The organism is Dongia sp. (assembly GCF_041918875.1).
GTDB lineage: Bacteria > Pseudomonadota > Alphaproteobacteria > Dongiales > Dongiaceae > Dongia.
The window spans coordinates 1-221,790 of the sequence record NZ_JAYRUV010000006.1; the positions used below are offsets into that span (position 1 = coordinate 1).

Consider the following 221,790-nt stretch of genomic DNA (forward strand, 5'->3'; position numbering starts at 1 on the left):
TTGATGATCGGCGGGCAATGAACGGGATCTTCTGGATTGTGCGCAGCGGCGCACCCTGGCGCGATCTTCCGGAACGATATGCCTGCACGACCGTCTACAACCGTTTCAACCGCTGGCGAAAGGCGGGAGTCTGGGATCGCCTGATGGATGCCGTGACGGCGGCGCATGATGGCAAGATACGGATGATAGATTCGTCGAGCATCCGTGCCCATCAACAGGCTGCCGCGCTCAAAAAAGAGTGGAGATGCTTGTCTGGGTCGAAGTCGCGGAGGATTGACGACCAAGCAGCATGCGCGGGTCGTCGGCAACGGCCTGCCAGTGCAGCCTGAACTCCACCGGGGCAGGCAAACGACACTCCCATGGCCGAACTGCTGCTCAATGATCTGCCTAAGGGCGCCACGGTCTTTGCCGACAGAGCATATGACGCCGACTGGATACGGGATGTCATCGACGATCGAGATTGCCACGCCTGCATTCCGCCAAAATCAAATCGCATCGACCACATCGCCTTCAGCAAGCCCTCTATAAAAAACGCAATCTGGTCGAGTGATTCTTCAGCAAAATCAAACAATTCCGCCGCATTGCCATCCGTTACGACAGGCTCGCGCCCACCTATCGCGCCATGGTCGAACTCGCCGCTGCCCGCCTATGGTTGCGGGCTTGTGAGTCCGCAGCCTAGCTTTCACCATTTCCGGACAACCAAGACGCATCTCGTGCAGTCTAGCCTTGCGCAAGCGTTTTCAAGCGAAGGAGAGGGATCTGCAATTCGTAGAGAGGAAATACCGATTGACGCTAACCAAGGGTGCGACGTTCATCTGTCTGAGAAGCAATCAATCTAGGTACGAGTATTTTACGAGAACACCAATTGCGCACTGGGAGTGTTCCCGTCCGTGTCGTAATTCATAAGACTAGCTATTTTGACGAAAGAGAACGTAATGAGTTCTCAGCAGCTCTTCGTAACACTGCGATTGTCGAGATGGTGATGCTCGTTCCGAGTGCGTTTCGCCTCATGCGGTTTGGAACCTATCCCCCACAGGTTGGGACGTTGTGCTCGGTTAACAAAGCATGAAACTACCTCTTTACGTCTGGCTTTATGCCGGAGCTTGGCACATACCCCGGTCCGCATGTCCCGCAACCGTCTGAAGTGAGGGCATTAGGCAGCGCCGATCCAATTTCCACCGCGCAGGATGTACTAGACCTCACGCGAATGAATTGGAACACCGCAGATATTCGAGGCAAATGGCCGGTTACACTGTCATTTGCTCGGGGAGTTGGCGGTATCCTGGATGAATATGGAGGCGATGAGGAAGACGTCGAGCCTGCCACAGCGTTCCGGTATTTCGTATAGCTGAGCGCGATCCAGCGGCGCAAGGTCGGTCTGGGTCCAGGGCCGAAAACCTGGTCGATGGTATGCAGAGAAACCGAAATCTTGATGCTAGATGGGAAAAGGAGGGAGCCGAAGCCTCAAGTCTCGTCGTGGCCGGTGGCAAGTATCGCCCCGGTATAGGCCACCTTGCGTGGCCGGGAATAGCCTAAGACACTGGCTATATGGACAGCGATAAGCACAGCCTACAATTCACGCGTCTCGATGTGCTGGAAAAGGGCCGTCGGCGATACTGGAGCGACGACGAGAAGCTGAGAATTGTCGAGGAAAGCTGCGCTGGCCGCGGCAACGTTACAGCGACTGCGAAACGCCACAATATATCCAGATTTCAGCTGGCCACTTGGCGTAGGAAGTTTGGTGTTGAGAAGAGCGAGCTGGTCAAGGGAATGCCGGTGACGATTACCTCGACGCCCTCAAGGCGGCGGTCGTGGCCATGCATCAGCGGAGTGTTAATGCCGAAGCCGAAGTCGTCCGGGCGGTCGCCGTCAACAGCAACGCCGACGCCCTGATTGCCCATCTGAAGCTCGAGATCGAGAAGTTGCGGCGTGAGCTTTACGGCAGTCGCTCGGAACGCAAGGCCCGGCTCCTCGACCAGATGGAACTGCAGCTTGAGGATCTCGAGGCCGCCGCCACCGAGGACGAACTGGCGGCGGAACGCGCTGCTGCCGCGACCCCCACGGTGCAGGCCTTCACGCGCCAGCGCCCCTCGCGCAAACCATTCCCGGATCATCTGCCGCGCGAGCGGGTAATCGTTCCAACACCGGAATCCTGCCCCTGCTGCGGCTCAGACCGTCTCTCGAAGCTGGGTGAGGACATCACCGAGACCCTGGAGATCATCCCGCGGCAGTGGAAAGTGATCCGGACGGTCCAGGAACGCTTTTCCTGCCGGACCTGCGAGACCATCACCCAGCCCCCCAGCGCCATTCCATGTGACGCCACGCGGCTTCGTCGACCCGAACCTGCTCGCGACCGTGCTGCTCGACAAGTACGCCCAGCACCTGCTCTTGAACCGCCAGAGCGAGCGCTTCGGCCGAGAGGGCATCGTCTCCACCCTGGCCGATGTGCCGCAGCCACGGCACTCCGGCCGCTCCACGAGCTGATCGCGGCCCATGTCTTGGCCGGAGAGCGGCTGCACGGCGACGACACCATCGCGCCGATCCTGGCCAAGGGTAAGACCGTTAAGGGCCATGCCTGGGTCTATGTGCGCGACGATCGCCCCTTCGGCGGCAACGCTCCGGCGGCGTTGTTCCATGCCTCCAGAGATCGCCGTGGCGAGCACCCGCAACGTCATCTGGCCGCCCGGTCCGGTATCCTGCAGGCCGACGCCTATGGCGGTTACAATCACCTTTACGACCGGGGGCGAAGTCCGGGCCCGATTATATCTGGACTCTGTTGGTCCCACGCCCGGCGCAAGTTCTTCGAGCTTGCCGACATCGTCGCCAACAAACGGCGAGGAAAGAACGCTGCGCTGATCTCGCCGATTGCCCTGGAGGGCGTCAAGCGCACCGATCCGTTGTTCGAGATCGAGCGCGAGATCAATGGATTGAGCGCCCAAGCACGTCTGGCTGTGCGTCGAGAGCGCAGCAGGCCAATCATTGACGCGCTTGAAGCATGGATACGCACCGAGCGCGCCAGGCTATCTAAATCAGCCTATGTCGCTCAGGCGATCGACTACATGCTCCCGAGATGGCCAGCATTCAGCACGTTCCTGGACGACGGCAAAATCTGCTTGACGAACAACGCCGCGGAGAGAGCTCTCAGAGGGCTGGCCCTCGGTCGTAAATCCTGGCTCTTCGCCGGATCCGATCGCGGCGCCGACAGGGCCGCCTTCATGTACACCATGATCGTCACCGCCAAGCTCAACGATATCGACCCCTTGGCCTGGCTCGCCGATGTCCTCGCCCGCATCACCAACATGCCGCAGTATCGCCTGCCGGCACTCTTGCCTTGGAATTGGCTGCCGCTCAAATAGCTGCGATCACCACGGCCGCAGCCTTCGCCGCAGGGGTACGCCTAAACGTGCGCGCTCGACTGGTCAATACAGCGGCAAATGCTGGCAGTTTTTTCTGCTCGGCTGGCACACGACCACTCTGGCGTTCGAAGTATAACCTCCAACTTGTCTACTTTGGGCGGTGTTCCGCAAGTGCGGTTACTAAGGACAAAGCAAGTTCGAGAGATCGGCCATCTAGCGTTCGCAATAAGCCAACCAGCGACAAGATCTTCGGATTTATTGGTTTGTTGGTAACGGCGCCCATTGATATCACGTCGGTGACTGCCAGGCCGATTGCGTCACCTACCTTCTCAAGAGTTGAGATCGTAGGCGTGACTGATCCTTGCTCAAGGTTAGCGACGGCCTGGCGCGTGAGGCCGGTCAGTTTGGCGAACTGACTAGGATTCAAACCACGGTCTTCTCGGATGGTCTAAATGGCCATACCAAGTTTCTTCGCATCGAACTGCGACGAACCAATACGCTTCGAAACAGGCTTCGTCGCTCGCCTCGACATCGTCGATCCTGTCTTCGGCCCCCCAATTCGCCGATAACAAACAGAGGCCGTGCGGCCGGCTAGCAGCCGGTAGTTAGTCCCTGATTCAGTATTTGAACAAACCTGATTCGATTACGTGGCAGAAATCAGTCTATTTACCACCTCTGACAGCATCGACTTAAGCTACTGCTGCACCCGCGGAATGCGACGGAGCATCCGATAGTAAAGGGGCTTGTTGTCGGGCGTCGTCAGTGTCATCAGCAAATCGCCCGGGAGCGCCTGCATGCCGAGCATCATGCCGGCATTCGTCACCGTATAAAGGCGCCAGGTCTGTGTTCCCTGAGCGGACCAGCCGGTCACGGCCACCGGCGTGATCGACATGACGCCGCCGGCCATGCGGTAGGTGTCGTACATGGGGGCCTGGGCCCAGGCGTCGGCCAGGATCTGGTCATTGACAGGCACCTTGGGCGGGTCGGCGCGGGTGACAAGCCCGATGCGGCCGATTCCGGTAGCATCCATGGGACTGATGATGAACCACTGCCACGGATTGCTGAACGGTGCCGTCGGCCGGGTCGGTTGAATGAAGGTCGGCGGCAGCTGCACCATCTGCCATGAGCCGATGATCTCATTGGGCTGGGCCACATTCATCATCGCCGGATTCTGCGGCATTGGAGCCGCAACGGGGGACGCCGGCTGTACCGGCTCACTGGCGCCGCCAGTCCAGGGCATCATCGCCCCTTCACAGCCCGCAAGAAGTGAGGCGCTCATCAGAACAGCGATGAGCAGGCCGGGTAATTTCATGGTCAATCTCCCCCGATCGCAGCCCGCCAGCCGGGCCCGGTCAGGGCGCAGTTTAGCGACCCAAATCCTTACTGAGAAGCGCTGAGCGACCGATTCGCCCGCAATCCGGCCGCAATCCGCATAACGGGCCGAATCCGCCTCCGACCGGTCCATTTTCTGCCCATTTTGTTCTGATTTCCTCCCTTTTCCGGCGTTTTGCGGCTCTCCGGTGGCCAAAGGTGAAGCGTTTCACAGGCACCCACCCGGTTCCCGTCTACATCCTTCGCATCAACCCGCTTGAGGCTTTGCCGGAACCTACCTAGCCTGCAATGCCGATCCTCGCCGAGGCAGGCGGACCGCGTAAGGAGATGAGAATGGCCCTTTCGAAACGTGATTTTCTGCGTGCCATACCGCTGGCGGCGGCCGGCTTTGCGTTCTTTCCGACACGCGTCCGGGCGGCCGAAGGCGTCGCCGGGCGGATTTCGCGCCTGGCCGGTACGGTCGCGATCCTGCGCGACGGTACCGAGGTCGTGGCATCCGTCGGCGCCGAGATTCTGGTCGAGGACACCCTGCGCAGCGCCGCTGAAAGCCGCGCCGAGGTGACCTTTTCCGACGGATCGGTTCTGACGATCGGGCCGGCAAGCGAAGTGGCGATCGCTTTCTTCGCCCCCGAGCCCAGCGAATCGCATGCCTTGCTCGACCTGGTTTCCGGTATCGCACGCTTGACGGTGAACAAGGCGACGTCCTGGGGCCGCTTCGAAGTCCGCACCACGACGGCGGTCGCCTCGGTCCGCGGCACGGATTATCTGGTCGAAGCCTTGCCTGGAAAAAGTGCCGTCTTCGTTGCCGAGGGTCGAGTGGCGGTCTCCAGCCGAGCGGGTTCCGGGACGGTCGTCCTGCGCGAGGGGCAGGGTGTCGACGTCCCGGCCGAACGCGGCCCTCTGGTAGCAAAGAACTGGGGCGCCAAGCGGCGTGACGAAGCTCTGGCGCGCGTCACCTTCCCATAATCCGGCGCGCGGACGAGGCCGATGGCCATCGCGGGGGATGTGCATAGGGCGAAACGAGGCTGGCTGGGCCTCGTTCTCGCTTCTGTGCTCGGGCTGGCGATCGGATGGTTGCATCTCAGCAGCGATCCGTGGCTCGAATCGATCGATCAAGGAGCCACCCTGGACTGGCGCTTCCGCCTGCGCGGGCCGCAAGCCCCGCCCAATGATATTGCGATCATCGTGGTCGACGACCGCTCCTTGGCAAAGTTCGGTCAATGGCCCTGGCCGCGCGCGAAGCTCGCGGAGATTATCGAGTACCTTCGATTGGCGGGCGCCAAGACGATCGGGCTCGATCTGCTGCTCTCCGAACATGAAGCCGATACGAACGGGGTCGGCGATCGCATCCTGGCCGAAGCGATGCGACGGCATGGCCATACCGTGTTGGCGACGGCGATGCTGTTCAATAACGGCTCACCCGACGTCGGAACGCTCGAAGATGTCAGCCATTTCGCCCTGAATGTTCTGGTGGGCAGCGCGGAAGGCTCGGATCGGCTACTGATTGCGGATGCGATTTTGCGTCCGTTGCCAGCCTTCGAAGATGTCGCCGTCGTCGGACATGTCAATCAGCTGTCGGCTGAGATCGGCCAGACACGGGCGCAAATTCCGGTCATCGCTTATGGCGAATCGCTCATCCCATCGTTCCCGCTTCTCGTCGCGGCGCAGCAGAACGATCTGCCACGCGGTGCAATCGGGTTCGATTTTGCGGGGCAACTCATCTTCGGACCAAAGCGGTTTGCCCTGGACGACCGGTATGGGCTGGGCCTCAACTATCTGGGGCCTACAGGCACCTTCCGGACCTATTCTGTGCTCGACCTGCTTGAGTTTCGCATACCGCCGGCATTGCTGAAGGATCGCGCTGTCCTCGTTGGCGTCTCCGCGACATCGCTCGGCGACAATTTCATCACGCCCTACGCGCTGGATTTGCCGGGGGTCGAAGTGCTGGCGACGGCGGCAGCGAATCTTCTTCATGGCGACAGCCTCACCCGGACGCCGGAGCAACGCGTGGCCGAGACCGTCGCGATCGTCATTCTATCGCTGCTGTCCTGGTTCCTTGGCGTGAAAGCAGTCGGTCCGCGCTGGGGCATTGTCTTCAATCTTCTGCTGCTGGTGGGGTGGCTGGCCCTTGTACAGATCATGTTCGTCTCCCAGTTGCGGCTGGTCGCCGTGGCGGGACCGGGCATGGCTATCATTGTCGGCGCGGCCCTCGGTACCTTGGCGCGCATGGTCCAGGAACGGCGCCTGCGCAGCGAGGCGGAGCGGCATCGCGGCAATCTCGCGCGCTACGTCCCGCCCAGCCTGGTCGAAACCTTGGCGGAACGGGCGACACCTGCCTTCGACGAGCGCGAGCAGATGGCAGCGGTGATGTTCGTCGATCTGCAAGGCTTCACGCATGCCAGCGAAGAACGGTCGCCGGCGGATACGGCTCATTTCCTCAAGCAGTTCCACGGCCAGATTGAAGACGTTGCCGCCGCCCATGGTGGCGTCGTGGCACAATTCCTGGGCGATGGTGCGCTGCTTCTTTGGGGATTGCCTCTGCCGCGCGAGGACGATCCGGTCCAGGCGCTGGCCTGTGCCCGCGACATGCTGCTCAGGTTGCAGCATTGGCGGCCGGAAAACCCGGCGCGGATCGGACTTCATTTCGGCCCCGTGGCGATGGCGCAGCTGGGTGGTCGTCATCAGGCGCAGCTGGCGGCGGCCGGCGACACGGTCAATGTCGCCAGTCGGCTCGAGGCGGCGGCAAAGTCGATCGGTGCTGTCCTTGTCATTTCGGACGATATCGTCGCCGCGGTGCGCGCGTTGGAACGCGAGGACCTCATCGGTGGGCTGATGCCACGCAAGGATCAGCCCGTGCGCGGCCGCGACAAGACGATCAGCTACTGGTCGGCTGCAAGCTGCGCCGAACTTGTATGAGGCGATGATGCGTAAGCCGAGGGTCGAATGGAAGAGCGTGCGGCGTCTGTGGCCGCTGGTGCTGATGGCGCTGGGGGCCGCACTCTTCTTTCTGTTCGGCGGCGATGAGTTGCTCAGCCTGGAAAGCCTTCAGCGGCTGCATGGACAACTGGCGGCGTTCGTGGCAGAGCACTATGTGCGCGCCGTTCTTGCATTCATGCTGGTCTATGTCGCTGTGGTGGCGCTCTCCATTCCTGGCGGCACCGTGCTGACCTTGGCGGGCGGCTTCATGTTTGGCGTCCTGCCGGCCACGTGCTACATCGTCGTTGCCGCAACGGGCGGTGCCGTGATCGTCTTCCTGGCCGCCCGCTCGGCCCTGGGGGAGATATTGCGGGCGAGGGCGGGGCCGTGGTTGTGCAAGTTGTCCGCCGGCTTTCAGCGGGACGCCTGGAGCTACATGCTGATCCTGCGTCTGGTTCCGCTCTTTCCGTTCTTTGTCGTCAATCTGGTGCCAGCCTTTCTGGGAGTTTCGCTGACTTGCTTTGCAATATCGACCTTCTTCGGAATCATGCCGGCGACCTTCGTCTATGCGGCCCTCGGCAACGGCCTTGGCGATGCCTTGCGCAGTGGCGGCGATCTTCAGGCCGCCATCTCGCCAAGTGCCGTTGGCGGCGTGCTGGGACTGGCGGTGCTGGCGGCGCTGCCATTGCTCTACAGGCGCCTGAGAGGACGGAAAGGGACGTTGCGTGAGTGACACGGAAAACCTGGCGCCGGATATCTGCGTCATCGGCGGCGGGTCGGGCGGTTTGACGGTCGCCGCCGGTGCCGCACAGCTTGGGGCGAAAGTTGTTCTGGTCGAGGCAGAAGAAATGGGCGGCGACTGCCTCAACCATGGTTGCATACCGTCGAAGGCGCTCCTGGCAGCGGCTCACAACGCGGCCGCGGCTGTGCGTGGCGCCGGATTTGGCATCGCACTCCCTTCCCCCCGTATCGATCGATTGGACGTGGCCAGGCACATTGCCGGCGTCATCGCCGGTATCGCGCCGCATGATTCAGTGGCGCGTTTCGAGGGTCTGGGTGTGACGGTCATCCGGGAACATGCAGCTTTCGAAGCTCCCGATTGCGTCGTCGCAGGGCCCTATCGCATCATGGCCAAGCGCTTTGTCGTGGCGACCGGCTCAAAGCCCGTCGTTCCACCCATCGCCGGGCTCGACCGTATCTCCTATTTCACGAATGAAACGATCTTCGCATGCACCGAAGCTATCGACCATCTGCTGGTCATCGGCGGCGGACCGATCGGCGTCGAGCTCGCCCAGGCGCAGGCGCGGCTCGGGACCAAGGTGACGCTCGTGGAAATGGCGCGGCTGCTGCCGAAGGACGATCCCGACCTGGTGGAGATCGTTCGCAGATCCCTTGTCGCCGACGATATTGATCTGCGAGAAGGCACTGGCGTCGTCAAGGTCGAGAAAGGCAAGGGCAAGAAAAGTATCCGGGTTCACCTGGCCAGCAATGAAGGCGCCACGGAAATCATCGCCGCAAGTCATCTTCTCCTTGCCGTGGGGCGGCGGCCGAAGAGCGATGGGCTCGGCCTCGACAAAGCCGGCATCGACCTTTCGGGTGCTGCCATCGAGGTGGACCGGCGCCTGCGTACCAGCAATAAGCGGGTCTTCGCGATCGGCGATTGCACGGGTGGTCCCGCTTTCACTCATGTGGCCGGCTATCATGGCGGGATCGTACTGCGCAACATCCTCTTCCGCCTGCCCGCCAAAGTGAATCCGGATATCATTCCCTGGGTGACGTATACGGATCCGGAACTGGCTTATTTGGGCTTGAGCGAAGCGGCGGCGCGGTCGCGTTTCAAGGACGTTCGGGTTGAGCAGCTCGATTTCGACGCCAATGACCGCGCCCGGACCGAGCGCCGGACTGACGGGCGCATCAAGCTGGTGCTGCGCGCCGGCGGGCAGATACTCGGTGTGGGCATAGTGGGTCCGCAGGCAGGCGAGCTGCTGGCGCCCTGGTGCCTGGCCATCGGCCGAGGTCTCAAGCTTTCGGCCATGGCAGGGCTGCTTCTGCCCTATCCCACACTCTCCGAGATATCGAAGCGGGTCGCCGGAAACTATTATGCACCGCGGCTGTTCAGCGTCGGCGTGCGGGCCCTGGTGCGCGGATTGCTGAAGCTGCCATGAGCGACACCTCCACGAACGATGCGGATGTCAAGCTGCCGAGTTTCGGGCGCGGCCTTTCGGCTCGCGTGCTGCTGTTGACGATCCTGTTCGTCCTCGTCAGTGAAGTGCTGATCTATGCGCCATCGATCGCACGTTTCCGCCTTGACTGGCTGGAGGAGAAGCTCAACACGGCGCATCTCGCCATCCTCGCCCTCGAAGCCACGCCGGACTACATGATCGATCCGGAGCTGGAGGTGCGTCTTCTCAACCATGTCGGCGCGCGCGTGATCGGCCTCAGGGCAGGCGACGGGAAGAATCTTATCCTGCGCGGATCGAGCCCGCCACTCCTGGTGGATGTGACTGTCGATCTCAGCTCGCGCGATTTCCTGTCGCTGATTGACGACGGTATCGACACGCTGCTGCAGTCGCGCAACCGCGTCTTGCGTGTCAAAGGTTATTCGCCGCGTGCGGCCGACATCGTGGTGGATGTCGTGCTGGACGAATGGCCGCTGCGTCAGGCCATGATCGCCTATTCCTGGCGCGTGCTGGGTTTCTCGGTCGTCATCTCGCTCATTACCGCGGCACTGGTTTTCGGCGCGCTGCAATGGCTCATCATCCGCCCGATGCGACGACTCACCCGAGGCATGGTCTCGTTCCGCCAGGATCCCGAGGATCAGCGCGGTGATTTTGGGGCTACCATGCGCGGCGACGAAATCGGCCTCGCCGAGCGTGAATTCGGCGAAATGCAGGATAAAGTGCGCCACGCCTTGCAGCAGCGTGCCCGCCTCGCGGCTCTCGGCACGGCCGTCACCAAGATCAACCACGATCTGCGTGGCATTCTGGCGACCGCGCGGCTGATCACCGACCGTCTGGCCGAGAGCGAGAATCCGGAAGTGCGCAAGGCGGCGCCGGCCCTGCTGCGCTCGCTCGACCGCGCCGTCGACCTTTGCTCCGACACATTGAACTTCACCCGTGAGGGGCCACCAAAGCCGGAGTTCGAGACCTTCCATTTGGCCGAGCTGGTTGAGGAGGTGGGAGAGAGTCTCGCCAAGCTGGTGACGGCGGACAAGACCTGGACCAGCAAGGTGGCAACCGGTCTGGCGATCCGGGCGGATCGTGGCCAGATCTATCGCATCCTGCGCAATCTCGGCGAGAACGCGCTGCAGATGGGTGCGCATCAGGTGACCGTCAGCGCGATAGCCGATGCGCAAGGGGTCGAAATCCTGGTTGCCGATGACGGCCCCGGCTTGTCGCCGAAGGCGATGGAGAATCTGTTTGTGCCGTTCAAGGGGTCGGCGCGGGCCGGGGGCACCGGACTCGGCCTCGCCATCGCGCGCGAATTGATGCGCGGGCAGGGTGGCGATCTCAAATTGTCGCAGAGCGACAGCAAAGGTGCGGTTTTCGCCCTTACTTTGCCAAGCGGCGACGCCTTGATGGATTGAAAATGCGGCCCACTGCGGCGATACTTGCCGCACTTCGCGACCGAGGGGATGCAGGATGAAAGCCGAGATCGAACGCAGCGTATTCATGGCCTTGCTGGCCCTGTTTGCCGTGGCAGCACTTTTCGTGGCGTCGCGTGCCGGCCACGGCATGCCCTATTGGGGAGCGCTGGGGTTCAGCCTGCTCTGCGTCGGCTTGCTGTTCTATTCGATCGCGAAGGTCAAGGCCTTCAAATAGGCGCTTTCCGGCAGGCCGGGATGCACCGGATGATCCGGCGCCGCACCCGTATGGTACAGCATCCGCGCATTGCGTCCGGCTTCCTGGATGCCGCGCGCGGCCTGCTTGATCAGTTCATCTGCCGGCATGTTATGCGAGCAGGAGCAGAGCATCAGGATACCGTCCGGTGCGACGCAGGCGGCAGCCAGGCGTGCCAGCTTGCGGTAGGCCCGTGCCCCTTGATGGAAATCCTTGCGTGATTTGACGAAGGCTGGCGGGTCGGCGACGACGATGTCGAACAGCTGTCCACTCTGCGCGATCTCCGGCAGGATATCGAAAGCGTCGCCCATACGCGTTCTGAGATGGCCGGCAACGCCATTGATCTCGGCTGCCTGCCTCGCGAATTCCAAGGCCGGCGCGCTGCGGTCGAGTGCCAGAACCTCACCGGCGCCGGCCGCCAGGGCCTGGTTGCCGAAGCCGCTCATATAGCAATAGGCATCCAGCACCTTGGCGCCCTTGGCGAGGCGCGCGATGAGGGCGCGGTTGTCGCGTTGGTCGAAGAACCAGCCGGTTTTCTGCCCGGCGCGCGGATCGCAGCGGAACTTGACGCCATTCTCGACGATATCGACCGGCCCCTCCAGGCTGCCTTTGAGAACGCGGTTGACCGGCTCCAGGCCCTCCAGTTCGCGGGCCGGGCCGTCGCCACGGACCAGGATCACCTTGGGTTGGAGGAGAGCGTCGATCGCCGCCGCCAGTGGCTCGACTTCGGCATCCATGCCGGCACTCGAAACGTCGATGACGATGACATCGCCATAACGGTCGATGACGCAGCCGGGAAAACCATCGGCTTCGGCATGTGCCAGGCGGTAATAGGGAACGCCGATCAGCCGGTCGCGCAGCTTCAGCGCGCGCGCCAGGCGCTGCTGCCAGAATGCGGTGTCGATCGCGGCGGCGGGATCGCGGGTGAGCACGCGGCCGCTGATCAGCGATTTGGGGTTGAAGAAGGCAAGGCCGATGGGACGGCCATCGGCCTGCCGCAGGGTGACCACGGAACCCGGCGTGATCGCCTTCAGTTCGGGGCTGGGCTGCAATTCGTTCGAATAGACCCAGGGATGTCCACCGAGGACACGCCGTTCCTCGCCCGACTTCAAGTGGATCGTGGGCCGTTTGGTCATCTTAAAATCCTGTCTTCTCAATCTGCTGGACGGCCACCGGTCAGTGGCCGAGGGCGATGCCTTCGCGCCTGGGGTCGCTGGCGCCGATGAGCTGGCCATCGCTTAGCACGATGACATTAACACCGCTATCCAGTTCCTGCATCCGGACCTTGTGACCCTTGGCCTCCAGTTGGCTCGCCAAAGGCTCCAGGCCGCGCCCGGCCTCCAGGATGGTGGGGCCGTTCCGGTTGAGAATATGCGGTGCCGCAATGGCGGAATAGGGATCGCGTTCCCAATCGATGAGCCCGACCAGGGCCTGCACGACGTAGCCGATGATGTTGGCCCCACCCGGCGATCCCAGCGCGGCCGTCAACTCGCCTGTCGCACGGTCGAAGACCATGACCGGGGCCATGGAGGAGCGTGGCCGCTTGCCGGCTTCGACCCGGTTGGCGGCGGGCCGGCCGCGGCTGGCTGGCGCAAAGGCGAAGTCGGTCAGCTCATTGTTGAGCAGGAAACCGTCGACCATCACATGGGATCCGAATGCGCCCTCGATGGTGGTCGTGAAACTCACGGCATTGCCTTCCCGGTCGATAGCGACCATGTGGCTGGTCGAGGGTGGTTCCGGCAAGCCGCTCACAGGCACGGCATCGCCCAGCAGGGCGGCGTCCGCCGGCCGGCCGGGCTTCGCCTCGCCCATGGCCCGCGCCGGATTGATTTCACCGGCGCGGCTCGCCAGATATTCCGGTGCCAGCAACCGTTCGACCGGGACGGGGGCAAAATCGGGATCGCCCACATAGCGTTCCCGATCGGCAAAGGCGAGACGGCTTGCTTCGGCGATGAGGTGCGCGGCATCGATGCTATCCGGTTTCAAGGACGCAAGGTCGAAACGCTGCAGCATGCCAAGGATCTGCAGGACGGCGACACCCCCCGACGAGGGCGGCCCCATGCCGCAGATCCGCGCCGCGCGATAGTCGAGGCATGGAACCGGACGCTTCTCCGCTGCGTAACCGTCGAGATCTTCGATCGTCATCCGGCCACGATTGGGCCGGGCTACTGCGATCGCGGCGACGATATCGGCCGCGATGGCGCCTTCATAGAAGGCATCGGCGCCCCGTTCCGCCACGGCGCGCAAGGTGCGGGCAAGCGGCGGGTTCTTCAGACGCGTGCCGGCCGGAAGCGGTGCGCCGTCGGGGCCGAAGAAATAGGCCCGCGTGGTGGGCTGTTCCGCCAGGACCGGATCGCCGGCGATCTTCCGCGCCAGTTGGGGCGAGATGGTGAACCCATCCTCGGCCAGGGCAATCGCCGGGGCGAAAAGCTCCCCCCACGATAAGCGCCCATGCTCCCGATGCGCCAGTTCGAGCATCCTCAGCACGCCCGGAACGCCGACCGACAGGCCGCCTGGCATTACCTCGCCATAGGGTCGCGGTTGGCCGTCCAGCCCCAGGAACATGTCGCTGCTGGCGGCTGCCGGCGCCTTTTCGCGGCCGTCATAGCTTTCCAGCTTTCGCTGGTCCGCTGCGAAGTGCAGCAGGAACCCGCCGCCGCCGATGCCGGACGATTGCGGCTCGACCAGGGTCAGAACCATCTGCATCGCAATGGCCGCGTCAAGGGCGGAACCACCGCGCTGCAGGATATCCAGCCCGGCTCGCGCCGCCTCGGGATGCCCGACGGCGACCATATCCTGCGTGGCATAGGCAAGGTACGGTGCCTTGTCGATGCTCTGCGCATCCGGTATCTGGGCGTCTGGTGACTGGCAGCTGGCAATCGCCAGGGCCGCCAGGCAGATAAGCGGCCTCAACCGGCGTATCATGTCGATCTGGCGGCGCGTGCTCGCGCCGCCATCAGGAACTGATGCCGCGCAGCCGCTCCGACCGCCGCCGCAACAGCTCGACGGTAATCAGCATGGCCGCCGCCGCCAGCACCAGCATGGTGGCCGCCGCCGTGATGGTGGGGCTGATCTGTTCGCGGATGCCGCTGAACATCTGCTTGGGCAGGGTGCGCTGGTCGGGGCTGGCAATGAACAGCACCACGACCACTTCGTCGAACGAAGTGACGAAGGCGAACAGGGCGCCCGAGATCATGCCGGGCAGGATCAACGGGAAGGTCACCTTGCGGAACACCGTCGTCGGTGAAGCGCCGAGGCTGGCGCCGGCACGGATGAGCGATTGGTCGAAGCCGGTCAACGTCGCCGTCACCGTGATGACAACGAAGGGCGTTGCCAGTGCCGTATGCGCCAGGATGATACCGAGATAGGTGTTGTTGAGACCCAGATTGGCAAAGAAGAAATACATGCCGACCGCCGTGATCACGACCGGCACGATCATAGGGGAAATCAGGAACGCCATGATCAAGGCGCGATGGGGGAAATTGGCGCGCGACAGGCCGAGTGCTGCCAGGGTGCCGAGGATCATGGAGAGCGTCGTGGACGCGAGGCCGATGAAGACGCTGGCCTTCAGCGCGTTGAGCCAGCGCGGATCCTGGAAGAAATCCGCGTACCATTTCATCGACAGGCCGGGCATCGGATAGGTGAAATAGGGCTCCGAGTTGAAGCTCAGGGGCATGATCACCAGGATCGGCGCGATCAGGAACAGCAGCACCAGCGCACAGATGACGATGAAGGCGGCGCGCCAGGCACGCTCGATCGGAGAGGCGTAAGGGGGAAGTCTGAACATGGCTTCTTATCCGAGCTTCATCTTGTCGATGCCGACCAGCTTGTTGTAGAGGGCATAAAGAACCAGCGTAGCGGCGAGCAGGATGGCGCCCAGCGCCGAGGCCTGGCCCCAATTCAGCTCACGGTTGGTATAGAGCGCCACGAAATAGCTGATCATCTGGTCCGTCGGCCCGCCGACCAGCGCCGGCGTGATGTAATAGCCCAGGCACAGGATGAAGGTAAGGAGACATCCGGCGGCGATCCCCGGCATGGTCTGCGGAAAATAGATCTTCCAAAAGGCGCTGAAGGGACCGGCCCCCAGCGAGCGCGCCGCGCGCACATAATTGGGCGAGATCGTCTTCATCACACTGTAGATCGGCAGCAAGGTGAAGGGCAGCTGGATGTGCGTCATGGCCACGATCGTGCCGAAGCGACTGAAGATAAGCTGCAGTGGTTCGTTGGTGATGCCCAGCCACAGCAGCAGGTCGTTGACCGGGCCTTCGGTCTGCAGCACAACGACCCAGGCGGTGGTCCGCACCAGCAACGAGGTCCAGAAGGGCAGCAGCACCAGGATCATCAGCATGTTGCTGTGCCGAGCGGGCAATGTGGCCAGCAGATAGGCGATGGGAAAGCCGAAGATCAGCGTCGCCAGCGTCACGCCCATGCTGATGCCCAGCGTGCGGACGAACACATCGACGAACAGGCGCTGGTCGGCGGCAACCCGGACGATTTCGTCGGCCGGGCTCCATTGCAGGTCGATGGACTTCAGCAGATAGAAAGTGGTGGCGCGGTGACCGGCTCGCTCGATCACCTTCCAGGTCTCGGCCTTGCCCCACAATGGGTCGAGCTTGAGGAAGGCTTCCTTGTAGGGGCCCGTCGTCATCTTCTCGGCGGCACGGCCCGCCTGCAGCATCTTGCTGCGTGTACCGGGAATTTCATAGTTGAGGCGCTTACCGACCAGGCCGGTCGCCTTGTTCTTCTGCGCCAGGCGCAGATCGTCGGCAAAGGCCGCGAAGACCGGTTCGCCCGGCAGATCGGTCGCATCCCAGCCATGGAGCGCCTCGATCGTCTTGGGGAAATTGTCGGCGATCTCCGGGTTCTCGACCGCGCGCGTCATCAGAATGACGATGGGCGTGACGAAGGTTATGAGAATGAAGAGGAAGAGCGGCAAGACCAGCCCCAGAGCGCGCAGGCGCTGGACCCTCTCCGCGCGGCGCAACCTGGACTTCAGGGAAACTTGATCGTCTGGAAACGTCGTCACACTCATCTCGTCGGATGCCGCCATATCAGATGCTGTTAGCTACGAACGTATATCGGCGGGAAGCATGCTTCCCGCCGATATTTCAAGAGACGAAATTACTGAGCGAGCCAGGTGTTGAAGCGGGCGCGCAGTTCCTCGCCATTGTCACCCCAGAATTGCGGGTTGAGCGGAATGGCCGTCGTCAGATTGTCCGGATAGGTCGGCAGGGTCTTGGCCAGCTCCGGATCCACCAGGGCGACCGCATCGAGGTTGGTCGGGCCATAGGGAATCAGCGGAGCGAGATCCTTCTGCACTTCGGCCGAAGTGGCGAAGGCAAGGAACTCATAGGCCTTGTCGAGGTTCGGCGTGCCCTTCGGAATGGCCCACAGGTCGAGATCGGGCGCTTCGCCGTCCCAGACGATCTTGAAGGACTTGCCTTCCTTGATCGCGTTGGCGATACGGCCGTTCCAGGCCGAGCTCATGACGACTTCGCCGTCGGCCAGCAGCTGCGGCGGCTGGGCGCCGGCTTCCCACCAGACGACCTGGGCTTTGATGGTGTCGAGCTTCTTGAAAGCGCGATCGACGCCTTCCGGGGTGCCCAGCACATCATAGACCTGGCCCGGCTCGACGCCGTCGGCGATCAGGGCCCATTCGAGATTGACGAACGGGTTCTTCTGCAGGCCGCGCTTGCCCGGGAACTTCTCAAGGTCGAACAGGTCCTTCACGCTGTTCGGACCTTCCGGCAGCTTGGCCGAATCGTAGGCGAAGATCGTGGCGTACACGTCGCTGCCGACCGCGCAATCATGAGCGGCGCCGGGCAGGAACTTCGACTTGTCGAGGATCTTCGAATAGTCGAGCGTCTCAAGCACGCCTTCGTCGCAGCCCTGCAGGGCCGTCGGCGTGTCGACGCTGATCACGTCCCAGCTCACCGTGCCGCTTTCCACCATGGCGCGGATCTTGGCGACTTCGCCGTTATACTCTTCTTCCTTGATCGCCGTGCCGGTCTTGGCGTTGAACGGCTCGAAGATCGACTTGCGCTGGCTTTCCTGATAGGCGCCGCCCCAGGAGACGACGGTGAGGCCGTCGGCCGCATAGGCGACCGAGGCGAGCACGCCGGCCGCGGCAACCGCAGCGACGAAGCCCGATGTTAAGAGCTTTTTATTCATGATTATTGAACCCCTTCCCTGTTACCCAACCGAACCGAGGTTCGGTTTGGAACTGCTTGAGCCTTTACCGCTCGCTTTTACCGGATCCCGGCCGGAGCGGTGTAGAGCTCGGGCCCGGTAGCCAAAACAATGACGGCCGCACACGGCGGCCGTCCAAACACATTCGTGTCAGTAAGCGTCGAGGGCGCGGCAATCCTCCGGCTTCCAGCCGACCCGCACCTTCTGGCCCGGGCTGAGGCTGGGAACACCCTCGGCATTCGCGACCTTGATGACGAAGTTCGAATTGCCCAGCACGGAAACACGGCAGCGCGTATGGTCGCCCAGATAGATCAGCTCCTGCACTTCGGCTTCGAACGTATTGGGATAGGCGCCCGCATCCGGATTGATGCGGATGCGTTCGGGGCGCAAAGACAAAGTCGTCGGGCTGCCCACCCCCTGCACACTGATCGGAATGGCGCTCACGATTCCGAAATGGGCAATTTCCACACCGCAGGACTTGCCGTTGACCGAGGCGATCTTGCCGCTAAGGCGGTTATTCTCGCCGATGAACTGCGCGACGAAGGAATTTTCCGGCTGCTCATAGAGGTTGGCTGGCGCGGCCAACTGCTGGATGACGCCGTCATTGAACACGGCGACGCGGTCGGACATGGTCAATGCTTCCGACTGGTCGTGCGTGACATACACCACCGTCACGCCCAAACGCTCGTGGATATGCTTGATCTCGATCTGCATATGCTCGCGCAACTGCTTGTCGAGAGCGCCCAGGGGTTCGTCCATCAGCACCAGCTTCGGATCGAACACCAGCGCGCGGGCCAGGGCCACACGCTGCTGCTGGCCACCCGAAAGCTGGGCCGGCCGGCGCCTGGCCATCTGCGGCAGCTGCACCATTTCGAGGGCGCGCTGCACCTTCTTGGCGATCTCGTCCTTGGCGACCTTGCGGACCTGCAAGGGGAAAGCCAGATTTTCTTCGACCGTCATGTGCGGGAAGAGGGCATAGTTCTGGAACACCATGCCGATGTTGCGCTTATGCGGCGCCATATTGTTGATTTCGACACCGCCCATCGCAATGCGCCCATGGGTCGGCACTTCGAACCCGGCCAGCATCATCAGGGTGGTTGTCTTGCCGGAGCCCGACGGCCCCAAAAGGGTCAGAAATTCGCCCTGCTCAATCGTCAGATTGAGGTTTTTGACGACAAGCGTCTCGCCGTCATACGTCTTCTGAACATCGGTGAATGTAACGAACGGATCGTTGGTCTTGCCCATCGTCCTTAAGCCTAGCCCCCTATGCGCAACCCTGACAGGTCACAACATCCTGCTTTTTATCCACCTGTCTGCTTTTTGTCCGCCTGTGCCATCCCAGTCAGCACCCGCGGCAGCGGCTTGTTTTTCCGCCATTCGCGTTTAAAGCAACCGAGCTTAACGAGTCAAATGTAAAACACTGATCGTGCGATATTCCAGGCAATCGGGCGGCGCGCCGCAACCTCAGGCGGCAAGTGGCAAGAATAGTTCGCGCCACACCTCCCGGAGCGCCGAGACGAGTTCCTGCATCGCCGCCTCATCATGATAAGGCGTTGGTGTGAAACGCAGGCGCTCCGTGCCCCGCGGGACGGTCGGAAAGTTGATCGGTTGGACATATATTTTATGCCGCTGCAGGAGGCGCTCCGCCGCGTTCCGGCAGGCCTCGGCATTGCCGACCATCAAGGGCACGATATGGCTCTCGCTGGGCAGGACGGGGAGGCCGGCTTCCGCCAGCAATTGCTTGAGCCTCGCCGCCTGGGCCTGATGCCGGGCGCGAAGATTCTGCGCCGCGATCAGGCTCTTCAGGCTGGCGCGGGCGCCGGCGGCAATCACCGGAGGCAAGGCGGTGGTGAAGATGAAGCCGGGCGCAAAGCTGCGCACGAAGTCGACCAGCAGCGCCGACCCGGCGATATAGCCGCCCATCAGGCCGAAGGCTTTGCCAAGTGTGCCCTGGATGACGTCGAGACGATGGGACAGTCCCTCCCGCGTGGCAACGCCGGCACCGGTCCGGCCATAGAGGCCGACCGCATGCACTTCATCGAGATAGGTGAGCGCGCCGAACTGGGCGGCGGCATCGCAGATGGCAGCGATCGGCGCGATGTCGCCGTCCATCGAATAGACGCTCTCGAATGCGACCAGTTTTGGCCGGCCGGCGGGTGCGGCGGCCAGCAACTCCCTGAGATGCGCCACATCATTGTGGCGGAAGACGTGGTATTCGGCCCGGCTGTTGCGGATGCCGGCGATCATCGAGGCGTGGTTCGACGCGTCGGAAAAGACGATGCAGTCGGGAAGCTGCCGTGCCAGCACGCTCAGCGCCGCTTCGTTGGCGACGAAGCCGGATGTGAAGGTAAGAGCGGCTTCCTTTTCATGCCAGGCGGCCAGTTCATGCTCGAGCTTGACCAGTTCGTGGCTGTTGCCGGAAATGTTGCGCGTGCCGCCGGCGCCGGTTCCGGTGCGGGCGATGATTTCCTGCATGGCGGCCATCACCGCCGGATCCTGCCCCTGGCCCAGATAATCATTGCTGCACCAGACGGTCACTTCGATCGGTTCGGCATCCGGGGCGCCGCGATAGAGCGCCTTGGGGAAGCGGCCGGCGATACGCTCGATATCGGCAAAAACCCGGTAGCGGCCTTCAGTCTTCAGCGTATCCAGCCGCGCCGCGAAAATCGCGGCGTAATCCATGGTCACGTCAGGCATGTCCTTCACGCTTCAGCCAATCATGAGTGTCCTTCAAGGCGCGGGAGAAACGGCCGAACATGTCGGTGAGCTGCGCCTCGGTCGAGATCATCGGCGGACAGAAACAAAGCGAATCTATCACTGGCCGTACGATCAGCCCGCGCTCATGCGCGAACTTAACCAGCGTCGGACCGACAGCCAGTTTCGGATCGAAACTCTCATGCGTTTTCTTGTTCTTCACCAGTTCGATGGCGCCGACCAATCCCACCTTGCGCACCTCGCCCACCAGCGGGTGATCGATAAAAGCGTTCATTTCGCGCTCAAAATGCGGCGCAATCGATCGAACATGGTCGACGATACGCAAATCTTCGTAAATCCTGATCGTTTCCAGCGCCACGGCGGAGGCCACTGGATGGCCGGAATAGGTCAGGCCATGGGCAAATCCGCCATGCTTGTTCGAATTGTCGCGCAGGGCCTCGAAAACGCGCTGGTTGATGAGGATCGCCGCGATCGGCAACTGGCCGGCCGACAATTGCTTGGCCATGGTGATGATGTCTGGCCGCATGCCGAAAGTCTGCGTCCCCCACCAATTGCCGGTGCGGCCGAAGCCGCAGATGACCTCGTCGGCCACCAGGAGTACGTCGTATTTCTTGAGAACGGCCGTGATCTTTTCCCAGTAGGTCTTCGCTGGGATGATGACGCCGCCGGCACCTTGCACAGGTTCGGCGAAGAAGGCGGCGACCGTCTCCGGCCCCTCGGCCAGGATCAGGCGCTCCAGATTGTCGGCGCAGCGGGCGGCGAATGCTTCCTCGCTCTCATCCTCTTCGCCGAAACGGTAGTAGTGCGGGCAATCGGTCCGCAGGATGCCGGCGATCGGCAGATCGAAATCATTGTGCAGGGCAGGAAGGCCGGTGAGAGAGGCCGCCGCGACCGTGACCCCGTGATAGGCCTTCACCCGGGCGATGATCTTCTTCTTCTGCGGCCGGCCCAGCGCATTGTTGAGATACCAGATCATCTTGACCGCGGTATCGTTCGCCTCGGACCCGGAATTGCAGAAATAGGCCTTCGACATCGGCACGGGGGCCAATTGCACCAGCTTCTCGGCCAGTTCCACGACGGGCGCCGCCACTTTCTGGGTGAAGGTGTGGTAGAAGGGCAAGGTTTCCATCTGCTTCTTCGCCGCCTCGACCAGGCGCGGCTGCGGGCCGAAGCCCAGCGAGCAGCACCACAGGCCTGAAAGCCCGTCGAAATATTCCTTGCCTTCTTCCGTATAGACGAACGGCCCGTCACCGCGCATGACGACGAAGCCACCTTCCTGCTCGTTCTTCAGCGCGTTGGTGTAGCCATGGAAGTGATAGGCGCCGTCGCGGGCGGCGAGCGAGTTCGGTCTGGCAGTCATGATCTTCCTGATTCCAAACATAAAAAGACCAGCCACGCCATGCGGCGGCTGGTTAAATGACACCGATGGCAATATCCTCCGTTGCCGTGCGTAAGTCAAAGGCCGCGCCATGCGATATGCGTGGGTCAGGCAGTCGCAGGGCTGCTGGAATCACAATTTTCATAAGGGGTTAATCATGTCATTGCGGATCTGTGTTGGGGGCGCCACGGGCTGGACCGGGAAGGCACTGATCGCCGGGGTTAACGATGCGGCCGACCTCTCCCTCGCCGGTGCGGTGGCGCGCAAGGCGGCTGGACAGGATGCCGGCACCGTGGCCGGGCTCGGCCATATCGGGGTCATTATCTCGGCCAATGTCGAAGAGGCGCTGAAGGCGGAGCCCGCCGACGTCTATATCGATTACACGCATCCGTCGGCGGTGAAGGCCAACGCCCTGAAAGCGCTGGAGCTTGGCGTGCCGGTCGTCATCGGCACATCCGGTCTCAGTGCGGCGGAGTATGACGAGATTGCCAAGGCCGCCGACAAACAGGGGCTAGGCGTGGTTGCCAGCGGTAATTTCTCCGTCACCGCCAGCCTGCTTACCCGCTTCTCGCTGCTGGCCGCCCAGCAGGTTCCCGATTACGAGATCATCGATTACGCCAAATCGACCAAGCCCGATGTACCCTCCGGCACGGCACGGGAATTGGCCGAGCGCATGGGCGCCATCCAGAAAAGTGTTCCCGGCTATCCGATCAAGGACATTATCGGGCCGCAGGAAGCGCGCGGTGCCGATGTCGGCGGCGGGCGGGTGCATGCGGTGCGGCTGCCAAGCTATGTGCTGGCGGTCGAGACCATCTTCGGCAAGGACGGGGAGCGTCTTACCATCCGCCACGATGCCGGCACCTCCGCCGGGCCCTATGTCGCCGGAACCCTGCTGGCAGCGCGCCGGGTGGTCGCCCTCAAGGGGCTCATTCGGGGCCTGGATAACCTCCTTTTCGGACCCTTGCCGGCTTAGGCTTCGGCGATCGGCTCGTAGAAGGCGGCGCCGAAGCCCGCCTGGTCGCGGGCGGCCTTGTTGAAAGGCGGTTTCAAGCGTCCTCGGAAATGCTTGCGCACCAGTTCCTGCCAAGCGGCGGCCGGGTCGCAGCCGCGCTCGGCCGCCACATGGTCGAACCAGCGCTTGCCGGTGGCGACATGGCTGATTTCGTCGCGGTAGATGATTTCCAGCGCTGCGGCCGACGCGTCGTCGCCGGCGCGCTTGAAATCGGCGACCGTTGCCGGCGTCACATCGAGCCCGCGGGCTTCGAGCACCAGCGGCACGATGGCAAGGCGGGCCAGGAGATCGTGCGCGGTCTCCTCGGCTGCCTGCCACAGCCCGTCATGGGCCGGCAGATCGCCATAGGCCGCACCCATTTCGGCCAAGCGCTCGGCCAGCATCGTAAAGTGAAGCGCCTCCTCATCGCCGACGCGGACCCAATCGTCGAAAAAGGCGCGCGGCAGATCGGCCCGGCCGAAACGGGCGAGCAAGTCCCAGGCAAGGTCGATGGCGTTGAGCTCGATATGTGCCAGCGCATGCAGCAGGGCGACGCGCTTTTCCAGATTGCCGCCGGCCTTCCGGCGCGGCATGTCGCCAGGGCGGCGCAGTTCCGGTCGCGCGGGGCGTGCCGGCCGCGACGGTGGGTTGCCGGCTTTGTCGAACGACAGCGCGCCGCTTCGCCATGCTGCCGCCAGGTCCCGCGCCGCCGCCGCCTTTTCAGCGGCATCCGCCGTCTTGAGGACGCGGATCGCTTCCTCTGCCAGATCCGCCATCAATCGAGTTGCTTGATGGCCTTGGCGACATCCTCGACATGGCCGGCGACCTTCACCTTGCGCCAGACATTGCGGATGATGCCCTTGCGATCGATCAGGAAGGTGGCGCGCTCGATACCCATGTATCTCCTGCCGTACATGTTCTTTTCGACCCAGACGCCATAGGCTTCCGTCACCTTGCCGGCCTCGTCCGATCCCAGGGTGAAATTGATATCGTGCTTCTTCTTGAACTTGTCGTGACTCTCGACGGAATCGCGTGACACGCCGATCACCACCGCGTCCAGCTTCTTGAAGGCCGGCAGCCTGTCGCGAAAGCCGCAGGCCTCGGCGGTGCAGCCACTGGTATCGTCCTTCGGATAGAAATAGAGGATGACATTTTTGCCCTTGAGTTCGCTCAAGGAGACCTTGCCGCCACCATCGGTCTTCATGGAAAAGGCGGGCGCCTTGGCGCCGCTTTCGAGTGCCATTCTATCTCTCCCTCATTCAGTCGGTTCGATCTCGAATATAGTCTCGAAGCAGGCGAATACGACAGCTTCCTGCTCCATGACCAGCGCTTTGAGGGCGCTGAAATCCGGTTCCGCGGCGATCTGGGCCAGATGCTTCTTGGCCGGCGCCCCCAGCTTCTCCTCTTCCAGCTTGCCGCCGACGATGAGGCGGATGACCTGTTGCAGCCGGTGCCACAGTTGGGCGGCGGCAATCAGCTTGTCGCCCGTCACGGGGTCGATAAGTCCCAGGAGATGCGCCTGGCCGAGCGCGATGACGGGGTCGCCGGCGACAATGTCGGGGAATTCCGCCGCATGCTTGAGGATCAGGTATTGCGAGATAAAATCTAGATCGACCTGCCCGCCGCGGGCATGTTTCAGGTCCCACATATCGTCGGTGCGGTACTGGCCGGCCATGCGCCGCCGCATGTCGAGGATATCGATCCGCAGCTTCTCCGGGTCGCGCTTCTGGCAGAGTACCCGGTTCAGCATCGCCACGGTATCGTCGGCGAGGCCGGCGTCGCCGGCGATGACGCGCGCGCGGGTGAGCGCCATATGCTCCCAGGTCCAGGCTTCGGTCAGCTGATACTTCTCGAAGGGGGCAAGCCCGCTGGCGATTGGGCCCGAATTGCCGCTGGGGCGCAGGCGCATGTCGACCTCGAACAACCGGCCCTCGCCCGTGGGAGCGGTGATCGCATTGATGAGGCGTTGTGCCAGCCGCGCGTAATATTGGATCGGTGCCAGCGGCTTCGGCCCATCCGACAGGACCGTATCCCAATCCGGCACGCCGGGCGGAATATCGTAGACGAAGACCAGGTCGAGATCGGAGGTGATCGTCATCTCGCGGCTGCCGAGCTTGCCCAGCGCCAGGAAGACCATGCCGCGCCCCGGCAGCTTGCCATGCTGCTGTTCGAATTCGGCGGCAACGCGGGGAAACAACGCGGCCAGGGCGCAATCGGCCACGTCGGAAAGCAGCGGGCCGGCGGCATCGCCATCGAGCGTGCCACGCAGGATGCGCACGCCGATCTGGAACTGCTGGTCCTTGGTCCAGCGACGCAGGACATCGAGCGCATCCTGGAAATCGGTGGCGAGGCCCAGCTGCCGATCGAGGTCGGCTGCCAGGGCCTCGCGGTCGGCGTTGGTATCGTAGAGGCCGGCGGCCAGCACACCGTCGAGCAACGCCGGCCGCCGCGCCAGCTGCTCGGCCAGAAGCGGCGCCGTGCCCATGACCTCGGCGATAAGGTCGAGGAGCGCCGGATTGGAATAGAGCAGGGAGAAGAACTGTACCCCCGCCGGCAGTGCGCGCAGAAGATCGTCGAAGCGGCGGAAAGCTGTGTCCGGATCCACTGTCTGGCCCAGGATGTTGAGCAGGCGCGGCATCAGTTCGGTCAGCAATTCGCGCGCCCGGGCGCTGCGGGTGGCGCGGTAGCGGCCATGATGCCAGGCGCGGATCTGTGCCGCGACGGCGCTGCCGTTGGGAAAGCCCATCCGTTCCAGGGTCTGCACCGTCTCGGGATCGTCCTCCGTGCCGGTGAAGACCAGGCTGCCGGCGATGCCGGCTTCGGCGGCACCCAGGGTCGGCGCCTCTTCGAACAGTTCGGCGTAATGGTCTTCGACACGGCCCAGGTGATAGCGCAAGGCAACTTCGAATTCGGCCGTGTCGGCATGGCCGCTGAAGAGCGCCACGCGATCCAAGGCGGGGCCGAAATCCGGCAAGGTCTGCGTCTGGTGATCCTCGATCATCTGCAGGCGATGCTCGATCATGCGCAGAAACCGATATGCGGCGATCAGTTCCTCCGCAACCTCGGGCTTGCATTTACCCAGGCGCACCAAAGCAAGGATCGCCTCGCAGGTGACGCGCTGTCGTAGATCCATGACCCGGCCGCCCCAGATCAGTTGCTGGGTCTGGGCAAAGAACTCAATTTCGCGGATGCCGCCACGGCCGAGCTTGATGTTGTGGCCGGCAACTGCCACCTGCCGATGACCCTTGACGGCATAAATCTGCCGCTTGATGGAGTGGATGTCCTGGATCGCGGCAAAATCGAGATGCTTGCGCCAGATGAAGGGGCGCAGGTTCCGCAAGAACATCTCACCGGCAGCCACGTCGCCGGCCACGACGCGCGCCTTGATCATCGCGGCACGCTCCCAATTCTGCCCCATGCCCTCGTAATAGGTTTCCGCAGCGAGTGTCGAGATGACCAGCGGGGTCGAGGCGGGATCCGGGCGCAGGCGCAGGTCGATGCGGAAGACATAACCTTCCGCTGTCGCATCCTGGAGGATCCTGACTAGGTTTCGTGCCAGCCGGACCAGGCATTCTTGCGCGGTCTTCCGGCCTGTGTATCTGATCTTGTCTCGTTCGAAGAGCAGGATGAGGTCGATGTCGCTGGAATAGTTCAGTTCACCGGCACCGAGCTTGCCGAGCCCCAGCACGATGAGGCCGCAATCGCGCTCCGGCTGGTCAGGAAACGGTAAGGAAATCTCTCCAGCGACATGTAATTGGCGTAGAAGGTGTGAAATCGCTGCGTGCAGTGCAGCTTCGGCAAAACGGCTGAGTGCCGCCGTGATCGTTTCAAGCGGCCAGAGACGCCCGATATCCGCCGACGCGACGATGAGCGCCACGCGCCGCCGGGCCCGCCGCAACGCCGCCATCAAACCGGCTTCGTCCAAGCTTTCCAAAGCCTTGGGTGTGATGGCGGTCACGACATTGTTAAAGACAGAATCGACATCCTGCGTTAAAAGTTCAAGAAAAGCGTCGGTTTCTGCGAGCAGGCACCGGCTGAGAAAGGGAGAATTGCCGAACAGCGCCTCAAGGAGGGCCCGTGCGGCGGGCGTGTTCACGCTGCCCTGCGCCTCGGCCGGCAATGCCTGGATGAGTTGCTCAAGATGAAGATCTACCTGCCGCGGGTCGCTCGGGCGCGGCAAAGTGGCGGGGTCGATGGCGGCAAGTTTTGTTGAGGACATTGTTTGTCTGTCGGCGGCGGGGAAACCGAGAGACTGCTGAAGCAACCGGTTCCGGTCAAGACAGTGGATTCGACCGGAGTATCAATAGCGGCGATGACGCTCAGGAGCGGAAACCGGTGCTGTCGGTTGGTGTTGGATGCGCGGGAGTTCGTTTCTGGCTATGCCGCTTGCTGATCGGAGCTGACCGCGCGTGATTCGCCGTACCACGATCGTCACCCTGGAATTGCTCGGCGCCGCTTTGGCCGGTGCCGCGATCATCCTGGCATTCCTGACCTGGCGCCTGACCCAGGAAGGCCCCATTCACCTGCGCTTCCTCTCCTCCTATGTCGAGCAGGCGCTGATCCGGACCGATCAACCCTACCGTATCGCCGTCGACGATACGGTCCTGACCTGGGCGGGATGGGACCGGGCGCTCGACGTGCGTGCCATGAATTTGCGGGTCCGCGATCTGGAAGGGCGCGAGCTTGCCAACCTGCCGGAAGTATCGATTACCTTCAGCGCGCGGGCCTTGTTCAAGGGGTTGATCGCGCCCAGCAAGATCGAGATCATCGGACCGAAGCTCACCCTGATCCGCAACAAGGATGGCTCGCTCGCTTTCGGGCCGGGCGGTGTCACCAGCGAGCCGACGACGAAGGATACGGATGGCAGCTTCGAGGCGCTGATGCTGCTGGCCAGCGACATGCTGGAATCCCCGGACCGGACCAAGCCGACCGGATATCTGACCTCGGCCGCCATTCTCAACGGCCATGTCCAGGTGATCGACTATGTGACCGGATTGACCTGGCAGGCGGACAATTTCGGCGCCGAAGCCCGGCGCGAAGTGGGCGGCCTGTCCGGCGACCTGTTCGCGGCCCTGCCGCAACTCGGCGACCCGGCCATCGTCAGCGCCAAGCTCGATTATCGGCGCGATACCAGCAAGCTCGGGATCGACGCATCCGTGGCATCCCTGCAGCTTTCCTCGCTAGGCTTGATCGAACCTGCCTTGTCGGAGCTGTCGACGGCGGACCTGGCGGTCACGGCCAAGGTCCAGACATCGATCGAAATCGCCAGCGAGCATCTGGGCGATATCGGCGTCGTCGATTTCACGCTGCTGAGCGGTGCTGGCGCGCTTGATCTTCCCAATCTTACCAAGCAGCCGATCCCCGTCACCAGTATGAACGTCCAGGGACGCCTGGACCGCGACAACGATCTGATGACGATCTCCGCTCTGGATCTCGATATCGGCGGGCCGCGCATCAGTGCCAAGGCGGATTGGCAGGGCGCCTTCAGTGGCAAGGCCAAGGACGGCGCGCTGCCGGTGCTGACGGCCAGTCTCAAAGTGACGCAGCTGCCGGCGGAGCTGCTGGACCCATATTGGCCGGAGACGGTCGCCAGCGACACGCGCAACTGGGTCGTGCCGAACATTCCCCATGGCATGGTCGACGAGGCCAGCGCCGATCTCACGTTGCGCCTGCCGCTGGAGGGGGAGGGGACCAAGGCCGAAGCGGTCAAGGGCATCCTCAAGACCAGCGATCTGACCGTTCATTATCTGCGGCCGATGCCACCTATCACCAAGGGCATGGCAACGGCGGAGTTCGATACCAAGACTTTCGCCGCCAGGATCACGGGCGGCGAAGTGGGCAATATCAAGGTGACCGCGGGTGATCTTGTCATCACCGGTCTGGATGTCGAGGACCAGTTCATCAAGGTTGGCGGCGATGTCGCGGCACCTATGAAGGATGCGCTGGAACTCCTCGATCATCCGCGTCTGGGTTATGCCAAGAAGCTGGGCATCGATCCCAACGCGGCCGGCGGGACGGCAACGGCCAATATCTTCTTCGATTTCCCGGCGGCCAAGAAGCTGACTTTTGCCGAAGTAAAGGTGAAGGTCGCCGCGGAAATGAACGATGTGAAGGTAGCCAAGATCCGCTTCGACAAGGATGTGACGCAGGGGGTCTTGAAGCTCAATCTCGACGAAAAGGGCATGAACATCACCGGCCCCATCGTCTTCGCCGAGATGCCCATCATCCTCGATTGGAGCCAGACATTCGACGATGATGCCGCATTCGACGAGAAGCTGCATGTCAACGGGGCGGCGACCGCGGCGCAGCTCGCTTCGCTGGGCTTCGATTACCGCCCCTGGGTCGAAGGAGCCTGCCAGTGCGACGTGACCTATACGAAGCTGCCGGGTGGCCGGGCGACGTTGCAGGGGACGTTTGATCTCGCCAATGCCGTGCTGGATGTGCCGGCTCTCAAATGGCACAAGGATGCGGGCGTCGCCGGGCAGGCCGACCTGGCCTTGGAGATGTTGAACGACAAGCCGGTCGCCATCCCGCAATTCAGAGTTTCGGCCGGCGATCTGGTGACGGCCGGCGCGCTCCAATTCGCCGCCGATGGTTCGATCTCGCGCGTTACGCTGCCGGATGTGAAGATGGGCGCATCGCACCTTACCGGCTTCGATGCCGAAATGAAGCAGGGCTGGACCCTGATCACGGTCGGTGGCGGCACGCTCGATGCCGAGCCGTGGCTGGGGAGCGACGATACGCCGACGCCTGAGGAACTGGCCCGGACCGAACCCGAACAGCAACGCCCCTATACGGTGAAAGGGCAACTCGGCTATCTGCGCCTGGGCGAAGGGCGCGAATTGACCAACGCAACGATCGAAGCGGTGCACGATCCATTTTGGTGGGATGTCGTTGCCTTCCAGGCGACGCTGCCGAGCGGCAAGCCGATTACCTTCGACTACCGCCCGAGCAAGGCCGGGCAGCATGCGCTGAATATCAGCACCGAGGATGGCGGCGGTGCCCTGCGCATCCTCGATCTTTACGATTCGATCAAGGGCGGCACCTTGTCGATCACCGGAACGGTCAAGGACAACCAGCCTTGGCGGCCCCTGCGAGGCAAGATATCGATGTCGTCGTTTCGCGTCATCAACACGCCGTTCGTCGCGCGCTTCCTGACGGTCGCCACGATTACCGGCGTGGTGGATGCGGTGACGGGTGAAGGCTTCCTGTTCGGCGGCGCCGAAGGCCGTTTCACCAAGACGCGCGGCCTCATCGAACTCAAGCGGTTCCGCAGTGCCGGCCCCTCGGTCGGCATGACGGCGCAGGGTCAGATCGATCTCGACCGGAATCTGGTGAACGTGAAGGGCACTCTGGTGCCTGCCTATGCCATCAACAGCGTGCTCGGCAACATCCCGCTGATCGGCGCCATTATCCAAGGCGGCGAAGGCGAAGGCCTATTTGCCGCCACCTATGCGGTTGCGGGCAATCTCGACGAGCCCAAGATCGACGTCAATGAATGGTCGGCCCTGGCCCCCGGCTTCATCCGCGACCTCTTTACCGATGACGGCACGGAGCTGCCGGAGGAGGAAGAGGCCGTGCCGACGGAAAGCCCACCGCCGGCATCCGATGCGCCCACGGATCAACACCCGAACAAGTAGCAACCTGCACCGACTGAAATGGAGTGAATATGCGCTATCGTTTTTCAAGCGTCGCGTTTGCACTTCTGATCCTTGGCTGTAGCGGTGCCGGGCAGCCGGACGGCCCTCGTGGCGCAAGAGCGTGAGGCGCACCCCAACAATATGCTGATCAGCGCCGGCGATCTCACCGGCGCGAGTCCGATGCTCTCCGCCTTGCTGCGCGACTATCTTGAAAGCAGTGCTGGCGGCCTCAAATCCGCGCCGGCCGGGTGGGTCTGCCGGAAAGTCTGATCCCGGCCGCTCATTTTGCGAGCAGGGGGCGGCAGTTCACAACTTGTTAAGAATTCAGTCCGACTATTCCTCCCAATAAATTATATCTCCTGGGAGTGAAATCGATGAAAACCGGCAAATCCGCGGGTGGATCCTTGGCCGTCAAGATCCTGCTGCCTATCCTGGTCGCCCTGGTGGCGGGTCTTGCTTTGTCGACCTGGATTACCGTTTCGAACAGCGGTTCCACCGTTGGCGCCCTGAGCGGCAAACTCGGCACCGAGGTGGCAACCAATGCGGCGGTCAAGGTCGAGAATGTCATCTCCGGCGCCTTTGCCTCGGCGCGCGCCACGGCTGCGAACACGATCGGCCAGATCGAAGGCCAGTCGGCGAGCCGGGCCAGCATTCTGGCCTCCCTGCGCAAGCTGCTGGCGGACAATCCCGATCTGCTGGCAACCTGGGTGGCCTTCGAGCCCAATGCCTTCGATGGCAAGGATGCCGAATTCGTCAATACGGAGGGCCACGATGCCAGCGGCCGCTTCGTTCCCTATGTGGCCCGCGATGGCGAAGGTTCCAGCCTGACGGCCCTGACCGATTACGACAAGCCGGGCCTTGGCGACTATTACCTGCTGGCGCGGGACAGCGGCCAGGAGCAGTTCCTGGAGCCTTATCTCTATGGGGTCAACGGCAAGGATGTGCTGATAACCAGCGCCGCCGTGCCGATCGTCGTCGATGGCAAGGTGATCGGCGTCGCCGGCATCGATCTTCTGCTCGAGGGACTGAACGCCAAGCTCGCGGAAATGAAACCCTTCGAAACCGGCTCCGTCTCGCTCGTCTCGAATGGCGGCTTGTGGGCGGCCTATGGCAACGCCGAAGCCCTGGGCAAGCCGATCCAGGAGACATCGGCGACGCTGAGCGATGCGCTGGCCGCTATCAAGGCCGGCGAGAAGTTCCAATCGGAGGATTTCTCGGCCTCGCTCGATACGGATGTGAGCCGCATCTTCATGCCGGTCGTCACCGGGCTATCCTCGACCCGCTGGTCGGTGCTGGTGAACCTGCCGCAGGATAAGATGAAGGCGCCGGTCAACAGCCTGACCAACAGCGTCCTGATCGTCTCGGCAATCATCGTCGTCGTGCTGGGCATCATCATCGCCTTGCTGGTGCGCTATGTCGCAACCAAACCAATCCACGCGCTGACCGGTGCGGTTGAGGGGCTGGCGGGTGGCAATACGGCGCTGGAGGTGCCGCTGACGAAGCGGCGGGACGAACTCGGCGTCATGGCCCGCGCCATCGATTTCTTCAAGGAGAAGCTGATCGAAGTCGACCGGCTGCGCGACGAGCAGAAGGCATCGGAGCAACGCGCGGCAGAGGAGCGGCGCCGGACGATGCTGCAACTGGCCGACAGCTTCGAGCAGGCGATAAAGGGCGTGGTCGAGGGCGTTTCCTCGGCGGCGACCGAACTGCAATCGAATGCGAGCTCGCTGTCCGGCACCGCGGAGGAGGCGACACGCCAATCGACCGCCGTGGCAGCCGCAACCACCCAGGCTTCGGCCAACGTCACGACCGTGGCGGCGTCGGCGGAAGAGCTGTCATCCTCGATCACCGAGATCAGCCGGCAAGTCGCGGACAGCTCCAGCGTCGCGCGAACGGCGGTGGACGAAGCGGCCAAGACCGGCGAGACGGTGGAGAGTCTCGCCCAGGCGGCCGAGCGTATCGGCGGTATCGTGCAGCTCATCAACGACATCGCCAGCCAGACCAACCTGCTGGCCTTGAACGCCACCATCGAAGCGGCCCGTGCCGGTGAGGCCGGCAAGGGCTTCGCCGTCGTGGCGTCGGAGGTGAAGAACCTGGCGTCGCAAACGGCCAAGGCGACCGAGGATATTTCGGTCCAGATCGGCGGCATGCAGCAGGTGACCCGGAGCGCTGCCGAAGCGATGGGTCATATCCGTTCGACGATCGCCCGCATTAACGAAATCGCCTCCGGTATCGCCGCGGCTGTCGAGGAACAATCGGCGGCGACCAAGGAGATATCCAACAACGCACAACAGGCGGCCTCGGGTGTAGACGAAGTGGCGCGCAACATAGGCGGCGTCAATCAGGCAGCCAATGAGGTCGGCGGTGCCGCCGGCGAAGTGCTGGGAGCATCCTCCGACCTGTCGCGCCAATCGGAGGCCCTACGGCGCGAAGTCGATTCCTTCATCGCCAAGATCCGCGCCGGCTGAACCTCTCGCGATCGCGACCAAAGAAAAAGGGCAGGATGGAGATCCTGCCCTTTCTCCTTTCGGTCGGAGGTAATCTTTTATTTGGCGGCAGCTACCGCGCGGCCGGCCAACACGCTCACCAGATGTGCCCGGTACTCGGCCGAACCGTGCAGGTCGCTGTTGAGATCGCTAGCTGCGACCTTGGCCCCCTTGGCGGCGTCGCCGCTGAAATTGGCACCGAGCGCCGCCTCGATTTCCTTGGGCCGGAAGACGCCTTCCTGGCCGGCGCCGGTCACGGCAACGCGCACGCCACTCTTGGTCTTGGCGACAAAGACACCGACCAGGGCAAAACGCGAGGCGGGCTGGACGAATTTCTCGTAGCTGGCCTTCTCGGGTTTCGGAAAATGGACGGCGGTGATGATCTCGCCATCTTCCAGCGCGGTCGAAAACATGCCTTGGAAGTAATCGTCGGCCTTGATCTCGCGCTTATTGGTGCGGACCGTGGCGTCCAGCCCCAGAACAGCCGCCGGATAATCCGCCGCCGGGTCGTTATTGGCGAGCGAGCCGCCAATCGTGCCCCGATGCCGGACCTGCCGGTCGCCGATATGGCTGGCGAGGTGGGCGAGGGCGGGTATGGTCCCCTGGACGATCGCCGATGAAGCCACTTCGGCATGGGTCGTCATGGCGCCAATGGTGATGCCGTCACCCTCTGCCTTGATCCCCTTCAGATCGGCAATGGCACCGAGATCGATGAGATCGCTGGGTTCCGCCAGGCGCTGGCGCAATGTCGGCAACAAGGTCTGGCCGCCGGCGACGATCTTGCCATCGCCGGCCGAACCCAATGCCTTCACCGCATCGGCGACGGAAGCGGGGCGATGGAATGCGAAATTATGCATGGACTCTCTCCCTTATTCCGCTGCTTTGGCTTTGCCTGCCGACTGGATCGCCTGCCACACCTTATGCGGTGTCGCCGGCATTGAGATGTCGGTAACGCCGGCCGGCAGCAATGCGTCGAGCACGGCATTGATGACTGCCGGCGGCGAGCCGATGGCACCCACTTCGCCGACCCCCTTCGACCCCAGCGGATTGTGCGTGCACATGGTGGCGTGATTGGCGACGGTGATGCTGGGCACGTCATCGGCGCGCGGCATCGTATAGTCCATGTAGGAGCCGGTCAGGAGCTGGCCGGTTTCCGGGTCATAGGCGCAGTTTTCGAGCAACGCCTGACCGATACCCTGGACGACACCGCCATGCACCTGGCCTTCGACGATCATCGGATTGATGACGCGACCGATATCGTCGACCGCCGTGAAGTTCAGTACCTGGGTGACGCCGGTTTCGGGGTCGATCTCGACTTCGCAGATATGCGTGCCGCCCGGATAGGTGAAGTTCAGCGGATCGTAGAAGGCCGTTTCTTCGAGGCCCGGCTCGAGTTCGGTGATCGGGTAGTTGTGCGGCACATAGGCCGTCAGCGCTACCTGGCCGAAGCTCACTTTTTTGTCGGTGCCCTTCACCGTGAATTCGCCGTTCTTGAAATCGATGTCGGCAACGGACGCTTCCATCAGATGGGCGGCGATGCGCTTGGCTTTGGCGATGATCTTGTCCATCGCCTTGACGATGGCCGAACCGCCGACGGCCAGCGAGCGTGAGCCATAGGTCCCCATGCCGAAGGGGATCTTGTTGGTGTCGCCATGGCTGACCTCGACACTCTCGAACGGCACGCCGAGCGTATCCGAGACCAACTGGGCGAAGGTCGTTTCATGCCCCTGGCCGTGGCTGTGCGTACCGGTAAAGACCGTCACCGAGCCGGTCGGATGCACACGGACCTGGCCGCATTCATAGAGACCGGCACGAGCGCCAAGGGAACCGACCACAGCCGATGGAGCAATGCCGCAAGCCTCGAGATAGGTCGAGATGCCTATACCGCGCAACTTGCCGCGCTTCCTGGCTTCCGCGCGACGTGCTTCAAACCCGCTCCAATCGCCGAGCTTCAATGCGATGTCCAGGGTCGAGTCATAATCGCCGCTGTCATATTGCAAAGCGACCGGCGTCTGGTAGGGGAAGGCGTTCTTCGGAATGAAGTTGCGCCGGCGCAATTCCACCCGGTCGATACCGGTCTCGCGTGCCGCCTTTTCGACCAGGCGTTCCAGCAGATAAGTCGTCTCCGGACGGCCGGCACCACGATAGGCATCGACGGCGACGGTGTTGGTGAAGACGGCTTTCACTTCGGCATAGATGGCCGGCGTGGTGTAAACACCGGCCAGCAAAGTCGCCGACAGATAGGTCGGGACACAAGGCGCAAAGGTCGAGAGATAGGCGCCCATATTTGCCTTGGTTGCGACACGCAGGCCGATGAACTTGCCATCCTTGTCGAGGGCAAGTTCGGCATGGCTCGAATGGTCGCGGCCCTGGGCGTCGGAGACGAAGGCCTCCGAGCGGTCGGAGGTCCACTTGATCGGCCGGCGCACCTTTTCCGAGGCCCAGGTGACCAGCGCCTCTTCCGAATAATGGAAGATCTTGGAGCCGAAGCCGCCACCGACATCCGGCGCCACGACGCGGAGCTTGTGCTCAGGGATCTGCAGCACGAAAGCGCCCATCAGCAGGCGGATAACGTGGGGATTCTGGCTGGTGGTGTAGAGCGTATACTCGCCGGTCGCCCGATCGAACTCGCCGACTGCCGCGCGCGGCTCCATCGCGTTCGGCGCCAGGCGCTGGTTGATGAGATCGATCTTGGTGACGTGATGGGCTTTTGCAAAGGCCGCGTCGACCGCCGCCTTGTCGCCGATATGCCAATCGAAGCAGGTATTGTTCTTGGCATCTGGCCAGACCTGGGCGGCCTCGGGCTTGTCGGCATCGGCCGTCGAGACGATCGCTTTCAGTTCCTTATAGGTGACGTCGACCGCTTCGGCCGCATCGCGCGCCTGGGCGAGGTTTTCGGCGATGATAAGGGCGACCTGGTCGCCAACATGGCGGACGCGGTCCTTGCACAGCGGGAAGTGCGGCGGCTCGACCATCGGGCTGCCGTCCTTGCTGTGAATCTGCCAGCCGCAAGGGACGCCGCCCTTGTCGTAATCGGCGCCGGTGAAGATGGCGACCACGCCCGGCATGCCCTTGGCCTTCGCCGTGTCGATCTTGACGATTTCGGCGTGAGCGTGCGGCGAGCGCAGGATATAGGCGTAGGTCTGGCCCGGGCGGTTGATATCGTCGGTATAATTGCCGCGACCGGTGAGAAAGCGGAAATCTTCTTTCCGTTTGGGCGAAGCGCCGATGCCGGTAGCCGGTGCTGAATCAGCCATGGCTTATCTCCCTTTCCCCGATTGCATCGCGTCGGCGCCGGCCTTCACGGCCTTGACGATGTTGTGATAGCCGGTGCAGCGGCAGATGTTGCCTTCGAGGCCCGCGCGAATCTCGCCTTCGCTGAGATTGGCTTTGCCCTGCACGAGGTCGATGGCGCTCATCACCATGCCGGGGGTGCAGAAGCCGCACTGCAGGCCGTGATTGTCGCGAAAGGCTTCCTGCATCGGGTGCAGCGTATCGCCGGTGGCGAGGCCTTCGATGGTGGTCACTTGTGCGCCGTCGAGCTGGAGCGCCAGAACGTTGCACGACTTTACGGCCTTGCCGTTCACATGCACGGTACAGGCACCGCATTGCGCGGTGTCGCACCCGACATGCGTGCCGGTAAGGGCCAATGTATCGCGCAGAAAATGAACGAGCAATGTGCGCGCTTCGACATCCGCCGAAACAGCTTTGCCGTTCACCGTCATCTTAACGGTGGGCATACGATCCTCCCTGAGTTGCCGTGGCTTGACGCCGCTAGCTGCCTTTGAATTCCGACCGGGCTTGCCCTGAATCAAGCGCCGGTGCACCAAGATCGATGACCGAATTAAGCTTGTCCGACGAATTGAATGTCAAGGTGAGAATGTGTCTCGCACGACACGATGCCTTGCAGTACAGGCGTGCAACGCCGCCTTCGGAGATAGCTGCCTAAATATTGACCAATATTGCGATGCGTCACATGCTCGTCATGTGCGCGATTACGACTTTCGTCTAGGTCGTTTCGCGTCGGCTATCTCTTGGCGAAGTAGTAAAGAATTCCGCCGACGACGGCGACCAGCCCGGTGATCCAGATCGCGGGGTGGAGCCCTTTTTGCTTGGGGCCGCCTGGCGTGGCGATACCAGTCGTTTCCGACACCATCCCGGACACGCCCGCCGCCGCTTCACCTTCGGCCGCGACACCCGGTTGTGCCGTCACCGCCGCGGCGAAGGCGCTGAAGAAATCGTCGGCCATTTTCCTGGCCGTGCCTTCGATCAGGCGAGAGCCAATCTGGGCCAGCTTGCCGCCGATCTGGGCGCCGGCGGAGTATTTGAGGATCGTGCCGCCATTGCCGTCATCGGCCAGCGCGACTTTGGCGCTGCCCTTGGCAAAGCCCGCCGCGCCGCCCTGTCCTTCGCCTGTGATCGTATAGCCATTGGGCGGATCGATATCCGAAAGGGTAATGCGCCCGCCGAACTTGGCCTTCACGGGGCCCACTTTGGCCACGACGGTCGCCGTAAAGCCGTCGCCGTCGCGCACCAGTTCCTCGCAGCCGGCGATGGCGCTTTTCAGGACATCGGGGTCGTTGAGAGCCGTCCATACGACGGTCCTGGGCGCCTTGATCGGGTATTCGCCGGATATTTCCATGACAGTTTCTCCTCCCTCTTTTGGCTAAAATAGACGCCGCGGGATCGCCTATTGTCAACGCCGGGTTCGGTGGCTGCGTTCTTGACGCTGCCTTTGGCGGCTGGTCATCTGCGGCAGGTCCATCTTCACATCGTTTGGCGAGGCATCATTGTTTCTGACACGCTTGCTACAAACGGTAGCGCTTTGCTGCCTGCTCTGCCTTGGCGCTGCCGCTTCCGCACAGGAAAAAGTACCGATCCTCATTCATACCGGTGGCAGCATCTACAAATTCGCGGCCGAAATCGCGGATACGGCGGAGGAACGGGCCCAAGGCCTGATGTTCCGGGAGCATCTGGCGCCAAATGAAGGCATGTTGTTTCTCTATCCAGCCGCCAAGCCGGTGTCTTTCTGGATGAAGAACACGCCACTCCATCTCGACATGCTGTTCATCGATGCCGACGGGCGGATCATCAATGTGGCGGCGATGGCCAAACCTTTCGACACCAGCCCGGTCAGTTCGGAAGGGCCGGCAATCGCCGTTCTGGAGATTCTGGGGGGATCGGCGGGCCAACTCGGCATCAGTGCAGGCGACAGGGTGGAGTGGCCGTCACCGGACACGCCGCCCACCCCTTGAGCCTAGCGCTTACGGGCGACAGTCAGACCGTCGGCAATCGGCAGCAGGCAGAAATCGACCCGCCGGTCGGACGCAATATGACGGTTGAGGTCGCGCAGGATGATCGTCTCTGCGTCGTTGGCCTTCGGGTCGGCGACATCGCCACCCCAAAGGACATTGTCGATGAGGATGGCGCCGCCCGGGCGCAACAGGTCCAGAACCGCCTCGTAATAGGCCGGATAGCTGGTCTTGTCGGCATCGATGAAGGCCAGGTCGAACGTGCCGGCTGCCGATTTGCGTAAGGCGGCCAGCGTGTCGAGTGCCGGTCCCAGGCGCAGGTCGACTTTGTCCTCGACACCCGCTTTCGCCCAATAGCGGCGGGCGACATCGGTATATTCCTTGCTGATATCGCAGCAGACGAGCTTGCCGTCCGCAGGCAGCGCGCGCGCCACCGAGAGGCTGGAATAGCCGGTGAAGGTGCCGATCTCGATCGCCCGTTTCACGCCCATGAGCTGAGTGAGCAATGCCATGAACTGGCCCTGTTCCGGCGAAATCTGCATCACGCTGGCCGGCAGTTTGCCGGTTTCTTCCCGCAGTGCCTGCAACAGCGGATCGTCGCGGAAGCCGAATTTAAGGATATAGTCGTAGAGCTGACGGGTAACCTGGAGCGGTTCCTTGCTCATGGACTGGTCAGGCGCCCCGATTGGGCAGCCGGATATACTGGATGCCCGATTCCAGCGAGCTCTGCGCCACGGTCTTGCGCCGCGACTGATCCTGCACGCAGAAGATATGTGCGTAGGGCGTGCCGTCGATACCGTTGAAGACGGAGGCAACTTCCCAGGTAATGAGATTGGTATCCGCCGAACGGTAGCGGGCGCCGACCGTGACGCGGTTGTCTTTCTTGGAACTGAAAAGGCCCATGTCTTAAGCGCTCGTCTGGCAGCGTTCTTTCAAGATCGGCTATGACCTTGATTCGGTACGGGAACGTAGCATCTGAACCGGACTCGAACAAGCGCGGCCCGAAAGGCCGGGCTGGACCTTCGCCGCGCCTGTCGGACCCCGGTATCAGGCGTTGCGTAAATACCACGCATAGTCGAGCTCGGTTACCCGTGCGTTGAACCGATCATATTCCGCCTGTTTGACCGAGCGGAAAACGTGATGGAAGCGTTCCCCGAAATACTCTTTCATCCGGGCCGAGCTGCCGAACAGGTCGATGGCCGCCTGCCAATTGGTCGGCAGGGTCAGGCCCATTTCCTGGGCCTTGGCATAGCCGTTGCCTTCGATCGGTGCGCCGGGGTCGAGCTTCTGCTTAAGGCCCCAGTGGATCGCCGCCAGCATGGCGGCGACGGCCAGATAAGGGTTGGCATCCGCGCCGCAGATCCGATGTTCGATATGGCGTGACTTGGCCGGGCCGGCGGGCACGCGGAAGCTGACGGTCCGGTTGTTGATACCCCAGGTGGGAGCCACCGGGGCGTAGGAATTGGCCCGGAAACGCCTATAGGAATTGGCATTCGGGGCGAAAACGGCCATCGATTCGTTGAGCAACGCCTGCATGCCGCCAACGGCCTGGCGCAGAAGCGGGCTGCCGGCGGGATCGTCACTGGCAAAGGCATTGCTGCCGTCCGGGTTGGTAAGGCTCACATGGAGATGCATGCCGGACCCAGCGATGTCACTGTGCGGCTTGGCCATGAAAGTGGCCTCGAAGCCATGGCGGACGGCAACCCCCTTCACCAGACGCTTGTATTTGACGGCCTCGTCGCAGGCCTGGAGCGCGTCGGCGCGATGGCGCAGGCCCAGTTCCAACTGGCCCGGCGCATATTCCGAGATGGCGGATTCCAGCGGCAGGCCGATCTGCTCGCCCATGGCGTAGACATCGCGGAAGAAGGGCTCGAAATCATCGAGTTCGCGCAGGCCGTAGACCTGGATATCCCAAGGCCGGTTGCCGGTAACGCTCGAGACCGGCGGCTGCTTGGTGCCGTCGGGCCGGGATTGGCGGTCGACCAGATAGAATTCCATTTCGCAGGCGACGACCGGCGTCAGGTTGAATTCCTTGAAGCGGTCGATCACGGACTGCAGCACATGGCGCGGGTCGACATCGCAGGGACTGTGGTCGATCTCGTAGACCGACAACAGCAACTGCGCGAAATCGGCACCCAGCCAAGGCGCGAGCGTGAGGCCGCCCGGCGCCGGTTTGCCGAGGCGGTCGGCGTCGCCGTCGGCCCAGACGAGGCCGGATTCCTCGACATCCTCGCCGGTAATATCCAGTGCCAGCATGGTTCCGGGCAGGAAGCGGGCATATTCGTAGATCGGCTTGAGGTCATGGCGCAGCAGGTTCTTGCCGCGTGGCACGCCGGACTGATTGGTGAAGAAGATTTGGACGAACTTCACCTCGGGATGCGCGGCGAGGAAGGCATCGCACTCGGCGATGCTGGCAACTTTGGAACTCATATTAACCCCCAAATAGAGATTTGCGGCGCCGTTCAGGCGGCCAATTCATCCAGGCACTGGCCGATGGTCGCGACCAGCCGATCCACTTGCGCCGTGGTCGTTACCGGACTGACCAGCGTCATGTTGTGGAAAGGTGCGATCAGCAGACCACGGTTGAGCAGGTAAAGATGCACGGCGAGCTCGACCGGGCCATGCATCGCCGCCTGCGCCTCGGTGCCATTGCGTGGCCGGTCCGGCGCGCAGACGAATTCAGCGCGGGCACCGACATTCGACACGTGCCAAGGGATGTTGCGCTTCTTTATTTCGCCCTCGATCCCACGCGCGAGCTTTTCCGACAATGGCAACATGTGCTGGTAGGCAGCAGGCGTCATGACCTGCTCGAGATTGGCGCGCATCGCCTTGAACTGCAGGGCATTGGCCGACAGAGTCGTACCCATGCCACTGTAACCTGGCCCGGCCTCCTTCTCCGCCGCGCGCATGCGTTCAGCGATCGCGGCGGTGCAGCCGAAGACGGCCGTCGGCAGGCCACCGGCCACGGGTTTGCCTAAAGTGAGGAAGTCCGGCTTCAGATTGTGCGAGCGCGTGTAACCGCCGTAACCGGCCGAAATGGTATGCGTCTCGTCGATAACCAAGAGCGTCTCGGTCTTGCGGCAGAGTTCCTGCAGTGCGTCGAGGAAACCCGGCTGCGGCAGCACCATGCCGATATTGGTCAGCGCCGGTTCGGTGATGACACAGGCGACATCGCGGTCCTTGAGCGCTGCCTCCAGTGCCGCCACATCGTTGAACTCGACCACCTTGGTATGGGTGGTGAGGTCATAGACCTGGCCGATGAGGCCCGGGCGGTGGATTGCTTTGCCGTTCTTGAGGCGCACGAAGGTATCGTCGACGGCACCGTGATAGGCGCCGTGAAAGACCAGAACCTTGGTGCGCTTGGTGATGGCGCGGCACCAGCGGATCACGAAGCGGTTCGAATCGGTGGCGGTCGTCGTTACCTGCCAGAAGGGCAGGCCGAACATCCGCTCAAGCAGCTTGCCCACCGCAATGATGTCCTCGGTCGGCAGCATGTAGGTGAGGCCGTGCGAAGACTGCGCGGCGATCGCCTTGGCGACCGGTTCCGGCGAGTGACCGAACATGGACCCGGTGTCGCCCAGACAGAAATCGTCGTAAGTGTGGCCGTCGACGTCGGTGAGTGTGGCGCCCTTGGCATCGGCGACAAAGAGAGGGAAGGGGGTCGACCAATCCAGCATCCAGTGATGCGGAACGCCCTTGATCCAGTTGGCGCGGGCATCGACGCCCAGCTTCTGCGAGATCGGGTTGGATTGGATGTAGCGGTCGGTTTCTCGCTTTGTCATCGCCTCGACTTGCGCCTTCGGCAAGCCGGCTTCCGATAATTCCATGATGCGTGCACTCTGTCCTTCTGCTGCGGCCGCCTTGGGGCCAGGAAGGCGCCATTGATAGCGACTGCCCCGGGGGAATAGCAAGGGGGTGGCAGAAAGAGCCCTTAAGTCCTTGAGGCGAAAGACCTGCTGCAGTGCCGCGAAAATGTCTACAGCCAGCCGCGCTTGCGGAAATACCAGAAGGGCAGCACGGCCGACAGCACCATCAAACCGATAGCCACCAGATAGCCGTGCTGCCAGTGCAGCTCCGGCATGAACTCGAAATTCATGCCGTAGATGCTGGCGATCAAGGTCGGCGGCAGGAAGGCCACCGCCGCCACCGTGAAGATTTTGATGATGGCGTTCTGCTCGATATTGATGAGGCCGAGCGTGGCGTCGAGCAGGAAGTTGATCTTGCCGGCGAGGAATGTTGCGTGATCGGCGATCGATGCAATGTCGCGCGACAGCGTCTTGATGCGCTGCTTGGCATCCTTCTTCATACTGTTCTGCGCATTGAGGAAGAGAACGATGCGGCTCAATCCCAGCAGGCTTTCGCGTGCCTTGGTGGCGAGATCGCCATTGCGTCCGATCCGGCGCAGCACATCCTGCAGGCTGCCGCCCTTCTGTCCGGCAACGCCTTTGCGCGGGCGCCGTTGCGCCCCCGGCTGCGCCTGCTTGGCAAAGATATCGCGCGAGACCTGCTCCATGTCCGCTGCCGCCAGTTCCAGCACGTCGGCCAGACGGTCGGCGATGCCTTCCAGCAAGCCCAGCAGGATTTGCTGGGGCCCGGCGGCCAGATGGACATGGCGCTGGGCCCGGCGCGCGAAAATCGAAAAGGGCAGGGGATCGACGAAGCGAACGGTAATCAGCGACGTGGGTGTCAGGATGAAGGTCACGGCGCCGCTCTCCGGATGTTCGGTCGCTGCCTTGTGCAATACAGGCGCCGTCATGACGAGGCTGTCGCCTTCATCGTAGATGCGGCTGCTGACCTCTATCTCCTGCATTTCTTCACGGGTCGGCACCTCGATCCCGAAAGCTGCCTCGACTGCCTGGATTTCCGTCGCGCTGGGTTCCAGCAGGTCAACCCAGATGGACTCGCGAGGTAGCGTTTCTGCGGCGTGGTCCGCCGCCGCTTGCAGCCGACTGGGCAGGATGTCGGCGGCCGGGACATTGGCGACGACGGCGCGGGTCTCCAGCCCACTCACGATGAGCTTGTTGAGCGAACCTTCCTGATGAACATAGGCGGTGATCATGCCTGCCTCCTGGGGTAAACGAAAATGACGTTCGACCCGAAGGCATCGGCAAAAACAGGTGCTAGAAATGGCCTGTGTTTGCGGATGAGACCGGGTCGCTGGCGGTGCGGGAGCCCGTACTGGGAGGCTCCGCAGGGTTGGATTGTGCCCGGTTCATGTTACGATTCCTTGCCGTGGCGGACGCTTTTGGCGCAGCCCGTTGTCGCGTTCGTAGGACTGCCCGGTTGGCCTGTCAAATGAAAAGGCGGACCGCTAGAATTCCGCCTGGACTGAAACCTGAGGAGGCGGAATTGAAGGGACGGATCGCACTGATCACCGGGGCCGGCGGCGCCGATGGGATCGGCTTTGCCACGGCACGCGCTTTGGCTGAAGCTGGCGCCCGCGTGGCGATCACGTCTACCACCGCTCGCATCAAGGAGAGGCTGCGCGAGCTGGGCGGCAAGGGGGCGCATATTGCCCTGATGGCGGACCTGACCGATCCGGATGCAGTCGCGGGCCTCATTGCCGAGGTGAACGCCAAGCTCGGCAAGATCGATATTCTCGTCAACAATGCCGGGATGATCCAGACCGGCAAGCGCGAGCGGGCACGCCTCTTTCACCAGATCGCGCCGGACGAATGGCTGCGGACGATGGATATCAACCTCAATACCTGCTTCCACGTGACGCGCGCCGTGATCCCGCAAATGCTCAAGCGGAAATATGGCCGTATCGTCAATGTCGCGTCGGTGACCGGACCGCTCGTCACCAATCCGCGGAGTGCCGGATATTCGGCGGCGAAGGCAGCCATGGTCGGCCTTACGCGGGCATTGGCCATTGAAGTTGCCGACAAGAACGTCACCGTGAACGCCGTCGCGCCGGGCTGGATCGAAACCGGGTCGTCGTCCAGATCTGAAGTCATTGCCGGGCGCAACTCTCCGGCGAAACGCCCTGGCCGTCCATCGGAAGTGGCTGCCGCGGCGGCATTCCTGGCAAGTGAAGGCGCATCCTATGTGACGGGCCAGATGCTCGTGGTCGATGGCGGCAACACGATTCAGGAGTTTAAAGGGCGCGAGGCGGACTACTACTGAACACCCAGCAGTTCGGTCCGCGCGTTGCGCTCGAGGTAGGTGTTGAGGGCGATATAGGATCGCGTCCCCTTGATGCCGGGCACGCCGTAGATCCGTTTCAACAGTTCCTCCAGCGCGCGCGTGCTTTCGCAGCGGACTTTCAGGATCATGCAGGTGTCGCCAGCCACGGCATGGATTTCTTCGACGCGTGGATCGTCCTGCAGGGCCATCAATTCCGGAGTCTTGCCCCAACCTTCGCTGTTCACATGGACGAAGGCAAGCAGAGGGCGCCCGATCGCCTCCCCGTCGATGGCGATCGTGGTCCGCTTGATCACGCCTTGCGCCTTCAATTTCTTCACCCGCTCGAAGACAGACGGGGCGGACAGGCCGAGCTTTTCGCCGAGGTCGCGGTAGGCGGCCCCGGCATCTTCGGACAGAAGGGCTAACAGCTTTCGGTCTGTCGCATCCATATGGCAGGGCTTTCTAATTTGGTTCGGCCAAGAAAATTTTGTGTATTCGGTAATTGCCATTATATGGCTAACTTGGTACGGAGATATAGGTAATCGTAGGAAGAAAATTCATTAAAATGTCGCAGCGGTCGATTTCCGAGAACACCGCCCTGACAATCCTGATGGTCGCGATCGCCGCTGTGGGGATACAGGCGTTGATGCTGTCGCCTCTGCTGCCGGACATCGCAGCGGCGTTGCTGGCAACACCGCGGGAGATCGGCTTTGCGACCGGTGCCTACGGCATCGGCGTGGCGACGGCGGCCTTGTTGGCCGCGCCGAAGCTGGGCCAGTGGCGCAAGGCCAGCGCGATCCGCACTGCTTTCGGTACCATGGGGTGTGGGCTGGCACTGTGCGGCCTGGCATGGGATTGGCGTCTGCTTGTAATCGGCCAGGCCGTGACGGGCCTCTCCGCCGGCATCATCCTGCCTGCCATCTATGGGCTGGCAGCGGAACTATCGGCGCCCGAACGGCGCTCACGCGCCATCGGCAAGGTTATTTTCGGCTGGTCGGTGGCCATGGTCGGCGGCATTCCGCTGGCGGCTTTCCTCTCCGACCTCATCGACTGGCGCAGTACATTCGCGCTGATGACCGCCATCTGCGCCGCCATGGTGGTTCTGATCGGGGTGCTGCCACGCGGCAGCGGTACGATTGCGGCGGAACGGGTCGCCTATGCGCGCGTGTTTGAAGTGCCGGGCATGAAGCTTTGCTTCGTGGCCACTTTTGCCTACATGATCGGCTTCTATCAGACGTATACCTTTGTCGGCGACCATGTCCGGCACCTGCATCACGCCGGTGCCTGGCTGGGCGGTGCGCTGGCCTGCTCCTACGGTGTTGGTTTCGGCGCCGCAGTGCTCGGCAATGCCTGGCTGGATCGCATGGGACCGGTGCGGCTGATGGCGCTGTCGCTTTTCCTGGTCGGCATCAACTATCTGATCCTACCCTATGCGGTTCTGGCGATATGGTCGATCTTGGCTTTTCCCTTCATCTGGGGTTTTGCCAACCATATCTGCATGAACGTGCTGGTCAGCTTCATTGGCTCGGCACCGGCGAGTGCGCGCAGTACGGCAATGGGGCTGTTCTCCTTCATCACTTATGTGGCGGTCGGCCTCGGTGGCGCTGTTTTTGGCAGCGTCTATACCCATGCTGGATTCGGTGCAGTTTCATATTCAGCGACCGCGACCTTGTGGATCGCGGCGCTCGCCGTCGCTCTCCTGCTCAGGCGTCAGGTCGCGTCCGCCCTCTAGTTCCCGCCCTATATTCCATCGGCGACGATAAACTGACAGCGTGTGGATTGCAGGCGATAAGGTAGGATACGCTGGTATTCCGGCGAGTTGTACCAATCCTCGGCCGCCTTGCGGCTGGGAAATTCCAGCATGGCTATGCGCTCGAACGGCATTTCGCCCTCCAGTGCGGTGAATTTCCCGCCACGGACCAGGAATTTCCCACCAAAGGCCTCGATCGTCGGGATGACCTGCGAGCGGTAGATATCGAAAGTCGCAGGATCGTCGACATGTTCGTAGACAATGCAATAGGCAACCATGTGATCCTCTATTGTCTGGTCTTAACCCTCTGCGTTCAGGCCCCGATCACGAAGCTGTGAACCAATTCACGCGATCGGCGTTGATTTCCGTTTAAGTCTAGCGGGTAAATCAAAGATTGGCAGCCCCGTAACGCCTCCGATTTCGCAACCGTATGACAGAGCAGAGCGTGATCACCATGCACAAAGCCCATATCAACCGCATCGGCGTTGCCGTGCCGCCCCATGACGTCCACGCTGGCTTTATCGCCCATGCGCGCAGGATGCTGGCCGATCCGGGGCACGCACGCTTGTTCGACAGGGCAGCACAGCGCAGCGGCATCACCCACCGCTATTCCGCCCTGCCGATCGCCGCCCCGGGCGCTGCGTCCGTCGATGCTGACGATTTCTACCGGTTCGGCCAATTTCCAGGCACGGCGCGGCGGATGGAACTCTATGTTCAGCACGCCTTGGCGCTGGCTGAAGCTGCCATCGCAAAGCTGGAACTGGGTGCCGGCTTAGCTGGCATCACGCATTTGATCGTCGTCTCCTGCACCGGATTCAGCGCGCCGGGGCTGGATCTGCAGCTTGCCGGCCGGTTGCATCTTTCACCCGACGTCGAGCGTCAAATGATCGGCTTCATGGGTTGCTCGGCCGCTATTCCAGCGCTCCGGGCCGCTCATCATATCGTCCGCTCGCAATCCTCGGCGCGGGTGCTTGTCGTCAATGTCGAAATCTGTTCGCTGCACCTGCAGGAAACGGATGACCTAGAAGCGATGCTGTCTTTCCTCATTTTCGGCGACGGCTGCGCAGCGACGTTGATTTCGGCCGATGAGAGCGGCATGGTACTCGAAGATTTCCGCGCCGTCATCATTCCCGCCACGGAAGACCTCATCACCTGGAAGATCGGCGATCAGGGCTTCGACATGCATCTCTCGGGAAAGGTACCCGGCCGGATCGCGCAGGCGCTGCGGCAGGAGCGGGGGAGGGGAGACGCGGATGGAATCCTGAGGGGCGAGGGTACACAGACTGTCGATCTATGGGCGGTGCATGCCGGTGGCCGTTCCGTACTCGATGCGGTCGAATCCGGCCTTGCGCTGCCGGCCGCGGCGCTCGCCCATTCGCGTGCCATTCTCAATGATTTCGGCAACATGTCCTCGGCCACCATCATGTTCGTGCTGGAGCGGATACTGCGTCAGGCGAAGCAGGGCGGGCGCGGGATGGCAATGGCCTTCGGGCCGGGCATGGTCGCCGAAACCGCGCGCTTCACCATGGCGGCCTGATGTCCATGCAGTTCGCATGCCGCAATGATCTGAGCGAGCTGATGGATACGGAGCCGGTGAACGCCGAGGATTTCGCCATCTGCCTACGCGATCTTGCGACCGTCAACAAGCTGACACTTGCGCAGCGCCCGACTTTTTCATGGCTCAACCGTGTGGCGGAAACCTGGCCCAAGGGGCGGACTCTTTCGATCCTCGATGTCGGTTTCGGTCAGGGCGATATGCTGCGTGCCATATGGCGATGGGCACAGCGGCGCGGCATCGCGGTGCAACTCGCCGGCATCGATCTCAACCCGCTCAGTGAAGTCGCGGCAAGGCAGGCAACTCCTGCAGATATGCCGGTACAATTTACAACCGGCGACATCTTCTCCTTGTCTCCAGGTGACCGCTTCGATGTCATCATATCGTCGCTGGTGACGCATCATATGAGCGATGCGCAGATCGTCGACTTCCTGCGGCTGATGGACCGCCAGGCCGTTTGCGGCTGGTTTGTCAACGATCTTCATCGCCATCCGCTGCCATATCATCTGTTCCGCCTGTGGGCGGCGACGGCTGGATGGCATCGTTTCGTGCGCCATGACGGCCCCGTTTCCATTCTGCGGAGTTTCAGACGGGCCGATTGGGAGCGCTATATCGGCCTGGCAGGCGTCGAGGCGGACATCGTTTGGCATATGCCGTTCCGCTATGGAGTCGGACATTGCAAGGTCATGCCGGCATGAGGCGCGCTCGCGTCATCGTTGGGGGCGGCGTGGCTGGTGCCGCCGCCGCTTGCCTGCTCGCGCGTGCCGGCCGGTCCGTCACCCTGATCGAACGCGAGTCCGTAGCCAGGCATAAGGTCTGTGGCGAATTCCTAAGCGGCGCCGCGCAGAACTATCTGCAAATGCTCGGCCTCGATCTGATGGCGCTAGGCGCGGTCCCGATCGACCATGTCCGACTTGCCGCCGGAAGCAGAATGGTGTCGGCGGAATTGCCTTTCCGCGGCCTCAGCCTTCCGCGCGACACGCTCGACGAAGCCTTGCTGCGCCGAGCCATGGCGCTTGGGGCGGAAGTCATTCGCGGCCGGTGTGTGCGCGAAGTTGCTGCCGGCCATCCGCTCCGGATACTCACCAGCGATGCCGGCTTGGTCGTCGCCGACACCCTGTTCCTGGCCAGCGGGAAGCATGATCTGCGCGGCGCTGAGCGCGCAGCATCCCATGCGGGTCATGACCTGGTCGGATTGAAGACGTACCTCAGGCTCGCGTCAGCGCAAACCCAGGCATTGTCGGGTCATATCGAGCTTGCCATGTTCGATGGCGGCTATGCTGGACTCCAGCTCGTAGGTGAGGGGAGGGCGAACCTGTCCCTGCTGGTAAGTCGCGGGCGCTTCGCGAAGTCGGGAAAGGATTGGCCCAGGCTCATCGGCGAGCTGTGTGCCGAGAACGCCTTGCTGCACTGCCGCCTGCGCGGAGCGGAACCGGAACTTGAACGCCCGCTGGCGATTTTCCGCCTGCCGTTCGGATTTCGTCATCGCGATGCTGCCGGCAACGACAATATCTACCGCCTGGGCGATCAGATGGCCTGTACGCCGTCCTTTTCCGGTGACGGTATGTCGATCGCCCTGCACACGGCAACCCAGGCCGTGGAGGCGTATCTGGCGGGAGACACCGCGAAACAATATCACCGCCGAATGCGCGGCGCGCTTGCCGGTCAGTTCGCCTGCGGTCGCATATTGTCCGGCATGATCCGCGTGCCGTTCGGTCGACATCTGCTCATGACGGCGGCGGGAATGTCGCCACTGCTCCTGCCGGGGCTGGCACGTCTTACGCGCTTGCAGCCTCCCAAGGCGCCGATACGCTCAGAGATAGTCCAATAGGTTGATGGACTGCAACGCCTTCAGCACGCTGTAGGACGTCTCAAGCTGAAGCTCGGTAGCTGACAGCTTCGCCGTGATCTCAGCTACATCCACACTTTTGAGGTCGTCCACCAGCGAGTCGACGTAGAGCTGGAAGTCGACATTCCGGTCCATGGCGTCGTCGACACTGTTGGCAATACCGGAGAGGCGCGACTGCTCGACAGTGATCTCGTCGATGGCTTGGTCCAGCAGGTCATATGCGTCCTGCATCGTGTCGAGATCGGCAGGATCCTCGCTGGCCTGAGCCGCCAGGCTCAATGAGCGCATCAGTTTCTCGAAGCCGGAACCGCCGGCATTGGAGCTGTATTCGATCGTCAGGCCGGGCGCCGCCTCATAGCTGGCGCCACTCGCGCTGCCTTGATAGTAGCTGGTATCGATGGTAGCTGCATCGGTCGCGGCATAGCTGCCGATATCGACCGGTGCCGTTGTCAAGGCACTGCCGGCAAAGACATAGTAGCCATCGATATCGGTGTTCAGGAGCGATGCCACTTCGTCGAGATAGGCCATGGCCTGGACATTGGCGCCACTGATATCGTCCGTTGCGCCGGAAAGCAGGCTGGAAAGCCAGGTGCGGGCAGAGGTCGTGATGTCGACGATCGACGTCACCGCGCTATATGCGCCCTGCACGCGTGCAGCCACGATCGTGCCGCTGCTGACATATTGATCTGCCATTTTTAAATCGGTTTCGAGGCTGATGATCGTGCGCGAATCGGCGCCATAGCCATCGTAAGTGAGCGACTTGATCGATGTCGCTTCCTGCGTCTGCTCGGCGGCATAGCGCTTCTGCACCTCAAGCGCTTGAGAGATGAAGAGGCGCTGCTGGTTGAAGGTCGAAATCCGATCCATATCTAAAATCCTGCTGCCTAGACCATGTTGAGGAGCGTATCGTACATCTCCTGAATGACCGAGATGACGTTTGCCGCCGCCTGGTAGTTTGTTTGCAGAATCTCGAGTTCGGCCGCTTCCTCGTCGAGATTGACGCCGGAGGCGTTGGCGAGGCTGCCGCTCAGATTGCTGAGGGCATTGGCCTTGATCTCGGCGCTCGCCTCCGCGTTTTCACTGAGGACGGCGATATGCGAGATGATTTCGCTGGCATAGTCCGACAACGACCCGGAAACCGCCCCGAGATCGCCGGTCGCGGCGAAATTCCGATCGGTTGTGAAGGCGGATAACATCGCCGCGACGGCCGAATTGTCGCCGGTGACGATACCGGCATCGCCGACCGCCAGAGCGGCATCGGTTGACAAAGAACTGCGAGCCAGAAGCGACGGGTCGCTGGAGATATCCTCACGCAGGCTGAGATGTCCGGACGAATCTTTGATCAGGAGATCGTTGAGGCCAAACGCCGACGAAACCGAGACGTTGTCGCTGCCGATACCGCCGGAGACTTGAGCGAGGCCGATCCCCATCGCGCTGTCGTCGGCCGAGACAGTGAGCTTGCCGTCGCTGCCGATTGTTGCCGAAACACCGCCGATGGCGTCCATGGCGGCCACAAGATCGTCGACAGTCGTGTAGCTGCTGAGGTCAAGGTCGGTATAGGATTGAACCGAGCCGTCATCGCCGAGAACGGCGATCCGGAGCGTGCCGCTGCCATTCAACGCCGCGGTGCCCTCGACGGCTGCTGAACTCGTGAGTGCATTGGGGGCTGGTACGGATGTGCCGGCATTTTGCGCATCGTTGGCCGCGGCCACGAGCTGGTCGACGAGGAGATCGACGCTCTCCTGCTGGGCCGGCAGGATTTCGTCTCGCACCTCCAGAAGGCCGCCGATCGTGCCGCCGCTGATGAAGCTCGTGATATCCTTGCCGCCGACCGATATGCCGGAAAGCGAACCATTGGCCAGCGTGTCGTTGCTGTCGATCGAGGCGGTTGTGGAATAATCAAGTTCATGGACATCGTCGTTTAGCAGGACGGTGCCGCCCGGGCCGTAGACGGAAATGGCGCCGTTGCTGTCGGTGTAATAGCTGATGTTCAGCTGCTCGGACAAAATGGCTATTTCCTGCATCTGCGCGTCGACCAGATCGGCGGTGGAGGCGCCGGCGGCAGCGGCGCGCAGGACCTGGTCGTTCAGTTCATCCAGGCGCGCCAGAGATGCGTTGACCGTATCCACCGAGTCGGCAATCGCCCGGTCGGCGTCGGCGCGAAGATCCTGAATGGAATCGGTAAGTGAGTTGGCGCTCGTTGCCAGATCGGTCAAGTTCGACACGACGCTTTGCGCCTCGCTGGCGCTGTTGGGGCTGACCGAGAGGCTCTGCAGCGAGCTGGTGAGATTGCCGATCGCGCTGGCGATCGTGTCGTCGCCCGTGGTGGAGCCAATGGCGCTGGTCAGCTGAGAGAGATAGTCCGAGACGATTGCCACGAGGCTGCTTTCGCTGCGAGCTGCGTTCGTGCGTCGTTCGAGCCCGGCATCGACCTGACGCTGGATCTCCGACAGAGAGACGCCTGCGCCTACCCCGCTCACCACGACGGTTTGCGGCGAAACGGTCTTTCTCGTATAGCCGTCAACATCGGCATTGGCAATGTTGTTCGACGTCGTCGAGATGGCTGTTTGTGTCGCTCGCATGCCGGAAGCGGCGATGTTCAGGGCGCTGGACAGCGTCATGACGATACCTTCAGCCTTCGAGTCAGATTTTGGTGGAACTGGTGACCATCGAGTGGCGGCTTATCATGCCGGTCCGTGCGATGGCGTCGGCGCCATAGGTCTCATGCGTCATGGCGGCCCGGCGTCGAGCGTCGACGACCACGTTGATCCGCTGCCTGGAGGCATCGATGGCGCCAGCCAAGGTCCGGCGGTGCCGTTCGGCAAGCGCAGCCAGCTCCATGAGATTGGCGCGCAAACCTGCCAGATCCGGCACTTCGCCCAGCTTGGCGCCCTCTGCGGCTGCGGCCAGCACACTCCCGATTTCCTCGCGCATCAGATTGGCGATGGCTTTTTTGGTGCGACCGGAATCGCGCAGAATGCTGATCTGGTCATGCTCGACCGCATCGATTTCCCTTCGCAACAATGTGCTTAGGGCATCGAGCGCGTTCGACAGGTCGCTGCAATTGTTGAATTCCGCCATGTTGGCCTCCCGCCTATCGAATTGCCTGACCGATCTTTGCGTAAGTCCGCGCGGCTTGAACGGCGTGCGACATGACTTTGAGTCGAAGCTGCAGGTCGCGCCGGCGCGCAAGCAGGTTCTTGATGCCGACGTCGAGTTCATCGAGCAGGCCACGCGCGCGGATCTGCCGGGCCAAGGTCCAGGGCGACTTCTCCGAGCGCAAACTCAACAGCGCCTTGATCTCCAAGGCCGCAATTGTCTCGGTCTGCTTGGCCTGCGCGAGCAGCCGGTCGAGCTCGGAACGATCTGCCGGTTGGCCCTTGGCATCCTTGCTCATCGTCTCCCTCCCGCTCAGCGGATGGCGCTCATCAGCGTGTCGATCATATCGTCGGCGGTGGTGACGACTTTCGAGGCGGCCGAATAGGCCTGCTGGGCGATGATCATACGGCTGAACTCATCCGCAATATCCACGGTGGAGGACTCCACCGAGGAAGACCGGATGAGGCCCGCGGTTCCTTCGCCGGCATCCTTCAAGATGTAGTTGCCGGAATCGACGGTCGGCAGGAACACATTGTTGGAGAGCGCCTGCAAGGCGTTAGGATTGGCGAAGGTGGCAACCGGAATTTTGTAGATTGCGAGGCTGAGGCCGTTGTCGAAATTGGCGGTGACCAGACCGTCCTCGTCGATCTCGACGCTGGTGTAGCGACCGTAGCGCGCGCCGTCCACATCCAGCGAATAGAGTTCAATATCGATTTCGTCGTCCTGGGCGGCATATTGGGTCAGGCTGCCGGAATCCTGGATATCGAGCGTCAGGCTGACATTGGCGGCACCGGACGTGATGCCAGTGAAGGTGAGTTCGACGGGCGAGGGCGAGACCGAACTGAGATTGCCGGACGTGTCGAAGACCAGGTCATAAGTGGTGCCGGAGCTGGTGCCGGTGACCGATGTTGGATCGTCCGGGTCAGTGGCGTCGCCGTAGCTCATCTGCCATTCGTTGGTACCAGTCTTCGTGTAAGTCAGGGTGGTGCTGTGAGCGACACCCAGGCTGTCGTAGAATTGCACATCAAGCGAGACGCTGTCGCCGACAGCCGCGTCGGCTGGCAGGCCCGCCGACAATGTTACCGTGCTGCTGGCCTGGGCCAGGCCCGAGACAATATCGACGTCGATCGCTTCCAGATCGTCGGTCGTGAACACGTCACCGTCGATCGCGTTGCCATCGGCATCGACGCGGTAGCCCATGAGAACATAGCCGCTGCTGGTGGCAAGGTAGCCATCCTTGTCGGCAGAAAATTCCCCATTCCGGGTATAGGCAATATCTGCCGTACCATTATTGCCTAGTTCGCCGACGACGAAAAACCCACCCCCGTCCAGGGCCAGGTTGGTTGAAATCGTGCTGCTTTCGATCAGGCCCTGGAGGCCGACATTGCGGCTGTCAGTGACCGCGACTCCGCCAGAGGCATAGGAGGAGCTGCTGTAATTCTGCGTCACCAGGGAACTGAAGCTTGCCGTCGTTGCCTTGTAGCCGACTGTGCTGCTGTTCGAGATGTTATCGGAAATAATGGAAATAGCCTGGCTTTGCGCGTTGAGCGCAGAGACGGCGGTATTGATGGCGTTGCCAAGGCTCATGGATATTCTCCGCGGTTGGTGTTGGCTGTGCGCTCTCAGGCGTCGAACGCGACGATTTCGTCGACCGTGATGGCGATGTCGCCGACATAGAGGGCGATTTCGTCGCCCGAGGTGTCGACGTTGCTGATCTTTCCGATGCTGGTGACGGAGCTTTCCACTTCGGCGCCGCTGCTATCGACCGCAGTGACTGTCAGCGAATAGGTGCCATCTTCCAGCACATTGCCATCGCTGTCCGTGCCGTCCCAGGTGAACTGGTGGTCGCCGGAATCCGTCTCGCCGCTCTCGGTGTAGATGACGTTGCCGTTCTGGTCCTTGACGGTCAGGGTGACGGCACTGGCGTCGTCATCCAGCTCATAATTCCAGGTGGCAGATCCGTCGGCCAAGGCGGCATACTCGCTGTCATATTCGACGGTCTTTCCGACATAGCTGAGAGCCAGCGTATTGGTGTTCCACGAAGTGAGGCTCAGAATACTATCGAGCGTCTCGTTGGTTTTGATTGCCTGTTCGACATCGGCGTATTGCACCAGCTGGTTGGTGAACTCGGCTGTATCCATCGGATCCAGCGGATCTTGATTCTGCAGCTGCGTGGTCAGCAGTGTCAGGAATGCCTCGTAATTGTCGAAAAGTGCCGAGCTCTCGCTCGATGTCGTCGTCGACGTGGTGGTGGACGTGCTGACCGCAGTGGAATTGGTCAATGAGGTGACCGTGCTGCTGACCGACATGGCAAATCCCCAGATGAGTGCGACTGCAAGTTAAACGAGGCAGTCCTTCATCTCAGGCGCACAATTTGCGGCCAATGGGCGCGGAAATATATGGCAATGTAATGCCGAAAATATATGCGCCTGGATCGGAACCGAACCTCGTTCAATTAACAGTCAGCCCGCACTCGCAATCGCTCCGGGTTGATGGTCGTGCCCGGCTAAACGGCCGGCACCGGTCCAATCATCACAACGGGTGGAGATATCTCATGCCTGTCATCGCTACAAACACGGCGGCCAACACCGCCTTGCGCTATCTCAATTTGAACTCGTCAACGGAATCGAGCTCGGTCGCCAAGCTGTCGAGCGGCTCGCGTATCACCAAGGCGTCGGACGATGCTGCCGGCCTGGCGGTCGGTGTTCGCCTGCAGTCCGACGTGACTGTGTTGCAACAGGCCTCGACCAACGCTTCGCATGGCATGTCCGTGCTGCAAACCGCCGATGGCGGCGCGGCGCGTATCTCGGACATCCTGCAGCGTATGAAGACGCTTGCGTCGCAATCCTTGTCGGGCGCCGTTACCGACGATGAGCGCGCCTATATCAACTCCGAATTCACGCAGCTGATTTCGGAAATCGGCAGCATCGCCAGTGGCACGCGCTTTAACGGTGAATCCCTGCTCGATGGCACCACCGCATTTTCGACGGGTGTCGATTTCCTGCTCGGGACCGATGCCGCTACGGACTCCCTCACTGTCACGATCGCCGACATCGATGCGACGGCGCTGGCTGTCAATGCATCCACCGTCGATACTCAGGCCAATGCCGAAACTGCGGCAACGGCGGTCGACGCGGCGATTGATACTTTGCTGGCGGCGCGTGCCAGCATCGGTGCGCAGATGTCCAGGTTCGACTATCGTGGCCAGATGATCGAGACATCGATCGAGAATCTGAGTTCCGCCCAGTCGGCCATCATGGATGCCGACGTGGCCGAAGAGCAGTCGAACCTGACTACGGCGGAAGTGCTGACCGATGCCAGCATCTCCGCGCTGAGTCATGCCAACGACATGGCAACGCGTCTGTCGAAACTTCTGCAGTAACCGCTCGGGCGGGGCGCACGGCAGCGTGCGTCTCGCCCCGGGTCGCGCTGCGGACTCCGGGCACGCTAAACGCACTGGCGCGAATATAAGGAGGGAACATGAGCGTCGTCTCATCAAGCGGTTCCACAACGAGCGGCACGGCCGTTACGTCGGCGACGGTGGCACTGGACACGGATGCGCTCGTTGAAGCCGCCGTCGCGGTCAGGACGGCCGCGGCAGACACGATCGAACTGAAGGTGACGGAAGCCGAGACGATCGTCAGTGCCTATCAGGAACTGGAGGCGCTGCTGCTGACCTTGTCCGAAGCCGCCGACGCGCTGCGCAATCCCGGCTCATCCACCGAGTCCGATGCTTTCGAGGAGCGGGCGGTCACATTGACGGCCAGTGGGACGGCCGAAGCGACCGATATCATGGGCGCCTCGGTCGGCGCAAATGCCGAAATCGCCAGCTATTCCATCGTCATCGAGCAAGTAGCGACGGTGCATAAGATCGCCAGCGACGATCAGGCCAGCCGCAGCGATGAACTCGGTCTCACGGGCACCATCTCTCTCAGTGCGGGCGACAATACCGCGGTGTCCATCGACATAACCAGCGACATGACACTCGATGAGATTGCCGCGGCGATCAACTATGAGACGGACAATACGGGCGTAAAGGCGTCGGTTCTGAAGCTGGACGACGAGTCCTACCTGCTGGTGCTGACGGGCAGCGAGACAAACGAGACGATTGCGCTGAGCGACAGCTCCGGCGATGTTCTGGAAACACTGGGTCTCATAACGGCGGCCGGTGAAATCGGCAATGAGTTGCAGTCGGCGCAGCCGGCTATCCTGACCGTTGACGGCATCTCCGTGACACGCTCGAGCAACGAGATCGATGACCTCATCGACGAAGTGACGCTCTATCTCTACAGCGGCGATGAAGATACTACCATCACGCTGGACGTTGGCGCGGATCTTGCCGGGATCAACACCGCCATCGAGACGTTCGTCGAGGCTTATAATGCGGTCCGGGATTTCATCCTGACCCAGCAGGAAACGAATAGCGACGGCGAAGCCGCGGACGATGCAGTGCTCTTCGGCGACGCCCTTGTCCGGAGTCTCAGCAATGACCTCTCCAGCTTGCTTGCGGAGATGACCGATGACGGCGCGACCCTGGCCGGCATAGGGATTACGCTCGACACCGATAACAAGCTCGTTATCGACAGCTCGACCCTTGCCGACGCTCTTTCATCTGACCTCGAAGCGATCGAGAAACTGTTCCGGTTTTCCGCCGAGACATCGTCCTCGGAGCTTTCTGTTATCGACAACGGATCGACCGGTGACTCGGTCGACTTCACGCTGGATATCGTCGTCGATGCCGACGGCAATATCGCCAGTGCCAGCGTTGGCGGCGATGATAGCCTGTTCACTATTACCGGGAGCCGGATAGAAGGTGCCGAGGGAACAGCCTATGAAGGGATCGTTTTTGCCTACATTGGCGCAGAATCTGCATCGGTGGATGTATCTATCACGCGGGGACTGGCTCAGAAACTTTCGGACACAATAACGGACTATGCCGGGACTTATTCGGGCGACAGCGATTCCAGGATCACTGAGCTGGTCGACAGCCTGAACGACAGCATTACCGACATGGAGACGGAGATCAGCAACATTCAGCAACGAACGGAAGATTATCGCGAATGGCTGACGGAGTATTACGCCAAGATCGAGGCGCAGATTAATACCGCAAGCCGACTTCGCGAACAGCTAGCGATCTTGCTCGATGACAGTGACGATTGAGCCCGGCATATTTGGGGGATGCAGATGAAGCACAATTCGGGCGCCGCGAGCCGCGCCTACCGTTCGGCTCATGCCGGATCCAATATCCTCGATGTGGTTATTTCGATCTATGAAGCAGTCATCGTCGATCTCTTGAAGGCGCGCGACGCGCGCAGTGCCGGGTGCCTCGATCAGGAACTGGTGTGCCTGCAGCGTGCCTCGCAGCGGCTGCTGGGGTTGCGCGGTGCGCTTGATTCGCGCATCGAAGCGCCGCTGATCGGCAGCCTCGCGCGCTTCTACCTGACCGCGAGCTTCCAGATTCTGGCAATTGCGCGCCGCAAAGAGCCGCTTAAGGCGGCTGAACGGTTGATCGGGCAGATGCGGTCGATGCGGGACGCCTGGCGTGATGTCGCGGGGCGCATATCTGCGCAAATGCAGGGAAGCACGTTCGATTCCGGCGTGGTGACTGCAGTGCCGAAGGATTTGAATGTCCTACTCTAAATCGATCGAAGGTGGCATTGGCCTGGATCGGCCAGTGGCGAAGTCCAGTACTGTTCTGAGCGGTAGCGGGCGCGCGGGACCGGCTGGCAACGGTATGTCCGATGAAGACCTTCTCGATCTCATGCGCGAGGGAGACGAGCATGCCTACCGTTTGTTGGTGACGCGCCACGTCTATCGGGCTCAGCGCCTGGCGATGCGGCTTGTTGGCGACGCGGCGGCGGCTGAGGATATTGTTCAGGACGTGTTTCTGCAGATATGGATCAAGCGCGAACAATGGCGTCGAACGCAGGCGAAATTCACGTCCTGGATGTTTCGCGTGGTCTACAACCGCTGCATGGATCTGCGGCGCAAGCGGCGGGATGTCGGCCTCGACGGTGTCGAGGAGCCGGCCGACGATCAGGCAGACGCGGTGACGAGAATTTACCGCAGCCATGTGATGCGCAAGCTGCGGGACGCGATGGCCCTGTTGCCGGGATCACAATATGTTGCCTTGTTTCTGAACTATCATGAAGGTTATAGTAGTAAAGATACAGCTGTAGCGATGGGTATCTCGGTGCAGGCTGTAGAGTCGCTCCTAAAGAGGGGCCGACAGAATCTCAGGGACCAATTAAAACGGGACCGCCTCAATGTGCAGCATGCCTTCCCCGACCCATGAGTCGGCGGTGCGGAATATCGTCGCAACAAGATCGTTGATCGCGTTCGGCGAGGATTTGAGCAGATATGGTACAGCGTTGGCGCACTGGCCGGTCGGTGCCCGCCGGCGCGCCGAAGATCTTCTTTCGACATCTGCCGCAGCGCGCGCTGAGTTCGAAGATGCCAAGCTCGTCGATGAGTTTCTGGGCGATCGCACGACGCTCGTTGGCGATGGAAGGCTTGCCGAGCGCATCCTCGCGGCGCAGAAATCGCTCGATGGGATTGCCGCCGATCCTGTCCGGCCCTCTTTCCGTCCACGCCAGTCGGCGGCGATGCAGGCCGCCCTCTTCGTCGTGGTTGCGATGGCTGGGCTCGGGTCCGGTCGATGGTTCATGTCTGCGACGGCAGAATATGACGTGTCGGGAATCTTCATGATCTGTGCCGACACGTTTTATCTCTAACCAGAGTATTCGCTGAGATGGACGAGTTTCTGCGCAGCAAAATGGCGACTGGACTGCTCCTGGTCTCTCTCGTCTTGAACGTCTTCCTGCTGGGTATGGCGGCGGCACCGCATGTATTCGGCCCACCGCCGCCGCCGATGCCTCTACCGCCACCCGGTCTCATGATCGAACGCTTGGCTGACGGCCTGAGTGACGGCGGGCGGACAGCCATGCTGAAACAGTTTGACGCGATGGACGGCGAACTCGAGCGCCTGTTCGCCGAATTGAACAAATCGCAATCCGACTCCTTGCGGCAATTCGCCGAAGAGCCGTTCGACGAAGCCGCCTATCGGCATGCGCTCGAATTGCGCAAGCAATCGGCCGACCGGTTCTTTTCAGCCGTGGCCGATTTTTTCCTGAATATCGGCGGCACGCTCTCGGTTGACGATCGCCGCCGCATTGCCGAGCGTGGCCGAATCTGACGGCAAATAATGCGGCGCGCGAAAGCCACCGGTCAAAAACGGTCGCTAGTGTCCGCTGCGTCGGCCGGACGAAATCAGATGCAGATCTCTTTCAAGTCCGGCGCGTCGAACGCTCTGCTGACAGGAAGGCGAGGTGCGACTGTTTTGACCGGATGACCGAACGCAGTGCTGCAGACACGTCTGCATGAATGCTTACCGGATGAAAGGAAGATGACGGAAGCGCTTATCAAGGAAAGGTTCCGCCAATCTTTCGATGCTGACCTGCGTGCCCTGATGCCGCACCTGTTCACGATGAAAAGTGCCGATGACAAGATGCGTTGCGCTCTCGGCCTGCGTGAAGCGCCGTGCCATCGCCTCTATATGAACAGTATCTCGACCGACCGGTGGAAGATGCGATCGCCGCGTTGGCGGGATATGCTGTCGATTGGGCTCATGTCATCGAAGTCGGCAATCTCGCGGCTCTGCCGGGAAACGCCCACCCGATGATCGTGGCTCTCACGCTCTATCTTCATCGCGCCGGGTTTCGCTGGGTGGTTTTCACCGGTGTCGCCGCGTTACGGGCGGCGTTTGCGCGTCTGGGTCTGAATCCGCAGATCCTGGCCGACGCCGATCCTGCCAGGCTCGCACCGGACGATCTTCTGACATGGGGCGACTGCTTCGCGTCCATGCCGCATGTGTCCGGGCCGGACATTTTGAGCGGTGGCGGAGGGGGTGGGATTCGAACCCACGGTACGCGTGAACGTACAACAGTTTTCGAGACTGCCCCAATCGGCCACTCTGGCACCCCTCCGCAGGGGAACTTCCCTATCCGGGCCGTTTGACGCGCGCGGAACCTAACGAAGTGAATCGTTCTTCGCAAGCCCGGCTTGACCCGGCTCAGGGTTAACGATGATCCTCTGCGCTTGAACCGGCGAGGAAGAGGGGATTTGCGCATGGACGGGGTCGAACTGCCGCGGATCCCGGTTGTCGATCTCGGTTCGGCCAGCCTCGACCGGCTGGCGGCGCTCGCGCCGGAAAAGGTGCTGCTGATGGCGGAATCGGGCCGCGCCCTTGTCAGTGCGCCCGTCCAGGCCTGGATGGACCGGCGCTCGAAGGCCTGGCTTGCACGCAATATCTCTCCATATAAGGCGGAGATTGGCCGCGTTGCCGCCATCCCGGGCCTTTCCGGCGCCTTTGCACTCAATCTCAGTACGGAATGGGCCTGTTCCAGCATGGTACAGGGGCCCCGCCTCATGCGCACGCTGGACTGGCCGTTGCACGGCATGGGGCCGGCCCTGACCATCGTCCGGCACGCGGCGGATGCCGGTGCCTGGTGGCAGGCGACCTGGCCGGGTTTTGTCGGCGTCCTCACAGGCTTGGCGCCGGGACGTTTTGCCGCCGCCTATAATCAGCCGCCGATCCGGCTGGCGACGGGCATCAAACCCCTGGACTGGGTGGTCGAACGCTTCCGGGTCGACCGGCGCACCGCCATTCCACCCACTCACCTGCTGCGCTATGTATTTGAAAATGCCAAGGATTTCGACGAGGCATTGAAGCTATTGCGGGATACCGAGCTGTCCATGCCAGCCCTCTTCAGCCTGGCCGGAGCCGATGGCCGGGCGCTTGTCATCGAACGGTTGGAGAATCGGGTCCGGTTGCGCCCCGGCCCGACCGCTATCTCCAACCATTGGCCCAGTTTGCCAGGTTCGGCGGAACCCTGGCCGCGCGGCTGGCTGCGCGGCGTCGATAGCGGCGGACGCTTCCGCGATGCCTGCGTTTGGGCCGCCGGCCTTGCGGAGCTGCCGCGCGATTTCAGCTGGCTCGAATATCCGATTCTAAACAAATTCAGCCGTTTAGCGGCGATGCTGGACTGCGAAGCCGGGACTTTCGCGGTGGTAGGCCTAGAACAGGCGGGGAGAGTTGCCCGGCCGGATACCCAGATTTTGCGGCTTGGGGGCCTGAAACCAAGGACTTAGGGTAAGGCGCGTTGATGGTGTGCCGCTCGGTTTGGCGCGCGAATCCGCCATGAATCAAGTTGACAGGCGGGGGTGAGAACGTCTATTTCCCACCGCGAACGGGTCGCCCTTCGGCGGCCCGAAGCTTTTGGCATGAAATGGCGCTGCGCGGCTACCGGTCGCGACCCGCCTCTAGGACGGCAATTATGTTTGCAGTGATCAAGACCGGCGGCAAGCAATACAAGGTCGCCACCAACGACATCATCCTCGTCGAGAAGCTCGAGGCCGAAGAAGGTGCCAGCGTCACGCTGGGCGATGTGCTGATGGTCGGCGAAGGCGGTAACATCACCGTGGGCAAGCCGAATGTGGCCGGTGCCTCGGTGACGGCCAAGGTGCTCGAGCAGCGCAAGGCCGACAAGGTTCTGATCTTCAAGAAGAACCGTCGCCACAATTACCGCCGCAAGCGCGGTCATCGTCAGCTGGTGACGGTGCTCAAGATCGAAGGCATCAAGGCGGCCTGAGGGCCAGCCTGATCGAATTTAGGGAGAGACCCAAATGGCACATAAAAAAGCCGGTGGCAGCTCGCGCAACGGTCGCGATAGCGCTGGCCGTCGCCTGGGCGTGAAGAAGGCCGGCAGCGAGATCGTTGCGTCGGGCAATATCATCGTCCGTCAGCGCGGCACCAAGGTTCACCCCGGCCAGAATGTCGGCATGGGCAAGGACCATACGCTGTTCGCCACCGCGGCGGGTCGCGTGACCTTCAAGACCGGCGTCGGCGGTCGTACCGTCGTGTCGGTGCTGCCTGTGGCACTCCCGGCAGCCGAGTGAGCCATCGGCGCCCATAACGGGCGCGGCCATTCGCTGAGCGGTTTGATCAAGGGGAATGGCGGAAACGCCGTTCCCCTTTTTCGTTTTTCAATGCTGGATTGATGCGGTCATGAAATTCCTCGACGAGGCCAAGATTTTCGTGAAGTCCGGTGACGGCGGCGCCGGCTGCGTCTCGTTCCGGCGCGAAAAGTTCATCGAATTCGGTGGACCCGATGGCGGCAATGGCGGGTGCGGCGGCGATATCATCGTCGAGGTTGTGCCCAATCTGAACACGCTCATCGACTATCGCTACCAGCAACATTTCAAAGCGCGGCGCGGCTATCATGGCATGGGCAAGGTGCGCTCCGGCCAGGATTCCGAGGACATCGTGCTGCGCGTGCCGGTAGGCACGCAGATTTTCGACGAGGACAAGGAAACGCTGCTGTTCGATCTGATGAAGCCGGGCGAGCGGATCGTCCTGTGTCGCGGCGGCGATGGTGGTTTCGGCAATGCGCATTTCAAATCCTCGACGAACCAGGCGCCGCGCATTGCCGGCCAAGGCTGGCCGGGTGAGGAGCGCTGGGTCTGGTTACGGCTGAAGCTGATTGCCGATGCGGGTCTGGTCGGCCTGCCCAATGCCGGCAAGTCGACCATGCTGGCTGCCGTCTCGCGCGCCAGGCCGAAGATTGCCGACTATCCGTTCACCACATTGAAGCCGCAGCTCGGCGTCGTCCATGTGGACGAGCGCGAATTCGTCCTTGCTGACATTCCGGGTCTGATCGAGGGGGCTCATGAAGGTGCTGGTTTGGGCACCAAATTCCTCGGCCATGTCGAACGCTGCCGTGTGCTCCTGCATCTTATCGACGGTACGCAGGAAGACGTAGCCGGTGCTTACAAGACGATCCGCAAGGAACTCAAGGCCTATAGCCCCGAACTCGCGGCCAAGACCGAGCTTGTGGCCTTGAACAAGATCGATGCCTTGATGGAAGAGGAAATCGAAGAGAAAGCCGCCGCTCTTAAGAAAGCGGCCAAGCTTAGGAAGGGCCAAATTGTCTACCGCGTCTCCGGTGCCGCCGGCATGGGCGTCACTGAGCTGATGCGCAAGATGCTGGAGATCATCGACGCGGATAAGGCGCGCGAAGCCGCCGAACAGGCGGAAACCATGTCGGGAATCGAGATCGAGGTGTGAGGTAATAGGGTGGGGAAGGACCCCTCACCGCAACCCTCTCCCCACAAGCGGGGCGAGGGGTTGCTGAAAGGCTCGGTCGAAACTCCCTCGCTCCGCGCCGGCGGGGAGAGGGTCGGGGTGAGGGGTAGGGGAAGCGCTCCATGAGTGACAAGAAGAAGATATCCAGCAAAGAGCGTTCACTCAGCAGCGCCAGGCGCATCGTCGTCAAGATCGGCTCGGCCCTGCTGGTCGATGACGAGACGGGCGGTATCCGCCGCAAATGGCTCGACGCCTTGGCCGATGATGTCGCGGCCTTGCGCGCGGCCGGCAAGGAAGTTCTGCTGGTCTCATCCGGTGCCATCGCGGTCGGCCGGCGTCATCTCGGCCTCATCGACGGCGCCTTGCGCCTCGAAGAAAAACAGGCCGCCGCTGCTACGGGGCAGATCCGCCTGGCGCACGCCTATCAGGAAACCCTGGCTCGCCACAGCATCACAGTCGCCCAGGTTCTGCTCACGCTTGACGATACGGAGGAGCGCCGCCGCCACCTCAACGCCCGCTCGACGCTCAATGCCTTGCTGCAAATGGGTGCCGTCCCCGTCATCAACGAAAACGATACGGTGGCGACCAGCGAAATCCGGTTCGGCGACAATGACCGCTTGGCGGCCCGTGTGGCGGCGATGATCAGCGCCGACACGCTGGTCCTTCTCTCCGACATTGACGGCCTCTATACCGCCGACCCGCGCAAGGACAAGAACGCGGCCTTCATCGGCGAAATTACCGAAGTTACCAACGAGATCGAAGCCATGGCTGGCGTCGCCCCCACGGGTTATTCCTCGGGCGGCATGGTGACAAAGATCGCCGCCGCGCGTATCGCCATGTCGGCCGGCTGCCGCATGGTCATCGCCAGCGGCAAGAAGATGAACCCGCTGCAGGCAATTCTCGATGGCGGCACCTGCTCCTGGTTCCTCCCCGCAAGCGGCCCCAAGACGGCGCGCAAGAGCTGGATCGGCGGCTCGCTGAAGGCCAAGGGCAAGCTGGTGGTCGATGACGGCGCGCTGGCTGCGCTGAAAGGCGGACGCTCGCTGCTGCCCGCCGGCATCATCCGGGTCGAAGGGCGTTTCGAACGCGGCGACGCTGTCCTCGTCGTCGACAAGGACGGCAACGAGATCGCCCGGGGCCTCGCCGCCTATGACGCCGCCGATGCCAAGCTGATCATGGGCCACAAATCGAAAGAGATTGCGGCCTTGCTAGGCTACCGTGGCCGTGATGAGATGATTCATCGAGACGATCTGGTGGTGAGCTAGAGTTTTCAGTTGCCCCTCACCCCAACCCTCTCCCCACTTCGTGGGGCGAGGGAGTTTCCACCGAGCTTTGCCTTAAGCCCCTCGCCCCGCCTGCGGGGAGAGCGGTTGGGGTGAGGGGTCGATAAGGCTAATGTTGATCGGCAGGGATTGAAAGCATGACCGCGCTGAAGAAAGAAACCGGTGACGCACTGTTGAACGAGATGCTGGCGCTTGGCCGTGCCGCCAAGGCCGCTGCCGCGAAGCTCGCCCAGGCGCCACGCGAGAAGAAGGATCTGGCACTTCGCGCCATGGCGGCCGAGATCCGGGCCCGGTCGCCGAAGATTCTGGCCGCCAACGAGCGCGACATGTCGGGGGCGCGAGAGAAGGGACTTTCCGGCGCGCTGCTCGACCGGTTGGCCCTGGACGGCGCGCGTGTCGAGGCGATGGCCAAAGGCTTGGAAGAAATCGCGGAACTGCCGGATCCCATAGGCCGCCTCTTGGCGAGCTGGGAACGGCCCAATGGCCTGAAGATCGAGCGTGTCTCGGTTCCGCTCGGAGTCATCGGTATCATCTATGAAAGCCGCCCCAATGTCACGGCTGATGCCGCCGGGCTTTGCCTCAAATCGGGGAATGCCGCCATCCTGCGCGGCGGCTCCGAAAGCGCGCACAGCGCCGCTGCCATTCTCGATTGCCTTCAGGAAGGGTTGTGCGCCGCCGGCCTGCCCAAGGCCGCCGTGCAGCGCCTGCCGACCACCGACCGTGCCGCCGTCGGGATCATGCTCGGCATGACCGAGAGCATCGACGTCATCATTCCGCGCGGTGGCAAGAGCCTCATCGAGCGTATCGCCAACGAAAGCCGCATTCCGGTGCTGAAGCATCTCGACGGCATCTGCCACACCTATGTCGATGCCGAGGCCGATCCTGAAATGGCAAGGCAGATCGTCCTTAACGCCAAGATGCGCCGCACCGGTATCTGCGGTGCGACCGAAACCTTGCTGATCGACCGCCCGGCACTGGCTTTTGCCAAGCCGATCGTCGACGATCTCATCAAGGCCGGCTGCGAGCTGCGCGGCGATGCCGATATCCAGGCGCTCGACAAGCGTGTCGGCGCGGCAACGCCGCAGGATTGGGGCACCGAATATCTCGATGCCATTCTCTCCATCAAAGTGGTGGACGGCGTTGCCGGCGCCATCGAACATATCGAACGCCATTCCTCGCACCATACCGAGGCCATCGTCACGCGCAACGCGGCCACGGCGGCGCGTTTCCTGAACGAGATCGATTCCGGCATCGTCATCTGGAACAGTTCGACCCAGTTCGCCGATGGCGGCGAATTCGGCATGGGTGCCGAGATCGGCATCTCGACCGGCAAACTGCATGCGCGGGGGCCTGTGGGAGCCGAACAGCTCACCTCCTACAAATACATCGTGCGCGGCGACGGCCAGGTGCGGCCTTAGCGCGTGGGCACGATCGCGCGCAAGATCGGGATCCTGGGCGGTTCCTTCAATCCGGCCCATGGCGGGCACCGGGATATCAGCCTGGCGGCTCTCTCATATCTGGGCCTCGACGAGATCTGGTGGCTGGTGGCCCCGCAGAATCCTCTGAAAAGCCCGGTTGGCATGGCGCCACTCGATGCGCGCCTCGCTGAGGCGCAGCGCGTAGCCGGCCATCCGCGCATCCGGGTCAGCGATCTCGAATTGCGCCTCGGGACGACTTATACCGCCGATACGCTGAAGAAGGTTGTCCGCAAATATCCGCATTTCCGCTTCGTCTGGCTGATGGGAGCGGACAATCTGGCCAGCATGGCGCGCTGGAAGGATTGGCAACAGATCTTTCATCTGGTGCCAATTGCGGTTTTTGACCGTCCGACATATACTTACCGGGCACTGGCCGCTCTGGCGGCACGGCGATTCGCCTGTTTTCGGGCGCGGGAACAAGCAGCCCGAACGCTGGTCACATCGCCACCGCCGGCGTGGACGTTCGTGCATCATCGACTGAATCCGATCTCGGCCACGGAGATTCGCAGCAAGCGGATTTGGGGCGAGAGCGGCCTGCGGGTGGCAAAACCGGCGACACCCCGATGATTTCTTTCCGCTGACGCCGGCTTGAGGAGGATGAAGGCCATTTCCGAAAAGAACACCGCGGTTCGCCGGAAGACTGCTCTCAAATCAGCCGGCAAAGACAAATCCGTCGCCAAGAAAGCCGCCCCGAAGAAGGCAGCGGCACCCAAAGCAGCAAAGCCTGCGATGAAGAAGAGCGCGGCGAAAACCAAATCGGCAACGAAGCCCAAGGCCGCCGCGAAGCCGAAATCTTCCGCCAAGAAATCTACCTCCAGGACCGTTCAGGCCAGCAATGCGGCCGAGGTTCGGGCGCGCGCGCTGTTGAAACTGGTGGAGAGATCGCTCGACGATGACAAGGCCGAGGATATCGTCTCGGTCGATCTGGCCGGCAAATCGGCCATCGCCGACTTCATGGTGATCGCGACCGGGCGCAACACTCGACAGTTGGCGGCCATGGCGCATCACCTGGCCGAAAAACTCACCAAGGCGGGTGCCAAGCCGATCGGCATTGAGGGCATAAGCCAAGGCGATTGGGTGCTTGTCGACGGGAACGATATCATCATCCATCTCTTCAGGCCGGAAGTGCGCAAGCTCTACAGCCTGGAAAAGATGTGGGGGCTCGACCAGCCGGCGCCGGAAAAGCTGCACGCGGTCGGCTGAGGCCGGGGCCGGACCGGACCGGTCGTTCAAGCTTCCCAAATCGACCGTCGCGGGGCCGTTCGGCGTGCGGATGTAGCAGAATCCGGCGTGGAGCCATGACGGTTTCGCGCTAGTCAGCCCGAGTGCTGCTCTCTAGGCTCGGCCGACCAATCCTGCCGGGACTAAATCATGCCTGCCAATCGCGGCGTCCTGCTGGCGTTCCTTGCCTCCGCCGCCTTTTCGATGAAAGCCATCTTCGTCAAGCTCGCCTATCTCCATGGCGTCGACGCGGTCCTGCTGCTGGCCCTGCGCATGGCCTTTTCCCTGCCGGCGCTGCTTGCCGCCGCCTGGTGGTCCGGGCGCAATTCCGAAATGCGCCTCAGCCCGCGGGACTGGGGGAATATCGTCTTCCTTGGCTTCGTCGGCTATTACCTCTCCAGCCTGCTCGACTTCATGGGGCTTGCCTATATCTCTGCCGGGCTGGAGCGGCTGATCCTCTTCCTCTATCCGACCGTGGTCGTGCTGATATCGGTCTACATGTTCGGGAAGAGCATTACCAGGCGCGCCATCTTTGCGATGATTCTGTCCTATGCCGGCATCGGTATTGCCTTCCTGCACGATATCGAAATCACCGGCGACCAGCAGGCGACCGCGATCGGCGGTGGGCTGGTCTTCCTGTGCATGATCACCTACGCAATCTATCTGGTGGGTTCAGGGCAGATGATGAGCCGCATGGGTTCGACCCGGTTCGCCGGTCTTGCTACCAGTGTCGCCGCCATCGCCTGCCTTATTCATTTCGCGATCGCCAATCCACTGGTCGAAGCAATCCGGCAGCCCTGGCAGGTCTATGCCTATGCCGCCGCCATGGCAGGGCTTTCAACCATCCTGCCCATCTTCCTCACCGCCAAGGCGATCCAGTTGGTCGGCGCAGCCAAGGTCTCGATTGTGGGCTCGGTCGGCCCGGTCGCCACCATCTTCTTCGGCTGGCTGTTCCTTGGGGAGGCGGTCTCGCTCGAACAGATGGCGGGGGCCGCCTTCGTGCTTGGCGGCGTGATGCTGGTCAGCTCGAAAAAAGCTTGAAGATCAATCTGTTGTGGCTGGATGATTTGGCTGGAAAATCAGCCGGAATTGCTTAGATTGCGCCCCTGAATCCCGCATTCGAGAGAGACATGGCCAATCTGCCGAACGAAGTATCCCGGCGCCGCACGTTCGCGATCATCGCGCACCCAGATGCCGGCAAGACCACGCTCACGGAAAAGCTCCTGCTGTTCGGCGGCGCCATCCAGCTGGCCGGCGCTGTCAAGGCACGCGGCGAGCAGCGGCGTGCGCGTTCGGACTGGATGAAGGTCGAGCGCGAACGCGGCATCTCGGTCACCGCCTCGGTCATGAGCTTCGAGTATAGAGGCTGTGCGTTCAACCTGTTGGACACGCCGGGCCACGAGGATTTTTCGGAAGACACCTACCGGACGCTGACCGCCGTCGATAGCGCGGTGATGGTGATCGATGCCGCCAAGGGCATCGAAGCTCAGACATTGAAGCTGTTCGAGGCCTGCCGCCTGCGCGATGTACCCATCGTCACCTTCATCAACAAGATGGACCGCGAGGGCCGCGAGCCGATTGATCTGTTGAGTGAGATCGAGGAGCGCCTGGCGCTCGATGTGACGCCGGCTTCGTGGCCGATCGGCATGGGGAAGAGCTTCAAGGGTTGCTACGATTTGTTGAAAGATCAGCTCATTCTCTTCGCGCGCGGCGGCAAGCAGGATGAAGATGTCGTTGAAATTAAAGGAATTGACGATCCAGCTCTCGACCGGAACCTGAAGGAGGACGAAGCGGCGCGCCTGCGCGAGGATATCGAGATGGCGCGTGGGCTGATGAAGCCATTCGACCTCGGCGCCTATCGCGAGGGGCATTTGTCGCCGGTCTATTTCGGCTCGGCCGTCAACAATTTCGGCGTCGGCGAGCTGCTTTCCGGCCTTGCTGAAATGGCGCCGCCGCCGCGCCCGCAGAAGAGTTCGACCCGTCTCGTGGAGCCGACCGAGGAAAAGACGACGGCCTTCGTGTTCAAGATCCAGGCGAACATGGATCCCAAGCACCGCGACCGCATCGCCTTCACGCGGCTGGTGTCGGGCCGCTTTCAGCGCGGCATGAAGATGCTGCATGTCCGGTCCGGAAAGCAGCTGACGCTCCACAACCCGGTCGTCTTCCTGGCGCAGGACCGCGAGATCGCGGAAGAAGCTTTTGCCGGCGACATCCTGGGAATTCCCAATCACGGCAATCTGCGGATCGGCGATACGTTGACCGAGGGCGAGCAGCTGCAATTCGTGGGTATTCCCAGCTTCGCGCCGGAATATCTGCAATCGGTCCGTGCCGACGACCCCTTGCGGGCCAAGCATCTGGGCAAGGCCCTGGAACAGCTGGCGGAAGAAGGGGCGGCCCGCGTCTTCCGCCCCGAGATCGGCACCGACTACATCGTGGGCGTCGTGGGCGCTCTCCAGTTCGAAATCCTCGCCGACCGCATCCGCACAGAGTACGGCCTGCCAGTCCGGTTCGAGCCGAGCAGCCTACATACCGCGCGCTGGATCGAAAGCGACGACCCGACTGCCTTGAAGGCCTTCATCGACGAAACGCGGGCGAGCCTAGCCAAGGATCACAATGGCGATCCGGTCTTTCTGGCACGAAACGCCTGGCATCTCGATCGTGCCGAAAAGGACCACCCGAAGATCAGGTTCCTGAAGGTCAAGGAGCAGCCACACTGACGCTTGCGCCCCTCCCTCACGCACTGCCGATGAAGATGCCGGCGGCGAAGACCAGCAGGCCGCCGATCACGACCTGGAACGCGGCCTTCAGCAAGGGTGTGTCCATATAGCGCTTGCGGATCAAGGAGATGGCGGCGAGTTCCAGCAGGACGACCATGGTCGCCACGGTCGTTGCCGTGGCGAAGTCCGGGATGAGATAGGGCAGGGCGTGGCCGAGGCCACCCAGTGCCGTCATCAATCCGCTGACCGATCCGCGCAGCCAAGGCGAGCCGCGGCCAGTCAGGGAACCGTCATCAGAGAGCGCTTCGGCAAAACCCATGCTGATGCCGGCGCCGACCGAGGCGGCGACGCCGACCAGGAACGTTTCCCAGGTGTCGTGCGTGGCGAAGGCTGCCGCAAACAAGGGTGCCAGGGTGGAGACCGAACCGTCCATCAGTCCGGCTAGGCCCGGCTGCACGACCTGGAGCAGGAAAAGGCGCCGTTCCGCCTCATGCTCATTCCTGCGCGCTTCGGGTGGCAGGTATTTTTCCTCGAGCTGCTCCGCCTTTGCTTCGTGACGCCGTTCTTCGGCGGCAAGATCGCCCAGCAATTGCCGGATCGCGGCATCGGTCGAGCGGCCGGCGGCGCGGGTGTAAAAGCGCTTGGTTTCGGCTTCCATCAGTTCGGCCTGTGCCCGGACCGTTTCCAGCCCCAGCGGGCGCGATAGCCATACTGGCTTCCGCGTCACGAAACCGCGCACGTCCTGGCGGCGGATGAGCGGAATGCGCTCGCCGAACTTTTCACGGTAGAGGCTCAGCAGCCGGTGGCGATGGCCCGTCTCCTCTTCCGACATGGCGTCGAACATCTTGGCTGTATCGGGGTAGCTCTCCCGGAGGCCCTGTGCGAATTCGTCATAGATGCGCGAATCCTCTTCCTCCAGCGAGATCGCCAAGGCCAGGAGTTCGCGCTCGGTCAGTTTCGAGAAGTCCAGCATGGTCCCCCACTCCGAAAATGCGGGCGATCCGACGTTAAGGGCGGTCCCGCGCGGGGACAATTCAAAACCGATACCGGGCAGAACCGGCGGCAAGAAGCCTCACTCGGCGTTGCGCGACCAGACCACCTCGAGCGGTTCGCGGAAGGCGAAGCGGGTGAGGTGGCTGGCTATGACGTCTTCCATGCGGCTCAACGCTTCAGCGTCAACCGCGGAAACGCACAGGGCCAGCATGTCCTTGCCTGCCGCCAACTCGCACAGGCCGAAAGGAAATTCGATGCGGCCCGTCTCGGTATCGTGGGATACCGGAACCTTGTGGGCGAAGTGTTTGCACAATTGTCCCAGATAGCGGGATGGGGAGGAGGTGGCGACACGCGCCATCGATGTGAAACGGGAAGAGGCAGCTTGGGCCATCATCATCACCATCATTTTACATTCTCGATCTTGTGTACCGCCTCGTCGAGGGCGGCGGCGAGGGCGCGGATCTGTTCCTCGCTCAGGGCACCTTGCGATGTACGCAGCCGCAAGGCGACTTTCAGATTCTCCATCGCGCGCAGAATCTGCGGGGCGGGACCGCCGCCATGGGCGGCATGAGTCTGGCTGATCCGGTCGAGGATCGCCGCGACGATGGAGCTGTTCTCCGCGAGGAAGGCCTTGCCGGCATCGGTGATGGCATAAAGCTTCTTGTTGCCCTCGGCCTCGCTCACCGTCGCATAGCCGGTCTCTTCGAGTAGTGTCAGGGTGGGATAAATGACACCGGGGCTGGGACTGTAGGCACCGCCAAGCTTTTCCTCGATCGCCTTGATCACTTCATAGCCATGGCGCGGCTTCTCCGCGATCATCTGCAACACCACATAGCGCAGGTCGCCATGATCGAAGATGCGGCCGAAGCGGCGGCCATGGCGTCCGCCAAACCCATGGCGGTGACCGAAAAACCGGCCCCCACCAAACTCGTCGCGGGCAAAGCGCTTATCGCGACATTCACGTAAGTGTTTGAAAAACATATATCTGTCCTTTCTATTTCGATATATCTGGTATTTAGATATATCTAAACTCGGTCTATTTCAAGGAGCAGCCAGGAAAATAATGCGGGGACGCTTGACCTTCCCATCATGGGAGGGCCCATATCTTTCCCAGGTGAAACGAGAGGAGTGCGACCTCGTGCTGAATTTGAAAGTCGAAGGCATCAACTGCGGCGGCTGCGTATCGTCGATCAAAAAGGCGCTGGCGGTTGCAGCGCCGGGCACGCAAGTCGATGTCGATATCCCTGGCGGCAAGGTGAAGGTCACCGGCAATGCCGACCGCGCCAAGGTCGTGGCAGCGATCGAGGATGCGGGATACGACGTCACCGGTGACGCCGCCTGATCAGCCGGCCATCGGCTGAGCTGATGCGCGGCTTAGGCCTAAGAATGATTGCGCTTCATGTATCGTCATCCTCCGCCCGTGCGGGCCATGACGAAGTTGGATAGCAGTTTAGATCTGTTGATCGGCCGCTGCGCCACTCCGCGCGGTCTTTCGCACGAGCAGGGTTTCGGTGCCCGGCTGGCCGCCCGGCAATCTGGCGATTACCTGGCCCTGGCCATTGTCGATGAGGCTACCGACCGTCGGCATGGCCCGAGTTTGCCGCCGACGCCGTCACCTGTCTTGGTCAATCGCGGACGCGCTGGCAGGGGTCGCCCTTGGGATCGGGGACGTCGTTCATCCGGGCCTGGATGGTGCCGGCGCGGCTGCGGATATAGCCGGTGGGCTTCGAGGCCGACCAGCGGATCGGATTGGGCAGCACGGCCGCCAGCAAGGCTGCTTCGCGTCGTGTCAGATCCTTGGCCGATTTGCCGAAATGCGCCTCGGCCGCCGCTTCGGCACCATAGATCCCGGGACCGAACTCGACCACGTTGAGATAGACCTCGATAATCCGCTTCTTCGTCCAGGTCAGTTCGATGAGGCTGGTGAAATAGAATTCGAGCCCTTTGCGCATGTAGGAACGGTCCGGCCAGAGGAAGACGTTCTTGGCGGTCTGGTTGCTGATGGTCGATCCACCGCGGATACGCTTGGCCTTCTGGTTCCGCTTCCACGCCTTTTCGATGGCTTCCCAGTCGAAGCCGCGATGTTCGCAGAATTTCGCATCCTCGGCGGCGATGACGGCGCGCACGAGATTGGGCGAGATGTTGTCGTAGGAGCGCCAGCTCTTATGAATCCAATGGCCTTCGAAGACACGCTGCAGCATCAGAGGCGTCAATGGTGGCGGGATCCATGCATAGACGGCCGTGCTCAGCACCGAAATCAGCAGGAAGAGGGCGATTGCGCGCATAAGGAAGCGCCAGGCACGGCGCAACCAACTTTGCCGCTTTGTCGTTACCGCCTCGATCATCCCGCCCCTCGGATTTCCAGCCGCTCTGGATATCCGGCTGAGGTCATCCTAGCAAGCGGGCGAGCATATGGACAAAAGGGGAACGAATAGGCAAGCTAGGCGCACCAAGGAGTTTCACCATGTCAGATCCCCGGATTTCCGCCCCAGATGAAGCCGTAGACGAAGCTGTCGCCAATCCGCTGATCGCTGCAGGAATCGCCCGCGGCGTCATGCGCCTCTTTGCCGATCTCGGCTATGCGGCGCTTCAGGAATTCCCCTTACGCGTGAAGCGGCGTGCCGACATCGTAGGGCTCAACGACGCCGGTGAGATCGTCATCGTCGAAATCAAATCCTGCCGCGCCGATTTTCGCGCCGACCGGAAATGGCCGGACTATCTGGATTTCTGCGACCGCTTCTATTTTGCCGTGGCGCCGGACTTTCCCAGCGAGATTCTGCCCGGTGCATGCGGCCTGATCGTTGCCGACCGCCATGGCGGCGCCGTTCTGCGCGAGCCCGCGGCGACACCGCTCAACGGAAACCGGCGGCGGGCGCAGATACTGCAGATCGCGCTGACGGCAAGCCAGAGACTAGCGCGCGTCAGCGATATGTCGAACTGAAGTCCGGTAAGGAAAAGCCCGACCGGAAAGCACCGGGGAGGGGGCGGATCCCGTCCCCGGCACCTTCCATCAGACACGGTCGAGTTCGAGGCCGATATCACGGCGCAGGTGAACCGACAGCCGCTCGAGGTCGAGCGGTGGCGGCGCCTGGCCGCGCCTGGGCCTGTCGCGCTCGGCATGGTCCTGGGATGCGCGGCTTAAGCCGATGGTGGTCAAAACATTGCTTTGACGCGAACGATCCATCCAGCGTGCCAGCATGATGGTCCAGAGATTGAGATTGATCGGCATGGGTTGTTTCCTTTTGGTTGAGGAGGCCCCGGATGCCGGCAAGGCTTCACCGTTCCGTCGAACGCACCCGAAGGGCGAAACGAGCGGCATCAAAGGCCAGGGTTTGTGGATGAGATCCGATGCGGAAACGACGTCGTTCAACGTGAACGGCGGTGACGTGGATTAGCCTTGGATCGACCGGAAAGTGACGGAGGCCCTGACGCAGTGCGATCCCTTTCGGTGCGGGAATCGATCAGCGGCGGAGTTGATCCGACGTTACGCGGTTAGAGTTGAACGGGATTTCCGGAGAACAAGGGCAACGGTGACACGCCATCGGCGCGTCGGCCGACATCGAATCTCAGGCTGCGAGGCAGCTCATTCGGGTGACATGGTTCATTCGACGGTCCTCCTCCTTGTCCGAGAGGTGCGGCGAAAATACGCAGACGCTTGGCCAGCGTCAAGCCGCGAAAGTGTATCGATGCAAATTTTCCGTGAGCCTGTGGCGCAACGGCAATACGAACTGGAAGAAGCGCAGGTTAGTGCTTCTTGCGGAAGGCGTCGAGCGCCACGACCGTGCCGCTGGCGGCAGCGCTTTCGCTCTCCGCCTTGGCAACGCCAGGAAGGGCTGGCTTGGCTTCGGGCTTTTCGAGAGCAAGGATCGGTTCGGCCAAATCGCCATCGTCCATATCGCCATCATCGTCGCCCTCGACATCGCCCGAATCGAATTGCAGGGCGAACTTCACCGACGGATCGGCGAAGCTGACGATGGTTTCGTAAGGAATGAACAGGGCCTCATGCTTGCCACCGAAGGACAGCGTCACGGTAAAGCTGTCGTCGGTAACCTCAAGCCCCCAGAATTGGTGCTGAAGGACGATGGTCATCTCACGCGGATATTGCGATTTGAGGTGCTGCGGGATGCGGACCAGTGGATGATCGGTGCGAAAGGTGATGTAGAAATGGTGATCGCCCGGCAGGCCGCTCACAGCCGCTTCGGTCAGCGCCCGCCGCACGACGCCGCGCAGGGCATCCTCCACCATCTGATCGTAGCGCAACCAATCCTTCGCCATAACGCCGTCCCATCTCCCCTCGATGCCCCGATTCCGTGCTGCCGGCTCCAAGCCCGTGCTGCCCCTGGAAATCAGGTGGGGGGCTTTCTGTTGCCCGGCGCCCCCCGGGTACCGCGTTCTTGTAAGCTACTTAGAGCCCGTTAGGGATCTTAGGCAGCCATACGAAGATCGGATGCAACGTTGTCGTTGGCATCTCTAGGTTTGGCCCGATAACGGCGGGTACCATACCGAGCAAAAGCCATGTCTTTACCGCGCACGTCGATCCTGTTTCGCCCCCATGAACTTGCCGTCAATCTTTAAGGGATTGATGGACAAGGATTTATGGTGGAGGCGCCGGGTACCGCCCCCGGGTCCGCAACGCTTATTTCACAAGACGTTTATCGCCATAGTCGGTTTCCCGACATCCCTAATATAGGCGCCCGGCCTGGCTTGCGAAAGTCCCGCCGGCGAGGTTCCGTTAATCATTTCAAAGCCCGACTTTCGCCACCTTGTTGCGGGAGGCTGTTCCCGGTAAAACGCGCGACCGGCCAAGCGCCGGCGGGGGCAGCGAGTCGGTTCCCCTGGCTTTGTTGATCTCTTGCAGGCGGGACCAGGCATGCCCCTATCACCCGAACAATTGGCGGCGATCGAGGAACAGCGGGCGCAATCCTTCGCGACGCGGCGCGCGGTGGCGCCGGCCCTGGAGGAAATCCTCTATCGCGCCGTGCCCGTGCTCGACCACGGCATCGTCCGGGTGATTGACTATATGGGTGACGACAACGCGGTCGTGCAGGCCGCCCGCGTTTCCTATGGCCGCGGCACCAAGAAGGTGAGCGAGGACCAGGGTCTCATCCATTATCTGATGCGCCATCGCCATTCGACCCCGTTCGAAATGTGCGAGATCAAATTCCATGTGAAGATGCCGATCTTCGTGGCGCGGCAATGGATCCGCCACCGCACGGCCAATGTCAACGAATATTCGGCGCGTTATTCGATCCTCGACCGGGAGTTCTATATTCCGGCGCCCGAGCATCTGGCCGCGCAATCGGCCACCAACCGCCAGGGGCGCGGCAATGTGCTGGAAGGGGCCGAGGCGCAGCGCGTGCTCGATCTGCTGAAGCGGGATTCGACCCAAGCCTACGACCACTATGCCGAGATGCTCAATGAGACGGAAACGGGCGAAGCGCTCGATCCGAACCGTTCGGGCCTTGCGCGCGAACTTGCCCGCATGAACTTAAGCCTCAACTTCTATACCCAATGGTATTGGAAGATCGATCTGTACAATTTCATGCACTTCCTCTCCCTGCGCGCGGACGCGCATGCGCAATACGAGATCCGCGTCTATGCCGAGGCGATGCTCGACATGCTGAAGCGCTGGGTTCCGCTGACCTTTGAGGCCTTCGTGCAGCATCGGCTCGGTGCTGCGACTCTCTCCAAGAATGCTCTTGCCGTGGTGAAGCGCCGCCTTGCCGGCGAAACGGTCACCCAGGAAACCAGTGGCATGGGCAAGCGAGAATGGACTGAACTGCAGTCGCTGCTCGACGGCAAATGAGCGGACTTGTCCTCGACAATATCGGCTGGGTCTCGTCCAGTCCGCCTCGTTGGCTGAAGCGCTGTCTGCAAATGCTGGCGGCGCTGGCGGTCGTGCTGGCGATGCTCATCTATCTGCCGGGGCCGGTGATGGCGTTGTTCATCGGACCGGTCGACGAGGTGCTGGTCGACAAGAGCGCGCGCACGATCTCGCTCCTGCGCGGCGGCAAGGCGGTCTTTTCGGCGGGCATTTCGCTCGGCAAGAACCCGGTTGGGCAGAAACGCCGCGAAGGCGATCAGCGCACGCCGGAAGGCAAGTACAAACTGGTCTGGGGCAACAGCGCGTCCACGCATCACAAGGCGATACTGGTTTCCTATCCGAACAAGGCGCAGGCAACGCGCGCCGCCGCCAAGGGCGAGGATGCCGGCGGCGGCATCATGATCCACGGCCAGCGCAATTGGTGGCGCTGGTTCTCGCGCTCAGCCCTTACCAACGGCTGTATCGGAGTGAGCAACCTCGCCATGGATGTGATCTGGTCGGCCGTCGAACTGGGCACGCCGATCGAGATCAGGCCTTAGTCACCAGGCTCTATCCGCCGCATCTGCCGCCAGCCGTGCGGCGACTTCCGGCATTTTCGCAGCCTCGACATTGGCGAAGGCCACGCGCAGGAAATCCTCCTGGCCCGGACCGAACATCGAACCGGGAAGGGCCAGCAGGTTCTGCCTGTCGGCGAGCCGCTTCGCGACATCGGTCGCTTTTCGCCCGCGATGCGGATGCTTCAGATAGGCGAAATAGGCGCCGGCACTGACGACTTCATAGCCGAGATCGTTGCGGGCGAAGGCCTCGGTCAAGGCCGCCAGGCGGTCACGCATCAGACCGGTGTTGCCGTGGCGCCAGTCGCCCAGGGCTTCGAGCCCATGTTTTGCCGCGATCTGGCCGATGCGCGGCGCGCAGATGGCGACGCAGTCCATCGATTTGCCGATTTCCTCCAGCAGCTTCGGATCGCCGACGATGGCGCCGACACGGTGGCCGGTTAGGCAGAAGACTTTCGAGAAGCTATAGAGATGGATGAGGTTCGATTCCCAGAAATGCGTACGAAAGAGGCTGTGCGGCGCCTCGTCATGCGGCATGAAATCGCGATAAGTCTCATCTAGAATGAGCGCGATGCCGGCTTCCTTGCAGAGGTCCAGTGCCGCCTGAAGGAATTCGGGCGGATAGACGGATCCGGTTGGATTGTTGGGCGAAATCAGTACCAGTGCCCGCGTCTTCGCGTTGACCGTATCGCGGATTTCCACCAGGTCGGGCAGGCCGCCGGCTTCGGGGCGGAAGCGGACATGGCGTGCGGTGACGCCGGTCATGTCCAGCCACATCTGGTAGTTAAAATAATAAGGCAGCGGCAGGATGATCTCGTCGCCTGCCTTGGCGAGGCCCGCCGTGGCCAGGCAATAAGCCTGGTTGCAGCCGGCGGTGATCATCACATTTTCGGCCGTCACGACAGCGCGGTCGGCCTGGCCATAGACCCCGCTGATATCGGCTGCCAAGGCCGCGCGCAGGTCGGGCAGGCCTTGGATATCCGTATAGCGATGTGTGGCCGGCTGTTTCAGTGCTTCCGCCATATGCGCAATCAATGCGTCGGGCGGCGCATAGCCCGGCACCGCCTGGCAGACGTCGACGAGCGGCTTCTCAGGCGGAAAGCTGCGCCCCTCGATCCAGCCCTGTGCCTCGGCGATCGGCGGAGCGGCGACAGCGGCGAGCGAGGGATTGGCGGCAAGGCTCACGATTTCAACTCCGCGAGATTGGCGTAGAGGTTGAGGGCCTCGGGATTGGCCAGCGCTTCCTTGTTCTTGACCGCCTTGCCGTGGACGACATCGCGCACGGCGAGTTCCACGATCTTGCCCGACTTGGTGCGCGGGATGTCGTTGACCGCCACGATCTTGGCCGGCACATGGCGCGGCGTCGTATTGGCGCGGATCTGGTTGCGGATCTTCTTTTCCAGCTTCTCGTCCAGCTTCAGTTCGGGTCGCAGGCGCACAAAGAGGATGACGCGCACGTCGCCCTGCCAATCCTGGCCGATGACGATGCTTTCCAGAATCTCCGGCAGCTGTTCGACCTGACGATAGATTTCCGCCGTGCCGATGCGCACGCCTCCCGGATTGAGTACGGCGTCCGACCGGCCATAAACGACAATACCGTCATGCTCGGTGAGTTCGACATAGTCGCCATGATGCCAAACATTGGGATAGCGCTCGAAATAGGCAGCCTTATAGCGCTTGCCGTCGGGATCGTTCCAGAAGCCCACCGGCATGCAGGGGAAGGGGCGGGTGCAGACCAGTTCGCCCTTTTCGCCGCGCACGGGCTTCCCTTCATCGTCCCAGACTTCGACCTTCATGCCGAGACCGCGCATCTGGATCTCGCCGCGCCAGACGGGTCCTGCGGGATTGCCCAGCATGAAGCAGGAGACGATATCGGTTCCACCTGAAAGCGAGGACAGGCAGACATCCTTCTTGATATGTCCGTAAACGTAGTCGAAGCCTTCCGGCACCAGCGGCGAGCCGGTCGAACCGATCGTGCGCATGGCGGAAAGGTCGTGGGTCTTGATCGGATCGACACCGGCCTTGGCGCAGGCGTCGATATATTTGGCCGAGGTGCCGAAGAAGGTGCATTTCTCGGCCTGGGCGAAGTCCCACAGGATGTTGCCGTCGGGGGCAAAGGGCGAGCCGTCATAGAGCAGCAGGGTGGCGCCCGAGCCCAGGCCAGAGATCAGCCAGTTCCACATCATCCAGCCGCAGGTCGTGAAATAGAACACCCGGTCACCCGGCTTCACGTCGGAATGCAGGCGATGTTCCTTCAAGTGCTGCAGCAGCGTGCCGCCCTGGCCGTGGACGATGCATTTCGGCACGCCGGTCGTGCCGCTGGAGAACATGATGTAAAGCGGGTGGTTGAAGGGAACGCGCTCGAACCTCAGCTCCGCACCCTTGTTGGCGGCGATCACGTCGCCGATGAGGCGTGCATTGGGCAATTTGGAGAGGTCCGGATTCCTGCTGATATAGGGAATGACCAGGACTTCCTCGACGCTGGGGAGTTTTGTCAGGAATTCGGCGACGCGCTCAAGGCAGTCATGGCTCTTGCCGTTATACCAATAGCCGTCCGCGGTGATGAGGATGCGCGGTTCGATCTGCCCGAAGCGGTCCAGCACACCTTGCACGCCGAAATCGGGCGAGCACGACGACCAGGCGCACCCCAACGACGCGGCCGCAAAGGCGCCCATGATGCTTTCGGGCATGTTGGGGACGAAACCAGCCACCCGGTCGCCCGACTTCAACCCGATCCCGCGGAAATGGGCCGCCAGGGCGGCTACGCTGTCATGCAACTCGCCATGGCTGACGCGGCGCTTTACCTTGTCCTCGCCCCAGAAGACAAGGGCGTCGCTGCTGTCGCCGGCCTTCGAGAAGCGCAGCAGGTTCTCGGCGATATTGATCCTGGCATTTGGGAAGAATTGCGCGCCGGGCATCTTGTCGCCATCGGCCAGCACCGGCTGGTGCGGCCCGTCGCCGATGACATCGCAGTAGCGCCAGAGGGAGAGCCAGAAATGTTCGATGTCGTCGACCGACCATTGCCACAGGGCGGTCGTGTCGTGGAGATTGACCTGCCAGTCGCGGGCGACCTGGGTGCGGAACTTGGTCATGTTGGCGCCGGCGATTACGGCTTCGCTCGGTTGCCACAGCAAATCGCTCATACCTATCATCCCCTCAAGCCCGGGTCGGCGCCCGGCTGCACTGCAACATAAACCAATCTGGCCCGCCTTGCGGAAAATGCAGGGCTTGGCCGCATTGTCCACCCTTTTTCTTGTCTCTGCCGCACCTTAAGGTACGGGGCAAGCGCATCTTCCGGGCGCCGGTTCATCCTGGCAAGACGATTCCCGACATACACATGACAAGTTCCGACCACAAGAGCAGCGGCCTGCCCAACCCGGTCCTGCCCGACCCGGTCATGGCCGCACTCCTGGCCCTCGGCGCCTGCTTGTTCTTTGCCTTGCTCAGCGCCTCGGTCAAACAGCTTTCCGGGGAAATGCACGGTTTTGCCATCGCCTTCTGGCGCAACCTGTTCGGCTTTGTCTTCATGATCCCCTGGCTGTGGCGTCACGGCCTTGGCAGTCTGCGTACCGGACGGTTCGGAACCTATCTGTTCCGCTCCAGCCTCAGCGTCGTCTCAATGATGTGCGGCTTCACGGCGCTGGCCTATATGCCGATCGCCAACGCCACCTCGCTCAGTTTCACCGCTCCTCTCTTCGCCACCATCCTTGCGGCGCTGATCCTCAAGGAGAATGTCCGGCTACGCCGCTGGTCGGCGACCCTATTGGGCTTTTCCGGCGTCCTCATCGTTCTGCAGCCCGGCTCGACTGGTATCGGCCTAGGCGAGATACTGGTGATCAGCAGCGCTTTTCTCAGCGCCACGGTTTCGGTCATCGTCAAGACCCTTTCGCGCAGCGAGAGTTCGCAGGCAATCGTCACTTACATGGTGTTGCTGTCGACGCCTCTCGCCCTGATCCCGGCCCTGTTCCACTGGACTTGGCCCAGCCTTGCAGCCTGGCCCTATGTGATTGCCTTGGGATTGTTCGGCACGCTCGGTCATCTTTGTTGGACGCGCGCCTTTGCCATGGCCGACGCCTCTGCCATCATGCCTTACGATTATTCCCGGCTCATATTCGTTACGGGTATCGGCATGTTCTGGTTCGGCGAGCAGCCGAACCATTGGTTCTGGCTGGGCTCGGCGGTCATTGTCGCCGCGGGCCTTTACATTGCGCAGCGCGAGGCCTTCCTGCGGCGGCATAAGGCGACCGCCGCCGCGGCGACACAGGCCAGTGCCGAAAGCGCGCAGCCGGGCATCATGCCTGTCGAGCGGATCGGGAAAGACAAATGATATCCGGCTTTCTCAATCTGTCCGGCAACGCGCGCGGCTGCATCTGGATGGCGCTGTGCGGGCTTGGTTTTTCAGTGATGGCGGCGTTCGTCAAACTTGCCGGACAGGCACAGGTCAATACGTTCGAGATCACTTTTTTCCGTGTGTTGGTCGGCTTCTTGCTGCTGGCGCCGTTCGTTGCGAAGTCAGGCCTGCAATCTCTGCGCACGCAATATATCAAGGCGCACGCGCTGCGGGCGGTGCTGGGTTTTGTTGCCATGATCTGCGCCTATATCGGCATCGCCAAGCTGGAACTGGCGACCTATACCGCACTCAGCTTCACCAAGCCGCTCTTTGCCGTGATCCTTGCGGTGATCATCCTCAAGGAGGATGTACGCTGGCGGCGCTGGGCCGCAACCATCGTCGGCTTCATCGGTGTGCTGGTGATGATGCAGCCGGGCAGCAGTGCCTTCAACCCCTGGGCGTTGCTGGCGATGGGGGATGCGCTTTCCATTGCACTCCTCATCACGATCCTGAAGCGCCTGCCTGCCAGCGAGACGCCGTTGATCATGCTGTTCTATTACGGCCTGATCGGGATGCTGCTGGTGGGGCCACCCGCCATCTATTATTGGCAATGGCCGACACCGATCGAGTGGCTCTATCTGATCGCCATCGGCGTCACAGGCGCCTTGTCACAATATTGGTGGATTCTGGCCTTCAAGGCCGGCGAGGCATCGGTCGTTGCGCCCTTCGATTACTTGCGGCTGCTGTTCGCGGGCCTGATCGGCTTCATCGCCTTCACGGAGCTTCCGGATCATTGGACTCTGATCGGCGCGGTTCTCATCGTCGGCAGTACCGTCTACATCGCCCAGCGCGAAGCGCGGTTGGGACGGGCAAAGAATGCCTCCGACAGCTAGGTGTCGAACCGCTCCAAAGCCGACCGGGCCTTGGCGCGATGGTCGGTGGTGATGTGCTTTGCCACGGTCTTGATTGCCGCATAGACCACGGCGGCATCGTCGGCGAAGCCGAACAGGGCCAGGAAGTCCGGGACCGTATCGAAGGGCAGGACGAAATAAGCGAGCGCCCCCATCAGCACGACTTTGACCTTGAGCGGCGAGGCGGGATCGACGGCGCAGTAATAGGCGGCGAGGAGTTCGTCCACGAACGGGACGCGGCCGGCAATCCGGCGCAATTTCGGCCAGAAACCCTGTGCGACGCGCTGGCGGTCGCGCGCATATTTGCCGTTATCGATGGTTTCGGTCTCGAAATCGGTCGGATCGGCCAACAAAATCTCCCGGATGGATCATCAGATGCTAGATGGGATCGGCGGGACCGGCCGGCAAGGCCCCTCAAGTTCAGGATCGGGAAAGCGGCGACCGAATTCAGCACTTGTAAACGGATTGTGAGCCTAACTGGCCCGGGAAATGCTAGCTTTGCCAAGATCAGCTACTGTCTGGGCCATGAAGACACCGATTCTGCCACTTTCGACCGCTTTAGGCGCGCTGCTGCTTCTGATGTCGCCCGGTTTGGGCCAGGAAGCCACGCCGCTTCCGCCACCGCCGGGCAGCGAGGCGGCGGCACCGCTCGGCCCATTACCGCCCTCGGCAACCGACGCGGCTGCCCTGCCCGGACCGGCACTGCCCGAAGGCACGGTCGTGGACAGTCGCGCCTGCAAGCGGCCGGTCTTTGTCGACGGCATTCCCTATACCTGGGACAAGCTCGAGCGGGATGCCGACGATGCCTGGGTCGCGTATGGCGAAGGCAAATTCGTTCAGGCGATCCCAGTCTTCGAGAAGCTGGCCAGGATCGGCCATCCCGTGGCGCAGCGATTGATGGGCATCGCCTATTTCTACGGCCAGGGTGTCCCACTCGACTATCGAACCTCGCTCGCCTGGTTCGAGAAGGCCGCCATGCAGGGTTGTTTCGAAGCGCTGGCGCCAACCGCGCAGATGTATGAGGAGGGACGAGGCGCGGCGCCGGATTCGGGAAAGGCCTATATGTGGTACAATATCGCCGCCGCTCAACTGCCGCAGGGCAAGGACCGCCGCGAGATGGTCGAACGCCGTGAAAAAGTGGCCGAGACGATGACGCCGGCCCAAGTCGAAGCCGCGCAGAAGCGGTCCCTGCAATACGCGCCGAAGCTGGTTGTGCCGCCGGATATTTCCGAATTGCCGGAAGATTTCTTCAAGAAGCGGTAGCTTCTTCCGGGCGCGCCGGCTTCGGCATGATGATTTCGACCCGCGTGCCGATGCCGGGCCTGCTCTCGATATGAAGCCGGCCTCCCATGGCCTCGACCAGCCGCTGCACCAGGGTGAGGCCGATGCCGGAGCCGCCGACTTCCGCGCGCATTGTATCGCCCAGCCGGGTGAAGGGCTGCATGGCGCGCTCGATATCCTCGCTCGTCATGCCGATCCCATTGTCGACGACGCAGAAGGCGACGCTGGCGCCGTCATCGCGGGTCGAGATGTCGATCTCGCCGCCCTTTCGTGTGTATTTGGCGGCATTGCTGGCCAGGTTGAGCAACGCTTGACGCAGAAGCCGGCGATCGCCCAGGCAGGCGCAATCGGCATCGTCGGCCATGCGCAGCCGATGCTGTCGCTCCTGCGTCATGACTTCGACAATGGCACGGCAATCGGCCAGCAGGTCGGCCGAGTTGACGGCCTCGTGCTTCACTTCGATGCGGCCGGATTCGACCGCTGAAAGATCGATGATGCCGCCTAGTAGATCCAGCAACTGCTGTCCGCTGGCGTGGATGTCGTCGGCATAGCCCTGGTACGCGGCATTTTCGATCGGCCCGAAAACCTCGCGCCGGATGACTTCGGAAAAGCCGATGATGGCATTGAGCGGCGTACGCAATTCGTGGCTCATCGTCGCCAGGAATTCGGACTTGGCGCGGTTGGCCTCCTCGGCCGCTCTCAAGGCGCGAACGAGTTGGACTTCCGCCTCCTTGCCGGCGGTAATGTCGAAGACGTAACCGCCGATGGCGACGACCTTGCCGTTCTTGTCCAACACCGGAAACTTGATTTCGCGCTCCCATGGGTAGGCCTGCCGCAGTCCGGTGTTGCGTTCCGTGCGCACGACTTCGCCGGCTCGCGCTCTGATGTCGCCATCCGCCAGGTCCCGTGCGATCGCTTTCTCGAAGAATTCGTCCAGCTTGTGGCCGACATAGGGGCGTTCGCCGATTTGGAACGCTCGGCGCGCCTCGGCATTGAGGTCGATATAGTATCCGTCAACGTCCTTCACATACATCGCGACCGGCGCGTTCTCCATGAAGGCATGCAGCAGGTCGCGGTTGCGGTTGGCTTCGGCTTCCAGCCGGCGACGGCGGTCGGTATAGACCGCGACGACAAAGAACATGGCGCCGCACGTACTGGCCGCCAGCAACGTCGCCAAATGCAAGGTGGAATCGGTGGTGAAACCCGAACCGAACACCGGCACCTGCGCCGCCAGATACCAGGCACCATCCGGAAAGGGCACTTCCATGACGACCGGATTGCCGTCGAAGACGGCAGGATCGCCGATCAGGATTTCAGGCGCCAGCGTTGCGTTGCGATTGCCGCGAATGGCGAGATGGATGAGCTGTGCGGCGTCCGTCATGCCGGACTGCGCGAAGAGGCCGTCGATCTCGATCGGCATGCTGAGCGCACCCCAGAAGACTGGCGGCCGGCTCGCGGTGCGGATGAAGATCGGAATGCGGGCGATGATCGCCCAGCCCCCCTGCACCAGATTGACCGGCCCGGCAACGTCCGGCTCGCCGCTCTTGCGCATGCGTTCGAAGGACGGCCATTGATCAGGACGCTCGCGCAGGTCGACGCCGATCGTGCCGCGATTTTCCGAGAGGGGGCAATTGTCGACGATCTTCGAGCCGACGACGAGGGCGATGTTGCGGATTTTCGGTTCCTCGAGCAGCAGGTCGGCGCAGCTTTCCGCGAAGGCGGCTGCGGATATCCCCTTGTTGGCGGCGATCACCGCGGCAAGACCCCGGCCGAGGTCGACGCTTTTCTCGATCTCCATCCGCAGGTTGTTGGCAAGCGATCTCAGTTCCGATGTCAACGTGCCGCGGGCGGCGGCATCGGCGCGCTCGCGGTTCAGCCGCTCGCCAGCAAAGAATATCGCAGCAGCGATCGCCAGTGCGGCGATACCGATCAGAACGTACTTGATACCCGTCGAGAGCGGCACCTGCTCGCTCCTGGCCAGCTGTGAGGACGACATATTGGGCAGTGTGCCTGAGGACAAAGTCAAGCGGGCGGTGTCGGAATCGCTAGTCTGCCTTGGGCAAACGCACTTCGACGGCGGTGCCGAACCCCGGTTTGCTGAAGATAACCAGCGAACCCTGCATCGCCTCGACCAGGCGCCGCACGAGGGCAAGACCGATGCCGGACCCGCCCACTTCGGCGCGCATCGGATCGCCCAGGCGGGTGAAGGGCTGCAGAGCGCGCTCGATGTCGGTGGATTCCATGCCGATGCCGTTGTCGCGGACGCGAAAGATGACTTCTTCCCCCGCATCCTCGACCGTGACCTCGATCCGGCCCCCCTTGCGCGTGTATTTCGAGGCGTTGCTGGTGAGATTGATGATCACCTGGCGCAGCAGACGGCGATCGCCGATAATGGGGGCATTCGTCGTCGCGTCGACGATCAGTTCGTGTTCGCGCTCGCGCGACAGGGCCTCAAGGATGGCGCGGCAATCGCCGATCACCAGTTCGGGCCGCAGCGCTTCCGATTTGATGTCGAGATGTCCGGACTCGACGGCGGAAAGGTCGATGATGCCGCCCAGCAGATCGTAGAGGAGCTGTCCGCTCTTATGGATGTCGGCGGCATATGACTGGTAGGTCGTACTGCCCAGTGGACCGAACATTTCGCGCCGCAGGATGTCGGAGAAGCCGATGATGGCGTTGAGCGGCGTGCGCAATTCATGGCTCATGGTGGCAAGGAAATTGGATTTTTCGCGATTGGCCGCTTCGGCCCGTCGCAGGGCTTCGAGCATGCGCTCTTCGCTCTGCTTCTGCCCGGTGATATCGAGAACGTAGCCGGCAATGGCGATCACTTTGCCCGCGGTGTCGATCACGGGAAATTTGATCTCGCGCTCCCAACCGTAACTGCTTGAGGCATCGGCGCGCCGTTCGGTGCGCACCACCTCGCCTTTCAGCGTCCTTGCATCTTCCTGCTCCAATTGGTCTGCCAGTGCCGGTTCGACGAAGTCGCGGGCGGTGCGGCCCCGGAACGCTCCCTCGCCGATATTGTAGGCCCGAAAGGCTTCGGCGTTGAGATCGAGGTATCGGCCGTGGACATCCTTCACATACATGGCGATGGGAGAGTTGCGCATCAGCGCGCGCAGCAGGTCGCGGTTGCGGTTGACTTCAATCTCGAGCCGCCGCCGGCGCGCGATATAGGGAATGGCAACCAGAACCACGGCGCCGCAAAACAAGGCGGCGATAATTACGAACATCCGCTGCAGCGGTTGGAACGGCTCCGGCGTTGCGCTGTTGGGGCGACCGTAGAGCAACCAGGTGCCTTCGGGCAAGGCGACCGGCACGGAAAGTGCGCCCTCGCCATAGGCCTGCGGTTCGCCGAAGATCGTTTCCGGGACGCGCATCGGCTCGCGACTGCCGCGCATGGCGAGGTCGAGCCCTATATCCGGATCGGACAGGCCGGATTGGAGCAGCAACCCGCTGAGGCGCAGTGGCAGGCTGATGGCGCCCCAATATTGGACCAAACCGGTTTCATTGCGGATGCGGATGGGGATGCGGACGACGATCGCCCAATCGCCTGAGGGGAGATGCAACGGTCCGGAGACGACGGCATCGTCGCTTTGCTGCAGGCGTTCGAAGGAATTGGTCCCTTCGGGGGCATCGTCGATCTCGCGGCCGATCTTTTGCGGAGCGCCTCCCGACGGGCAGTTATATCTGACGGTGTCGCCGACGATGAGCGCGATATTGCGCACCTTGGGTTGGGCGGAGAGAATCGTCTTGCAGATCGAGGTGAATTTCCGCTCGGTGATGCCGGGCTCGGCGGCGACAAGGGCAGCCAGCCCCAGGCCCAGATCCGAGCCGGCCGCGATCTCGGTCAGGAATCTGTTGGCGAGCGCGGCAAGCTGGCTCTTCGTACGCGATTCGGTTGCCAAGGCGACATCGCGTCGATAGGCAAATTCGCCTATCAGGTAGATAAGAGCCGCAACAAGGATTGCAGCGACGATAACCGCCGCTGTCTTCAGATTTGGCCGCGCCACCGCCCCACCGACCCCGCGACTTTCCTCAAGGCGCATATTGACGCAGGGGGCGGCGCAACTGTCAACTGCAAGGCGCTAGGCATCCTCTCGGCGCAGTTTTTCTTTACTCCGGTGCCACGATCTCGAAACTGTGCGTGATCTCGGCCATCTTGCCGAGCATGATCGAGGCCGAGCAATATTTCTCGGCCGACAGGTCGATCGCGCGCTGCACGGCCTCCGGCTTCAGGTTCCGGCCCGTGACGATGAAATGCATGTTGATCTTGGTGAAGATCTTGGGATCGCTCGCCGCCCGTTCGGCTTCCAGGCGGCACTCGCAGCCTTGTATGTCGTGACGTCCTTTCTGCAGGATCATCACCACGTCGATGGATGTGCACCCACCGGTCCCGAGCAACAGATACTCCATCGGCGAGGGCGCCACGGTGGAACCGCCCGGAATCGTGGCGGCGTTCATGATAACGGCGTGACCGCTGTTGCTCTCACCGAGGAACGTATTGTTCTCGATCCATTTCACCCGGGCTTTCATGAGTGGGTCCTGATTGCTATTGCAGTACAATGCGCGGCGCGGCGCGCTGCGGCGTCGCATCGAGCTTCGCCCAGATTTTGCGCGCAATCTCGCCATAGGCAAGCGAATGCGGCGAGGTGGGCTCGCTGGCGACGATCGGGCGTCCGTCGTCCGAGGTCTCGCGGATTTTGATGTCGAGCGGGATTTCGCCGAGGAAATCGACGCCGAACCTGGCCGCTTCGCGCTGCGCGCCGCCATGGGCGAAAATGTCGGTGCGATGGCCGCAATTCGGGCAGCTGAAATAGCTCATATTCTCGATGAGGCCCAGGACCGGCACGTCGACTTTGCGGAACATGTTGAGGCCCTTCTTGGCATCCAGCAGCGCGATATCCTGTGGCGTGGAGACGATGACGGCGCCGGACAGCGGCACCGACTGCGCCATGGTGAGCTGCGCATCGCCCGTGCCCGGCGGCAGGTCGCAGACGAGGATGTCGAGTTCACCCCAGTTCACTTCGCGCAGCAGCTGGGTGATGGCGCTCATCACCATCGGGCCGCGCCAGATCATCGGCGTGTCTTCCTCGATCAGGAATCCCATCGACATGACCTTTACGCCGAAGCTCTGCTTGGGCTCCAGTGTCTTGCCGTCGCGGCTCTCCGGCCGGCCGCTGAGGCCCATCAGGCGCGGCTGCGAGGGGCCGTAAATGTCCGCGTCGAGCAGGCCGACCTTGAGACCCAATGTGGTGAAGGCGAGGGCAAGATTGGTCGCGGTGGTCGATTTGCCGACCCCGCCCTTGCCGCTGGCAATGGCGACGATGTGCTTGACCCCGGGAACCAGCGCTTTGCCGCTGCCGGGCCGTTGGGTGGGGGTTGCGGCCGCGCGCTGGGCCGGCGCCGTTGCCCCGGGTCCTTTATGCGCTGTCAGCACTGCAGTCACGGAAAGTACCCCGGGCAAGTTCGTCACGGCGGATTCGGCTGCTTTGCGCATTGGCTCCAGCTTTTCGCCCTGGGCCGGATCGACCTCGATGCTGAAACCGACATGACCGTCGCGCACCACCAGGCCCTGGACCATGCCCCGCTCGATGATATTGCCCCCCTCCGGCGAGGTAATTGTCGACAAAACCGAGCGAATTTCCGCTTCCGTGATCTTGGCCATCCTTGAAATTCCCTCTGTTCGGCCCGATATGATGCGCGCCATCAACTCGCTGCGGGGGCCGAATCCGATGGCGGTCTCCGGTCGATTTGCGATGGTGCGGCGGCTGTCATATAAGGCTTTGGCGCAATCAATAAAAGAGTGCTGGCCGGCAGCGGTCGCAATCTAGACCAGTCTTGAGGATCCTTATGGCGTGGAACAATCAGGGTGGTCCCTGGGGCGGCGGACAAAGCCCCTGGGGTCGCGGCGGCGGCGGTAATCAACCCCCCGATTTCGAGGAAATGATCAAACGCGGCCAGGACCGCATGAAGTCGATCCTGCCGGGCGGCTTCGGCTCCGGCCGGGCGTTGGCGCTGATCGGGGCGGCTGCAGTGGTCCTTTGGCTGGTGACGGGCTTCTATGTCGTCAATCCCGGGCAGGTCGGCGTCAATATGCTGTTCGGCCGCTTCGTGAGCCAGACCCCGCCGGGCCTGCGCTGGAACTGGCCGGTGCCGATCGGCGACCATTACACGCCCGACGTCGCGACGCGTAACCGCGTCGAAGTCGGCTTCCGCGCCGAGACGGCCAGCGGTTCCGACCGCGACGTGCCGGAAGAAAGTTTGATGCTGACCGGCAACGAGAACATCATCGACGTCCGCGCTGTCGTCCTCTGGCGCATCAACGATGTCGAGCAGTATCTGTTCGGCATCGGCGGCGACCCAAAGGACAATGTCAAGAATGCAGCCGAAGCCGCCTTGCGCGAGATTATCGGCCAATCCACCTTCGAATACGCCATCACGGAAGGTCGCGGGACGATCGAGGTGAAGGCGCGTGACCTGGCCCAGCAGATGCTCGACACCTATAAGCTCGGCGATGCGTCGGCCGGCGCCATCACGATTGAGCAATTGTCGCTTCAGAAAGTGGATGCGCCCAGCGAAGTCATCGACGCGTTCCGCGACGTGCAGAAGGCGCGCGCCGACAAGGAAGCGGCCATCAACGATGCTCAGGCCTATTTCAACCAGGTGACGGAAGAAGCGATCGGCCAATCGACTCAGATCGTCAAGCAGGCCGAAGCCTATAAGGCGGAAAAAGTCGCGATCGCCCAGGGCGATGCGCAGCGCTTCGTCTCGGTCTACGACCAATACCAGAAGGCGCCTGATATCACGCAGCGCAGGCTCTATCTGGAAGCCATGTCGGGCATTCTCGCCAATATGAACAAGATCATCATCGACGAAGGTGCCGGCAACGGCGCTATTCCCTACCTGCCGCTCGATCAGCTGATCAAGATGCGCAAACCGGGTGCCGATTCCACGGGCAACGGAGCACCCTCCACCGGTGGCAACGTGGAGGCAGGCCAATGAACCAGAACAAGAGCATTCTGCTTGGCATCGTCGTCATCCTGCTGGCGATCCTTGCCTACAGTTCGACTTTCGTCGTGCAACAGGCCGAAAGCGCCATCGTTCTGCGCTTCGGCAACCCGCAGGCCGTGATCGAGGAGCCTGGCTTGAAACTCAAGCTGCCGGTCGCCGATCAGGTCATTCTGCTGGACCGGCGCGTGCTCAATTTCGATGCGCCGGCGCAGGAGTTGCTGACGCGCGACCAGAAGCGCGTAGTGATTTCGGCCTTCGTCCGCTACCAGATTACCAACAGCCTCAAGTTCTACCAGGTCGGCCGAACCTACGCGAATGCCGAAAGCCAAATTCGAAGCGTGCTAGGCTCGACGCTGCGTAGCGTCATCGGTAATGTGGCGCTGGTCGACACATTGACGCCCAAGCGCGCCGAAATCATGCGCCAGATACATACGGAGCTGACGCGCCAGGCAGCCGAACCCTACGGCATCAAGATTGTCGATGTGCGCTTCAAGCGTGTCGATCTGCCGGCGCAGAACAGCGATGCCGTTTTCAACAGCATGCGTAAACAGCGTGCCCAGGAAGCGGCCCGCATCCGTGCGGAGGGCGCGCGCGAGGCCCGCCAGAAGACGGCCGAAGCCGATAAGGAACGTGTCGTAAAGCTAGCCGAGGCACGCAGGCAGTCGGCTGTTTTGCGCGGCGAAGCCGACGGCGAGGCGATTTCCATCTATAACGAGGCCTTTGGCCGGGATCCCGCCTTCTTCGACTTCTACCGTTCGCTCCAGGCGATGCAGGAGGGGTTGAAGGGCGATTCGACCACCTATGTCGGGCCGCCCAGCGGCGATTTCTTCCGCTTCTTCGGCATGGAGCAGGGGAAAGTGCCCCCAGCGCAGTGAAGCGGATCGAAAGTCAGAGATGGAAGCCTTGAGGCGTCAGCTATGTTGATGTGTCGGCAAAGGCCGATCGGGCAGCTTGTCCGGTCGGTTTTTGCGTTATAGTGGGTAACGAAACCGCCGGACGGCCGAATACGCCACGGGGTGAAGGTACAGACGAGGGTAGTGGAAGCGATGCAATACAACCGGAACCGGTCGCGTGCGCGGGCTGTCGCGCTGGCTCAATCGGAAACCCTGGCGGAAACCCCCGCGAAAGCCGCGCCGCATTATGCCCGCCTTTTTGCCTGGGCGCTGCTCGTGGCGGTTCTTGCTGTCCTGGCCGGCCTCAAACTGGCGGCCGCCCGCTCGGCGCCGGAGAGCTTCGCCGATCTTGCGGAGAAATCGCTGCCGGCGGTGGTCAATATCTCGACCACGCAGATGGTCTCGACGGACAGTCAGATCCAGGATCTCGACGATATGTTCCGCGAGTTCCTAGACCGGCAGAACGGCGAAAAGCCGCGCCCGCGCAAGGCGACCTCGCTGGGGTCGGGATTCATCATCGATTCCACCGGCTATATCGTCACCAACAACCACGTCATTGAAGATGCCGAGGAGATCACGGTCATCACGCATGACAATGAGGAACTGAAGGCGACACTCGTCGGCCGCGACGAGAAGACGGATCTGGCGCTTCTCAAGGTCGAGACCAAGGAGCCGCTGCCGGCCGTCAAATGGGGTGATTCCGATTCATTGCGCATCGGCGATTGGGTGCTGGCCATCGGCAATCCCTTCGGCCTTGGCGGCACGGTTACGGCAGGCATCGTCTCGGCGCGCCAGCGCGACATCAACGCCGGCCCCTATGACGATTTCATCCAGACCGACGCCTCGATCAATCGCGGCAATTCCGGCGGCCCGATGTTCAACATGGATGGCGACGTCGTCGGCATCAACTCGGCCATCTATTCGCCTTCGGGCGGGTCGGTCGGTATCGGCTTTTCGATCCCGTCCAATCTCGCCAAGGGCGTCATCGCCCAGATCAAAGAGTTCGGCCATCCCCGCCGCGGCTGGCTGGGTGTCCGCATCCAGACGGTGAGCCCGGAACTGGCTGAAGGCCTGCGCCTGCCGCAAGCCAAGGGGGCGCTGGTCTCCAGTGTTTCGGCCGGCGGGCCCGCCGACAAGGCCGGCATCCGGCAGGGTGACGTCATTCTTGAATTCGATGGCCGCGAGGTGGGCGATATGAAGGCGCTGCCGCGCCTGGTGGCGGATTCGCAGTTCGGCAAGTCGGTTCCGGTCAGCATCTGGCGCAAAGGGGCAAAGACGACGGTGACGGTCGAACTGGGCGAGCTTGACGAGAAGGCGGAAGCCGCCCTGCAGACGACGCAGCCTGAAGGCGAGCCGGAGCAGCCGGCACCGGCCGGTGACAAGATCGACCTGCTCGGCGTCGAGGTCGGCGCCATCGACGATGCGGCGCGTGCCAAGTTCGACCTGCCGGAGAATGTCGAGGGCGTCGTGGTTGTTTCGGTCGATGAAAACGGTCCTGCCGCGGAAAAGGATCTGCGCCCGGGCGACGTCATTGCCGAAGTGGACCAGAAAGCCGTCGCCTCGCCGGCCGACGTGCATGACCGCGTCAAATCCGCCCAGGAAAACGGCTACCGCCTGGTTACCTTGCTCATCAACCGCCAGGGCGATTTCCAGTGGATCGCCGTGAAGATCGGCAAGAAGTAGGCACCCTAGGCCACGAACTGGTCGCGGCGATAACCCATGTAGAAGAGCAGGCCGGTGAGGTCGGCATAATTGAGCTGGCAGCCGGTCGCCGCCTTCACCTTGGGCTTGCCGCGATAGCCGCAGCCCATACCAGCCGCATTCAGCATCGGGATGTCGTTCGAACCGTCGCCGATTGCCGCCGCGGCGCTGAGTTCAATGCCGCATTCCCTGGCCAGATGGCGCAAGCGGCCTAATTTGCCGTACTCGCCGTCCGGATCGACGATCGGCGGCACCAGCTTGCCGGTCGTTTTGCCATCGGCCATTTCGAATTCGTTGGAGATGTCGATGTCGAACCCGACACGGGTGGCAATGCGGCTGGTGAAATAGCGGAAGCCGCCGGAAACGAGTGCAGTATAGCAGCCATCGCGGCGCAACGTCCGGATCAGCGCTTCGGCCCCGGGCGAGACTTCGATCTTCATATAGGCTGCCGCGAACTCAGCCTCGGTCAGCCCCTTCAGCAAGGCGACACGGGCGACCAGGCTCTGGGTGAAGTTCATCTCGCCCTTGATCGACTTCAGCGTCAGGGCGTCGATCTCCGCCTTGTCGTTGGCAAAGACCGACAGATCGTCGAGCGTTTCCGCCGTCACGATCGTTGAATCCATGTCGCAGAGGAGCAGCCGCTTCTTGCGCCCTTCGGCTGCTTGCGCGTAACAATCGACGGCGGCTCCACCCAGCATCGCCTTAGCGACGTTCTGGGCTTGGCCGGCATCGAGGCCGTGAAAGGCAAGGTCGCAGGCAAAGCCGGGGTCGAGCCAGTCTGGCGTCGCGACTGCGGCGCCGGCTCGAGACAGGGCGCCGGCAATCTCCGCCAGAAGGGCGGGCTCAAGCCGGGCTTTGTCGGGGGCGGAAACAAGGGTAAGAACGAGATCCATGACGGTCGGGCGTATAGAGGAAATGGCGCGGAAGGACAAGGTCGGGCGCGTCGTGATCTTGGCCGGGCCGACCGCCAGCGGCAAATCGGCGCTGGCGCTGGATCTGGCGGAAGCCCTGGAAGGGGTCATCGTCAACGCCGATTCCATGCAGGTCTATCGCGACCTTCCCATCCTTACCGCGCAGCCGGATGCGGCAGAGCAGGGACGGGTGCCGCATCGGCTCTATGGCTTTCTCGACCTCGACGATGCCTGCGACGCGCGGCGCTGGGCGGATATGGCGGCGGCCGAGATCGCCGCTGCCTTGGCAGAGGGGCGCGTGCCAATTGTCGTCGGAGGAACCGGTCTCTATATCCGCGCGCTGACGACCGGATTCAGCCCCCTGCCGGCCATACCCGCCGGGATCCGCGATGCGGCGCGCCGGCTCGTGGCGGATATGGGGGCTGCCGAGATGCATGCGTGCCTCGCTCAGCGCGATCCGGTAACGGCCGTGCGCCTCAAGCCGGGCGATCGGCAGCGTATCGCGCGGGCTTGGGAGGTTCTTGAGGCGACGGGTCAATCGATTTCCTGGTGGCAGGGGCAGCCGCCAGTGCCGCCGACGCCGCATCGTTTCCTGTCGCTGGTGCTGGCTCCTGAACGAGCCGATCTCTACCGGGCTGTCGACGCTCGTCTGGCGGCAATGGTTGCGCGCGGGGCCGTGGAGGAAGTTGCCCGGGCCGAGGCCAAGCCGGCTTCTGCCGGCGGCGGGCGCAAGGCGTTGGGCTATCCCGAAATGGCGGCGGTGGCGGCAGGCGTGATTTCGCTCGAGGAAGCTCTTCCTGCGGCGCAGCAGGCAACCCGCCGCTACGCCAAGCGGCAGCTCACCTGGTTCCGGCATCAAGTGGCGGAAGCGAATTTTATATCGCCTGATATGCCAGCCATGAAATTTTCGCAAAGTTCTACGACGCAAACGCGCCAGAAAATTCGCGATTTCCTGTTGACCCCTTGAAGACCACAAACTAAGGTCCGGCCACCGCAGCGCGAAAATCGCCCTGCGATTGGATTTCTTTGTGCCGAATTGGCGCGGGAAAAGAGGATCGGATTATGGCTACGGAACCCATCACTGGTGCGGAAATCATCGTCAAAGCCCTGATAGATCAAGGCGTTGACGTTATTTTTGGATACCCGGGCGGGGCCGTATTGCCGCTTTACGATGCCCTTTTTAAGCAAAACAAGGTGCGACACATTCTTGTCCGGCACGAGCAGGCTGCCGTCCATGCGGCCGAGGGCTATGCTCGTTCGACCGGCAAGGTGGGCGTCGTCCTGGTGACGTCTGGCCCCGGCGCCACCAATGCGGTCACCGGCCTTACCGATGCGCTCATGGATTCCATTCCGATCGTGTGCCTGACCGGCCAGGTGCCAACGCATCTCATCGGCAACGACGCCTTCCAGGAAGCGGATACGACCGGCATCACCCGGCCCTGCACCAAGCACAATTACCTGGTGAAGTCTGTCGAGGATCTGTCGCGCAAGGTGCATGAGGCCTTCTATGTGGCCCGCTCCGGCCGGCCCGGCCCGGTGCTGCTCGATCTTCCCAAGGATGTGCAGCAGGCGAAATATGAATATGTGAACCATGCCGGCCAACGCCACCGTACCTACAATCCGGTGCAGAAGCCGGAACGCAGCCAGGTCGAACGGGCGGTGGAACTGATGGCCGGGGCCAAGCGCCCGATCTTCTATGTCGGCGGCGGTGCGGTGAATTCCGGTCCGCTTGCCTGCAAGATGCTGACCGATTTCATCCGTATGACCGGTTTCCCCTGCACGCAGACCTTGATGGGCCTCGGTGCCTTTCCGGCGTCCGATCCCTTGTCGCTCGGCATGGTCGGGATGCATGGCATGTACGAATCCAACCACGCGATGCACGATTGCGACGTCATGATCAATATCGGTGCGCGTTTCGACGACCGCGTCACTGGGCGCCTCAATGCGTTTTCGCCTGGCTCGAAGAAGATTCATGTCGATATCGACAAGAGTTCGATCAACAAGAGCGTGCGCGTCGATATTCCGGTGGTCGGCGATGTCGGCCATGTGGTCGAAGAAATGATGCGCATCTGGAAGGCGCGCCAGGTGAAGGTCGACCAGAAGGCTTTGGCCGCCTGGTGGGACCGGATCAACAAATGGCGCAGCCGCGAATGCCTCAAGTACAAGGCCTCCGACACGATCATCAAGCCGCAATTCGCGCTTGAACGTCTCTATGCCGCGGTGAAGGATAAGGACTTCTATATTTCGACGGAAGTGGGCCAGCACCAGATGTGGGCGGCGCAGTTCCTGAAGTTCGAAAGGCCGAACCGCTGGATGACCTCGGGTGGTCTCGGTACCATGGGTTACGGCCTGCCGGCGGCCTACGGTGTGCAGGTGGCGCATCCGGAATCGCTGGTGATCGATGTTGCCGGAGAAGCCTCGATCCTGATGAACATCCAGGAAATGGCGACGCTGGTTCAGTACCGCCTGCCGGTGAAGATCTTCATCATGAATAACAAATGGATGGGCATGGTGCGCCAGTGGCAGGAACTGCTGCATGGAGGCCGCTATTCGGAAAGCTATTCCGACGCCCTGCCGGACTTCGTGAAACTAGCCGAAGCCTTCGGTGCGTCTGGCCTGCGCGCGCAGAAACCCTCCGAACTCGATGATGTCATCAAGCAGATGATCGATATCAAGGGGCCGGTGGTGGTCGATGTCTGTGTTGACGAAAAGGAAAACTGCTTCCCGATGATTCCGTCCGGCTCGCCGCATAACGAAATGCTGCTTGGTCCCGACGACCAGTCCGCCAAGCCGGTCTCGGAAGAGGGCATGGTGCTGGTCTGATGAGCGGTGTCAGGCGTCGCAGTTTGGGAATTGTCTCTGGCGTGCCGGCCGAAGTCGCCGGCGGCCAACCCGGCAAGGAGTCACTTAGCGTGAAAGATACAACGATCGAACGCCATACGATGTCGGTGCTGGTGGACAATGAATCCGGTGTCCTTGCCCGCGTCATCGGCCTGTTTTCCGGCCGTGGCTACAATATCGAAAGTCTCACGGTCGCCGAAGTCGACGCCGCGCAGCATCTGTCGCGCATCACGGTCGTGACCACCGGTACGCCGATGATCATCGAGCAGATCAAGAACCAGTTGCAACGCCTGGTGCCCGTGCACAGCGTCACCGACCTCACTGTGGAGGGGCCGTCGCTGGAGCGGGAAATGGCGCTGGTGAAGGTTGCCAGCACCGGCGACAAGCGCGTGGAAGCACTGCGGATCGCCGACATCTTCCGCGCGCGCGTGGTCGATGCAACGATCGAATCCTTCGTCTTCGAAATGACTGGTTCGACCGAGAAGCTCAATGCCTTCATCGGCCTCATGCAGCCCCTGGGGCTTGCCGATGTGTCTCGCACCGGTATTGTTGCCATGAAACGCGGCTCCGAAGCCAACTAGCTCCACATGACCCCAAGTGCGGGGCCTGGATACGAACTGCTATACTGAAAGGGAAAGACCATGCGTGTTTATTACGATCGCGACGCCGATGTGAACCTGATCAAAGGCAAGAAGATTGCCGTGGTTGGGTTCGGCAGCCAGGGCCATGCCCATGCGCTCAACCTCAAGGACAGTGGCGTCAAGGACGTGCGCGTGGCGTTGCGCAAGGGCTCGGCTTCGGAAGCCAAGGCAACCTCCCAGGGTCTGCAGGTCATGACCCCGGCCGAAGCCGCGAAGTGGGCCGACCTCATCATGATCCTGACGCCCGACGAATTGCAGGCGAAGCTCTATGCCGAGGAATTGGCGCCGAACATGCGCCAGGGTGCGGCGCTGGCCTTCGCTCACGGCCTCAACATCCATTTCAAGCTGATCGAGCCGCGCGCCGATCTCGACGTCATCATGATCGCGCCCAAGGGCCCGGGCCACACCGTGCGCGGCGAATATGTGAAGGGTGGTGGCGTGCCTTGCCTCGTGGCGGTGGCGCAGAACCCCAGCGGCAACGCGCTTGAGCTCGCGATCTCCTATGCCAGCGCCATCGGTGGCGGTCGTTCCGGCGTCATCGAAACCAACTTCCGCGAGGAATGCGAGACCGATCTGTTCGGCGAGCAGGTCGTCCTGTGCGGCGGTCTCGTCGCCCTCATCCAGGCTGGTTACGAGACCCTGGTCGAGGCCGGTTATGCTCCGGAAATGGCCTATTTCGAATGCCTCCACGAAGTGAAGCTGATCGTCGACCTTATCTACGAGGGCGGCATCGCCAACATGCGCTATTCGATCTCGAACACCGCCGAGTATGGCGACTACGTGACCGGTCCGCGCATTGTCACCGAAGAGACGAAGAAGGAAATGAAGAGGGTTCTCGAAGATATTCAGTCGGGTCGTTTCGTCCGCGACTTCGTGCTTGAGAATGCCGCCGGCCAGCCGAGCTTCAAGGCGACACGTCGCCGCCAGGCCGAGCACAGCATTGAAGAAGTGGGCGCCAAGCTTCGCGCCATGATGCCTTGGATCGGCAAGAACCGCCTGGTCGACAAGACCAAGAACTAAGCACATTTGATCGCCTGACTGGCGGGGACGGCTCGCAAGGGCCGTCCCTTTGCTTTTTCGGTGGTCCCGCTTCATGCCAATGTGCCGGCCGATGGTTGTTCGGGCAGACACTATTTATAGAAGAATTAATCTAGCTAATTTTTTCATTGGTTGTCCTGCGGGCGTTGTGCTGCTGGGAATCTTCCGCCATGCCCATGGCGTGTGCCGGTGGTGCCGACGGGGTCGCCGGGGTGCCTGGCACGCCTTCGGATCCGGTTCGGCGCACCGTGTGAGAGGGCGATGACAATGCGGTTAGGGCCTTGTTGAATGGCCGAGGGAAATTGAGAAAGTGCCGGCACTTGTTTGGAATTCCATCACAATCCTCTTGTCCCGGTTCTGCACGGGCGGTAAAAGCAAGCCCGGACCGGACCATGCTGGTTTCCGGAGTCGGGGCGTGTTCCGGACCGCTAACGCGTGAAAATCCAAGGAATATTCCCATCAAATCAGGGCTTCGCAGCGATCTTCGCCGAACGCCTTAGGTTGGCTCCCAGGGAATCTGGAGCTTCGGTTTCCGGAAGCATGTCGGCTCAGGCATGCCGGGAAGAACAATAACGCCGCGTATCGCGGTAAGCAGGTGGTACTGATGTTTTCGAAGTTGATGGGCATGTTCTCCGCCGATATGGCGATCGACCTCGGTACTGCAAACACGCTGGTTTACGTCAAAGGCCGTGGAATTGTGCTCAATGAGCCATCGGTTGTCGCGATCGCCGATGTGAAGGGCAAGAAACATGTGCTGGCGGTCGGCGACGAAGCCAAGCTGATGCTTGGCCGCACCCCGGGTAACATCCAGGCCATCCGGCCCTTGCGCGACGGCGTCATCGCCGATTTTGAAGTTGCCGAAGAGATGATCAAGCACTTCATCCGCAAGGTACACAACAACCGCCGCAGCTTTGCACGCCCCCAGATCATCGTCTGCGTGCCCTCCGGTTCCACCGCCGTCGAGCGCCGCGCCATCCAGGAATCAGCTGAATCCGCGGGCGCCAGCAAGGTCTACCTGATCGAAGAGCCCATGGCTGCAGCCATCGGCGCCGGTCTGCCGGTGACCGAGCCCACGGGCTCCATGGTCGTCGATATCGGCGGCGGCACAACCGAAGTGGCCGTTTTGAGCCTCGGCGGCATCGTTTATTCGCGCTCGGTCCGTGTCGGCGGCGACAAGATGGACGAAGCCATCATCGCCTATATCCGCCGCAACCATAACCTGCTGGTGGGCGAAGGATCCGCCGAGCGGATCAAGAAGGAAATCGGGTCAGCCTGCCCGCCGGAAGACGGCGAGGGCCGCGTTATGGAAATCAAGGGCCGCGACCTGATGAACGGCGTGCCCAAGGAACTCGTGATCACCGAGCGCCAGGTGGCGGAAGCCCTGGCGGAGCCGGTGGGGGCCATCATCGAAGCGGTGAAGGTGGCCCTGGAGCACACGGCACCGGAACTCGCCGCCGATATCGTCGACAAGGGCATCGTACTGACGGGCGGTGGCGCCTTGCTGGCCAATCTCGATTTCGTCCTGCGTCATGCCACCGGCCTGCCGGTGTCGATTGCCGACGACGCGCTCTCCTGCGTGGCTCTGGGAACAGGCCGCTGCCTGGAAGACATCAAGGCGCACCGCCACGTTCTGATCAATATGTACTGAGAAGGAGCCGGTATCGGCGATTTATCACGTCGATGCGGCGGGTTGGTAATTGCGCTTTAACCCTTCCTGTGGAAAAATACCCTAAGTGATTGATTGGCTTCGAGTCAGCTGACAATCCCCCTGGCGACAATCCCCTGGGTCTGGGAGGAAACATAGGTGAACAAGCGTATGGGATCGATCGGGGCCACGGCGGCTACCCGCTCCTGGACCCATCGGTTCACTTTTGTTCTTTTAGTGGCTCTCGCGTTCGGGCTGATGATGATCGGCAAGCCGGACTCAGTGATCGTGAGCCGCATCCGCATGATGGTTACGGACATCACTGCGCCGGTGATCAATGCCGTCTCGCGTCCCATAGACGCGGCGCGCGAAACGGCCAGCGATGTGCGCGACTATTTCGCCTTGAAGGCCGAGAACGAAGCCTTGAAGCGTCAGAACGACACGTTGATGGAGTGGCAGCGTGTCGCGCGTGAACTGCAGGCGGAAAATGCCAGCCTGCGCGATCTGCTGAACTTCCAGCCTGGCCCGCGCGTGAGCTTCGTGACGGCAAGCGTCGTCGCCGATGCATCGTCGAGCTTCGTGCGCTCGCTCATCGTGCTGGGTGGCACCAAGGCGGGTGTTGCCAAGGGGCAGGCCGCCGTCACCGGCGCCGGCCTTGCCGGCCGCGTGCTGGAAGTGGGCGATCGTTCGGCTCGCATTCTCCTCATTACCGATATCAACGCACGCGTGCCCGTCGTCGCCGAACGCAGCCGCGACCAGGCCGTGCTTGCCGGCCGCAACTCGGATCTGCCGGAGTTGCTCTATCTGTCGCGCGACAGCGACGTCAAAATCGGCGATCGCATCGTCACGTCCGGTCAGGGCGGCGTGTTCCCTGCCGGGTTGCCGGTGGGCGAGGTGGTCTCAGTCATCGACGGCCATGTCCAGGTGCAACCCTTCGTCGATTTCAGCCGGCTGGAGAACATCCGGCTCATCGATTACAGCCTGCCCGGCATTCTCCTCGACGATCTAGGCGTCGACACCACCAAGGCGCTCAACCCCAGCAATCAGTCCGGGTCGGTCACGCCAGGGGCGGCCGAGTGATCAGGCCGAGCTTTGGCCAACAGGCCGATATAGCGTGGCGAGCAGCGTTACCGGTCGGCCTGACGATCCTGCTGCTGTTTGTCGCGCTGCTTTCCTGGCATCTGCCGCGCCTAGGCATGATCGCATCGGCCCTGGTGCTGATCTCGGTATTCTTTTGGACGGTTCATCAGCCCGGCCTGATGAGCATGTGGGGTGTTCTCTCGATCGGCCTGCTCCACGATTTCCTGATGCTGGCCCCTTTCGGCGTCGGCCTTCTGGTTCTGCTGATCGTGCATGGCATCGCGTTGTGGCAGCGCAAGCCGCTCAACGGCATGCCGTTCTTTCTTATCTGGGCGGTGTTCGGGCTGGTCGCCGCGGGGGCTACCTTGCTCACTTGGCTGCTGGTGTCGTTTCTCCAGGAAACGCTGGTCAATCCGGCACAGGCCTTCAACCTCTTCCTGCTCGAATTCGTCTGCTACCCGCCGCTCGCCTACGTCTTTGCCTGGATTGAGCGCCGGCTGTTGCCGACCGATTGAGATACGACATGGCCGGTAGCAAGCAACAGGCGCAGAATCAGGCGAAAGTCTTCTCAAGGCGCGCAATGATTCTGGGCGGCATGCAGGCGGGCCTCGTCGGTACGCTGATCGCGCGCCTCTATTACCTGCAGGTCGTCGAATCCGAAAAGTACCGGCTGCTCGCCGACGAGAACCGGATCAATCTGCGCCTGCTGCCGCCCCCGCGCGGACTTATTCTGGACCGTTTCGGCGTGCCGCTGGCGGCGAACTTCCCGAACTATCGAGCCATTCTGGTGGCCGAACAGACGAAGGATCTGGAACAGACACTGGGTGATTTCGCGCGCCTTGTGCCCTTGACCGAGCGCGAGCGCGCGAAGGTCATGCGCGAACTGAAGCGTAACCGTGCCTTCACGCCGATCCCCGTCAAGGAGGACCTCTCCTGGGAGCAGATGAGCCAGGTCGAGCTCAACCTGCCAGAGCTTCCCGGCATTTCGATCGAAGAGGACCAGAAGCGCTATTATCCCTTTGCCGGCCTCACGGCGCATATCCTGGGCTATGTGCAGACGGCGTCTGAATCGGAAGTGGCGGCGGATCCGGATCCGCTGCTGACCCTGCCGGGCTTCCGTATCGGCCGCAACGGTCTCGAAAAGACCTATGACAAGTCGCTGCGCGGCTCCGCCGGCAAGAGCGAGATCGAGGTGAATTCGGTTGGCCGCATCATCCGCCAATTGTCGCGCGTCGAAGGCAAGCCGGGTGCGGACCTGGTAACGACCATCGACATAGGCCTGCAGGAATTCGCCCAGCAGCGCATCGCCGCCGAGCAATCCTGTTCGACCGTGGTGATGGACATCTTCACAGGCGACGTCCTCGCCATGGCATCGACGCCGACCTTCGATCCGGCTTCGTTCTATCGCGGTATATCGGGCGACGAGTGGCGCACACTCAATGCGGACATGTTCCGCCCGCTTACCAACAAGACGATCTCCGACGGCTACGCGCCGGGCTCGACCTTCAAGATCGTCACGACGATGGCGGCGCAGGCGGCCGGAATCAGCCCCAATTTCAGCGTCTTCTGCCCCGGCTTCTATACTTTCGGGCCGATGCGCCTGCATTGCTGGAAGAAGGAGGGGCATGGCCATGTTTCGATGGCCGATGCGCTGAAGCATTCCTGCGACGTCTATTACTACGACATCGCCAAGCGCGTCGGTATCGACGCGATCGCGGAGATGGCGCGGAAATTCGGGCTCGGCAAACCGACCGGCATCGACCTGCCGGGTGAAAATCCCGGCGTGATCCCGGATCAGGCCTGGAAGATCGGCACGCTCGGCGAGAAATGGTATCCGGGCGAGACTTTGGTGGCGGGCATCGGTCAGGGTTTCATCCAGGCTTCTCCGCTGCAGCTCTGCCTGATGACCGCACGGGTCGCCAATGGCGGTTTTGCCATCACGCCGCGCCTGTTCAAGCGCTATGGCGCGGCGGGCAGCGATCAGGCGGGCCCGCAACCAACCATCGTCAATGCCAGCCAGGGCAGCGAGGCCGCACCGAAGATGGATGTGCGTCCCGAGCATCTGGCGATGATCCGCCGGGGCATGGATCTGGTGACCAACGATCAGCGCGGCACGGCCTATCGCCGCCGCATCGACATTCCGGGCATGGAAATGGCCGGCAAGACCGGCACCAGCCAGGTGCGCCGCATCACCATGTCGGAACGTGCCACCGGCGTCCGCAAGAATGAAGAATTGCCCTGGCCGCAACGCGACCACGCCCTGTTCGTCGCTTTCGCGCCCGTCCACCAGCCGCGTTATGCCATCTCGGTCGTGATCGAGCATGGCGGCGGCGGTTCGACCTACGCTGCCCCGATTGCGCGAGACATCCTGATTGAGTGCCAGCGCCGCGATCCGGCGCGCCGCAATCCAAACGACGAAGGCGGAAGGCGGGAGATGCCGTGATGCGGTCCGATCCATCCATATCCGCCGGCGGGAGCGACTGACATGTTCGCCATGACGCCGATGGGCAACAAGCAGAAGAAGATCTCGTTCGGCGAGAAGCTCCTGCAGTTGAACTGGAGCCTGGTCCTGCTGGTTACGGCGGTGGCCTCGATCGGTTTTGCCATGCTTTATTCGGCAGCGCATGGCAGCACCGAGCCCTGGATGAACGCTCAGATCAAGCGCTTCGCCCTTGGCGTCGTTGGCATGCTGGTCCTGGGGCTGATCGACCTGCGCTATTACATGCGCTTTGCCTATGTGTTTTATGCGGTAGCCTTTGTGTTGCTGGTCTATGTCGAATTCCTGGGCGAGATCGGCATGGGTGCGCAGCGCTGGATCAATCTCGGCTTCATGCAGCTGCAGCCATCGGAAATGATGAAGATCGCCCTGGTTCTGAGCCTCGCGCGTTATTTCCATGGCGTCGATTGGGAAGCAGTCGGCAAGCCCTGGGTTCTGATCCCCCCGACCCTGCTGGCGGTAGCACCCGCGGGCCTCGTGATGAAGCAGCCGGATCTTGGCACGGCCGGCACGCTGATGATCGTTGGCGGCGCCATGTTTTTCGCCGCCGGGGTGCGTTGGTGGAAGTTCGCCATCATCATCGCGGCCGGCATCGTGGGCGCCTATTTCGCCTGGAATTCCGGCCTGCTGCACGACTACCAGAAGGCGCGCATCCTGACCTTCCTCGACCCGGAATCGGATGTCCGCGGCGCTGGCTATCACATCATCCAGTCAAAGATAGCCCTGGGGTCCGGGGGCGTCTGGGGCAAGGGCTTCCTGCAGGGGACGCAGAGCCATCTCGATTTCCTGCCCGAACGGCAGACAGACTTCATCTTCACCATGTTTGCCGAGGAATGGGGGCTGATCGGCGGAATCGTCCTGTTGTCGCTCTATTCGACGCTGGTTCTCTATGGGGTCGTCATTGCACTGCGATGCCGCAGCCAGTTCGGGAAAATGATGGCCTTCGGGCTCAGTTTCAATCTTTTCACTTATTTCTTCATCAATACGGCCATGGTGATGGGGCTCATTCCCGTGGTCGGCGTGCCGCTGCCGCTCATCTCATACGGCGGAACCGCGATGATGACGGTCCTGGCCGGATTCGGGCTGATGATGTCCGCCTATGTGCACCGCGATACCAAGATCGGGCGCTCTGGCCGGGAAGAGAATTAGCGTCTTTAAACAAGACTCTAAGCCACAGCAGGAATTGTTAAATTTAGCTATCGACAGGGTGCGGGGCGTTTGCTATACCGCGCGCCGACCGGGGCATTCCGGTCCGCGGGCGCATAGCTCAGTTGGTAGAGCAGCTGACTCTTAATCAGCGGGTCCAAGGTTCGAGTCCTTGTGCGCCCACCATTTTTCTCCGCGACATATTTTCCTCTCAGTGCCGGTAGCCGGGGTGGGTCGCCCGGTACGATGGCTAAAAGCGCCGTCGCAGGGAACTCATGTGAACAGGCGCTGTTTCGCATGGTGTGATTTCTGTGACATTTCCTCTAAGCCATTGTCCTGGTCCTTTGGCAATTGCTACCAACAGTATCGGTTTTGCCACATTCTGGTGTTGCCGCACCGCCCCGGCGTGATCACTATCTTGTAGCGATCGGCACAGGCGGCTATCAGCAGGCCAAGTTGTGCCGACGACAGTCCCGGCGACGCCACGAGTGAAGACATGACACGACGCCTGCTTTCCCAGTTTGTTAACGGAGTTGTCGCCGTAATGCTGCTTTCGGCCTGCGCCGGTGTCGAAAAGGACATCAAGAAGCCTGCCGTTGCGGCGGCGAAACCGGCTGCCGTAGCCCCCGAGCCCGACCAGCCGGTTCTGCCCAAGCTGAAGCCGAAGACGCCCAAGCGGAAGCCCGCCTCCCCGAAACTGACCGAGGAGGCAACAGCTGCTCCCTCTGCTTCGTCCGGACTTGCGCCGGCTGATGGACATCAACAGTTGATCATCCAGCAAGGCAACGTCCCCGAAGGGCGCGAGAAGGACGGCGCCGAGCCGATCCCGGAATCCTCTGCGGCCATGCCGGTCCCTGCGGTCGTTCCGGCCGAACCCGAACAGCTTGCCGCGCTGAGTTCGCCCGACGAACTCAAGAGCAAGGCCGAGGCCGAAGTGGCAGCACTGCTTGGCCGGCCGACAGCGATCCGTCGCGAGGGAACGGGCACGATCTGGACCTACCGTGCTGGAACTTGCTCCCTCGACGTCTATTTCTTCCTCGACGTCGCGGACAATCAGCGCCGGGCACTCAGCTATGAAATGCTGCCCGAAGGCGCCGACGAAGACGCGATGCTGTCCTGCTACAAGGCGCTCAAGGAGACCCACAATGTACCATAATAATGATCGGAACGGCCAGCATGGCTGAAGCGACGCGTATCGTCGTCGTCGATGATGATGACCTCTTCCGGCCGATGCTGGTCGGCAATCTTTCCGAGGCCGGCTTCGCTGTACGCGAATTCTCGGCACCCGATGTTGCGCTGGAAGCATTGAGTGCGGACAGTGTTGCGCCGGAGAGCACGATCGACCTTCTCATCCTCGATTGGAAGATGCCGGGCCTGACCGGCCTCGAATTGTTGCAGCGTCTGCGCCAGATCGGTCTGATGACGCCGGCCATCTTCCTGACTTCACTCGACGACGTCATCTATGAGGAAGCTGCGCTGAAAGCCGGCGCCATCGATTTCGTCGGCAAGACACGCAGTTTTGCCATCCTGCAGCGCCGCATCGAGCTTGCGCTGAGCCGTGCTGAAACCGTGGAAGGAAACGCGGAGGGGCAGGGGAATGTTGACGGAATCCTGCAAACCGGTCCGCTCGTGCTGGATGCCGGATCGCATGCCGTCACATGGCGCGAGCGACCTGTCAGCCTCACCCTGGGCGAATTCAAGTCGGTTGCCCTCATGGTCCGTGCAGGGCGGGATGTCAGCTATCGCGAGATCTACGATGCGCTCCGCGGCGAGAATTTCGCCGCCGGCCAGGGCCCCGACGGCTACCGTGCCAATGTGCGCGCCCTGATCAAGCGGGTGCGGCAGAAGTTCATTGCCGTCGATCCCAGTTTCGATGCGATCGAAAACTTCCCCGGCTTCGGTTATCGCTGGCGGGCCGCCAGCAAGGACACGTAAGTCGGTAAGTCGTCGCGGGGGAGGGGATGCTGCGCGCACTATTCGGATCAGTGTTGGTGAAAATGGTTCTGCTCGGATTGGTGTTCCTGAGCGTGCCGATGATCCTCTATGCCCGCTTCGCCACCGTCGACGAAGAGCGTCAGCAATTGCTGCTCGGCAATCTGCAGAACCAGGGCTATCTGCTGGCCCAAGGATTGGAATTGGCATTGCGTGCGGAGCGCGACAAGGCGCCTGTCGCCGCGGCCGATTGGGTGGCAAGGCTCGGCACTAGCAGCTTGCGCATCAAACTGCTGCTGCGTCCCACCGGCGAAAATGAGAGCTTCTACTATGTCGCTGCCTTTCCTACCGTCAATGTCGCCTATCTCGATGCCGAGCGTCAGGCTTTGGTCGCCACCGGTATCCTGGGTAAAGTTGAGGAAAGTTGCGCCGGCAACCGCAGCCTCAGCCAGAGCTTCACCGGTCCCAGCGGCACCACTGAAATCCTGACGTCGATTTCGCCGTTCCATACCGAAGCCGGTTGCTGGGCTGTCATCACCGCCTATGCCGAGAGCGATCCGGCCGGCACGACATTGGCGCGGCCCTTTGCCTCGGCACCGGAAGTGCGCTGGGCGGGCATTTTCTACGCCATGATGGCGTTGCTGATACTGGCTGTCGCCGTGTCGGTGGCTCTGGGCCTGCGGCGCTTTGCGCGTCTCGCCCGGATCATCCGCCACACGCCGGGGCGGCGGCAGATCAGTTTTGCCAATGCCACGCCCGTGCCGGAATTGAAGCCGGTTGCCGTGGAGTTCGACAGCCTGGTGACAACGCTGGAAACATCCGCTCGTTCGATCCGCGAAGCAGCTGAGGAAAACGCCCACGCACTGAAGGCGCCGATCGCGGCCATGGCGCAAGCGGTAGAGCCGATACGGCGGGTTGCCAACATGACCAACGACGATCGCGCCAAGCGTGCGGTGGAGACGATCGAGCGGGCGTTGGAGCGCCTTGAAGACCTTGTCGCGTCGGCACGCCGGATCGACGAGGCCATTGCCGAAATGATCGATGCGCCCGCATCGCCGATCAAACTGTCTCCGCTGGTCGAGAATACAGCGCGGGCGTTTGCCGAAGCGCATGGCAACAATGTGAAGATTGTGGCCAGTGTCGAGCCGGGAATCAAGGTCGCCGCGAGCGAAGAGGCGTTGGAAACAGCCATCGAGAATCTGGTCGACAATGCCGTGAGCTTTGCGCCGCAGGGGTCGACCGTGCGTCTGGAACTGAAGCAGGGTGGCGGGCGCGCGAGGCTCGCCGTCATCGACCAGGGCCCGGGTGTTCCGGTCGATCTGCTGCCGGCAATCTTCGAACGTCATGTCTCGCACCGCCCCAGCAATGGCAATGGCGCGGGGGCTGCCGGTGGGCCCCATTTCGGCCTGGGCCTTGCCATCGTCCGGCGCAATATCGAACTCATGGGCGGCCGCGTAGCCGCGCGCAACAGGCCGGAGGGTGGGTTCGAGGTGACGATCAGCCTGCCATTGGCTGGCTGACGCGCTCAGCCTTCGACAATAATATCGGCAGGCATCTGGATTTCGTCGCAATTGTCCCCTGGTCCACCGCGGTCGATGACGAGGAAGTCCTGCAAGCCTTCCAGTGCGATCAGCGGATGATGCCAAATGCCGCGCGCGTAATTGATGCCCTGCATGCCAGTCGTCCGGAAGCAGCGCAGGTCGGTGGCAAGCGGGGGTTGCCCGAATGCCGCGACAATCACGAGAAAGGCACGCGGCAGCAGCGGAACGAAGGCCTGCGAAGAAAGCGGGTGCCGTTCCATCAGAGCCACTTTGAATGGCAGCTCGCGTGGCTTGGCCCGGAAAATGTTGACGAGCGGCCGTCCGCCATTGGAGGCAACATCGATCTTCGCCAGATCGTGATAGCGCTCGGCAAATCCGTCGTTGATCGTATAATGGCCGGCACCACTGCAGTCGATGACGTCGCCGAAGGGCGCAAAGGCCGTTCGGGTCAGCGGTTCGATCTTCAGCTTCATGTGGGTTCGCCCCACACCCGCAGCCGCGACACGCCGCCGTCGGGAATGATGTTCAGGCGTACATGGCTGACCGGCCCCAGATCGGCGATTTCGGTGGCGAAGATGTGCAGCCTGTCCATCGACATCTTTTGTTCCGGCAGCAATGTACGCCAGAACATCGATTGCGTAACGATCGATTGTTCGGTCGCTGCTGGAACCATGGCGGCCAGGATGGAGCAGCGATCCGGGAAGTTGCCTTTGAAATGGGCCGTGTCGATTTCAATCTTCGCGATCCGACCCGGATGACCCAGAGCGACGATGCACCAATCGTTGCCCGGCTCGCGGCGGCGGCGTGTCTCCCAGCCGTCGCCCATATCGATGCCGCGTCCGGGAAAGAGCAGACGCATCGGCGATCCGTAATGCTGATCGGAACAGGCGATGGCATGGGCGCCGAGTTCGATAGCCGCCAGGTTGCGCGATACCTTGCCAAGGCGCTGCCAATCCACCGCCGGTCGGCCGTAGGCGCGCAGGCGCGCTATGCCGCCATCGGGAAAAATGTTGAGGCGGATATGGGTGAAGACACCGTTATCGATACCGGCAACGAAATGGTGGCTGTCGCCTTTGAGTGACGTAACGGGTGCGATGACTTGCCATTGGGTCGAGCCATCGGGATCGCCGGCGGCATGACAGCCTTCGATCGACGCTGCCGGCGGGAAGTTGCCGGTAAAATGGCTGGTGTCGATATCGAAACCGGCGATCCGGCCCGGCAGCCCCAGCCGGCAAATGCAATGATCGTGACCCTCCTGCCGCTTGCGCCGGCTTTCCCATCCATCCATCCACTTGCCATTGTCGTCATATTTCCCGGGAATGAACAAAGCGGGATCCGGATTGAGCATGCGCTCCTTGGGCGCAAAGAAATCGTCGCTGGCGGAGAGCGCTTCGGCACCCAGCCGCGGATCGAGCAGGTTGATGCAGGAGGGGCCGAAAGGGTGCTGCTCGCTAACTTGGCTGTTCATCGTGTCGCTCCAAAAGGATGATGCGCGTGCCAATGTCGCGCGATATCGATGCGGCGGCAGACCCAGACCTTGTCATGGCCGGCGGCGTGTTCGATAAAACGTTCCAGCGATTTCAAGCGCCCGGGGCGTCCGACCAGGCGGCCATGCAGGCCGACAGACATCATGCGTGGCGTGTGCGCGCCCTCGGCATAGAGTACATCGAATGTGTCGCGGAGATAGGCGAAGAACTGCTCGCCGCTGTTGAAGCCTTGTGGCGTCGCGAAGCGCATATCGTTGGCATCGAGCGTGTAGGGAACCATTAATTGAGGTTGCCCGTGCAGCGTCGACCAGAACGGCAAATCGTCGCTGTAATCGTCGGCATTATAGAGAAAGCCGCCTTCCTCGCCGACCAGGCGGTGGGTGTTAGGGCCGGTGCGGCCCGTATACCAGCCCAGCGGCCGTTCGCCGGTGACGTTCTCGACAGCGTTGATCGCGCGCCGCATGTGTTCGCGTTCGGTCGCCTCGTCGACATTCTGGTAATCGATCCAGCGATAGCCGTGACTGCAGATTTCGTGACCGGCGCGATGCATCGCGCGGATCATGTCCGGATGGCGTTCGACCGCCATGCCGACGGCAAAGATCGTGAGCGGCAGGCCGTGGCGGCGAAAGAGATCAAGAACGCGCCAGGCGCCGACACGGCTGCCATATTCATAGATCGATTCCATGCTCATATGCCGCTGTGCGGACAGCGGCTGGGCGGTAACGATTTCCGACAGGAAAGCCTCTGACGCCGCGTCGCCGTGCAGGATGCAATTCTCACCACCCTCCTCGTAATTGAGGACGAACTGCAGCGCGATACGGGCGTTGCCCGGCCAGTTCGCGTGCGGCGGGCGGGCGCCATATCCAATGAGGTCGCGCGGATAATCTGCTGACGGCATGTCCCTTGTCCCCCATTGCCGGGAGGCCAGCTTACACCGCCGACCCCGCCATTTGGGCAGCAGCGGCGTCGGGCGAAACACTACAAATCTTTCTTTGAAAATAGTGTCCGGCAGCTCATCCTTGACCGATCCGCGGGATATCGCGGTTGATTCCTGTCCAAAGGGTCAGCATTATCGCCCTAAGGCGGGAAATGCCCGGCCCAGACATATTCCGGCGCCAGTTCCTGACCGACGAAAAGAAACGGCCGAAGGCCAATTTTGGGAGACGTGAGATGAAAAAGCTCTTGCTTCGCGCCGCGATGGCGACGGCTGTCATGTTTGCGGCCGGCACCGCCATGGCTGAGCCGGCGGTCGTCTATGATGCCGGCGGCAAATTCGACAAATCCTTTAACGAGGCCGCTTTCAACGGGATGGAAAAATACAAGGCCGAGGTTGGCGATTCCTATCTCGAATTCGAAGTGCAGACGGATGCCCAGCGCGAGCAGGCGTTCCGCCGCATGGCTGAAAAAGGCGCCGATCCGATCATCGGCATCGGCTTCAGCCAGGCGGATGCGCTGACCAAGGTCGCCAAGGAATTCCCCGATAAGCATTTTGCCATCATCGACATGGTAGTCGATCTGCCGAATGTGCAGTCGATCGTCTTCAATGAACATGAAGGCTCGTTCCTGGTCGGCATGCTGGCTTCGATGGCCAGCAAGTCGGCGAAGGTCGGCTTCATCGGCGGCATGGACATCCCGCTCATCCGCCGTTTCGAATGCGGCTATGAACAAGGCGCCAAGTTCGCCAACAAGGATGTGAGCGTCACGGCGAACATGACCGGCACAACGCCGGCCGCCTGGAACGACCCGACCAAGGGCACCGAATTGGCCAAGGGCCAGTTCGACCAGGGCGTCGACGTGATCTTCGCCGCCGCCGGCGGTACCGGCACCGGCGTCTACCAGGCGGCCAAGGACGCCGGCAAATTCGCCATCGGCGTCGACAGCAACCAGAACCACCTGCACCCTGGCACGATGCTGACTTCGATGATGAAGCGTGTCGACGTTGCCGTCTACAATTCGGCCAAGGCCGCGAAGGACGGCGGCTGGAAAGCTGGCGTCACCGTCATGGGCCTGGCGCAGGACGGCGTGGGCTGGGCACTTGACGACAACAACAAGTCGCTGATCACCCCGGAGATGCAGAGCAAGGTCGAAGCCGCGAAGGCCGACATCATCGCCGGCAAGATCGCGGTGCATGATTACATGGCCGACAACGCCTGCACCTACTGACCGGCGATGCCATCCGCCCCGCATGGGCCGGATCGGGCAATGATAGCGGCGGCGTCTCCCCGGGCGGAATCTAAGGGGGCGCCGCCGCCTGCCATCGAACTGGTCGGAATAAACAAGCGCTTCGGCACCGTTCAGGCCAATCGCGATGTTGCCTTGCGCGTCGAGAAAGGCAGCATCCACGGCATCATCGGTGAAAACGGCGCCGGCAAATCGACACTGATGTCCATCGTCTACGGCTTTTATGAAGCCGATAGCGGTGAAATCCGGATCGATGGGCAGGCCGTTGAGATCGCCAGTTCGGCCGATGCCATTGCCGCCGGCATCGGCATGGTGCACCAGCATTTCATGCTGGTCGACAGTTTCACCGTCCTGGAAAACGTGATGCTGGGCGCGGAAGGAGGCGCGTTGCTGAAGGAGGGCACCGCCAAGGCGCGAGCCGAACTGCTGCGCCTTGGCGAGGAGTTCGGCCTGACGGTAGATCCCGAAGCGCGCATTGCCGACCTGCCGGTTGGAGACCAGCAACGCGTCGAGATATTGAAGGCGCTCTTTCGCCATTGCTCCATTCTCATCCTGGATGAGCCGACGGGCGTCCTGACGCCGCAGGAGACCGACCAGCTTTTCCGGATCCTGCGCGCGCTCAAGGCGCGCGGTGTCACCATCCTGCTCATTACCCACAAACTCAAGGAAGTGCTGGCGATTACCGACCATGTCACCGTCATGCGCGGCGGCGAGGTGGTGGCCGACCGCCGCACCGCCGATACCCATGCCAACGAGCTTGCCGAGCTGATGGTCGGTCGCAAGGTGCGGCTCGAACTCGAAAAACCGCCAGCCCTTGTTCGTGCGGTCGAGATGACGGTCGAGCATCTGTCCCTGGTGGACGATCGGGGCATTGCGCGCCTCCATGACATCGGCTTTGCCTTGCATGCGGGAGAGATCGTCGGCATTGCCGGTGTTTCCGGCAATGGCCAAAGCGAGCTGCTGGAAACCCTGGCAGGCATCCGGGCGCCGAGCAGCGGCACTATACGCATCGGCGATGCGACCATATCGGCCGCCGAGCCGGGCGATCCGGCGACGATGCGGGCGCTGGGCCTTGCTCATGTCCCGGAAGACAGGCATCGGCTTGGCATCGTTTCCGGTTTTCCGGCCTGGGAATCTGCGGTACTCGGCTATCAGCGTGACGCCGCGCTTGGCGGGCGCTTCCTGCTCGACCGCGATGCGATGACCGGCCGTTGCGAGAAGCTGATGCGGGGCTTCGACGTGCGCCCGCCGCAGCCGCAATTGGGCTCCTCGAAATTCAGCGGCGGCAACCAGCAGAAGCTGATCCTGGCGCGCGAAATGGCTTGCCAGCCGCGTGTTCTGCTGATCGGGCAGCCGACGCGCGGCGTCGATATCGGCGCCATTGAGTTCATCCACAGGGAGATCGTCGCTTTGCGCGACCGTGGCGTCGCCATTCTTCTCGTTTCCGTCGAGCTTGACGAAATCCTTGCGCTGGCCGACCGCATCCTGGTGATGAATCAGGGGCATATCGTCGGGGAGATCGCTGGCACGGATGCCGACGAGCGGCAACTGGGCCTGATGATGACCGGCAGTCTTGATCGCCAAAAGGTGGCCTCATGAGCGCCCGCCCCAGCCAGTTGCCGCGCTGGATCGAAATCGGCCTGCTGCCGGTGATCAACGTGCTGATGGCACTCGTCGTCGCCGGGCTCATTCTGTGGACCATCGGCGCCAATCCGTTCGACGCGATCGCGATCCTCGTCAATGGCGCCTTCGGCAGCGGTTATGGCTGGGGCTACACGCTTTATTACGCCACCAGCTTCATTTTCACCGGACTTGCCGTGGCTGTCGCCTTTCATGCCGGTCTCTTCAACATCGGGGGGGAGGGGCAGGCCTATATCGGCGGCCTCGGTGCCGGCATCGTTGCCCTGGCCCTCGACAATTATATGCCGGCACCGATCCTGTTGCCGCTGGCGATCGTGGCGGCCGGTATCTTCGGTGCCGCCTGGGCGATCGTACCTGCCTATCTGCAGGCCTATCGTGGCAGCCATATCGTCATCACGACGATCATGTTCAATTTCCTTGCCGCTTCCCTGATGGTCTATCTGCTGGTCGATGTCTTCCGCGATCCGGGACAGATGTCGACGCAGAGCCGGACCTTCGGCGAGAGCGCATTCCTGCCCGAAATCGCACAAGTCTTTGGCTGGGTTGGGATCGAGATTCCTTCGACGCCGCTCAACCTTTCTCTCGTCTGGGCGCTGGTCTGCTGCGTGCTGGTGGAAATATTCATCTGGCGCTCGCGCCTTGGCTACGAAATCCGGGCTATGGGCCTCTCGCCGCGCGCGGCGATCTATGCCGGCATCAAGCCGGCCCGCATAGTGCTTATTGCGATGGCCGTCTCTGGCGGCCTTGCCGGCTTCGTCGGCGTCAACGAGATCCTGGGCGTGCAGCACCGCATGTTGCTGGAATTCGTGGCCGGCGCCGGTTTTACCGGCATTGCGGTCGCCCTGATGGGGCGGAATCATCCTTTCGGCATCGTGCTGGCCAGTCTCCTCTTCGGGGCGCTCTATCAGGGTGGAGCCGAACTCGCCTTCGAAATTCCGACCGTCACGCGAGAGATGATCATTGCGATCCAGGGCTTGATCATTCTGTTCTCCGGTGCGCTCGCCTATATGAACCGGCCATGGGTCGAGCGACTCTATCTGCGGTTCGTTGCGGGTTGGCAGCGCGAAGTGTCGTCCCATGGATGACATGCTGGCGCTTATTCTCTCCACACTCGCTGCGACCATCCGCATGGCGACGCCGCTCATTTTCTGTGCGATGGCTGGAATATTCTCGGAACGATCCGGCGTCATCGATATCGGCCTTGAAGGCAAGATGCTGGCGGCGGCCTTCGCTGCGGCGACTGTCGCGACGGAAACAGGTTCGCCCACCACGGCGCTTTTCGCCGCGGTGATCGTTGCCGTTCTGCTGTCGCTCGTTCATGGCTATGCCTGCATTACGCATCGCGGCGACCAGGTCGTCTCCGGCGTTGCGATCAATATCGTGGCCGTGGGGCTGACCGTCGTTCTCGGCCATGCCTGGTACGGAAGGGGCGGCAATACGCCCGACCTTCACCCGGAGCAGCGCTTCATGCCGCTGTCTCTGCCGGGCGCGGAAACGGTGGCGGGCGTGCCGATTATTGGCCCGGTCTATGCGCAGGTGATCAGCGGTCATTCGCTGCTGACCTACGCGGCGGTGGCGCTGGTCCCGCTGGTCTGGTTCATTCTCTATCGCACCCGCTTCGGTTTGCGGCTGCGCGCGGCAGGCGAGGCGCCGGCGGTGGTCGATACCGCCGGGATCGCCGTTCTCAGGCTGCGGTACTTTGCGGTGATGATGGCTGGGTTGCTCTGCGGTATCGCCGGTACATTCCTTTCCATCTCGCAGAATGCGACATTCCAGAAGGAAATGACGGCGGGGCGCGGCTTCATCGCGCTCGCGGCAATGATCTTCGGCAAGTGGCGGCCATGGCCGGCCTTTTTCGCCTGCCTGCTATTCGGCTTCCTCGATGCGATGGCCATCCGGTTGCAGGGGGTAGCCGTACCCGGCATCGGCCAGGTGCCGGTGCCGCTCATCCAGGCGCTGCCCTATATCTTCACCGTCGTCCTGCTGGCCGGCTTTATCGGCAAGGCGGTGGCGCCAAGGGCGCTGGGCCTGCCCTATATCAAGGAGCGATAATAAAATGGATCCACGATTGCTTGACGTTGCGCGCCGGGCAATGGCGCAGGCGCATGCACCTTACTCGAATTTCCATGTCGGGGCCGCAATCCTGGCCGACGACGGAAATATCTATGCCGGCTGCAATGTCGAGAACGCTGCCTTTCCGGAAGGCTGGTGCGCCGAGACGACGGCGATCGGCGCCATGGTGACCGGAGGCGCGAAGCATATCGTGGAAATCACGGTGATGGGCGAGGGCAAGGAGTTCACCACGCCCTGCGGCGGCTGCCGCCAGCGCATCGCCGAATTCGCCGGGCCGGAGACACCAGTCCATATCTGCGGCCCGGAAGGCGTGCGCTGCACCTTCAAGCTGGAGGAACTGCTGCCCGCCTCCTTCGGCAAAGGGCATCTGTCATGAGCAAGGCGGCTCTCAAGGCCATTGCCCGCAAGGCAAGGGGCTTTCGCGCCGAAATCGGATTGGTGCTGGGCTCCGGCATGGGTGCATTTGCGGACAAGGTCGCCGATCCGATTGTCTTCCCCTATGCCGACCTTCCGGGGTTCGAGCAGTCCGGTGTCAGCGGGCATGCCGGGCGCCTCGTACTGGGGCATATCGGGAAAATCCCAGTGGCTGTCCTGCAGGGCCGCATACACTATTATGAACGCGGTAATGCCGCCGCCATGAAATTGCCGATCGAAACGTTGCATGGGCTGGGATGCCAGCGCCTGCTTCTCACCAATGCGGCGGGCAGCCTGATGCCCAAGGTGAGGCCCGGTGGCCTCATCCTGATAGGCGACCACGTCAACTATGTACAGGAATCGCCGCTTTTCGGCCTCTCCGGCAACAAGCGCTTTATCGACATGGTCGATGCCTACGATCCGGAGATGCGGAAACGCATAAAAGCCTGCGCGGCCAGATTGAAGATTTCGCTCACGGAAGGTGTCTATGCCTGGCTGGCCGGGCCGCAATTCGAGACGCCGGCGGAGATCCGCGCCTTGCGCGCCGTCGGTGTCGATGCAGTCGGCATGTCGACGGTTCCCGATGTCATCCTTGCCCGCTATTTCGGCATGAAGGTGGCGGCGATCAGCGCGATCACGAACATGGGCGCCGGTATGAGTGTCGAGAGCTTGAGTCACGAACACACAATGGCCCAGATGAGGGTCGCCTCCGAGAAACTAACACGCCTGCTTCTCGCTTTCCTGGGTGCCGGAAAATGATGCTGCCCCAGGAAATCATCCGCAAGAAGCGCGACGCCCAGCGCCTGACACCGGCCGAGATCGAATTCCTGGTCGATGGCATCGTCTCAGGCGCCGTTACGGAGGGCCAGATCGCGGCTTTCGCCATGGCCGTCTTCTTTCGCGGCATGGACATGACCGAACGCGTAGCGCTGACCCGGGCGATGATGAGTTCCGGTACGGTGCTGGATTGGGCGCCCTTGCAGCTCGACGGGCCGATCCTCGATAAGCACTCGACCGGCGGCGTCGGGGACAAGACCTCGCTGATCCTGGGGCCGATCGTTGCCGCCTGCGGCTGCTATGTACCGATGATCTCGGGCCGCGGCCTCGGTCATACCGGCGGCACGCTCGACAAGTTCGATGCGATCCCCGGCTATCGGACAGCGCCAGATCTCGACACTTTCCGGCGCGTCGTGAAGGAAGCGGGCTGCGCCATCATTGGCCAGACGGCCGATCTCGCCCCCGCCGACCGGCGTTTCTACGCTATCCGCGACGTAACGGCGACCGTGGAATCCATCCCGCTGATCACCGCTTCGATCCTCTCCAAGAAATTGGCGGCAGGTCTTCAGGGGCTGGTCATGGACGTGAAGACCGGCTCGGGCGCCTTCGCCGCGGAACTGAAGATGGCGCGGGAACTCGCCGACTCTATCGTCCGCGTCGCGAACAGTGCCGGGGTGAAGACAAGCGCGCTCATCACCGACATGAATCAGGTGTTGGGCCGCACCGCCGGCAATGCGCTCGAGATGCTGGAATCGATCCAATGCCTGAATGGGGAGGCAACGGACCGCCGCCTGCTCGACGTCACCTTGGCGCTGTCGGCCGAGCTGTTGGTCATCGGCGGCAAGGCAGAGGATGCGGGACAGGGGCGGCGGCTCGCTGAACGAGCCCTTGAAAGCGGGCGCGCAGCGGAACATTTCCAGCGCATGGTGGTTGGTCTGGGCGGCCCGGCCGATATTCTCATCCAACCGTCGAAATACCTCGGCAAGGCGCCAGTGATCAAACCGTGCTTTGCGGAAGAAGCGGGCACCGTGCGGGTAATGGATACGCGCGCTGTCGGCATGGCGGTGGTGGCCCTGGGCGGTGGGCGCACACGCCCCGGCGACAGCATCGACCATCGTGTCGGCCTCACCGATATCGTCGGCCTGGGTGAGGAGATTTCCGGCGAGCGTCCGATAGCGATGGTGCATGCCGCTGACGATGCCGGCGCGGAGGCAGCGATGGCGCGGCTGCGCCGTGCCATCCGCGTCACGGGCGAAAGCCGAACCGGCCCGGTCGTGATCGAGGAGTTGCGATGACAGCCAAGCGCGCCTTCATCCTTGTCATGGATTCTTTCGGCATCGGCGCCGCTCCTGACGCAGCGCGGTTTGGCGATACTGGGGCCGATACGCTTGGGCATATCGCGGCGGCTTGCGCTGCCGGCAAGGCCGATCGTCCTGGCTTGCGTGCTGGCCCGCTGCATCTGCCGAACCTGGAGAAACTTGGCCTGGGGCTCGCCGCAGAGTTTGCTACCGGCCGTCTTCCAGCGGGGTTCACCATGGTGGCAGCGACGGGCGCCTACGGTGCCGCGGCGGAGCTTTCCGCAGGCAAGGACACGCCAAGCGGTCATTGGGAAATGGCCGGCTGTCCGGTGCCGGTCGATTGGGGTTACTTTCCGCGTACGGAGCCCTGCTTTCCGCCGGAGATCATGGATGATCTCATCGCCGAATGCGGACTGCCCGGCATCATCGGCAACTGCCACGCCTCCGGTACCGAGATACTCGACAAGTTGGGCGAAGAGCATATCCGTACCGGCAAGCCCATCTGCTACACATCGGCCGATTCAGTCTTCCAAATCGCCGCGCACGAGATCCATTTCGGCCTCGAAAGGCTGCTGACGGTCTGCCTGGCCGCCAAACGCAGGTTCGAACCCTTGCGCATCGCCCGCGTCATCGCACGCCCCTTCATCGGCGAGAGGCGCGGCAGCTTCAAACGCACGGCGCATCGGCGCGATTTCACCACACCGCCGCCGGAACCTACCTTGCTCGACAGGCTGCAGGCGGAGGGGCGTGAAGTCATTTCCGTCGGCAAGATCGCCGATATTTTCGGGGGGCGCGGCCTGACGCGCAAAGTGAAGGGCGAGGACAATGCGGCCCTGGTCGATGTGACTCTGGAACTGATGAAGAATGCGCCGGACGGCAGTCTCACCTTCGTCAACCTGGTCGATTTCGACACGCTCTTCGGCCATCGTCGCGACGTTGTCGGCTACGCCGCGGCATTGGAAGCCTTCGACATGCGCCTGCCGGAACTGCAATCCGCGATGCGCCCAGGTGACCTGGCGCTCATCAGTGCCGACCATGGCTGCGATCCCACCGCCGGCGGCACCGATCACACGCGCGAATTCGTGCCCGTGCTTTTCTTCGGCCCTGTCGTAAAGCCGGGGCCGTTAGGTCGACGTGCGAGTTTTGCCGATATGGGCCAGACCATTGCCGGACATCTCGGCATCCCGCCGCTTGCCCACGGCATGTCGTGCTTCTGAGGATATCGAAATGTCGACCGCTCAGCGTGACACTATCAAGTTCTCGGCATCCGATGCCGGCCTGACGCCCGAAATGCGCGCGGCATTCGATAGAGATGGTTATCTGCTTATCGAAGATTTTGTCCCGGCGACAAAGTGCGATCAACTGGTCACGCGCGCCAACGAGCTCGTGGCGGACTTCGATGCCGGCGCGCATCACACGGTCTTTTCGGCCAAGTCCGTTGCGCACGCCGCCGATCGGTATTTCCAGGAATCGGGCGATGCAATCCGCTTCTTCCTGGAGGAAGAGGCGGTGGATGCCGAGGGCAACCTGACGCGGCCGAAGGAACTGGCGGTCAACAAGGTCGGCCATGCGATGCACGATCTCGATCCCGTTTTCTCGGCTTTCTCGCGCCAGCCGCGGCTTGCCGCCTTGGCAAAGGGATTGTTCCGCGATCCGCTGCTGCTGCAATCCATGTATATCTTCAAGCAGCCGGGCATCGGTGGTGAAGTGTCCTGGCATCAGGATTCCACCTATCTCTATACCGAGCCGATGAGTTGCATCGGCTTCTGGTTCGCGCTGGAAGATGCCGACAGCAGCAATGGCGGCATGCTGGCCATGCCGGGCGCGCATCGCGGCCCCCTGCGCAAGCGATTCCGCCATGTGAGCGACGACCGTCTGGTCACGGAAACCTTGGACGAAACGCCCTGGCCGCAGGGCCCTGTCGTCAATCTCGATGCCAGGAAGGGATCTCTCGTCGTGCTGCATGGGCTGCTGCCGCATTTCAGCTCGGCCAATCGCTCCAGCCGCTCGCGTCATGCCTTCACCCTGCACTGCATCGACGGGGCCGCGCATTATCCATCGGACAATTGGCTGCGGCGCGGCGCTGACCTGCCGCTCAGGGGTTTCTAGGCCGACTTCAGATAGCGGCTGGGCGGGAAGCCCAAGGTCTTGCGGAACATGGTCGTGAAGGCGGCCGGGCTGTCATAGCCGAGGTCGAGCGCGATGTTCGTGACGGCTTTGCCTTCCGCCAGACGCGGCAGGGCGGCAAAGAGGCAGGCCTGGCGCTGCCATGCGGCGAAACTCATGCCGCATTCGCGTTTGAAATGGCGCGTAAAGGTGCGCCGGCTCATGCCCAGCGTCTCGGCCCAATCGTCGATCGTTTGGTGCGCCTGCGGTCGTGTCAGGAATGACCGGCAACGTTCTCCAAGCCGTGGATCGGAAGGGAAAGGCAGGGACAGCGGCAGGACCGGCAGCGCCCGCAATTCGGAGAGGAGCAGCGCCATGATCTCGCCCTCGCGGCCGCTCAGCGCATAGTCGAGCGGCAGTTCGACAGCGGCCTGGATCAGGGCGCGCATCAAGGGTGAGACGCCGAGCACCTGGCATTTCTCCGGTAGGCCAGCGACATGGGCGGGGTCGACGAAGACGCAGCGCGTCTCCACTTCGCCCATCATGCGGACCGAATGTTCGATCTGCGGCGGTATCCAGACTGCCTGGTCCGGTGGCACCACCCAGGCACCATGTTCCGTCTGCACGGTCATGACGCCCGGCACACCATGGAGAAGCTGGCCCCGGGCATGGTGATGCGGGGCGATCTCGAAATCGGCCGGATAATCGTTGCCAGAAGCGATGACCGGGCGTGTCGCATCGTCGAGTTCCCAACCCCGTACATTTCGAACCATGGCCCGATCTCGAAAATATATGACCCGCTGTGGAATGCAGGCCCTATCCTAGCCGCTATTGTCTCTAAATCCATCGATTTATGAGTTTCCCCGAGATGTCGACTGCCGCCGAAACCCTGTCAGTTCCTGCCGCCGACCTGCGGCGCGAAGCCGCGTCGGCGCGGCGGGTTCTGTTCACCATCAGCTTCTGCCACATGCTCAACGACATGATGCAGTCGCTGATCCTGGCGCTTTACCCGATGCTCAAGGCGAGTTTCGCGCTGGATTTCGGCCAGATCGGCCTCATCACCCTAACCTTCCAGATAACGGCTTCGCTGCTCCAGCCGCTGGTCGGCATCTATACCGATCGCAGCCCGAAGAATTATTCGCTCTCCGTCGGGATGGGTTTCACCTTATGCGGCCTGTTGCTACTGGCATTTGCGCCGAACTATCCGACCGTGCTCTGTGCGGCGGCTCTGGTCGGCATGGGCTCCTCGGTCTTCCATCCGGAATCCTCGCGTATCGCCCGGCTGGCGTCCGGTGGGCGGCATGGCTTTGCGCAATCCCTGTTCCAAGTCGGCGGCAATCTGGGGTCGGCCATCGGCCCCCTGGTCGCGGCTTATGCAATCGCGCCATATGGTCAGACGAGCGTCGGGTGGTTCTCGCTGATGGCTCTGCTCGCCGTGATCCTGCTTGCCACGGTCGGTCATTGGTACAAGGCGCATCGCGCCTCGCGCGCGAGGCGTCCGGCGCCCGCCATCGTAACCCCCTTCTCGCGCCGGAAGGTTGTAGCGACGATCGCCGTGCTCCTCGGCCTGCTCTTCTCGAAATATTTCTACATGGCCAGTATCAGCAGCTACTACACTTTCTACCTGATCGATCATTTCGGCGTCGCCACGCAGGATGCGCAGGTCTATCTCTTCGTCTTCCTCGGCTCCGCCGCCCTGGGCACGATCCTGGGTGGTCCCATTGGCGACCGGATCGGACCGAAAAGGGTCATCTGGGGGTCGATTCTGGGCGTGCTGCCCTTCACCCTGGCGCTGCCGCATGTGGGCCTCGCCTGGACCATTACCCTCACCATTCCGATCGGGCTTATCCTGTCCTCGGCATTCGCTGCGATCGTCGTCTACGGTCAGGAATTAATCCCGGGCAAGGTTGGCATGGTCGCGGGTCTATTCTTCGGTTTCGCTTTCGGCTTGGGTGGTGTCGGTGCCGCGGTGCTGGGCGAATTGGCTGATGCTACCAGCATCACAGAGGTCTATCAGTTCTGCGCCTATCTGCCGGCCTTGGGCCTGCTGGCCGTGTTCTTGCCGGATCTCAAGTCCAGCCGCCAGCGGGGTTGATCTCTCCTGAATGTGACTGGGACGTGACGGCGCGCACAGCCTGCGCGGTTGCTCCGTTTCCCGCTGCCGGGTAGGAAGTTGGCAGGGGACAAAAGAACATGCGCCGGCGTCATGCCGGCGGGAGACGGGAGAGATGAAACGAGTTCATTTGGCCATCGCGGCGTCCTGCATTGCCTTCGCTGCCATCGGGACAATAGCCGTTTGGCAGTCGCACCCGGCCGTGGCGCAGGAGGCATTTGCGGGATCCTGGGATGTCGTGGATGTGCAGCCCGCTCCATGGGTTGATGCCAATTCGGCGAACAAGCCCTATGTCAACGAAGAGGTGGCGCGCGGCCGGATTACCTTCATGGCCGATTCCGTGCAGGGCCCGGCGCTCCTCAATTGCGACAGGGCGAAGTACGAGATCGCCAAGGTGCCGCCGGAATATCTGTTCCAAGGCGGCCTCAGCGACCCCACGCGCCAGGCCAAGGAGCTTGGTTTCAAGGGCGGCGAGATCGTGCAGATGAGCATGAGCTGCATCTCCGGTGACGCGGATATCGGCATGGATTTCGATCTGCTCGACGAAGATGTCGCGGTCTTCGCTCTCGACAACATGGTCTACAGGATGCGCCGCGTTCAGCCTTAACGGCACTCCCCGCCGGTACTCTCCGGCGCATAGCACCTATTCGGCCCCGGGGGTGGATTAACCGATGCCAGCCGAGCTATAGACTGACACTGCTTCATATGCGGGCCGCCGATCCTTTGGCGGCCCGTAGTGTTTTCCGAACGGATGACGAAGATGACGGGTCAGGATAAGCCCGGCGGGGCAGCCGAGCAGGTGCGGGTCGAGTTCATCGTATTGCTTGCGCTCACCATTTCCCTGGTGGCTCTGTCGATCGATTCCATGCTGCCGGCGCTGTCGGAAATTGCCGCCGACCTTGGCGTCGCCGATCCCAATGACCGGCAGATGGTTATCACGGTTCTCTTTGCCGGTTTCGGCGTCGCGCAGGTCTTCTACGGCCCGGTATCCGACAGTGTCGGTCGCAAGCCGGCGATCTATGCCGGTTTCCTGATTTTTCTCGCCGGCAGCATCCTCGCCATCCTCTCACAGGATTTCTCGACGATGTTGGTCGGACGCTTCCTGCAGGGTTTCGGTGCTGCCGGTCCGCGCACGGTCGTCGTCGCCATGGTGCGCGACCGCTATGAAGGCCGCACCATGGCGCGTATCATGTCGCTGGTGATGTCGGTCTTCATTCTGGTGCCGGTGCTGGCGCCGTCGGTCGGGCAGGGAATCCTGATGATGGCGCATTGGCGCGCGATCTTCTGGATGTTGCTGATCCTGGGCGCCGTCACGTCCGTGTGGTTCGGCTTGCGGCAGGAAGAGACCTTGCCGATCGAACGGCGGCGCGAGCTTTCCTTCGCGCGCATCCTGCGCGCCGTGATTGAGACGTTCAGCAATCGGGTTGCGCTTGGCTACATGACGGCCACCGGTCTCGTCTTCGGTGCCTTCATCGGCTATCTCGCTTCCGCCCAGCAGATATTCCAGGAGATGTACGGCATGGGGAAGCTGTTTTCGCTCTGCTTCGGTGCGCTGGCCGTCACCTTTGGCGCGGCGTCTCTGACGAATGCCAGACTTGTCATGCGTTTCGGCATGCGCACGCTATCCCACCGCGCTCTCATCGGCCACACGGTACTGTCCATCGTCTTCGCCGTTGTCGCCCTCTATGTCGACGGCAAGCCGCCTTTCCTGCTGTTCATGGCCTATATGATGGGGGCATTTTTCCTTATCGGCTTGCTGTTCGGCAATTTCAACGCCATGGCGATGGCGCCGCTGGGCCACATCGCCGGCGTCGGTGCCGCGGTGATTGGGGCCATGACGACATTCATCTCGGTGGGTAGCGGCGCGGTCATCGGCCACGCCTATCAGGGCACGATCCTGCCGCTGAGCATCGGCTTCGCGGTGCTGGGCGTGCTGTCCCTCGCTGTGACGAAATGGGCCGATCGCGGCCATGTCGAAGCGGCGGAATAGCGCTCAATGCTGCGCTGCGTAGCGCACCATGCTCGACGACAGATCGTAGGAGCGCTCAGCCTGATAGATCGGCGTTTCGCCGCCGATATGGCTCGAGAATAGCGTGAAGTGCGTCACCTCGAAGCTCTCGGAGCGAAAGAGGTTATGCATGGCTAGATATTGCTGCAGCTTGTGCGGCGGCGGATCCTTGGGCCGTGCCAGGGTGACATGCGGCCGGTAGTTCTGCCCGTCCGGTGCCAGGCCGGCGCGCACGACCGCCGATTCGACCTTGTCGCGGAGATGCATCAGGGCCGGTTCCTTGGCAACGCCCGCCCAGACCGACTTTACCCGCCCGCCGCTGGCGAAATGCCCGACTTCGGCAAGACGGAGGTTGAAGGTGGGGGCCCGGATACCGGCCAGCGCGGCGTCGACATAATCCATCTCGCGCCCGTCGAGTTCGCCAAGGAACCGAAGGGTGATGTGGAAGTTTTCCGGCGGAACCCATTTGGTCGTCGGCAAACCGCCACAGAGCAGGCGCAGCTGCCAGCGCACCTGATCGGGCAGCGAAATGGCCACAAATAGGCGCATCGCTCACCTGCCGAAGAAAAACGGCCGAATCGAACCGTTGAATATCATACCAGTGATCTCCCGCCCTGACCATGAAGTCCCCGTGGGACCTCACGGGCAGGGATAGGTGTGTTCCTTGTTGACTACATCGATTTCGTTAAGGATCTCAGATGACAGCTTGATGTCGATGCTGGCGATGTTGCTCCGCAATTGTGCCAAATTGGTGGCGCCGACGATGTTGGCTGTGAGGAATGGCCGCGAACTGACGAACGCTAGCGCCATCTGCGCTGGATCGAGGCCGTGCCGCCTGGCGATGCCGACATACTTTTCCACCGCCGCCGCCGCGACCGGGCCGCGATAGCGCTGGAACTGCTGAAAACGGTTGAGCCGGGCACTGGCGGGCGCCGCACCGCCAATATATTTGCCCGAAAGAATGCCCATGCCGAGCGGAGAATAGGCAAGCAAGCCGCAATCCTCGCGCTGTGCTACCTCGGCAAGGCCCACTTCGAAACTGCGGTTGAGCAGCGAATAGGCATTCTGGATCGATTGCATGCGCGGCAGATTCAAGCGCTCGGCCTCCGACAGCCAGCGCATGGCGCCCCAGGCGGTTTCGTTGGAAAGGCCCACCATGCGGATCTTGCCGGCCTTGATCTGGTCCTGCAACGCCTGCAGCGTCTCGACGAAGGGGGTGAAGGTCTCATCCCCCTTATGCTCATAGCCCAGCCGCCCCGCACCGTTGGTGCTGCGTTCGGTCCAGTGCAGCTGATAGAGATCAATGTAGTCGGTCTGCAGACGCTTGAGGCTGGCATCGACCGCCGCCTGGATATTCCTGGCGTCGAAGGGCAGCTTGCCGTCACGCAAGTAAGTGAGGCGCTTGTCGGGACCGGCGATCTTGCTGGCCAGCACGATCTTGTCGCGCTTGCCGCGCGCCCTCAGCCAGGTGCCGATGATCGTCTCCGTGGCGCCGTAGGTCTCTTGCCGCGGGGGGACGGCATACATCTCAGCTGTATCCCAGAAAGTGACGCCGTGATCGAGGGCATAATCCATCTGCTGATGGCCCTCGGCCTCGGTATTCTGTTCGCCCCACGTCATGGTGCCGAGGCAGATGACGCTGACCTCGATATCGCTGCGCCCAAGGCGGCGGTATTCCATTTGGTTTTCCCCGAGATCAAAGAAACAAGGTGAGCACGCCGGTATAGGCGTAGATGCGATCATGGCTGATCTCGCCATTGGCGAAGAAGCCAGTCAGCGGGAATTGACCCAGATGCTGCGCAATGAGGCGCGTCTCGGTAGCATCCAGTCCGAATAAATTGGGGCCGCGGGCGATGCAGGAAACATAGACGCCGCCACGGACAGGCCTGTCGATGCGCTGCTTGAGCCGTTCCAGCATGCGCTCGAGATCGGCCAGGGCCGTACTGCGGTCGCGCCGCGTGAATAGGATCGTATCGCCCGGTGCAACCTCGGCCGCGATCGAGATCCAGCCCTTGCCGGAATCGATGCCGGTCAGGTTGCGCACCAGATAGTCGCCGGTATCGCAGCCTGCGATCGGCAGCGCCGCGAAAATGAAGCCGGCGACTTTCCGTAGATCGCGCGCCAGCACCTCGCCGATCTCCTCGCAAAACACATCGAGCGCCGGCCGGCCGTCGATTTCCATGACGATATTGTCTTCGGCGCGGGTGATGACATGGCTGGGACCGATCGGCGAGCAGCCCTGGCTGAGCCCCGTCACCATGCTTACCTCGCCGGCAAAGAGCGCGCCGGAAAGGCCATTTTCGCCCACCCGGCCGGCTACCTGTGGCAGGGCACCGCGGGATGAACTCAGCCCACCCAGCAGATAGAGCCCGGCTTCGTCGCTGAGCTGCTGCATGAGGTTGGGAAGCTGCGGATTGCGCGGATCGGCATGCACCAGCGCGACCGCCGGATGCCGCGCCTGCCGCCAAGGCTTTAGGGCGCGCAGCCGGCTGCCCATGCCGCCGGGTTCCGGTTCCAGCAGACGGAAGCCGTCCGGCGGGAAGTGCCCCACCATCAGGCTGACTGCCGGCTCGTCGATATACTCCTCGGCCGGCGCTCGGGCGGTTTGGCCGGCAATGGCGATGCCGACCGTACCGACCCAATTCTCGATGCCGGTCGCCAGGCGCAACCGGTCGACGATGGCCTCCATGTCGTTGGCCAGATGATCCGTCACATAGACGAAACCGAGTGCGGCCGATCCTTGCGCATTCTCGCGCCCGACCGGACCCAGCTGCGCGAGGCAGGAGCGGGTGATATCGGCCCAATGCGCGCCGCTGGCATGGGCGCTGGCAAAGGTACCGCTCATGAAGCGGGCGCATCCAGCAGGCGGGTCACATAAGGCAGGATATTGCCGACGATGACACCCACGCCTTCCTTGGTCGGGTGCAGTCCGTCCTGCTGGTTGAGTTCGGGCCTGGCTGCGACCCCCTCCAGAAAGAAGGGATAAAGCGGCACGTCATATTGCCTGGCGAGATCGGGATAGATCGTATCGAAGGCTTGCCGGTAATCCTCGCCCATATTGCGTGCCGCCAGCATGCCGACCAGCAGCAGCTTGGCACCGGATTCCTTTATACGGGCGATCGTCTTGTCGAGATTGGCTCGGGCTTCCTCCGGGGCGAGGCCGCGCAGCATGTCGTTGGCGCCCAGCTCTAGGATCACGACATCCGGCTTGTCCGCCAGCATCCAGTCCAGCCGGGACAGGCCACCGGCGGTGGTGTCGCCGGAAACCCCGCCATTGATTACCGTGACCTCACGCCCCATCTTTTGCAGGGCTTGCTGCAATTGGGGGACGAAACCATCGCCTTCGGGGAGACCATAACCGGCCGTCAGGCTGTCGCCGAAGGCCAGGATGCGCACCGGCGCCGCCACAGCCATGCCGCAATTGGCGGCGAAAAGGGTGGCAGCCAAAGTGAAAATGGCCAAAACATTTCGAAGCATCGTGAATCCGGAAACAGGCATGATCGAATTATCTCAAGTCGCTCTTAAACTGGGAAGTGCTGCCGGCGAGGTCAATATCCTTAATGGCATCGACCTCTCGATCGCCGCTGGCGAGACGGTCGGGCTGGTCGGTCCTTCAGGCTCCGGCAAGACCAGCCTGATGCTGCTCCTCGCCGGCCTGGAAAGCGCCACTTCCGGCCAGATCAGCATCAACAATGCCCAAATTTCAGGCATGAACGAGGATGCGCTGGCTTTGTTCCGGCGCAGGAATATCGGCATCGTCTTCCAATCCTTCCATCTCATCCCCACCATGACCGCGACCGAGAACGTGGCCGTGCCGCTGGAACTGGCCGGCATCGGCGATGCCTTCGCCATGGCCGAAAGCGCGCTGCAGGAGGTGGGCCTCGGCCACCGGCTGACCCATTATCCTTCGCAGTTGTCGGGTGGCGAGCGGCAGCGCGTGGCCCTGGCCCGCGCCATCGCTCCGCGACCCAGATTGCTGCTGGCCGACGAACCCACCGGCAATCTCGACATGGACACCGGCAGCCGTATCATCGAAATGCTGTTTGCCTTGCGCGAGCAGGTGGGGGCGACGTTGCTGCTGATCACCCACGATCCGGCCCTGGCGCGGCGCTGCGACCGTACGCTGCGCATGGCCGATGGGCGCATCGTTGGCGACGACCGGCTGGCCGCGTGAAGATGGGCGGCTGGAAGATGAACGATCTGAAGCTGGCCTTGAAATTTGCCCGCCGTGAAATGCGCGGCGGCCTGAAGCGTTTCGGCATCGTCATCGCGAGCCTCGCGCTCGGCGTCGGCATCATCGCCGGGGTGGGGTCTCTTTCCGCGGCCATCAAGGCGGGCTTTGCCAACGATGCCCGCGCCATACTGGGCGGCGATGCGGAGTTCCGCCTGGCCTATCGCGAAGCCGACGCAACCGAACGGGCGGCACTTGCCGCCGGCGGCCGGGTCTCCCATGCGATGGAAATGCGCGCCATGGTCAAGGTGCCGGAAAACAACGCTGCGCCCACCCTGGCCGAGGTGAAGGCCGTCGACACGGCATATCCGCTCTACGGCAAGCCTGAAATGATCCCCGCCATTCCACTTGCCGAAGCCTTGAAGCAGGGTGGCGACGGGCTCTTCGGCGCGGTCGCCGAACCCGCCTTGGCCGATCGTCTCGGCCTCAAGCTCGGCGACATTCTGACCATCGGCAATGCCGAGTATCGCCTGACCGCGCTGCTGCAATTCGAACCCGACCGTGGCCTGCGCGGCTTCTCTTTGGGGCCGCGCCTGATGCTGGCACCCCAGGCGCTTGAAAAGTCCGGCCTGCTGCAGCCGGGCGCGCTGGTCTATCATCTTTACCGCGTCGCCTATCGCGAAGGTCTCGACGGTGCGGCCTTCCTCGACAAATTGCGTGCCGACCTGCCCAAGGCCGGCTGGCGCATCCGCGATCTCAGCGATGCCGCTTCCGGGGCCAGCCGCTTCCTCGACCGCACGGCGCAGTTCCTCAGCGTGGTCGGGTTCGCTGCGCTGCTGATCGGCGGCATCGGCATCGCCAACGCGGTCCGCGCCTATCTGGAAAGCCGCGCGCAGTCGCTGGCGATCCTGCGCTGCCTCGGCGCCACGTCGCGCCTGCTGTTCGCTATCTACGGCCTGCAGATACTCACCATGGCGGCGATCGGCATTGTGCTGGGCCTTGCCATCGGTGTCGCCTTGCCCTTCGCCGCGCAATCGGTGCTGGGCGGCTATGGCCTGCGCATCCTGCCCGGCGTCTATGCGCTGCCCTTGCTGTTTGCGACCGCCGTCGGGCTGCTGACAGCGGCCTGCTTCTCGCTTCTGCCCCTGCTGCGTGCCCAGCGCATTCGTCCGGCACAGCTGTTCCGCGCGCTGGCGTTTGAACTGGGCGCGGTCAAGAAGGTCGACGGCATCGCCCTGGCGCTCATCGGCTGGATCCTTGCCGGACTCGTTCTCCTCGGCAGCCAGGACCGCGTGCTCGGCGCCTGGTTCATCGTCGCGTCGCTGGCGGCGCTTGCCCTGTTCCGGCTGCTCGCCATCGGCATCCGCGATCTGGCTGGCGCCTTGCGCCAGCGCGCTCAGGCGGCGGCGTGGCCGCAGGCTCTGCGTTTCGCCCTGGGGGCCATGGTGCGGCCGCAGGCGCCGGCAGCCGGCATCGTCATCTCGCTCGGCCTCGGTCTCACCATCCTGGTCGCCGTGGGTCTCATCCAGCGCGGCCTCACGCGCGACATTTCCGAGACATTGCCGGCCCAGGCGCCGAGCTTTTACTTCATCGACATCCAGCCGGCGCAATTGGCAAGCTTCACGCAAGAAGTCAGCAGATATCCGAGCGCCAGCGGCTTCGAGCATGTGCCGATGCTGCGCGGCCGGATTTCGCAGGTGAACGGCGTGCCGTCGGAGAAGGTTGAAGCACCGGCCGATATCGCCTGGGTCCTGCGCGGCGACCGGGGCATCACCTGGTCCGTCGCGCCACCGCCGGGCGCCAAGATCGTCGAGGGCAGCTGGTGGCCGGCGGACTATAGCGGCGAACCCCTGATTTCGCTCGACGCCGAAACCGGGCGCGGCCTTGGCCTCAAGATCGGCGACAGCCTCACAGTCAACATCCTGGGCCGCGAGATTGCCGGCAAGATCGCCTCCTTCCGCGAGATCGACTGGTCGCGCCTCGACATAAATTTCGTCATGGTATTTTCACCGGGCGTGATCTCCGGCGCGCCGCAGACGCATATCGCCACCTTGCATGTCGATCCCGACCGCGAAAGCGCTTTGGTGACGGAACTTGCCGCACACTATCCCAACATCTCCGCGATCCGCGTCAAGGATGCGATTTCGGCGGCGACGCGCATTCTCGATGCCGTCGGCTGGGCGGTCCGGGTGGCGGCGGCGATCGCGCTGGCGGTGGGTGCCCTGGTCCTCGCCGCCGCCATGGCGACCGGCCAGCAGCGGCGCATCTACGAAGCCGTCCTCTTGAAAATGCTTGGCGGCACCCGGCGCGACGTGGCGCTGGGCTATCTTGCCGAGTTCGCGGTGCTGGCGGGCCTCAGCGCGGTCTTCGCCCTGGCCATCGGCAGCACGGGCGCCTATTTCTTTCTCACCAACGTCATGGAGACGAACTGGACCTTCGACATGCCGCTTGTCATGGCCATTCTGGCGATCAGCCTCTTTCTCGCCGTGGGCCTGGGCTTCGCCGGTTCCTGGAAGGCGCTCAGCGCCCGGGCGGCACCTTATCTGCGCAACGAGTAGAAACTATTGCGCGGCGCTCGAGGGTGCCACCGGCGGCCAGGAATCGACCGTCACAGCGCGGGTCTGCAGCGCATTCTCCGGTTCGGCTTCGGTGAGGACGGTCATCAGGGTCGCGCGCAACGTCTTGAGGCGGGACTCGGTTTCCACCTTCAAGCCGAATTGGTCCTTCACATAAAAGACGTCGACGGCGCGATGGCCGAAGGTCGACACCTTGGCGCTGGAGATCTGCAGGTTGAGCTTGGTGAGCGCCGAGGTCAGGTAGTAGAGAAGGCCACGCCGGTCGCGGCCGTTAACCTCCACCACCGTATGCGTCGCGCTAGCTTTGTTGTCGATCAGCACGCGCGGAATGACGGGGAAGTTCCGTGCCGCCGGATTGGCCAGCGGCGGCAGATCCTGCAATTGCGCCAGCGTCGGCTCCGGCGCTTCCAGCACCCGCGTGATGGTGGCGGAAAGCTTGGCCAGGCGCGCCGGGCGGTCGAACGGCCCGCCTTCGCTGTCCTGCACGAAGAAGGTGTCGAGCGCCTTGCCGTTGCGCAAAGTGACGATGCGCGCATCGACGATGCTGGCGCCGCACAGCGCCATGGCACCGGCCAGCTGCGAGAACAGGCCCTGCCGGTCAGGCGTGTAGATCGTGATTTCCGTCATGGAGCGCCAGCGGTCGACATTGAACTCGACCGACAGCGGCCGCTGCTCGGCCTCCGCGGCGCGAATCATCCGCGCATGCCGGCCGAGCGCTGCCGGCGGAAAGGCAAGCCAATAGGCCGAATGCCCGCGCGCGGCATGGGAGGCGAGGTCTTCATCCGGCCAGTCGACAAGCTCGCGTTTGAGAATGGCGATGACCGAGGCGGCGCGGTCTTCCTCGGTCGTGTTGAGGCCGCCCATCATCAGATGGAAGGCGCGCGTGTAGAGTTCGCGCAGCAGCTGCGCCTTCCAGCCGTTCCACGTCTTGGGTCCCACGGCCCGGATGTCGGCGACGGTCAGGACCAGCAGCAGGCGCAAGCGCTCCGGCGACTGCACCAGGTCGACGAAATCGGCAATGGTCTTGGGGTCGTCGATATCGCGCCTGAAGGCGGTGTTGCTCATCAGCAGGTGATAGCGCACCAGCCAGGCCACCTGTTCTGTCTCTTCGGCGCTCAAACCGAGGCGTGGGCACAGCTTCTCGGCCACGTCGCCCCCCAGCAGCGAATGGTCGCCGGCGCGACCCTTGGCGATATCGTGAAGCAGCACGGCAAGATAGAGCACGCGCCGCGACAACACTTCCTTCACCACCGTGCTGGCGATCGGCGCCTCGTCCTTCAGTTCCCCCTTTTCGATGCGCGCCAGTATGCCGATGGCAAAGAGCGTGTGCTCGTCGACCGTGAAGCTATGGTACATGTCGTATTGCATCTGCGCCACGACGCGCCCGAAGTCCGGCAGGAAGCGGCCGAGCACACCGACTTCGCTGAGGCGCCGCAAGGTCAGCTCCGGCCCCTTTTCCGAGACCAGCATGTCGAGGAATAGGGCGTTGGCGTCCGGATCGTCGCGTAGGCGGTCGATCTGCCGCAGTGCATGCGACATCGCCGTCATTGCCGTCGGATGGATCTCGACATCATGTTTTTGCGCCACGGCGAAGATGCGCAGCAGATCGATCGGGTGCTGCGCGAAATGCTCGGCGCGCGCGATGGTCAGACGCCCGCCCTCGATAGGAAAGCCGCCCAGTTCCTTCTTGAGGATACCCAGGGCCGGCAGGCGCAGCATCGGCCTCTTGATGAGTCGCGCTTCTATCCCGGCGCAGACATAGCGCGTGAGCCCGCCCACCGATTTGGCGATGAGGAAGTAGTGCTTCATCAGCCTCTCGACACCCTTGGTGCCGGCATGGTCGGTATAGCCCAGGCGCCGTGCGATCTCAGGCTGTAGATCGAAGGTCAGGCGTTCCTCGCCACGGCCGGTGAGGTAATGGAGATGATGGCGCAGGGTCCAGAAGAAGTTGAGCGCCTTGCCGAAGGTAGCGCGTTCGGCGGAGGTCAGCAGACCCTGGTCCACCAGTTCCTGCATGTTGTCGACGCGGCAGACGAAGCGTGCCAGCCACAACAGTGTCTGCAGATCGCGCAGGCCGCCCTTGCCCTCTTTGATGTTGGGCTCCAGCGTATAGCGCGAGCCGCCATGGCGCTGATGCCGGGCGTTCCGCTCGGCGAGCTTGCCCTGGTAGAAAGCCTCGCCATGACCTTTGATGATCTGCTTGCGAAAGCGCTTCTTGAATTCCTCGTATAGGTCGCGATCGCCCCATACGAAGCGGGCCTCAAGCAGATTGGTGCGAATGGTAAGATCGCCTTCCGCCTGGCGGATGCACTCCTCGATCGACCGTGTCGCCTGACCGACCTTGAGGCCCAGATCCCACAGGCGATAGAGCATGAACTCCACCACCTGCTCGCAATATGGCGACATCTTGTAGGGCAGCAGGAACAGGATATCGACATCCGAATAGGGCGCGAGTTCACCGCGCCCATACCCGCCGACGGCAATGAGCGACAGCTTCTCGGCAATGGTCGGGTTGCCGAGCGGAAAGGCCCTCAGTGTGGTGAAGTCGAACAGGCAGCGCAGCAATTGATCGACCAGGAAGCTCGCTTCATGCGCGCTGGTCAGGCCCGCCTGGGCGCCGCGGCTGTTGCCGAGGAACCGGCGCTGGATTTCCGCGCGGCCGGCAGCGAGGTGACGTTTCAGGATATCGACCAGTTCCGGTCCCGGGCTGGTCGGGTCGGGCAGGCTTTGGGCAAGCGAGTCCAGTTCCGCCATGAGAGTCCGACGGTCTATGATGGCGCGCTGATTGTCGAGCTCGTTCATGCCGGCAATCTAGCAGGAACGTGCGCTTCCGGGAAAGTCAGCCCGGGGTCGCTATTGGGGGAATTTGATCCGCTTCAAGGCATCGTAGACCTTGGCCCGGTCACCGTCCCGGCTGCAGCCGAAACCTATGACATGCCGCCGCCAGCCGCCCCATTGATCTCGCGTAGTGTATTTTTGGAAGCCGACGCAGGCAGACGGCACGGTCTTGAAATCGGCGTCGAACTCGGCCGTGGTCAGTCCCTGCTCGCCCTTGCCGTTGTGCCAGTTGGAGACGCTGAGTTCGCTGTAGATATCGGTCAGTGTCTGGCGCAGGCTGCGGCTCTCGAATATATAGCGGAAATTGGTGCGGGCATCGTTGACGACCAAGAAATGAGTGCCGTCCGTGGCGTTGGCCTCAAGCGTCTCGTAGCTCACATTGGCGCCGTTGTCGGCTGAGCAGATCGTGTCGTACCCGTCACCTGTAAGTTGCAGGCGGATGGAGCTGCATTCGACTTCGTCGTCGACTGCCTCCGCCGGCCTGATAGCGCCGCCCGTCCCCAGAACAAGGATCGAAAACGCAATCAGGGGAAGCTGCCAACCCCGGTGGTAACTCGAATTCATGCTATTTTTCCCGATTCGGTTGCTTCTGTCGACCTGGTCACGACTTTGGAGAAGGGCGCGATCTTAGTCAAATGGCGCGTTCCGATCGATTGCTTTCCCGGTATGGGCGCTGATTCGGGGTAGATTTTTCCTTGGCGCCAGGCCGGAAAGTGGGTTTAACTCGCTCCCGGATAACGGGGTAACGCCGCATTCCAAGAGATCGGCGGCCCCGAACAGGGTCAGGCAAGGGGGCTTACATGGCGCAAGTCGCGCTCGAAGTCGAAGATCTGCATAAGCGCTTCGGCGAATTGGAGGTTTTGAAGGGCGTCTCGGTGACCGCTCATACCGGCGACGTGATCGCCATGATCGGCTCTTCGGGCTCGGGCAAGAGCACGCTGCTGCGCTGTATCAATCTCTTGGAGACTCCCGATTCCGGCAAGGTGACGGTGAGCGGCGAACTCATTCGCATGCGCGCCCTCAAGAACGGTCATGCGACGCCGGAAGACTGGAAGCAAGTGGACCGCATCCGTGCCAGCCTCGGCATGGTGTTCCAGAGTTTCAATCTGTGGTCGCACATGACCATTCTCGAAAATGTCATCGAGGCGCCCGTTCATGTCTTGAAGCTGCCGAAGAAGGAAGCGATCGAGCGGGCGGAAAAGCTGCTCGCCAAGGTCGGTATCGCCGACAAGCGCAATCATTATCCGAACCATCTCTCGGGCGGCCAACAGCAGCGCGCCGCGATTGCCCGGGCTCTGGCCATGGAACCCAAGGTGATGCTGTTCGACGAGCCGACATCGGCGCTCGATCCTGAACTGGTCGGCGAAGTGCTGCGCGTCATGCGCCAGCTGGCCGAGGAAGGGCGGACCATGCTGGTGGTGACTCACGAAATGGGCTTTGCGCGCGAAGTCGCCAACAAGGTGATCTTCCTGCATCAGGGACGCATCGAGGAAGAGGGCAATCCGCGCGAAGTCTTTGCCAATCCTCGCTCGGACCGGCTGCGTGGCTTCCTGCAAACGGCGCATCACAAGTAATATATCCGCCTGGAACCTGAAGAAATCGCCATATTCCCGTTCGGGCAATCGGGGAATGTGAAGGTTTTATTAACCCATCTGCCGGACACTCCCATTCATGCTCTCGCGATCGGTTTCGAGGGCCGGGAAACTCTAGAAGCTGATGGGCGACGCGCGGCGTGAAGCAGAAACGAAATGCCGGTATCGACCGGGCGCAGTTTCAGCGTCATCTTTGCGCATCCTTCGCACTTGCCATCAACCTGGGCGGTCTGGCAATCGTCTTCAGTCAGATCACATTCGCGGCGGGCAGCGCGCAGGTTCTGACAATCCTTGTCGGCGTCATTCTGCTGGCCAATATCCTGGTCTGCTGGCTGGCCCTCGGCAGCCGGCGTCCCGGGCCTGTCTACGAAGAGGCGTTCGTTTCCCTCATCCTCGATTCGGTCGATGCCGCAATCACTGTCTACGACGCCAATGGCAAGCTTCTGCGCGCCAACCGGGGGGCGGAGAAATTCTCAGGCTACAGCGAAGAAGAACTGCTCGATCCGGATATCTGGCGCAGCATTCTGCCGGGTGATGATTTCGAGCGCGTCAACACCATCGTCAGCGGCCGGCGTGCCGACGACTATCCTATTATCAACGAGAACTATTGGATCAGCCGCGCGGGTGAGCAGCGCCTGCTGCGCTGGTCGAACGTCGCGTTGAAGGATGCCAAGGACAGGATTTCGCTCCTGGTCTGCATTGGCTTCGACATCACCGCTCAGCGTCGATTCGAAGCCGACCTCATCTCCGCCAAGAACGATGCCGAACTCGCCAACCGTTCCAAATCCGAATTCCTGGCAAATATGAGCCACGAGCTGCGCACGCCGCTCAACGCCATCCTGGGCTTCTCGGAAATCATCCGCGATCAGAGATTGACCAACGATCTCGATACCTTCCGCCGCTATGCGATCGACATCTTCGACAGTGGCCAGCTCCTGCTCCAGCTGATCAACGATATCCTGGACATGGCCAAGCTCGAATCCGGCCGCATCGATCTGGAGGAACGCGAACTCGATATCCCGGCGATCGTTGCCGCAGCCACCCGTCTGGTCGAGAGCAAGGCCAACGAGGGCAATGTGACGCTGCATGTGGACATCGCGCGGGGCCTGCCGCCCTTGATGGGCGGCGAGCGTGCGTTCAAACAGATCGTCCTCAACCTGGTGTCGAATGCCGTGAAGTTCACGCCCGCGGGCGGCAAGGCCTCGATCGCCGCCCAGCTCAACGCCGCCGGTGGCATCGAACTCGCCGTCAGCGACAGCGGCATCGGCATTCCCGCATCTTCTCTGGAGAAACTGTTCCAACCCTTCTATCAGGTGGACGCCAAGATTTCGCGCCGCTATGGCGGCACGGGGCTCGGCCTTGCCATCACGAAAAAGCTGGTCGAGGCGCATGATGCGCAAATCGCCGTCGCCAGTTCCCCGGGCGCTGGCACGACCGTGACCGTCTCGTTCCCACCGGCGCGCACGCTGCATCATTTAGGCACAAAAGAAGACCCCCGGCCGGAGCCGGGGGCGATAGCACTCTAGAAGAATCCGGAACTATTCGGTTGCCGGAGCCTGGGTTCCCGGAGCTGGCGGCAGAGCCGGGCTCTCCTCCTGCAGTTTCTGTGCACTCGATTCCGCCTGCTGGGCTTCCTGGGTCTTGAAGGCGGGAGCTGCCTCCAGCTGATCCTCGCTGTACTTCACCTGCAGCAGTTTCGGATCCGGCTGGACCTCGACCTCTTCCCAGGTAAGGCCGACCGACTTGGCCCCCAGGCCCATGATGCCGCCCACGGACAGGACCAGGCCAGTGGCCTTGCCGCTGGTATCGAACAGGATGTCCTTCACGGTACCGACCTTGTCGCCCTCGGGGCTGAACACGGTGGCACCGATCAGGCTCTCGGCCCGCACTTCGTTGGCGCGCTGGGCGGGAATGACGGCTTCGGACGGGGGCGGTACGACCACTGGCTCGGCGGCAACCGTGCCGACACTGTCGGTACTCGGCGCCGGTTCCGGTGCTGCCGGCTGCGCCTCGTCGATCGGAGCCGGCGGGATCGTCGTTGTGGCATTGCTTTCCTGAGCCAGGGCCGGGTTCAACAACATCGGACCCAGCGGCAGCGAGGCCAGAGTGGCTGCCAGCAGCATACGTTTCATCATGACGTGTCTCCTCCTCGAAATGTCAGGCTCGCGATGTCGGGTCTTTCCGGTGTTTGGCTAAGGCCCGTCTCGTGAAGGAAACGGATCGCGGCGGCGATCGTTCCGCCGCGAGGATGAAAAGACGGTGATGTCACCGGTGGCGGAAAGCCCGAATATTCGCTAGTGTCGCCGCATTCTTCATTTTCGGAGGATCGTCATGGGTTGGATCAGCTGGGCTGTGTTCGGTCTCATCGCCGGTATTGTCGCCAAATGGATCATGCCGGGGCGCGATCCGGGTGGATTTATCGTCACTATGGCGATCGGTATCGTCGGTGCCATGCTCGGTGGGTGGGTGGCAACGATGTTCGGGCTTGGCGACATCACCGGCTTCGATATCAAGAGCTTCATCATCGCCGTCGCCGGTTCGCTGCTGCTGCTCTTTCTCTATCGGCGTCTGCGCTCCTGATGCCGCAGCCGAACATTCTTTTCGTCATGTTCGACCAACTGGCAGCTCTCTCGCTGCCGGCTTACGGGCAGAGGCTGGTAAAAACCCCGCATATCGACGCGCTGGCGGCGCGCGGCACCTTGTTCGAGAATGCCTATTGCGCCGCTCCGCTCTGTTCGCCGGCGCGCTTCGGCATGCTGAGCGGGCTGCTGCCCTCGCGTTTCGGCGCGTTCGACAATGCCAGCGAAATACCCTCCAGCCTGCCCACGTTTCTTCATGTGCTGCGGCGCGCTGGTTATCGCACCTGCCTTTCCGGCAAGATGGATTTCACAGGCGCCGACCAGCTCCATGGCTATGAAGAGCGCCTCACCACCGATCTCGCTCCCTCCGATCTCGCCTGGACGCCCGACTGGGACCATCCGGGCAAGGTCGAGCCCTGGTATCACACGCTGCAATCGGTGGCGGAAGCCGGCCCTTGCGACTATTCCCTCTCGCTGCAGTATGACGAGGACGCGGCGTTCAAGGCGCGCCAGTGGTTGCATCGGCATGCGGCTGTTGGCGACGGCCGGCCTTTCATGCTGACCCTTTCCGTCATGCACCCGCACGATCCCTATCAGGCGCTGCGCCCCTTCTGGGATCTATACGACGATGCCGCCATCGACATGCCGCTGGTGCCGCCGCAGGACGATGCAGCCGGGCGCCGCATGTTCAGGCTCTACGACCGCGGCGAGATTCCCGTGTCGCCAGAGCAGGTCCGACGGGCGCGCCGTGCCTACTATGGCATGATCTCCTATTGCGACGACCTGCTTGGCCGGCTCGTGGCGACGCTGCAGGCGCTGGGGCAGCTCGACAATACCATCGTCATCGTCACCGCCGATCACGGCGACATGCTGGGCGAGCGCGGCATGTGGTACAAGATGACCTTCTTCGAGCGCGCCATCCGCGTGCCGCTGATCGTCGCCGGTCCCGGCATCGTGCAAGGCCGGCGCGTCGCTCCGGCGGTATCGCATCTCGACCTCATGCCGACCTTCGCCGATCTCACAGCCACACCGCTTGCCGGCCTCGCTCTCGATGGCGGCTCGCTTTGGCCCAGCCTCACCGGCAACGCGCTGCCCAAGGGCGAGGTCTGCGGCGAGTATATGGGTGAGGGTTATGAACAGCCGACGGTGATGCTGCGCAAGGGTGCGCTCAAATTCACCTATGCGCGCGATGACGGTCCGTCGCTCCACGATCTTTCCGCCGATCCGCTGGAGTGCCGGAATCTCGCGCCGGATCCCGCCCATGCGGCGCAGCTCGATGCCTTCGTCGCCGAGGCGGAGGCGCGATGGAACCTCGATGCCTTGCGCACGCGCGTGCTGGAAAGCCAGCGACGCCGCCGCCTGGTGCATGAGGCGCTCGTCACCGGGCGCCTCGCTCCCTGGGATTTCGAGCCGCGCGAGGATGTGGCTTCGGCCTATTACCGCAATTACGGCCGCGACCTCCCCGATCCCGACACAGCCCTGCGGCTGCCGCGCCGAGGTTGAAGCCCGATAGGAGATTGGGCTAGAGCCGTTCGCGCGCATCCTCCTTGCGCAGCGAGACGGAGAGGTAGCAGCCGAACTCCCGCGGGAAATCGGCGCCGACGCGCGCATGCACTTTCCCCTGCCGGCCGAAGAAGCGGAAACTGTCGTTCACCGGGCACAGCGCCTCGTGCCAGATGCCGGGATGGATATAGAGGCCCGTGCCGCCTTCCGAATAGAAGGCGACAAAGCTCTCCGGCGTGATGTCGTCGCCGGGCAAGGCCAAGGTGGTGACGAAGGGGCCTGGTTCCAGCGGAAAGAAAAGCTGCCCGCCATCGGGATGATAGTTGCAGCGCCACAGCAGCAACTCGTCGCGCGGGGTTGTCTGCTTTTCCTCGCAGGCCTTGCTGGGCTGGCAGGTCCAGCCCAGCACATAATCGTCATCGACCGCCTCGTTGCGCGCGCGCAGCACATCGCCATGCCATTGGAAACGGAACAGACCCTCGGTCGTGCCGCCCTGGTCGCCCGTGCCGGGTTCCACCTGCCGCCAACCCAGCGACGGCCAGCGCACGATCTCCACCTTGCGCGCATCGGCATGCTCGATGATCTCGCCATAGCCTTTGAGGTTCTCCGCCGTCGCCTTGACGAGCGGGATGCGGTGCACCGGCTTGTCCGGCATCGTCGAGGCCAGCGGTTTGAGGTTGGGTGCAGCGACATTCATGGCAGATCTCCGGCACGATGCGGGGCCCGGAAGCCTAATCTCCGGCCCACCCCCCATCCCAGCTCCTGATCACACCTGAACGACACGCAAATGAACAGTGAAACTTCCGCGGCGATCCTCGTCCTCGCCTCAAACGGCGCCTGCAAGCCGCGCCTCGATGATGCCCGGCAGGCGCGGGTCGGTGAAATCTCGGATCGCCAGATGCGCGCCGTGATCCAGCATCGCCGCTTCCGGCAGCGATGTGGCAAGGCCCACCAATGTCAGCCCCGCGCCGAGCGCCGCCTTCATGCCGGAGGGCGAATCCTCGAAGGCGACCGAACGCGCCGCCATGGCGCCGAGGCGCTCCAGCCCGGTGCGGTAGGGCAGGGGATCGGGCTTGGCCGCCGCCAGTTCGTCGCCGATGACCAGTGTGTGGAAGCGTCCGGCCAGGCTGAGCCCGGCCAGCACCAGTTCCGCATTGGCCCGCGGCGCATTCGTCACGACCCCGCAGGGAATGCCGCGTGCCGCCGCCCACTCGAGCAGCGGCACGAGCCCCGCGATCGGCGCCAGTTGCCCCACCATCCCGCGATAGGCCGCCTCCTTGCGCGTCAGCAGGGCCAAGGCTGTCTTGGCGGGCAAGTGCGGCAGCATCGCGGCGGCGATGGCGCTGTTGGGCTTGCCCATGATCTGGGCGGTATAGGTTGGCCGGTCGACCTCGAATCCCTCTTCGGCGAACAGCTGGTTGAACGCGGCGAGGTGCAGGTGATCGGTATCGACCAGCGTGCCGTCCAGGTCGAAAAGCAGGGCGGATTTCATCTAAGACCTTGTGGCTTCACCCGGCAAAAGGCTTCAGGGGTGCGGTGAGAAATGATCGCTTGCCCTTCTAGCCCAACTGCCGCGATCCTGCCGCAGATTTCTTGGTGACGCCAAGAAACCCGGATTCCGGAGGCTGCCCTGACTGAACGCCGCATGACCCTGACGCCCGATCTGGTGGCCAAGGTGCATCGCGTGGTCGCGGATGCCGGGCCCGATCCCAGCCAGCATTATCACGACGATGCCGACTACGCCGCCATCACGCAAGCGATGCTGGCGATGCATCCGCCGGGAACCCCCTGCTGGATCTTCGCCTACGGCTCGCTGATCTGGAAACCGGAGGTGCCGCATGTGGCGGAAATGCGCGGGCTGGCGCGCGGCTATCATCGCGCCTTCTGCTTCCGCGTCAAACGCTTCCGCGGCACGCAAGAACAGCCAGGACTCATGATGGGCCTCGACAATGGCGGCCAATGCACGGGCCTGCTGCTGCGCCTCCCCGACGAGGATCTAAGCGGCCACGTCAACAAGCTCTTCCGCCGCGAATTCACCATGAAGCCCGCCACTTGCCCGCCGCGCTGGATAAAGGTGGCGACGGAAGAAGGCCCGGTCCGCGCCATCGCCTTCGTCATCAACCGCCAGGCGCGCAATTATGCCGGCCGCCTCTCGGTCGAGGAGGTGGCCGAAATCTTGAGCACCGCCTGCGGCCATTGGGGCAGCGGCGCCGAATATCTCCACAACACCGTGGCGCATCTCGAAACCAGGGGCATCCACGACCGCCACCTCTGGCACCTCCAACAACTGGTGGCCGAACGCATCAAGGCGCGCGGCTGAACCCAGTCCTTCTTCAGGGGGAGGGAACAAGAAAACCCCTCGCCCCGCAAACGGCAGGGAAAGGGGCTGGGGTGAGGGGGGCGTCACGGCGTCGGATTGGGTACGCCGCTGTCGGGGCTGGCACCGTTGGGCAATTGCTGCTGGTTGTTCTCATCCGGCGCGGTCTGGTTCGGCGCAGTCGAGTCGTCACCCGAATTGGTGTCCATATCCGTACCCGGATCTTCCGGGATGGTCTGGTTGGGCCGTTCGTCCTGGCGCGGGCAGTTGGCTGGATCGCCGGGAAAGCCCGTGCAGGTGCCGCCGCCGGGCGCCGTCGGATCGGTAGGCGCATTGTTTTGATTCTGCGCCAGCGCCGCAGAACCCACCAGCGCCATCAACGCCGCAATGGAAAGCCCATATCGGATCCGCATAGCTCTCTCCCAAATATCGTTGACCCAAATGTCGTTGGTTCCAAGACCAATGACATTTCAGGAACCAATGACATTAGGGAGCGCCTTGTTCCTCCGAAACGGACCCGGCAAATCGCCCCCGGACCGCCTCCTCTGTTTTCTCCTCCCCCTCAAGGGGCAGGGCTATCGCATGTGGCATTTTATAAGTCGTCATCCCCGGGCCTGTCGGCGCATGCCGACATGCGTCGGCGGGGACCCGGGGATCCACTGTTGCAGCGGTAGTGTCTGGAATGTTCTGCAAAATCGGCAGAGTGCTGAGCGGTCATAGTATGCGGGTGATGTTCACGTCACCGAGTCCTTTGGCGAGGATGCACACCATGACCAAGCATGAAGTTAGGCCTGATGGGATTGATGTAAAAGAGCTTTTGCGTGGCGACGGCGACTTCCTGCGACCGCTGGTTCAGGCGGTATTGCAGGAGGTGCTTGAAGCGGAGATGACGGAAGCGCTTGGGGCATCGAAGGGCGAGCGCACAGCGGGTCGGCGGGGTTAGGGGACTGTACTGCCCGGCAGAAGCCGTTATATGCAGCGGCTAGGTCTTTCCGTAGCTGTGGATACCATGGTGAGGTCGGAGTAATTGGAAGGCCATGGAGGGCGGTAAAACGCTCAAGCAGGGCATGGTCGCTTCCCACCATGTCAATTGGGCTGTCGTCCGTTAGAGCTTGCTGAGCGGCAGCAGCACCGCTTTCCAGGGCCTGTACGTCCAGAGCTTGAAGCGGCCCGTCTGATGCAATCGCCGCCTTTCTCTGACGGAGCAAATCCGAGAAGTGCTTAGTCAGGACAGCGCGAATTTCCGCATAGGTCATGCTGGCGAGGCTTCCTTGCTCTAGCAACAGATTGCCTAAGTAACAAAGCGCCCGTGCCGCCTTCAATGCCTGCTGAGGATCGCGGGTTTGAAGTGACAGTTTGAGATGGGAGCGCTTTTGGAGCGGATGAAGCCCCTTCGGAATGGGCCAGCGCAGATAGAAAATTCGATGTCTGGACAGCACCAAATGGGCCGGAATGCGCATGCTTGTGTCTCACCTGCGTGTCCCACCACAGGCTTTCAAGCATCAAGGCATTGTTTTCAGGAGTTTTGGTGGACCCGATCAGAATCGAACTGACGACCTCCTCATTGCGAACGAGGCGCTCTCCCAACTGAGCTACGGGCCCACCCGCTGGGACATCCGGCCTTTGGGGCCGGAGCGGGCGGAATATGGTGGGCGGCGGGTTCTGTGTCAAGGAGGGCGTAAAGGTTTGATTCAGAGCCAAAATCCTGGAATCGGCGCGGCCGGCTTGATCGGCGGAGTGGGCTGGCTTAGCTTGCCCCTCACACCCGGCCGGCGCACCCGGCCGGCCCAGGGCCTGCCACCGAAGGCCGGCATCACCAGCGGCGACGGATCATTTCCCATGCAATCTCTCGGTATTCTCATCGACACGGTCATCTGGATCTTCACCTGGGTCCTCATCATCAATATCGCGCTGGGCTGGCTCATCCATTTCAACATCCTCAATCCCCGCCAGCAATTCGTGCGTATGCTGGGCGAGGTGACCTACCGCATCACGGAACCGGCGTTGCGGCCGATCCGGCGCTACCTGCCGGCGGTGGGCGGGCTCGATCTCTCGCCGATCGTTCTCATCCTGCTGCTGCAATTCGCGCGCAACCTGATGTGGGAATATGTGATCTATTGAGCCGCCGCCCCCCGACGTGATTCCCGCCTGCTACGAAACGACGGCCGATGGCATTCGCCTGCGCTTGCGTGTCACACCCAAGTCGCGCCGCGAGGGGCCACAGGGCTTCGTCGATCTTCCTGAAGGCGGGATGGCGCTGAAGCTCGGCATCAACGCGGCGCCCGAGGACGGCAAGGCCAATGCCGCCGTGATTGCCTTGCTGGCCAGGCATCTGCCTGTCGCAAAAGCGGCGATTTCGGTCGCCGCCGGGGCAAAAGACCGGCGCAAGCTGGTGGACATTCGGGGCCGGCAGGCGGATCTGGTCGCGGCGCTGGAAAGCTGGCTGGCCCCCATTCTCAAAGACGAGGCGTGAAGGATCATGAGCGAACAGAAGATCATCGACGGCAAGGCCTTCGCCGAAAAGATCCGCACCAAGATCGCAGCCCAGGTGGCGACGCTGAAGGCGCAGCACGGTTTCGTGCCGGGCCTCGCCGTCGTGCTGGTGGGCGAGGATCCCGCGAGCAAGGTCTATGTGCGCAACAAGGGAGAGCAGACCAAGGCCTCGGGCATGGCGAGCTTCGAGCATAAGCTCGACGCTTCGACCTCGCAGGAAACGCTGCTCAAGCTCATCGACCGGCTGAACAAGGATTCGTCCGTCAACGGCATCCTGGTGCAATTGCCGCTGCCCAAGCAGATCGACGCGCAGGCCGTCATCAACGCGATCGATCCCGACAAGGATGTCGACGGCTTCCATGTCGTGAACGCCGGACGTCTGGCAACCGGCGGCCAGGGCCTGGTGCCTTGCACGCCTTACGGCTGCCTGTTGCTGTTGAAGGACCGGTTGGGCGATCTGACAGGGAAGCATGCCGTCGTGATCGGCCGCTCCAACATCGTCGGCAAGCCGATGGCGCAATTGCTGCTGGGTGAAAGCTGCACCGTCACCATCGCCCATTCCAAGACCAGGGATCTGCCGGGCGAGGTGCGCCGGGCCGATATCGTGGTGGCGGCGGTGGGCCGGCCCGAGATGGTCAAGGGGGACTGGCTGAAGGACGGCGCGGTTGTGATCGATGTCGGCATCAACCGCATCGAGAAGGACGGCAAGGGCAAGCTGGTGGGCGATTGCGATTTTCAGTCCTGCCTGCCGCGTGCCTCCGCCATCACGCCGGTGCCGGGTGGGGTGGGGCCGATGACCATCGCCATGCTGCTCCACTCGACCCTCGTCGCCGCCTGCCGCCAGCGCGGCGTGAAATTGCCTGAATAGGGGCGAAAAGGGCGCCAGCCAATCGATTAGCGGACCGCTTTTTGCTAGCTTCGGCGGCATGATTGAAATCACCGGCCGCATCCGGCTCGACGAGCGCGAGATCAAGGAAAGCTTCATCCGCGCCTCGGGCCCGGGTGGGCAGAATGTCAACAAGGTCTCCAGCGCGGTCGAACTCCGCTTCGACGCCAGGAACTCGCCCTCCCTGCCGGAGGGGGTGCGCGAGCGGCTGATGAAGCTGGCCGGGCGGCGCCTGACCCTGGGCGGCGAGATCGTCATTACCGCGCAAAGCCACCGCAGCCAGGAGATGAACCGGGCGGACGCGCTGGAGAAACTGGTCGAGCTGATTCGCGCCGCCACGGTGGTGCCCAAGGCGCGGCGGAAGACCAAACCGACCAAGGCTTCCAAGGAAAAGCGCATGGACAGCAAGGCCAAGCGCGGCAACGTAAAACGGCTGCGCCAGGCAAAGCCGGATGATTGACGCGGGTTGCATAGCGGGCCGGCAGGCGCGAGAGTGGGCGCATAAGCATTAAAGAGATTCACGCTCCCGGGAGACTTCATGAAAATCGACCTCGCCGTCCTGGAACTGACCTGCTCGCGTTTCTGCCATGACCTGATCAGCCCGATCGGCGCGGTCAATAACGGCTTGGAATTGCTGGAAGATGAGCAGGATCCGGAACTGGTGGCCGAGGCAAGGGCGCTGGCCGCACGCTCGGCCAGGCGCGCCAGCATCCTGCTGCAGGCCTATCGCTGCGCGCTGGGCAATGCCGGCAACCAGGCCAGTTTCGGCTTCGGCGAGGCCATCAAGCTGGCGCGCGATTTCCTGGAAGGCAGCAAGGTGACCCTGAGCGGCGTACCGGCGATGTCGCCCAGCGACCTGCCCGCCGGCTGGTCCAAGCTGCTGCTGATCGGCATCATCCTGATGTCGGAAACCCTGGCGCGGGGCGGCGACCTGGCGCTCAAGGTGGAGGGCGACGGCGCCACCGCGCGCTTTGCAATCATCGCCGAAGGGGCGCAGATCGTCTTTGCCGACGATTACAAGCTGCTGCTGGGCGGCGACGGCAATGTGGCGGCCCTCGATGCGCGCAATGTGCTGGCCTACCTGACCGGCCTTCTGGCGACACGATTGAGAATGAAGATCGAGATCATCCAGGGCGGTGCCGGAAAGCTGGAATTTCACCTCCGCTGAATGTCGCCGGGAGGCCAATTCCGGAGGAATTCGCCAAATTTCCGAAGAAGTTGCGCCCTGCGTAGGGGCTTCACGCAAAATTAATCCTTTTCGCCAAGGATTAGAGCGCGAAAACGGCCATCCGGCCGGATCATCGCTGGCCAAATCGGCAAACGGAGTGGGGCAGGCGCCATGGACGATCTGTTGAGCGAGTTTCTGACCGAAACGAACGAGAATCTCGCCGTACTCGATGTCGAGCTCGTGAAGCTCGAACAAAATCCAAACGATATCGACTTGCTGTCGAACATTTTCCGCCTGGTACATACAGTGAAGGGCACCTGCGGCTTCCTCGGCCTGCCGCGACTCGAATCGGTTGCTCATGCCGGCGAGAACGTTCTCGGCAAAGTGCGTGACGGCGAGCTGGAAGTAACCGCCGAGGCGGTGACCCTCATCCTTGCCTGCCTGGACCGCATCCGCTCGATCATGGGCGATCTGGAAGCGAGCGGCACCGAGCCGGCCGGCGACGATTCGGAACTGATCAAGAGCCTCAACGCCTTTGCCGACGGTGGCAAGGCTGCAGCGCCTGCCGCGGCCCCTGCCGCCGCCGCTGCGCCCGTTCCCGCCGCGGCGCCCACCCCGGCAGCCGCGGAAGTCAAATCCGGCGCTTCGATCTACGAACAGATCGGCGGCATGGGCACCATCGATGCCGTGGTCGAGGTGATGTTCAACCGCATCATGGGCGATTTGCGCCTCAAAGCCGTTTTTGAGGGCGACAGCATCGACCATGTCCAAGGCTATATGCGCGACCATCTGGCCAAGATGTGCGGCGGTCCCGATACGAGCGCGCCGCACCCGATCGCCGGCCGCGCCATGTCCGACGTCCAGTTCGATGCCCTGTGCGGCCATCTGCAGGCCGGCCTCAACACACTGGAGGTGCCGCAGCAGATCGCGGCGATGATCATGGGCATGGTCTATGCCGGCCGTGAAGAGGCGACCGGCAGCGCGCCGGCCATCGTCGAAGCGGCTCCCGTCCCAGTCGAGCCCAAACCGGCGAAGGCGGCGCCCGTCAAGAAGGAAGCCGCCGGCGACGGCGAGGCCAAGGAATCGGCCATCGCCAACCAGAGCATCCGCGTCAACGTGGAACTGCTCGAGAATCTGATGACCATGGTCAGCGAACTGGTGCTGACCCGCAACCAGGTTCTGCAGATCCTCAGGAAGCACAAGGACAGCGAGTTCGCCGCCCCCTTGCAGCGTCTCAATCACGTCACGTCGGAACTGCAGGAAGGCGTCATGAAGACGCGCATGCAGCCGATCGGCAATGCCTGGGCCAAGCTACCGCGCATCATCCGCGACCTCAGCCACGAACTCAAAAAGAAGATCGACCTGGTGATGATCGGTCAGGAGACCGAACTCGACCGCCAGGTTCTTGAGATGATCAAGGACCCGCTCACCCACATGGTGCGCAACTCGGCCGACCATGCGATCGAAACGCCGGAAGAACGCCGCCGCGCCGGCAAGGCGGAAACCGGCAAGATCACTCTAAACGCCTATCACGAAGGCGGTCATATCATCATCGAAGTGGTCGATGACGGTAAGGGCCTGCCGCTCGACAAGATCAAGGCGAAGATCCTCCAGAACAACCTCGCCACCGAGGCCGAACTGGAGAACATGTCGGATCAGCAGATCCAGCAATATATCTTCAAGGCCGGCTTCTCAACCGCCGCCAAGGTGACCAGCGTGTCCGGCCGCGGTGTCGGCATGGACGTGGTGCGCACCAATATCGAGAAGATCGGCGGGACGATCGAACTGCGTTCGGTCGAAGGGAAGGGCACCACCTTCTCGATCAAGATCCCGCTGACGCTGGCGATCGTTTCCGCTCTGGTGGTCGAATGCGCCGAAGAGCGTTTCGCCATTCCGCAAATCAGTGTCGTCGAGCTGGTGCGCGCCAGCCCGACCGGCGAACTGAAGGTCGAGCGCATCAACGACACCCCCGTCCTGCGCCTCCGGAACAAGCTGCTGCCGCTGGTCAGCTTGCGCGAGAAGCTGAAGCTCGAAGCCAAGTCCGACCGCAGCAGCGACGATACCTTCATCGTCGTGACGCAGGTGGGCACCTATCAGTTCGGCATCATGGTCGACCGCGTCTTCGACACGGAAGAAATCGTCGTGAAGCCGGTGGCGCCGATCCTGCGCCATATCGAAGTGTTCTCGGGCAATACCATCCTGGGTGACGGTTCGGTCATCATGATCCTCGACCCCAACGGCATCGCCGCCGCTTCGGGCCAGATCAGCATGGGCGATGCCGATGCCGCCGAGAAGCAGGCTCTCAGGAGCCGCGCTCATGGCGACGAAGCGGTGCCGTTGCTGCTGTTCCGCGCCGGCCAGGGTGCACCCAAGGCGGTGCCGCTGGCGCTGGTGGCACGCCTTGAGGAGATCGAGTGCAACGCCATCGAGCATTCGAACGACCGCCTGGTCGTGCAGTATCGCGGCCAGTTGATGCCGCTGGTACCGCTGGAGGGCTATCCGGATATCACCGGCAAGGAAGGCCGCCAGCCGGTCCTGGTCTTCTCCGACCGCGAACATTCGATGGGCCTGATGGTCGACGAGATCGTCGACATCGTCGAGGCGAAGCTCAATGTCGACCTGGCGGCCGAAACGCCGGGCCGGATCGGTTCGGCCATCATCGCCGGCCAGGCGACCGATATCATCGATACCGGCTTCTTCCTGTCGCAGGCCTTTGCAGACTGGTTCGGTTCGCGTCGCGACGACACGGTCGGGGCCAAGTCGCGCCGCGTGCTGATGGTCGACGACAGCGCCTTCTTCCGCAACCTCCTGGCACCGCAGCTTTCCGCGGCCGGTTTCTCGGTCACCGCGGTTGACAGCGGCGACAAGGCGCTGGAAATGGCCGAAGCGGGCGAGGAATTCGATCTTATCATTTCCGATATCGAGATGCCGGGCATGGACGGGTTCGCATTCTGCGAAGCAGTCAAGAAGAGCGGCCGTTGGCAGAGCACGCCGATCATCGCGCTGTCGTCCCACGCCAGCCCGAAGGAATTGGCCAAGGGCCGGTCGGTCGGCTTTGACGATTATGTCGCCAAATACGACCGCGAAGGCCTGGTTCATATACTCAACGAAGCCCTTTCTGAAGTGCGAGGTGCCGCATGAGCGGTTCAGCAAACGGCGCTGCCGCCGAATTCGGTTCGACCGTGTCCGCCAACAGCGGCGAGCAGCGCGATTACGTGACCATGTCGATTGGCGACCAGATGTTCGGGATTCCGGTCCTGACGGTCCAGGATGTGCTGGGGCCCCAGAACATCGCGCGCGTGCCGTTGGCGCCGCCGGAGGTCGCCGGCAGCCTTAACCTGCGCGGCCGCATTGTGACCGCGATCGATGTCCGGCCGCGTCTGGGCCTGCCGACCCGCGAAGGCGGCAAGGCGGCGATGTCGGTCGTGGTGGAATATGATGGAGAGCTTTACAGCCTGCTGGTCGACAGCGTGGGTGAGGTGCTGAGCCTCAATTCGCGCGACTATCAGCGCAACCCGCCGACGCTCAGTCCGCGCCTGCGCGAATTCTCCGACGGCATTTATCGGTTGAACGGTTCGCTCCTGGTGGTGCTGAATGTCGGCTCGCTGCTCGATTTCGGGACGCGCTCGGACGTCGCCTAGAAGGATGAGGTAAGTCGGGAATCAGGTATACTGTCGATACCGGGTTACCCCGGACAGATGAATTTCGACTAAATGCCCCGGTAGAGTAATTGACGGACCAAGCGTTTGCTGACTATTGGTAAAGAACTGGCAGTATAGTGACAGCGTGCCGCCGTAAGGGGCGCGGTCGCTAGGCCGGCAGTTTCGCACAGGTCTCGTTGCATGCGTTCGGCGAACGGAGTTTCTGAATGAAGTCTTGCCTGGTCGTAGACGATTCTAAAGTCGTCCGCATGGTGGCCCGAAAGATCCTTGAGGGCCTTAACTTTCAGATCGTTGAAGCCGAAAACGGCAAACTGGCGATGGATGAATGCGTCAAGGAAATGCCTGACGCGATCCTGCTCGACTGGAACATGCCCGTCATGAGTGGGATCGAGTTCCTGCGCCTGCTGCGCAAGATGGAAGGCGGGCAGACTCCCATCGTCGTCTTCTGCACCACCGAAAACGATATTCAGCATATCCAGGAGGCGATCACCGCCGGCGCCAACGAATACATCATGAAGCCTTTCGACAGCGAGATCATCGAATCGAAGTTCTCCCAGGTCGGGTTGCTGTAACGGAATGCATGTCGCCGCAATGCAGCGTGCCTCGCGTGCGGACGCATCGAAAATAGACTGGGACAGGTTGGCGTAATGACACCATTCAAAGCGGCAGCAGCGGGCGCCGGGGGTAAAGCCGGACCGTACCGCGTCATGGTGGTGGATGATTCCGCCGTCATCCGCGGTTTGCTGACACGCGCGCTGGAATCCGACCCGACTATCAAGGTGGTGACCACCGTCGGTAACGGCCAGCTGGCAATCGACGCGCTTGGGCGTCCCGATACGGATATCGAAGTTGTCGTGCTCGACATCGAAATGCCAGTGATGGACGGTATCACGGCATTGCCGCGTCTGCTGCAGACCAAGCCCGGCGTCGCCGTGATCATGGCATCGACGCTGACGCTGAAAGGCGCATCGGTGTCGATGAAGGCGATGTCGCTGGGCGCCTCCGACTATGTGCCTAAGCCGACGACGACGGGAGCCATCTCCGCCGCGACCGATTTCAAGGTTGATCTGGTCGAAAAGGTCAAATCATGGGCGCAGGCCGGCCGCCGCAAGCGCGGCATCGCCGCCCCATCCCCCACCGGCGAGCCGGGGGCTGCAGCACCCGCGCCCAGGCGGCTCTACGGTGCGCAGCCGATCAAACTGCGCGACATGCCACCTTTGCTGCGTCCCGATTGCCTCGCCATCGGCTCTTCGACCGGTGGCCCGCAGGCGTTATTCAAGGTGTTTCAGGCGATCGGCAAGATCACGCATCTGCCGGTCTTCGTGACCCAGCATATGCCGGCAACCTTCACCACGATTCTGGCGGAGCATCTGGGCCAAGCCGCGGGCATTCCGTCGGCCGAAGCAAAGGATGGCGAGGCCGTCGTGCCGGGCCGCATCTATGTGGCGCCCGGCGATTTCCATATGGTGGTCGAAGGAACCGCCGCACAGCGCGTGGTGCGTCTCAATAAAAATCCGCCGGAGAATTTCTGTCGGCCCGCTGTCGATCCGATGCTGCGATCCATCGCAAAGGCTTATGGTAACAAGACTTTGTTTGTCATGCTGACGGGAATGGGGCAGGATGGACTAAAGGGGGCACAGGAACTGACCAATGCTGGGGGAACGGTGATCGCTCAAGACGAATCTAGTTCCGTGGTCTGGGGCATGCCCGGCGCCGTGGCGAGTGCCGGCCTCTGCTCAGCGGTGCTGCCGTTGGCGGAGATCGGTCCGTTCGTCAAAAAGGCAATCTCCCGCAGCGTGGCATGAGAGAACCGTCGATGACGATTACCGACTTCGACTTCATTTGCCAGATCCTGAAGACCCGGTCGGGCCTGCTGCTGACCAATGACAAAGCCTATCTGCTGGAAAGCCGCCTGCTGCCGGTGGCGCGCAAGTGGAAGCTTGCGACCTTCGACGATCTGGTGCGGCTGATCCGCACGAAGAATGACGAAGCCGTCATTCGCGATGTCGTCGAAGCGATGACGACGAATGAATCCTTCTTCTTCCGCGATACGAAGCCGTTCGACCAGTTCAAGCAGATCTGCCTGCCGGCGATAATGAAAGCGCGCGCGGCGCAGAAGACCATTCGCATCTGGTCGGCCGCCTGTTCATCCGGGCAGGAAGCCTATTCGCTGGCGATGATCCTTTCGGAAATGGGCGCGCAGCTCAACGGCTGGAAGGTCGACATCGTCGGTACCGACCTGTCGCAGGAAATCCTCAACCGCGCCAAGGAAGGCCTCTACTCGCAATTCGAAGTGCAGCGCGGCCTGCCGATCACTTTGCTGGTGAAGTATTTCCAGCAGACCGGCGACCGCTGGAAGCTCTCCGACGCGATCCGCTCGAAGGTGCAGTACCGCGAATGGAACCTGCTCAACGACCCGGCGCCTTTGGGCAAGTTCGACATCGTCTATTGCCGCAACGTGCTCATCTATTTCGACCAGCCGACCAAGGCCAAGGTGCTGGCCGGCATTGCCAAGCAGATGCCGGAGGACGGCTATCTGTTCCTGGGCGGCGCTGAAACCGTGCTCGGCATCTCCGACAAGTTCCAGCTGCTGCCGGGCCAGCGCGGCATCTACGGCCTCACTGGCGGCATCAAGGCGCCGACCGCCTTTGGCTCCCCGGGCGCCGCTCCGGCGGCACCGCGGGCGTAAATCTCTCTCGCATTTAATTGGCTGGCCGGGTCTTTGCCTGGCCATGACGTTCTGCTTGTGCTGGCAAAGCAAGGCCTGTGTCCGACACTCCCTTCCCCAACGTGGGGGAAGGTTGGGGCGAGGGGGCATCGCTTTCAAGGAAAATGCCCGGGACTGGCCCGGGCATTCCGCTGAAACACTATGTCGGCGAAAGCTCAGGCGCTCTCGGCCGTCTTCGCCGGCAGGGCGCTGTCTTCGGGGTCGCGCAGGACATAGCCGCGGCCCCAGACGGTTTCGATATAGTTCTCGCCGCCGGTCGCCGTGCTGAGCTTCTTACGGAGTTTGCAGACGAAGACGTCGATGATCTTCAGCTCTGGCTCGTCCATGCCGCCATAGAGATGATTGAGGAACATCTCCTTGGTCAGCGTCGTGCCCTTGCGCAGCGAGAGGAGTTCGAGGATGCCGTATTCCTTGCCGGTGAGGTGCAGCGGCTGGCTTTCGACCTCGACGGTGCGGGTGTCGAGGTTAACGGTGAGGCGGCCCGTCTTGATGATGGAGTCCGAATGGCCCTTTGAGCGGCGGACGATCGCCTGCAGGCGGGCGATGAGTTCGCGACGGTCGAAGGGCTTGGTCAGATAATCGTCCGCGCCGAAGCCCAGACCCTTGATTTTGCTGTCGAGCTCAGAGAGGCCCGAGAGAATGAGGATCGGGGTATTGATCCGTGCCGCACGCAAGCGGCGCAGCACCTCGTAGCCGTCGATATCCGGCAGCATCAGATCCAGGATGATGATGTCGTAATCGTAGAGCTTGCCGATTTCCAACCCGTCTTCGCCGAGATTGGTCGTGTCGACAATATAGCCCTCGGCTTTAAGCATCAGCTCGATGCTTTGGGCGGTGTTGGAATCGTCTTCGACGACTAGCACGCGCATGGCAAGGACCTCGTTCGGTTCTCGACCGCAGCCGATTGATTTGTGAATCTTAACCATTAATAGCGACTTATGTAAAGCACTTGGCGTTAACTTTGATGACGGAAGATGAAGATTTCTCCGTCAGGAATAAGCACCTATAATTCAATGCAACCAAGATGTTAACGGGTCTCAGGCCGAGGAGACGGACATAAAGACTGCCTTAACCACTTATTTAAGAGCGCTGAGCTAGGCTAGGGTGCCTAGGCCGCAAGTGTAGAGCGCAGCCTGAGAGCCGGAGACATTGAGAAGGATACCCGACGCGGTGAGCGCCAAACTGCAGGAATTCGACGCCTTCTACCGCGAGCTCGACCGCCTTCCGGAGACGCGCATCTATGGTCGCGTCGCCGCCGTGGTCGGCATGCTTGTCGAAATCAGCGGCATGGAAAGCGCGCTCTCGATCGGCGCGCGCTGTGCGCTGGTCGACCGCAACGAGCGGCGGGTGCCATGCGAGATCGTGGGGTTCCGCGAAGGGCTGGCGTTGGCCATGACCTATGGTTCGCTGGACGGTGTCGGCCTCGGCAGCAAGGTCGTGCTTGTCGATGGCGAACCCGTGGTGCGTCCGACGCGTGCGTGGCTGGGACGTGTCGTCAACGCCTTCGGCGAACCGATCGACGGCAAGGGGCCGCTGCCGCAAGGGCCGGAGCCCTGCCGCATCCGCAACCAGCCGCCGCCGGCCCATGCGCGCATGCGGGTGGGCGCCAAGATCGATCTCGGCATCAAGGCCATCAATACCTTTACCAGCGTGTGCAAGGGGCAGCGCCTGGGCATCTTCGCGGCCTCGGGCATCGGCAAGTCGGTGCTGATGTCGATGATGGCGCGCTACACCTCGCTCGACATCAATGTCATCGGCCTCATTGGCGAACGCGGCCGCGAGGTGCAGGAGTTCATAGAGGACGAATTGGGCGAGGAGGGGCTGGCGCGCAGCGTCGTCGTGGTGGCGACGTCGGATGAATCACCCCTGCTGCGGCGGCAGGCGGCGCAGATGACCATGGCGCTCGCCGAGTATTTCCGCGACCAGGGCGATGACGTGCTGTGCCTGATGGATTCGGTCACGCGCTTTGCCATGGCGATGCGCGAGATCGGCCTTTCCATCGGCGAGCCGCCGGCCTCTAAAGGCTACACGCCGTCGGTCTTCGCCGAACTGCCGCGCCTTCTCGAACGTGCCGGTCCGGGTGTCGCGGGGTCTGGTTCCATCACCGGGCTCTTCACCGTGCTAGTCGAGGGCGACGATCATAATGAGCCGATCGCCGATGCCTGCCGCGGCATCCTCGACGGTCATATCGTGCTGGAACGCTCGATCGCCGAGCGCGGCCGCTATCCGGCAGTCAACATCCTCCGCTCGCTGTCGCGCACCATGCCGGGCTGCAACAACGAGTTCGAAAACAGGATCGTGCGTGAGGCGCGCCGGCATATGGCGGTCTATGAGGACATGGCCGAACTCATCCGCCTCGGCGCCTACAAACGCGGGACGGACCCCGCCGTCGACCAGGCGGTCCAACTCTACCCGGAAATCGAGCGCTTTCTGGGGCAGCGACGCGAGGAACAGGCGACATTGGCCAGCGGCTATGCCGACCTTGCCAATATCCTGGGTCTGGTCGACGACACGCCCAAGGATGCACCCGGGCCTGCCGATAGCGGGGCCACGACGAAATGAATGGCCTCAACCAACTCCTGCGGCTGCAGAAATGGACGCTCGACGAGAAGCGGCGCCAGGCCGCCGATCTTGTGGCGCTCATTGAACGGCTGCAGGGCGACATCGCCAAACTCGACGCCGACGTGGCGCGCGAGATCGAAGTGGCGCGTACGGACCTCGAAGCCAGCCGCCACCTGCCGCCCTATCGCGACATGATGGCCAAGCGCCGCGAACGGCTCGAGCAATCGGTGGCGGATGTGACGTTGGAGCTTGAGCGTGTGCGCGAGGAAATCGCCGAGGCATTCGGTGACATCAAGAAGACCGAGCAGACCATCCAGAACCGTCTGGAACGCAAGCGCCAGGCAGCGGCGCGACGGGAACAGATCGCCACCGACGAGATGGGGTTGGAGCAGCATCGGCGCAAGGCGAAGCGTGACAGCTAGACCGGATAGGCCCCTTCATACGGTGTAGGTGGGGGTGCCTTTCTTCAGCTCGTCGAGCGGGATCACGGGAAATTCATCCACCGTCTGGAACGCGATCGAGCCGGCAAAGCCGGTGAGGCCGCGCGCTTCCTCGTAGATCGCCTCGATCTCGCGGCGCATGCGGTCGGTGAGGCGCGTGCGGCTCCGCACCATCAGGTCGAAGCGCTGCGGGCGCATCAGCCCGTCGAGCTGGAATGGACCGAGGCGCGAGAAATCCGCCTCGACGACAAAACGCGTGCCGCTGCCGCGTGTCGCCGGGTCGGCGCCGTTCTTCTTGAAGCGGCGGTAGAAGAGGTTCACCTGGGTAACGCGGCCCCGATCGTCGATGACGGGCAGGAAGAGGGCGCGCCAATCCACATCTGGCCGCTCCTGGGCGAGGGCCGAGAGTTGGCTGAACTCACCGCGCAGGCGCCGCACGATCTCCTCGCGCTCGGCGCTGGCTCCCTTGGCGGCAAGCAAGGGGCCCAGCAGCTTGCCAAGATCGCCGGCGCGCAGGGCCGTCATGGCATTCATCAGCCCGGCGCCGAGCCTGCTGCCGACATGCGGCAGCAAGGCCAGCGCTTGGCGGGCGGTCTCGGGATCGACCGTGCCGCGCGCGCTGCTGCCGGCCGAGCCCTGCAGCAGCGCCACGAGATCGGCCAAGGTTGGCCAGCCCTGCGAAAGCGAGAGCAGGGCTTGCTGAGGGGTCTGCACGACCGGTGCGGGCGCAATCGCGGGCGGGGGTGTTTCCAGCGTGTCGATGGCCAATGCCAGCTGCGCACCCGGCATGAGGCTCGAGCGGTTCTGCAGCATGATGTCGCCGATCGGCGTATGGACCACGGCATGGCCTGCCGGCGTCACGCTGACGACACGGCCGAAGACAATCCGGCCCTGTTGGTCCTGTGGGTCGAAGGCGATGGGATCGATGGCGATCTGCTGGCTGGCCTGCATCTGCACGGCGAGGACGCGCAGCTTCAGCTCGGCACCCAGCGGCAGCGGCTGAGCCGCCTTGGGCGTGGCGGGGCTGTCGGCCGGAACCGTTTCCTCGGGCAGCAGGCCGGGCTTGGCGCCGGCCGCGGCGAAGAGGGCGAGGATGCGTTGCCGTGTCTGATCCGAGAGGGCGCTTTCCGCAAGCGCCAGGGTTGCGACGGGCGAACCCGTGACATGCTCCTCCACTGTCTCAGCCGGATAAGGCGCCAGTGCCTCGCGCGGGGCTGCCTCGCGCGGGGCCGCCTGGCCGGCTGCTGCCGGCAGCGGTGCGGGAGTCGCCGCCGTATTGCCGCCTTTTTCCTTCTTCTCGAAGGTGGCGGCGATGAGCGCTGCCTGCGTTGTGGCCGCCACCGTCGGCAAGGCGCCTGACGACAGGATGGTGGGCGCCACGCCAAGCGGGATCGGTTGCCCCGCCGGCGATGCCGATGCCGGAGATGGGATTGGCGCGGTGGGAGGCGGCGCGGCGGACGGCTGTGGTGCAGGTGTGCCTGCCGACGGCGGCGCATGGACGACGACGGCGCGCAAGGTGGAACCGACAAACTCGATGCTCGGCGTATCCGGTTTGGCCGGCGCCGGGGCCGGGGGGGTGCCAGAAGGAGCCGGGCGGGGCTCGGCGCCGGCAGCCGGGGCCGAGCCGGAAGTGGAAGTGGAAGGCGGCGTCGACGCTGTGCCGGCAGGAGCGGCGCTGCTCGGTGCCGGACCGGTGGCCGGCACCGGAGCCTGCCTTCCCGCAGGCTCGTTGGCAAGGATGAGAACCTGCAGGCGATCGCCGGCGGGCCGCACCTCGAGCGTCACTTGCGCACCCGGCGGCAGGGGAATGTTGGCGGCGACACGAACGGTGCCTTTGTCGGTTGCAATGGAAGTGAGGCCGTCGCTCTCACGCCCGAGCACGATACCTTTGATGATGGTGCCTGGATCGACCTGGCGCAGGCCCCGTGGCGGATCGGAGACGGTTCCCAACACCGAGGTCGTCGCCACCGGCCCCGAAGGTCCGACGAAGCGGCCACCCAGCGGGTTGAGAATGTCGCTCATGTGAGATCGATGAGCGGTATCTGGCCGGCCAGCGCCTCGACATCCTGCGCGGCGATGCTGCCGGGGTGACGCGTAAGCAGCGGTGCCTGCGCGCGGATCGCATCCTTGACCTTGGGGTCGCGGCGGACGATGCCGAGCAAGGGCGGATCGAGTTTCAGGAAGTTGTTGCAGGCTTTTGCCAGGGTCGCATAGGTCTGTCGGCCCTGCGCCGCGTCCTGGGCCGAATTGACGACGATGCCGACACGGCAGGGAGCCTGGTCGGCAGTCAGCATCTTGATGAGCGCATAGGCATCGGTCAGCGTGGTCGGCTCGTCATTGGCGACGACCAAAGCGATGGCGCACAGGGCCGCCATCAGACGTACCGGCCGGTCGATGCCGGCGCCGAGATCGATGATGACGCGGTCATACAGCGTAGCGACCTCGCGCAGGCCCGTCGTCAGAATCGCAAGGCGGTGCAGCGGCATGTTGGCAAGCCCGCCCGAACCGGAACGGCCGGCAATCACGTCGAAGCCGGCGCTGCTGGCCGTGGCGGCGCGGCTGAGCGGCAATTGCCGCTCCAGCGCCGTGCCGAGATCGATCGCCGGCGTCAGGCCTAGCTGGATGTCTACATTGGCAAGGCCCAGATCGCCGTCGAACAGCACCACGCGCTCGCCATTTCGCGCCAAGGCTTGCGCCAGGGTAATCGCCAGCCACGTCTTGCCGACGCCGCCCTTGCCGGAGGCGACGGCGATCGCGCCAGGAATGGTGGCGGTGTCGGACTTGGCGGCGAGCCCCGATTGGGCCTGTTCATTCATGATCTGGTTCCACTCACTAGCCGGAGCATATCCGCCGCCTGAGCGCGCGACGGCGCGGTTTCCAGCAGCCATTGCGCAATCCGGTCGGCACCGACGATATCGATCCCGGTGGCGATTTCGGGCGAAATGCCGAATTCGGCAAAGCTGAGCCGCCCGGCTTCCGCCGCTGCCAGGATACCACCGTAGCGCCGCGCCGCGTCAATCCGGGTCGGAATAAGGCGGCTGGCCCCGGCCTCGGCGAAAAGCTGGCCGAGTTCACCGGATTCGACCGGACAGCCGCCGGCCGCCATGACCAGCACCATTTCGGCCTTAACCGCCTCAGCGAGACGGCTGAGAGAGGCAAGGTCGCCGGTATCGAGCGGGTTGCAGCCGACCGTGTCGATGATGACGAAAGATCCGGCCGGCGCATGCGCCACGGCGCGCTGCAGTGTCGCCGGGTCGCCGGCGCGATAGGCGGGAATCTGCAGGGCTTTGGTATAGGTGCCCAATTGTTCGATGGCGCCGGCCTTCACCACGTCGCAGGTGATGGCAATGCCGGGCCATTTGCGCAGTTTGGCCCGGGCCATCAGCTTGGCAAGCGTCGCCGTCTTGCCGGCACCGGGCAGGCCCACCAGCATGATCGGCCGCGTCGGCTGCTTTTCCGTCAACGGCTGAACGGGGAAACGCAGGCGCAAAGCGGCGGCGAGTGCCTGGTGCGGGTTTTCGAGCAGGACTTGCGCCGCCTGCTGGGTCAGGCGCTCGGCGAGGGCGGGATTGACGCGATGAAAGTCCAGCGCCTGGGCGATCGCTTCGAGCGGATCCTGTGCCGGGAGCGGCGGCTGCGCGAGGATGGCGTCGCGGTCGAGCGCCGCGGTGATCTTGAAGGCCTGGCCCACTTGCTCGGTATTGAGAATGACCGCATCCGGGCCAAGCTCGGCCTTCACCAGGGCCATGGCTTCTTTCATGCTGGGGGCGTTGAAGGTGCGCAGGCGCATCAGGCGGCCCAGCCTACGCCGTCATTTTCCCCGAAGGCGGAGGATGACGGCGTACGAAATGCTGCGATAGCAATCATCGTCAGATCTGTCCGAGAGTACGGATCTTGGCCTTCGGGTGAATCTCGTTCTGCGACATCACCGTGGTAGCCGGGCGAAAGCGTTCGACGATGGAGCGGACGAAGGGGCGGATGCCGGGGCTGGTAAGGAGCACCGGACTGTCGCCCATGATGGCAAAGCGCTCGAAAGTCTGGCGGACGCTCTGGATGAATTGCTGCAGGTCGCTGGGCGCCATCACCAGCTGACGGTCCTCGCCGTCGCCGCGGACGGCGTTGGCGAAAGCCTGTTCCCACTCTGGCGACAGCGTCACCAATGGAATGACACCGGACGCGTCGCTGCTGGCATCGGAAATCTGACGGGCGAGGCGGGCGCGGACATGTTCGACGATGGCATTCACATTGCGCGAATAGCCGGTCGCCTCGGCGACGCCTTCCAGGATGTTGGCAAGATCGCGGATCGAGATGCGCTCGGTGAGGAGCGCTTGCAGGACCCGCTGCACACCGCCCACCGAAATCTGGCCGGGGATCAGATCCGCCACAAGCTTCTGATGCTCCTTGGGCAATTCGTCGAGCAGCTTCTGCGTCTCGGCATGAGACAACAGTTCCGACATATTGTCCTTTACCAGTTCGGTAAGATGCGTGGTGATGACGGTTGCCGGGTCGACCACGGTGTAGCCGCGGAAGAGAGCTTCCTCGCGCGCGCCCGGATCGACCCACATGGCCGGCAAGCCGAAGGTGGGCTCGGTCGTATCTTCGCCGGTCATGTTGATCTTGTCACCACGCGGATCCATGACCAGGATCATGTTGGGACGGAGGTCGCCCCGGCCGGCTTCGATTTCCTTAATGCGGATGACGTAGGAGTTGGCCTGGATCTGGAGATTGTCCTGGATGCGGACGGCCGGCAGGATGAAGCCCATTTCTCCGGCAAGCTGCCGTCGTAGCGCTTTCACCTGGTCGGTGAGGCGGTGGCCGCGCTCGGTATTGATGAGGCCGAGCAGGCCGTAACCCAGCTCAAGGCGGATGGCATCGAGCTGCAGGGCCGTCGAGATCGGCTCTTCGGCCACCGGCACGTGGGTCTGTTCGACCACCTGCTGCTGTGCGGCGATAGCGACAGCCTTTTTCTGGTGACGCATGACCAGATAGGCCATGAGACCGGTGAGGGCGGCCAGGCTCAGGAACGGGACGGTCGGGATACCTGGCATGATGGAGAGCAGGGACATCAGGAAGGCGGCAAGGCCGAGGGCCGCCGGATAGCCCGAGAGCTGTTTGAAGAGGGCCTTGTCGGTCGAACCGGAGACGCCGGCCTTCGTGACAAGCATGCCCGCGCCGGTCGAAACGATCAGAGCCGGAATCTGCGAAACGAGACCGTCGCCGACGCTGAGCAGCGTATAGGTCGCCGCGGACTCGCTCATCGACAGGCCGGCTTGGGCGACGCCGATGATGATACCGCCGATGACGTTGATGAAGACGATGATGAGACCGGCAATGGCATCGCCGCGCACGAACTTGGCGGCGCCGTCCATGGAGCCGAAGAAATTGCTTTCGTCCTCAAGCGTCTTGCGGCGCTGTTTGGCTTCCTTCTCGTCGATCAGGCCGGCAGATAGGTCGGCATCGACCGCCATCTGCTTGCCGGGCATGGCGTCCAGGCTGAAACGTGCCGAGACTTCGGCGATACGGCCGGAGCCTTTGGTGATGACGACGAAATTCACCAGCACGAGAATGGCGAAGACAATGATGCCGATGACATAGTTGCCGCCCATGATGAAGCCGCCAAAGGCTTGGATCACATGACCGGCGGCGTCGGTTCCTTCATGGCCATGGGTGAGGATGAGGCGCGTCGAGGCAAGGTTGAGGGCCAGGCGCAGCATCGTGACCAACAGCAGCATGGTAGGGAAGCTGGAGAAGTCCAGCGGCTTCTCGATGAACAGGACCGTCATCAGGATGAGGATCGAGACGGTGATGGAGAAGGCCAGCGAGATATCGAGCAGCCAGGCCGGCATGGGGAAGATAAGCACCGACAGCACAGCCACCAGGCCGAGCGCCAGCGCGATCTCGCCGCGTTTGACGAAATTGAAGGCCTGGCTGAAGGCGGCAGTGCCGCCACCAGCATTGTTCGTTCCCGTCCCGGTCCCCGTCGCCGTGTCGGTCATCGACCGCTACCCCCTCGTCCCAGACTGTTCGATCAATAACGGGCTGTCAGTTTCAGATATTTCAGGCGCTGGCCGCTTCGCTCTCGCCATGGGCAGCGGGAACGGCGAAACCTTCTTCGTTGTACTGCTTCAGTTTATTGCGCAGCGTCCGGATCGAAATGCCGAGAATGTTGGCGGCATGGGTGCGATTGCCGAGGCAATGGCTGAGCGTGTCGATGATGAGATCGCGCTCCACTGCCGCGACTGTCCGGCCGACCAGGGCAGTCGTGCCGGCGGCGGCCACAGCAGCCGCCTTGGCCACGGCACTGTCGGTGGGTGAACTGGCTGCTACCATGCCGGCGCCGACCACGGGCAGGCCGCGGCCGCCAGTCAGCAGGATGGCTTCGTTCTCGATGACCGGTCCCTGTGCCAACAGCACAGCGCGGTGCATCGTGTTTTCGAGTTCGCGCACGTTGCCACGCCATTCATGGCCGCGCAGCATATCCATCACTTCGGGCGAAATGGAGTCGATGCGAATGCCGTTGGCCGCAGCGTACTTATGCGCAAAGTGTTCGGCCAGCAGGGCAATGTCGCCGGGGCGCTCGCGCAAGGGCGGCAGTTCCAGCGACATGACGTTGAGGCGGAAATAGAGATCCTCGCGGAAGGTTCCCTTGCGAACTTCCTCCTGCATGTCGCGGTTGGAGGTGGCGATGAGGCGGATATCGACCTTCACCGGCTGCGAGCCGCCGACACGGTCGATGACGCGTTCCTGGATGGCGCGCAGAAGCTTTGCCTGCAGGCGCGGATGCATTTCGCTGATTTCGTCGAGCAGCAAGGTGCCGCCCGTCGCTTCCTCGAACTTGCCGATGCGCCGGGCAATGGCGCCAGTGAATGCGCCTTTCTCGTGGCCGAAGAGTTCGGATTCCAACAGGTTTTCGGGGATGGCCGCGCAGTTCACCGAGACGAAGGGCCTGGCCGCGCGCTTGGAATGGCTGTGGATGTAGCGCGCCATGACTTCCTTGCCCGTGCCGCTTTCGCCCGTCACCAGGATGCTGGCATCGGATGGCGCCACCTGGTCGGCGAGCTTCAGTGTTGCCTTCATCACGGGATCGCTGAAGATGAAGGCCGAGCTCTCCTCGGTGACGGCGGCGAGCACGGCGGCGATCAGCTCGGCATCCGGCGGCAGGGGGATGTATTCCTTGGCGCCCGCCTTGATGGCGCGCACGGCGATCTCGGCCGAGGTGCCGATGCCGCAGGCCACGACCGGAATGCTGATGCGCTCGCGTTTCAGGCTGTCGATCATGCGGCCGATGTCGAGACTGACATCGAACATGATGAGTTCGGCGCCCTGGCCGTTTCTAAGGGCGTTCATGGCCTGGTCGACATCGTCGACATGAGCCACCTTTGCACCGCGACCGAGCGCGATCTTGCCGGCGGCGGCAATGTGGCCATCGAGGGATCCGACGATGAGAAGTCGCATCGGTTAGTCTCCGTTCAATCGAAATATTTGACGCGTTGGTTGGCCGGCAGGATGGTGTTGAGCACCAGTTCCAACCGCCGCGGATTTTCCTGGCGGCCGATCGACAGGGCGCCCAGGATGAAGATCTGGTTGATCAGCAGTTCGATGGCCGAATTGCGCTCGAGCTTGCTGGCGATAGGCAGGAAGATGACGTTGGCGAGAACGGCGCCATAGAAAGTGGTGAGCAGGGCGACCGCCATGGCGGGCCCGATGCCTTCGGGCTGGTCGAGCGAGCCCAGCATCTGCACGAGGCCGATCAGCGTGCCGATGAGGCCCATGGCCGGCGAAATTTCGGCAGCACGGCGCAGAATGCCGGTCGAACGCTGATGACGCTGGGCCATGGCGTGCGTCTCGAAGGTGAGATTGCGCTCGACTTCCTCGATCGGCATGCCGTCCACCAGCATGGTCATGCCGCGCAGCAGGAACGGCTCGTTGCGCAGGCTGTAGAGTTCGTTCTGCATGGCGAGCAGGCCGCGGCGCCGAGCCCGTTCGGCAAGCTGCAGCACCTTGGCTGCCGCCTCGTTGGGTGTATGGCCGGAGCTGAACATCGTCCGCAGCATCAACGGTTGCGCCTGCATGATCTCGGTGAAGGAGAAGGAGACGGAAGTAATGGCGAAAGTGCCGCAGACCACGATCAAGATAGAGGGCACATCGACGAAGGCCAGCCAATTGCCGCCAAGGAAGATCGCCGCGAGGATGAGCGCGATCGCGCCGATAAGGCCCAGCACCGTCGCCATGTCGAGCCCCTGGCGCACCGGCTCGATGCGCAAGGGCAGGTCGCTCTTGGCCGTGAAAGTCTGGATCGGGTCGTTGGCGGTGTCGGACATACCGTTTTTCCCTGAGCCGGAGGACGCGATCAGCCGCGGTCGGACTTGATGATTTCAGTCATCGTCACGCCAAGGCGGTCTTCGACCACGACCACTTCGCCGCGCGCGACCAGGCGGTTGTTGACATAGATATCCACCGCCTCGCCGACCTTGCGGTCCAATTCAACCACGGCGCCGCGGCCCAGCTTCAGCAGCTGGCTCACCTGCATCGTGGCGCGGCCGAGCACGGCGGAAACCTGTACCGGCACGTCATAGACCGCGTCGAGTTCCTTGGCGTTGGTCGGGACCCTGCTGGCTTCGCCTCCAGCGTCCGCAGCGGCGCCTTGCTCTTCAAATTCCTGCAGCTGCAGGTTCTCTTCGTCACCCATCTCTCGCTCCTTGATCAGCCGGCAGCTTCATCGCTGTCGACAGTGTCGCCGTCCGCCCCTGGCGCCGGCTGCGTTGTCGCTTCATCCACCAGTGCCACCGGCTCGATGCCCTGCGTCGCGAGGCAGCGGTCGAGGGCCGCCGAAACATCTCGCCAGATTGCATCGGCCTGTCGCTCCAGCCCGCCATCGGCCCATTCGATCTGACAGCTGGCGCCATCCAGGCCGGCATCGCCGATCAGGTTGGCGCGACCCTCGAAATGTTTTTCGACGGCCATCGCCTCGATCTTGCCCATGAGGGCCGGCAGCAGCTCGGCCGGTACACGGATGTTCAGGCGCTTCTCGCGCCGCTGATCGACCAGGCAGCGCGCGATCGTGGCCTCGATTTCGGCGAGGCCCCCACGGCGGGTGAGTTCCGGCAGCATCTTGCGGGTCATTGCCAGAGCAAGGCCCGCTGCTTCGCCTAGAATGGCGGCGCGGTCCCGTGCCGTATTCGCCACCATGGCGGCGACTTCCTTGCCGATATTGCCGAGTGCCGAGGCGATCTGCGCCTCGATTTGCGCCTGCGCGTCTGCCTTGCCTTTCGCCTGGCCTTCCTTGAGCGCCTTGGCTTTCGCTTCTGCGACCGCGGCGGCGAGTTCGGCCTCGCTGAAGGTCGGTTCGGGCGGTGGTGGTGGCGGCGGCGGCGGTTCGGCCGGCGGGGTTTCGGTCTTCGCCTTGCGCACGGCACTCCGCGCCGGCACTGGGGCGGCGTCGAAATCGTTCTCAAAGAGGAATTTGCGCACGGTCTTCAAACCGGAAATCTCCAAATCGGGTTTTAGTAGATCAGCTCGTCTTCGCCCTTGCTGTCGGCCAGGATAAGTTCGCCCTTGGCCGCAAGTTCCTTGGCCAGATTGACCATGGCCATCTGGGCTTCCTCGACATCCTTGAGGCGGACCGGGCCCATCGCCGCCATGTCTTCCTTGAGCATCTTCGAGGCGCGCTCGGACATGTTGGAGAGGAACAGATCCCGGAGCCCTTCGGAGGCGCCCTTGAGGGCCACCGGCAGCTTGGTCTTGTCGACGCCACGCATCAGGGTCTGCACGCCGCCCGGATCCAGCTTCGAGAGGTCCTCGAAGGTGAACATCAGCGACTTTACCTTCTCCGCGGAATCGCGGTTGCGCTCTTCGAGGGCGGCGATGAAACGCTGCTCGGTGTTGCGGTCGAGATTGTTGAAGATCTCGGCGATCAGTTCATGCGCGTCGCGCTTCGACGAGCGGGCGAGGTTGCTGAGGAATTCGTTGCGCAGCGTACGCTCGACATCGTCGATCACGTCCTTCTGGATCGATTCCATCCGCAGCATGCGCATGACGACTTCCATCGCGAAGGCTTCCGGCAACAGCGCGATGACGCGCGATGCATGGTCGGACTTGATCTTCGAGAGGACCACCGCGACGGTCTGCGGGTATTCGTTCTTGAGGTAGTTGGCCAGCACGCTTTCGTTCACGTTGCTGAGCTTATCCCACATGGTACGGCCGGCCGGACCACGGATTTCTTCCATGATCTGGTCGACCTTCGATTTATCGAGCACCTTCATCAGAAGGCGCTCGGTGGATTCGAAGGTGCCGGTCAGCGAACCGGTCGAGGAAATGCTGTCGGCGAATTCGACGAACAGGCGCTCGACCACGGTGGCGCTCACTGTGCCGAGATTGGCCATGGTCTGCGAGATTTCCCGAATCTCGTCATCGTGCATCATGGCAAAGAGCTTCGAAGCGCTCTCCTCGCCCACTGACATCAGCAGCAGGGCCGCTTTTTGCGCGCCGGTCAGTGACCTGTAATCGTCCTTCGTGCGCATGTCAGGCTTCCTGATACATCCACTGGCGCATGATATTCACTGCCTGTTCGGGGTGCTGGTCAACCAGATCGGCGATGCGTTTCAAGGAGGAGGCGCGCACCCGGCCTTCGACCTGGTTGATGTCGATCATCTGCTCGATCTCGTTGGCGATATTGGTGATTTCGCCCATGGAGGAGGGCTGCCCGCTGGTCAGGGCGGCAAGATCCGATCCGGCGCCGGGCAGAGCGAGCGCCGCAGCCGCGCCTGGCGGCAGGGCAGCGCCGCCAGGGCCGGCGATCGCAAATTGCTCAGGTGCCGCTCCAGGAAGGGCCAGCAGGCGGTTGAGCAGCGGCCGCACCACCAGCAGCAGGACCAGCACCGCGACCAGCGACAGAACCACCAGCTCGGCGATGCGCATCAGGTCGCTCTTCTCGAGGCCGAAGACGCTGATGCCTTCCTCGATCGGCTCCGGCTCGGCGAACTGCATGTTGATGATTTCGACCATGTCGCCGCGCTGGGCGTCGAAGCCGACCGCGGATTTCACCAGGGTCGAAATCTGGTCGAGTTCGGTTTGCGGGCGCGGCGCATAGGTGCGCGTGCCGTCTTCTGCTGTGGTATAGGTGCCGTCGACCAGCACTGCGACGGACAACCGCTTCACGTCGCCGCTATGCTTGATCTCCGTCTGCACCTTCTTGGAGATTTCGTAGTTGACGGTCTCTTCGGTGCGCTGGGTGGTGCTGTTGGCGGTATCGCCCGTGCCCCCTGCGGCGGCCGGCGGGTTTGGCACATTGTTGGCCACCGAGACGTTGTTGTTGGCCGAGCGCTCCTGGCTCTGCTCGTTTTCATCCACGGTCTGGGTCGAACGCACCACCTGGCCTTCCGGATCGAAGCTTTCGGTGTTGGTGGTGACCTGATTGAAATCGAGTTCTGTGTTGACCTCGGCGCGCACCTTGCCCGCGCCCAGCGTCTGGGACAGCAGATCTTCGATCGCCTGCGTCATGCGCAGTTCGAAACTGCGGCGCATCTCGTCGGCGCTGGCCGTGGTGAGTTCGCCTTCGGAACCGCCGCGGGCCAATAGGTGGCCCTTATCGTCGATGACCGAAACATTGGCCGTTTTCATGCCCGGGACCGAAGAGGCGACGAGGTGCTGAATCGCCGCCACCTGCTCCTTTTCCAGCCCACCCTGCAATGTCACGACAACCGAGGCGGTAGGTTCCGCCTTGTCGCGCGAGAACAGCTCGCGTTTGGGCATAACCAGATGGACGCGGGCGCCTTTCACCTGGCGCAGCGCTCGGACGGTCCGGCCAAGCTCTCCTTCGAGAGCGCGCAACTGGTTGATCTGCTGAACGAAATTCGTCGTGCCGAGGGCGTCGGCGCGATCGAATATCTCGTAACCGATCGTGCCACCATTGGGCAGCCCTTCTCCCGCCATGGCCAGGCGTACGCGGCCGACCTGATCGTCGGGCACATAAATCTGCGAGCCGTCGCCCTTCACTTCGAAGGGGACCTGGGTCTCTTCCAGCTTGGCGGCAATGGCGGCGGAATCCGTTGAGTCGAGGCCGCCATAGAGCAGGGCCATGCCGGGGGTGGTGAGGCGGGTACCGATAAAGCCAAAAAATGCGATCAAGGCCAAGCCAACAGCAGCCAAGCTCGCCAGTCGCACAGGGCCAAGATTGCGCAACGTCTGGAGTAGGGAATTCACGTTAGCCACTCGCTCCTGATAGGCAGCTTTTGCCGACTCGGCCGCACAATTCGACTAAAATTTTATATACTAAAATTTTCGACGAATTGCTTGGTTCGGGTCGGAGAAATCTGCGTGAACGAGGCCGAGTGTAGGTTCGAGGGTTTAAAGAGAAGTTAATAGCGGTAAAAATTGCCTAGGTCCGGAGAAATTTCTGCCTAGCTAGAGCGTTGATATGGTTAATTTATCTTCAGTAATCCACAGGCGTTAAGGAATATTACCTAAGGTTCTCACGATCGTGGGGATTCATCCTCAGGCTCGACACGATCGATAGTCCGGTAGTCCTGAATGCGGGTCGTTCGCAGGCCGCGAAGGCCGTGCCGGTCGATCGCACGTTGCCAGGATAGGAATTCTTCCACAGAGAGGGAATAGCGCTTACAGGCTTCTTCAATGCTGATAAGACCCGCGCGGACCCCCGCCACGACCTCGGCCTTGCGGCGGATGACCCAGCGGCGCGTACCGGGAGGCGGCAGATCGTCGATGCTCTTGGGCAATGCGTCGCCGATCGAATTCTGTGCGGGTCTTATTTCTGCCATGGCCATGCTGGGTATCCCCTGCAGGATTTCCCGTGATTCTGGTCTCGGTTCGGACCATTCATACGCCAGGGCCATTTAAGAAAGTCCTAAACTGACAGCAAATATGGTGCCGATAATCGCTGCAAAAAGACTAAAATTGCTTTGAATAACAATCTGTTGCGGGCGTTAAGCGTCGGCCGTCGCCTTGGTGATCTGCCGGATTTTGTCGAGCGGGGCGCGGATCGAGCCAATGTTTAAGTAGACTGCGCCGTCGACGATCTCGGCTGAATCCACCGTCCCATACGAGGTAATCGGGGCCGAATACTTCTTGCCCTGGCTATCCTCGTAGCTGACCGCGACACGATATTCACCGTCGGCCAACTTGTTCCCGAAATAATCCGTCCCATCCCACAGCGCCGCATGTTCGCCCACAGTGCGATCGGCTTCCATGATCATCACGACCTGGTTGTTCTTGTCGTAGATCTGCAACGTCGCGCGACTGGCCGTCTTGTCGAGTTCGTAGGAGAACTTCGCTTTGCTGTCCTGCAGCATGATCTTGTCGCTGTCGATGGCGACGTCGGTGCCGATGAAGCTGACCGCCGCATAGGCGTTGGTCGAGGATTGCAGGTTGATAAGCTGTTCAAGGCGCTTGTTCGACTGGATCTGCTGTTCGACGGAGGAGAAGGCGACCAGCTGCTGGGTGAACTGGGCCGTGTCCATCGGCGAAAGCGGATCCTGGTTCTGCAGCTGTTTGGTCAGGAGCGTCAGGAAATTGTCATATGTGTCGGCAAGGTCGCCCAGCGCGGAATTGCCGGTGGACGTCGCATTCGCCTGGGCGTTGGCGGTATACTCCGCCAGGGTGTCGCTGATGCTCGGAATGTCCATAACCTCTACTCCGCTTTCTCGTCCCTAGACTTGCACGTCCACGAAACCGTCGGCAGTCTCTATGACTGCAGACGGTACCGGGGATGTTTCAGCCTCGGCACCATTGTCGCTACCCAATCCGCCGCCGCCCGATCCGGTGCCGTTGCCGGAGCCGAAATCGCGGGCAAAAGCTTCCGCGTCGCCACCCTGAAGACTGAAGGAAAGGTCGCCGGGGCCGGCTTTCAGACCAGCCTCTTGCAAGGCCCGTTCCAACGTCTTCATGTCGCGCTGCAGAAGTTCAAGGGTCGCCGGCCGTTCGACGGTAACCGAGGCCTGGACGTTCTTATCCTCGTCAATATCGAGCTTCAGATGGATGCGGCCCAGCTCCGTCGGTGAAAGCTGCAGCGTGATGCTGCCGCCGCCATCGCGGACCGAACGCTGGATGGTGAGGGCCACTTGCTCGTGGGCCGGCAGATTCTGCAGGTGCTGGCGCAGATTGGCGACGAAATCGCCCCGCCGGCCGACCGCGCCCTGGGCCAGATTGAGGTTCCAGCCCGGAAGGCCCGCCGCGTTGCCGAAGCCAGCGTCGAAGCCCGCCGGGACCGTACCGGTTGCAAGGGCCGACGAGCTGTTCATCGTGCTGGGGGAGGTGGCACGAACTTCGGCATTGGCACTGGCCGATTGAGGGTTCGCATTGTTGCCGGCGGCCTGGGCGGCCCCCTGGCCATTGGCCGGGGCGCGGCGGCTGGCAGCGAGATTACGGCGAAACGAATTGCCTGAATCTTCAAGCTGCCTTTCATTCCTGGCAGCAAAACCCGATGCTTGGTTTTGCGCCGCCGTCGCGCCCGCATCCGTCTCGGCATCGGCCAGAGTCGAGGAGAAGGTGACAGCCGCCTTGTTTGTCTCGCTGTGTTCAGTTCCCTCGGGCTCCGGCGCCGTGCCGCCGTCCACGCCCGCTTCGGGCGCTGGTGTTTCCACCAGGGCGGGAGCTGCAGCCAAGGCAGCGGCCTTAGCGACATCGTCGCCGGTATCCGCCGCGTTCGATATCTCGGCATCGTCGGTCACCGCCGGAATTCCGGCAGTTAGCGCAGCCGCTTCACCCACAGTATCGATCGCAATGTCGCAGCTGGCTGCAGCTTCTTCGACCGGCGGAGTGGTCATTACCGTCAGCAGCCTTGCATCGGCATCGTCGGAACCGTTGTCGGACATGTCGCCGCCGGTCCCGCCGTCCTCCTGCAGCGCGATTTCCTGGTCGCCTTCCGGAAGGTCGGTCTCGGCGGCCGGCTCTGTCGCCAGGCCATCGGTGATTTCGTCGGTTTCGTCGGCCGGCTGATCGCCGCACACGGCGTGGTGAGCTGGGTGTCCGCCAAGCTCCTCGCGGTCGGCCCGTTCCTGAGCGCCGCGGCCGGGATTGGTCGAGCCAGTCTCGGTCGTGCTCCAGCGCGAGCGGGATTGATCGTTGTCGATCCGGCGATCGACATGGCTGTCGCCCTGATCGCGATAGTCGATCTGGTTGAGCGGATAATCGTCGAAGCGACGGCGCGGCGTGTAGGGTTCCGTCGTCTTGATCTGACTTTTATCGACAGCGGCGACATCGGCCTTCTGGCTCATCGCACCGAACAGCAGATCGGCAAAGCCGGAGGCTCCACCGCCGGACTTGCCCGTCGTGTTTCTGTTGGTGAGGGCAAGGTTGAAATCGATGCGGTTTGTTTCCATTCACTTGTCCTCAGGTCAGAAAATTCACGAGCGATATCTGGTTGGTGGTGCCCATCACGGCGAAGATCGCCTGCAGCTGCGTTTGTGCAATGTCGAGCTTGGCGGCGACTTCGTTCTTGTCGACGGCCTCGATCTTGTCGGTGCCGTCGCTGTAGAGATTGATCGATGTCTGGTGCGACAGGGTGGTGGCCGAGATGACGGCGTCGTTGACCGTGTTGTCGGCATGCAACGCCCGGATACCGGTCAAGGCGTCGTTGGTGAGCGACCGGGCGATTTCGATCTTTTCCTGGTAATTGTCGAGATCGTTGACGGCGGACTGCGCATAGCGCAGCGCCAGCTGCAGTTTCTGGAATGCGGCCTCGTTGGCCGAGAATGTGCTGCGCAGGGTCAGCTGGTCAGCGATCGTGATCTTGCCGCGCTGCCAGGCATTGGCGGAATCGTTCGGTTCTTGATGCTCGTTGTAGATCGGTGCCACAGGATCCGTGACGACCGTCGGCTGGATTACATTCAGTTCGGTCTTGAGTTCCACGCCAACGGTATTCGCGGTCAGGGTAAAGCTGCCTGTTCCCGTGGCACCGGCCAGGGCACTGACCGGCATGGCCGGGACGGCGGCGTTGACCAAGGCCACCAGATTGATGGCGATCGCATCCATGTCGCGTTCGTTGCCGGTCGTGACATAGCGAACGGTGCGGCCGTTGACGGTCAGTTCGAAGGCGTCGCCTTTGCGGCCGACTGGGCCGGAGAGACTCACGGTATCGATCTGCGGCAGTGGGCCGGCCGGAATGTTGGCGACGGTCGTTGCGGTGGCGGGTGCGGTCGTGACCTGGCCGACGTCGGTTGTCAGGACGGCGGTATATGTGAAAGGTGTGCCCGGCGTGTCGGATTCGAGCACCAGCTTGTCGCCCTTGATGGCGGCTGTTACGCCGAGGCCGGCCGCATTGATGACGCCCGCGAATTTCTGCGCCACGGACTTCGCGTCGTCTGCCGCCGTGGTGTTGACCACAAACGGCCCGCCCACGGGCGCCGTGAAATTCACCGTATAGACATCGCCGGAATCGCCGAAGGGACCGGGGAATGTCACTTCATCCACCTGGGCGACAGGAACCACAGTGCGTTGCGTGGTCTTCACCGTCGGCTGACTCTGCACACCGCCATGCGATTCGAAGGCCGTCGACGAGGCAACCTGAATCTGCCCACCGCCTGGTGCCGTCACCGTCACGCTGAACGGCGGCTGATAGGCATTGATCTTCTCAACCAGCTGGTTGACGATATCGTCAAGACTCTCTTCTTCGCCGGTGGTCCGGTACGAAATTGTCACCGGCAGTGTATTCGTCGGCGGATCCATGATCGTGACGCTGAAGACTTCGTTGATCGTCCCGACCGGACCGGATAACTGCAGCAGATCGACCTGGGTGGCGCCGATGGGCACATTCGGCTGCACGGTTGCGACGCTCGACGGCGTCGGATCAGTGCCCGTGATGACGGTGCTGAAGGCGGTGCCGGGTGTCGTTGCCGTTATGGTCAGGCCGTTGGCATCCACATCGCTGACGGTCACGACACCGGTGAGCGGGACGGAAGCGTTGATCGCCGTGCGCAGCTGGTCGGCCAGTTCCTGAGCGGTCAGCGGACCGGTGAACGTGAAGTTCTGGGCATTGACGGTGAAAGTTTCGGACTGCAGCGCGCCGAGGTAATCGGTCGTTATGCGGACCTGCTGCACAATGGTGCCGGCCGCCAATTGCTGGGTCGTCGACGAGTTGACGGAATTGGCGCTCCCCGACGGGTCGGGCAGCCGATGCAGGTCGAGCACCGGCAGCTTGTCGTTCGCCGTCAGCCCGCCGAACAGATAGCGATCGTTCACCTGCTCGTTGAGCAGGGCCTGCATTTGGTTCAGCGCGCTGTCGATCTCGTCGACGATAGGCGACACCTTGGCCGCCTGAAGCTGGGTCACCGTGCTGCTATTGTCGGTGCCGCCGGCCACGTTCGTCACCGACGCGGCGACATTGTATGTCGCGCCGATCTCGACGGAAGCAATGGTGATCTCGCTGCCCACTGCCTTCGCCTTGACACGCATGCCGGGTTCCGCGTTGATCTGATTGGCCAGATTTCCCGCGATGTCGTCGAGACTGCCCTCGATGCCGCTGGTGACGTAGGAAAACAGCTTGCCATCGACGGAAAGCTTGAATATGTCGCCGACGTCGCCGCTATCGCCGTCGAGGACGACCTTGTCCTTCTGCGCCTGGGGCGGATCGCTGAGCGGGCTCAGGAAGGCGCTGTGCATGTCGCTGGCGAGCTTTTCCATGCTGTTGAAGATCGTATCATAGGCCTTGATGTCCGGTGTCAACGCCTTGATGGCATCCATATAGCCTTCGCGACGCTGGATTTCGGCGCGCAGATCCAAAAGGCGCGCGCCCTGTACGCCGTAGTTGACGAGGCTCAGCGATTTCGTGCCGGTATTAAGCTGCTGCGTCAGCGTTGCCAGCGACGTTTGCAGGTTCTTGACCCCGGCAATGTTGCCGAGATAGGTGGCATAAGAGCTGTAGGCGTTGATGCTCATGATCGGTTCCTTGCCGTTACCTGCTCACGGCCGCCTGCAATGTGTCGAACAGCTCCTGAACGACCGTCAGGAGCCGGGCCGACGCCGAATAGGCGTTCTGCAGGACCTGGAGGTTGGCGATTTCCTCGTCGAGATTGACGCCGACATCGGCCTGGTAGCGCTGCTCCGTCTGCGTCAGGCTCTCGGCGTTGAATTTGGCTTCGTCGGCTATGGATTTGGCGTTTGCAATCGAGGTGCCGACGAGGCCGACCATCATGCCCTTATATGAAACGCCGCTCATGGTCAGGCCGGCCGATACGAAAGTGCGGTCGGTGCTGTTGAGGGCGGTGACCACGTCGGACGCCGCGTTCCGCTTCAGTTGCTGCGTGCCGTCGAGCAGCGCCTGATTGACCTGGAAGGTGAAACGGTCGGTTCCCGTGAAGAAGCCGCTGCGCAGCTCAGGCAGATCGCCATTGGCGCGGGTCTTGATCGAGAACGGAATGTTGTTCGTCGTCCCGACCAGCTGCAGGGCGGAAGCTCCGGCGATGGCCGTGACCCCCAGGGTCGTGTCGCCATTGATCAGGGCCGAGAGCTTGGCGGCGATTCCGTCGAGCGTCGCGTCGGTCGCGGTGGCGGTATAGCTGAAGATGCGGCCGTTGATCTCGACCTCGAAGACGTCGCCGGGCCGGAGATCGCCGCTCAGCGAAACGGTCGAGTATTGAGGCGAAGCCGGCTGTGCCTCGACTGTCGTCTGGAAGGCGGCCTCGATGCGCAGCGATTGTCCGGCCGCATCGTAGGCGGAACTGAATGTGGAGCCTGTGGTCGAAGTCATCGCCTTGACGACGGCATCGAGCTGCGAGCGGATCTTGCGGACGACTTCGGTCGAAGGATCGGAGCTGACGGCGACGGATTTGCCGCTGTTGTCGAGGCGGAAATCGAGCAGGGCGCGAATCTTGCCTTCGCGCAGCAAGCTGTCTACCGGCGTTGTCGGGTCTTCGGAACGGTACACATTGGTGCCGTCATAGACGAATTTCGACGGCGGCCCATCGACAAGGCTCAGGCCGGCCGGCGTAAATAGGGCGATCGCGCCATTCTCGCGCTCAACCGTCCGGACGTCCACATACTGCGCGATATCGCGTACCAGGGCGTCGCGCTGATCGACGAGATCGGTGCGCATCGCGCCGTCCTCGCTGGTGGAGCGCAGGCGGACGTTGAGTTCGAATACCTGCTCGAGCAGGCCGTTGAGCTTGTCGACCGACTGACCGATATCGTCCCTGGCCTCGCTATCGATGGCATCGATGCCGGCGGCGACCCGGTTGATTTCTTCCGTCAGCTGTTCGCCATAGCGGATCACTGCGGTCTGCGCGGCCGTCGATTCCGGCGTCGCCTGCAGCGTCTGCCAGGCGGTGGTGAACTGGGACAGCAGATTGGGCAGTGCTGCCTGGTCGGTGCTGGTGCCCAGCAATTGCTGGACGCGCGACATGTAGTCGTTCTGTGCACCGCTGGCGCCGTTGCTGGCGATCAACGCTTCCATCTGCTTGCGCAGGCTTTCGCTGACGGCGCTCGAATAGGAGCCAATGGCGACGCTGCCGACCTGATTTTCGCCCAGCGTCATCGCTTCGCGGCTGAGGGTCTTGCGCGTGTAGTTCGGGTCGTTGACGTGGGCAATATTGGCCGACAGCACCTGAATGCTGGCCTGATTGACCCGAAGGCTCGCTACTGCGGCATTGAGGGCGCCTGTCAGCGACATGATGGCCTAATCCCGGACTGCTAATCGGCTTAGCGCTTGATGTTGATGATGTCTTGCAGCATCTCGTCCGCCGTCGTTATGACGCGGGTGTTGGCGGAGTAGGAGCGCTGGGTTACGATCATCTTGGAAAATTCCTCGGCGATATCGACGTTGGAGCCTTCCACCGCCGAACCGCGCAAGGTGCCGGCGCCGTTCTCGCCAGCGCCCGACAGTCTGGCCGACCCGCTGTCGAAGGTTTCGGTGAAGGCCTGGCCGCCTTCGCGCTTCAAGGTGTTGGCATCGTAGAATTGCGCGATCGGCACCTTGAAGAAGACGCGGCTGTTGCCATTGTCGTAATTGAGTTCGACATCGCCATTTTCGCGAATGTTGAGGTCCTTGAAGATGCCCTGGGGCAAGCCGTCCTGAGTGAAGCGGCGCACGTCGATCGTCTTGCCGGAGAATTGGGTAACGCCGACTGTGGTCTGGAATTGTCCCAGATTGAGTTCGATCGTCTGCGGGCCGACACCGTAATCGACCTGGAAGGTGATGATGGCATCTTCGCCGGCACTTTGCGCGGTCGGCGTCGTCGCATTGCCGTTGAGGTTGTAGGCGTTGCTGAGGCCGACCAGCTGGCCGGCGGTCGCCGCCGAAGTGCCGAACTGTACGTCGATAAAGGAATCCGTGGTGCCGTTCGAGGCGCTGACTGTCGCGGCGAAGGCCGTGCCCGCGTTAATCGCGGTCAATTGCACAGTCGAGCCGAGAGCCGTCGCGGTGACACCCAGCGATGAATTGGCGTTGATGAGCGCGGCAAGACCGACGGCAACGTCGTTGAGGCTGGTTTCGGTGCCGTTGGCGATATAGGTGACAGTCTGCGAGCCAACATTCAAGGTCCAGGTGTCGCCGATTTCACCCGGTCCGACCGTTCCGCTCAAGGTCACGGTGTCGACCTGCGCCACCGGCAGGCCGTTGGCGGTCGTGTTGGCCGAGCTGGCACCGGTCGATTGAGCGTCGGTGACAGCACCGGCGGCCAAGGGCGAAGGCGTGGTGGTGACGGTATTCAGGAATGTGCCTTGCGCCGCGTCCGCGTTGATGATGAACGAATTCGCGGTCGAGACATCGGCCGTTACGACCGTGTTGACCGTTGCGTTGGCGTTGATCAAGGCGATAAGCGCGTCACGTGCCTGCGTTGCTGTCTCGGCGGCCGCGGCGGTGTGGGAGATGAGTGTGCCGTTGATATCCACGTCGATGGTTTCACCGAGTGCCAGGCCGCCGGCCGGGATGGTGACGAGGTTGGTCTGGCCGGAGCCGCTGCCGCCCAGAGTGAGGGAGAAGGGCGTACCGCCGACATCGGCGGAGACGTCGAATGTCGTTGCGGTCAGGTTGCCGGCAGTCACCTGCGCGGCAAGGCCCGGGTTGGCGTTGATGGCGGCGACCATGGCCGAGCCGGTCTGGGCCTGGGTGTAGCCACCGACGGGCGCGGTTACGGTGACCGAGTTCGACCCGATTGTGAAGGTCAAGGACTGACCGAAGCCCAAGCCGTCCGACGGCAGTGTGACTGTATCGACCTGCGATACCGCCGGCACGTTGGCGGTAGTCGGTGCGAGGACCATCGCCTGGTCGTTGACGCCGACCAGCGTACCCGAAACCGGATCAAGGGTGCTGTCGGCGGCGACGATGTCCAGTTTCCACAGATTGTCGGCGCGCTTTTCCCAGACCAGGGAGACGGTATGCGGGTTACCGAGCGCGTCGTAGATCTTGATATTGGTGGGCGCCAGCGGCGGGGTCGGATTGACGACGGACGACGCCGGCAGGTTGCCGACGAATTCGAGTTCGGTCGTGGCGGTCGGCTCGTCTATCGTCTGGGTGATCTGGATCGGCGCCAGGGTCGAGGTGTCGGCAATGCCGGTATCCTCGTCTACAGCCCAGCCATTGAGATAGTAGCCGCCATTGTTGACCAGGTAGCCATCGCGATTTACTTCGAAATCGCCGGCGCGGGTGTAATAGGCGAGGTCATTGAACAGGGTCTGGTTGGCGGTCTGCGATTCGGCGCGGCTCACGACGAAGAAGCCATTGCCGCTGATCGCCATGTTGGTCAGAGTCTGCGTCTGGTTGACGTTGCCCTGCAGCGAGTTGGCGTAAGAGGGCGAGGCGACGACGCCGCCCGGCTGGTGCAGGTTGGCATTCGAGACGGTGATCAGCGTTTCGAAACGCGTATCGACCTTCTTATAGCCCGTGGTCTGGGAGTTGGCGATGTTGTCGGAAATATGCCCGAGGGATTTCGATTGGGCGTTTACACCGCTGACCGCCGTAAACATTGCCCCAAGGATGCTCATTTAGACCTCGCCCGGTTCAGATGGGTTATGCTTGGGTGCACAGAAGCAAGTCTTGGGCCACGTTGATCGTGGCTATTTTCTTATGAACATCAGATACTTGTAGACGCGGTGCGACGACCTAGGCAGAAATGCATCAGCAATTCTTGAGGGTTGCGGTAGCATCTGCCGCCCTTGGGCAATGGGCAGTTAGTGCGGGAGCGGCGATGGCAAGAACGCGCGTTTTAGTGACCGGCGGCGCCGGTTTCATCGGGTCGGCTCTGTGCCGCCGCCTGGCGGCAGACGCCCGTTACGAAGTACTCAATCTCGACAAGCTGACCTATGCGGCGGATCTCGCCTCCCTGCGCGCGGTCGAGGGGCAGGCGAATTATGGCCTTGCCATCGCCGATATTGCCGACCTTGCCACCGTGCAGGGAATCTTCGCGCAGTTCCGCCCGGACTGGGTCTTCCATCTGGCAGCCGAGACCCATGTCGACCGGTCGATCGACGGGCCCGAGGCGTTCTTGCAGACCAATGTAATCGGGACTGAGCGCCTGTTGATGGCGGCACTGGGCTATTGGCGCGCGTTGGATGCGGCGGCGCGCGCTGGCTTCCGCTTCGTCCATGTCTCGACCGACGAAGTCTATGGCGCGCTGGGTGCCACGGGGGCCTTCACCGAGGAAAGCGCCTATCGCCCGAATTCGCCCTATGCGGCCAGCAAGGCCGCTTCCGACCACCTGGCGCGCGCCTGGCACGTGACCTATGGCTTGCCGGTCGTGATCAGCAATTGCTCCAACAATTACGGGCCCTTCCAGTTTCCGGAAAAGCTCATCCCCCATATCGTCATCCGCGCTCTCAACGGCGAGACATTGCCGGTCTACGGGCAGGGCGCCAATATCCGCGACTGGCTGTTCGTGGGGGATCATGTGACGGCGCTGTGCGCTGTCGCCGAACGCGGCCGCCCGGGCGAGAAATACAATATCGGCGGGCATGGCGAACGCCGGAACATCGATGTGGTGCGCACCATCTGCGCGCAGCTCGACCGTTTGCGGCCATCGAACGCGGGCAGCTATGCCGACCGCATCGAGTTTGTGAGCGACCGGCCGGGCCATGATTTCCGCTATGCCATCGATCCAGGCAAGGCGGAACGGGAGCTGGGTTGGCGGCAGACGACGGAATTCGATGCCGGTCTCGCGGCAACGGTCGCCTGGTATCTCGAAAACGAGCCCTGGTGGCGGGCCAAGCTGGCCGGCGGCTACCGCGCCGAACGCCTGGGTACTCAGCTCAATCCTTGAGGTTGCCCTTCAGATCGAAGAAGAGGATATCCCGCTGCTTGTTCGGACCCTTCACCGGTTCGACCCCGTGGAAGCAGGCCTGGGTCTTGGGAAACGAGGCCACCACGTTCGGCGCATAGGGCACGGTGATGACGTGGTCGAAATCGCCGAACTCCAGGTGCGGTCCGCCCTCGCTGATGAACTTGCGGTCCTTCGGCAGGTAAAGCGCGGTGCCGAGCTCCGCAGATGAATCGTCTTCGGGCAGATAAAACAGCATCGAGACAAGCTTGGTCGGGCTGTCCGTATGTGGCCCCAGCGAGTAGGTCTCCAGGTCGCGCATCAGGAACGTCTCGTGCCAGACCTTCAGTCCGCGGCGCTTCTCGTCGCCCTTGTAAAAGCGTTGCTCGATCGACGGTCGGAACCGGTCGAACACGCAGGAGACGAACTCGGAATCGCCCAGCGTGTCGAACACACGCCGCCAGAAATCGCGCTGCGCGGGGCTGATTTTGGCCTTGTCCAGATCGTTCGGAAAGAGCGACAGGCGCGCCCGCGAATATCCGGTGCCCACCCGCTTGGTGTCCGCAAGGGCGATATAGCCATCATTGTCCGGCAGGTTGCGCCGCAATTCCCGATAGAAACCGTCCGGGAAGACTTCCGGGACGTAGATATGAGGAAAAGGATATGTGCGCACCCGGGTATTGGCGATGTTGTAGATCACATGCAGCTTAACGTCGGAAAACATACTCACCCACTCCAGTAAAGGCACCTTCGGTGCGCGCCGCGCGAGCGACCTGCGCCGGATCGTAATGGAAGCCGTAACCGGCCAGGATATCGATGATCTCGCGATGTTCGGCCAGATGCGGATTGATTTCGATGATCAGCGAACGCACGTCCGGATGGCGCAATGTCTCGGCACCGCCGGCAATGACCTTGTGCTCGAAACCGTCGACATCGAGCTTGATGTAATTGGGAACCGGCATGACGCCGTCCGCCACCAGCTGATCGATGCGGGCCGAGAAGCAGCCCTGGATGAAGGGCGAGTCGCGCTGTTCCAGCTTGAAATCGACCGATGCGTCGAAGCTGTGGCAGGATCCGCCGATGGTAAATTGCGACAGATGGATGGTACTGAACTTCGCCTCGTCGGACAGGGCACAGCAAAAGGCCGTCACGCGGTCGAACAGATTGTTGCCGACCAGATTGCGGCAGAGGAGGGCATAGTTCTGGGATTCGGGCTCGAAAGCATAGACATGGGCGTCGCGCATGACCGCGGCAAAGACCGTATACATGCCGACATTGGCCCCGACATCGAGCAGGACGGCGCCCTGTTCGATCGATTCCAGCCACTCGATGGTTGACGGTTCCTTGGTGAACAAGGTCTGGACACGCCACAATGGCGTCTTGCCCGGTAAGGCGTAACGCAGCTTCTTGCCTTGGTAGGGGATCGCGACTACCGGCATGCCGGCGTCGTATTTCCTGACGGCGTCGATGACGCGCGGATCCATCTGCATATTTGTCGCCCTCGGCTCCGCATCGGCTAGCATGGGGATCATGTCTGTTCCTGACGGTAGGTGGCCATTAAGGAAATGTCCAGGAATGTCGAGCAGAATCCGTGCCAAACATGGCCACCAGACGGCAAGGCAGACGCGCTGGCATAAAAACTGCTAGTCTATTAAGTATGCTATGGCCACGAAATGGAGCGATATCATGGCGACACCCGGCGGACAGATCAGCGAAGAATATCGCCGCATGCAGGAAAAGCTGCATGAGAACCCCAATTACGGCGTGGCATCGGTGCAATATGCCCCGGTCGTCGCCAAAATCCTGCAGCAGACAGGTACAAACGAGTTGCTTGACTACGGCGCCGGCAAGGGGCGTCTTGGCGAGACTCTTCGGCAGCTTATAAGCACCCCACTCAACATCCATCATTACGATCCGGCCCGTCCGGAATGGGCGGCCGATCCGGCGCCCTGCGGGTTCGTTTGCTGCATCGACGTGCTGGAACATATCGAGCCGGACTATCTCGACAATGTTCTCGACCATCTCAAACGATTGGTGATGAAGCGGGGTTTCTTCACCGTTCATACCGGCCCGGCAATAAAAGTGCTGCCCGACGGGCGCAATGCGCATCTGATCCAGGAACCGCCCAGCTGGTGGCTGCCGAAATTCATGGAACGCTTCGATCTCACCGTCTTCCAGAAAATGCCGCAGGGGTTCTGGGTTCTGGTTGAACGCAAGCCGGAGAAGCCGGTCCTGGTCGAGCCGGTCTGAGCCGGCCAGATGCGCAAACGAAAAGGCCCGAGAGCAATCTCGGGCCTTTTTTTTCAGGAAAACAATGAGTTAGGCCTGAGGCGGAAGTGCCTCGCGATGCAACTTGGCAACTTTGCGGCCTGATGCCGTTTTAGCAGCATGAACCGAACGCGCCATCAGATCCTGCCAAGTCTGCGTCTGGTTGGACGTCTGATGTTCCGCGAGCCATTCCTGCGTATATTCGCTGCCCTGGGTTTCTTCGAAGACCGGCATGCCCTGCGTATAATGAACCAGCTTGGCATCCTTGCGCGGCGGATCGTAGCCGACCAGATGGTTCCACTCGCGCGGCAGATCGCCGACAAGCTCGTCCGGCAGCCAGTCGAGCCCGTGCGGGGCTCGCGCCTGATTGGGATCCTGGACATATTCCGGGGTGAGCACGCGATTTGCCGGATGACCGCAATTGAACATGATCATCGAGGCCCATTCGAATTTCTTGACGTTCTTCGATACCATGGCGGCGTAGCGGTCATCGCAAAGGGCGAAGAGCTCGGCAAGATCGGCCAAGCACAGATAGTCGGTATCGAGGAACATGGCCCAGCCCTGATACCCGGCAAGCCAGGGCGTAAGGAACCGGCTGAAAGTAAAGGGTGTCAGCCCCGACCGGGTGATCGGCAGGGTAGGCAGCACCAGCGGCGTGATCGCAACCGGCTTCGAGCAGCGGCGAAAGATGCTGAACTGCAGCACGTTATAGGACACGGCCTGACGATGGTCATAGCCGATGAAAATGCGCAAGGGTTGCTCGTAAGTCTGGCCCGACATGGGAAGCTCCATCAAAACAAGGCGTCGTAAAGTGCCCCGGTCAGTTTGCTCGTGGCGGACGTTCCGATGGCGGGAAGGCTGGAAATGAAGGTCGAGGCCGCGCTCAGGCCGCTGATGAGGCTGTCGGCATTGTTGGCCAGCGTGGTCGCAAATCCATAGGCGTCCTGGCTTGAGGACTTGCCTTTCTCGATCGTGTCGAAATCGTTCTTGTAGAGGCCCTGGCTGAGCTGGACGACATACTGAATCTCGTTCTGCGATAACGAATCCGTGCCAGGCATCCGCGAGACCCGGACCGCATATTCGTCCTGCTTCAGTTCGAACGTGCCGGCTTCAAGCTTCTGATAGTTTTCATAGGCGTCGCCGGATTCGGGGTCGCGATCGGCGATCAGGATACCGCTGCTCTTGGAGAATATCTGGATGCGCAGCAGTTCCTTGTCCTCTGGATCGGCAATCAGCGTGCCCAGTTTGGTGTAGCCGGTGGTCGTGACGCGGAACTTGAAAACATCGACCGTATCGCCCTTGGTCAATGAGCTGAAGAGATTGAGGCGGCTGTCATTCTTGCGCAGGATGCCGATATCCCGCGCCGTCATATTGTTGTCGATGGAAACGTCGTAGGTTTCTTTTTCGTAACTGGTTACCTTGCCCGCATTGTTGAGCTTTGTCTGCTCAATCATCTGCGCGACCTGATCGTTGATGGCTTCAAGATCCTCGGCGGCAGTATTGCTCGTTTCCTTGGCACTCGTCTCCGCAATTATCCGCGAGGTGTCGGCGGCCGTGAGCTTGGCAATAGCCGCATTCCCGGCGATCAGTGCCGCCGAAGCTACCGTGCTTGAAATCGCGTTGTCCGCCATCTTGTCGGTCCTGTCTCGTGCCGCCCTCTGTCCGGGCCTATGCGGTCACATTCATCACGGGCCGGGCGTTCTGGCCCGTAGCCGGTGCCGGATTCGCTGCTGCGGCAGCGGTGCCGGCGCCCGCCGTATCCGGCATAGCCGACAGCCCCTCGGCGATCGAGCGGTTGATGTCGAGGATCGGCTGAATCTTCGTCGGATCCAGATCGGCCAGGCGCTGCATGACATGACGATCTACCAGGATCGACAAAGCCAGGACATTATCCCGGATGTCGCGCGGCAATTCGCAGCTGGGATCGATGAGCGAGGCCTGGAAGATCGACCAGAGCCGCTGATTGAGCACCAGCGCCGAGCGCAGTGCTTCGCCATTGTCATCCGTGATACGGGTGGCAAGCACCAGACGGCGCGAAGCCTCCGACAGCGCCCATGCCTCGGTGCTGCGGGGGTCCATCGCCCTGGGTTGGCTTGCATATCCGGTCGCTGGTTTCATCTTCTTCCCTCCGTAGCCCCTTCCTGCCGTATGCGGCGGGAAGCTGCCGACTGCACCGCTATTCTACCCTAGAAGAGCTTCGCCGTCGCTTTGAGAGCCCGGTAGTAGTCTCCGCTATGCACCAAGCGTGCCACTTCCGTTAAGGCTTCCAACGCATCTGCCCGGTGTCGCATGGTTTCCGCCAGAATGGTCTCGAATTTCACAAGATTTTCCGGGGCATTCTCCGGGAAAAGGTAAATGAGCTGGATAATCAAATAGAGTTTCTTCTCGATCGTGTCGGCCGCACTGTCCTTCATGACCTCGCGGCCGCGAAGAAAGTTCGCCTTGTTAAAGAGATAGAAACTGCCCGGCTCCTCACCCCGCCCGATAACGGCACCATTCACGATCACTTTTTCGCCGGGGCGAAGGGTAAATTTGAGCGGCAAGACAGGCCTCCATTGGAATTCGGGTGCCCGTTTAGTGCTCAAGATCCCATCGAATGTCCGGCAGCTCTCCGGTGATCAATCGAACCTTGGGGATGGACGGGCAGCGGCGACGCCGCTGCCCGATCCTACCCAAGCTCCTGCGATTAGAACAATCGCAAGATGGCCTGTTGCGCCTGATTGGCGAGAGAAAGTGAGATCGTACCCAACTGCTGCCTTGTCTGCAGGGTCAGGATGTTCGCACCTTCCTCGTTCTGGTCGGCTGCGACCAGTTTACTGGCGCCCTCGGTCAGCACATCCGAGAACTCCTTGGTGTAATCCTCTCGAGTCTGGATGATGTTCAAGTTGGTACTCAGATTCGACGATGCGGCTCTGAGTGTCAGCTTGGCGGCATCCAGCTGTCTGATCGCGTTATCGATGTCGGACCGGTCATTCCATCCGTTCTGGGCGAAGTCGAGCTTCAATCCCTGTCCGTTGGTTTGAACATTCTGACTGATAACCGTCACGTTGCTGGTGTTGGTTTCGTTCAACTGCACCGCAAGATTGTTCGCGTCCGACGCATCCGTTGCCTGTTTGGTGGAAAGGATGGCGCTCGAACCCGCATTCGCCTTGCGCACATCGAAACTGATCGCTCGGTCTGCGGTGAATTCGCCGCGGACCTTGAAGTTCAGTTCCTGACCTGTTGCCTGGAACGTCGTACCGGAAGCAACCGACAACACGAAGGTGGCGCCGCTGTTGAGGCCGCCTTGGATGCTGAAGGTGAACGATTGCACCGCCGCGTTCGAGAACCCGGAGATGGCAACCGTCTGCGACGCCGTACCACCGAATTCGTCGGTGTACTGGTACGTGACCGAGGTCGAGGTTGCCGTGATCGTGATGTTGACGCTGGTCACGGTATTGTCGGCGAAGCTCTCGGCACTGAGAACTGCGATTGCACCCAGGCTGATGTTCTGACCCGTCAGCGTGGTGCTGACTTCGGCCGCGGTGGCCTGAGCCGCCGATGCCGTGAACTTCAGTTCGTTGAAGTTGAATGCAATCGAAGCATCGGCACCCGAGACGAGAGCCGCAAACAGGTTCTCGACCGAGTTGGTGGCGCCGGCCGAAACCGCGACCGTGACCGCCGCCGAACCCGCAGCGCCATCCGCATGGGCGGTGACGCTAAAGGTGGTGAAGTTGTTGGTCTGGTAGTCGAACGACGTGCCGACAGCTGCAATCGACACGGCGTAGTTGGCCGAAATGCTGCTGATGGTGGCAATGTTGATCGTGCTGACCGCATTGGCACCCGTGCCGTAGGCCGTGCCGACCGCTGCATCGTATTTCGAACTCTGCAGCAACTGGCGCTCGTCCACGACGACGCGAGCCGTACCCGAATCGAAGGCGAAAGCATTTTCACCATTCGACAGCTTACCCTGACCGAGCAGGTTCTGACCGTCCCGGGTGACAATTTCGCCGTTCTGGTTGGTGACGATCAGCTGCAGATCGACGTTCTTTTCGATCACCGACACGCCGACGCCGGCGGTATCCGGCACGTCTTCGATGGCTTCGAAATCGACGTTGAAGCTGACATTGGTGCCGCTGGTGAACTTGTGCGAAAAACGCAGGTCCACGCCGTTGGACACCGCGATCTGCGAGTCGAGGGCCGAGAAGGTCTGGGTAATGGTTTCATTGCCTTCGGTAACGGTGAAGGTCTTGTCCTTACCCGTGCCGCCCGACAATTTGATCGTGATCGAATCGTAGTTGGCATTGGTGGTCGACGCAAAGCCGCTGATTTCAAGGTTCGAAATACCGCGGTCGGACTGGGCGCGAGCGATATCATTGCTCGACCCGGAGATCGCACCATCGCCCGTCACGGTGATCTTGTAATTGTCGGCCGAGACGACGTTGGTGGTGGTGGCGCTGCCGATGCCAGCGAGGGCATTGACGGCGGCTTTCGACGAGGAAGTGGCGTCGATCGAGAGACCCGAACCGACCAGCAGGTTTTTGCCCTGATAGCCGGCATCCTTCGCCAGGGTGTCGATGTTGCGGAGCAGCGTGTTGTACTGGTTGGCAAGGCTTTCGCGCAACGACACCGAGGAGGCGTCGGTGCCCAACGAGCCAAGCGCCTGGGTGGTGAGGCCGCGGGCCTGTTCGACCAGCTTTTCGATGTTGGTGATACCGGTGTCGGCCGATTTGATCGTGCTGATCGCCTGGCCGATACCGTCCTTGAGGCCGTTCAAGTCACCGGCGCGCTGGTTGAGGCCTTTGGCGGCGAAGAAGCTTGCCGGGCCTTCCAGGGCGGAGTTGATCTTGTTGCCGGTCGCGAGACGGAGCTGGGTACGCTCCAAGCTTGCAGTGGTCCTTTGCAGCAGCAGCAGGTTGCTGCGGGTACCAGCGGCAAGCTGGACTTCGTTCTGAGCCATTTAAGTTCTCCTTTGGAGATCGATTTCACCGGAGCTTTGCTCCGGCGGCCACATGCGGAATGCAGGCAGCTCGGGATGGGAAGCAATTTCCCTGCCAGAAGGAAATTTCTGCCGGAAACCCGGTATTTGGCCGATTTACTAACGGCACGCGCGGGGGTCTCTGGGCAATTCCTGCCGGCTTGGGCAATTATTGCCCAGGTAATTTTGGTGCCTCGGAAAAACCTGCCGACTCTTCAATGACTTAGACTTAATAAAATGTTAACATCAGCACTCTAAGCCGGTTTCTGCTGGTATGGGACATGCATGGAGGGGCGAGAAGGCAATGCCAGGTCAGGAGCGAAGTGTCGTGGAAGCCATGCTGGACGTGATTGATTTCACCGGCCGCGGGATTGCGCCGGAACTTAAGGCGCGGGCCAAGGCACCACTCCTTCCCGCGGCGCCGGCGGTGGCGAAGAAGGAACTCAGCCCGCAGGAGCGTCGCAAGGTCGACGATCTGATGCAGCAGGCAGGTGCCGCCCACCGCCAGGGTAAGCTTCCCAAGGTCCAGGCCGCTCTCGAGCAAGTGGTTGAGATAGATAAAGAAAATGACCTGGCCCTGTTCAACCTGGGTATCGTGCTGCGGGATCTCGGCATCAATGGCAAAGCGGAATTGATGCTGCGCCGGGCGATCAAGGCAAATCCAGAAAAGATTGAGTGTTATCAGGCTCTTGGCGACATGCTGTTTACCTTGAAACACGCTTTGTCGGCAGCAAAGGCCTATGAGCAAGGGCTGGAGCGCGCGCCCAACAACGTCTTCATTCTGGGCAATCTGCTGCGCACGCGCATCGCCATGCGCAACCCACGGGACGTTGAATCTTTGGCGCGGCGCATTCTGGCGATCGAGCCTAGGGAGCCGGACGTTCTCTGCTATCTCGGCTGGAGCCTGTGGCTGCAGAAAAAGGACTTGGCCGAGGCGATGTCCTATATCGACCAGGCCCTGGAATGTGCGCCTGACCATATCCGGTCGATGGCCGTAAAGGAACGTATCGCCAGCTCCATGGGCGACACGGTTCAGCAGCGCGCGGCCGAAGAATGGCTCATGGAGAAGATGCGGACCGGTACGACCAACGACCTGCGTTCCGTCCGTGACATCTATCAATGGTCGGACGCGATCGAACAGGCGCTGACCTATCTCAAGGAATATCTGCAGTATCATCCGACCGATCCGGACGCCGAAGGCGCGCTCATCCAGGCGACCATGCATGACGGCGATTTCGTCGAGGCGCACCGCATCGTCGAGAAGCTGGCCGCGCAATTCCCGGGCAAGGCGCAGTTGGAGATGTCGCGCGCGCTCAATCTGTTCCGCCTTGGGGAATTCGACGCCGCCATGCCGTTGATGGAAAGCCGCTGGGGGCGGGAGAATGCGGGCGGCAAGCTCGACTTCCCGGTCCCAGAGTGGAAGGGCGAAGAAATCCGCGACGGCAAGCTGGTGATCTATGGCGAGCAGGGCGTGGGCGACCACATCATGTATGCTGGCCACATGATCCCGGCCCGCAAGCGCGCCAATCATATCGTGTTCGAGATTTCACCGCGACAAACGAGCCTGTTCCAGCGCAGTTTTCCAGACTTCGAGATCATCGAACGCACCAACCTGCCGGCCAATTGGCGCATGGACGAGGTCAAGGCCAAGGTGGCGGCTGGGGATCTCGCTTATGTCATGGGCGAGGACTATCTTGACCTGCCGGGACGAGCGGGCTTTCTGATCCCGCATCCCGATTTTCTGCGCAAGCTGCGCAAGAAATACCAAGCCAAGTTTCCAGGAAAGCTTCTGGTGGGTATTTCCTGGCGCTCAGGCAACCGCGACAGTGCTGGTGTCCGCTCGCTGGAGCTCGAAAACTGGCTGCCAATTCTGAAGAATCCCGATTGCGGCTTCGTCAGTCTGCAATACGGCGATGTCAGCCGTGACATCGAGGTGCTGAAGGACGAGTTCGGCGTTGAGGTCCTGCACGATCCGACCATCGAGCCCATGGGCAACATGGATCCCTTTACCGCCCAGGTGGCGGCGATGGACATCATTATTTCGGTTGACAACAGCACCATCCACTACGCCGCCGGGCTCGGCAAGCCGGTCTGGGCGATGCTGCCGATCAATTCCGACTGGCGCTGGCTGACCAAGGGCGACAAATCGATTTGGTATGACAGCTTGCTGCTGCTGCGCCAGCACAAAGGAGACACCTGGGAGCAGATGACGGCCAAGGTCGGCGGCATGCTGGCCGCGGTCAGCGCCGGCGAACTGCACCAGGCGCATGTCGGTATGCTGAAACGCTGTGCCGAGACTCTGCATAAGTTCGGCCGCACGTCGGAAACCGAGGATTTCTGCCGCATGCTGCTCGAGGAAGACGCCTGTAAGGATGTGGCTTTGCACGGTATCGCGGTGGCCGCCATGAATGTCGGCAAGCCGGTCGACGCTGCGGCTATTCTTTCTCGGGCGATCGAGTTGGCGCCCGATCGGGCGGTCCTGCATGCCGAACTTGCCGTTGCCTTGTCCGCGTCCGGCGAGGATGCTCGCGCAGAGCGCCTTGCCCGCGAGACGCTGCGCCGTTTCGGCGACAGCGAGGAAGCGCTGATCGCGATGGGCCAGATTCTGATGCGCCAGGAGCGCTACGACGAAGCCAGCGATTACTTTGCGCGCGTGCTGCGCGTGAATCCGAACCATATCCAGAGCCGGGTACGACTGGCGAAGATGATGGGCGCCCAGGGCGAATGGGGGCTTGCACGATCCAATTACGACAAGGCGCTGAAATTTGCCCCGACATCGGCCGTCGCTCATGTCGGCGTCGGCGAGGCGGCCCTGCGTCAGGGCGATTGGGCGCATGGCTGGCCCGAGATCGGCTGGCGCTTTGGTACGCGACCTGGCCAGTTGCCGCGCCACCTGGAGACGATCGACCCCAAGAAGTATCCTGAAGCCTGGAACGGCGCCCACCTGAAGCGCAAGCGCGTCTTCCTGCGTGCCGAAAGATCGCGGGCCGAGCAGTTGTTGTTTGCGCCGTTGCTGACGAATGCGGTGGCCGAGGCGCGCTACGTCCTGGCCGAATGCGACAGCGATCTCATTCCATTGCTGCAGCCGCTATTTCCCAAGGTCGAGTTCGTGTCGCCAGGGACACTGGATACCAAGGAGTTTATCGAAAAGCGGATTCAGATTCAGACTAGTTTGGGAGACCTTGCGGTCCGCTATCGTACTGGCGCTGCGGAGTTTTTGAGCGCACCGAATTTTGCCCTCAAGGCGGACGCTGACCTGACACGGCAATTCGACAGGGAATATCGTGAAATCATGCCTGGACGGCGCTTGATCGGCTTGAGCTGGCGCGGCGGCGATTGGTCGCTGAAATCGGCCCTGACCGATTGGCTGGCGTTGTTCGACGCGGCGGGCATTGCCGTCGTTGCCATCCAGCGGGATAGCACGCAAGCTGATCTCGACGCATTGGCCGCAACGGATCGCAACATGATCGTCGACCCGCGCGGTCGGGAAAGCTATACCGCCGCCGCCGCCCAGATGGCAGCCCTCGACGGAGTTATCGCGATCGACGACGTCACCGCGCATTTGGCAGCCCATCTGGGCAAGCGTGTGGTGAAGCCGGTTTCACGCGTCGACCATTGGTGCTGGGGTGGTCCGGATTTTCAGCAATTGTGGTATAAGAATGTAGCGACCGTATTCCATCACGGCGGAGCCGGAAGCGGGGATGTGATAGCGCGCGCGATCGGTGCCATGATCGCCCAGGCTTGATTGCAGATCTATTCCCTTGGAACAAGGTTCCGGAGCGAGACGAAAGGTAGATACTATGAATCGGAAATCCCGCCGGACTGCAGCCAAGCAACTGCGCTCGTCCGACTTCAAGGGCACCGACAAAAACAGTGTAGCGCTTCTGCTCGATCAGGCGGTCGCAGCTGCTCAGGCCGCCAATTGGGCGGAAGCGGAGAGGATTCTGCAGCATCTGCTGACGGTCGATCCGAACCATGCCGAGGCCCTGCATATGATGGGCTTGGCATTGAGCAGTACCGGCCGCGTCAATGAAGGGATCGACTTTCTGAAGCGCGCCACACAACAGCAACCCGGAGAGGCCCTCTATTGGAACAATCTGGCGACAGGTTACAGCGCGGCGCATCTCTTCGTGGAAGCGACCGCTGCGGCCCGCAAAGCGGTGACTTTGGAGCCCGGGTATGCTGCGGCCTGGTGTCGTTTCGGCGACACGCTGAACGATATCAAGGACTACGCCAATGCCTGCGATGCCTATCAAAGGTATCGGACGCTGGCGGGGACGGACCACAGCGTCGAAAAGCGGATCGCCAATTGCTTGATGAATCTTGGGCGCTTGGAGGAAGCTGAAGCCTGCCTAAAAACGCTGCGCGACCAAGCACCCGACGATGTCGAGGCGCTGGGTAATCTCGGCGCTGTCCTGGTCGCGCGTCGCAAGTATTCAGAAGCCATTCCGTGCCTGGAAGCCGCAACGGCAGCTGATAGAAAGAAGTACTCGACGGCCTTTCACTACGCGCGCGCGCTGGAAGGAACCGACCAGACTGCGTTGGCCATCCAATGGCTGCGCCGCGCTACGTCCATCGAGCATCGCAGTGGCGAAGCTTGGCTTCTGCTGGGTGAACTGCTGCTTAAGACGGGTGAGATTGGCGAGGCACTGACGTCAGCCAAGCGTGCATCCACCTTCCTGCCTGCATCGGCTGAGGCTGCCGATCTGCTGCGGCGTGTGCAGTTCGGCGGCAGGTCGGTTGCAGGTGCTGCTGCTGCGCGGCCTGGTCCTGCGATGTGGGATTTTCATCTGGGCGACGGCACGCCGGAAATGACGGTTCCAAATGATAAACTCCAGGTGACGTTCGATAAGCCCGCAGCCGGTGGACACAATGGTCGGGCGACACCGGCATCGGAGAAGGCCGCCATTGCCAAGCCGGAAACACCCAAGCAGGACTCCAGCACCGGCATCCTGGATCTTACTGTACTCAAAATCGGCTGACGGCCCCGGCGCAGGACATGAACAGGGCATGAAAACGGCGCCTTGCGAGAGCAGGGCGCCGTTTTCGTAGCTGAACTGCGGCTCTTGAAATAATCCCGGCCCAGCGGGAGCGAATCGCTGGGCCGGGTTTGGTCCGAGGGTCGATCGGGGGATCGTTCCTCAGAACAGACGCAGGATGGCCTGCTGCGCCTGGTTGGCGAGACTGAGCGAGATGGTGCCGAGCTGCTGCCTGGTCTGCAGTTGCAGCATGTTGGCGCCTTCTTCGTTCTGGTCGGCCTGCACCAGCTTGTTGGCGCCCTCCGCCAGCACGTCGATGAACTCCTTGGTGTATTCCAGCCTGGTCGTGATGACGTCCAGATTGTTGTTGAGCGCCGATGCGGTAGATCGCAATCGTATCTTCGCAGCGTCAATCATGGCCGCAGCATTATCGATATCGGCTCTATCCAGCCAGTCGTTCTGCGCAAAGTCGATGGCGAGTCCCTGTCCGTCCGTTTTCACGTTGCGGCTGACGACGGTCACCTGGTTGGTATTCGTCTCATTGAGCTGGACGGTCAGGTTGTTCTGTTCGGTGCCGTCGGTCACCTGGATCGTGTTGAGCGTCGACGTGAAGCCGGTCTGCGCGGCCCGGACATCGAACCTCAACTGGTCCGGAGCCGTGAATGCGCCGATTGCGTTATAGGTCAAGGTCGCTTCGGCATCGGCGCGGAGGGATCCGCCGCCGACCGTGAGCTGGATGATGGCGCCACTGTTGACGCCGCCGCTGATGACAAAGCTCAGGACCTGGGCCGAATTGAGGTCGCCGGTGATCAAGGCTTTACCGCCATAGCCGTCGTCGAGGACAAAAGTTGACGCCGATCCGTCGGTCTTGAGGTTGACGGTGATCTTGTGTGCCAGGTTCTCGGCCATGCCACTGATGCTGGTCAGCGCAATATTGCCGGCGGAAACGGCACCGCCGGTGACGTTTTCTGTGCCATCCGCCTGTGTCGCATCGGATGCCGAAGCCACGGTGATGCCGTTGAGGCCGCTGCGCAGGAAATTGACCTCGACGCTGGTGCCGTTGTCGGCAATCGAACTGAATGTGACGATGCCGTCGGCACTCACGGAAAGGGTCGCCGTGGAGAAGGGACCTGTGGCGGCGACGGCGTAGGTGTCGAAATGCCCGGTGGTGAAGTTGAAGTTCCCGGGTGCCGCGGAAGCCGCGAAGGTATAGGTGAAATCGTTCGAAATGCCGGTCGTGGCGATGCTGGGAGTGCCAACGATGCCACTGGCGGCACGGCCATAGGATTCGCCGATCGCCGCACTGTAAGCCGCGGACTGCATGATCGTGCGTTCGTCGATCGTCAGGCGCGGTGTGCCGGTGTCGAAATTCCAACTGTTCTCGCCATCTGCCAGCTTCTGCTGGCCGAGCAAATTGTTTGCCGACCGGGTGATTTCCTGGCCGACGCCGTTGAAATTGGAGACGCTGACCCCGAGATCGACCAATTTCTCTATTGTCGAGGTTCCGAGACCGTTGGTGTCGGGCACATCGTCGATCTGATCGAAATCGATATCGAAGTTGATATGCGTGCCGCTGGCAAACTGATGGTCGAAGTTCAAGGACTTGCCGGTCGACTTGGCGTCTTCCCACTGTTGCAAAGTGAAGGTCTTGGTGACCGCGACATCGCCTTCCGTAACGGTAAAGGTCTTCGCCTTGCCCTTGCCGCCGGTATAGCGGATCGTGACCGGGTCCAGGTTGCCGTCCGTCTTGCTCTGGAAGCCGCTTATGACCAGGTTGCTGATACCGCGATCGCGTTCCGCGTCGGCGATATCGCTGGCATTGGGGGTAATGCGGCCGTCGCCGGTGACGTCGATGACGTAATCGTCGACCTTGGTCACATTGGTGACCCGCGAAGTTGTGACGCCCGGCAGCGCGTTGGTGGAACTCTTGGACGAGGAAGTCGCGTCGAGGCGAAGGCCGCTGCCGAGCAGAAGGTTTTTGCCCTGGTAGCTCGAATCTTCCGCCAGCTTGTCGATCTGGCGTAGCAGCGTATTGTACTGTTCCGCCAGCGATTTACGCAGCGCCACCGAATTTGAGTCGCTGCCCAGGTTCTGATAGGCGGAGGTGATGAGCCCTTTGGCCTGTTCGATCAGGGTCTCGATCTTGGTCATGCCGGTGTCGGCGGCCTTGATCGTCGAAACGGACTGGTTGATCGAGTCCTTCAATGTCGCCAGATCGTCAGCGCGGCGGTTGAGGCCTTTCGAGGCGAAATAGGCCACCGGCCCATCGATCGCCCCGTTGATCTTGTTGCCTGTTGCCAAGCGCTGCTGCGTCCGGTCCAGCTTGCCGGAGAGCTGCTGCAGCAGCAGGAGGTTGCTGCGGATGCCGCCAGTCAATTGAATGTCGTTGGTCGCCATCTGGGTTCTCCCGAATGTGTTTTTGCGACTTCGGTGGATCGTTTCTGACCACCTGGTGGCGCCAGTCGCCACGTCTCGGGAAGCTGTTATGCAGCTATCGTGCCAGTCTGTAAATTATTGATTTATATGTATAAAAATGCAATTTTCGCCGTTGAGGCAGCGTGTAGCCTTTGCCGGGTGTGGCAAATTGCGACTAGGCAGGCGGGCAGCTTTTGCAGGGAAAGCCGTCTTATGAATGACTCCGGAAAGCGGAGAAGTCGCGGCGCGGGGAGGGAAGAAGATCTCGGATCGCGCACAAGAGGGTGTTAATAGGCAGTTAAGCCTATTGCATATTTTACCCTGGCAGCCTATCTTGGAATCTGGGTGACTTTAAGTTGGTCTAGGCTTGTCAGTTTTTTAACTGCAGCCTTTCACCCGACTCATTATTCACCCAAACGTTCGTTGAGTATGGATATGCGCCCTGTCGCTTTTGCCAGGGGACCATATTTGAGGAATCTTGCTGAATGGTAAACGTTGCCCAGGCAGTCAGTTCGGGAGTCAGCGGCACCGCACTTTTCGTGCGGGCGTCAGCGGCTTCTGCTGCCTTGGCGGTAGCCCCCGTTGGGGCCACCGCGGCGACGGAAGCAGCGGCGGCCCAGCCCGCGGATCAGGTGGTCGTCCCGACGGCGCAGAGCTACCGCTACAACAGCTTCGAATTTTCCTACCGCCAGGATTTCGGGAAGATCGTCTTGCTGCGCCAGGAGCCGGATACCGGCGAGATCGTGCAGCAATTTCCTTCCGAATATTATCTGCGGAAGTATGCCGACGGCCAGCGGGTCGCGAGAACCGCGGCGGATGGCGCGCAGCCGTCTGGCAACGCCAACGCATCGGCGGAGGTCCAGGTGCCAAGCGGGAGTGAGGCGGCCTCCGCGACTTCGCGTGCCAGTGTGAGTGTGGCGCCGGCGCCAGTGGCGGCCACCCCCGCGCCGACCCCGACGGTACCTTCGGCACCAAGCTTGCCGAACGCAAGTGCCAGTACCGCGGCCGTCGACGTTACGGTCTAATTATCTTTTAAAATTTGGGGGTTAACCGGCAGTTCTTTCTGCCGACGTTGGGTCACGCCCGTTGCTGGACGGCGACGGGGCAACTGGCTGCCTGGCGGCGTGACTTGGTCACGCTGCCACGATTGTTGTAGCCGGTGACAGCCGCCCTTTTCTCGTCCAATGCCTGGACGACGGCACGCATCACCCGCTCGTTGACGTCGCGCATCGCCTTCAGGGCGCGGAGATTGTCCTGGACCGCGGCCTGGAAGCGCTCGGTTGCCGCGGTCAGTTCGTCGCGCAAAGCCACGTTGATCGTGTTGATGTCCTCGCCTGGTTCCTTGAGCGCCATCGTGAAAGCCTGGTAGGCGTCGGCCAGGGCGACCTTGTCCATCTGCAGCTGTTTCAATTCCAGCGGTTTCAGGCTGCGCATAAGCTCGAGTTCGCGCTCCATGCAGCCGATGAGCTGTGAGGTGATGGCGAGCAATTCCGTCATCCGCGTTGTCTTGTCCATCACGCAACCTCCTGAATTTGCAGTAATTGGCGCTGCACGACATCGGCGATGCCCAGCGCATGCGTGCTGGCGACCGCTTTGCCGTATTCCTGATTGAGCAGCGATTTGAACATCGACTCCCCTTCGCCGCCGCCGGTAACCGGGTCCGGTTCGATGTCGGCGGTCATTTCGTCGAAGACGAGGCCGGCGAAGAAAGCTTCGAAATCCTCGGCCACTTTCGCGATGCCGGCGGCATTGCGCGGCGTCTGGCCTGCGCTCGGACCGGCGGCCCGCAAGCTGGGATCGATCATGGCGGGAAGGGTGAGGTCGGTCATCTTACTGCACCATGATGTCGGCTTGCATGGCGCCAGCGCTCTTGATCGATTGCAGGATCGAGATGAGGTCGCGCGGACCCACGCCCAGGGAGTTCAGCCCGGCCACCAGATCTTCCAGAGTCACGCTGTCGTTGAGCACGGCCAGCTTGCGGTTCGGATCTTCCTGCACCTCGATATCCGTCCGGGGCACGACTGTCGTCACGCCAGTGTTGGAAAATGGTGAAGGCTGAGATACTTGCGGCGTTTCGGTGACGCGGATCGTGAGATTGCCCTGGGCGATCGCCACCTTGCTGATGCGGACATTCTGCCCGATCACTACGACACCGGTATTCTCGTCGATGATCACCTTGGCCTGCTGGTCGGGTTCGACCGGCAATTGCTCGATATCGGTAATGAGGCTGGTCGGGTCGCCGCCATATTGGGCGACGTTCAGCTGGACGGTGCCGGAATCTAGGGTGGTCGCGGTGCCGGCGCCGACAAATTCGTTGATCGCGTCGGTGATGCGCCGCGCCGTGGTAAAGTCCGGGTTGCGCAGTGCCACCTTAAGTGTCTGCAATTGTTCGAAATCGAAGGGGACTTCCCGCTCGACGATCGCGCCTCTGGTGATGCGGCCGGAAGTCGGCACGCCCCGCACGATCGTCTCGGCGGCGCCTGTCACCTTGAAGCCGCCGATGGTGATCTGGCCCTGCCCGACGGCATAGACTTCGCCATCGGCGCCCAGCATCGGTGTCGCCAGCAGGGTGCCGCCTTGCAGGCTGGAGGCATCGCCCAGCGATGAAACGGTGACGTCTATTTCGGCCCCCTGGCGGGCGAAAGCGGGCAGGGTCGCGGTGACCATGACGGCCGCCACGTTCTTGGTTTCGAGGTCGGCGTTGGCCTGATTCACTTTGACACCCAGGCGCTCAAGCATGCCGATGAGGCTTTCTCGGGTGAAGGGCGACTTCTTCTTCACATCGTCGCCGGTGCCGTCGAGGCCGACGACCAGCCCGTATCCGACCAGCTGGTTCTCGCGCACACCTTCGAACTCGGCAATGTCCTTGATCCGGGAAAGCGCCAGCGCGGGGCCGCTGGGGACCAGCCCCGGCAGCAGCAAGGACAGTGCCATGACCAGATTGGTCAGGCGGCGCCATTTTGCGGGGGGGCGGATATGGAGCTTTTTCGTCATTGCACGCATCGGTCCCAAAGGGGCGGATCTTTATCCAGGCCGATCGATGCGAGTTCCGTGCCAACCTGCTGCGGCAGCATGGATTAATGAATTCAAATATTTAGCCGGGAATCGGCGGCAATTTGTGCTCGGCCGTCCGGAAGGTATCCCCGGTCGAGGGCGGTTCGGCCCCGTTAGTGGGCAGAAATTGCCTTAACGAATTATGCTGGCATCCCGCCAAGTCGTTAATTCTTTTAATCTTTTATTAGCTGCGCATGGTACTATATGGATGTGAATCGGTTCCCCCGATCCAGGTGATTTGTGGCCATCAAGATCGATCCAGTTTCGCCCAAGCCAGTCTCTTCCAACCGCCGCGTTGGCGGATCCGGCTCGGCTGGCGGCGGCGGTGAGTTTGCCAAAGCGCTTGGCGAGAGCCAGGGCGGGCAGGGGCATCATGTCTCCATGGCTTTCAGCGTCAACTCACTTTCGGTGGTCCTTGCGGTCCAGGAAACGCCGGACGCCGTCCAGAGCCGCGCCCGGAAGCGGGCCCGGGATCGCGGTCTCCAGATGCTCGACTTCCTTGACGAGATCCGCGCGGGGCTTCTGATGGGGGCCATTCCAAAGGACCGGCTGGAGCAGCTGGCGCAAATGGTACGCGCCAAGCGGGAGCAAATCGACGATCCCAAGCTTACCGCGATTCTCGACGAGATTGAGCTGCGCGCGGCGGTCGAACTGGCCAAGCTTAGCCGCTAGGCGTTCAAGAAATCATATAATTCAACCGGTTGGTGAAAGTGGCAGGCGCGAAATCGCGCTTGCTCGGAGCGGCCTTTTGCCTATACTCCGCGCCAAATTCGCTCCCGATTCAGACCCTTTCGGGGCGAAGTGGCAACGACAAGTCGAGACCACGCATGAAGCCATTGCTGTCGCCCGATTATCGGCCTTCCGACAAAGAAGCCTTCATGAATCCGGTTCAGCTCGAATACTTCCGCCAGAAGCTTCTGGCCTGGAAGGGCGAGTTGCTCCGCGAATCCGGTGAAACGCTGAGCCATCTGCAGGAAGAGAGTCTTTCGGAGCCCGATCTCGCCGATCGTGCGTCGCTGGAGACCGATCGCTCGCTGGAACTGCGCACGCGCGACCGCGAGCGCAAGCTTATCCAGAAAATCGACGAGGCCCTGGGCCGCATCGAAGACGGTTCTTACGGCTATTGCGAGGAGACCGGCGAGCCGATCTCCCTGAAGCGCCTGGAAGCCCGTCCGATCGCCACCCTGTCGCTCGAGGCGCAGGAGCGCCATGAGCGAATGGAGCGGACTCATCGCGACGATTGATCGATCCGGTCGATCAAACTCCGGCCTCATCATCGACTGAGGCGATGGTCAGCCAGGGCCAGCGCGCCCGGTAGCTTTCCGCCTTCGCGCGTACCCCGCTTCGGTCCGGGCAGTGGCGGTTGGCTTTCAGTTCGCCACGGGTGAGTTCGTCGAGACCGTAAGGGGCGTGGAGATCCAGCGTTCCGTCGGGCCGGGGCTGCAAGCCGACACAGGTACAGCGGATCTGAAAGCGCCCGATCGCCTCGCGCGCGGAGCCGAGCGGCGGATAATCGGCACCGAAACGCTGCCTGTACCAGAGATGAACGCGTGCCTGGTTCTTGAGGTCGATGAGCGCGTCGAGATCGGCGAATACCAGGCGGGCGCGCTGCACGATCGCATCCTCGGCCTCGTAAGAGAGGTCGGTCGGGTCGAAATAGAAGATATCGTAATCCTTGACGCCCTCGCTGGCCGGCCGGCCGCGCAGCACGTTCCAATAGGCTTGATAAATGCAGCCGGCGACCAGCCATGCGTCCTCGATGCCCAGCATCGGCAGGCGCGTGAGAATGGCGCGGTTGATCGGGTTGGAAAGCGCGGCGGCGACGAGGTCGGTCATGCGCCGAGTTTAGGGGAGAACCCGGCCACGAAAAAGAACCCTTCCATCCGGATGGATGGAAGGGAAGTCGCCGTCATGAACTCTCTATCGGCGTGGCGAGGTCACGGCCGATGTTGCAATCGACGCTCGGGAAATCAGAACGGGAAGAAGATGTCGTAGACCTGCTGGCCGAAACGCGGCTGCTGCATGTCGGACAATGTGCCCTTGCCGCCGTAGGCGATACGGGCTTCGGCAATTTTGTCGTAATTGATCTCGTTCACGTTCGAGATATCCTCGGGGCGGATGACGCCTCCGACCGTCAACCGGCGCAGCTCGAAATTGACGCGAACCTGCTGCGTACCTTGGAGTACCATGTTGCCATTGGGCAGGACCTGGGTGATCACGGCCGCGACACGCAGCTTGATGGCTTCGGACCGATTGACCGTACCGGAGCCGGCGATGGTCGACTTGCTGTCGGAATTTACCAGATTGCCGGCGTCGATGCCGTCCGGGAAAATGTCGTTCAGCATTGTCTCGTAGCCGAGCAGGTTGTCGAGGCCGGCGCTGTTGCTGCCGTCGCGCGTCTGGTCGGTCTTGTTGTCGAGCTTGGCCTGGTCGTCGATTTCGATGACGACCGTCAGGATGTCGCCGACCTTGCCGGCGCGCTGGTCCTTGAAGAAGGCGCGGCTGCCCTGGCGCCAAAGCGAGTTGGGTTGGCGCAGATCCGCCGTCGGCGTCGGCATCGGCAGGCTGACCGGCTGGTAGTTCGGATCCTTCTGCGGGTTTTCGATCGGATCCATGCTGGGTTCCTTGCCGATCTCGGCGACGCGGTCAATCATGTTGCCGCAGCCGCCGAGCGAGCCGGCGCCGAGCAGGCCGGCGATGGCCATGAACAGGGCACGTTGGCGGGTTTTGGAGCGAGCCATGACGGCCTCCTTCAGTTCAGGGTGAGCTGGCCGGCGACGGGGATCACGATCGTGCTCGGATCCTGAACGATGCCGGTCAGTTCTTTCTTGCTGTTGACGTTGACGACGCGGATCGGCTGGCCGATCGCGGCATCTTCCAGGGCCTTGCCCGTGACGGTGAGATTCATCGGGCCGCTCTTGAGGGCCAGGGTCACCAGGCTGTTCTTGCGTATGGCCGGCGTCATCACCAGGTCGCTGCCGCGCAGCATCTGCCCGGTGCGCAAGGGCCGCTTGGTGGTCATGCCGACCAATTGCCGGGGATCGGTGATGACATTGCCGATCAAGCGATCGGTGCGCACTGAAATCCATTGCAGGTCACCTTCCTGCACGGTCATGCCGGCGCCCATGGCATGGCCGAAGACGGGGATATCGATCGTCTCGTAGATCGATCCGCTGACGCGGCGTTCCTGGGCCGTCGGTCCTTCGGCCGGCACGTAGAGCGTTGCAGCGAAGCGCTGGCTTGTCGGGTCGAATTGCAGGTTGCGGACGCCGACGGTCGCGGGAATATTCGTGGGCAGGGCGAATTCCACGTCGCCGCCGTCGAGCACCAGATCGAGGCGCGCATCGTTGCCGGAACGCTCGTGGATCGCGGCGGCCAGGGCATCGACGACCTGTAGGGCGGCGATACGCTGGCTCAGCCGGCCGACCAGGACTTTCTCGAACTTCGAATCCGGCCGCCAGTCCAGGCTGTAGGCGCGCGCCAGCTGGGTCAGGAAACGCGCATCGAGCGTGAGCGTCTGTCCGGGAGCCGGCGCCTGCGCGATCGGTGTGTCGCCGACCGACAGCGATTCCATGAAGAGGTCGCCCAAACGCACGACTTCGTCGTCGACCATGATGTTGCTGCGCAGGCGCAGGCCGGCCTCGGTCTCCTCCGCCGCATCGGTATAGCCGGTGCTGGCCAGCATGTCGGCCCGGGCGCTGGCGGCAAATTGGGAGCCGGCGACACCGACGACGGCAAACAAGACGGCCGCAGGCAATCGCAGATCGATCATGACACGCCTCCTCACCTGATATTGCTGACGGTAGCCAGCATGTCGTCGGAAGCCTGGATCACCTTCGAGTTGATCTCGTAGGCGCGCTGAGCGGCGATGAGGTCGGTCATCTCGCTCACCATGTTGACGTTGGACTGTTCCAGGAAATTCTGCTGCAGCGAGCCGAAGCCGACAGCACCGGGATTGCCGGTGGTGGGTCCGCCGGACGCTTCGGTTTCCAGCAACAGATTGTCGCCGGTCTGCTGCAGGCCCGCATCGTTGATGAAGGTCGCCAGCTGGATCTGGCCGAGCAGGACCGGTGCAACCTGGCCCTGGATCGTCACTTCGACCTGGCCGTTGGCGTTGATGGTGATGTCGTCGGCATTATTCGGCACGGTGATGTTGGGGACAATGTTGAAACCATCCGCCGTCACGATCGTGCCGTCGCTGGACAGGCGGAATGTTCCGTCGCGTGTATAGGCGGTCGTGCCGTCGGGCAGCGTCACCTGGAAATAGCCGCGCCCTTTGATGGCGACATCAAGCGGATTGTCGGTCGGCACAAGCGAGCCCTGTTCGTTGATGCGGTAGACCGCCACCGGTTTGACGCCGACGCCGACCTGCACGCCGGCGGGCACGATAGTCGCCGTGTCGGAGGATTGCGTGCCGACGCGGCGCAGATCCTGATAGAGCAGGTCGGCAAATTCCGAACGGCTACGCTTGAAGCCTGTCGTCGTGACGTTGGCGATGTTGTTGGCGATGACGTCGATATTGATCTGCTGGGCGAACATGCCGGTCGCTGCAGTGGTAAGTGACTTCATGGTTCTATCTCCCGCCTGTGTTTAGGAGCTGGGGATGATGTAGTTGACGGCGCGGCGCATGCGTTCATGCTCGCCTTCCAGGAATTTCTGGGCCGACTGGTAGTTGCGCTGCACCCAGATCATGCTGGTCATCTCGCGGATCGATTCCACATTCGATCCTTCGATCATGCGCTGCTGAACCTTGAAATCCGCCACGGTCGCCTGGGCGGGCGCCTCTTCGCTGGCGAACATGCTGCTGCCGTCTGGCGTCAGCTTCGAATCGTCGTTGAAAGTGACCACGTCGAGCTTGCCGTAGATCACGGGCGTGTTGCCGCCCTGCGTCCGGTCCGCCGAGACCGTGCCGTCCGAGGCGACGGTGATCGGCCCGTCATCGGTGTTGACGATGAGCGGCGCGCCGCCCGCCAGAACCCGGAAGCCGCCGGAGGTGACAATCTCGCCGGCGGCGTTGAGCTGGAAGCGCCCATTGCGCGTATAGCGGGGGCCGTCGGTCGTCTGCACGACGAAGAAGCCCTTACCCTGGATGGCGACGTCCAGATCGTTGCCGGTCGTCTGGATATTGCCCTCGCGCATGTCCCGGTAGCTCGCCAGGTCCTGGACATAGGACAGTTTGACGGGCTTTTCGGCCTTGATGAGATACTCGCTGAAGACCATACCCTCGGCTTTGAAGCCGGGAGTGTTGGTGTTGGCCAGATTGTTGGCCACCACGTCCATCTGCCGGGACAAACCGAGCTGGCGCGACAGCACGATGTAAGTCGGTGTTTCCATGACGGTGCCCTCAAAGGGTCGGTTTCATCCAGCTCTGCGGCTGGTGGTCATGGACATGCAGAGTTCGTGCCAATGATAAATATGAATAAAATCAATCAATTATACGCCCTTCGGCATAATCCGAGCAGAAACTGCCGGGGCCCAAAGCTGCCGCCCCCCGGCACAAATTGCGAGACGCTCGCTTCACTTGATATTAACCATCCCAGTCTAGTTTAACTTCATTGCCTGGCTGACTTTTTTGCGCCGTTGCGCGGGGCCGGGCACAATTCGCCCCGGAACAAACCGGGAGCCCATTGGGACGTCGAGGAAAATGGCTGAAAAGGCTGATGAAGGCGCAGAAGGCGCATCGCAATCCAAGAAAAAGATGAGCGGCAAGAAGCTGGTGCTGTTCATCGTCCTGCCTTTGCTGCTGCTGGGCGGCGGCGGGGCGGCGGCCTATCTCCTGCTGTTCAAGGAGGAGCCGAAAAAGGAAGAGGCGCATGGTGGCGAGGGCGAAGCAACCGGCGAAGAAGAGCAAGCCGCAGAGGAAGAAGAGGGCCATGTCCCGGCGTTCGTAGAATTGCCGAAGATGCAGGCCAACCTCATCATGACCGGCAAGAAGCAGTCCTTCATGGTCACGACCATGGTGCTTGAGGTCGGCTCGCCCGAAGAGCAGAAGATGATCGAGGAAGTGATGCCGCGAATCGAGAACGAGATCGTCACTTATCTGCGCAGCCTCCGGCCCGAGGACGTTCAGGGAGCCGCCGGCCTGCAGCGCCTGCGCGAGGAATTGCTGGTCCGCGTCAAGGAAGCGGCCAAACCGGCCAAGGTGAAAGATATTCTCTTTAAAGAAATGCTGGTTCAGCAATAAGATGGGTCGCATAGGCACGGTTTATGCAAGAGTGCCTTTTATAAGAGTGGCCCGATCGAGGTAGAGCATGATCGACGATCCTGAAGAGGAACTCTCCGAAGAGGAAAAGGCTGCTGCCGCGGCCTGGGGCGACATGGCCGACGACGATGGCGGTGGCGGCGACGGCGCTGCACCCGCCTCCGGCCCAATGTCGAACCGCGTCCTCGACCAGGACGAAATCGACAGCCTGCTCGGCATCGCCAAGGGCGAAGGCGGCGAGGAAAAGACCTCCGGCATCCAGGCCATGCTCAACAGTGCGCTCGTTTCCTACGAGCGCCTGCCGATGCTCGAAATCGTCTTCGACCGCCTGGTCCGCATGCTGTCGACCAGCCTGCGCAACTTTACTTCCGACAATGTCGAGGTGAGCCTCGACAACATCACGGCGATCCGTTTCGGCGACTATCTCAACTCGATCCCGCTGCCCGCCATGCTGGGCGTGTTCAAGGCGGAAGAATGGGATAATTACGGCCTGCTGATGGTCGATTCCTCGCTGACCTACTCGATCGTCGATGTGCTCCTGGGCGGTCGCCGCGGTACGGCGGCGATGCGTATCGAAGGCCGTCCCTATACGACCATCGAACGCAACCTCGTCGAGCGGCTGGTCAATGTCGTGCTCAACGACCTTACGGCGACTTTCGACCCGCTATCGCCGGTCACCTTCCGTTTCGAGCGACTGGAAACCAATCCGCGCTTCGCCGCCATTGCACGCCCAGCCAATGCCGCCATCCTGGCGCGCCTGCGCGTCGACATGGAAGATCGCGGCGGACGGCTCGAACTGATGCTGCCTTATGCGACCCTGGAGCCCGTGCGCGAATTGCTGCTGCAGATGTTCATGGGCGAAAAGTTCGGCCGCGATTCCATCTGGGAGACTCATCTTTCCGGTGAATTGTGGCAGACGGAAGTCAAGATCAACGCCGTGCTCGACGAAGTCTCGGTGTCGCTCAACGAAGTGTTGAACTGGAAGCCGGGCAGCCGCCTGGATCTCGAAGTGACACCGGATTCGATGATCGAGCTGCGTTGCGGCGATGTGCGCCTTTTCAGCGGCCAGATGGGCCGCAAAGGCCAGCATATTGCGGTTAAGCTACAGGACAGGCTGATAAAATAGGGCGGTTCGGCAGGCGCTGGAAAACATGATGTCGCTCGGCCTCATCTCCGATTTCGTTCTGGTCGCTTTGTTGGCGGTCACCTTGTTCTATGTGATGCGCCTGCTGCGACGGCTCGGCGAACTGCAGAAGGACCGTGAAAGTTTCCAGAAGCTGATCCAGGATTTCTCGGCGGCGACACAGCAGGCCGACCGGTCGCTGGCCGATCTGCGCGCCGGGGGCGATGGAATCGGGCGCGAGCTGGGCGAGCGGATCGGGCGCGGACAGAGCGTTGTCGCCGAATTGCAGCGCAGCAGCGAAGACATCAAGATGCTGATCGTTCGCGCCGAGAGCGCCGCCGACCGGCTGGAGGCGCAATTGGGTGCCTCGCGGCAGATGCCGGCCGTCGCGCCCACCGCATCCAGCGCCCCGCGCGCCGGCGGCGAGAGCGAACACAAACCGGCGCAGGATCCGCAGACGCAAGCTCTTTTGTCCGCCCTGGGCCGTATCCGCTAGGATTCCTTCATGCCGTCGAACCGACCGACCGACCCAACTCCCGCTACCAAGTCCGCGGCGCCGCGCGTCCGGCTGCTGCCGGTTCTTGCAGGCGTGATGACACTGGTGCTGACGATCCGGGTGGGCGACATGTATCGGCATGTGACGGTCGGCATCGGCACCGAGACCCAGGCGCAATCCGCGCCGGCGAGCACGGCGGAACCCCCTGCGGCAGCGCCGGCAGGTGAGACACCGGCAAGTGAGACGCCGGCGGGCGAAAATGCCGCCGCGACGGAGCCTGCCAGCACCGCTGCTCCGCCGCCGGCCCGTGACCCCCTGGAATATACCGACGAAGAAGTCGAAGTGTTGCAGCAACTGGCCAAGCGGCGCGAGGAGTTGGAGTTGAAATCCCGCCAGCTCGATGAACGCGAGGCGATGGTGGCCGCGGCCGAGCAGCGCATGGAACAGAAGATGGCGGAACTCAAGGCGCTGCAATCGACCGTCGAGGATCTGTTGAAGAAGCGCTCCGACGAAGAGGAATCGAGCCTGCAGATGCTGGTTGCGACCTATGAAAAGATGAAGCCCAAGGAAGCGGCGCAGGTGTTTGAGGAGTTGGACATGGACTTGCTGGTCGACCTGGTCAGCCGGATGAAGACGGCGCGTTCGGCGCCGATTCTGGCCCTGGTTTCGCCGACCAAGGTCAAGGAACTGACTTTCGAGCTTGCGCAGCAGAAGACGCTGCCGCTCGCTCCTTGATTTGATTGGTAAATTTGTTTTTTCGGGTTTAACCCCGGTTTAACCTATTTGCTGCAAATTCAAGACAGTACAGGGCAGTTAATGCTATCCAAAACGGACAGAGTTGGAGCGAGAGGGAACTGATGGCGGTCGATCTCAATATGCAAGTGCTCATCGTCGACGATTACAAGACGATGCTCCGCATCATCCGTAACCTATTGAAGCAACTCGGTTTCAATAATGTGGACGAAGCCACGGACGGATCCATGGCGCTGCAGAAGCTGCGCGACAAGGATTACGGCATGGTCATTTCCGACTGGAACATGGAACCGATGACCGGCATCCAGCTGCTGCGCGAGGTACGCGCCGATTCACGGCTGAAGAACCTGCCCTTCATCATGATCACGGCGGAAAGCAAAACCGAGAACGTGATCGCGGCAAAGGAAGCCGGTGTGAACAATTACATCGTGAAGCCGTTCAACGCCGCCACGCTCAAGACCAAGCTGGTCTCCGTTCTCGGCAATTTCTGAGCCGGTCCGGCCAGAGTCCGTCTGCCAGAGTCGATCTGCTAGAGACCGCCGGAAAGAAGGAGCCAGAGTTATGGGGCCCGGTATGACTGCGACAGTTCCGCCAGAGCTTGTGCATCGCCTGAGTGCGCTCAAGGGGCGCATGCAGACGGTCAGCCGCGACGAGATCGCCGAGGTCGTCACCAGCCTGCTGGCGACGATGGAGGGCGATCTTTCCGACGACAATCTGAAGCTCTATTCCGAACTCGAATCTCTGGCCAAATACATCACCACCGCCAAGTCCGAGATTGCGGCGCTGCGCCCGGACGAAATCACATCGCGCCATCTGCCCAAGGCAACCGACGAGCTCGATGCCATCGTCGGTGCAACGGAAGAGGCGACCAATTCCATCCTGGGCGCCATGGAAGGGCTTGAGGCGCTTGCCGGCGAACTGCCGCCGGAATTCGGCGAAAAGGTCAGCGAAGCCGTGACACAGGTCTACGAGGCCTGCAATTTCCAGGACATTACCGGCCAGCGCATCACCAAGGTGGTGAATGCGCTCAAGCATATCGAGGAAAAGGTCGAAGCCCTCGTCGTCGCCTTCGGGGATGAAATCGCCAAATACAAGAAGGCGCATCCGGAGACCGAAGAAGAGGCGCCGGAAGCGAAGACGCCGAGCGATGCCGAACTCCTCAACGGGCCCCAATTGCCGGACGATGCCTCCAAGCAGGCGGAGATCGACGCCCTGCTGGCCAGTTTCGACTGATCGCGCCCGATCTGACCGGGACCGGATTCGGGGCCAGATTCGGGGCTGGTGGCGGATACGCTCGATCCCGATTATCTTGCTGCGATGATCAAGGACTTACCTGAGTCGGGCCTGTTGCGGAAGGGACGGCGCTATGCCGCCGTTTCGCTACTGGCATTGGCCATGGCGTTGCCGGCCATGGGCGCACGGGCGCAGGATGCCGTCGCCACCCGCGGCCAGCTCTTCGACGATTATGGCAGGCTGACATTCACTTGGCCGAAAGCGGCGGTACCGAAGGTCGATGTCGCCCTGAGCGCGCAGGCGATGGTGCTGCGCTTCGCGCGTCCCGTCGCGCTCGATACCACGGCGTTGCGCGCCGACCTCAAAGCCTATATCCGCACGGCGACCCTGAGCGCCGACAAGATGGTGCTGACGCTGGCCCTGAAGAAACCGGTCACCTATCGGCTCAATCAAAACGGGGAGCGGCTGCAGCTCGACCTGGCGCAGCCGGGCGAAGCGGTCTTTCCGAACAAGGCGGAAGCGCCCGCGGCCCCACCTGCCTCGACGACATCTATCCCGGCGACACCTGCCGAACCATCGGCGGCACCGGCCGGTGGGCCGAAACTCAAATTGCGCAGCGGCGAGCATAGCGGCTATTCGCGCCTCGCCATCGACTGGCCGGGTGTCGATTTCTCGGTCCGCCAGGAAGGCGACAAGGCGATCGTCACTTTTGCCAAGCAGGGGCAGCTCGACACGGCGACCAAGCTGCCGCCGCGCTTGCGCGGGGTCAGCGCCAAGTCGACGGCATCCGGCGGCCTGGTTCTGGAACTGCAACTGCTGCCCAATATCGGCATCAACGCCTTCCGCAATGGCGATACGATCGTCTTCGACCTGGTCGACGGCAAGGGCGATGCGGCGGCTCCTGAGCCGGCACCTGCCGCGGTGGTCCCCGTACCGGCTGAACCGCCCGTGGCGGAAGAGCCGCCGGCTCCGTCCGCTGTCCGGGTGCCGGAATATGTGCCGGCACTGCAATCCGAACCGCCGGTGGGGGCAACGGAGCCTGAAACGGCGCCGGTGCCGGCACCCGCGGTGGAGATCGCACCGCCCGTGGTGGTGAGCAAGGAAGCGGCCGTGACCAAGGCAGCGCAGCCGCCGGCGCCGGTCGAAATCCTGGCTTCCGCCGCGGCGTCGGAAAACGGCGCGGTACTGAATTTCGGCTTTCCCAAAGCGACCGGTCTTGCCGTTTTCAAGCGCGGCGATGCGTTGTGGATGGTGTTCGACCGCCCCGGGCCGGTCGATGTGGCCGGCCTCGTCAGATCGGTGCCGGCTCTGACCGGCCTTGCGCGGATCGAGACGCCCTATGCCACGGCCTTGCGCCTGCCGGGATTGGACAGGCTGGGCGGAGCCAATGCCGGGATCGCTGTCAGCGGCGACGGGCGGGCCTGGCAAGTCAGCCTGGGACCCGGCCGCAGCATGCGACCGGCCAAGACAATCGACCAGCGCCGGGAATCCCTGGCCGATGGTGGCGCCTCGCTGCTGCTGCAGGCGGCGCGGCCTGGCCCGGTCATCTCGCTCAACGACCCGGAAGCGGGCGATTCGCTGTCGGTCATCCCCCTGGTGGCGGCCGGAACGGGTGTGGCGGAAGGTGCCGCCTGGCCGGATTTCCGCGTGCTGCCGAGCTTCCAGGGTGTTGTCGTCGTCCCGATCAGCGACCGGACGCGGGTCGAGGCGCTGCCCAACGGCGTGGTCGTCACGACCGATGGCGAGCCGGGCGCGCCCCCCAGTCCAACCGTACCGCAGCCGATCGCCGAGACCGAACCGCCGCCGATCGAGAGCGGGGCTCCCGCGACTGTCGCCGCCGCACCCGAAGCCGCACCCGAAGCCGCACCGTCGCAGCCCGTCACCGAAACGTCGAGCAAGGTGGAGGTGGAAACGGCTGAGGGAATTTTCGACCTGCCACGTTGGCGGCGTGGTGGCGAAGCGGAATTCGGTGCCGACGAAAAGGCGTTGCGCGCCGCGATCGACGAAACGTCAAACCGGGACAAGCCGCAGGCACGGCTCGCCCTGGCCCAGTTTCATTTTGCGCATGGCCGCTATCCGGAAGCAGTCGAGGATATGGCACAGCTCGACAAGCTTGCCGCCGATGGCGACAAGGACGTACTGGCGTTGCGCGGTGCCGCGCAGGCCTTGATGGATCGCGCGGCGGACGCGCATGCCGATCTCGATCGCAGCGAACTCGATGGCGTGCCGGAGGCAGTGCTGTTCCGCGGCTATATCGCGGCGCGGGATAGGGAATGGGAAAGTGCGACTACCGCCTTCAGTGCGCCGATTCCGGATATCGACGATTACCCGAAGACGGCGCGCATGCTGATCCGGCGCGCGGCGGCGGAGGCGCTAATCCGCGGTGGCAATGCATTGACGGCACAGGCCTTCCTGGATTCGATCCGCCTCGATATGCCGAACGCCGAGGATGAGGATTATCGCGCCTATCTCGACGGTCTGCAGCTGGCCGGCGGCGGCAAGAAGGACGAGGCGATCGGGATTTGGGCTGGCCTCATCGACAGCCCGGTCGAGGAGGTGCGTGCGCGCTCGCAGTTCGATATGACCGAGCTGCAATTGTCGGAAGGCAAGATCGACGTGCGGCAGGCGACAAAGCAGATGGAGGCTTTGCGTTTCCTGTGGCGTGGGACGGATTTCGAATTCAACCTGCTTAATCGCCTCGGCCAACTCTATGTCGAATCCGACCAGCCGCGCAAAGGCTTGGTCACTTTGCGCCAGGCGGCAGCCAACTTCCCCAAAAACCCGAAGGCCAAGGACGCGACCGAGGCGATGACCAAGGCCTTTCGCGATCTTTATCTCGGTGACAAAGCCGACCGCCTGCCGCCGCTGACGGCGGTTGCCCTCTATGACGAATTCCGCGAGCTGACTCCGAGCGGTGTCGATGGCGACAGGATGGTCACCGCGCTGGCCGATCGGCTGGTGAAAGTCGACCTTCTCGATGGAGCGGCGACGCTCCTGGAAAACCAGATCGCCAAGCGGCTCTCCGGCCTCGATAAGGCCAAGGCAGGTACCCGCCTTGCGGCGATCCGCCTGCTGGACGGCAAGCCCGAATTGGCGCTGGAGGCGATCAAAGCGAGCGAAGTGCCAGATATCCCACCCGACTTGATGGCGCAGCGCCGCCGCCTGCAGGGGCGAGCGCTGTTCGAAACGGGCGATACGCTGAAAGGCATGGCACTGGTGCGCAGCGACAACAGCCTGGACGGTTTGTGGCTGAAAGCGGATCTGACCTGGCGCATGCGCGAATGGCCGGCCGCGGCCCAGGCGTTGGAAGCGCTCGTGGCGGAGGAAACCAAGCGCCAGCAGGATGCGGACCCCAGCATGCGGCCACCGCCCGACCTTGCCGTCGATCCGGCGGCGGCACTTGCCGAGCTTGCCGATGACGGCGCGGCAGCGGCAAAGAGGGACGCGCAATTCAATGAGGTGCTGGCGCCGCTCATCCTCAACCAGGCGGTGGCGCTGTCATTGTCCAATGATCGTCCCGGCCTGCGCATGCTGGCCAAGGCACATGGCAAGCAGATGGCAACCGGGCCCTATGCGACGGCCTTCCAGACCCTGACCTCGCCGTCGAGCAGCCTGAGTGACAGCATTTCGGCGGCAATGAAAAGCGTCGACCAATTGGGTGCCTTTGTCGACGATTATCGCGAAAGGCTGAAGAAGGAGAGCTTGAGCGCCCCTGAAACCGAAGCCGATGCGGTCCCGCCGCCGGAAAGCGCGCCGGCGCCTTAGCCCGCGATCACCCGGTACCGAAACTGCGTACCAGACTGCCCGCGACCAGATACCAGCCGTCGACCATGACGAAGAAGATCAGCTTGAAGGGCAGCGCGATCATCACCGGCGGCAGCATCATCATGCCCATCGACATCAGGACGGAGGCGACCACCATGTCGATGATGAGGAACGGCAGGAATACGAGAAAGCCGATTTCGAACGCACGCCGCAATTCCGAGATCATGAAGGCGGGTATGAGCACCTTGATCGGTGTTTCTTCCGGCGTCGCCACTTCGTCGATCTGGGCCATGTCCATGAAGAGAGCCAGATCCTTCTCGCGCACCTGGGACAGCATGAAGGTGCGGAAAGGCGCCACTGTCAGTGTAAAGGCCTGTTCCTCGTTGATCTGCTCGGCGATCAGAGGCGCGATGCCGTCTTCATAGGCCTTCTCGAAGGTGGGCGCCATGATGAAGACGGTGAGAAAGAGGGCAAGGCTGGTCAGCACCATATTGGGCGGTGTCTGCTGGGCACCCAGGGCCGAACGCAGCAGCGACAGCACAATGACGACGCGCGTGAAGCTGGTGACCATGATGAGGATGCCCGGCGCCAGCGACAGCACCGTCATCAGTGCCAGCAGCTGAATGATGCGGCCTGTCGTACCGCCATCGGGGCCGTCGCCGAGGTCGAGGTTGAGGCTTTGCGCCGCGACGGGGGCAGCACTCAGCACAAGGACCGGCAGCAACCATAGGATGGGCCGCAGCGGGGCGGGAATGCGGTTCATGATGCGGAATCGTCCCTGTGCGGCGTGGTGAAGTCGGTGGGCTGGCGCAGAGGCGGCGGATCCTGCCGCGCGATTTCGCGCGCCGCAGCCAGCTTGGCCGGTGCGGTGCGTGCCATTTCCTGCTCGAAGGCCTTGCGATCGATGCCGCGCTCGACCACGACATCGCCCTGTGGCCCCAGCAACAGCAGATGCTCGACTTGATCGCGGCGGATCAGCACCAGGCGGTGGCGCGGTCCCACGGCTGTCGTTTCAAGGATCTGGATGCGCCGCCGGCTGTCGGCCCGCATCGCGCCGCCGAAGCCGAAGCGGCGCAGCAGCCAGGCCAGGATGGCGATGAGGCCGAGGACCAGCAGCAGCGCCAGAACGAACCGCAGATAGGAATCGTACTCCATATGATGGCTTCCGCGTGGGCTGCGTCAGAGAAGGGCTGTCACGGAGCTATTTCCGTCCACCCGGCGAGACCGGATTCTTGCCCGGCGTCGTGCCGTAGGCAAGCTGGGCGCGGAGACGACGGTCAGCCTGCTGCAGGTCGAGGGACAGATCGACATTGCGCCGCCGTAGGACGAAATCGAGGCGGTCAAGCTCGCTCATAAGGGTCTCGAGAGCAGGGCGCAAAGGCCGTGCCTTCTCGACGGCCAGCGAGCTGACTGCGTCACACAGCACCGCGATGCGCATCGCCAGAAGGTCGAGTTCGACCAGTTGACCGGCTTCAGCCGCGATCTTGGTGTCATTGATCATGGCGGCCAGCTCGGCAATGGCCGAGACCAGATCTTCGTGATCGGGCGGGAGTGGTGCGCTCATGGGGTCTCATCCGTGCCGCGGCCGTTGGCACGATAGATATAGCTGAGGATCTCCGCCACGGCAGCGATTGCATCGACGGGGATCTCGGCATCGAGTTCGACGGCTGCCAGCAATTCGACCAGGTCCGGATCCTCGCGGACCGGCACGCCCTGTGCGAAGGCTATCTCGAGTATCTGCTCGGCGATGCTGCCGCGGCCGGTCGCGACGACACGCGGGGCGCGGCGGTCCGCCCCGGTCGGCGGGATGCCCATGCGCGGCTTGTGATCCAGGGCCACGGCAATGGGTACGCGCTCCTTTGGCTTCTGCCATCGGGGGCGGCGGGGGCCGATCTCGTCCTCGTCGCTGACGCCCATTTCCTGCTCCATCGGGGCCGATTCCCCAATCTGATTCTGTGGCCCACGGGACAATCCAAGTGCGTTTATACTATGGACGGTGCTGCTTAACGAGGTCTTAACGCTGTCGCAATATGGTGCTGAATCAATGCGTTCCGGCTTGCGCACACTCGGGTGGTGAGATCGCGCCAATTTGCCGAGATTTTTCATAGCATTTTAGGTAATTTAACGGGATCTTAAGAGCTAGGGCAGAAAGTGCCGGGGAAGATCGTCATCCGAGTGGTGTCTCGGAGGGCGGCTGTCGGGAGCGGAACGGATGGATTTCACCAACATCCCGTTGTTTGAGCGGCTGACCGAGCGGATGAACTGGCTCAGCCAGCGCACGCGGGTGCTGTCGCAGAACATCGCCAATGCCGATACGCCGAGCTACCAGCCCAAGGATCTGAAGCCAATCGACTTCGAAGCCGAGATGCGCAAGCTGGATCCCGTGGCGCCGGAGCGGACCGACAAGAAGCATATGGTGGGGACCGTGGCGCCGGTCGGCGATTTCGACGCCAAGAAGGCAAAGAAGACCTATGAGGCGGCGCCCGTCGGCAACGCCGTGGTGGTCGAGGAGCAGATGATGAAAGTCTCCGAAACCCAGATGAACTACAACATGGTGGTCAATCTTTACCGCAAGCATATCGACCTGTTTAAGACGGCGATCGGCCGCAACGGCTAACCGGGTCGCTAGGAGCGCAAAATGGAACTTTTTGACACGATGTTCATCTCGGCCTCGGGCATGCGGGTGCAGGGCGAGCGTCTGCGCGTCATCGCCGAGAACCTGGCCAATGTCGATTCCGTCGCCGAGAGTGCTGGCGAGGACCCCTACCGGCGCAAGGTAATCACCTTCAAGAACCAGCTCGACCGGGAAATGGGCGTTGATCTGGTCAAGGTGGCCAAGGTCGGCACCGACCCCAGCGATTTCCGCAAGAAATACGACCCCGGTAACCCGGCCGCGGACAAGGACGGCTATGTCAGCCTGCCCAATGTGAACGGGCTGGTCGAAATGACCGACATGCGCGAAGCGCAGCGCTCGTACGAGGCCAATTTGAAGGTTATCGAGGCATCGCGTTCGATGCTGTCGCGCACCATCGATGTCCTGCGCTGAGGGTAGGGGAATATCGCCATGGCCGACCCGATCATCAGCAATGCCGTTAACGCCTATAACGCCGCCAACAAGGCGCTGGGCAGCGGCGGCATGGAAGCCCGCGAGAAAGCTGGGCCCAGCTTTGGCGAGCTGCTGCAGAATATCAAGAACGACGCCATTCAAACCGGCAAAGGCGACGAGAAGCAGACCATGCTGGCCGCCGCCGGCCAGGCCAATGTCACCGACGTGGTAACGGCCGTCTCGGCTGCGGAAGTGACCTTGCAGGCCGTAACGGCCGTGCGCGACCGCGTAATCTCCGCCTATCAGGAAATCATGCGGATGCCGATCTGATCCTGCGGCAGCGGGCGGTTTCATGATAAGCTTAATAGATGGATGAGGCAGCTCTCCTTGAGATCGCGCGCGATGCCGTGATCGTCACGCTGAAAGTCGGCGCGCCGATCATGTTGATTTCGCTTGTCGTCGGCCTGCTTATTTCACTGTTCCAGGCGCTCACCCAGATTCAGGAAGCGACCCTCACTTTCGTTCCGAAGATCGTGATCGTCTTCATTTCGTTGCTGTTGCTGGCGCCTTTCATGCTGCATGCCCTGGTCGATTTCACCGAACAGATCATGTCGCGGGCGGTCGGCTGACATCCCGTCATGACGATCGAAGCCTTTCTGACCGGGTCGATCTTTCAATTTCTTCTGATCTTCGCGCGGGTCGGTGCCGCCGTTTCGCTGATGCCGGGCTTTGGCGAGGTCTATGTCGCCGTGCGGGTTCGCCTTTCCTTCGCGCTGTTGCTCTCCTTCGTGCTGATGCCGCTGGTCAAGGACATGATCCCGGTCCTGCCGCCGGAACCCGCCGCCCTGGGGATCCTGATACTGGGCGAGATTACCATCGGCATATTCTTCGGCCTGATCTGCCGGATCATCCTGATGGCGACGCTTACGGCCGGCATGACGATCGCCCTGCAGATGGGCATCGCCAATGCGCTGTCGAGCGATCCGACCACGGCTCAGCAGGGCGCGGTGACCGGCAACTTCCTGGTCGCCGTGGCCATCGTGCTGATCTTCGCCACCGGCCTTGACCACTTGACGCTGCGCGCGCTGGTGGGGACCTATGGCCTGTTCGAGCCCGGCCAGATGCCGCCTTTGCAGGACGTCGCCAATATGATCGCGCGCGTCACGGCGGATTCCTTCCTGCTGGCCATGCAGATGTCGGCCCCTTTCCTGGTCTACGGTCTGGTCCTTTTCGTCGGCATGGGACTGATCGCGCGCCTGATGCCGACCCTGCAGGTCTTCTTCGTCGTCATGCCGCTGCAATTGCTGGTGGGCTTCGGCCTGATGGCGGTGACCATTTCGGCGGCGATGATCTGGTTCCTTGAAGTCTATCGCAACCATCTCACTGGTTTTGTGGAATAGGTGGGTCAGCGATGTCCGAAGACAATGACGACTCACAAAAAACAGAAGACCCAACGTCCAAACGTCTGGACGAAGCGCGCAACGAAGGGCGGGTGCCGAAGTCGCAGGAGTTCAACCATCTGCTGATGATCCTGGCCTTCACGTTGGCGGTCGTACTCTTCGGCCGCTATGCCGCTCAGCAGATCAGCAGCCTGTCGATGCAGTTCATCGAATCGCCCGATCAGATTCCCACCGACATGGGGCATCTGCTCAATCTCGCCTGGCGCACGCTGGGTGTGATCTTGCTGGCCGGCATCGCGCCGATCGCGCTGGCGCTTCTGGCCGCCTTCGGTGCCGGCTTTCTGCAGTTCGGCCTGTTGTGGTCGGCCGAGAACATGATGCCGAGCCTCGACAAAATTTCGCCCATGGCCGGCTTCAAGCGAATCTTCTCGCTGCGCTCGGTCGCCGAACTGGTCAAGGGTATCCTGAAAATCACCATCGTGGCTACCGTTGTCGGCTACTTCATCGTCCCCAGCGTCGGCGATCTGCACAAACTCATCGGCATGGATATGATCCAGCTCGTGGCGGCGATCAACGACAAGGTGCATATCCTGCTGATCGGCGTCTTTATCGTGATGGGCGTCATTGCGGCAGCCGATATCCTCTATCAACGATGGGAGTATTTGAAGAGCCTGCGCATGTCGCGCCAGGATCTGCGCGACGAATACAAGCAGACGGAAGGCGACCCGCTGGTCAAAGGCCGCCTGCGGCAGTTGCGCATGGAACGCGCCCGCCGGCGCATGATGGGCGAGGTGCCGAAGGCCGATGTGGTGGTCACCAACCCGACCCATTACGCCGTCGCACTGAAATACGATCAGTCGGCCATGTCGGCGCCCAAAGTCGTCGCCAAAGGTACGGACAAGGTCGCTCTGCGCATCCGTGAAGTGGCGGAAGAGGCGGATGTGCCGGTGATCGAGAATCCGCCGCTCGCCCGCGGCCTCTATGCTGCCGTCGATATCGACCAGGAAATCCCGCCGGAATACTACAAGGCCGTCGCCGAGCTGATTTCCTATATCTTCAAACTGAAGAAGCGGCGTTTCTAGCGCGCTGGATTTGGCAGGCGGATCGGCTACACTCGGCCGGAAAATGCGGACGGGGATGGCAGGATTGGGCGGAGCAGGCACATTTCGTGGCGTGATGTCGGTATTGCTGGTGCTGGCGAAGCCGGCCTGGGCGCAATCCATGGAGGCGGCGGCGACCTGGCCGCTCGGCCTGGCCGTTGCCATCATCGCGCTGCTGGTCGCGGTGCTGGTGGGCGGTTACTTCGTCTGGCGCCGCACGGCCGGGCGGCATGACCTTCTCCTCGGCAGCCTCAATGCCACGAGCCGCGCCCGCCAGCTTATCGATCCGGCGGGGCGCGTCGTCCTGGCCAACGACGCGTTCGGGCGCCTCTTTCAGGGCGTCAACGAACCTTTGCCCAAGTTGCTGCTCGCCCGGGTGAATGGCGGATCGGATGCCGCCGAGATTCTGCAACAGCTGATCCGGACCGTGGCCGAAGGCGGGCGCGGCCGGACCGAAATCGAGGTGCCGCTGGGCGACGGCCAGACTGACTGGTTCGACGTTTCCGGGCGCAGCATCGCCGGTTTTCCCGGCTTCGTTCTGTGGGGGGCGGAGAAAGTCACGGCGCAGCGGCAGATCGAGGATTTCATTCGTTCCGACCACGAAACCTTCGCCGACCTCATCGAGCACGCACCGATCGGATTTTACTCGGTCGACGAGAACGGTCGCTTCCTGTTCGTGAATTCGACGCTGGCGAGCTGGTTGGGCCTGCTGCCGGACAATGAGGGCGGTTATCGGCAGACTCTGCACAATCTCGTCGCCGATCCGCTGCCGGCGGATGCGCAGGCCTATTCTCCCTTCCGCGACATGGCGGCACGCAGCGGCGAAGTTGCCCTTCGCGGGCCTAACAATCGTACCTTCCAGGCTTTCATCCGGCACGACGTCGCCAATGTGCAGTCGTCCAACGGCACGGGGATCAAGCTGCGCACCCGCTCGGTCGTGCACGATCTCAGCCGCGAGCGGGAGCTGGAGAGTGCGCTGCAAGTATCTGAGCAGTATTTCCAGCGTTTCTTCGAGGAAGCCCCGGCCAGCATTCTGTTGCTCGACGAGAATGGACGGGTGGAGCAGGCAAATCCGGCCTTCCAACACCTTCTGGTCGGTGCAGAATGGGCGCAGGCGCGCTTTGTAGATCTGGTGCAGCCGGAAGAACGCGCGGCGGCCGAGGCGCATCTTGGCCAGGTGATGGCGGAAGGCCGGGCCGGCCAGCCGCTTACCGTGCGCCTCATCGGCGACAAGCAGCGCTCGGTCACCATCTATGCTTCCCGCCGCGAAGACAGGGGCCGTGCCATAGGGATGATCGTGCACCTCATCGATGCCACCGAGCAGAAGCGGCTTGAAGCGCAATTCGCGCAGTCGCAGAAGATGCAGGCGGTGGGTCTGCTGGCTGGCGGCATCGCCCACGATTTCAACAATCTGCTGACGGCAATGATCGGTTTCTGCGATCTGCTGCTGCTGCGGCACAAGGCGGGCGACCAGTCTTTTGCCGACATCATGCAGATCAAGCAGAACGCCAACCGCGCGGCCAACCTCGTGCGCCAGCTGTTGGCTTTCTCGCGTCAGCAGACTCTGCAGCCGCGCGTACTCGATGTGACCGACGTGCTGGCGGAACTGTCGCATCTGCTGCGCCGGCTCATCGGCGAGAATATCGAACTCATGATGGAGCATGGCCGCGACCTCAAATTCGTGCGCGTCGACGCCGGCCAGCTGGAGCAGGTGATCATCAACCTCGCCGTCAACGCGCGCGACGCGATGCTGGAGGGCGGCCGCCTGCTGATTCGTACCCGCAATATCGCGACGACCGACCCGATCAGCCGGGGCGTCGAAGTGATGCCGCCGGGATCCTATGTGCTGATTGAAATCGCCGATACCGGCTCCGGCATCCCGGCCGACATTCTGGACCGCATTTTCGAGCCGTTCTTCTCAACCAAGGCGGTGGGGTCGGGAACCGGACTCGGCCTCTCCACGGTATACGGCATCGTGCGGCAGACGGGCGGGTTCGTCTTTGTCGACAGCACGCTTGGCAAGGGGACCAATTTCCGCATCTATCTGCCGCAGCATGCCGCCGCCGGCGACGCGGCCGCCCGGGCGGACAGTGCGGAAGACCAGCCGCGCGACCTGACCGGCATCGGCACCGTCCTGCTGGTCGAGGATGAGGATGCGGTGCGGCTCTTCTCCGCCCGGGCGCTCCGCAACAAGGGGTACAAGGTGTTGGAAGCGCGCAGCGGCGAGGCGGCGCTGGAGCTCATCAACGAGCAGCTCAACGATATCGACCTCATCATCAGCGATGTCGTGATGCCGCGGATGGATGGACCGACCCTGATCAAGGAGGTCCGCCAGCGCCGGGCGGATGTGAAGGTCATCTTTATCTCCGGCTATGCCGAAGACGATTTCCGCCGCAAGATCGACGCGGGCGAGGAGGCGCATTTCCTGATGAAGCCCTTCACTCTCAAGCAGCTCGCCAGCAAGGTGAAGGAAGTGCTCGACTAAGTGGTTGGGTTTCCGCAAACGAGAACGCCGCGCTCCAATGGGGCGCGGCGTTGTCGCAAGTCTCTGGGAACTTGTCAGGAAGCGATCAGATCGATTCCTTGAGTTCCTTGGCAGCGCGGAAGGCGACCTTCTTGCTGGCCTTGATCTTGATGGCTTCGCCGGTCGCCGGGTTGCGGCCCATGCGCGCCGGACGCTTGCGCACCTGCAGGATGCCAAGAGCCGGGATACGGATCTTGTCGCCCTTCTTCAGGTGCTTGCCGATCAGCGCCACGAGATCGGTAAGGACTTCGTTGGTCTGCTTCTTCGACAATTCGTGCTTGTCGGCCAGATCGGTACCGAGCTGCTTCAAGGTTATCGTCTTCTGTGGTGCGGTTGCCATAGTAAGCCCCTCTGTCGCGGATGATTCCCAAGGCCGGAGCATAACGACGGGTGGAATGAGTCGCAAACAAAGAAAGCTGGCCCGGAATGACAGAAATCCGCTTGACGTGGGCCTTTCTGCAGCGCAATGACGAGTTCCAAACCGCTGGTGGAACGGACTGAGAGGTATCGGACAGCGTGCCTGGAGCAGCCGAACCGGTCACGAAAACGCCCGTTGCAGTTTCCGCGGGCTTTGATAAAACGACTGGAAATGCTTGATTTTGCGGGATCGGGGTGTAGCTCAGCCTGGTAGAGTACCTGCTTTGGGAGCAGGGTGTCGGAGGTTCGAATCCTCTCACCCCGACCATCTCGCGAAGTCCCTGTTAACGGGATCTTTCAAGCTTTGAGGCGATTCTGAGGCCGAATGCCGGCACAGAAAAATTTCAGCTCCAGGCCCCGGTGGCGGGGCGCAAGGCTGTTGCCTGGGGCCCGAATCGGCCGTGGGCGGATAGGAACGGAAAGAAGCGAGGATTGGGCGATGGCCGCGAGAATCTACCAGCCAGCGAAATCGGCGATGCAGTCCGGGCGCTCCGGGCGCGCCAGCGTTTGGATCCTGGAGTTCCCCCCGCAAACACAGCGCCAGGCCGACCCCCTCATGGGCTGGACCTCCAGCGACGACACCAAGCGCCAGGTGCGTCTCACCTTCGCCACGCGGGAAGAGGCTGTAGCCTACGCGACGCGCGAAGGCATCGCCTACGAGATCGAGCAGCCCAAGCAGCGCAGCGTGGCGCCCAAGGCCTATGCCGATAATTTCCGCTACGACCGTGTCGGCCGCTGGACCCATTGAAGCAGATCGGACCCCATAGCTCAGTTGGATAGAGCAATTGCCTTCTAAGCAATAGGTCGCAAGTTCGAATCTTGCTGGGGTCGCCAGATTGCGAAAACGAAAAGGGCGGCAGTGGAATTGCAACTGCCGCTCTTGTCTATTCCGGTCAGTGCACCGGAAGAGCGATCAGTGTGGTTTGCCGAGCGCTTTGGCACCGTCGGTTGAAGTTTTAGCGGGGGGCTTGCCGTAGATTTTTCGCGGTGATGTATCTTTCACAAAAACTTAAACGGCGCGTAAGAGCACAGCTGAGGATGGCCACGCGGACGGAGAAATGGCACGCGTGTGCCGCCTTGAAGCAGAAAGCCGCGCGGCGCGCCAGAAGGTCATAGCGGACGCGATTGTAGGCGCCGTCTCGAATCCAGGCGTCTGCATCAAGTTTTACTGGCTGATAGTCGTCAGAGGTTAATTGGTTCAATTCTAAACTTATAGCTGTTGAGCACATGTACAGCAGAATCCAGCGGAAGTTCGCAACTTAGGTAAGAGATTAATGGAATATTTACTTGCCTGGATCGTATGCGCCTTTTAGTTTTCTCCGGAAACATCGGGACGAAATCCCTAACGCTTGAGAAAACAGGGGTAGGGCGTGGTCGCAGAGGCAGCGCCGGAACAATTGGGTGTCGCATCGGCGGCGGCCCCGCAAGTCCCTGATACCGGGCTGCTTTGCCTTGTGCTGTTGCTGCGTTTTCACGGCCTGGCGGTGGAGCCGCAGGCGCTCAGACACCGCTTTGCGCCGGGGCCTGAGGGGCTCTCCGATTCGGACCTGCTGCGGGCGGCGCGGGAATCGGGTCTCAAGGCGCGCTGGGTGGCATCCGACTGGCGGAAACTCGCCAAGACGCCGCTGCCGGCCGTGGCGCAGAGCAAGGATGGCAGGTTCTTCGTTCTTGCGAAGGTTGCAGCGGGGGAGGGACAGGAAGTCAAGGCCCTGGTGCACGATCCGGAGGAGAACCGGCCGGTGGCGCTCACCCGCGCGGAGCTGGAAAAGGCATGGACTTGGCCCTCATCGATCCGGCCTGGCTGCGGCGGCAGATCGGCGTGGTGCTGCAGGAGAATGTGCTGTTCACCGGGTCGATCCGCGAGAACATCGCGCTGAGCGATCCCGGCATGCCGATGGAGCGCGTGGTGGCGGCGGCGAAGCTCGCCGGCGCCCATGACTTCATCCTGGAACTGCCCCAGGGATACGACACGGTGCTGGGCGAACGCGGCGCCAGCCTCTCCGGCGGGCAGCGCCAGCGCATGGCGATCGCGCGAGCGCTGGTCACCAACCCGAAGATCCTGATCTTCGACGAGGCGACCTCGGCCCTGGATTATGAATCGGAGCGCATCATCCAGGACAATATGGCGGCGATTGCCAGGGGGCGCACGGTGCTGATCATCG

At 62.2% G+C, this 221,790-nt stretch carries 208 protein-coding genes, 5 tRNA genes, 1 other RNA gene and 5 pseudogenes; 118 read left to right on the forward strand and 101 right to left on the reverse strand.

The features are described 5' to 3' along the window. The 3 genes and pseudogenes from ACE3TY_RS07785 to ACE3TY_RS07795 form a co-directional block, all read left to right on the forward strand. Positions 1 to 679 (forward strand): annotated as a pseudogene (locus ACE3TY_RS07785) (IS5 family transposase); the annotation flags it as partial. An 869-nt stretch (positions 680 to 1,548) separates the two neighbouring features. Further along, a complete protein-coding gene (locus ACE3TY_RS07790) occupies positions 1,549 to 1,893 on the forward strand; it encodes a transposase (RefSeq protein WP_374652463.1) in 345 nt (114 codons plus the stop codon). Continuing rightward, positions 1,818 to 3,356, forward strand: a pseudogene (locus ACE3TY_RS07795) (IS66 family transposase). The gene ACE3TY_RS07790 and the pseudogene ACE3TY_RS07795 overlap by 76 nt, the downstream one beginning before the upstream one ends. Positions 3,357 to 3,504: 148 nt before the next feature. On the opposite strand, the gene ACE3TY_RS07800 reads toward ACE3TY_RS07795, so the two are convergent. Together ACE3TY_RS07800 and ACE3TY_RS07805 are read right to left on the reverse strand one after the other, a co-directional pair. After that, a complete protein-coding gene (locus tag ACE3TY_RS07800; RefSeq protein WP_374652660.1) occupies positions 3,505 to 3,801 on the reverse strand; it encodes a helix-turn-helix transcriptional regulator in 297 nt (98 codons plus the stop codon). Positions 3,802 to 4,050: 249 nt separating this feature from the next. Next, positions 4,051 to 4,668, reverse strand: coding sequence for a hypothetical protein (locus ACE3TY_RS07805; RefSeq protein WP_374652464.1), 618 nt, complete (start codon positions 4,666 to 4,668; stop codon positions 4,051 to 4,053). 353 nt (positions 4,669 to 5,021) lie between these two features. Here ACE3TY_RS07805 and ACE3TY_RS07810 point away from each other — a divergent pair, with 353 nt between their 5' ends. From ACE3TY_RS07810 to ACE3TY_RS07835, 6 genes are read left to right on the forward strand one after another with little or no spacing between them, the layout of a single operon-like run. Next, positions 5,022 to 5,654: a FecR domain-containing protein gene (locus tag ACE3TY_RS07810; RefSeq protein ID WP_374652465.1), complete on the forward strand. Its 633-nt coding sequence runs from the start codon at positions 5,022 to 5,024 to the stop codon at positions 5,652 to 5,654. Positions 5,655 to 5,675: 21 nt separating this feature from the next. Then, complete coding sequence (locus tag ACE3TY_RS07815) at positions 5,676 to 7,604, forward strand: CHASE2 domain-containing protein (protein ID WP_374652466.1); 1,929 nt, start codon at positions 5,676 to 5,678, stop codon at positions 7,602 to 7,604. 4 nt (positions 7,605 to 7,608) lie between these two features. After that, positions 7,609 to 8,337: a TVP38/TMEM64 family protein gene (locus ACE3TY_RS07820; RefSeq protein WP_374652467.1), complete on the forward strand. Its 729-nt coding sequence runs from the start codon at positions 7,609 to 7,611 to the stop codon at positions 8,335 to 8,337. Beyond that, positions 8,330 to 9,769 carry an NAD(P)/FAD-dependent oxidoreductase gene (locus ACE3TY_RS07825; RefSeq protein WP_374652468.1) on the forward strand — a complete coding sequence of 480 codons (1,440 nt, stop codon included), beginning with the start codon at positions 8,330 to 8,332 and terminating at the stop codon, positions 9,767 to 9,769. The genes ACE3TY_RS07820 and ACE3TY_RS07825 overlap by 8 nt, the downstream gene beginning before the upstream one ends. Next, positions 9,766 to 11,190: a sensor histidine kinase gene (locus tag ACE3TY_RS07830; RefSeq protein WP_374652469.1), complete on the forward strand. Its 1,425-nt coding sequence runs from the start codon at positions 9,766 to 9,768 to the stop codon at positions 11,188 to 11,190. The genes ACE3TY_RS07825 and ACE3TY_RS07830 overlap by 4 nt, the downstream gene beginning before the upstream one ends. A gap of 55 nt (positions 11,191 to 11,245) precedes the next feature. Next, entirely contained in the window at positions 11,246 to 11,425 is a 180-nt protein-coding gene (locus ACE3TY_RS07835; protein WP_374652470.1) for a hypothetical protein, read from the forward strand. On the opposite strand, the gene ACE3TY_RS07840 is transcribed toward ACE3TY_RS07835, so the two are convergent. From ACE3TY_RS07840 to ACE3TY_RS07875, 8 genes are all read right to left on the reverse strand, one after another. Then, positions 11,392 to 12,579 (reverse strand): class I SAM-dependent rRNA methyltransferase, encoded by a 1,188-nt coding sequence (locus tag ACE3TY_RS07840; RefSeq protein ID WP_374652471.1) that lies wholly within the window; start codon positions 12,577 to 12,579, stop codon positions 11,392 to 11,394. The genes ACE3TY_RS07835 and ACE3TY_RS07840 overlap by 34 nt on opposite strands. Before the next feature lie 40 nt (positions 12,580 to 12,619). Then, positions 12,620 to 14,356 (reverse strand): gamma-glutamyltransferase, encoded by a 1,737-nt coding sequence (ggt, locus tag ACE3TY_RS07845; RefSeq protein WP_374652472.1) that lies wholly within the window; start codon positions 14,354 to 14,356, stop codon positions 12,620 to 12,622. 43 nt (positions 14,357 to 14,399) lie between these two features. Next, positions 14,400 to 15,230, reverse strand: coding sequence for an ABC transporter permease (locus tag ACE3TY_RS07850; protein ID WP_374652473.1), 831 nt, complete (start codon positions 15,228 to 15,230; stop codon positions 14,400 to 14,402). Positions 15,231 to 15,236: 6 nt separating this feature from the next. Further along, positions 15,237 to 16,475: an ABC transporter permease gene (locus ACE3TY_RS07855; protein WP_374652474.1), complete on the reverse strand. Its 1,239-nt coding sequence runs from the start codon at positions 16,473 to 16,475 to the stop codon at positions 15,237 to 15,239. A gap of 89 nt (positions 16,476 to 16,564) precedes the next feature. Further along, a complete protein-coding gene (locus ACE3TY_RS07860; RefSeq protein ID WP_374652475.1) occupies positions 16,565 to 17,614 on the reverse strand; it encodes an ABC transporter substrate-binding protein in 1,050 nt (349 codons plus the stop codon). Between the two features lie 168 nt (positions 17,615 to 17,782). Continuing rightward, complete coding sequence (locus tag ACE3TY_RS07865) at positions 17,783 to 18,877, reverse strand: ABC transporter ATP-binding protein (protein ID WP_374652476.1); 1,095 nt, start codon at positions 18,875 to 18,877, stop codon at positions 17,783 to 17,785. A gap of 219 nt (positions 18,878 to 19,096) precedes the next feature. Further along, entirely contained in the window at positions 19,097 to 20,314 is a 1,218-nt protein-coding gene (gene hemA / locus ACE3TY_RS07870; protein WP_374652661.1) for a 5-aminolevulinate synthase, read from the reverse strand. Between the two features lie 7 nt (positions 20,315 to 20,321). Then, positions 20,322 to 21,707, reverse strand: coding sequence for an aspartate aminotransferase family protein (locus ACE3TY_RS07875; protein ID WP_374652477.1), 1,386 nt, complete (start codon positions 21,705 to 21,707; stop codon positions 20,322 to 20,324). 175 nt (positions 21,708 to 21,882) lie between these two features. Between ACE3TY_RS07875 and dapB the strand changes: the two genes are divergently transcribed. Beyond that, positions 21,883 to 22,698, forward strand: a complete 816-nt coding sequence (gene dapB / locus ACE3TY_RS07880; protein ID WP_374652478.1) for a 4-hydroxy-tetrahydrodipicolinate reductase — start codon at positions 21,883 to 21,885, stop codon at positions 22,696 to 22,698. Here dapB and ACE3TY_RS07885 read toward each other — a convergent pair. From ACE3TY_RS07885 to ACE3TY_RS07895, 3 genes are read right to left on the reverse strand one after another with little or no spacing between them, the layout of a single operon-like run. Beyond that, on the reverse strand, positions 22,695 to 23,492 hold the full coding sequence (locus tag ACE3TY_RS07885; protein WP_374652479.1) for a ferritin-like domain-containing protein: 798 nt from the start codon (positions 23,490 to 23,492) through the stop codon (positions 22,695 to 22,697). The genes dapB and ACE3TY_RS07885 overlap by 4 nt on opposite strands. Beyond that, positions 23,492 to 23,959 carry a thioredoxin-dependent thiol peroxidase gene (gene bcp, locus ACE3TY_RS07890; protein WP_374652480.1) on the reverse strand — a complete coding sequence of 156 codons (468 nt, stop codon included), beginning with the start codon at positions 23,957 to 23,959 and terminating at the stop codon, positions 23,492 to 23,494. The genes ACE3TY_RS07885 and bcp overlap by 1 nt, the downstream gene beginning before the upstream one ends. Positions 23,960 to 23,971: 12 nt before the next feature. Further along, on the reverse strand, positions 23,972 to 26,935 hold the full coding sequence (locus tag ACE3TY_RS07895; RefSeq protein WP_374652481.1) for a bifunctional [glutamine synthetase] adenylyltransferase/[glutamine synthetase]-adenylyl-L-tyrosine phosphorylase: 2,964 nt from the start codon (positions 26,933 to 26,935) through the stop codon (positions 23,972 to 23,974). Positions 26,936 to 27,125: 190 nt separating this feature from the next. Between ACE3TY_RS07895 and ACE3TY_RS07900 the strand changes: the two genes are divergently transcribed. From ACE3TY_RS07900 to ACE3TY_RS07910, 3 genes are all read left to right on the forward strand, one after another. Next, positions 27,126 to 30,356: an AsmA-like C-terminal domain-containing protein gene (locus ACE3TY_RS07900; RefSeq protein ID WP_374652482.1), complete on the forward strand. Its 3,231-nt coding sequence runs from the start codon at positions 27,126 to 27,128 to the stop codon at positions 30,354 to 30,356. A 108-nt stretch (positions 30,357 to 30,464) separates the two neighbouring features. Next, the gene (locus ACE3TY_RS07905) at positions 30,465 to 30,626 is read left to right on the forward strand and encodes a hypothetical protein (protein WP_374652483.1); all 162 of its coding nucleotides are present in this window, start codon (positions 30,465 to 30,467) and stop codon (positions 30,624 to 30,626) included. A gap of 104 nt (positions 30,627 to 30,730) precedes the next feature. Beyond that, positions 30,731 to 32,824 (forward strand): methyl-accepting chemotaxis protein, encoded by a 2,094-nt coding sequence (locus tag ACE3TY_RS07910; protein ID WP_374652484.1) that lies wholly within the window; start codon positions 30,731 to 30,733, stop codon positions 32,822 to 32,824. Positions 32,825 to 32,901: 77 nt separating this feature from the next. Here ACE3TY_RS07910 and ACE3TY_RS07915 read toward each other — a convergent pair whose 3' ends face one another. From ACE3TY_RS07915 to ACE3TY_RS07930, 4 genes are all read right to left on the reverse strand, one after another. Beyond that, positions 32,902 to 33,699 carry a xanthine dehydrogenase family protein subunit M gene (locus tag ACE3TY_RS07915; RefSeq protein WP_374652485.1) on the reverse strand — a complete coding sequence of 266 codons (798 nt, stop codon included), beginning with the start codon at positions 33,697 to 33,699 and terminating at the stop codon, positions 32,902 to 32,904. A gap of 12 nt (positions 33,700 to 33,711) precedes the next feature. Then, positions 33,712 to 36,099 carry a xanthine dehydrogenase family protein molybdopterin-binding subunit gene (locus ACE3TY_RS07920; RefSeq protein WP_374652486.1) on the reverse strand — a complete coding sequence of 796 codons (2,388 nt, stop codon included), beginning with the start codon at positions 36,097 to 36,099 and terminating at the stop codon, positions 33,712 to 33,714. Between the two features lie 3 nt (positions 36,100 to 36,102). Further along, the gene (locus ACE3TY_RS07925) at positions 36,103 to 36,582 is read right to left on the reverse strand and encodes a (2Fe-2S)-binding protein (protein WP_374652487.1); all 480 of its coding nucleotides are present in this window, start codon (positions 36,580 to 36,582) and stop codon (positions 36,103 to 36,105) included. A gap of 287 nt (positions 36,583 to 36,869) precedes the next feature. Further along, positions 36,870 to 37,484, reverse strand: coding sequence for a carbon monoxide dehydrogenase subunit G (locus ACE3TY_RS07930; protein WP_374652488.1), 615 nt, complete (start codon positions 37,482 to 37,484; stop codon positions 36,870 to 36,872). Between the two features lie 148 nt (positions 37,485 to 37,632). Between ACE3TY_RS07930 and ACE3TY_RS07935 the strand changes: the two genes are divergently transcribed. Continuing rightward, a complete protein-coding gene (locus tag ACE3TY_RS07935) occupies positions 37,633 to 38,097 on the forward strand; it encodes a DUF192 domain-containing protein (RefSeq protein ID WP_374652489.1) in 465 nt (154 codons plus the stop codon). Positions 38,098 to 38,099: 2 nt separating this feature from the next. On the opposite strand, the gene ACE3TY_RS07940 is transcribed toward ACE3TY_RS07935, so the two are convergent. From ACE3TY_RS07940 to ACE3TY_RS07960, 5 genes are all read right to left on the reverse strand, one after another. Then, positions 38,100 to 38,759, reverse strand: coding sequence for an O-methyltransferase (locus ACE3TY_RS07940; RefSeq protein ID WP_374652490.1), 660 nt, complete (start codon positions 38,757 to 38,759; stop codon positions 38,100 to 38,102). 7 nt (positions 38,760 to 38,766) lie between these two features. Then, positions 38,767 to 38,997 (reverse strand): hypothetical protein, encoded by a 231-nt coding sequence (locus ACE3TY_RS07945; RefSeq protein WP_374652491.1) that lies wholly within the window; start codon positions 38,995 to 38,997, stop codon positions 38,767 to 38,769. 144 nt (positions 38,998 to 39,141) lie between these two features. Continuing rightward, positions 39,142 to 40,524: a glutamine synthetase family protein gene (locus ACE3TY_RS07950; RefSeq protein WP_374652492.1), complete on the reverse strand. Its 1,383-nt coding sequence runs from the start codon at positions 40,522 to 40,524 to the stop codon at positions 39,142 to 39,144. A 32-nt stretch (positions 40,525 to 40,556) separates the two neighbouring features. Beyond that, complete coding sequence (locus tag ACE3TY_RS07955; RefSeq protein ID WP_374652493.1) at positions 40,557 to 41,921, reverse strand: aspartate aminotransferase family protein; 1,365 nt, start codon at positions 41,919 to 41,921, stop codon at positions 40,557 to 40,559. A 149-nt stretch (positions 41,922 to 42,070) separates the two neighbouring features. Next, on the reverse strand, positions 42,071 to 43,153 hold the full coding sequence (locus ACE3TY_RS07960) for a magnesium transporter CorA family protein (protein WP_374652494.1): 1,083 nt from the start codon (positions 43,151 to 43,153) through the stop codon (positions 42,071 to 42,073). A 290-nt stretch (positions 43,154 to 43,443) separates the two neighbouring features. On the opposite strand from ACE3TY_RS07960, the gene ACE3TY_RS07965 reads away from it, so the two are divergent. Beyond that, positions 43,444 to 44,220: an SDR family NAD(P)-dependent oxidoreductase gene (locus ACE3TY_RS07965; protein WP_374652495.1), complete on the forward strand. Its 777-nt coding sequence runs from the start codon at positions 43,444 to 43,446 to the stop codon at positions 44,218 to 44,220. Here the strand turns inward: ACE3TY_RS07965 and ACE3TY_RS07970 are convergent. Next, the gene (locus ACE3TY_RS07970) at positions 44,214 to 44,669 is read right to left on the reverse strand and encodes an Lrp/AsnC family transcriptional regulator (RefSeq protein WP_374652496.1); all 456 of its coding nucleotides are present in this window, start codon (positions 44,667 to 44,669) and stop codon (positions 44,214 to 44,216) included. The two genes, ACE3TY_RS07965 and ACE3TY_RS07970, sit on opposite strands and share 7 nt — an antisense overlap. 116 nt (positions 44,670 to 44,785) lie before the next feature. On the opposite strand from ACE3TY_RS07970, the gene ACE3TY_RS07975 reads away from it, so the two are divergent. Next, positions 44,786 to 45,952: an MFS transporter gene (locus ACE3TY_RS07975; protein ID WP_374652497.1), complete on the forward strand. Its 1,167-nt coding sequence runs from the start codon at positions 44,786 to 44,788 to the stop codon at positions 45,950 to 45,952. An 8-nt stretch (positions 45,953 to 45,960) separates the two neighbouring features. Here ACE3TY_RS07975 and ACE3TY_RS07980 read toward each other — a convergent pair whose 3' ends face one another. Continuing rightward, a complete protein-coding gene (locus tag ACE3TY_RS07980; RefSeq protein WP_374652498.1) occupies positions 45,961 to 46,248 on the reverse strand; it encodes a DUF1330 domain-containing protein in 288 nt (95 codons plus the stop codon). A gap of 152 nt (positions 46,249 to 46,400) precedes the next feature. Between ACE3TY_RS07980 and ACE3TY_RS07985 the strand changes: the two genes are divergently transcribed. Genes ACE3TY_RS07985 through ACE3TY_RS07995 form a run of 3 tightly spaced genes read left to right on the forward strand, consistent with a single transcriptional unit; the run spans position 46,401 to position 49,356 of the window. Continuing rightward, complete coding sequence (locus ACE3TY_RS07985) at positions 46,401 to 47,507, forward strand: type III polyketide synthase (protein WP_374652499.1); 1,107 nt, start codon at positions 46,401 to 46,403, stop codon at positions 47,505 to 47,507. Beyond that, positions 47,507 to 48,223 (forward strand): methyltransferase domain-containing protein, encoded by a 717-nt coding sequence (locus tag ACE3TY_RS07990; RefSeq protein ID WP_374652500.1) that lies wholly within the window; start codon positions 47,507 to 47,509, stop codon positions 48,221 to 48,223. The genes ACE3TY_RS07985 and ACE3TY_RS07990 overlap by 1 nt, the downstream gene beginning before the upstream one ends. Continuing rightward, complete coding sequence (locus tag ACE3TY_RS07995; protein WP_374652662.1) at positions 48,220 to 49,356, forward strand: NAD(P)/FAD-dependent oxidoreductase; 1,137 nt, start codon at positions 48,220 to 48,222, stop codon at positions 49,354 to 49,356. The genes ACE3TY_RS07990 and ACE3TY_RS07995 overlap by 4 nt, the downstream gene beginning before the upstream one ends. Here ACE3TY_RS07995 and ACE3TY_RS08000 read toward each other — a convergent pair. Genes ACE3TY_RS08000 through ACE3TY_RS08025 form a run of 6 tightly spaced genes read right to left on the reverse strand, consistent with a single transcriptional unit; the run spans position 49,339 to position 54,782 of the window. After that, positions 49,339 to 50,241, reverse strand: coding sequence for a flagellin (locus tag ACE3TY_RS08000; RefSeq protein ID WP_374652501.1), 903 nt, complete (start codon positions 50,239 to 50,241; stop codon positions 49,339 to 49,341). The two genes, ACE3TY_RS07995 and ACE3TY_RS08000, sit on opposite strands and share 18 nt — an antisense overlap. A gap of 17 nt (positions 50,242 to 50,258) precedes the next feature. Further along, on the reverse strand, positions 50,259 to 51,995 hold the full coding sequence (gene flgK / locus ACE3TY_RS08005; protein ID WP_374652502.1) for a flagellar hook-associated protein FlgK: 1,737 nt from the start codon (positions 51,993 to 51,995) through the stop codon (positions 50,259 to 50,261). Between the two features lie 22 nt (positions 51,996 to 52,017). Further along, entirely contained in the window at positions 52,018 to 52,455 is a 438-nt protein-coding gene (locus ACE3TY_RS08010) for a hypothetical protein (protein ID WP_374652503.1), read from the reverse strand. Positions 52,456 to 52,468: 13 nt separating this feature from the next. After that, entirely contained in the window at positions 52,469 to 52,771 is a 303-nt protein-coding gene (locus tag ACE3TY_RS08015) for a hypothetical protein (RefSeq protein WP_374652504.1), read from the reverse strand. A gap of 14 nt (positions 52,772 to 52,785) precedes the next feature. Next, positions 52,786 to 54,060 (reverse strand): flagellar hook protein FlgE, encoded by a 1,275-nt coding sequence (gene flgE / locus ACE3TY_RS08020; protein ID WP_374652505.1) that lies wholly within the window; start codon positions 54,058 to 54,060, stop codon positions 52,786 to 52,788. A 35-nt stretch (positions 54,061 to 54,095) separates the two neighbouring features. Continuing rightward, positions 54,096 to 54,782 (reverse strand): flagellar hook assembly protein FlgD, encoded by a 687-nt coding sequence (locus ACE3TY_RS08025; protein WP_374652506.1) that lies wholly within the window; start codon positions 54,780 to 54,782, stop codon positions 54,096 to 54,098. A gap of 245 nt (positions 54,783 to 55,027) precedes the next feature. Between ACE3TY_RS08025 and ACE3TY_RS08030 the strand changes: the two genes are divergently transcribed. From ACE3TY_RS08030 to ACE3TY_RS08065, 8 genes and pseudogenes are all read left to right on the forward strand, one after another. Next, positions 55,028 to 55,855 (forward strand): flagellin, encoded by an 828-nt coding sequence (locus ACE3TY_RS08030; RefSeq protein WP_374652507.1) that lies wholly within the window; start codon positions 55,028 to 55,030, stop codon positions 55,853 to 55,855. A gap of 98 nt (positions 55,856 to 55,953) precedes the next feature. Next, positions 55,954 to 57,633, forward strand: coding sequence for a flagellar filament capping protein FliD (fliD, locus tag ACE3TY_RS08035; protein WP_374652508.1), 1,680 nt, complete (start codon positions 55,954 to 55,956; stop codon positions 57,631 to 57,633). 24 nt (positions 57,634 to 57,657) lie between these two features. Beyond that, positions 57,658 to 58,113, forward strand: a complete 456-nt coding sequence (locus tag ACE3TY_RS08040; RefSeq protein ID WP_374652509.1) for a flagellar protein FliS — start codon at positions 57,658 to 57,660, stop codon at positions 58,111 to 58,113. After that, on the forward strand, positions 58,100 to 58,768 hold the full coding sequence (locus tag ACE3TY_RS08045) for a sigma-70 family RNA polymerase sigma factor (RefSeq protein ID WP_374652510.1): 669 nt from the start codon (positions 58,100 to 58,102) through the stop codon (positions 58,766 to 58,768). Before ACE3TY_RS08040 ends, ACE3TY_RS08045 begins: the two co-directional genes overlap by 14 nt. 34 nt (positions 58,769 to 58,802) lie before the next feature. Further along, complete coding sequence (locus ACE3TY_RS08050) at positions 58,803 to 59,207, forward strand: hypothetical protein (RefSeq protein ID WP_374652511.1); 405 nt, start codon at positions 58,803 to 58,805, stop codon at positions 59,205 to 59,207. Positions 59,208 to 59,224: 17 nt separating this feature from the next. Next, complete coding sequence (locus tag ACE3TY_RS08055; RefSeq protein ID WP_374652512.1) at positions 59,225 to 59,668, forward strand: periplasmic heavy metal sensor; 444 nt, start codon at positions 59,225 to 59,227, stop codon at positions 59,666 to 59,668. Between the two features lie 210 nt (positions 59,669 to 59,878). Continuing rightward, complete coding sequence (locus ACE3TY_RS08060; RefSeq protein ID WP_374652513.1) at positions 59,879 to 60,154, forward strand: thermostable hemolysin; 276 nt, start codon at positions 59,879 to 59,881, stop codon at positions 60,152 to 60,154. After that, a pseudogene (locus ACE3TY_RS08065) lies at positions 60,052 to 60,291 on the forward strand (thermostable hemolysin); the annotation flags it as partial. The gene ACE3TY_RS08060 and the pseudogene ACE3TY_RS08065, both read left to right, overlap by 103 nt. A gap of 77 nt (positions 60,292 to 60,368) precedes the next feature. Here ACE3TY_RS08065 and ACE3TY_RS08070 read toward each other — a convergent pair. Further along, a tRNA-Ser gene (locus ACE3TY_RS08070) sits at positions 60,369 to 60,458 on the reverse strand. A 142-nt stretch (positions 60,459 to 60,600) separates the two neighbouring features. Here ACE3TY_RS08070 and ACE3TY_RS08075 point away from each other — a divergent pair. The 10 genes from ACE3TY_RS08075 to ACE3TY_RS08120 all read left to right on the forward strand — a co-directional run bounded on the left by ACE3TY_RS08075 (position 60,601) and on the right by ACE3TY_RS08120 (position 70,315). Continuing rightward, positions 60,601 to 61,623, forward strand: coding sequence for a hypothetical protein (locus ACE3TY_RS08075; protein ID WP_374652514.1), 1,023 nt, complete (start codon positions 60,601 to 60,603; stop codon positions 61,621 to 61,623). A 185-nt stretch (positions 61,624 to 61,808) separates the two neighbouring features. Further along, positions 61,809 to 62,123, forward strand: a complete 315-nt coding sequence (gene rplU, locus ACE3TY_RS08080; protein WP_374652515.1) for a 50S ribosomal protein L21 — start codon at positions 61,809 to 61,811, stop codon at positions 62,121 to 62,123. 34 nt (positions 62,124 to 62,157) lie between these two features. Further along, positions 62,158 to 62,430, forward strand: a complete 273-nt coding sequence (rpmA, locus tag ACE3TY_RS08085) for a 50S ribosomal protein L27 (RefSeq protein WP_374652516.1) — start codon at positions 62,158 to 62,160, stop codon at positions 62,428 to 62,430. 109 nt (positions 62,431 to 62,539) lie between these two features. Beyond that, positions 62,540 to 63,598, forward strand: a complete 1,059-nt coding sequence (obgE, locus tag ACE3TY_RS08090; protein ID WP_374652517.1) for a GTPase ObgE — start codon at positions 62,540 to 62,542, stop codon at positions 63,596 to 63,598. 140 nt (positions 63,599 to 63,738) lie between these two features. Then, positions 63,739 to 64,881: a glutamate 5-kinase gene (proB, locus tag ACE3TY_RS08095; protein ID WP_374652518.1), complete on the forward strand. Its 1,143-nt coding sequence runs from the start codon at positions 63,739 to 63,741 to the stop codon at positions 64,879 to 64,881. A gap of 155 nt (positions 64,882 to 65,036) precedes the next feature. Beyond that, entirely contained in the window at positions 65,037 to 66,317 is a 1,281-nt protein-coding gene (locus tag ACE3TY_RS08100; protein WP_374652519.1) for a glutamate-5-semialdehyde dehydrogenase, read from the forward strand. Positions 66,318 to 66,320: 3 nt separating this feature from the next. After that, positions 66,321 to 66,944, forward strand: coding sequence for a nicotinate-nucleotide adenylyltransferase (locus tag ACE3TY_RS08105; RefSeq protein ID WP_374652520.1), 624 nt, complete (start codon positions 66,321 to 66,323; stop codon positions 66,942 to 66,944). 30 nt (positions 66,945 to 66,974) lie between these two features. Beyond that, positions 66,975 to 67,580, forward strand: a complete 606-nt coding sequence (rsfS, locus tag ACE3TY_RS08110) for a ribosome silencing factor (protein WP_374652521.1) — start codon at positions 66,975 to 66,977, stop codon at positions 67,578 to 67,580. Positions 67,581 to 67,748: 168 nt separating this feature from the next. Next, positions 67,749 to 68,639: a DMT family transporter gene (locus ACE3TY_RS08115; protein WP_374652522.1), complete on the forward strand. Its 891-nt coding sequence runs from the start codon at positions 67,749 to 67,751 to the stop codon at positions 68,637 to 68,639. 89 nt (positions 68,640 to 68,728) lie between these two features. Then, positions 68,729 to 70,315 carry a peptide chain release factor 3 gene (locus ACE3TY_RS08120; protein WP_374652523.1) on the forward strand — a complete coding sequence of 529 codons (1,587 nt, stop codon included), beginning with the start codon at positions 68,729 to 68,731 and terminating at the stop codon, positions 70,313 to 70,315. Positions 70,316 to 70,331: 16 nt separating this feature from the next. Here the strand turns inward: ACE3TY_RS08120 and mbfA are convergent, their stop codons facing one another. The 3 genes from mbfA to ACE3TY_RS08135 form a co-directional block, all read right to left on the reverse strand. Continuing rightward, positions 70,332 to 71,288, reverse strand: a complete 957-nt coding sequence (gene mbfA / locus ACE3TY_RS08125) for an iron exporter MbfA (RefSeq protein ID WP_374652524.1) — start codon at positions 71,286 to 71,288, stop codon at positions 70,332 to 70,334. 99 nt (positions 71,289 to 71,387) lie between these two features. Next, positions 71,388 to 71,714: a DUF2218 domain-containing protein gene (locus tag ACE3TY_RS08130; RefSeq protein WP_374652525.1), complete on the reverse strand. Its 327-nt coding sequence runs from the start codon at positions 71,712 to 71,714 to the stop codon at positions 71,388 to 71,390. Next, positions 71,711 to 72,289 (reverse strand): PadR family transcriptional regulator, encoded by a 579-nt coding sequence (locus ACE3TY_RS08135; protein WP_374652526.1) that lies wholly within the window; start codon positions 72,287 to 72,289, stop codon positions 71,711 to 71,713. Before ACE3TY_RS08135 ends, ACE3TY_RS08130 begins: the two co-directional genes overlap by 4 nt. 157 nt (positions 72,290 to 72,446) lie before the next feature. On the opposite strand from ACE3TY_RS08135, the gene ACE3TY_RS08140 reads away from it, so the two are divergent. Beyond that, on the forward strand, positions 72,447 to 72,650 hold the full coding sequence (locus ACE3TY_RS08140; protein ID WP_374652527.1) for a heavy-metal-associated domain-containing protein: 204 nt from the start codon (positions 72,447 to 72,449) through the stop codon (positions 72,648 to 72,650). 108 nt (positions 72,651 to 72,758) lie between these two features. On the opposite strand, the gene ACE3TY_RS08145 is transcribed toward ACE3TY_RS08140, so the two are convergent. Continuing rightward, positions 72,759 to 72,896, reverse strand: coding sequence for a hypothetical protein (locus ACE3TY_RS08145; protein ID WP_374652528.1), 138 nt, complete (start codon positions 72,894 to 72,896; stop codon positions 72,759 to 72,761). Between the two features lie 37 nt (positions 72,897 to 72,933). Further along, the gene (gene mtgA / locus ACE3TY_RS08150) at positions 72,934 to 73,593 is read right to left on the reverse strand and encodes a monofunctional biosynthetic peptidoglycan transglycosylase (protein WP_374652529.1); all 660 of its coding nucleotides are present in this window, start codon (positions 73,591 to 73,593) and stop codon (positions 72,934 to 72,936) included. A gap of 179 nt (positions 73,594 to 73,772) precedes the next feature. Between mtgA and ACE3TY_RS08155 the strand changes: the two genes are divergently transcribed. After that, positions 73,773 to 74,249, forward strand: a complete 477-nt coding sequence (locus ACE3TY_RS08155) for an MmcB family DNA repair protein (protein WP_374652530.1) — start codon at positions 73,773 to 73,775, stop codon at positions 74,247 to 74,249. A gap of 69 nt (positions 74,250 to 74,318) precedes the next feature. Here the strand turns inward: ACE3TY_RS08155 and ACE3TY_RS08160 are convergent, their stop codons facing one another. From ACE3TY_RS08160 to ssrA, 3 genes are all read right to left on the reverse strand, one after another. Then, positions 74,319 to 74,537: a hypothetical protein gene (locus ACE3TY_RS08160; protein ID WP_374652531.1), complete on the reverse strand. Its 219-nt coding sequence runs from the start codon at positions 74,535 to 74,537 to the stop codon at positions 74,319 to 74,321. A gap of 515 nt (positions 74,538 to 75,052) precedes the next feature. After that, on the reverse strand, positions 75,053 to 75,583 hold the full coding sequence (locus ACE3TY_RS08165; protein ID WP_374652532.1) for an SspB family protein: 531 nt from the start codon (positions 75,581 to 75,583) through the stop codon (positions 75,053 to 75,055). Positions 75,584 to 75,657: 74 nt separating this feature from the next. After that, positions 75,658 to 76,024: a transfer-messenger RNA gene (gene ssrA, locus ACE3TY_RS08170) on the reverse strand. A 154-nt stretch (positions 76,025 to 76,178) separates the two neighbouring features. On the opposite strand from ssrA, the gene thyX reads away from it, so the two are divergent. Both thyX and ACE3TY_RS08180 read left to right on the forward strand, forming a co-directional pair. After that, entirely contained in the window at positions 76,179 to 77,114 is a 936-nt protein-coding gene (gene thyX / locus ACE3TY_RS08175) for an FAD-dependent thymidylate synthase (protein ID WP_374652533.1), read from the forward strand. Then, positions 77,111 to 77,671, forward strand: a complete 561-nt coding sequence (locus ACE3TY_RS08180; RefSeq protein ID WP_374652534.1) for a murein L,D-transpeptidase family protein — start codon at positions 77,111 to 77,113, stop codon at positions 77,669 to 77,671. Before thyX ends, ACE3TY_RS08180 begins: the two co-directional genes overlap by 4 nt. On the opposite strand, the gene ACE3TY_RS08185 is transcribed toward ACE3TY_RS08180, so the two are convergent. Together ACE3TY_RS08185 and ACE3TY_RS08190 are read right to left on the reverse strand one after the other, a co-directional pair. Then, positions 77,672 to 78,871 (reverse strand): aminotransferase, encoded by a 1,200-nt coding sequence (locus tag ACE3TY_RS08185; RefSeq protein ID WP_374652535.1) that lies wholly within the window; start codon positions 78,869 to 78,871, stop codon positions 77,672 to 77,674. It abuts the gene before it with no gap. Beyond that, entirely contained in the window at positions 78,868 to 80,829 is a 1,962-nt protein-coding gene (locus ACE3TY_RS08190) for an acetoacetate--CoA ligase (RefSeq protein WP_374652536.1), read from the reverse strand. Before ACE3TY_RS08190 ends, ACE3TY_RS08185 begins: the two co-directional genes overlap by 4 nt. A gap of 194 nt (positions 80,830 to 81,023) precedes the next feature. Between ACE3TY_RS08190 and ACE3TY_RS08195 the strand changes: the two genes are divergently transcribed. Together ACE3TY_RS08195 and ACE3TY_RS08200 are read left to right on the forward strand one after the other, a co-directional pair. Next, complete coding sequence (locus tag ACE3TY_RS08195; RefSeq protein ID WP_374652537.1) at positions 81,024 to 82,013, forward strand: DMT family transporter; 990 nt, start codon at positions 81,024 to 81,026, stop codon at positions 82,011 to 82,013. Beyond that, positions 82,010 to 82,909 carry a DMT family transporter gene (locus ACE3TY_RS08200; RefSeq protein ID WP_374652538.1) on the forward strand — a complete coding sequence of 300 codons (900 nt, stop codon included), beginning with the start codon at positions 82,010 to 82,012 and terminating at the stop codon, positions 82,907 to 82,909. Before ACE3TY_RS08195 ends, ACE3TY_RS08200 begins: the two co-directional genes overlap by 4 nt. Here ACE3TY_RS08200 and ACE3TY_RS08205 read toward each other — a convergent pair. Then, positions 82,906 to 83,277, reverse strand: a complete 372-nt coding sequence (locus ACE3TY_RS08205) for a YkvA family protein (RefSeq protein ID WP_374652539.1) — start codon at positions 83,275 to 83,277, stop codon at positions 82,906 to 82,908. The two genes, ACE3TY_RS08200 and ACE3TY_RS08205, sit on opposite strands and share 4 nt — an antisense overlap. A 175-nt stretch (positions 83,278 to 83,452) precedes the next feature. Between ACE3TY_RS08205 and ACE3TY_RS08210 the strand changes: the two genes are divergently transcribed. Further along, positions 83,453 to 84,190, forward strand: coding sequence for a tetratricopeptide repeat protein (locus ACE3TY_RS08210; RefSeq protein ID WP_374652540.1), 738 nt, complete (start codon positions 83,453 to 83,455; stop codon positions 84,188 to 84,190). On the opposite strand, the gene ACE3TY_RS08215 is transcribed toward ACE3TY_RS08210, so the two are convergent. From ACE3TY_RS08215 to ACE3TY_RS08230, 4 genes are all read right to left on the reverse strand, one after another. Further along, positions 84,177 to 86,204 (reverse strand): ATP-binding protein, encoded by a 2,028-nt coding sequence (locus tag ACE3TY_RS08215; protein WP_374652541.1) that lies wholly within the window; start codon positions 86,202 to 86,204, stop codon positions 84,177 to 84,179. The two genes, ACE3TY_RS08210 and ACE3TY_RS08215, sit on opposite strands and share 14 nt — an antisense overlap. 49 nt (positions 86,205 to 86,253) lie before the next feature. Continuing rightward, on the reverse strand, positions 86,254 to 88,113 hold the full coding sequence (locus tag ACE3TY_RS08220) for an ATP-binding protein (protein WP_374652542.1): 1,860 nt from the start codon (positions 88,111 to 88,113) through the stop codon (positions 86,254 to 86,256). A 208-nt stretch (positions 88,114 to 88,321) separates the two neighbouring features. Then, positions 88,322 to 88,741 (reverse strand): OsmC family protein, encoded by a 420-nt coding sequence (locus ACE3TY_RS08225; protein ID WP_374652543.1) that lies wholly within the window; start codon positions 88,739 to 88,741, stop codon positions 88,322 to 88,324. Between the two features lie 16 nt (positions 88,742 to 88,757). After that, positions 88,758 to 89,873 carry an Mrp/NBP35 family ATP-binding protein gene (locus ACE3TY_RS08230; protein ID WP_374652544.1) on the reverse strand — a complete coding sequence of 372 codons (1,116 nt, stop codon included), beginning with the start codon at positions 89,871 to 89,873 and terminating at the stop codon, positions 88,758 to 88,760. 185 nt (positions 89,874 to 90,058) lie between these two features. Between ACE3TY_RS08230 and hflK the strand changes: the two genes are divergently transcribed. From hflK to ACE3TY_RS08245, 3 genes are all read left to right on the forward strand, one after another. Continuing rightward, positions 90,059 to 91,210, forward strand: a complete 1,152-nt coding sequence (hflK, locus tag ACE3TY_RS08235; protein WP_374652545.1) for an FtsH protease activity modulator HflK — start codon at positions 90,059 to 90,061, stop codon at positions 91,208 to 91,210. Next, positions 91,207 to 92,094: a protease modulator HflC gene (hflC, locus tag ACE3TY_RS08240; protein ID WP_374652546.1), complete on the forward strand. Its 888-nt coding sequence runs from the start codon at positions 91,207 to 91,209 to the stop codon at positions 92,092 to 92,094. The genes hflK and hflC overlap by 4 nt, the downstream gene beginning before the upstream one ends. Positions 92,095 to 92,265: 171 nt before the next feature. Beyond that, complete coding sequence (locus ACE3TY_RS08245; RefSeq protein WP_374652547.1) at positions 92,266 to 93,795, forward strand: DegQ family serine endoprotease; 1,530 nt, start codon at positions 92,266 to 92,268, stop codon at positions 93,793 to 93,795. A 5-nt stretch (positions 93,796 to 93,800) separates the two neighbouring features. Here the strand turns inward: ACE3TY_RS08245 and serB are convergent, their stop codons facing one another. Then, a complete protein-coding gene (gene serB / locus ACE3TY_RS08250; protein WP_374652548.1) occupies positions 93,801 to 94,706 on the reverse strand; it encodes a phosphoserine phosphatase SerB in 906 nt (301 codons plus the stop codon). Here serB and miaA point away from each other — a divergent pair. The 13 genes from miaA (at position 94,705) to ACE3TY_RS08315 (ending at position 109,064) form a co-directional block, all read left to right on the forward strand. Further along, the gene (gene miaA, locus ACE3TY_RS08255; RefSeq protein ID WP_374652549.1) at positions 94,705 to 95,691 is read left to right on the forward strand and encodes a tRNA (adenosine(37)-N6)-dimethylallyltransferase MiaA; all 987 of its coding nucleotides are present in this window, start codon (positions 94,705 to 94,707) and stop codon (positions 95,689 to 95,691) included. The two genes, serB and miaA, sit on opposite strands and share 2 nt — an antisense overlap. A gap of 95 nt (positions 95,692 to 95,786) precedes the next feature. Further along, positions 95,787 to 97,547, forward strand: coding sequence for an acetolactate synthase 3 large subunit (locus ACE3TY_RS08260; RefSeq protein ID WP_374652550.1), 1,761 nt, complete (start codon positions 95,787 to 95,789; stop codon positions 97,545 to 97,547). Between the two features lie 119 nt (positions 97,548 to 97,666). Further along, positions 97,667 to 98,146 (forward strand): acetolactate synthase small subunit, encoded by a 480-nt coding sequence (ilvN, locus tag ACE3TY_RS08265; protein ID WP_374652663.1) that lies wholly within the window; start codon positions 97,667 to 97,669, stop codon positions 98,144 to 98,146. Positions 98,147 to 98,206: 60 nt separating this feature from the next. Then, the gene (gene ilvC, locus ACE3TY_RS08270) at positions 98,207 to 99,226 is read left to right on the forward strand and encodes a ketol-acid reductoisomerase (RefSeq protein WP_374308194.1); all 1,020 of its coding nucleotides are present in this window, start codon (positions 98,207 to 98,209) and stop codon (positions 99,224 to 99,226) included. Between the two features lie 622 nt (positions 99,227 to 99,848). Continuing rightward, entirely contained in the window at positions 99,849 to 100,892 is a 1,044-nt protein-coding gene (locus ACE3TY_RS08275; protein WP_298683713.1) for a rod shape-determining protein, read from the forward strand. A gap of 156 nt (positions 100,893 to 101,048) precedes the next feature. After that, entirely contained in the window at positions 101,049 to 101,969 is a 921-nt protein-coding gene (mreC, locus tag ACE3TY_RS08280) for a rod shape-determining protein MreC (RefSeq protein WP_374652551.1), read from the forward strand. After that, entirely contained in the window at positions 101,966 to 102,484 is a 519-nt protein-coding gene (locus ACE3TY_RS08285) for a hypothetical protein (RefSeq protein WP_374652552.1), read from the forward strand. Before mreC ends, ACE3TY_RS08285 begins: the two co-directional genes overlap by 4 nt. 8 nt (positions 102,485 to 102,492) lie before the next feature. Beyond that, complete coding sequence (gene mrdA / locus ACE3TY_RS08290; RefSeq protein WP_374652553.1) at positions 102,493 to 104,412, forward strand: penicillin-binding protein 2; 1,920 nt, start codon at positions 102,493 to 102,495, stop codon at positions 104,410 to 104,412. 42 nt (positions 104,413 to 104,454) lie between these two features. Further along, positions 104,455 to 105,615, forward strand: coding sequence for a rod shape-determining protein RodA (rodA, locus tag ACE3TY_RS08295; protein WP_374652554.1), 1,161 nt, complete (start codon positions 104,455 to 104,457; stop codon positions 105,613 to 105,615). A 107-nt stretch (positions 105,616 to 105,722) separates the two neighbouring features. Beyond that, positions 105,723 to 105,798 (forward strand) — tRNA-Lys (locus ACE3TY_RS08300). Positions 105,799 to 106,108: 310 nt separating this feature from the next. Then, positions 106,109 to 106,768, forward strand: a complete 660-nt coding sequence (locus tag ACE3TY_RS08305) for a hypothetical protein (RefSeq protein ID WP_374652555.1) — start codon at positions 106,109 to 106,111, stop codon at positions 106,766 to 106,768. A gap of 20 nt (positions 106,769 to 106,788) precedes the next feature. After that, positions 106,789 to 107,547 carry a response regulator transcription factor gene (locus tag ACE3TY_RS08310; protein ID WP_374652556.1) on the forward strand — a complete coding sequence of 253 codons (759 nt, stop codon included), beginning with the start codon at positions 106,789 to 106,791 and terminating at the stop codon, positions 107,545 to 107,547. A gap of 62 nt (positions 107,548 to 107,609) precedes the next feature. Beyond that, positions 107,610 to 109,064, forward strand: a complete 1,455-nt coding sequence (locus tag ACE3TY_RS08315; RefSeq protein WP_374652664.1) for a sensor histidine kinase — start codon at positions 107,610 to 107,612, stop codon at positions 109,062 to 109,064. A gap of 5 nt (positions 109,065 to 109,069) precedes the next feature. On the opposite strand, the gene ACE3TY_RS08320 is transcribed toward ACE3TY_RS08315, so the two are convergent. From ACE3TY_RS08320 to puuE, 3 genes are read right to left on the reverse strand one after another with little or no spacing between them, the layout of a single operon-like run. Continuing rightward, positions 109,070 to 109,558, reverse strand: a complete 489-nt coding sequence (locus ACE3TY_RS08320) for an ureidoglycolate lyase (protein WP_374652557.1) — start codon at positions 109,556 to 109,558, stop codon at positions 109,070 to 109,072. Next, complete coding sequence (gene alc, locus ACE3TY_RS08325; protein ID WP_374652558.1) at positions 109,555 to 110,553, reverse strand: allantoicase; 999 nt, start codon at positions 110,551 to 110,553, stop codon at positions 109,555 to 109,557. The genes ACE3TY_RS08320 and alc overlap by 4 nt, the downstream gene beginning before the upstream one ends. Beyond that, a complete protein-coding gene (gene puuE / locus ACE3TY_RS08330; protein ID WP_374652559.1) occupies positions 110,550 to 111,470 on the reverse strand; it encodes an allantoinase PuuE in 921 nt (306 codons plus the stop codon). Before puuE ends, alc begins: the two co-directional genes overlap by 4 nt. A 272-nt stretch (positions 111,471 to 111,742) precedes the next feature. Between puuE and ACE3TY_RS08335 the strand changes: the two genes are divergently transcribed. From ACE3TY_RS08335 to ACE3TY_RS08375, 9 genes are read left to right on the forward strand one after another with little or no spacing between them, the layout of a single operon-like run. Beyond that, positions 111,743 to 112,735, forward strand: coding sequence for a BMP family protein (locus tag ACE3TY_RS08335; protein ID WP_374652560.1), 993 nt, complete (start codon positions 111,743 to 111,745; stop codon positions 112,733 to 112,735). Positions 112,736 to 112,774: 39 nt separating this feature from the next. After that, a complete protein-coding gene (locus tag ACE3TY_RS08340; protein WP_374652561.1) occupies positions 112,775 to 114,352 on the forward strand; it encodes an ABC transporter ATP-binding protein in 1,578 nt (525 codons plus the stop codon). Beyond that, entirely contained in the window at positions 114,349 to 115,479 is a 1,131-nt protein-coding gene (locus ACE3TY_RS08345) for an ABC transporter permease (RefSeq protein WP_374652562.1), read from the forward strand. The genes ACE3TY_RS08340 and ACE3TY_RS08345 overlap by 4 nt, the downstream gene beginning before the upstream one ends. Beyond that, the gene (locus tag ACE3TY_RS08350; RefSeq protein WP_374652563.1) at positions 115,472 to 116,446 is read left to right on the forward strand and encodes an ABC transporter permease; all 975 of its coding nucleotides are present in this window, start codon (positions 115,472 to 115,474) and stop codon (positions 116,444 to 116,446) included. Before ACE3TY_RS08345 ends, ACE3TY_RS08350 begins: the two co-directional genes overlap by 8 nt. Positions 116,447 to 116,450: 4 nt before the next feature. Beyond that, complete coding sequence (locus ACE3TY_RS08355; RefSeq protein ID WP_374652564.1) at positions 116,451 to 116,843, forward strand: cytidine deaminase; 393 nt, start codon at positions 116,451 to 116,453, stop codon at positions 116,841 to 116,843. Then, entirely contained in the window at positions 116,840 to 117,640 is an 801-nt protein-coding gene (locus tag ACE3TY_RS08360; RefSeq protein WP_374652565.1) for a purine-nucleoside phosphorylase, read from the forward strand. Before ACE3TY_RS08355 ends, ACE3TY_RS08360 begins: the two co-directional genes overlap by 4 nt. Continuing rightward, positions 117,637 to 118,953: a thymidine phosphorylase gene (deoA, locus tag ACE3TY_RS08365; protein WP_374652566.1), complete on the forward strand. Its 1,317-nt coding sequence runs from the start codon at positions 117,637 to 117,639 to the stop codon at positions 118,951 to 118,953. The genes ACE3TY_RS08360 and deoA overlap by 4 nt, the downstream gene beginning before the upstream one ends. Further along, the gene (locus ACE3TY_RS08370) at positions 118,950 to 120,173 is read left to right on the forward strand and encodes a phosphopentomutase (RefSeq protein ID WP_374652567.1); all 1,224 of its coding nucleotides are present in this window, start codon (positions 118,950 to 118,952) and stop codon (positions 120,171 to 120,173) included. Before deoA ends, ACE3TY_RS08370 begins: the two co-directional genes overlap by 4 nt. Before the next feature lie 10 nt (positions 120,174 to 120,183). Continuing rightward, positions 120,184 to 121,065, forward strand: a complete 882-nt coding sequence (locus ACE3TY_RS08375; protein ID WP_374652568.1) for a phytanoyl-CoA dioxygenase family protein — start codon at positions 120,184 to 120,186, stop codon at positions 121,063 to 121,065. On the opposite strand, the gene ACE3TY_RS08380 is transcribed toward ACE3TY_RS08375, so the two are convergent. Beyond that, a complete protein-coding gene (locus tag ACE3TY_RS08380) occupies positions 121,062 to 121,835 on the reverse strand; it encodes a helix-turn-helix domain-containing protein (protein ID WP_374652569.1) in 774 nt (257 codons plus the stop codon). The two genes, ACE3TY_RS08375 and ACE3TY_RS08380, sit on opposite strands and share 4 nt — an antisense overlap. A 95-nt stretch (positions 121,836 to 121,930) precedes the next feature. Here ACE3TY_RS08380 and ACE3TY_RS08385 point away from each other — a divergent pair, with 95 nt between their 5' ends. The 3 genes from ACE3TY_RS08385 (at position 121,931) to ACE3TY_RS08395 (ending at position 125,165) form a co-directional block, all read left to right on the forward strand. Further along, positions 121,931 to 123,157, forward strand: coding sequence for an MFS transporter (locus tag ACE3TY_RS08385; RefSeq protein WP_374652570.1), 1,227 nt, complete (start codon positions 121,931 to 121,933; stop codon positions 123,155 to 123,157). Between the two features lie 133 nt (positions 123,158 to 123,290). Then, on the forward strand, positions 123,291 to 123,782 hold the full coding sequence (locus tag ACE3TY_RS08390; protein WP_374652571.1) for a hypothetical protein: 492 nt from the start codon (positions 123,291 to 123,293) through the stop codon (positions 123,780 to 123,782). A 153-nt stretch (positions 123,783 to 123,935) separates the two neighbouring features. Continuing rightward, positions 123,936 to 125,165 carry a multidrug effflux MFS transporter gene (locus tag ACE3TY_RS08395; protein ID WP_374652572.1) on the forward strand — a complete coding sequence of 410 codons (1,230 nt, stop codon included), beginning with the start codon at positions 123,936 to 123,938 and terminating at the stop codon, positions 125,163 to 125,165. A 3-nt stretch (positions 125,166 to 125,168) separates the two neighbouring features. Here ACE3TY_RS08395 and thpR read toward each other — a convergent pair whose 3' ends face one another. The 4 genes from thpR to ACE3TY_RS08415 all read right to left on the reverse strand — a co-directional run bounded on the left by thpR (position 125,169) and on the right by ACE3TY_RS08415 (position 128,660). Then, complete coding sequence (thpR, locus tag ACE3TY_RS08400) at positions 125,169 to 125,732, reverse strand: RNA 2',3'-cyclic phosphodiesterase (RefSeq protein ID WP_374652573.1); 564 nt, start codon at positions 125,730 to 125,732, stop codon at positions 125,169 to 125,171. A 90-nt stretch (positions 125,733 to 125,822) separates the two neighbouring features. Next, positions 125,823 to 126,863 carry an NADP(H)-dependent aldo-keto reductase gene (locus ACE3TY_RS08405; protein ID WP_374652574.1) on the reverse strand — a complete coding sequence of 347 codons (1,041 nt, stop codon included), beginning with the start codon at positions 126,861 to 126,863 and terminating at the stop codon, positions 125,823 to 125,825. Positions 126,864 to 126,879: 16 nt separating this feature from the next. Beyond that, positions 126,880 to 128,028 (reverse strand): FIST N-terminal domain-containing protein, encoded by a 1,149-nt coding sequence (locus ACE3TY_RS08410; RefSeq protein ID WP_374652575.1) that lies wholly within the window; start codon positions 128,026 to 128,028, stop codon positions 126,880 to 126,882. After that, positions 128,025 to 128,660 (reverse strand): arylesterase, encoded by a 636-nt coding sequence (locus tag ACE3TY_RS08415; RefSeq protein WP_374652576.1) that lies wholly within the window; start codon positions 128,658 to 128,660, stop codon positions 128,025 to 128,027. The genes ACE3TY_RS08410 and ACE3TY_RS08415 overlap by 4 nt, the downstream gene beginning before the upstream one ends. A gap of 19 nt (positions 128,661 to 128,679) precedes the next feature. On the opposite strand from ACE3TY_RS08415, the gene ACE3TY_RS08420 reads away from it, so the two are divergent. Together ACE3TY_RS08420 and ACE3TY_RS08425 are read left to right on the forward strand one after the other, a co-directional pair. Beyond that, on the forward strand, positions 128,680 to 129,357 hold the full coding sequence (locus ACE3TY_RS08420) for an ABC transporter ATP-binding protein (RefSeq protein ID WP_374652577.1): 678 nt from the start codon (positions 128,680 to 128,682) through the stop codon (positions 129,355 to 129,357). 17 nt (positions 129,358 to 129,374) lie between these two features. Further along, positions 129,375 to 131,912 carry an ABC transporter permease gene (locus ACE3TY_RS08425; protein WP_374652578.1) on the forward strand — a complete coding sequence of 846 codons (2,538 nt, stop codon included), beginning with the start codon at positions 129,375 to 129,377 and terminating at the stop codon, positions 131,910 to 131,912. A 3-nt stretch (positions 131,913 to 131,915) separates the two neighbouring features. Here the strand turns inward: ACE3TY_RS08425 and ACE3TY_RS08430 are convergent, their stop codons facing one another. Together ACE3TY_RS08430 and ACE3TY_RS08435 are read right to left on the reverse strand one after the other, a co-directional pair. After that, positions 131,916 to 134,732 carry a [protein-PII] uridylyltransferase gene (locus ACE3TY_RS08430; protein ID WP_374652579.1) on the reverse strand — a complete coding sequence of 939 codons (2,817 nt, stop codon included), beginning with the start codon at positions 134,730 to 134,732 and terminating at the stop codon, positions 131,916 to 131,918. Between the two features lie 51 nt (positions 134,733 to 134,783). Then, positions 134,784 to 135,332, reverse strand: a complete 549-nt coding sequence (locus ACE3TY_RS08435) for a hypothetical protein (RefSeq protein ID WP_374652580.1) — start codon at positions 135,330 to 135,332, stop codon at positions 134,784 to 134,786. Between the two features lie 236 nt (positions 135,333 to 135,568). Between ACE3TY_RS08435 and ACE3TY_RS08440 the strand changes: the two genes are divergently transcribed. Together ACE3TY_RS08440 and ACE3TY_RS08445 are read left to right on the forward strand one after the other, a co-directional pair. Next, positions 135,569 to 136,342 (forward strand): ABC transporter ATP-binding protein, encoded by a 774-nt coding sequence (locus ACE3TY_RS08440; protein ID WP_374652581.1) that lies wholly within the window; start codon positions 135,569 to 135,571, stop codon positions 136,340 to 136,342. Positions 136,343 to 136,500: 158 nt separating this feature from the next. Next, complete coding sequence (locus tag ACE3TY_RS08445) at positions 136,501 to 137,886, forward strand: sensor histidine kinase (RefSeq protein ID WP_374652582.1); 1,386 nt, start codon at positions 136,501 to 136,503, stop codon at positions 137,884 to 137,886. A gap of 12 nt (positions 137,887 to 137,898) precedes the next feature. Here the strand turns inward: ACE3TY_RS08445 and ACE3TY_RS08450 are convergent, their stop codons facing one another. Further along, positions 137,899 to 138,495 (reverse strand): PRC-barrel domain-containing protein, encoded by a 597-nt coding sequence (locus ACE3TY_RS08450; protein WP_374652583.1) that lies wholly within the window; start codon positions 138,493 to 138,495, stop codon positions 137,899 to 137,901. Positions 138,496 to 138,691: 196 nt separating this feature from the next. On the opposite strand from ACE3TY_RS08450, the gene ACE3TY_RS08455 reads away from it, so the two are divergent. Both ACE3TY_RS08455 and betC read left to right on the forward strand, forming a co-directional pair. Beyond that, entirely contained in the window at positions 138,692 to 138,940 is a 249-nt protein-coding gene (locus ACE3TY_RS08455; protein ID WP_374652584.1) for a GlsB/YeaQ/YmgE family stress response membrane protein, read from the forward strand. Next, entirely contained in the window at positions 138,940 to 140,442 is a 1,503-nt protein-coding gene (betC, locus tag ACE3TY_RS08460) for a choline-sulfatase (RefSeq protein ID WP_374652585.1), read from the forward strand. The genes ACE3TY_RS08455 and betC overlap by 1 nt, the downstream gene beginning before the upstream one ends. 19 nt (positions 140,443 to 140,461) lie before the next feature. On the opposite strand, the gene ACE3TY_RS08465 is transcribed toward betC, so the two are convergent. Then, positions 140,462 to 141,139, reverse strand: a complete 678-nt coding sequence (locus ACE3TY_RS08465; protein WP_374652586.1) for an ureidoglycolate lyase — start codon at positions 141,137 to 141,139, stop codon at positions 140,462 to 140,464. 129 nt (positions 141,140 to 141,268) lie between these two features. Beyond that, complete coding sequence (locus ACE3TY_RS08470; protein WP_374652587.1) at positions 141,269 to 141,934, reverse strand: HAD family hydrolase; 666 nt, start codon at positions 141,932 to 141,934, stop codon at positions 141,269 to 141,271. 153 nt (positions 141,935 to 142,087) lie between these two features. Here ACE3TY_RS08470 and ACE3TY_RS08475 point away from each other — a divergent pair, with 153 nt between their 5' ends. Next, the gene (locus ACE3TY_RS08475; RefSeq protein ID WP_374652588.1) at positions 142,088 to 142,762 is read left to right on the forward strand and encodes a gamma-glutamylcyclotransferase; all 675 of its coding nucleotides are present in this window, start codon (positions 142,088 to 142,090) and stop codon (positions 142,760 to 142,762) included. 83 nt (positions 142,763 to 142,845) lie between these two features. Here ACE3TY_RS08475 and ACE3TY_RS08480 read toward each other — a convergent pair whose 3' ends face one another. Then, entirely contained in the window at positions 142,846 to 143,172 is a 327-nt protein-coding gene (locus tag ACE3TY_RS08480) for a hypothetical protein (RefSeq protein WP_374652589.1), read from the reverse strand. 356 nt (positions 143,173 to 143,528) lie between these two features. On the opposite strand from ACE3TY_RS08480, the pseudogene ACE3TY_RS08485 reads away from it, so the two are divergent. Then, positions 143,529 to 143,699 (forward strand): annotated as a pseudogene (locus ACE3TY_RS08485) (transposase); the annotation flags it as partial. Positions 143,700 to 144,072: 373 nt separating this feature from the next. Here ACE3TY_RS08485 and ACE3TY_RS08490 read toward each other — a convergent pair. Next, positions 144,073 to 144,219, reverse strand: a pseudogene (locus ACE3TY_RS08490) (DUF6538 domain-containing protein); the annotation flags it as partial. A 66-nt stretch (positions 144,220 to 144,285) separates the two neighbouring features. Next, positions 144,286 to 144,361: transfer RNA gene (locus ACE3TY_RS08495), tRNA-Ala, on the reverse strand. A gap of 237 nt (positions 144,362 to 144,598) precedes the next feature. Between ACE3TY_RS08495 and ACE3TY_RS08500 the strand changes: the two genes are divergently transcribed. The 10 genes from ACE3TY_RS08500 to ACE3TY_RS08545 all read left to right on the forward strand — a co-directional run bounded on the left by ACE3TY_RS08500 (position 144,599) and on the right by ACE3TY_RS08545 (position 153,657). After that, the gene (locus tag ACE3TY_RS08500) at positions 144,599 to 144,880 is read left to right on the forward strand and encodes a YggT family protein (protein ID WP_374652590.1); all 282 of its coding nucleotides are present in this window, start codon (positions 144,599 to 144,601) and stop codon (positions 144,878 to 144,880) included. A gap of 16 nt (positions 144,881 to 144,896) precedes the next feature. After that, positions 144,897 to 145,232, forward strand: coding sequence for a DUF167 domain-containing protein (locus tag ACE3TY_RS08505; protein WP_374652591.1), 336 nt, complete (start codon positions 144,897 to 144,899; stop codon positions 145,230 to 145,232). 6 nt (positions 145,233 to 145,238) lie between these two features. Then, positions 145,239 to 146,120 (forward strand): bifunctional methylenetetrahydrofolate dehydrogenase/methenyltetrahydrofolate cyclohydrolase FolD, encoded by an 882-nt coding sequence (gene folD / locus ACE3TY_RS08510; RefSeq protein WP_374652592.1) that lies wholly within the window; start codon positions 145,239 to 145,241, stop codon positions 146,118 to 146,120. A 58-nt stretch (positions 146,121 to 146,178) separates the two neighbouring features. After that, positions 146,179 to 146,598 carry an alternative ribosome rescue aminoacyl-tRNA hydrolase ArfB gene (arfB, locus tag ACE3TY_RS08515; RefSeq protein WP_374652593.1) on the forward strand — a complete coding sequence of 140 codons (420 nt, stop codon included), beginning with the start codon at positions 146,179 to 146,181 and terminating at the stop codon, positions 146,596 to 146,598. A gap of 78 nt (positions 146,599 to 146,676) precedes the next feature. After that, the gene (locus ACE3TY_RS08520; RefSeq protein ID WP_374652594.1) at positions 146,677 to 147,306 is read left to right on the forward strand and encodes a histidine phosphotransferase family protein; all 630 of its coding nucleotides are present in this window, start codon (positions 146,677 to 146,679) and stop codon (positions 147,304 to 147,306) included. Between the two features lie 171 nt (positions 147,307 to 147,477). Beyond that, complete coding sequence (locus ACE3TY_RS08525; protein ID WP_374652595.1) at positions 147,478 to 150,447, forward strand: chemotaxis protein CheW; 2,970 nt, start codon at positions 147,478 to 147,480, stop codon at positions 150,445 to 150,447. After that, positions 150,444 to 150,947 carry a chemotaxis protein CheW gene (locus tag ACE3TY_RS08530; protein WP_374652596.1) on the forward strand — a complete coding sequence of 168 codons (504 nt, stop codon included), beginning with the start codon at positions 150,444 to 150,446 and terminating at the stop codon, positions 150,945 to 150,947. The genes ACE3TY_RS08525 and ACE3TY_RS08530 overlap by 4 nt, the downstream gene beginning before the upstream one ends. Positions 150,948 to 151,174: 227 nt before the next feature. Beyond that, positions 151,175 to 151,540 (forward strand): PleD family two-component system response regulator, encoded by a 366-nt coding sequence (locus tag ACE3TY_RS08535; protein WP_374652597.1) that lies wholly within the window; start codon positions 151,175 to 151,177, stop codon positions 151,538 to 151,540. A 75-nt stretch (positions 151,541 to 151,615) separates the two neighbouring features. Next, positions 151,616 to 152,773: a chemotaxis response regulator protein-glutamate methylesterase gene (locus ACE3TY_RS08540; RefSeq protein ID WP_374652598.1), complete on the forward strand. Its 1,158-nt coding sequence runs from the start codon at positions 151,616 to 151,618 to the stop codon at positions 152,771 to 152,773. 11 nt (positions 152,774 to 152,784) lie between these two features. Beyond that, entirely contained in the window at positions 152,785 to 153,657 is an 873-nt protein-coding gene (locus ACE3TY_RS08545; protein WP_374652599.1) for a protein-glutamate O-methyltransferase CheR, read from the forward strand. A 194-nt stretch (positions 153,658 to 153,851) separates the two neighbouring features. On the opposite strand, the gene ctrA is transcribed toward ACE3TY_RS08545, so the two are convergent. Beyond that, positions 153,852 to 154,565 carry a response regulator transcription factor CtrA gene (gene ctrA, locus ACE3TY_RS08550; RefSeq protein WP_374377240.1) on the reverse strand — a complete coding sequence of 238 codons (714 nt, stop codon included), beginning with the start codon at positions 154,563 to 154,565 and terminating at the stop codon, positions 153,852 to 153,854. Positions 154,566 to 154,866: 301 nt separating this feature from the next. Between ctrA and fliI the strand changes: the two genes are divergently transcribed. Further along, positions 154,867 to 156,258, forward strand: coding sequence for a flagellar protein export ATPase FliI (gene fliI, locus ACE3TY_RS08555; RefSeq protein ID WP_374652600.1), 1,392 nt, complete (start codon positions 154,867 to 154,869; stop codon positions 156,256 to 156,258). Next, positions 156,255 to 156,680, forward strand: a complete 426-nt coding sequence (locus ACE3TY_RS08560; RefSeq protein ID WP_374652601.1) for a hypothetical protein — start codon at positions 156,255 to 156,257, stop codon at positions 156,678 to 156,680. The genes fliI and ACE3TY_RS08560 overlap by 4 nt, the downstream gene beginning before the upstream one ends. A gap of 15 nt (positions 156,681 to 156,695) precedes the next feature. Here the strand turns inward: ACE3TY_RS08560 and ACE3TY_RS08565 are convergent, their stop codons facing one another. The 16 genes from ACE3TY_RS08565 to ACE3TY_RS08640 form a co-directional block, all read right to left on the reverse strand. Then, a complete protein-coding gene (locus ACE3TY_RS08565; RefSeq protein ID WP_374652602.1) occupies positions 156,696 to 158,720 on the reverse strand; it encodes a hypothetical protein in 2,025 nt (674 codons plus the stop codon). Then, on the reverse strand, positions 158,717 to 159,514 hold the full coding sequence (locus ACE3TY_RS08570) for a P-loop NTPase (protein WP_374652603.1): 798 nt from the start codon (positions 159,512 to 159,514) through the stop codon (positions 158,717 to 158,719). The genes ACE3TY_RS08565 and ACE3TY_RS08570 overlap by 4 nt, the downstream gene beginning before the upstream one ends. Further along, complete coding sequence (locus ACE3TY_RS08575) at positions 159,511 to 160,488, reverse strand: GTP-binding protein (protein ID WP_374652604.1); 978 nt, start codon at positions 160,486 to 160,488, stop codon at positions 159,511 to 159,513. Before ACE3TY_RS08575 ends, ACE3TY_RS08570 begins: the two co-directional genes overlap by 4 nt. A gap of 79 nt (positions 160,489 to 160,567) precedes the next feature. After that, the gene (flhA, locus tag ACE3TY_RS08580; protein WP_374652605.1) at positions 160,568 to 162,694 is read right to left on the reverse strand and encodes a flagellar biosynthesis protein FlhA; all 2,127 of its coding nucleotides are present in this window, start codon (positions 162,692 to 162,694) and stop codon (positions 160,568 to 160,570) included. Positions 162,695 to 162,755: 61 nt separating this feature from the next. Beyond that, entirely contained in the window at positions 162,756 to 164,153 is a 1,398-nt protein-coding gene (locus tag ACE3TY_RS08585) for a sigma-54-dependent transcriptional regulator (RefSeq protein WP_374652606.1), read from the reverse strand. Positions 164,154 to 164,167: 14 nt separating this feature from the next. After that, a complete protein-coding gene (locus ACE3TY_RS08590) occupies positions 164,168 to 165,019 on the reverse strand; it encodes a motility protein A (RefSeq protein ID WP_374652607.1) in 852 nt (283 codons plus the stop codon). Between the two features lie 29 nt (positions 165,020 to 165,048). Next, entirely contained in the window at positions 165,049 to 165,387 is a 339-nt protein-coding gene (gene fliN, locus ACE3TY_RS08595; RefSeq protein WP_374652608.1) for a flagellar motor switch protein FliN, read from the reverse strand. A 14-nt stretch (positions 165,388 to 165,401) separates the two neighbouring features. Further along, positions 165,402 to 166,178 carry a hypothetical protein gene (locus ACE3TY_RS08600; RefSeq protein ID WP_374652609.1) on the reverse strand — a complete coding sequence of 259 codons (777 nt, stop codon included), beginning with the start codon at positions 166,176 to 166,178 and terminating at the stop codon, positions 165,402 to 165,404. Positions 166,179 to 166,201: 23 nt separating this feature from the next. Next, a complete protein-coding gene (fliG, locus tag ACE3TY_RS08605) occupies positions 166,202 to 167,218 on the reverse strand; it encodes a flagellar motor switch protein FliG (RefSeq protein WP_374652610.1) in 1,017 nt (338 codons plus the stop codon). Between the two features lies 1 nt (position 167,219). After that, a complete protein-coding gene (gene fliF, locus ACE3TY_RS08610; protein ID WP_374652611.1) occupies positions 167,220 to 168,908 on the reverse strand; it encodes a flagellar basal-body MS-ring/collar protein FliF in 1,689 nt (562 codons plus the stop codon). A gap of 260 nt (positions 168,909 to 169,168) precedes the next feature. After that, a complete protein-coding gene (locus tag ACE3TY_RS08615; RefSeq protein WP_374652612.1) occupies positions 169,169 to 169,480 on the reverse strand; it encodes a DUF1153 domain-containing protein in 312 nt (103 codons plus the stop codon). Positions 169,481 to 169,639: 159 nt separating this feature from the next. After that, positions 169,640 to 170,338, reverse strand: coding sequence for a flagellar hook assembly protein FlgD (locus tag ACE3TY_RS08620; protein ID WP_374652613.1), 699 nt, complete (start codon positions 170,336 to 170,338; stop codon positions 169,640 to 169,642). 24 nt (positions 170,339 to 170,362) lie between these two features. Beyond that, positions 170,363 to 172,033: a flagellar hook-length control protein FliK gene (locus tag ACE3TY_RS08625; protein WP_374652614.1), complete on the reverse strand. Its 1,671-nt coding sequence runs from the start codon at positions 172,031 to 172,033 to the stop codon at positions 170,363 to 170,365. 10 nt (positions 172,034 to 172,043) lie between these two features. Continuing rightward, on the reverse strand, positions 172,044 to 174,587 hold the full coding sequence (locus ACE3TY_RS08630) for a hypothetical protein (RefSeq protein ID WP_374652615.1): 2,544 nt from the start codon (positions 174,585 to 174,587) through the stop codon (positions 172,044 to 172,046). Positions 174,588 to 174,603: 16 nt separating this feature from the next. Next, positions 174,604 to 176,316 carry a flagellar hook-associated protein FlgK gene (gene flgK, locus ACE3TY_RS08635; protein WP_374652616.1) on the reverse strand — a complete coding sequence of 571 codons (1,713 nt, stop codon included), beginning with the start codon at positions 176,314 to 176,316 and terminating at the stop codon, positions 174,604 to 174,606. 29 nt (positions 176,317 to 176,345) lie between these two features. Next, positions 176,346 to 178,628 carry a flagellar hook-basal body complex protein gene (locus ACE3TY_RS08640; protein ID WP_374652617.1) on the reverse strand — a complete coding sequence of 761 codons (2,283 nt, stop codon included), beginning with the start codon at positions 178,626 to 178,628 and terminating at the stop codon, positions 176,346 to 176,348. Between the two features lie 203 nt (positions 178,629 to 178,831). Here ACE3TY_RS08640 and rfbB point away from each other — a divergent pair, with 203 nt between their 5' ends. Then, positions 178,832 to 179,899: a dTDP-glucose 4,6-dehydratase gene (rfbB, locus tag ACE3TY_RS08645; protein WP_374652618.1), complete on the forward strand. Its 1,068-nt coding sequence runs from the start codon at positions 178,832 to 178,834 to the stop codon at positions 179,897 to 179,899. Here rfbB and ACE3TY_RS08650 read toward each other — a convergent pair. Together ACE3TY_RS08650 and ACE3TY_RS08655 are read right to left on the reverse strand one after the other, a co-directional pair. Then, positions 179,889 to 180,620, reverse strand: coding sequence for a hypothetical protein (locus ACE3TY_RS08650; RefSeq protein WP_374652619.1), 732 nt, complete (start codon positions 180,618 to 180,620; stop codon positions 179,889 to 179,891). The two genes, rfbB and ACE3TY_RS08650, sit on opposite strands and share 11 nt — an antisense overlap. Continuing rightward, positions 180,604 to 181,386 carry an FkbM family methyltransferase gene (locus ACE3TY_RS08655; RefSeq protein WP_374652620.1) on the reverse strand — a complete coding sequence of 261 codons (783 nt, stop codon included), beginning with the start codon at positions 181,384 to 181,386 and terminating at the stop codon, positions 180,604 to 180,606. The genes ACE3TY_RS08650 and ACE3TY_RS08655 overlap by 17 nt, the downstream gene beginning before the upstream one ends. Before the next feature lie 196 nt (positions 181,387 to 181,582). Between ACE3TY_RS08655 and ACE3TY_RS08660 the strand changes: the two genes are divergently transcribed. Next, positions 181,583 to 182,146: a methyltransferase domain-containing protein gene (locus ACE3TY_RS08660; RefSeq protein ID WP_374652621.1), complete on the forward strand. Its 564-nt coding sequence runs from the start codon at positions 181,583 to 181,585 to the stop codon at positions 182,144 to 182,146. A 69-nt stretch (positions 182,147 to 182,215) separates the two neighbouring features. On the opposite strand, the gene ACE3TY_RS08665 is transcribed toward ACE3TY_RS08660, so the two are convergent. The 5 genes from ACE3TY_RS08665 to ACE3TY_RS08685 all read right to left on the reverse strand — a co-directional run bounded on the left by ACE3TY_RS08665 (position 182,216) and on the right by ACE3TY_RS08685 (position 187,103). Further along, entirely contained in the window at positions 182,216 to 182,944 is a 729-nt protein-coding gene (locus tag ACE3TY_RS08665) for a hypothetical protein (RefSeq protein ID WP_374652622.1), read from the reverse strand. Positions 182,945 to 182,955: 11 nt separating this feature from the next. Next, on the reverse strand, positions 182,956 to 183,795 hold the full coding sequence (locus ACE3TY_RS08670) for a hypothetical protein (protein WP_374652623.1): 840 nt from the start codon (positions 183,793 to 183,795) through the stop codon (positions 182,956 to 182,958). A gap of 37 nt (positions 183,796 to 183,832) precedes the next feature. Continuing rightward, positions 183,833 to 184,282 carry a flagellar biosynthesis regulator FlaF gene (locus tag ACE3TY_RS08675; RefSeq protein ID WP_374652624.1) on the reverse strand — a complete coding sequence of 150 codons (450 nt, stop codon included), beginning with the start codon at positions 184,280 to 184,282 and terminating at the stop codon, positions 183,833 to 183,835. Between the two features lie 68 nt (positions 184,283 to 184,350). Further along, positions 184,351 to 184,707 carry a flagellar biosynthesis repressor FlbT gene (locus tag ACE3TY_RS08680; protein ID WP_374652625.1) on the reverse strand — a complete coding sequence of 119 codons (357 nt, stop codon included), beginning with the start codon at positions 184,705 to 184,707 and terminating at the stop codon, positions 184,351 to 184,353. A 143-nt stretch (positions 184,708 to 184,850) separates the two neighbouring features. Continuing rightward, positions 184,851 to 187,103, reverse strand: a complete 2,253-nt coding sequence (locus ACE3TY_RS08685; protein WP_374652626.1) for a flagellin — start codon at positions 187,101 to 187,103, stop codon at positions 184,851 to 184,853. A 355-nt stretch (positions 187,104 to 187,458) separates the two neighbouring features. Here ACE3TY_RS08685 and ACE3TY_RS08690 point away from each other — a divergent pair, with 355 nt between their 5' ends. Next, the gene (locus ACE3TY_RS08690; RefSeq protein WP_374652665.1) at positions 187,459 to 190,866 is read left to right on the forward strand and encodes a tetratricopeptide repeat protein; all 3,408 of its coding nucleotides are present in this window, start codon (positions 187,459 to 187,461) and stop codon (positions 190,864 to 190,866) included. Positions 190,867 to 190,921: 55 nt separating this feature from the next. Next, positions 190,922 to 192,103 carry a tetratricopeptide repeat protein gene (locus tag ACE3TY_RS08695; protein WP_374652627.1) on the forward strand — a complete coding sequence of 394 codons (1,182 nt, stop codon included), beginning with the start codon at positions 190,922 to 190,924 and terminating at the stop codon, positions 192,101 to 192,103. A 159-nt stretch (positions 192,104 to 192,262) separates the two neighbouring features. Here the strand turns inward: ACE3TY_RS08695 and ACE3TY_RS08700 are convergent, their stop codons facing one another. After that, a complete protein-coding gene (locus tag ACE3TY_RS08700) occupies positions 192,263 to 194,497 on the reverse strand; it encodes a flagellin (protein WP_374652628.1) in 2,235 nt (744 codons plus the stop codon). A gap of 503 nt (positions 194,498 to 195,000) precedes the next feature. Here ACE3TY_RS08700 and ACE3TY_RS08705 point away from each other — a divergent pair. Further along, complete coding sequence (locus ACE3TY_RS08705) at positions 195,001 to 195,540, forward strand: hypothetical protein (RefSeq protein WP_374652629.1); 540 nt, start codon at positions 195,001 to 195,003, stop codon at positions 195,538 to 195,540. A gap of 52 nt (positions 195,541 to 195,592) precedes the next feature. On the opposite strand, the gene ACE3TY_RS08710 is transcribed toward ACE3TY_RS08705, so the two are convergent. The 3 genes from ACE3TY_RS08710 to ACE3TY_RS08720 are packed head-to-tail and all read right to left on the reverse strand — an operon-like array spanning position 195,593 to position 197,509. Beyond that, complete coding sequence (locus ACE3TY_RS08710; protein ID WP_374652630.1) at positions 195,593 to 196,030, reverse strand: hypothetical protein; 438 nt, start codon at positions 196,028 to 196,030, stop codon at positions 195,593 to 195,595. Next, positions 196,030 to 196,344, reverse strand: coding sequence for a rod-binding protein (locus tag ACE3TY_RS08715; RefSeq protein ID WP_374652631.1), 315 nt, complete (start codon positions 196,342 to 196,344; stop codon positions 196,030 to 196,032). Before ACE3TY_RS08715 ends, ACE3TY_RS08710 begins: the two co-directional genes overlap by 1 nt. A 1-nt stretch (position 196,345) precedes the next feature. Continuing rightward, positions 196,346 to 197,509, reverse strand: coding sequence for a flagellar basal body P-ring protein FlgI (locus ACE3TY_RS08720; RefSeq protein WP_374652632.1), 1,164 nt, complete (start codon positions 197,507 to 197,509; stop codon positions 196,346 to 196,348). Positions 197,510 to 197,809: 300 nt separating this feature from the next. Here ACE3TY_RS08720 and ACE3TY_RS08725 point away from each other — a divergent pair, with 300 nt between their 5' ends. Further along, positions 197,810 to 198,241 carry a flagellar assembly protein FliX gene (locus ACE3TY_RS08725; RefSeq protein WP_374652633.1) on the forward strand — a complete coding sequence of 144 codons (432 nt, stop codon included), beginning with the start codon at positions 197,810 to 197,812 and terminating at the stop codon, positions 198,239 to 198,241. A 155-nt stretch (positions 198,242 to 198,396) separates the two neighbouring features. Next, positions 198,397 to 198,813, forward strand: a complete 417-nt coding sequence (gene dksA, locus ACE3TY_RS08730) for an RNA polymerase-binding protein DksA (RefSeq protein WP_374652634.1) — start codon at positions 198,397 to 198,399, stop codon at positions 198,811 to 198,813. A 13-nt stretch (positions 198,814 to 198,826) separates the two neighbouring features. Here dksA and ACE3TY_RS08735 read toward each other — a convergent pair whose 3' ends face one another. From ACE3TY_RS08735 to flgF, 5 genes are all read right to left on the reverse strand, one after another. Continuing rightward, positions 198,827 to 199,405, reverse strand: a complete 579-nt coding sequence (locus ACE3TY_RS08735; RefSeq protein WP_374652635.1) for a nucleotidyltransferase family protein — start codon at positions 199,403 to 199,405, stop codon at positions 198,827 to 198,829. 134 nt (positions 199,406 to 199,539) lie between these two features. Continuing rightward, positions 199,540 to 200,310, reverse strand: a complete 771-nt coding sequence (flgH, locus tag ACE3TY_RS08740; protein WP_374652636.1) for a flagellar basal body L-ring protein FlgH — start codon at positions 200,308 to 200,310, stop codon at positions 199,540 to 199,542. Between the two features lie 11 nt (positions 200,311 to 200,321). Further along, a complete protein-coding gene (gene flgA / locus ACE3TY_RS08745) occupies positions 200,322 to 201,341 on the reverse strand; it encodes a flagellar basal body P-ring formation chaperone FlgA (protein WP_374652637.1) in 1,020 nt (339 codons plus the stop codon). 11 nt (positions 201,342 to 201,352) lie between these two features. Next, a complete protein-coding gene (flgG, locus tag ACE3TY_RS08750) occupies positions 201,353 to 202,138 on the reverse strand; it encodes a flagellar basal-body rod protein FlgG (protein WP_374652638.1) in 786 nt (261 codons plus the stop codon). A 21-nt stretch (positions 202,139 to 202,159) separates the two neighbouring features. Further along, entirely contained in the window at positions 202,160 to 202,903 is a 744-nt protein-coding gene (flgF, locus tag ACE3TY_RS08755) for a flagellar basal-body rod protein FlgF (protein WP_374652639.1), read from the reverse strand. A gap of 238 nt (positions 202,904 to 203,141) precedes the next feature. Between flgF and ACE3TY_RS08760 the strand changes: the two genes are divergently transcribed. The 7 genes from ACE3TY_RS08760 to ACE3TY_RS08790 all read left to right on the forward strand — a co-directional run bounded on the left by ACE3TY_RS08760 (position 203,142) and on the right by ACE3TY_RS08790 (position 211,141). Next, positions 203,142 to 203,753 (forward strand): flagellar basal body-associated FliL family protein, encoded by a 612-nt coding sequence (locus tag ACE3TY_RS08760; RefSeq protein ID WP_374652640.1) that lies wholly within the window; start codon positions 203,142 to 203,144, stop codon positions 203,751 to 203,753. Positions 203,754 to 203,820: 67 nt separating this feature from the next. Next, complete coding sequence (gene fliM / locus ACE3TY_RS08765) at positions 203,821 to 204,897, forward strand: flagellar motor switch protein FliM (RefSeq protein WP_374652641.1); 1,077 nt, start codon at positions 203,821 to 203,823, stop codon at positions 204,895 to 204,897. A gap of 25 nt (positions 204,898 to 204,922) precedes the next feature. Beyond that, positions 204,923 to 205,390 (forward strand): DUF6468 domain-containing protein, encoded by a 468-nt coding sequence (locus ACE3TY_RS08770; RefSeq protein ID WP_374652642.1) that lies wholly within the window; start codon positions 204,923 to 204,925, stop codon positions 205,388 to 205,390. Positions 205,391 to 205,399: 9 nt separating this feature from the next. Continuing rightward, positions 205,400 to 206,125: a MotE family protein gene (locus ACE3TY_RS08775; protein WP_374652643.1), complete on the forward strand. Its 726-nt coding sequence runs from the start codon at positions 205,400 to 205,402 to the stop codon at positions 206,123 to 206,125. 122 nt (positions 206,126 to 206,247) lie between these two features. Continuing rightward, positions 206,248 to 206,634, forward strand: a complete 387-nt coding sequence (locus ACE3TY_RS08780) for a response regulator (RefSeq protein ID WP_374308423.1) — start codon at positions 206,248 to 206,250, stop codon at positions 206,632 to 206,634. Positions 206,635 to 206,716: 82 nt separating this feature from the next. Continuing rightward, positions 206,717 to 207,376 (forward strand): protein phosphatase CheZ, encoded by a 660-nt coding sequence (locus tag ACE3TY_RS08785; protein ID WP_374652644.1) that lies wholly within the window; start codon positions 206,717 to 206,719, stop codon positions 207,374 to 207,376. 48 nt (positions 207,377 to 207,424) lie between these two features. Then, positions 207,425 to 211,141 (forward strand): tetratricopeptide repeat protein, encoded by a 3,717-nt coding sequence (locus ACE3TY_RS08790; protein ID WP_374652645.1) that lies wholly within the window; start codon positions 207,425 to 207,427, stop codon positions 211,139 to 211,141. A gap of 7 nt (positions 211,142 to 211,148) precedes the next feature. Here ACE3TY_RS08790 and fliP read toward each other — a convergent pair whose 3' ends face one another. Genes fliP through ACE3TY_RS08810 form a run of 4 tightly spaced genes read right to left on the reverse strand, consistent with a single transcriptional unit; the run spans position 211,149 to position 213,070 of the window. Further along, positions 211,149 to 211,904 carry a flagellar type III secretion system pore protein FliP gene (gene fliP / locus ACE3TY_RS08795; RefSeq protein ID WP_374652646.1) on the reverse strand — a complete coding sequence of 252 codons (756 nt, stop codon included), beginning with the start codon at positions 211,902 to 211,904 and terminating at the stop codon, positions 211,149 to 211,151. Beyond that, complete coding sequence (locus ACE3TY_RS08800) at positions 211,901 to 212,296, reverse strand: flagellar biosynthetic protein FliO (RefSeq protein ID WP_374652647.1); 396 nt, start codon at positions 212,294 to 212,296, stop codon at positions 211,901 to 211,903. Before ACE3TY_RS08800 ends, fliP begins: the two co-directional genes overlap by 4 nt. A gap of 46 nt (positions 212,297 to 212,342) precedes the next feature. Continuing rightward, positions 212,343 to 212,705 carry a hypothetical protein gene (locus tag ACE3TY_RS08805; RefSeq protein ID WP_374652648.1) on the reverse strand — a complete coding sequence of 121 codons (363 nt, stop codon included), beginning with the start codon at positions 212,703 to 212,705 and terminating at the stop codon, positions 212,343 to 212,345. Then, on the reverse strand, positions 212,702 to 213,070 hold the full coding sequence (locus tag ACE3TY_RS08810; RefSeq protein WP_374652649.1) for an EscU/YscU/HrcU family type III secretion system export apparatus switch protein: 369 nt from the start codon (positions 213,068 to 213,070) through the stop codon (positions 212,702 to 212,704). Before ACE3TY_RS08810 ends, ACE3TY_RS08805 begins: the two co-directional genes overlap by 4 nt. A 283-nt stretch (positions 213,071 to 213,353) precedes the next feature. Here ACE3TY_RS08810 and flgB point away from each other — a divergent pair, with 283 nt between their 5' ends. The 7 genes from flgB to ACE3TY_RS08845 all read left to right on the forward strand — a co-directional run bounded on the left by flgB (position 213,354) and on the right by ACE3TY_RS08845 (position 219,172). Continuing rightward, positions 213,354 to 213,758 carry a flagellar basal body rod protein FlgB gene (flgB, locus tag ACE3TY_RS08815; protein WP_374652650.1) on the forward strand — a complete coding sequence of 135 codons (405 nt, stop codon included), beginning with the start codon at positions 213,354 to 213,356 and terminating at the stop codon, positions 213,756 to 213,758. A 21-nt stretch (positions 213,759 to 213,779) separates the two neighbouring features. Continuing rightward, positions 213,780 to 214,187, forward strand: coding sequence for a flagellar basal body rod protein FlgC (flgC, locus tag ACE3TY_RS08820; protein ID WP_374652651.1), 408 nt, complete (start codon positions 213,780 to 213,782; stop codon positions 214,185 to 214,187). Between the two features lie 18 nt (positions 214,188 to 214,205). Beyond that, entirely contained in the window at positions 214,206 to 214,517 is a 312-nt protein-coding gene (gene fliE, locus ACE3TY_RS08825; RefSeq protein WP_374652652.1) for a flagellar hook-basal body complex protein FliE, read from the forward strand. A 38-nt stretch (positions 214,518 to 214,555) separates the two neighbouring features. Next, complete coding sequence (fliQ, locus tag ACE3TY_RS08830; RefSeq protein ID WP_374652653.1) at positions 214,556 to 214,816, forward strand: flagellar biosynthesis protein FliQ; 261 nt, start codon at positions 214,556 to 214,558, stop codon at positions 214,814 to 214,816. Between the two features lie 9 nt (positions 214,817 to 214,825). Then, positions 214,826 to 215,587, forward strand: coding sequence for a flagellar biosynthetic protein FliR (locus ACE3TY_RS08835; protein WP_374652654.1), 762 nt, complete (start codon positions 214,826 to 214,828; stop codon positions 215,585 to 215,587). Positions 215,588 to 215,598: 11 nt separating this feature from the next. Beyond that, positions 215,599 to 216,669, forward strand: coding sequence for a flagellar biosynthesis protein FlhB (gene flhB / locus ACE3TY_RS08840; RefSeq protein WP_374652655.1), 1,071 nt, complete (start codon positions 215,599 to 215,601; stop codon positions 216,667 to 216,669). Between the two features lie 94 nt (positions 216,670 to 216,763). Then, positions 216,764 to 219,172, forward strand: coding sequence for a response regulator (locus ACE3TY_RS08845; RefSeq protein ID WP_374652656.1), 2,409 nt, complete (start codon positions 216,764 to 216,766; stop codon positions 219,170 to 219,172). An 85-nt stretch (positions 219,173 to 219,257) separates the two neighbouring features. On the opposite strand, the gene ACE3TY_RS08850 is transcribed toward ACE3TY_RS08845, so the two are convergent. Beyond that, positions 219,258 to 219,593 (reverse strand): HU family DNA-binding protein, encoded by a 336-nt coding sequence (locus tag ACE3TY_RS08850; protein ID WP_374652657.1) that lies wholly within the window; start codon positions 219,591 to 219,593, stop codon positions 219,258 to 219,260. A 226-nt stretch (positions 219,594 to 219,819) separates the two neighbouring features. On the opposite strand from ACE3TY_RS08850, the gene ACE3TY_RS08855 reads away from it, so the two are divergent. The 5 genes from ACE3TY_RS08855 to ACE3TY_RS08875 all read left to right on the forward strand — a co-directional run. Further along, positions 219,820 to 219,896, forward strand: a tRNA-Pro gene (locus tag ACE3TY_RS08855). A 171-nt stretch (positions 219,897 to 220,067) separates the two neighbouring features. Beyond that, positions 220,068 to 220,376, forward strand: a complete 309-nt coding sequence (locus tag ACE3TY_RS08860) for an ETC complex I subunit (protein WP_374652658.1) — start codon at positions 220,068 to 220,070, stop codon at positions 220,374 to 220,376. 9 nt (positions 220,377 to 220,385) lie between these two features. Next, positions 220,386 to 220,462: transfer RNA gene (locus ACE3TY_RS08865), tRNA-Arg, on the forward strand. A 650-nt stretch (positions 220,463 to 221,112) separates the two neighbouring features. Continuing rightward, on the forward strand, positions 221,113 to 221,505 hold the full coding sequence (locus ACE3TY_RS08870; protein ID WP_374652666.1) for a cysteine peptidase family C39 domain-containing protein: 393 nt from the start codon (positions 221,113 to 221,115) through the stop codon (positions 221,503 to 221,505). After that, a partial coding sequence (locus ACE3TY_RS08875; RefSeq protein WP_374652659.1) for an ATP-binding cassette domain-containing protein occupies positions 221,400 to 221,790 on the forward strand: 391 nt, incomplete at its 3' end. The genes ACE3TY_RS08870 and ACE3TY_RS08875, both read left to right, overlap by 106 nt.

Bases quoted from the DNA above. Each gene is read 5' to 3' on its own strand.
- ACE3TY_RS07790 (WP_374652463.1), top strand. From the start codon at position 1,549: ATGGACAGCGATAAGCACAGCCTACAATTCACGCGTCTCGATGTGCTG.
- ACE3TY_RS07805 (WP_374652464.1), bottom strand. From the start codon at position 4,668: ATGAAATTACCCGGCCTGCTCATCGCTGTTCTGATGAGCGCCTCACTT.
- ACE3TY_RS07810 (WP_374652465.1), top strand. From the start codon at position 5,022: ATGGCCCTTTCGAAACGTGATTTTCTGCGTGCCATACCGCTGGCGGCG.
- ACE3TY_RS07815 (WP_374652466.1), top strand. From the start codon at position 5,676: ATGGCCATCGCGGGGGATGTGCATAGGGCGAAACGAGGCTGGCTGGGC.
- ACE3TY_RS07820 (WP_374652467.1), top strand. From the start codon at position 7,609: ATGATGCGTAAGCCGAGGGTCGAATGGAAGAGCGTGCGGCGTCTGTGG.
- ACE3TY_RS07830 (WP_374652469.1), top strand. From the start codon at position 9,766: ATGAGCGACACCTCCACGAACGATGCGGATGTCAAGCTGCCGAGTTTC.
- ACE3TY_RS07835 (WP_374652470.1), top strand. From the start codon at position 11,246: ATGAAAGCCGAGATCGAACGCAGCGTATTCATGGCCTTGCTGGCCCTG.
- ACE3TY_RS07840 (WP_374652471.1), bottom strand. From the start codon at position 12,579: ATGACCAAACGGCCCACGATCCACTTGAAGTCGGGCGAGGAACGGCGT.
- ACE3TY_RS07850 (WP_374652473.1), bottom strand. From the start codon at position 15,230: ATGTTCAGACTTCCCCCTTACGCCTCTCCGATCGAGCGTGCCTGGCGC.
- ACE3TY_RS07855 (WP_374652474.1), bottom strand. From the start codon at position 16,475: ATGAGTGTGACGACGTTTCCAGACGATCAAGTTTCCCTGAAGTCCAGG.
- ACE3TY_RS07860 (WP_374652475.1), bottom strand. From the start codon at position 17,614: ATGAATAAAAAGCTCTTAACATCGGGCTTCGTCGCTGCGGTTGCCGCG.
- ACE3TY_RS07865 (WP_374652476.1), bottom strand. From the start codon at position 18,877: ATGGGCAAGACCAACGATCCGTTCGTTACATTCACCGATGTTCAGAAG.
- hemA (WP_374652661.1), bottom strand. From the start codon at position 20,314: ATGGATTACGCCGCGATTTTCGCGGCGCGGCTGGATACGCTGAAGACT.
- ACE3TY_RS07875 (WP_374652477.1), bottom strand. From the start codon at position 21,707: ATGACTGCCAGACCGAACTCGCTCGCCGCCCGCGACGGCGCCTATCAC.
- dapB (WP_374652478.1), top strand. From the start codon at position 21,883: ATGTCATTGCGGATCTGTGTTGGGGGCGCCACGGGCTGGACCGGGAAG.
- ACE3TY_RS07885 (WP_374652479.1), bottom strand. From the start codon at position 23,492: ATGGCGGATCTGGCAGAGGAAGCGATCCGCGTCCTCAAGACGGCGGAT.
- bcp (WP_374652480.1), bottom strand. From the start codon at position 23,959: ATGGCACTCGAAAGCGGCGCCAAGGCGCCCGCCTTTTCCATGAAGACC.
- ACE3TY_RS07895 (WP_374652481.1), bottom strand. From the start codon at position 26,935: ATGTCCTCAACAAAACTTGCCGCCATCGACCCCGCCACTTTGCCGCGC.
- ACE3TY_RS07910 (WP_374652484.1), top strand. From the start codon at position 30,731: ATGAAAACCGGCAAATCCGCGGGTGGATCCTTGGCCGTCAAGATCCTG.
- ACE3TY_RS07915 (WP_374652485.1), bottom strand. From the start codon at position 33,699: ATGCATAATTTCGCATTCCATCGCCCCGCTTCCGTCGCCGATGCGGTG.
- ACE3TY_RS07920 (WP_374652486.1), bottom strand. From the start codon at position 36,099: ATGGCTGATTCAGCACCGGCTACCGGCATCGGCGCTTCGCCCAAACGG.
- ACE3TY_RS07925 (WP_374652487.1), bottom strand. From the start codon at position 36,582: ATGCCCACCGTTAAGATGACGGTGAACGGCAAAGCTGTTTCGGCGGAT.
- ACE3TY_RS07930 (WP_374652488.1), bottom strand. From the start codon at position 37,484: ATGGAAATATCCGGCGAATACCCGATCAAGGCGCCCAGGACCGTCGTA.
- ACE3TY_RS07940 (WP_374652490.1), bottom strand. From the start codon at position 38,759: ATGAGCAAGGAACCGCTCCAGGTTACCCGTCAGCTCTACGACTATATC.
- ACE3TY_RS07945 (WP_374652491.1), bottom strand. From the start codon at position 38,997: ATGGGCCTTTTCAGTTCCAAGAAAGACAACCGCGTCACGGTCGGCGCC.
- ACE3TY_RS07950 (WP_374652492.1), bottom strand. From the start codon at position 40,524: ATGAGTTCCAAAGTTGCCAGCATCGCCGAGTGCGATGCCTTCCTCGCC.
- ACE3TY_RS07955 (WP_374652493.1), bottom strand. From the start codon at position 41,921: ATGGAATTATCGGAAGCCGGCTTGCCGAAGGCGCAAGTCGAGGCGATG.
- ACE3TY_RS07960 (WP_374652494.1), bottom strand. From the start codon at position 43,153: ATGATCACCGCCTATGTTCATCAGGAAGGTTCGCTCAACAAGCTCATC.
- ACE3TY_RS07970 (WP_374652496.1), bottom strand. From the start codon at position 44,669: ATGGATGCGACAGACCGAAAGCTGTTAGCCCTTCTGTCCGAAGATGCC.
- ACE3TY_RS07975 (WP_374652497.1), top strand. From the start codon at position 44,786: ATGTCGCAGCGGTCGATTTCCGAGAACACCGCCCTGACAATCCTGATG.
- ACE3TY_RS07980 (WP_374652498.1), bottom strand. From the start codon at position 46,248: ATGGTTGCCTATTGCATTGTCTACGAACATGTCGACGATCCTGCGACT.
- ACE3TY_RS07985 (WP_374652499.1), top strand. From the start codon at position 46,401: ATGACAGAGCAGAGCGTGATCACCATGCACAAAGCCCATATCAACCGC.
- ACE3TY_RS07990 (WP_374652500.1), top strand. From the start codon at position 47,507: ATGTCCATGCAGTTCGCATGCCGCAATGATCTGAGCGAGCTGATGGAT.
- ACE3TY_RS07995 (WP_374652662.1), top strand. From the start codon at position 48,220: ATGAGGCGCGCTCGCGTCATCGTTGGGGGCGGCGTGGCTGGTGCCGCC.
- ACE3TY_RS08000 (WP_374652501.1), bottom strand. From the start codon at position 50,241: ATGGATCGGATTTCGACCTTCAACCAGCAGCGCCTCTTCATCTCTCAA.
- flgK (WP_374652502.1), bottom strand. From the start codon at position 51,995: ATGACGCTGTCCAGCGCCCTGAACATCGCCGCTTCCGGCATGCGAGCG.
- ACE3TY_RS08010 (WP_374652503.1), bottom strand. From the start codon at position 52,455: ATGGCGGAATTCAACAATTGCAGCGACCTGTCGAACGCGCTCGATGCC.
- ACE3TY_RS08015 (WP_374652504.1), bottom strand. From the start codon at position 52,771: ATGAGCAAGGATGCCAAGGGCCAACCGGCAGATCGTTCCGAGCTCGAC.
- flgE (WP_374652505.1), bottom strand. From the start codon at position 54,060: ATGAGCCTTGGCAACGCCATCAATACCGCCGTCTCTGCGCTCAACGCG.
- ACE3TY_RS08025 (WP_374652506.1), bottom strand. From the start codon at position 54,782: ATGTCGGTCAGCAGCACGGTCACCTCATTGACCAATTCCACTGCGGTC.
- ACE3TY_RS08030 (WP_374652507.1), top strand. From the start codon at position 55,028: ATGCCTGTCATCGCTACAAACACGGCGGCCAACACCGCCTTGCGCTAT.
- fliD (WP_374652508.1), top strand. From the start codon at position 55,954: ATGAGCGTCGTCTCATCAAGCGGTTCCACAACGAGCGGCACGGCCGTT.
- ACE3TY_RS08040 (WP_374652509.1), top strand. From the start codon at position 57,658: ATGAAGCACAATTCGGGCGCCGCGAGCCGCGCCTACCGTTCGGCTCAT.
- ACE3TY_RS08045 (WP_374652510.1), top strand. From the start codon at position 58,100: ATGTCCTACTCTAAATCGATCGAAGGTGGCATTGGCCTGGATCGGCCA.
- ACE3TY_RS08055 (WP_374652512.1), top strand. From the start codon at position 59,225: ATGGACGAGTTTCTGCGCAGCAAAATGGCGACTGGACTGCTCCTGGTC.
- ACE3TY_RS08060 (WP_374652513.1), top strand. From the start codon at position 59,879: ATGACGGAAGCGCTTATCAAGGAAAGGTTCCGCCAATCTTTCGATGCT.
- ACE3TY_RS08075 (WP_374652514.1), top strand. From the start codon at position 60,601: ATGGACGGGGTCGAACTGCCGCGGATCCCGGTTGTCGATCTCGGTTCG.
- rplU (WP_374652515.1), top strand. From the start codon at position 61,809: ATGTTTGCAGTGATCAAGACCGGCGGCAAGCAATACAAGGTCGCCACC.
- rpmA (WP_374652516.1), top strand. From the start codon at position 62,158: ATGGCACATAAAAAAGCCGGTGGCAGCTCGCGCAACGGTCGCGATAGC.
- obgE (WP_374652517.1), top strand. From the start codon at position 62,540: ATGAAATTCCTCGACGAGGCCAAGATTTTCGTGAAGTCCGGTGACGGC.
- proB (WP_374652518.1), top strand. From the start codon at position 63,739: ATGAGTGACAAGAAGAAGATATCCAGCAAAGAGCGTTCACTCAGCAGC.
- ACE3TY_RS08100 (WP_374652519.1), top strand. From the start codon at position 65,037: ATGACCGCGCTGAAGAAAGAAACCGGTGACGCACTGTTGAACGAGATG.
- rsfS (WP_374652521.1), top strand. From the start codon at position 66,975: ATGAAGGCCATTTCCGAAAAGAACACCGCGGTTCGCCGGAAGACTGCT.
- ACE3TY_RS08115 (WP_374652522.1), top strand. From the start codon at position 67,749: ATGCCTGCCAATCGCGGCGTCCTGCTGGCGTTCCTTGCCTCCGCCGCC.
- ACE3TY_RS08120 (WP_374652523.1), top strand. From the start codon at position 68,729: ATGGCCAATCTGCCGAACGAAGTATCCCGGCGCCGCACGTTCGCGATC.
- mbfA (WP_374652524.1), bottom strand. From the start codon at position 71,288: ATGCTGGACTTCTCGAAACTGACCGAGCGCGAACTCCTGGCCTTGGCG.
- ACE3TY_RS08130 (WP_374652525.1), bottom strand. From the start codon at position 71,714: ATGATGGTGATGATGATGGCCCAAGCTGCCTCTTCCCGTTTCACATCG.
- ACE3TY_RS08135 (WP_374652526.1), bottom strand. From the start codon at position 72,289: ATGTTTTTCAAACACTTACGTGAATGTCGCGATAAGCGCTTTGCCCGC.
- ACE3TY_RS08145 (WP_374652528.1), bottom strand. From the start codon at position 72,896: ATGCCGACGGTCGGTAGCCTCATCGACAATGGCCAGGGCCAGGTAATC.
- mtgA (WP_374652529.1), bottom strand. From the start codon at position 73,593: ATGCGCGCAATCGCCCTCTTCCTGCTGATTTCGGTGCTGAGCACGGCC.
- ACE3TY_RS08155 (WP_374652530.1), top strand. From the start codon at position 73,773: ATGTCAGATCCCCGGATTTCCGCCCCAGATGAAGCCGTAGACGAAGCT.
- ACE3TY_RS08160 (WP_374652531.1), bottom strand. From the start codon at position 74,537: ATGCCGATCAATCTCAATCTCTGGACCATCATGCTGGCACGCTGGATG.
- ACE3TY_RS08165 (WP_374652532.1), bottom strand. From the start codon at position 75,583: ATGGCGAAGGATTGGTTGCGCTACGATCAGATGGTGGAGGATGCCCTG.
- thyX (WP_374652533.1), top strand. From the start codon at position 76,179: ATGCCCCTATCACCCGAACAATTGGCGGCGATCGAGGAACAGCGGGCG.
- ACE3TY_RS08180 (WP_374652534.1), top strand. From the start codon at position 77,111: ATGAGCGGACTTGTCCTCGACAATATCGGCTGGGTCTCGTCCAGTCCG.
- ACE3TY_RS08190 (WP_374652536.1), bottom strand. From the start codon at position 80,829: ATGAGCGATTTGCTGTGGCAACCGAGCGAAGCCGTAATCGCCGGCGCC.
- ACE3TY_RS08195 (WP_374652537.1), top strand. From the start codon at position 81,024: ATGACAAGTTCCGACCACAAGAGCAGCGGCCTGCCCAACCCGGTCCTG.
- ACE3TY_RS08200 (WP_374652538.1), top strand. From the start codon at position 82,010: ATGATATCCGGCTTTCTCAATCTGTCCGGCAACGCGCGCGGCTGCATC.
- ACE3TY_RS08210 (WP_374652540.1), top strand. From the start codon at position 83,453: ATGAAGACACCGATTCTGCCACTTTCGACCGCTTTAGGCGCGCTGCTG.
- ACE3TY_RS08215 (WP_374652541.1), bottom strand. From the start codon at position 86,204: ATGTCGTCCTCACAGCTGGCCAGGAGCGAGCAGGTGCCGCTCTCGACG.
- ACE3TY_RS08225 (WP_374652543.1), bottom strand. From the start codon at position 88,741: ATGAAAGCCCGGGTGAAATGGATCGAGAACAATACGTTCCTCGGTGAG.
- ACE3TY_RS08230 (WP_374652544.1), bottom strand. From the start codon at position 89,873: ATGGCCAAGATCACGGAAGCGGAAATTCGCTCGGTTTTGTCGACAATT.
- hflK (WP_374652545.1), top strand. From the start codon at position 90,059: ATGGCGTGGAACAATCAGGGTGGTCCCTGGGGCGGCGGACAAAGCCCC.
- hflC (WP_374652546.1), top strand. From the start codon at position 91,207: ATGAACCAGAACAAGAGCATTCTGCTTGGCATCGTCGTCATCCTGCTG.
- ACE3TY_RS08245 (WP_374652547.1), top strand. From the start codon at position 92,266: ATGCAATACAACCGGAACCGGTCGCGTGCGCGGGCTGTCGCGCTGGCT.
- miaA (WP_374652549.1), top strand. From the start codon at position 94,705: ATGACGGTCGGGCGTATAGAGGAAATGGCGCGGAAGGACAAGGTCGGG.
- serB (WP_374652548.1), bottom strand. From the start codon at position 94,706: ATGGATCTCGTTCTTACCCTTGTTTCCGCCCCCGACAAAGCCCGGCTT.
- ACE3TY_RS08260 (WP_374652550.1), top strand. From the start codon at position 95,787: ATGGCTACGGAACCCATCACTGGTGCGGAAATCATCGTCAAAGCCCTG.
- ilvN (WP_374652663.1), top strand. From the start codon at position 97,667: ATGTCGGTGCTGGTGGACAATGAATCCGGTGTCCTTGCCCGCGTCATC.
- ilvC (WP_374308194.1), top strand. From the start codon at position 98,207: ATGCGTGTTTATTACGATCGCGACGCCGATGTGAACCTGATCAAAGGC.
- ACE3TY_RS08275 (WP_298683713.1), top strand. From the start codon at position 99,849: ATGTTTTCGAAGTTGATGGGCATGTTCTCCGCCGATATGGCGATCGAC.
- mrdA (WP_374652553.1), top strand. From the start codon at position 102,493: ATGGCCGGTAGCAAGCAACAGGCGCAGAATCAGGCGAAAGTCTTCTCA.
- rodA (WP_374652554.1), top strand. From the start codon at position 104,455: ATGTTCGCCATGACGCCGATGGGCAACAAGCAGAAGAAGATCTCGTTC.
- ACE3TY_RS08305 (WP_374652555.1), top strand. From the start codon at position 106,109: ATGACACGACGCCTGCTTTCCCAGTTTGTTAACGGAGTTGTCGCCGTA.
- ACE3TY_RS08310 (WP_374652556.1), top strand. From the start codon at position 106,789: ATGGCTGAAGCGACGCGTATCGTCGTCGTCGATGATGATGACCTCTTC.
- ACE3TY_RS08315 (WP_374652664.1), top strand. From the start codon at position 107,610: ATGGTTCTGCTCGGATTGGTGTTCCTGAGCGTGCCGATGATCCTCTAT.
- ACE3TY_RS08320 (WP_374652557.1), bottom strand. From the start codon at position 109,558: ATGAAGCTGAAGATCGAACCGCTGACCCGAACGGCCTTTGCGCCCTTC.
- alc (WP_374652558.1), bottom strand. From the start codon at position 110,553: ATGAACAGCCAAGTTAGCGAGCAGCACCCTTTCGGCCCCTCCTGCATC.
- puuE (WP_374652559.1), bottom strand. From the start codon at position 111,470: ATGCCGTCAGCAGATTATCCGCGCGACCTCATTGGATATGGCGCCCGC.
- ACE3TY_RS08335 (WP_374652560.1), top strand. From the start codon at position 111,743: ATGAAAAAGCTCTTGCTTCGCGCCGCGATGGCGACGGCTGTCATGTTT.
- ACE3TY_RS08340 (WP_374652561.1), top strand. From the start codon at position 112,775: ATGATAGCGGCGGCGTCTCCCCGGGCGGAATCTAAGGGGGCGCCGCCG.
- ACE3TY_RS08345 (WP_374652562.1), top strand. From the start codon at position 114,349: ATGAGCGCCCGCCCCAGCCAGTTGCCGCGCTGGATCGAAATCGGCCTG.
- ACE3TY_RS08350 (WP_374652563.1), top strand. From the start codon at position 115,472: ATGGATGACATGCTGGCGCTTATTCTCTCCACACTCGCTGCGACCATC.
- ACE3TY_RS08355 (WP_374652564.1), top strand. From the start codon at position 116,451: ATGGATCCACGATTGCTTGACGTTGCGCGCCGGGCAATGGCGCAGGCG.
- ACE3TY_RS08360 (WP_374652565.1), top strand. From the start codon at position 116,840: ATGAGCAAGGCGGCTCTCAAGGCCATTGCCCGCAAGGCAAGGGGCTTT.
- deoA (WP_374652566.1), top strand. From the start codon at position 117,637: ATGATGCTGCCCCAGGAAATCATCCGCAAGAAGCGCGACGCCCAGCGC.
- ACE3TY_RS08370 (WP_374652567.1), top strand. From the start codon at position 118,950: ATGACAGCCAAGCGCGCCTTCATCCTTGTCATGGATTCTTTCGGCATC.
- ACE3TY_RS08375 (WP_374652568.1), top strand. From the start codon at position 120,184: ATGTCGACCGCTCAGCGTGACACTATCAAGTTCTCGGCATCCGATGCC.
- ACE3TY_RS08380 (WP_374652569.1), bottom strand. From the start codon at position 121,835: ATGGTTCGAAATGTACGGGGTTGGGAACTCGACGATGCGACACGCCCG.
- ACE3TY_RS08385 (WP_374652570.1), top strand. From the start codon at position 121,931: ATGTCGACTGCCGCCGAAACCCTGTCAGTTCCTGCCGCCGACCTGCGG.
- ACE3TY_RS08390 (WP_374652571.1), top strand. From the start codon at position 123,291: ATGAAACGAGTTCATTTGGCCATCGCGGCGTCCTGCATTGCCTTCGCT.
- ACE3TY_RS08395 (WP_374652572.1), top strand. From the start codon at position 123,936: ATGACGGGTCAGGATAAGCCCGGCGGGGCAGCCGAGCAGGTGCGGGTC.
- thpR (WP_374652573.1), bottom strand. From the start codon at position 125,732: ATGCGCCTATTTGTGGCCATTTCGCTGCCCGATCAGGTGCGCTGGCAG.
- ACE3TY_RS08405 (WP_374652574.1), bottom strand. From the start codon at position 126,863: ATGGAATACCGCCGCCTTGGGCGCAGCGATATCGAGGTCAGCGTCATC.
- ACE3TY_RS08410 (WP_374652575.1), bottom strand. From the start codon at position 128,028: ATGAGCGGTACCTTTGCCAGCGCCCATGCCAGCGGCGCGCATTGGGCC.
- ACE3TY_RS08415 (WP_374652576.1), bottom strand. From the start codon at position 128,660: ATGCTTCGAAATGTTTTGGCCATTTTCACTTTGGCTGCCACCCTTTTC.
- ACE3TY_RS08420 (WP_374652577.1), top strand. From the start codon at position 128,680: ATGATCGAATTATCTCAAGTCGCTCTTAAACTGGGAAGTGCTGCCGGC.
- ACE3TY_RS08425 (WP_374652578.1), top strand. From the start codon at position 129,375: ATGAACGATCTGAAGCTGGCCTTGAAATTTGCCCGCCGTGAAATGCGC.
- ACE3TY_RS08430 (WP_374652579.1), bottom strand. From the start codon at position 134,732: ATGAACGAGCTCGACAATCAGCGCGCCATCATAGACCGTCGGACTCTC.
- ACE3TY_RS08435 (WP_374652580.1), bottom strand. From the start codon at position 135,332: ATGAATTCGAGTTACCACCGGGGTTGGCAGCTTCCCCTGATTGCGTTT.
- ACE3TY_RS08440 (WP_374652581.1), top strand. From the start codon at position 135,569: ATGGCGCAAGTCGCGCTCGAAGTCGAAGATCTGCATAAGCGCTTCGGC.
- ACE3TY_RS08450 (WP_374652583.1), bottom strand. From the start codon at position 138,495: ATGATGAAACGTATGCTGCTGGCAGCCACTCTGGCCTCGCTGCCGCTG.
- ACE3TY_RS08455 (WP_374652584.1), top strand. From the start codon at position 138,692: ATGGGTTGGATCAGCTGGGCTGTGTTCGGTCTCATCGCCGGTATTGTC.
- betC (WP_374652585.1), top strand. From the start codon at position 138,940: ATGCCGCAGCCGAACATTCTTTTCGTCATGTTCGACCAACTGGCAGCT.
- ACE3TY_RS08465 (WP_374652586.1), bottom strand. From the start codon at position 141,139: ATGAATGTCGCTGCACCCAACCTCAAACCGCTGGCCTCGACGATGCCG.
- ACE3TY_RS08470 (WP_374652587.1), bottom strand. From the start codon at position 141,934: ATGAAATCCGCCCTGCTTTTCGACCTGGACGGCACGCTGGTCGATACC.
- ACE3TY_RS08475 (WP_374652588.1), top strand. From the start codon at position 142,088: ATGACCCTGACGCCCGATCTGGTGGCCAAGGTGCATCGCGTGGTCGCG.
- ACE3TY_RS08480 (WP_374652589.1), bottom strand. From the start codon at position 143,172: ATGCGGATCCGATATGGGCTTTCCATTGCGGCGTTGATGGCGCTGGTG.
- ACE3TY_RS08500 (WP_374652590.1), top strand. From the start codon at position 144,599: ATGCAATCTCTCGGTATTCTCATCGACACGGTCATCTGGATCTTCACC.
- folD (WP_374652592.1), top strand. From the start codon at position 145,239: ATGAGCGAACAGAAGATCATCGACGGCAAGGCCTTCGCCGAAAAGATC.
- arfB (WP_374652593.1), top strand. From the start codon at position 146,179: ATGATTGAAATCACCGGCCGCATCCGGCTCGACGAGCGCGAGATCAAG.
- ACE3TY_RS08520 (WP_374652594.1), top strand. From the start codon at position 146,677: ATGAAAATCGACCTCGCCGTCCTGGAACTGACCTGCTCGCGTTTCTGC.
- ACE3TY_RS08525 (WP_374652595.1), top strand. From the start codon at position 147,478: ATGGACGATCTGTTGAGCGAGTTTCTGACCGAAACGAACGAGAATCTC.
- ACE3TY_RS08530 (WP_374652596.1), top strand. From the start codon at position 150,444: ATGAGCGGTTCAGCAAACGGCGCTGCCGCCGAATTCGGTTCGACCGTG.
- ACE3TY_RS08535 (WP_374652597.1), top strand. From the start codon at position 151,175: ATGAAGTCTTGCCTGGTCGTAGACGATTCTAAAGTCGTCCGCATGGTG.
- ACE3TY_RS08540 (WP_374652598.1), top strand. From the start codon at position 151,616: ATGACACCATTCAAAGCGGCAGCAGCGGGCGCCGGGGGTAAAGCCGGA.
- ACE3TY_RS08545 (WP_374652599.1), top strand. From the start codon at position 152,785: ATGACGATTACCGACTTCGACTTCATTTGCCAGATCCTGAAGACCCGG.
- ctrA (WP_374377240.1), bottom strand. From the start codon at position 154,565: ATGCGCGTGCTAGTCGTCGAAGACGATTCCAACACCGCCCAAAGCATC.
- ACE3TY_RS08560 (WP_374652601.1), top strand. From the start codon at position 156,255: ATGAATGGCCTCAACCAACTCCTGCGGCTGCAGAAATGGACGCTCGAC.
- ACE3TY_RS08565 (WP_374652602.1), bottom strand. From the start codon at position 158,720: ATGAGCGACATTCTCAACCCGCTGGGTGGCCGCTTCGTCGGACCTTCG.
- ACE3TY_RS08570 (WP_374652603.1), bottom strand. From the start codon at position 159,514: ATGAATGAACAGGCCCAATCGGGGCTCGCCGCCAAGTCCGACACCGCC.
- ACE3TY_RS08575 (WP_374652604.1), bottom strand. From the start codon at position 160,488: ATGCGCCTGCGCACCTTCAACGCCCCCAGCATGAAAGAAGCCATGGCC.
- flhA (WP_374652605.1), bottom strand. From the start codon at position 162,694: ATGACCGACACGGCGACGGGGACCGGGACGGGAACGAACAATGCTGGT.
- ACE3TY_RS08585 (WP_374652606.1), bottom strand. From the start codon at position 164,153: ATGCGACTTCTCATCGTCGGATCCCTCGATGGCCACATTGCCGCCGCC.
- ACE3TY_RS08590 (WP_374652607.1), bottom strand. From the start codon at position 165,019: ATGTCCGACACCGCCAACGACCCGATCCAGACTTTCACGGCCAAGAGC.
- fliN (WP_374652608.1), bottom strand. From the start codon at position 165,387: ATGGGTGACGAAGAGAACCTGCAGCTGCAGGAATTTGAAGAGCAAGGC.
- fliG (WP_374652610.1), bottom strand. From the start codon at position 167,218: ATGCGCACGAAGGACGATTACAGGTCACTGACCGGCGCGCAAAAAGCG.
- ACE3TY_RS08615 (WP_374652612.1), bottom strand. From the start codon at position 169,480: ATGGCCATGGCAGAAATAAGACCCGCACAGAATTCGATCGGCGACGCA.
- ACE3TY_RS08620 (WP_374652613.1), bottom strand. From the start codon at position 170,338: ATGGACATTCCGAGCATCAGCGACACCCTGGCGGAGTATACCGCCAAC.
- ACE3TY_RS08625 (WP_374652614.1), bottom strand. From the start codon at position 172,033: ATGGAAACAAACCGCATCGATTTCAACCTTGCCCTCACCAACAGAAAC.
- ACE3TY_RS08630 (WP_374652615.1), bottom strand. From the start codon at position 174,587: ATGAGCATCAACGCCTACAGCTCTTATGCCACCTATCTCGGCAACATT.
- flgK (WP_374652616.1), bottom strand. From the start codon at position 176,316: ATGTCGCTGACAGGCGCCCTCAATGCCGCAGTAGCGAGCCTTCGGGTC.
- ACE3TY_RS08640 (WP_374652617.1), bottom strand. From the start codon at position 178,628: ATGAGCATCCTTGGGGCAATGTTTACGGCGGTCAGCGGTGTAAACGCC.
- rfbB (WP_374652618.1), top strand. From the start codon at position 178,832: ATGGCAAGAACGCGCGTTTTAGTGACCGGCGGCGCCGGTTTCATCGGG.
- ACE3TY_RS08650 (WP_374652619.1), bottom strand. From the start codon at position 180,620: ATGTTTTCCGACGTTAAGCTGCATGTGATCTACAACATCGCCAATACC.
- ACE3TY_RS08655 (WP_374652620.1), bottom strand. From the start codon at position 181,386: ATGCAGATGGATCCGCGCGTCATCGACGCCGTCAGGAAATACGACGCC.
- ACE3TY_RS08660 (WP_374652621.1), top strand. From the start codon at position 181,583: ATGGCGACACCCGGCGGACAGATCAGCGAAGAATATCGCCGCATGCAG.
- ACE3TY_RS08665 (WP_374652622.1), bottom strand. From the start codon at position 182,944: ATGTCGGGCCAGACTTACGAGCAACCCTTGCGCATTTTCATCGGCTAT.
- ACE3TY_RS08670 (WP_374652623.1), bottom strand. From the start codon at position 183,795: ATGGCGGACAACGCGATTTCAAGCACGGTAGCTTCGGCGGCACTGATC.
- ACE3TY_RS08675 (WP_374652624.1), bottom strand. From the start codon at position 184,282: ATGAAACCAGCGACCGGATATGCAAGCCAACCCAGGGCGATGGACCCC.
- ACE3TY_RS08685 (WP_374652626.1), bottom strand. From the start codon at position 187,103: ATGGCTCAGAACGAAGTCCAGCTTGCCGCTGGTACCCGCAGCAACCTG.
- ACE3TY_RS08690 (WP_374652665.1), top strand. From the start codon at position 187,459: ATGCTGGACGTGATTGATTTCACCGGCCGCGGGATTGCGCCGGAACTT.
- ACE3TY_RS08695 (WP_374652627.1), top strand. From the start codon at position 190,922: ATGAATCGGAAATCCCGCCGGACTGCAGCCAAGCAACTGCGCTCGTCC.
- ACE3TY_RS08700 (WP_374652628.1), bottom strand. From the start codon at position 194,497: ATGGCGACCAACGACATTCAATTGACTGGCGGCATCCGCAGCAACCTC.
- ACE3TY_RS08705 (WP_374652629.1), top strand. From the start codon at position 195,001: ATGGTAAACGTTGCCCAGGCAGTCAGTTCGGGAGTCAGCGGCACCGCA.
- ACE3TY_RS08710 (WP_374652630.1), bottom strand. From the start codon at position 196,030: ATGGACAAGACAACGCGGATGACGGAATTGCTCGCCATCACCTCACAG.
- ACE3TY_RS08715 (WP_374652631.1), bottom strand. From the start codon at position 196,344: ATGACCGACCTCACCCTTCCCGCCATGATCGATCCCAGCTTGCGGGCC.
- ACE3TY_RS08720 (WP_374652632.1), bottom strand. From the start codon at position 197,509: ATGACGAAAAAGCTCCATATCCGCCCCCCCGCAAAATGGCGCCGCCTG.
- dksA (WP_374652634.1), top strand. From the start codon at position 198,397: ATGAAGCCATTGCTGTCGCCCGATTATCGGCCTTCCGACAAAGAAGCC.
- ACE3TY_RS08735 (WP_374652635.1), bottom strand. From the start codon at position 199,405: ATGACCGACCTCGTCGCCGCCGCGCTTTCCAACCCGATCAACCGCGCC.
- flgH (WP_374652636.1), bottom strand. From the start codon at position 200,310: ATGGCTCGCTCCAAAACCCGCCAACGTGCCCTGTTCATGGCCATCGCC.
- flgA (WP_374652637.1), bottom strand. From the start codon at position 201,341: ATGATCGATCTGCGATTGCCTGCGGCCGTCTTGTTTGCCGTCGTCGGT.
- flgG (WP_374652638.1), bottom strand. From the start codon at position 202,138: ATGAAGTCACTTACCACTGCAGCGACCGGCATGTTCGCCCAGCAGATC.
- flgF (WP_374652639.1), bottom strand. From the start codon at position 202,903: ATGGAAACACCGACTTACATCGTGCTGTCGCGCCAGCTCGGTTTGTCC.
- fliM (WP_374652641.1), top strand. From the start codon at position 203,821: ATGATCGACGATCCTGAAGAGGAACTCTCCGAAGAGGAAAAGGCTGCT.
- ACE3TY_RS08770 (WP_374652642.1), top strand. From the start codon at position 204,923: ATGATGTCGCTCGGCCTCATCTCCGATTTCGTTCTGGTCGCTTTGTTG.
- ACE3TY_RS08775 (WP_374652643.1), top strand. From the start codon at position 205,400: ATGCCGTCGAACCGACCGACCGACCCAACTCCCGCTACCAAGTCCGCG.
- ACE3TY_RS08780 (WP_374308423.1), top strand. From the start codon at position 206,248: ATGGCGGTCGATCTCAATATGCAAGTGCTCATCGTCGACGATTACAAG.
- ACE3TY_RS08785 (WP_374652644.1), top strand. From the start codon at position 206,717: ATGACTGCGACAGTTCCGCCAGAGCTTGTGCATCGCCTGAGTGCGCTC.
- fliP (WP_374652646.1), bottom strand. From the start codon at position 211,904: ATGAACCGCATTCCCGCCCCGCTGCGGCCCATCCTATGGTTGCTGCCG.
- ACE3TY_RS08800 (WP_374652647.1), bottom strand. From the start codon at position 212,296: ATGGAGTACGATTCCTATCTGCGGTTCGTTCTGGCGCTGCTGCTGGTC.
- ACE3TY_RS08805 (WP_374652648.1), bottom strand. From the start codon at position 212,705: ATGAGCGCACCACTCCCGCCCGATCACGAAGATCTGGTCTCGGCCATT.
- ACE3TY_RS08810 (WP_374652649.1), bottom strand. From the start codon at position 213,070: ATGGAGCAGGAAATGGGCGTCAGCGACGAGGACGAGATCGGCCCCCGC.
- flgB (WP_374652650.1), top strand. From the start codon at position 213,354: ATGGATTTCACCAACATCCCGTTGTTTGAGCGGCTGACCGAGCGGATG.
- flgC (WP_374652651.1), top strand. From the start codon at position 213,780: ATGGAACTTTTTGACACGATGTTCATCTCGGCCTCGGGCATGCGGGTG.
- fliE (WP_374652652.1), top strand. From the start codon at position 214,206: ATGGCCGACCCGATCATCAGCAATGCCGTTAACGCCTATAACGCCGCC.
- fliQ (WP_374652653.1), top strand. From the start codon at position 214,556: ATGGATGAGGCAGCTCTCCTTGAGATCGCGCGCGATGCCGTGATCGTC.
- ACE3TY_RS08835 (WP_374652654.1), top strand. From the start codon at position 214,826: ATGACGATCGAAGCCTTTCTGACCGGGTCGATCTTTCAATTTCTTCTG.
- flhB (WP_374652655.1), top strand. From the start codon at position 215,599: ATGTCCGAAGACAATGACGACTCACAAAAAACAGAAGACCCAACGTCC.
- ACE3TY_RS08845 (WP_374652656.1), top strand. From the start codon at position 216,764: ATGTCGGTATTGCTGGTGCTGGCGAAGCCGGCCTGGGCGCAATCCATG.
- ACE3TY_RS08850 (WP_374652657.1), bottom strand. From the start codon at position 219,593: ATGCTCCGGCCTTGGGAATCATCCGCGACAGAGGGGCTTACTATGGCA.
- ACE3TY_RS08860 (WP_374652658.1), top strand. From the start codon at position 220,068: ATGGCCGCGAGAATCTACCAGCCAGCGAAATCGGCGATGCAGTCCGGG.